General features: G+C 43.6%; 192 protein-coding genes, 2 tRNA genes, 5 pseudogenes and 1 riboswitch (1 of these 200 only partly in view). Of the genes and pseudogenes, 130 read left to right on the top strand and 69 right to left on the bottom strand.

The window, feature by feature from the left end:
• Nucleotides 1-111 precede the first annotated feature (111 nt).
• Nucleotides 112-720, bottom strand: coding sequence for a CIA30 family protein (locus L0992_18830; GenBank protein ID XGB70071.1), 609 nt, complete (start codon nt 718-720; stop codon nt 112-114).
• A 44-nt stretch (nt 721-764) separates the two neighbouring features.
• Nucleotides 765-1,031 (bottom strand): DUF3081 domain-containing protein, encoded by a 267-nt coding sequence (locus L0992_18825; protein XGB70070.1) that lies wholly within the window; start codon nt 1,029-1,031, stop codon nt 765-767.
• 381 nt (nt 1,032-1,412) lie between these two features.
• Between L0992_18825 and L0992_18820 the strand changes: the two genes are divergently transcribed.
• Complete coding sequence (locus tag L0992_18820; GenBank protein ID XGB70384.1) at nt 1,413-2,354, top strand: bile acid:sodium symporter; 942 nt, start codon at nt 1,413-1,415, stop codon at nt 2,352-2,354.
• A 71-nt stretch (nt 2,355-2,425) separates the two neighbouring features.
• On the opposite strand, the gene L0992_18815 is transcribed toward L0992_18820, so the two are convergent.
• Complete coding sequence (locus L0992_18815) at nt 2,426-3,046, bottom strand: heme-binding beta-barrel domain-containing protein (GenBank protein ID XGB70069.1); 621 nt, start codon at nt 3,044-3,046, stop codon at nt 2,426-2,428.
• 299 nt (nt 3,047-3,345) lie between these two features.
• Here L0992_18815 and L0992_18810 point away from each other — a divergent pair, with 299 nt between their 5' ends.
• Together L0992_18810 and L0992_18805 are read left to right on the top strand one after the other, a co-directional pair.
• A complete protein-coding gene (locus L0992_18810) occupies nt 3,346-4,239 on the top strand; it encodes a DMT family transporter (GenBank protein XGB70068.1) in 894 nt (297 codons plus the stop codon).
• A 205-nt stretch (nt 4,240-4,444) separates the two neighbouring features.
• Nucleotides 4,445-4,864: a VOC family protein gene (locus tag L0992_18805; protein XGB70067.1), complete on the top strand. Its 420-nt coding sequence runs from the start codon at nt 4,445-4,447 to the stop codon at nt 4,862-4,864.
• Between the two features lie 97 nt (nt 4,865-4,961).
• Here L0992_18805 and L0992_18800 read toward each other — a convergent pair whose 3' ends face one another.
• Nucleotides 4,962-5,861: a DMT family transporter gene (locus tag L0992_18800; GenBank protein ID XGB70066.1), complete on the bottom strand. Its 900-nt coding sequence runs from the start codon at nt 5,859-5,861 to the stop codon at nt 4,962-4,964.
• Between the two features lie 299 nt (nt 5,862-6,160).
• Between L0992_18800 and L0992_18795 the strand changes: the two genes are divergently transcribed.
• Nucleotides 6,161-7,561, top strand: coding sequence for an alpha-amylase family protein (locus L0992_18795; GenBank protein ID XGB70065.1), 1,401 nt, complete (start codon nt 6,161-6,163; stop codon nt 7,559-7,561).
• Between the two features lie 105 nt (nt 7,562-7,666).
• Here the strand turns inward: L0992_18795 and L0992_18790 are convergent, their stop codons facing one another.
• Nucleotides 7,667-8,641, bottom strand: coding sequence for a LysR family transcriptional regulator (locus tag L0992_18790; protein XGB70064.1), 975 nt, complete (start codon nt 8,639-8,641; stop codon nt 7,667-7,669).
• Between the two features lie 100 nt (nt 8,642-8,741).
• Here L0992_18790 and L0992_18785 point away from each other — a divergent pair, with 100 nt between their 5' ends.
• Entirely contained in the window at nt 8,742-10,094 is a 1,353-nt protein-coding gene (locus tag L0992_18785) for an MATE family efflux transporter (GenBank protein ID XGB70063.1), read from the top strand.
• A gap of 393 nt (nt 10,095-10,487) precedes the next feature.
• On the opposite strand, the gene L0992_18780 is transcribed toward L0992_18785, so the two are convergent.
• Nucleotides 10,488-10,925 (bottom strand): Spy/CpxP family protein refolding chaperone, encoded by a 438-nt coding sequence (locus tag L0992_18780; GenBank protein ID XGB70062.1) that lies wholly within the window; start codon nt 10,923-10,925, stop codon nt 10,488-10,490.
• A 241-nt stretch (nt 10,926-11,166) separates the two neighbouring features.
• Here L0992_18780 and L0992_18775 point away from each other — a divergent pair, with 241 nt between their 5' ends.
• From L0992_18775 to L0992_18745, 7 genes are all read left to right on the top strand, one after another.
• On the top strand, nt 11,167-11,412 hold the full coding sequence (locus L0992_18775; GenBank protein ID XGB70061.1) for a hypothetical protein: 246 nt from the start codon (nt 11,167-11,169) through the stop codon (nt 11,410-11,412).
• A 326-nt stretch (nt 11,413-11,738) separates the two neighbouring features.
• The gene (locus L0992_18770; GenBank protein ID XGB70060.1) at nt 11,739-12,743 is read left to right on the top strand and encodes a response regulator; all 1,005 of its coding nucleotides are present in this window, start codon (nt 11,739-11,741) and stop codon (nt 12,741-12,743) included.
• Nucleotide 12,744: 1 nt separating this feature from the next.
• Nucleotides 12,745-13,182: a PAS domain-containing protein gene (locus L0992_18765; protein XGB70059.1), complete on the top strand. Its 438-nt coding sequence runs from the start codon at nt 12,745-12,747 to the stop codon at nt 13,180-13,182.
• An 874-nt stretch (nt 13,183-14,056) separates the two neighbouring features.
• Complete coding sequence (locus L0992_18760; GenBank protein XGB70058.1) at nt 14,057-15,100, top strand: GMP reductase; 1,044 nt, start codon at nt 14,057-14,059, stop codon at nt 15,098-15,100.
• A gap of 449 nt (nt 15,101-15,549) precedes the next feature.
• Nucleotides 15,550-16,791: an SH3 domain-containing protein gene (locus L0992_18755; GenBank protein XGB70057.1), complete on the top strand. Its 1,242-nt coding sequence runs from the start codon at nt 15,550-15,552 to the stop codon at nt 16,789-16,791.
• Between the two features lie 338 nt (nt 16,792-17,129).
• On the top strand, nt 17,130-17,423 hold the full coding sequence (gene yqfB / locus L0992_18750) for a N(4)-acetylcytidine aminohydrolase (GenBank protein ID XGB70383.1): 294 nt from the start codon (nt 17,130-17,132) through the stop codon (nt 17,421-17,423).
• Between the two features lie 293 nt (nt 17,424-17,716).
• The gene (locus tag L0992_18745) at nt 17,717-18,223 is read left to right on the top strand and encodes an AAA family ATPase (protein ID XGB70382.1); all 507 of its coding nucleotides are present in this window, start codon (nt 17,717-17,719) and stop codon (nt 18,221-18,223) included.
• A gap of 204 nt (nt 18,224-18,427) precedes the next feature.
• Here L0992_18745 and L0992_18740 read toward each other — a convergent pair whose 3' ends face one another.
• Nucleotides 18,428-19,348 carry a DMT family transporter gene (locus L0992_18740; GenBank protein XGB70056.1) on the bottom strand — a complete coding sequence of 307 codons (921 nt, stop codon included), beginning with the start codon at nt 19,346-19,348 and terminating at the stop codon, nt 18,428-18,430.
• 92 nt (nt 19,349-19,440) lie between these two features.
• Between L0992_18740 and L0992_18735 the strand changes: the two genes are divergently transcribed.
• The 4 genes and pseudogenes from L0992_18735 to L0992_18720 all read left to right on the top strand — a co-directional run bounded on the left by L0992_18735 (nt 19,441) and on the right by L0992_18720 (nt 22,192).
• Nucleotides 19,441-20,322: a LysR family transcriptional regulator gene (locus L0992_18735; protein ID XGB70055.1), complete on the top strand. Its 882-nt coding sequence runs from the start codon at nt 19,441-19,443 to the stop codon at nt 20,320-20,322.
• 441 nt (nt 20,323-20,763) lie between these two features.
• Nucleotides 20,764-21,202 (top strand): annotated as a pseudogene (locus L0992_18730) (transposase).
• Nucleotides 21,203-21,376: 174 nt separating this feature from the next.
• On the top strand, nt 21,377-21,556 hold the full coding sequence (locus L0992_18725) for a hypothetical protein (protein XGB70054.1): 180 nt from the start codon (nt 21,377-21,379) through the stop codon (nt 21,554-21,556).
• 48 nt (nt 21,557-21,604) lie between these two features.
• A complete protein-coding gene (locus L0992_18720) occupies nt 21,605-22,192 on the top strand; it encodes an SAM-dependent methyltransferase (GenBank protein ID XGB70053.1) in 588 nt (195 codons plus the stop codon).
• 119 nt (nt 22,193-22,311) lie between these two features.
• Here L0992_18720 and L0992_18715 read toward each other — a convergent pair whose 3' ends face one another.
• Complete coding sequence (locus L0992_18715; protein ID XGB70052.1) at nt 22,312-23,949, bottom strand: methyl-accepting chemotaxis protein; 1,638 nt, start codon at nt 23,947-23,949, stop codon at nt 22,312-22,314.
• Nucleotides 23,950-24,306: 357 nt separating this feature from the next.
• Entirely contained in the window at nt 24,307-25,506 is a 1,200-nt protein-coding gene (locus L0992_18710; GenBank protein ID XGB70051.1) for an IS4 family transposase, read from the bottom strand.
• Between the two features lie 192 nt (nt 25,507-25,698).
• On the opposite strand from L0992_18710, the pseudogene L0992_18705 reads away from it, so the two are divergent.
• Nucleotides 25,699-25,980, top strand: a pseudogene (locus L0992_18705) (transposase).
• Between the two features lie 213 nt (nt 25,981-26,193).
• On the opposite strand, the gene L0992_18700 reads toward L0992_18705, so the two are convergent.
• Complete coding sequence (locus L0992_18700) at nt 26,194-27,738, bottom strand: inorganic diphosphatase (GenBank protein XGB70050.1); 1,545 nt, start codon at nt 27,736-27,738, stop codon at nt 26,194-26,196.
• Nucleotides 27,739-28,070: 332 nt separating this feature from the next.
• Complete coding sequence (locus L0992_18695) at nt 28,071-28,745, bottom strand: glutathione S-transferase family protein (GenBank protein ID XGB70049.1); 675 nt, start codon at nt 28,743-28,745, stop codon at nt 28,071-28,073.
• 495 nt (nt 28,746-29,240) lie between these two features.
• Here L0992_18695 and L0992_18690 point away from each other — a divergent pair, with 495 nt between their 5' ends.
• The 11 genes from L0992_18690 (at nt 29,241) to thiM (ending at nt 39,407) form a co-directional block, all read left to right on the top strand.
• Entirely contained in the window at nt 29,241-30,338 is a 1,098-nt protein-coding gene (locus tag L0992_18690) for a YdcF family protein (GenBank protein XGB70048.1), read from the top strand.
• 107 nt (nt 30,339-30,445) lie between these two features.
• Nucleotides 30,446-30,697 carry a DUF2999 domain-containing protein gene (locus L0992_18685; protein XGB70047.1) on the top strand — a complete coding sequence of 84 codons (252 nt, stop codon included), beginning with the start codon at nt 30,446-30,448 and terminating at the stop codon, nt 30,695-30,697.
• Nucleotides 30,698-31,118: 421 nt separating this feature from the next.
• On the top strand, nt 31,119-32,147 hold the full coding sequence (locus L0992_18680; protein ID XGB70046.1) for a DUF4382 domain-containing protein: 1,029 nt from the start codon (nt 31,119-31,121) through the stop codon (nt 32,145-32,147).
• Between the two features lie 173 nt (nt 32,148-32,320).
• Nucleotides 32,321-33,061: an AraC family transcriptional regulator gene (locus tag L0992_18675; protein ID XGB70045.1), complete on the top strand. Its 741-nt coding sequence runs from the start codon at nt 32,321-32,323 to the stop codon at nt 33,059-33,061.
• A gap of 77 nt (nt 33,062-33,138) precedes the next feature.
• Complete coding sequence (locus L0992_18670; protein XGB70044.1) at nt 33,139-34,056, top strand: EamA family transporter; 918 nt, start codon at nt 33,139-33,141, stop codon at nt 34,054-34,056.
• Between the two features lie 98 nt (nt 34,057-34,154).
• Nucleotides 34,155-34,266, top strand: a riboswitch (TPP riboswitch).
• Between the two features lie 98 nt (nt 34,267-34,364).
• Nucleotides 34,365-35,249, top strand: coding sequence for a bifunctional hydroxymethylpyrimidine kinase/phosphomethylpyrimidine kinase (gene thiD / locus L0992_18665; protein XGB70043.1), 885 nt, complete (start codon nt 34,365-34,367; stop codon nt 35,247-35,249).
• Nucleotides 35,239-36,018 carry an ABC transporter ATP-binding protein gene (locus tag L0992_18660; GenBank protein ID XGB70042.1) on the top strand — a complete coding sequence of 260 codons (780 nt, stop codon included), beginning with the start codon at nt 35,239-35,241 and terminating at the stop codon, nt 36,016-36,018. Before thiD ends, L0992_18660 begins: the two co-directional genes overlap by 11 nt.
• Nucleotides 36,011-36,826 carry an ABC transporter permease gene (locus L0992_18655; GenBank protein XGB70041.1) on the top strand — a complete coding sequence of 272 codons (816 nt, stop codon included), beginning with the start codon at nt 36,011-36,013 and terminating at the stop codon, nt 36,824-36,826. The genes L0992_18660 and L0992_18655 overlap by 8 nt, the downstream gene beginning before the upstream one ends.
• Nucleotides 36,827-36,946: 120 nt before the next feature.
• On the top strand, nt 36,947-37,903 hold the full coding sequence (locus L0992_18650; protein ID XGB70040.1) for an ABC transporter substrate-binding protein: 957 nt from the start codon (nt 36,947-36,949) through the stop codon (nt 37,901-37,903).
• Between the two features lie 8 nt (nt 37,904-37,911).
• Nucleotides 37,912-38,592 (top strand): thiaminase II, encoded by a 681-nt coding sequence (gene tenA / locus L0992_18645; protein XGB70039.1) that lies wholly within the window; start codon nt 37,912-37,914, stop codon nt 38,590-38,592.
• A 29-nt stretch (nt 38,593-38,621) separates the two neighbouring features.
• Nucleotides 38,622-39,407 (top strand): hydroxyethylthiazole kinase, encoded by a 786-nt coding sequence (thiM, locus tag L0992_18640; protein ID XGB70038.1) that lies wholly within the window; start codon nt 38,622-38,624, stop codon nt 39,405-39,407.
• A gap of 136 nt (nt 39,408-39,543) precedes the next feature.
• Here thiM and L0992_18635 read toward each other — a convergent pair whose 3' ends face one another.
• The gene (locus L0992_18635) at nt 39,544-41,487 is read right to left on the bottom strand and encodes a methyl-accepting chemotaxis protein (GenBank protein ID XGB70037.1); all 1,944 of its coding nucleotides are present in this window, start codon (nt 41,485-41,487) and stop codon (nt 39,544-39,546) included.
• A gap of 261 nt (nt 41,488-41,748) precedes the next feature.
• Between L0992_18635 and thiE the strand changes: the two genes are divergently transcribed.
• On the top strand, nt 41,749-42,366 hold the full coding sequence (gene thiE / locus L0992_18630) for a thiamine phosphate synthase (GenBank protein ID XGB70036.1): 618 nt from the start codon (nt 41,749-41,751) through the stop codon (nt 42,364-42,366).
• A gap of 100 nt (nt 42,367-42,466) precedes the next feature.
• Here thiE and L0992_18625 read toward each other — a convergent pair whose 3' ends face one another.
• Both L0992_18625 and L0992_18620 read right to left on the bottom strand, forming a co-directional pair.
• Nucleotides 42,467-42,811: a thiamine-phosphate diphosphorylase gene (locus L0992_18625; protein ID XGB70381.1), complete on the bottom strand. Its 345-nt coding sequence runs from the start codon at nt 42,809-42,811 to the stop codon at nt 42,467-42,469.
• Nucleotides 42,812-43,193: 382 nt separating this feature from the next.
• On the bottom strand, nt 43,194-44,096 hold the full coding sequence (locus tag L0992_18620) for a LysR family transcriptional regulator (protein ID XGB70035.1): 903 nt from the start codon (nt 44,094-44,096) through the stop codon (nt 43,194-43,196).
• Between the two features lie 139 nt (nt 44,097-44,235).
• Between L0992_18620 and L0992_18615 the strand changes: the two genes are divergently transcribed.
• The 5 genes from L0992_18615 (at nt 44,236) to L0992_18595 (ending at nt 49,509) form a co-directional block, all read left to right on the top strand.
• Nucleotides 44,236-44,664, top strand: coding sequence for a PACE efflux transporter (locus L0992_18615; protein ID XGB70034.1), 429 nt, complete (start codon nt 44,236-44,238; stop codon nt 44,662-44,664).
• 161 nt (nt 44,665-44,825) lie between these two features.
• A complete protein-coding gene (locus L0992_18610; GenBank protein XGB70033.1) occupies nt 44,826-45,824 on the top strand; it encodes a helix-turn-helix transcriptional regulator in 999 nt (332 codons plus the stop codon).
• Between the two features lie 241 nt (nt 45,825-46,065).
• Nucleotides 46,066-47,445, top strand: a complete 1,380-nt coding sequence (locus L0992_18605) for an amidohydrolase family protein (GenBank protein XGB70032.1) — start codon at nt 46,066-46,068, stop codon at nt 47,443-47,445.
• 80 nt (nt 47,446-47,525) lie between these two features.
• Nucleotides 47,526-48,185 carry a DUF3299 domain-containing protein gene (locus L0992_18600; protein ID XGB70031.1) on the top strand — a complete coding sequence of 220 codons (660 nt, stop codon included), beginning with the start codon at nt 47,526-47,528 and terminating at the stop codon, nt 48,183-48,185.
• A 103-nt stretch (nt 48,186-48,288) separates the two neighbouring features.
• Nucleotides 48,289-49,509, top strand: a complete 1,221-nt coding sequence (locus L0992_18595; GenBank protein XGB70380.1) for a carbohydrate porin — start codon at nt 48,289-48,291, stop codon at nt 49,507-49,509.
• Between the two features lie 108 nt (nt 49,510-49,617).
• Here the strand turns inward: L0992_18595 and L0992_18590 are convergent.
• Nucleotides 49,618-50,084 (bottom strand): annotated as a pseudogene (locus L0992_18590) (hypothetical protein).
• Nucleotides 50,085-50,427: 343 nt separating this feature from the next.
• On the opposite strand from L0992_18590, the gene L0992_18585 reads away from it, so the two are divergent.
• Both L0992_18585 and L0992_18580 read left to right on the top strand, forming a co-directional pair.
• On the top strand, nt 50,428-51,432 hold the full coding sequence (locus L0992_18585) for a Solitary outer membrane autotransporter beta-barrel domain (GenBank protein ID XGB70030.1): 1,005 nt from the start codon (nt 50,428-50,430) through the stop codon (nt 51,430-51,432).
• A 118-nt stretch (nt 51,433-51,550) separates the two neighbouring features.
• Entirely contained in the window at nt 51,551-52,612 is a 1,062-nt protein-coding gene (locus L0992_18580; protein XGB70029.1) for a sensor domain-containing diguanylate cyclase, read from the top strand.
• Between the two features lie 28 nt (nt 52,613-52,640).
• On the opposite strand, the gene L0992_18575 is transcribed toward L0992_18580, so the two are convergent.
• Nucleotides 52,641-53,636 carry a helix-turn-helix domain-containing protein gene (locus L0992_18575; GenBank protein ID XGB70028.1) on the bottom strand — a complete coding sequence of 332 codons (996 nt, stop codon included), beginning with the start codon at nt 53,634-53,636 and terminating at the stop codon, nt 52,641-52,643.
• A gap of 158 nt (nt 53,637-53,794) precedes the next feature.
• On the opposite strand from L0992_18575, the gene L0992_18570 reads away from it, so the two are divergent.
• Genes L0992_18570 through L0992_18555 form a run of 4 tightly spaced genes read left to right on the top strand, consistent with a single transcriptional unit; the run spans nt 53,795 to nt 57,707 of the window.
• Nucleotides 53,795-54,916 (top strand): HlyD family secretion protein, encoded by a 1,122-nt coding sequence (locus L0992_18570; GenBank protein XGB70027.1) that lies wholly within the window; start codon nt 53,795-53,797, stop codon nt 54,914-54,916.
• The gene (locus L0992_18565; protein XGB70026.1) at nt 54,906-55,925 is read left to right on the top strand and encodes a DUF2955 domain-containing protein; all 1,020 of its coding nucleotides are present in this window, start codon (nt 54,906-54,908) and stop codon (nt 55,923-55,925) included. The genes L0992_18570 and L0992_18565 overlap by 11 nt, the downstream gene beginning before the upstream one ends.
• Nucleotides 55,926-55,949: 24 nt before the next feature.
• Nucleotides 55,950-57,050: an AI-2E family transporter gene (locus L0992_18560; protein ID XGB70025.1), complete on the top strand. Its 1,101-nt coding sequence runs from the start codon at nt 55,950-55,952 to the stop codon at nt 57,048-57,050.
• Nucleotides 57,051-57,707: an ion channel gene (locus tag L0992_18555; GenBank protein XGB70024.1), complete on the top strand. Its 657-nt coding sequence runs from the start codon at nt 57,051-57,053 to the stop codon at nt 57,705-57,707.
• 129 nt (nt 57,708-57,836) lie between these two features.
• Here L0992_18555 and L0992_18550 read toward each other — a convergent pair whose 3' ends face one another.
• The gene (locus L0992_18550; GenBank protein ID XGB70023.1) at nt 57,837-58,376 is read right to left on the bottom strand and encodes a DUF3332 domain-containing protein; all 540 of its coding nucleotides are present in this window, start codon (nt 58,374-58,376) and stop codon (nt 57,837-57,839) included.
• Between the two features lie 233 nt (nt 58,377-58,609).
• Nucleotides 58,610-58,771 carry a hypothetical protein gene (locus tag L0992_18545; GenBank protein ID XGB70022.1) on the bottom strand — a complete coding sequence of 54 codons (162 nt, stop codon included), beginning with the start codon at nt 58,769-58,771 and terminating at the stop codon, nt 58,610-58,612.
• 266 nt (nt 58,772-59,037) lie between these two features.
• On the opposite strand from L0992_18545, the gene L0992_18540 reads away from it, so the two are divergent.
• The gene (locus L0992_18540; protein XGB70021.1) at nt 59,038-59,631 is read left to right on the top strand and encodes a hypothetical protein; all 594 of its coding nucleotides are present in this window, start codon (nt 59,038-59,040) and stop codon (nt 59,629-59,631) included.
• Nucleotides 59,632-59,862: 231 nt separating this feature from the next.
• On the opposite strand, the gene L0992_18535 is transcribed toward L0992_18540, so the two are convergent.
• Entirely contained in the window at nt 59,863-60,072 is a 210-nt protein-coding gene (locus L0992_18535) for a hypothetical protein (protein ID XGB70020.1), read from the bottom strand.
• Nucleotides 60,073-61,029: 957 nt separating this feature from the next.
• On the opposite strand from L0992_18535, the gene L0992_18530 reads away from it, so the two are divergent.
• The 6 genes from L0992_18530 (at nt 61,030) to L0992_18505 (ending at nt 71,037) form a co-directional block, all read left to right on the top strand.
• Entirely contained in the window at nt 61,030-61,965 is a 936-nt protein-coding gene (locus L0992_18530; GenBank protein ID XGB70019.1) for an ABC transporter substrate-binding protein, read from the top strand.
• Nucleotides 61,966-62,061: 96 nt separating this feature from the next.
• Complete coding sequence (locus tag L0992_18525; GenBank protein XGB70018.1) at nt 62,062-63,015, top strand: iron chelate uptake ABC transporter family permease subunit; 954 nt, start codon at nt 62,062-62,064, stop codon at nt 63,013-63,015.
• Nucleotides 63,008-63,958, top strand: a complete 951-nt coding sequence (locus tag L0992_18520; GenBank protein XGB70017.1) for an iron chelate uptake ABC transporter family permease subunit — start codon at nt 63,008-63,010, stop codon at nt 63,956-63,958. Before L0992_18525 ends, L0992_18520 begins: the two co-directional genes overlap by 8 nt.
• A gap of 12 nt (nt 63,959-63,970) precedes the next feature.
• A complete protein-coding gene (locus L0992_18515) occupies nt 63,971-64,735 on the top strand; it encodes an ATP-binding cassette domain-containing protein (GenBank protein XGB70016.1) in 765 nt (254 codons plus the stop codon).
• 337 nt (nt 64,736-65,072) lie between these two features.
• Nucleotides 65,073-66,098 carry a two-component system response regulator gene (locus L0992_18510; GenBank protein XGB70015.1) on the top strand — a complete coding sequence of 342 codons (1,026 nt, stop codon included), beginning with the start codon at nt 65,073-65,075 and terminating at the stop codon, nt 66,096-66,098.
• Between the two features lie 61 nt (nt 66,099-66,159).
• The gene (locus L0992_18505; GenBank protein ID XGB70379.1) at nt 66,160-71,037 is read left to right on the top strand and encodes a transporter substrate-binding domain-containing protein; all 4,878 of its coding nucleotides are present in this window, start codon (nt 66,160-66,162) and stop codon (nt 71,035-71,037) included.
• 108 nt (nt 71,038-71,145) lie between these two features.
• Here L0992_18505 and L0992_18500 read toward each other — a convergent pair whose 3' ends face one another.
• Nucleotides 71,146-72,036, bottom strand: coding sequence for a LysR family transcriptional regulator (locus L0992_18500; protein ID XGB70014.1), 891 nt, complete (start codon nt 72,034-72,036; stop codon nt 71,146-71,148).
• A 290-nt stretch (nt 72,037-72,326) separates the two neighbouring features.
• On the opposite strand from L0992_18500, the gene L0992_18495 reads away from it, so the two are divergent.
• Entirely contained in the window at nt 72,327-73,502 is a 1,176-nt protein-coding gene (locus L0992_18495; GenBank protein ID XGB70013.1) for an MFS transporter, read from the top strand.
• Nucleotides 73,503-73,740: 238 nt separating this feature from the next.
• Here L0992_18495 and L0992_18490 read toward each other — a convergent pair whose 3' ends face one another.
• The 3 genes from L0992_18490 to L0992_18480 form a co-directional block, all read right to left on the bottom strand.
• Entirely contained in the window at nt 73,741-76,497 is a 2,757-nt protein-coding gene (locus tag L0992_18490; protein ID XGB70012.1) for an immune inhibitor A, read from the bottom strand.
• A gap of 47 nt (nt 76,498-76,544) precedes the next feature.
• Nucleotides 76,545-76,907: a hypothetical protein gene (locus tag L0992_18485; GenBank protein ID XGB70011.1), complete on the bottom strand. Its 363-nt coding sequence runs from the start codon at nt 76,905-76,907 to the stop codon at nt 76,545-76,547.
• Between the two features lie 502 nt (nt 76,908-77,409).
• Nucleotides 77,410-78,375: a hypothetical protein gene (locus L0992_18480; protein ID XGB70010.1), complete on the bottom strand. Its 966-nt coding sequence runs from the start codon at nt 78,373-78,375 to the stop codon at nt 77,410-77,412.
• A gap of 153 nt (nt 78,376-78,528) precedes the next feature.
• On the opposite strand from L0992_18480, the gene L0992_18475 reads away from it, so the two are divergent.
• The 3 genes from L0992_18475 (at nt 78,529) to L0992_18465 (ending at nt 81,545) form a co-directional block, all read left to right on the top strand.
• Nucleotides 78,529-78,996 (top strand): Lrp/AsnC family transcriptional regulator, encoded by a 468-nt coding sequence (locus tag L0992_18475; protein XGB70009.1) that lies wholly within the window; start codon nt 78,529-78,531, stop codon nt 78,994-78,996.
• 164 nt (nt 78,997-79,160) lie between these two features.
• Nucleotides 79,161-80,723, top strand: a complete 1,563-nt coding sequence (locus L0992_18470) for a methyl-accepting chemotaxis protein (GenBank protein XGB70008.1) — start codon at nt 79,161-79,163, stop codon at nt 80,721-80,723.
• A 207-nt stretch (nt 80,724-80,930) separates the two neighbouring features.
• On the top strand, nt 80,931-81,545 hold the full coding sequence (locus tag L0992_18465; protein XGB70007.1) for a hypothetical protein: 615 nt from the start codon (nt 80,931-80,933) through the stop codon (nt 81,543-81,545).
• A 116-nt stretch (nt 81,546-81,661) separates the two neighbouring features.
• On the opposite strand, the gene tkt is transcribed toward L0992_18465, so the two are convergent.
• The gene (tkt, locus tag L0992_18460; protein ID XGB70006.1) at nt 81,662-83,653 is read right to left on the bottom strand and encodes a transketolase; all 1,992 of its coding nucleotides are present in this window, start codon (nt 83,651-83,653) and stop codon (nt 81,662-81,664) included.
• A gap of 86 nt (nt 83,654-83,739) precedes the next feature.
• Complete coding sequence (gene tal, locus L0992_18455; protein XGB70005.1) at nt 83,740-84,690, bottom strand: transaldolase; 951 nt, start codon at nt 84,688-84,690, stop codon at nt 83,740-83,742.
• A gap of 459 nt (nt 84,691-85,149) precedes the next feature.
• Here tal and L0992_18450 point away from each other — a divergent pair, with 459 nt between their 5' ends.
• The 4 genes from L0992_18450 (at nt 85,150) to L0992_18435 (ending at nt 91,493) form a co-directional block, all read left to right on the top strand.
• Nucleotides 85,150-86,130, top strand: coding sequence for a sugar-binding transcriptional regulator (locus L0992_18450; protein XGB70004.1), 981 nt, complete (start codon nt 85,150-85,152; stop codon nt 86,128-86,130).
• Nucleotides 86,131-86,268: 138 nt separating this feature from the next.
• A complete protein-coding gene (gene tnpA, locus L0992_18445; protein XGB70378.1) occupies nt 86,269-86,706 on the top strand; it encodes an IS200/IS605 family transposase in 438 nt (145 codons plus the stop codon).
• A 336-nt stretch (nt 86,707-87,042) separates the two neighbouring features.
• The gene (locus tag L0992_18440) at nt 87,043-90,060 is read left to right on the top strand and encodes a M6 family metalloprotease domain-containing protein (GenBank protein ID XGB70003.1); all 3,018 of its coding nucleotides are present in this window, start codon (nt 87,043-87,045) and stop codon (nt 90,058-90,060) included.
• Nucleotides 90,061-90,608: 548 nt separating this feature from the next.
• A complete protein-coding gene (locus L0992_18435) occupies nt 90,609-91,493 on the top strand; it encodes a LysR family transcriptional regulator (protein ID XGB70002.1) in 885 nt (294 codons plus the stop codon).
• Here L0992_18435 and L0992_18430 read toward each other — a convergent pair whose 3' ends face one another.
• Complete coding sequence (locus L0992_18430; protein ID XGB70001.1) at nt 91,494-91,952, bottom strand: A24 family peptidase; 459 nt, start codon at nt 91,950-91,952, stop codon at nt 91,494-91,496. It lies immediately after the preceding gene.
• A gap of 208 nt (nt 91,953-92,160) precedes the next feature.
• Between L0992_18430 and L0992_18425 the strand changes: the two genes are divergently transcribed.
• The 13 genes from L0992_18425 to L0992_18365 are packed head-to-tail and all read left to right on the top strand — an operon-like array spanning nt 92,161 to nt 103,347.
• A complete protein-coding gene (locus L0992_18425) occupies nt 92,161-92,373 on the top strand; it encodes a Flp family type IVb pilin (GenBank protein ID XGB70000.1) in 213 nt (70 codons plus the stop codon).
• Nucleotides 92,374-92,427: 54 nt separating this feature from the next.
• Nucleotides 92,428-93,204 (top strand): pilus assembly protein CpaB, encoded by a 777-nt coding sequence (locus L0992_18420; GenBank protein XGB69999.1) that lies wholly within the window; start codon nt 92,428-92,430, stop codon nt 93,202-93,204.
• 22 nt (nt 93,205-93,226) lie between these two features.
• A complete protein-coding gene (locus tag L0992_18415) occupies nt 93,227-94,531 on the top strand; it encodes a pilus assembly protein N-terminal domain-containing protein (protein ID XGB70377.1) in 1,305 nt (434 codons plus the stop codon).
• On the top strand, nt 94,531-94,992 hold the full coding sequence (locus tag L0992_18410) for an ATPase (GenBank protein ID XGB69998.1): 462 nt from the start codon (nt 94,531-94,533) through the stop codon (nt 94,990-94,992). Before L0992_18415 ends, L0992_18410 begins: the two co-directional genes overlap by 1 nt.
• Before the next feature lie 2 nt (nt 94,993-94,994).
• Complete coding sequence (locus tag L0992_18405; GenBank protein XGB69997.1) at nt 94,995-96,188, top strand: AAA family ATPase; 1,194 nt, start codon at nt 94,995-94,997, stop codon at nt 96,186-96,188.
• Nucleotides 96,185-97,450 (top strand): CpaF family protein, encoded by a 1,266-nt coding sequence (locus L0992_18400; protein XGB69996.1) that lies wholly within the window; start codon nt 96,185-96,187, stop codon nt 97,448-97,450. Before L0992_18405 ends, L0992_18400 begins: the two co-directional genes overlap by 4 nt.
• Complete coding sequence (locus L0992_18395; GenBank protein XGB69995.1) at nt 97,447-98,361, top strand: type II secretion system F family protein; 915 nt, start codon at nt 97,447-97,449, stop codon at nt 98,359-98,361. The genes L0992_18400 and L0992_18395 overlap by 4 nt, the downstream gene beginning before the upstream one ends.
• On the top strand, nt 98,361-99,227 hold the full coding sequence (locus L0992_18390; protein ID XGB69994.1) for a type II secretion system F family protein: 867 nt from the start codon (nt 98,361-98,363) through the stop codon (nt 99,225-99,227). The genes L0992_18395 and L0992_18390 overlap by 1 nt, the downstream gene beginning before the upstream one ends.
• Nucleotides 99,224-100,354: a pilus assembly protein TadD gene (locus L0992_18385; protein XGB69993.1), complete on the top strand. Its 1,131-nt coding sequence runs from the start codon at nt 99,224-99,226 to the stop codon at nt 100,352-100,354. Before L0992_18390 ends, L0992_18385 begins: the two co-directional genes overlap by 4 nt.
• On the top strand, nt 100,351-100,887 hold the full coding sequence (locus L0992_18380) for a pilus assembly protein (GenBank protein XGB69992.1): 537 nt from the start codon (nt 100,351-100,353) through the stop codon (nt 100,885-100,887). Before L0992_18385 ends, L0992_18380 begins: the two co-directional genes overlap by 4 nt.
• Nucleotides 100,877-101,461, top strand: coding sequence for a pilus assembly protein TadF (locus tag L0992_18375; GenBank protein XGB69991.1), 585 nt, complete (start codon nt 100,877-100,879; stop codon nt 101,459-101,461). The genes L0992_18380 and L0992_18375 overlap by 11 nt, the downstream gene beginning before the upstream one ends.
• 1 nt (nt 101,462) lies before the next feature.
• Nucleotides 101,463-102,779 (top strand): VWA domain-containing protein, encoded by a 1,317-nt coding sequence (locus L0992_18370; protein XGB69990.1) that lies wholly within the window; start codon nt 101,463-101,465, stop codon nt 102,777-102,779.
• A 1-nt stretch (nt 102,780) separates the two neighbouring features.
• Nucleotides 102,781-103,347, top strand: coding sequence for an OmpA family protein (locus L0992_18365; GenBank protein ID XGB69989.1), 567 nt, complete (start codon nt 102,781-102,783; stop codon nt 103,345-103,347).
• Nucleotides 103,348-103,482: 135 nt separating this feature from the next.
• Here the strand turns inward: L0992_18365 and L0992_18360 are convergent, their stop codons facing one another.
• The 6 genes from L0992_18360 to L0992_18335 form a co-directional block, all read right to left on the bottom strand.
• The gene (locus L0992_18360; GenBank protein XGB69988.1) at nt 103,483-105,786 is read right to left on the bottom strand and encodes an EAL domain-containing protein; all 2,304 of its coding nucleotides are present in this window, start codon (nt 105,784-105,786) and stop codon (nt 103,483-103,485) included.
• A gap of 386 nt (nt 105,787-106,172) precedes the next feature.
• Complete coding sequence (locus L0992_18355) at nt 106,173-107,021, bottom strand: sulfurtransferase (GenBank protein XGB69987.1); 849 nt, start codon at nt 107,019-107,021, stop codon at nt 106,173-106,175.
• 49 nt (nt 107,022-107,070) lie between these two features.
• A complete protein-coding gene (locus L0992_18350) occupies nt 107,071-107,385 on the bottom strand; it encodes a hypothetical protein (GenBank protein ID XGB69986.1) in 315 nt (104 codons plus the stop codon).
• Between the two features lie 175 nt (nt 107,386-107,560).
• Complete coding sequence (locus tag L0992_18345) at nt 107,561-108,169, bottom strand: hypothetical protein (GenBank protein ID XGB69985.1); 609 nt, start codon at nt 108,167-108,169, stop codon at nt 107,561-107,563.
• Nucleotides 108,170-108,180: 11 nt separating this feature from the next.
• Complete coding sequence (locus L0992_18340) at nt 108,181-110,316, bottom strand: LruC domain-containing protein (GenBank protein XGB69984.1); 2,136 nt, start codon at nt 110,314-110,316, stop codon at nt 108,181-108,183.
• A 198-nt stretch (nt 110,317-110,514) separates the two neighbouring features.
• Nucleotides 110,515-111,438, bottom strand: a complete 924-nt coding sequence (locus L0992_18335; GenBank protein XGB69983.1) for a helix-turn-helix domain-containing protein — start codon at nt 111,436-111,438, stop codon at nt 110,515-110,517.
• Between the two features lie 139 nt (nt 111,439-111,577).
• On the opposite strand from L0992_18335, the pseudogene L0992_18330 reads away from it, so the two are divergent.
• The 10 genes and pseudogenes from L0992_18330 (at nt 111,578) to L0992_18285 (ending at nt 123,769) form a co-directional block, all read left to right on the top strand.
• Nucleotides 111,578-112,033: pseudogene (locus L0992_18330) on the top strand (transposase).
• 230 nt (nt 112,034-112,263) lie between these two features.
• Nucleotides 112,264-112,776: a hypothetical protein gene (locus tag L0992_18325; GenBank protein ID XGB69982.1), complete on the top strand. Its 513-nt coding sequence runs from the start codon at nt 112,264-112,266 to the stop codon at nt 112,774-112,776.
• A 70-nt stretch (nt 112,777-112,846) separates the two neighbouring features.
• Complete coding sequence (locus L0992_18320; GenBank protein ID XGB69981.1) at nt 112,847-113,362, top strand: hypothetical protein; 516 nt, start codon at nt 112,847-112,849, stop codon at nt 113,360-113,362.
• Nucleotides 113,362-116,112 (top strand): TcfC E-set like domain-containing protein, encoded by a 2,751-nt coding sequence (locus tag L0992_18315; GenBank protein ID XGB69980.1) that lies wholly within the window; start codon nt 113,362-113,364, stop codon nt 116,110-116,112. The genes L0992_18320 and L0992_18315 overlap by 1 nt, the downstream gene beginning before the upstream one ends.
• 10 nt (nt 116,113-116,122) lie before the next feature.
• Complete coding sequence (locus L0992_18310; protein XGB69979.1) at nt 116,123-116,845, top strand: hypothetical protein; 723 nt, start codon at nt 116,123-116,125, stop codon at nt 116,843-116,845.
• The gene (locus tag L0992_18305; GenBank protein XGB69978.1) at nt 116,845-117,876 is read left to right on the top strand and encodes a hypothetical protein; all 1,032 of its coding nucleotides are present in this window, start codon (nt 116,845-116,847) and stop codon (nt 117,874-117,876) included. The genes L0992_18310 and L0992_18305 overlap by 1 nt, the downstream gene beginning before the upstream one ends.
• Before the next feature lies 1 nt (nt 117,877).
• Nucleotides 117,878-118,663 (top strand): outer membrane beta-barrel protein, encoded by a 786-nt coding sequence (locus L0992_18300; protein ID XGB69977.1) that lies wholly within the window; start codon nt 117,878-117,880, stop codon nt 118,661-118,663.
• Nucleotides 118,664-118,868: 205 nt separating this feature from the next.
• A complete protein-coding gene (locus tag L0992_18295; GenBank protein ID XGB69976.1) occupies nt 118,869-119,900 on the top strand; it encodes an acyloxyacyl hydrolase in 1,032 nt (343 codons plus the stop codon).
• Nucleotides 119,901-120,272: 372 nt separating this feature from the next.
• Nucleotides 120,273-120,992, top strand: coding sequence for a hypothetical protein (locus tag L0992_18290; GenBank protein ID XGB69975.1), 720 nt, complete (start codon nt 120,273-120,275; stop codon nt 120,990-120,992).
• A 206-nt stretch (nt 120,993-121,198) separates the two neighbouring features.
• Nucleotides 121,199-123,769, top strand: a complete 2,571-nt coding sequence (locus tag L0992_18285; GenBank protein ID XGB69974.1) for a hypothetical protein — start codon at nt 121,199-121,201, stop codon at nt 123,767-123,769.
• A gap of 234 nt (nt 123,770-124,003) precedes the next feature.
• Here L0992_18285 and L0992_18280 read toward each other — a convergent pair.
• The 4 genes and pseudogenes from L0992_18280 to L0992_18265 form a co-directional block, all read right to left on the bottom strand.
• Nucleotides 124,004-124,428: pseudogene (locus L0992_18280) on the bottom strand (IS3 family transposase).
• A gap of 481 nt (nt 124,429-124,909) precedes the next feature.
• Nucleotides 124,910-125,203 (bottom strand): winged helix-turn-helix domain-containing protein, encoded by a 294-nt coding sequence (locus L0992_18275; protein XGB69973.1) that lies wholly within the window; start codon nt 125,201-125,203, stop codon nt 124,910-124,912.
• A 117-nt stretch (nt 125,204-125,320) separates the two neighbouring features.
• The gene (locus tag L0992_18270) at nt 125,321-125,563 is read right to left on the bottom strand and encodes a hypothetical protein (protein XGB69972.1); all 243 of its coding nucleotides are present in this window, start codon (nt 125,561-125,563) and stop codon (nt 125,321-125,323) included.
• A gap of 336 nt (nt 125,564-125,899) precedes the next feature.
• Nucleotides 125,900-126,442: a TfoX/Sxy family DNA transformation protein gene (locus L0992_18265; protein ID XGB69971.1), complete on the bottom strand. Its 543-nt coding sequence runs from the start codon at nt 126,440-126,442 to the stop codon at nt 125,900-125,902.
• A gap of 243 nt (nt 126,443-126,685) precedes the next feature.
• On the opposite strand from L0992_18265, the gene L0992_18260 reads away from it, so the two are divergent.
• The 4 genes from L0992_18260 to L0992_18245 all read left to right on the top strand — a co-directional run bounded on the left by L0992_18260 (nt 126,686) and on the right by L0992_18245 (nt 131,608).
• Nucleotides 126,686-126,994 (top strand): Hpt domain-containing protein, encoded by a 309-nt coding sequence (locus L0992_18260; protein ID XGB69970.1) that lies wholly within the window; start codon nt 126,686-126,688, stop codon nt 126,992-126,994.
• A 16-nt stretch (nt 126,995-127,010) separates the two neighbouring features.
• The gene (locus L0992_18255) at nt 127,011-129,329 is read left to right on the top strand and encodes an ATP-binding protein (GenBank protein ID XGB69969.1); all 2,319 of its coding nucleotides are present in this window, start codon (nt 127,011-127,013) and stop codon (nt 129,327-129,329) included.
• A gap of 223 nt (nt 129,330-129,552) precedes the next feature.
• Nucleotides 129,553-130,413, top strand: a complete 861-nt coding sequence (locus tag L0992_18250; protein XGB69968.1) for a helix-turn-helix domain-containing protein — start codon at nt 129,553-129,555, stop codon at nt 130,411-130,413.
• Nucleotides 130,406-131,608 carry an EAL domain-containing protein gene (locus L0992_18245; GenBank protein XGB69967.1) on the top strand — a complete coding sequence of 401 codons (1,203 nt, stop codon included), beginning with the start codon at nt 130,406-130,408 and terminating at the stop codon, nt 131,606-131,608. The genes L0992_18250 and L0992_18245 overlap by 8 nt, the downstream gene beginning before the upstream one ends.
• 53 nt (nt 131,609-131,661) lie before the next feature.
• On the opposite strand, the gene moeB is transcribed toward L0992_18245, so the two are convergent.
• Nucleotides 131,662-132,414 carry a molybdopterin-synthase adenylyltransferase MoeB gene (moeB, locus tag L0992_18240; GenBank protein ID XGB69966.1) on the bottom strand — a complete coding sequence of 251 codons (753 nt, stop codon included), beginning with the start codon at nt 132,412-132,414 and terminating at the stop codon, nt 131,662-131,664.
• 12 nt (nt 132,415-132,426) lie between these two features.
• Nucleotides 132,427-133,662: a molybdopterin molybdotransferase MoeA gene (moeA, locus tag L0992_18235; protein XGB69965.1), complete on the bottom strand. Its 1,236-nt coding sequence runs from the start codon at nt 133,660-133,662 to the stop codon at nt 132,427-132,429.
• A 215-nt stretch (nt 133,663-133,877) separates the two neighbouring features.
• Between moeA and folE the strand changes: the two genes are divergently transcribed.
• Nucleotides 133,878-134,531, top strand: coding sequence for a GTP cyclohydrolase I FolE (gene folE, locus L0992_18230; GenBank protein ID XGB69964.1), 654 nt, complete (start codon nt 133,878-133,880; stop codon nt 134,529-134,531).
• Between the two features lie 258 nt (nt 134,532-134,789).
• On the opposite strand, the gene L0992_18225 is transcribed toward folE, so the two are convergent.
• The 4 genes from L0992_18225 to L0992_18210 form a co-directional block, all read right to left on the bottom strand.
• Nucleotides 134,790-135,389, bottom strand: a complete 600-nt coding sequence (locus L0992_18225; GenBank protein XGB69963.1) for a hypothetical protein — start codon at nt 135,387-135,389, stop codon at nt 134,790-134,792.
• Nucleotides 135,382-135,921, bottom strand: a complete 540-nt coding sequence (locus tag L0992_18220) for a YaeQ family protein (protein XGB69962.1) — start codon at nt 135,919-135,921, stop codon at nt 135,382-135,384. The genes L0992_18225 and L0992_18220 overlap by 8 nt, the downstream gene beginning before the upstream one ends.
• 117 nt (nt 135,922-136,038) lie before the next feature.
• Nucleotides 136,039-136,248 carry a cold-shock protein gene (locus L0992_18215; GenBank protein XGB69961.1) on the bottom strand — a complete coding sequence of 70 codons (210 nt, stop codon included), beginning with the start codon at nt 136,246-136,248 and terminating at the stop codon, nt 136,039-136,041.
• Nucleotides 136,249-136,695: 447 nt separating this feature from the next.
• The gene (locus tag L0992_18210) at nt 136,696-137,787 is read right to left on the bottom strand and encodes a PQQ-dependent sugar dehydrogenase (protein XGB69960.1); all 1,092 of its coding nucleotides are present in this window, start codon (nt 137,785-137,787) and stop codon (nt 136,696-136,698) included.
• A gap of 271 nt (nt 137,788-138,058) precedes the next feature.
• Between L0992_18210 and L0992_18205 the strand changes: the two genes are divergently transcribed.
• Nucleotides 138,059-139,252 carry a multidrug effflux MFS transporter gene (locus L0992_18205; protein ID XGB69959.1) on the top strand — a complete coding sequence of 398 codons (1,194 nt, stop codon included), beginning with the start codon at nt 138,059-138,061 and terminating at the stop codon, nt 139,250-139,252.
• Nucleotides 139,253-139,349: 97 nt separating this feature from the next.
• On the opposite strand, the gene L0992_18200 is transcribed toward L0992_18205, so the two are convergent.
• Together L0992_18200 and L0992_18195 are read right to left on the bottom strand one after the other, a co-directional pair.
• Complete coding sequence (locus L0992_18200) at nt 139,350-140,135, bottom strand: ABC transporter ATP-binding protein (GenBank protein ID XGB69958.1); 786 nt, start codon at nt 140,133-140,135, stop codon at nt 139,350-139,352.
• Nucleotides 140,136-140,210: 75 nt separating this feature from the next.
• Nucleotides 140,211-140,969, bottom strand: coding sequence for a siderophore ferric iron reductase (locus L0992_18195; GenBank protein XGB69957.1), 759 nt, complete (start codon nt 140,967-140,969; stop codon nt 140,211-140,213).
• 219 nt (nt 140,970-141,188) lie between these two features.
• Between L0992_18195 and L0992_18190 the strand changes: the two genes are divergently transcribed.
• The 13 genes from L0992_18190 (at nt 141,189) to L0992_18130 (ending at nt 159,031) form a co-directional block, all read left to right on the top strand.
• The gene (locus tag L0992_18190) at nt 141,189-142,097 is read left to right on the top strand and encodes an AraC family transcriptional regulator (protein XGB69956.1); all 909 of its coding nucleotides are present in this window, start codon (nt 141,189-141,191) and stop codon (nt 142,095-142,097) included.
• A gap of 204 nt (nt 142,098-142,301) precedes the next feature.
• Nucleotides 142,302-144,425 (top strand): TonB-dependent siderophore receptor, encoded by a 2,124-nt coding sequence (locus L0992_18185; protein XGB69955.1) that lies wholly within the window; start codon nt 142,302-142,304, stop codon nt 144,423-144,425.
• Between the two features lie 91 nt (nt 144,426-144,516).
• Nucleotides 144,517-145,470 carry an iron-siderophore ABC transporter substrate-binding protein gene (locus L0992_18180; protein ID XGB69954.1) on the top strand — a complete coding sequence of 318 codons (954 nt, stop codon included), beginning with the start codon at nt 144,517-144,519 and terminating at the stop codon, nt 145,468-145,470.
• Nucleotides 145,470-147,464: a Fe(3+)-hydroxamate ABC transporter permease FhuB gene (gene fhuB, locus L0992_18175; GenBank protein XGB69953.1), complete on the top strand. Its 1,995-nt coding sequence runs from the start codon at nt 145,470-145,472 to the stop codon at nt 147,462-147,464. Before L0992_18180 ends, fhuB begins: the two co-directional genes overlap by 1 nt.
• Nucleotides 147,465-147,680: 216 nt before the next feature.
• A complete protein-coding gene (locus L0992_18170) occupies nt 147,681-148,493 on the top strand; it encodes a crotonase/enoyl-CoA hydratase family protein (protein ID XGB69952.1) in 813 nt (270 codons plus the stop codon).
• A 93-nt stretch (nt 148,494-148,586) separates the two neighbouring features.
• Nucleotides 148,587-149,750, top strand: a complete 1,164-nt coding sequence (locus L0992_18165) for a TonB-dependent receptor (GenBank protein XGB69951.1) — start codon at nt 148,587-148,589, stop codon at nt 149,748-149,750.
• Nucleotides 149,750-150,439, top strand: a complete 690-nt coding sequence (locus L0992_18160) for a hypothetical protein (GenBank protein ID XGB69950.1) — start codon at nt 149,750-149,752, stop codon at nt 150,437-150,439. The genes L0992_18165 and L0992_18160 overlap by 1 nt, the downstream gene beginning before the upstream one ends.
• 274 nt (nt 150,440-150,713) lie before the next feature.
• Nucleotides 150,714-151,349, top strand: a complete 636-nt coding sequence (locus L0992_18155; protein ID XGB69949.1) for an SDR family NAD(P)-dependent oxidoreductase — start codon at nt 150,714-150,716, stop codon at nt 151,347-151,349.
• Nucleotides 151,350-151,657: 308 nt separating this feature from the next.
• The gene (locus L0992_18150) at nt 151,658-152,713 is read left to right on the top strand and encodes an NADH:flavin oxidoreductase (GenBank protein ID XGB70376.1); all 1,056 of its coding nucleotides are present in this window, start codon (nt 151,658-151,660) and stop codon (nt 152,711-152,713) included.
• A gap of 403 nt (nt 152,714-153,116) precedes the next feature.
• Nucleotides 153,117-153,752 (top strand): CatB-related O-acetyltransferase, encoded by a 636-nt coding sequence (locus tag L0992_18145; GenBank protein ID XGB69948.1) that lies wholly within the window; start codon nt 153,117-153,119, stop codon nt 153,750-153,752.
• 152 nt (nt 153,753-153,904) lie between these two features.
• The gene (locus L0992_18140) at nt 153,905-155,542 is read left to right on the top strand and encodes an ABC transporter (protein ID XGB69947.1); all 1,638 of its coding nucleotides are present in this window, start codon (nt 153,905-153,907) and stop codon (nt 155,540-155,542) included.
• Nucleotides 155,539-157,725: an ATP-binding cassette domain-containing protein gene (locus L0992_18135; GenBank protein ID XGB69946.1), complete on the top strand. Its 2,187-nt coding sequence runs from the start codon at nt 155,539-155,541 to the stop codon at nt 157,723-157,725. Before L0992_18140 ends, L0992_18135 begins: the two co-directional genes overlap by 4 nt.
• Nucleotides 157,718-159,031: an HlyD family type I secretion periplasmic adaptor subunit gene (locus L0992_18130; GenBank protein ID XGB69945.1), complete on the top strand. Its 1,314-nt coding sequence runs from the start codon at nt 157,718-157,720 to the stop codon at nt 159,029-159,031. Before L0992_18135 ends, L0992_18130 begins: the two co-directional genes overlap by 8 nt.
• Before the next feature lie 114 nt (nt 159,032-159,145).
• Here L0992_18130 and L0992_18125 read toward each other — a convergent pair whose 3' ends face one another.
• Nucleotides 159,146-175,018: a VCBS domain-containing protein gene (locus L0992_18125; protein XGB69944.1), complete on the bottom strand. Its 15,873-nt coding sequence runs from the start codon at nt 175,016-175,018 to the stop codon at nt 159,146-159,148.
• A 254-nt stretch (nt 175,019-175,272) separates the two neighbouring features.
• Between L0992_18125 and L0992_18120 the strand changes: the two genes are divergently transcribed.
• From L0992_18120 to L0992_18095, 6 genes are all read left to right on the top strand, one after another.
• Entirely contained in the window at nt 175,273-175,737 is a 465-nt protein-coding gene (locus L0992_18120; protein XGB69943.1) for a hypothetical protein, read from the top strand.
• Nucleotides 175,738-175,836: 99 nt separating this feature from the next.
• A complete protein-coding gene (locus L0992_18115; GenBank protein XGB70375.1) occupies nt 175,837-177,264 on the top strand; it encodes a TolC family protein in 1,428 nt (475 codons plus the stop codon).
• Nucleotides 177,265-177,274: 10 nt separating this feature from the next.
• Nucleotides 177,275-179,014 carry an efflux RND transporter periplasmic adaptor subunit gene (locus L0992_18110; GenBank protein ID XGB69942.1) on the top strand — a complete coding sequence of 580 codons (1,740 nt, stop codon included), beginning with the start codon at nt 177,275-177,277 and terminating at the stop codon, nt 179,012-179,014.
• Entirely contained in the window at nt 179,011-182,154 is a 3,144-nt protein-coding gene (locus L0992_18105) for an efflux RND transporter permease subunit (protein ID XGB69941.1), read from the top strand. The genes L0992_18110 and L0992_18105 overlap by 4 nt, the downstream gene beginning before the upstream one ends.
• Before the next feature lie 106 nt (nt 182,155-182,260).
• Complete coding sequence (locus L0992_18100) at nt 182,261-182,791, top strand: cupredoxin family protein (GenBank protein XGB69940.1); 531 nt, start codon at nt 182,261-182,263, stop codon at nt 182,789-182,791.
• Nucleotides 182,792-182,904: 113 nt separating this feature from the next.
• Nucleotides 182,905-183,396 carry a hypothetical protein gene (locus tag L0992_18095; GenBank protein ID XGB69939.1) on the top strand — a complete coding sequence of 164 codons (492 nt, stop codon included), beginning with the start codon at nt 182,905-182,907 and terminating at the stop codon, nt 183,394-183,396.
• A 98-nt stretch (nt 183,397-183,494) separates the two neighbouring features.
• On the opposite strand, the gene L0992_18090 is transcribed toward L0992_18095, so the two are convergent.
• The 3 genes from L0992_18090 to L0992_18080 form a co-directional block, all read right to left on the bottom strand.
• On the bottom strand, nt 183,495-183,752 hold the full coding sequence (locus L0992_18090) for a hypothetical protein (GenBank protein XGB69938.1): 258 nt from the start codon (nt 183,750-183,752) through the stop codon (nt 183,495-183,497).
• Nucleotides 183,753-183,991: 239 nt separating this feature from the next.
• Nucleotides 183,992-184,066: transfer RNA gene (locus L0992_18085), tRNA-Gly, on the bottom strand.
• 38 nt (nt 184,067-184,104) lie between these two features.
• A tRNA-Gly gene (locus tag L0992_18080) sits at nt 184,105-184,179 on the bottom strand.
• 521 nt (nt 184,180-184,700) lie between these two features.
• Here L0992_18080 and L0992_18075 point away from each other — a divergent pair.
• The 6 genes from L0992_18075 to L0992_18050 all read left to right on the top strand — a co-directional run bounded on the left by L0992_18075 (nt 184,701) and on the right by L0992_18050 (nt 190,291).
• The gene (locus L0992_18075) at nt 184,701-185,864 is read left to right on the top strand and encodes a threonine/serine exporter family protein (protein ID XGB70374.1); all 1,164 of its coding nucleotides are present in this window, start codon (nt 184,701-184,703) and stop codon (nt 185,862-185,864) included.
• Nucleotides 185,865-186,062: 198 nt separating this feature from the next.
• Nucleotides 186,063-186,401: a PhnA domain-containing protein gene (locus L0992_18070; protein XGB69937.1), complete on the top strand. Its 339-nt coding sequence runs from the start codon at nt 186,063-186,065 to the stop codon at nt 186,399-186,401.
• A gap of 101 nt (nt 186,402-186,502) precedes the next feature.
• Nucleotides 186,503-186,925 carry an N-acetyltransferase gene (locus L0992_18065; protein ID XGB69936.1) on the top strand — a complete coding sequence of 141 codons (423 nt, stop codon included), beginning with the start codon at nt 186,503-186,505 and terminating at the stop codon, nt 186,923-186,925.
• 185 nt (nt 186,926-187,110) lie between these two features.
• Nucleotides 187,111-187,542 carry a GNAT family N-acetyltransferase gene (locus L0992_18060; GenBank protein ID XGB69935.1) on the top strand — a complete coding sequence of 144 codons (432 nt, stop codon included), beginning with the start codon at nt 187,111-187,113 and terminating at the stop codon, nt 187,540-187,542.
• A gap of 140 nt (nt 187,543-187,682) precedes the next feature.
• Nucleotides 187,683-189,044 carry a DUF1800 domain-containing protein gene (locus L0992_18055; GenBank protein XGB69934.1) on the top strand — a complete coding sequence of 454 codons (1,362 nt, stop codon included), beginning with the start codon at nt 187,683-187,685 and terminating at the stop codon, nt 189,042-189,044.
• 8 nt (nt 189,045-189,052) lie between these two features.
• On the top strand, nt 189,053-190,291 hold the full coding sequence (locus L0992_18050) for a DUF1501 domain-containing protein (protein XGB69933.1): 1,239 nt from the start codon (nt 189,053-189,055) through the stop codon (nt 190,289-190,291).
• Between the two features lie 20 nt (nt 190,292-190,311).
• Here L0992_18050 and L0992_18045 read toward each other — a convergent pair whose 3' ends face one another.
• Complete coding sequence (locus L0992_18045) at nt 190,312-191,241, bottom strand: VirK/YbjX family protein (protein ID XGB69932.1); 930 nt, start codon at nt 191,239-191,241, stop codon at nt 190,312-190,314.
• A gap of 299 nt (nt 191,242-191,540) precedes the next feature.
• On the opposite strand from L0992_18045, the gene L0992_18040 reads away from it, so the two are divergent.
• Nucleotides 191,541-192,101, top strand: coding sequence for a hypothetical protein (locus tag L0992_18040; protein XGB69931.1), 561 nt, complete (start codon nt 191,541-191,543; stop codon nt 192,099-192,101).
• 113 nt (nt 192,102-192,214) lie between these two features.
• On the opposite strand, the gene L0992_18035 is transcribed toward L0992_18040, so the two are convergent.
• A complete protein-coding gene (locus L0992_18035) occupies nt 192,215-192,826 on the bottom strand; it encodes a LysE family translocator (GenBank protein XGB69930.1) in 612 nt (203 codons plus the stop codon).
• A 101-nt stretch (nt 192,827-192,927) separates the two neighbouring features.
• Here L0992_18035 and L0992_18030 point away from each other — a divergent pair, with 101 nt between their 5' ends.
• A complete protein-coding gene (locus L0992_18030) occupies nt 192,928-193,818 on the top strand; it encodes a LysR substrate-binding domain-containing protein (GenBank protein ID XGB69929.1) in 891 nt (296 codons plus the stop codon).
• A gap of 17 nt (nt 193,819-193,835) precedes the next feature.
• Here the strand turns inward: L0992_18030 and L0992_18025 are convergent, their stop codons facing one another.
• Nucleotides 193,836-195,044 (bottom strand): AraC family transcriptional regulator, encoded by a 1,209-nt coding sequence (locus L0992_18025; GenBank protein XGB69928.1) that lies wholly within the window; start codon nt 195,042-195,044, stop codon nt 193,836-193,838.
• A 19-nt stretch (nt 195,045-195,063) separates the two neighbouring features.
• Here L0992_18025 and L0992_18020 point away from each other — a divergent pair, with 19 nt between their 5' ends.
• Nucleotides 195,064-197,070, top strand: coding sequence for a TonB-dependent siderophore receptor (locus L0992_18020; protein ID XGB69927.1), 2,007 nt, complete (start codon nt 195,064-195,066; stop codon nt 197,068-197,070).
• A 193-nt stretch (nt 197,071-197,263) separates the two neighbouring features.
• Here L0992_18020 and L0992_18015 read toward each other — a convergent pair whose 3' ends face one another.
• From L0992_18015 to L0992_17990, 6 genes are all read right to left on the bottom strand, one after another.
• A complete protein-coding gene (locus tag L0992_18015) occupies nt 197,264-198,208 on the bottom strand; it encodes an ADP-ribosylglycohydrolase family protein (protein XGB69926.1) in 945 nt (314 codons plus the stop codon).
• 218 nt (nt 198,209-198,426) lie between these two features.
• Nucleotides 198,427-199,350 (bottom strand): amino acid ABC transporter permease, encoded by a 924-nt coding sequence (locus tag L0992_18010; protein ID XGB69925.1) that lies wholly within the window; start codon nt 199,348-199,350, stop codon nt 198,427-198,429.
• A 139-nt stretch (nt 199,351-199,489) separates the two neighbouring features.
• Nucleotides 199,490-200,299: a transporter substrate-binding domain-containing protein gene (locus L0992_18005; GenBank protein ID XGB69924.1), complete on the bottom strand. Its 810-nt coding sequence runs from the start codon at nt 200,297-200,299 to the stop codon at nt 199,490-199,492.
• Nucleotides 200,300-200,311: 12 nt separating this feature from the next.
• Complete coding sequence (locus L0992_18000) at nt 200,312-201,109, bottom strand: amino acid ABC transporter permease (GenBank protein ID XGB69923.1); 798 nt, start codon at nt 201,107-201,109, stop codon at nt 200,312-200,314.
• A complete protein-coding gene (locus L0992_17995; GenBank protein ID XGB70373.1) occupies nt 201,109-201,825 on the bottom strand; it encodes an amino acid ABC transporter ATP-binding protein in 717 nt (238 codons plus the stop codon). Before L0992_17995 ends, L0992_18000 begins: the two co-directional genes overlap by 1 nt.
• Before the next feature lie 283 nt (nt 201,826-202,108).
• On the bottom strand, nt 202,109-203,257 hold the full coding sequence (locus L0992_17990) for an iron-containing alcohol dehydrogenase (GenBank protein ID XGB69922.1): 1,149 nt from the start codon (nt 203,255-203,257) through the stop codon (nt 202,109-202,111).
• Between the two features lie 192 nt (nt 203,258-203,449).
• Here L0992_17990 and L0992_17985 point away from each other — a divergent pair, with 192 nt between their 5' ends.
• The 9 genes from L0992_17985 to L0992_17945 all read left to right on the top strand — a co-directional run bounded on the left by L0992_17985 (nt 203,450) and on the right by L0992_17945 (nt 209,905).
• Complete coding sequence (locus L0992_17985) at nt 203,450-204,334, top strand: AraC family transcriptional regulator (GenBank protein XGB69921.1); 885 nt, start codon at nt 203,450-203,452, stop codon at nt 204,332-204,334.
• A gap of 228 nt (nt 204,335-204,562) precedes the next feature.
• A complete protein-coding gene (locus tag L0992_17980; GenBank protein ID XGB69920.1) occupies nt 204,563-205,147 on the top strand; it encodes a hypothetical protein in 585 nt (194 codons plus the stop codon).
• Nucleotides 205,148-205,756: 609 nt separating this feature from the next.
• On the top strand, nt 205,757-207,004 hold the full coding sequence (locus tag L0992_17975) for a Rid family detoxifying hydrolase (protein XGB69919.1): 1,248 nt from the start codon (nt 205,757-205,759) through the stop codon (nt 207,002-207,004).
• 224 nt (nt 207,005-207,228) lie between these two features.
• Nucleotides 207,229-207,585 carry a hypothetical protein gene (locus L0992_17970; GenBank protein XGB69918.1) on the top strand — a complete coding sequence of 119 codons (357 nt, stop codon included), beginning with the start codon at nt 207,229-207,231 and terminating at the stop codon, nt 207,583-207,585.
• Nucleotides 207,586-207,679: 94 nt separating this feature from the next.
• On the top strand, nt 207,680-207,829 hold the full coding sequence (locus L0992_17965; GenBank protein XGB69917.1) for a hypothetical protein: 150 nt from the start codon (nt 207,680-207,682) through the stop codon (nt 207,827-207,829).
• Nucleotides 207,830-207,942: 113 nt separating this feature from the next.
• Entirely contained in the window at nt 207,943-208,407 is a 465-nt protein-coding gene (locus L0992_17960; GenBank protein XGB69916.1) for an N-acetyltransferase, read from the top strand.
• 70 nt (nt 208,408-208,477) lie between these two features.
• Nucleotides 208,478-208,996, top strand: coding sequence for a GNAT family N-acetyltransferase (locus tag L0992_17955; protein ID XGB69915.1), 519 nt, complete (start codon nt 208,478-208,480; stop codon nt 208,994-208,996).
• A 44-nt stretch (nt 208,997-209,040) separates the two neighbouring features.
• Nucleotides 209,041-209,328, top strand: coding sequence for a YciI family protein (locus L0992_17950; protein XGB69914.1), 288 nt, complete (start codon nt 209,041-209,043; stop codon nt 209,326-209,328).
• A 100-nt stretch (nt 209,329-209,428) separates the two neighbouring features.
• Complete coding sequence (locus L0992_17945; GenBank protein ID XGB69913.1) at nt 209,429-209,905, top strand: hypothetical protein; 477 nt, start codon at nt 209,429-209,431, stop codon at nt 209,903-209,905.
• A gap of 104 nt (nt 209,906-210,009) precedes the next feature.
• Here the strand turns inward: L0992_17945 and L0992_17940 are convergent, their stop codons facing one another.
• Entirely contained in the window at nt 210,010-210,456 is a 447-nt protein-coding gene (locus tag L0992_17940) for a YkgB family protein (protein ID XGB69912.1), read from the bottom strand.
• 109 nt (nt 210,457-210,565) lie between these two features.
• Between L0992_17940 and L0992_17935 the strand changes: the two genes are divergently transcribed.
• Together L0992_17935 and L0992_17930 are read left to right on the top strand one after the other, a co-directional pair.
• Entirely contained in the window at nt 210,566-210,718 is a 153-nt protein-coding gene (locus L0992_17935) for a hypothetical protein (protein XGB69911.1), read from the top strand.
• Complete coding sequence (locus tag L0992_17930; protein ID XGB69910.1) at nt 210,705-211,067, top strand: RidA family protein; 363 nt, start codon at nt 210,705-210,707, stop codon at nt 211,065-211,067. The genes L0992_17935 and L0992_17930 overlap by 14 nt, the downstream gene beginning before the upstream one ends.
• A gap of 128 nt (nt 211,068-211,195) precedes the next feature.
• Here L0992_17930 and L0992_17925 read toward each other — a convergent pair whose 3' ends face one another.
• Complete coding sequence (locus L0992_17925; protein ID XGB69909.1) at nt 211,196-212,782, bottom strand: BCCT family transporter; 1,587 nt, start codon at nt 212,780-212,782, stop codon at nt 211,196-211,198.
• Nucleotides 212,783-213,233: 451 nt separating this feature from the next.
• On the opposite strand from L0992_17925, the gene L0992_17920 reads away from it, so the two are divergent.
• Nucleotides 213,234-216,401, top strand: coding sequence for a glycosyl hydrolase family 18 protein (locus L0992_17920; protein XGB69908.1), 3,168 nt, complete (start codon nt 213,234-213,236; stop codon nt 216,399-216,401).
• Nucleotides 216,402-216,776: 375 nt separating this feature from the next.
• Nucleotides 216,777-218,240 carry a diguanylate cyclase gene (locus L0992_17915; protein ID XGB69907.1) on the top strand — a complete coding sequence of 488 codons (1,464 nt, stop codon included), beginning with the start codon at nt 216,777-216,779 and terminating at the stop codon, nt 218,238-218,240.
• Between the two features lie 162 nt (nt 218,241-218,402).
• On the opposite strand, the gene L0992_17910 is transcribed toward L0992_17915, so the two are convergent.
• A complete protein-coding gene (locus L0992_17910) occupies nt 218,403-218,657 on the bottom strand; it encodes a YgjV family protein (GenBank protein XGB69906.1) in 255 nt (84 codons plus the stop codon).
• A gap of 268 nt (nt 218,658-218,925) precedes the next feature.
• Between L0992_17910 and L0992_17905 the strand changes: the two genes are divergently transcribed.
• From L0992_17905 to L0992_17895, 3 genes are all read left to right on the top strand, one after another.
• A complete protein-coding gene (locus tag L0992_17905; protein XGB69905.1) occupies nt 218,926-219,522 on the top strand; it encodes a DUF4136 domain-containing protein in 597 nt (198 codons plus the stop codon).
• Between the two features lie 172 nt (nt 219,523-219,694).
• Entirely contained in the window at nt 219,695-220,879 is a 1,185-nt protein-coding gene (locus L0992_17900) for a D-alanyl-D-alanine carboxypeptidase (GenBank protein XGB69904.1), read from the top strand.
• Between the two features lie 166 nt (nt 220,880-221,045).
• Nucleotides 221,046-221,339: a YkgJ family cysteine cluster protein gene (locus L0992_17895; GenBank protein ID XGB69903.1), complete on the top strand. Its 294-nt coding sequence runs from the start codon at nt 221,046-221,048 to the stop codon at nt 221,337-221,339.
• A gap of 54 nt (nt 221,340-221,393) precedes the next feature.
• Here the strand turns inward: L0992_17895 and L0992_17890 are convergent, their stop codons facing one another.
• Nucleotides 221,394-222,290 carry a LysR family transcriptional regulator gene (locus tag L0992_17890; GenBank protein ID XGB69902.1) on the bottom strand — a complete coding sequence of 299 codons (897 nt, stop codon included), beginning with the start codon at nt 222,288-222,290 and terminating at the stop codon, nt 221,394-221,396.
• 129 nt (nt 222,291-222,419) lie between these two features.
• Here L0992_17890 and L0992_17885 point away from each other — a divergent pair, with 129 nt between their 5' ends.
• Nucleotides 222,420-222,779: a DoxX family protein gene (locus L0992_17885; protein ID XGB69901.1), complete on the top strand. Its 360-nt coding sequence runs from the start codon at nt 222,420-222,422 to the stop codon at nt 222,777-222,779.
• 81 nt (nt 222,780-222,860) lie between these two features.
• On the opposite strand, the gene L0992_17880 is transcribed toward L0992_17885, so the two are convergent.
• The 6 genes from L0992_17880 to L0992_17855 form a co-directional block, all read right to left on the bottom strand.
• Nucleotides 222,861-224,543, bottom strand: a complete 1,683-nt coding sequence (locus L0992_17880) for a pseudouridine synthase (protein XGB69900.1) — start codon at nt 224,541-224,543, stop codon at nt 222,861-222,863.
• A gap of 151 nt (nt 224,544-224,694) precedes the next feature.
• Nucleotides 224,695-225,315 carry a glutathione S-transferase gene (locus L0992_17875; GenBank protein ID XGB69899.1) on the bottom strand — a complete coding sequence of 207 codons (621 nt, stop codon included), beginning with the start codon at nt 225,313-225,315 and terminating at the stop codon, nt 224,695-224,697.
• A 24-nt stretch (nt 225,316-225,339) separates the two neighbouring features.
• Nucleotides 225,340-226,371, bottom strand: a complete 1,032-nt coding sequence (locus L0992_17870) for an NADP-dependent oxidoreductase (protein XGB69898.1) — start codon at nt 226,369-226,371, stop codon at nt 225,340-225,342.
• Between the two features lie 171 nt (nt 226,372-226,542).
• Complete coding sequence (locus tag L0992_17865) at nt 226,543-227,136, bottom strand: TetR/AcrR family transcriptional regulator (GenBank protein ID XGB69897.1); 594 nt, start codon at nt 227,134-227,136, stop codon at nt 226,543-226,545.
• A gap of 204 nt (nt 227,137-227,340) precedes the next feature.
• Nucleotides 227,341-227,814: an FKBP-type peptidyl-prolyl cis-trans isomerase gene (locus L0992_17860; GenBank protein ID XGB69896.1), complete on the bottom strand. Its 474-nt coding sequence runs from the start codon at nt 227,812-227,814 to the stop codon at nt 227,341-227,343.
• A 75-nt stretch (nt 227,815-227,889) separates the two neighbouring features.
• The gene (locus L0992_17855; protein ID XGB69895.1) at nt 227,890-228,516 is read right to left on the bottom strand and encodes a thioredoxin domain-containing protein; all 627 of its coding nucleotides are present in this window, start codon (nt 228,514-228,516) and stop codon (nt 227,890-227,892) included.
• 269 nt (nt 228,517-228,785) lie between these two features.
• Here L0992_17855 and L0992_17850 point away from each other — a divergent pair, with 269 nt between their 5' ends.
• A complete protein-coding gene (locus L0992_17850) occupies nt 228,786-229,421 on the top strand; it encodes an OmpA family protein (protein ID XGB69894.1) in 636 nt (211 codons plus the stop codon).
• Nucleotides 229,422-229,529: 108 nt separating this feature from the next.
• On the opposite strand, the gene L0992_17845 is transcribed toward L0992_17850, so the two are convergent.
• Nucleotides 229,530-229,889 carry a glutaredoxin gene (locus L0992_17845; protein XGB69893.1) on the bottom strand — a complete coding sequence of 120 codons (360 nt, stop codon included), beginning with the start codon at nt 229,887-229,889 and terminating at the stop codon, nt 229,530-229,532.
• An 89-nt stretch (nt 229,890-229,978) separates the two neighbouring features.
• On the bottom strand, nt 229,979-230,686 hold the end of the coding sequence (norR, locus tag L0992_17840) for a nitric oxide reductase transcriptional regulator NorR (protein XGB69892.1). It continues 885 nt past the right edge of the window; the window shows 708 of its 1,593 coding nt (coding positions 886-1,593); the start codon falls outside the window, past its right edge; it ends in the stop codon at nt 229,979-229,981.

The following is a 230,686-nucleotide window of genomic DNA, read 5'->3' as shown; positions in this document are numbered from 1 at the left end:
TTGACGGTTTGAAGCGTTTATCTTTTGAACGCTTGAATAGAAAGCCCCTGATATCTATCGCGAATCGGTAAGATATCAGGGGCTTTTGTTCGTGTTTATTCCACCAAAGCTTTACTCAGTTTCTTGAAGCGTTTTGAATTGAATCTGAAGGAGATTTAACTCGAAGGGCAGGGGTTGTTTATCTGCAATCAAAAAGCCTATCTGCTTGATGTCTTGGGCTTTGAGTTCTGGTACTCCGCTGAGTAATCGACCTCTGAACACGGCTTGAAAGTCCGTTAGTTGGAAGGCTTTCTTAATTTGCTCGCCTTTGATGGTCTCAAAGTTGTGTTTGTAGTTGGTTCGATAACCGTCTTTCCATGTGGTGAACCTTAACTGGTAAGTACGACCATCACCTACAAACGTCAGTTCTACGTTGTCTACTTTAGAGCTTAGTGATTCAACAGAGCGGTTGATTGAGCTAAAGCCACCATTATTCTCTAACGACAACTCGCCTTTAAACTGACTCATACCACCGTCATAAATAAGCCTACCTGTTGAGACCCCACCCATTACGTTGTCGTTGGTCGCTGTCCAATTCTTATGTTCGTTCGCTTGTGTGAAATCAATCATCTCTGTTCCTGCTGTTGACGCTTTAGACCATACAAAAGAAAGGCTGAGCATCAGCCATAAAGGAGCTGTTCGCATATGTAATGAAGATGCCTTAAAAGCAGATTCGTTCATGATGTTCTCCGATAACCGTTAGTAGTGATGAGTCTGTTCGCGTTTTATGGAGAAGGTTCAGTGGCGAGCATACCTAAACAATGCTCGATGAATTCAGAATAGTTTGCAGCGTTGTCGTACTCAATTTTCAACGAGCCATGGAACATCAACGTCACAGTGACGTCTTTATAGCTTAGCCAACAGGTGTAACCATCGTAATCATGCCAAGCCGTCATTTCGCCAACCTGATATTTATTGTCCCGTTGCTCACCGGAAGAGCGAATAAACTCAAACACTCTGAGAAACTCAATAATGGTGATTCTGTTTTCCATGTGTTGCTCCCGCTGCGCCATCTTTGAGAATAGGCTGCTCTTTGGTGTTTAGACTAACTACGTCTTTCATATCCTTACGGCTTACCTCTGTGCCCCGATCACTGAAAGGGACTTATCTTCGCGATAAACCGCTGTTTTGTAATATTTTCATCGTCATTCCATACATCCGATCAATCCTGAACAAAACGGACGTAACAAACTCGAATAACGATATTAACCCTCAAGATAAAGACGAGCCTAATTTGCGTTTATGGTGGTTAATTGAGATTAGAGTCGATAGGATAAATAGCATCGGAGCCGGGTTATTGGCTGAAATGGAATCTACAGAAAGTGCGTGTCAACATGATAGAAAAACTGAAAAAGGAATGGTTTCTGGTAGGGATGGTGGTGGCTATGGTCGTTGCTGTTTTTACGCCAGATTGGGGAAAATCGGGTGGGGTACTTCATCTCGATACGGTGACTGTTCTTGGCATCGCACTGGTGTTTTTCTTACACGGTTTGGGTTTGTCTCCCAAAGCCATTCTTGAGGGGCTTTCGAATTGGAAGCTGCATGTTTTTGTACAAAGCGCGACCTTCTTAGTTTACCCGCTGCTTTGGGTGATATTCGGGCAAGGCTTTGTCGCTTATATGCCTGCAGCTCTGGCCTTTGGTTTCTGTTACCTCTTCGTTTTGCCGAGTACCATTTCGTCTTCGGTCGCGATGACGGTGATCGGCAAAGGAAACCTACCGGGTGCGATATTCAATGCATCACTTTCTAGTATTTTAGGCGTGTTCATTACGCCTCTTCTGATTCAGCTCTTTATGGGATTGGAAGGTGCAGAGCTAAACTTGATGGAGTCGGTGATCTCGATATCTAAAATGTTATTGCTGCCAATGATCGTTGGCCAGTTGATGCGTCCATTGCTTTTTGAATGGACTCAGAAACACAAGTCAGTGGTCAACAAATTAGATAAATACGTGATACTGCTGATTGTTTACAGTGCTTTCTGTGATTCCACTGAGCATGGTATTTGGAGTGACTTTTCACCAATGCTGTTGTTGGTGTCAGCGGTGATTTGTTTAGTGGTATTGATGGTGATGGTACACGGCATTCAATGGAGTGCCCGTAAGGTTGGATTCAATCATCAAGATGAAGTGGCGGCTGTGTTCTGCGGTACCAAGAAGACCTTAGCGGCTGGTATTCCTATGGCTAAGGTAATCTTTGCTCACAACCCTAATCTAGGGATGATATTACTGCCAATCATGCTTTATCACCCGATTCAGATCTTTTACTGTGCGGTGCTAGCCAACCGTTACGCCATGGTTGATACACAATCGAGTTAAACTTGTTTGTTGTTACAAGTACAACAGAAAAACGCCTTTCACTTCGCTGTGAAAGGCGTTTGTATTTGAATCTACTTCACTTTAATTAGCGTACTTGAATCGGTATGAGAAAAAGCGTTGTCGTAGATCTCTAAGCCCGTTGTTTGAGAGTAAGTCAGCGTGTCGTCTGAAATACTGATGTTCATTGTGAAGCCCGTAGTGGTTGCGTTGTCTGTCATGTATTCAGACTCAGCGATACCACGCTTAGACGCGACTAGCGTCATTGTGTCACCAGCAGGGCCTTCCGCGGTGACACATGTGGTGCGTGGCACACAGTAAGAGTTGTACACGACCTGATTTTCTTGGTCGTAGATGAAGTAGCCACGTTGATCGTGGAATTTAGAATCGTCGGCCTTTCTGAATACTTCCTGTTTGTAGTACAGAGCAACAAGGTATTGGTCGCTGGCATTGGTTGCGTCTGCGGCAACCTCGAACGTCATCACTTCATAAAACGGTGTGACCGCAGGGCCACCCGCACCCACTTCGGTGCCTTCTTGACCTGGGGATACATCAACGCCGCCAGTTTCGACTGATTTCCATGTGCCGACTAGCTTTGCCAATGGACCGAAATCCATTCCGTTGATTGTATTGTGGTCGGCTACTGCTGGAACCGAGATTACTGCTGCAATACTAAGTGCTAATAATTTTTTCACTGTAACTTCCTTTTTTGTAATTATCTGACCTTATTAACAGTAAGGTTATTGTGAAACCAGTTTATTAACCCAGATCAGTGTTCTTGGTTAATATGAAAGCGATTTGTAACTTGATGTATCAGTCAATAAGAGAATATTAACGTGATTAAATATTGAGCGGAGATCCGTAATTTGTTCATCGAGGTTTAATTCAAAATTGCATTAATCTGAGCCTTAGTAATTTTGCTATTACACATTTCAAATTCTCATGTATGATGTGCGCCCATAATTGTATGACAAATGTGTAATCTTCCTTCTGTATGAATAAAGCTGTTAACCACGCCATTTTGCTTTTGGTGTTCGCAAACCTACTTGCGTCCTTTTCAGATGTATCGTTGAAGATACTGAATGGCGAAGTCCCTACGTTCCAGTATGTGTTTATCCGTCAGCTATTGAGCGTGATCTTGTTGCTTCCATTTTGGTTAAAGTTACCGAGAGAGACGCGTATGCAAGGCGGTTGCCGAATCAACTTCTTAAGGGCTCAATTTATCTTGGTGGGGAGTGGCTGCGCGATGATCGCCATTACACACCTTACTTTGGCGACAGCAAACGCGATGTTCTATGTTGGGCCAATCCTTATGCTGCCTTTGTCGATAGTGCTGTTAAAAGAAAAGCCGACATCTTCAAAAGTGATCGCGACCTTGATAGGTTTTGTGGGCGTGTTGATCGTATTACGTCCTGAGCAATTCCATTGGGCGGCGATTGCTGGGTTAGGCAGTGCGCTTGCGATGGGCGTGGGTAATATCTTGATCAAACGCCTGAACGCAGAGCAACACATCATCTCCACTCTGTTCTGGACCAGCATTATGACTCTGCCACTCGCGCTGATATTCGCACTGCCAACTTGGTCTGTGATCGAATGGCGTCATGTGGGCTGGATTATGGCAATAAATTTGTTCGTACTTGGATACCATGCGCTTGTGGTGGTGGCTTACAAAAAAGCACCGGCTAACCAAATTGCGCTCGCAGAGTATTCCGGGTTGGTGTTTGTGACACTGTTTGGGGTTATGTGGTTCGATGAGATTCCAGATATTCTGACGCTGGTGGGTATTAGTCTCATCGTTATTCCAATGATGCCGATTAAATGGAAGAAGGCTTTCAAGTGGAGGTACCGAGCCGCTTTAGAAGTTGAGGTTACTCCGCCTAAACCATAGCGGCTTGTCTCTCAACTATTCTAGATTCTAAATAAACGACACCAGGGAAGGTCGTCTAAACTTAAGGTTTGTATCGCTTCCAAATACGATAATTTGGGCTCTAAGAACGTTCTCGAAATAAATGCAAATTAGTGCTTTACCTCAACTTAACTTGAGGTATTAGGATATGCAACGTTGCTTACGAGAATACTTTAAGGAGAGAAGAATGATCCAACTTGAACATGTGAATTTAGTCGTTAAGGACATCCCAGAAATGCTGACTTTCTACAAAGCGGCGTTTCCACACTGGTACGTTCGTGATGAAGGAAAAGGCGAATGGTCAGGTAAGCCACGTAACTGGCTGCATTTTGGCGACGAGTATCAATACATTGCCTTGAGTGATCACGGAGAGGGCGAAAATAGAGATTTGGCAGGGCATTCGGTTGGTCTCGCACACTTTGCTTATGTGACCAATAATATCGAAAGCGTTACCCAACGTCTTATCGATGCGGGCTTCCCGATTGCTAAGCCCGGCGCAGAAGAACCTTACCGCAAAAATGTCTACTTTGTAGATCCGGCAGGCTTTGAAATAGAGTTTGTTGAATACCTAAGTGATGACCCCAAGCTGCGTAATGCTACAAGCTAATAGTGTCTCTGGGTAGAAAGTAACAAAAAGGGCATTGTGGAATATTCCGTAATGCCCTTTTTAGATTCTATTTATTAGCTGATATTGAGTGGGTTACTTATTTAGCCTTGAACGGCACCAATAACTGTTTACCAAACACGTTAATGAGTGCGCCCGTGACAATCAGGCCGCCACCTAGATAAGTCCAAACTGACGGAATCTCATTAAAGATCCACACGCCTAATAGTGCTGAGAAGACAATCTGAACGTAAGAGTAAGCCGAAGCTTTGCCCGCTGCTTGGGTCTGCATTGCCTTGGTCAAACCGTATTGGCCGATTTGCGTGAAAATACCGACGAGCACGAGCATCACGGTTAGGAAAAGGCTTGGCCACACAAAGTCGTTCCAGATAAGAGCTGTTGAGATCGGTAGGGCAACCAGTGGGAAGTAGAAGATGATGACAGAGCTGTCTTCCGTTTGGCTCAGCTTTCTCACAATCACATAAGCGATTGAGCTACCAAACGCGCCACATAACGCCACCATAATGCTGAATAACGGCAGTTCGCTGCTCGCGCCGCTGTTCATACTTGGTTGTACCATTACTAATAGTCCCGCAAGGCAGAATGCAATGCAGATCATGGTCGACTTTTGGACGCGCTCTTTTAGGAACAACACACCGAGCAATGCGGTAAATACGGGATGTACGTATTGTAGAATGGTCGCCTCTGCTAACGGTAGTGTGGTCACAGCGTAGTAAACACACATCAGTGCAGCGGTGCCGACTGCGCCTCGAACGAACAATAGAGGTTTGTTATTACCCCAGATAGAAATGCCTTTTCGTTTTACGTCGATGTAGCTGATGATCAATGACACCAACGCCCTTGCCGCAACAATTTCAAATACAGGTATGCCGTAGTTGCTGATGTATTTCACACAAGCTGACATCAGTGCGAATCCAAAAGCAGAAAGGATCATGAATCGAACCCCAACAGGGATCATTGAAAAAGAGAAAGAAGGCATAAAAATATCAATCGGTTGAGGGAGAAGGAATGATAGCTTAGTTTAAGAGAGGCGACCAAAGTCTTTGTCCTGTTCTCGTCAACTTGATTCAATTAATTCTCATTTCCACTCTTTACGTATACGAGAACAACACCGCAAAACGCACATCACATTTTCTCCACATAATATCGGCTATAGCTCAATTTTATAAAATCAACATCAACAGAAGGTGACGCTAATTCAACTCTGATTTATCGGTCGTTTTAATTGTCTTTATCGCTCATATCATTCTTGTGAATTTATAATGAGAGATATGTTCTATGAAACCAATAAATACCCTACTCATATCCACGCTCGCGCTTTGCTCTTTTAGTTCAGCTACTTACGCTGACACCATTTTGCATGCTTTCAACTGGAAGTATTCAGACGTGACAGCCAATGCCAACCAAATAGCCGAAGCGGGCTATAAGAAAGTGTTGGTTGCTCCGGCAATGAAATCCAGCGGCAGCCAATGGTGGGCGCGTTACCAGCCACAAGATCTGCGTACCATTGATTCTCCGTTGGGGAACAAACAAGATTTAGTCGCAATGATCAGCGCACTCAAAGGTGTGGGTGTTGATGTTTACGCGGATGTTGTACTCAACCACATGGCGAATGAAAGCTGGAAGCGAAGTGACTTGGATTACCCGGGCACAGAAGTGCTAAATGACTATGCCAGCCGTTCAAGCTACTATGCCGACCAGACTTTGTTTGGCAACTTAGCGCAAGGTTTTGTCTCGGCTAACGATTTCCATGCCGCAGGCTGTATTACTGACTGGAACGATCCGGGTCATGTTCAATATTGGCGTTTGTGTGGTGCCGACGGCGATGTAGGTTTGCCTGATCTAGACCCAAATAACTGGGTAGTGTCACAGCAACGCTTATATCTAAAAGCGCTAAAAGACATGGGTATCAAAGGTTTCCGTATTGATGCGGTGAAACACATGAGCCAGTACCAAATTGATCAAGTATTTACGCCTGAGATCACTGCGAACATGCATGTGTTTGGTGAAGTGATCACCAGTGGCGGGGTAGGGAACAGTGGCTATGAGTCGTTCTTAGCGCCTTATTTGAATAACACTAATCACTCTGCGTACGACTTCCCCCTATTTGCTTCGATTCGATCGGCGTTCTCTATGGGAGGTGGTTTAAACCAACTGCATGACCCACAAGCCTACGGCCAAGCATTGGATGATAGCCGAGCAATTACCTTTACCATCACGCACGATATCCCAACCAATGACGGCTTCCGTTATCAGATCATGGATCCACAAGATGAGCAGCTTGCTTACGCGTATATCCTTGGTAAAGACGGTGGTACGCCGCTGATCTACAGTGATGATCTTCCTGATTCTGAAGATAAGGATAACGGGCGTTGGGGCAATGTCTGGAACAGTTCGACAATGAAAAACATGTTGAGTTTCCATAACGCGATGCAAGGCAAAACAATGACGATGATTTCGAGCGATCAGTGCACTTTGTTGTTCAAGCGTGGCAAAGAAGGTGTAGTGGGTATTAACAAGTGTGGCGAAACGCGTGGCGTGACGGTTGATACCTACCAACATGAGTTTAATTGGCATGTTCAATACAAAGACGTGTTAAGCAGCGCGACAGAAACGGTTTCTTCTCGTTATCACACTTTCAACTTACCACCACGCAGCGCGCGCATGTTTAAGCTGTAATTACTGTCGAGTTAAGCCACTTAGCCAATTAAACGAAGAACGATGACTTCATTAATATAAGCCGCAGCACATGTTGCGGCTTCTTCATTTGGCGTAAGCTTGTGTTTAGTGCTGGTCTTCAATAACACCAGACCAATGATTTTGCTGGGATAGCGCTTTCAACAATTCGATCTCTTTCGCTGTCTCTATTTTAAGCCAATCAATCAAACCACTGATCACAGGCGAGTGAGTGCGCTGGTGGATGAAATAGGTCCAAGCACTGTTCTGGATCTTGGCATTCTCTGGGCAATACAAGAAACCACGTTGCAGATCCTGCAAAACCAAAAGCAGATCTGTCACCGTGACGCCTTCACCAGATAAGCACGCACTGAGCGCCATATCTAAAGACAAGAAGCTGGTGTTTCTGACGGGCTTTTTCGGTGGCGATTCGACATCAGCTAGCCATACCTTCCAGTCATGGTGATCTAAGGTCGGGTGCAGCCGTGGCATAGTTAAGATCGAATCGAGGTCGGTATCTTTTTTAGTCAAACCAGCAGCATTCGTTAAGCTCGTGGAGCAGACAGGAGCCATAAACTCTTCACGCAAGAAAGTGATGTCAGGAGCATTGTCATAGCGTTTTTTGAATCGAGTGTGGAAGATCAACAAGTCGTATTCGCTGCTGTTGATTGCTTCATCTTCTTCGATTACAGGAACGATCACGATCTCGTAATCTGGGTAACGCTCGTTTAATTCACGAACCTTAGAGATCAACACGCGCGTAGCGAAACTCAGGGTTGCTTTGATCACTATGCGTTTCTGTTTCGGCTCACTCCAAGAGGCGATAACCGATTCGATATTGCCGTAGCTTTCACGCAAAGCGACATACAAATCATGACCTTGTACCGTTAATTCAATCGCTCGATGCTTACGAATGATCAAAGATGCGTTCAGCTCATCTTCAAGCTGTTTGATCTGACGGCTGATCGCACTCTGTGTCACGTTCAGCTCATCGGCAGCCAACGTAAAGCTCATCAGCCTTGCAGCCGCTTCGAAGGCTTTTAAGCCATTATGGGAGGATGGCAAGCTAGGATATGGGGTCATAATTCGTTCGCATGAGTTTTTAGAATGTTAGAGTCGCAAATTTATCAATTGAACGCCAGCCCTATCGATCGTAATTTGGGCGAAATTAACTGAGGCGCTCATGAAAAAAATACTTACTCTTGCATTCCCTTTGATCATTTCACAGCTGATATCCATGGCTTTAGTCCTTACTGATGTTTGGATGATGTCGCGAATCAGCGTGTCAGCCCTTGCGGCTGGTGGCTTAGGTGCCTCTATTTACTTCTTCATCTTTATTATTGCGAGCAGCACTGTCGGTTGTGTCGCAAACTTAATCGCTATTGCTTATGGTCAGCGTGTCGCACGCCCAGAGTTCGGTAATACACAAATTAGATTGGCCGTGAAAGGTGCAACCATGCTGGCGTTCGTGCTCAGCGTGACCTTAATGGCGAGTTTCTGGTTTGCGCCACTTGTATTGGAAGCAGCTAAACAACCTCAAGAAGTGATCACCTTAGCGATGGAATATGTACACGCTCTAAAATGGGTGATGTTGCCTTCGCTTATCTTATTGGTGCTGCGTGGCTTAACCAGTGCATTTGGTAATGTGCGTTCTATTCTGGTGATGTCGATTATCACAGTGATTTTGAATGTACCAGTGAGCTACTTCCTCACGTTCCAGTTAGATATGGGGTTAACAGGCTTAGGTTTAGGTACGGCTATCGCGGCATTTATCGTGATGGTTGGATACACGGTTTGGGTGTTCAAGCGTGACGAATTCAAACAGTTCGCCCCTTGGCTCAATACCGAAGAGTACTCCATTAAGCTGATGAGTCCGTTGTTGTTGATGGGGCTACCTATCGGCTTGGCGGCGTTACTTGAGCACGGTTTGATTTATGGTGGCACTCTGATGGCAGGGACGATCAGTATTGCCTCTCTGGCGCTGCACCAAATCTTGCTGCAATGCCTAAGTTTTACATGGAATTTCAACTTCGGTTTCTCGCAAGCTGCCGCAATTTTGGTTGGCCGTGATTATGGCGCAGGCAACTACGAAGGCATCAAAAGAACCTCGATTCAAAGCTTTATATTGGTGTCGGTGTTGAGTGTTGCCTTGTCTGCTGTATTCATCCTATGGCCTGAAATGATCGCTTCTATCTTCAAGCTAGACGACGGCACTGGCGCAATGACATCGCTATTGGCTTCAGTGATCTGGGTCGTCGCTCTGTGCTTTATTGTTGATGCCTGGCAACTACTGGCGATTAACCTGCTAAGAGGCATGAAGATTGTCTCTATGCCAACGGTGATGACAGCCATTGGTTACTGGATGTTTGGCCTGCCTGCTGCTTGGTACTTGATGCCAAAGTTCGAGCTTGCAGGGATTTGGGGGGGGATCGGAGTTGGTCTAGGTGTGACAGGGATTCTGTTGCTTATCCATTTGATGGTCGTGCTAAACAAGAGCAGCAAGACACCAGACTTAGATTGTTCAGCTTACTCTTAAGCTTGATTAAAACGCAAAAAAGCCACAGCAATGTCTGTGGCTTTTGTTTATCTAGGGCGTGTTGATCTTTCGTGGTTAAATTTTGTTCGAGATAAAAGCGTTTTAATCGCGGCGAGGGAGAAGTAGCCTAGTCATTCTAAGCAAATCTCCCTCAACAAAGAGTAAAACGCTTTTAGCCGAACCCTCTGGGCAGCGTTTGCTGGTCATTTCTACTGCGTTATCGGCTTCTCATGTAGGCTAGCTACACATCAAAGCCTCTGCCTTGTATAAATACCCAGCAACTCGCTGCAAAAATCAGCTCGAAAGATCAACACGCCCTAATAGATTCTTGGGGGAGTGAATCAATATCAGGATTAGGGGCAGCTAGTTTCTATCAGACGACTCTCTACCAAACTATTTTCCACCAGAGAGCGCTGACTTCATCATCGTCTTAAATTGCTCTTTCTGTTTTTCAGTTAATACGTTATAGATGTTGTTCTTAAGACGCATTTCTTGCATCACCATCGACTTCTCAGTGGCTTGAACTGTGTCGATGACCTTTTCCATCTCAGCTTCATCGAACTCAGGCTGAGTCACTAAGGCGATCTGCTTTTTCTTAAGTTCTATCGCACTATCCATATCGATTTCAGTTCTATCGGATTGATAGTCTTGCACAAGAGTGAACACTTCCGCTTGTTGTTCTTCAGTTAGATTCAAAGAAGCAATAACCATTTGCAGTGGGCTGAGGGCTGGCTGTGGCGGTTGTTGTGGTGATGACGCACTCACAAACGGAGCAGTAACGAGTAAAGCTGAAGCAGTTAATACACAAAGCGACTTTTTCAGTGATTTCATTGAGTTTCTCCTGTTAGTGGAAATAAGAGTATAGGTAAGCAAGCTGAACTCGATATGAACACGCTGTTCAGTTAACTAAGCTTACTTCACGCCTCATACCTCGCGGCTAGCTCTACAACGGGATAAACAAAGAATAAGAAGATAGACAGGGAAGCAGGTTAGACCTTGGTCTTACAGAAACATCGAACAAAGGTGACTAGAATGATTTGAGTTGCTCACCGTTTTATCAAGGATTACACAAATGGAAGTTGGATTGTTCTGGGCTGAAAAAGGGATGCTAGTGCTTGGCGCACTGTTTGTTTTGACGAGCATGATGCAGTACGGAAGACGCAGTAGCGATTGGAAAGGCGTGATTACGATGTTCTACAAGCGTATCCCAATGAATATTGCGGAATACAAATGGTACCGACTCGGTATCGCGCTATTGGTTTTTGCTGTGATTATCCGTTTCGCATTGTTGATTCTATGGCCTACCTACCAGTTCTAGCTATCTTGTATTCGCTCTGACATCTTGCATTAGCTCTCACGTGTTGGATATATAGATGCGAAAAATGCATGAGTAAACCGAGCCTTAATAAACTCACTTATTAAGGCTACCATTTAATAAAATAGTGCTAATACTCAATAATATTGAGTTGCTATTGCCTTTGTAGCATATTGTTTTTCATAAAGAATAATGCGAGATAATAGCTTACCCACTTGTTTCATCATTCTTACTAATAATCTACACATAAATCCATTCACCCCGTACCTGATACCATAATGATCTGTTACACTCGTTCGAATTAGCTTTAATTTGTCGGTGGTGCATTTATGTCGTTCCCAGTTCTTATATGTGATGATTCTGCGTTAGCAAGGAAGCAGATGGCTCGATCACTGCCTAGTTCTCTAAATGCAGATATAACTTTTGCTGTTCATGGGCTTAATGCACTTGAAGAGTTAGCTCAAAACCAGTTCAAACTGATGTTCCTCGACCTCACCATGCCGGAATTAGATGGCTATGGCACATTGGAAGAGATGCAACGTTTAGGTGACACCACGCCTGTTGTGGTTGTTTCTGGTGATATCCAACCAAAAGCGCAGCAGAAGGTCATGGACCTTGGTGCCAAAGCGTTTTTGCAAAAGCCGATCGATAAAGAAGCGTTAAAAGCCATTTTACGTGAGCATGTTGAGCCACCAAAACAGCCTCAACTCATTACGCCTTCGCCTTTAGAACTCCCAATACTTCGCCGACGTGACATCTATATGGAAGTCGCGAACGTTGCGATAGGTCGTGCAGCCGATGCATTGGCGCGCCACTTTAATGTATTTGTGCACTTACCATTGCCGAACGTAAACATCTTCGAAGTGAGTGAATTGCACATGGCACTTCGTGACCTCGCAGACAACGACCAAGTATCGGGTGTTTGCCAAGGCTTCAGCGGAGAAGGCATCGCAGGTGAAGCATTAGTATTATTGAGTGACTCCAGCGTGAGCGATCTTAAGAAGCTCATGAAGGTGCCAACCGAAAGCGAACAGCTTGAAGAACTCGAACTGCTGATGGATGTATCGAATATCCTAGTCGGTTCATTCTTGAATGGTTTAGGGGAGCAATCCGAGGTTCGTTTCTTCCAGAGTTCTCCTGTTCTACTAGGGCAGCACATCTCGATTGATTCTGTGATTGAGAATACCAGTGGCTCGTTTAAGAAGACCATGACCTTCGAAGTTAGCTATAACATTGATGGCACTTCTATCCGTTGTGACCTTCTGTTTATGTTCGTTGACGAATCTTTGCCTCTTCTAGACAACAAGTTGGCCTACCTAATGGAGGAGTTTTAATATGCTGAATCTTCCTGCTGAATTTGAACAGTTCCACTGGATGGTGGACATGGTTCAAAACGTCGATATGGGGCTGGTGGTCATTAACCGTGACTTTCAGGTACAAGTTTGGAATGGCTTCATGACGCACCATAGCGGTAAGCAATCGCATGATGCTATTGGTAAGTCTATCTTTGAATTGTTCCCTGAGATTCCTGAAGAGTGGTTTAGGCTCAAAACCAAGCCCGTTTATGACCTAGGCTGTCGCAGCTTCATTACATGGCAACAAAGGCCTTATCTGTTTAAGTGTCGTAACGTTAGGCCTGTAACTCAACAAGCCGACTTCATGTATCAGAACGTCACGCTAAACCCAATGCGCTCGCCAACAGGCCAAGTTACCTCACTGTTCCTGTCTATTCAGGATGCAACGGCAGAAGCGCTGATGTCTCAAAAGAGCTAACCCATCTTGCGATGACTAAAGAGCTTTAGAAGAGCAATCCAAACATCGAATAAAAATGGCTAAGGTAAATCACCTTAGCCATTTTTTTGCTTTCTATTCTTTAATTGACCTTAAAGGCTTCGATCTTTTTCGTCTGCTCACTACAAATCTCCACCATTTACTCTGTTTGTCAGCTTAGCGAACTCTCTTTGTTCGAACCTTATTGCTCTTGAATCTAAATTGAAGAGCAATAAGGTGATGAAGAAGCATGCTCTCGGTTGTTGGTAGTTTATAAATTTTGTTGTTTTAGGTGGCTTTTAATAGAGGTCGAACTTTGGATTGTCGAAACCAAATGAACCTTGCCTTCAAGATCTAGCCGATTGAGGCGTGTTTCTCATACTTGATGCTAACCAACAGCACGATGAGTTTGCCGAATTTGGTCGAAAACAGAAATAATTTGGAAAAAAATCGAATTTATTTAAGAAAAAAGGCATTTTTTTGTTGGAGAAAAGTGTGATTTTTATGTGATCTCGAGGCACTTTCTTCACATATTTGCTTAATGAAGGCGATATTGTGTAAAAAAGAGAGGAAAACGATTGCGCAATAAACCGACAGCGTTTGCGTGATTGGTTCGCTAAGTTATTAATTAGTAAGAATTTAGTAGGAAAGTGTTACTTGGGAGGTTTTACCAGATATGGAATCTTCGAGAGGATAGCACAAAAAAAAATGAAATATCAGACTTGCTGTTACTAAATCACGACCTATAATGCTGAAAACCGGAGCGTCTGCCAACGCTCCGGTTTTTTTGTGTCCGAAGAAAAGTAAACTCGTCTGCCAACGGTTTTACTACGCATTTCGCGAGAGACACATAATTTTATGAATCAAGGAAAACACCATGCGTATCGAACAAGAACTTAAGTTAGGTTTCAAAGATGTACTCTTCCGTCCGAAGCGTTCTACCCTTAAAAGCCGTTCTCAAGTTGAATTAACCCGCGATTTTACATTCAAGCATAGCGGTCGTCAATGGTCTGGTACTCCAGTAATTGCAGCTAACATGGATTCGGTAGCAAGCTTTGAAATGGCAGCTGCTCTAGCAGAGCACGGTGTAATGACTGCAGTACACAAGCACTACACAGTAGAGCAGTGGGCTGAGTTCGCTAAAACAGCAGACAAGAAAACACTGAACAACGTATTTGTATCAACAGGTACATCTGAAGCTGAGTTTGAGAAGACTAAGCAAATCATGGCACTTAGCGAAGACTTCGTATTTATCTGTATTGATATCGCTAACGGCTACTCAGAGCACCTAGTTGAGTACGTACAAAAAGTACGTGCAGAATTCCCGAACAAAGTTATCTCTGCTGGTAACGTTGTAACAGGTGACATGGTTGAAGAGCTAATTCTAGCGGGCGCAGACATCGTTAAGGTTGGTATCGGCCCAGGTTCAGTTTGTACTACTCGTGTTAAAACAGGTGTAGGTTACCCTCAACTTTCAGCAATCATCGAGTGTGGCGACGCGGCACACGGCCTTGGCGGCATGATCATCGGTGACGGTGGCTGTTCATGTGCGGGTGACGTATCTAAAGCGTTCGGCGGCGGTGCTGACTTCGTAATGCTAGGCGGCATGCTAGCTGGTCACTCTGAGTCAGGCGGTGAAGTAGTAGAGCAAGACGGTAAGCAATACATGAAGTTCTACGGCATGTCTTCACAGTCGGCTATGGACAAGCACTCAGGTGGTGTTGCTAAGTACCGTGCTGCAGAAGGTAAAACTGTACTTCTTCCGTTCCGTGGCTCAGTTCACAACACAATTTCTGACATCCTTGGCGGTGTACGTTCAACTTGTACATACGTAGGCGCAGCAAAGCTTAAAGAGCTAACTAAGCGTACGACTTTCATCCGTGTACAAGAGCAAGAGAACAACGTATTCGGTAAAGAGTAATCTGAACGAATTCGAATAGTTTAAAAATCAAGAGCCGCTTTTTAGCGGCTCTTTTTTTGTCTGGGACTTATAAAGAAATTTTTGATGGAGAGCCTACTTCACCGATCAAATCCTTTAAAAAAGGTGGGTGAAATAAGGTGTCTGAGTTGTTTCAATGTTAGGCGTTCACCCAACGCATTATTGCCCCAAAGCTTTTTAGGCCCGTCGAAATGAGTGCAGAGAATGCGCTAGAATAGACCAAATTAATCTAATCCATACATCTGAGGGTTATACGGAAAATTTCCGTAGTTTAATCCCGAAATTCTCTTTCGAATTACACAACAGATTGATACTGGTAGCGTTTCATAGTGAATAACCGCAATTTTGTCTATAAAGCGTTGGTGTTCAAGAAAAAAATTTAGATTCTGATACGATATATTGTATGTGCTATCAAAACTTAAGGTGTTAATGTGAGTCAAAAGCAAGCTCTCGATAATCTCAAGATCATCAGAAATGATCCTCTAAAGGAACATCGAGAAATGATGGAAGCTTTGGCTAATCCAATGAAAGGTATGCATGGGCTAACATCATCATTCCAAGATCCTTTAAAAGAGCACCGTGAAATGATGGAAGCTTTGGCTAATCCAATGAAAGATATTCATGGGCTCACATCATCATTCCAAGATTCTTTAAAAGAGCACCGTGAAATGATGGAAGCTTTGGCTAATCCAATGAAAGATATGCATGGGCTCACATCATCATTCCAAGACCCTTTAAAAGAGCACCGTGAAATGATGGAAGCTTTGGCTGATCCAATGAAAGATATGCATGGGCTAACATCATCATTCGAAGACCCTTTAAAAGAGCACCGTGAAATGATGGAAGCTTTAGTTAACCCAATGAAAAATTTACATGGATTAACGTCATCATTCGAAGACCCTTTAAAAGAGCACCGAGAAATGATGGCTGCTTTAGTTGACCCAATGAAAGAGTTGCGTGCAATGACTCTATCATTTCCAGACCCTTTAAAAGAACATCGTGAAATGATGGAAGCTATTGCTAATCCAATGAAGCAATTCCAAGCAACAATGGCTAACATCATTGACCCTGTCAATTTGTTTCAACAGAATTCGTCCTTAGCTATATTGAAGCAGATGGCTGAGGTTGAGTTATTTGATGCAGCAATGCGGTCAACGAAAGTTACTGAAGCTACAATCAATGAGATATCTTCCGAAATACTGGTAAGTTCAGCTAACTCAGAATCTGAAAATTTAGAAAGCCTTCTCAATAATATCTTACTGGAAATTAAAGCATTAAAAGAACCTAAGCTACAACACCTTATTGTTAGCTATATTTTTCCGTTAATCCTAGTGATGTTAAGTATTATTTTGGCTCCTATAGCTGATTATCACATTAAGGCATATCTACAGTCAGATAAAAGGTTACGTAACAAAGCAGTGAATCAACAAGTAGTATCGTCAGCACCTGACCGTGAGATTCTAAGTACACTACGATATGTTTCCGCTGATACTTTAAATGTTCGTGCTAAGTCTTCTATTAAATCAGCGATCTTAGGGTATTTTCACCATGGTTATGTTGTAAGTATCATTCGTAAAGACAAAAATTGGTCTCTAGTTGAATGGATAGATCAAGAGTCGGGATTACAGGTTACAGGATGGGTGAACACTAGATACCTTAAGCGGTTTAGGTAAAAGAGCCCGAACAAACGACTATGGCTGCAACATAACTAATTCGACTTATCAGTTTTAGTTTGCATACCCAAACTCATTTGTCCAGAATCGTGACAGTTGGTATTTCGTAGCTCGCAAATGCCCCATTATTTGGTAGACCTTTCACTCATTCATATCCTGTTCATGGACTTTTTCCATACTAAAAGTTATGCGACACAGAAAATATCCCCGATTATTTTCCTCACTAGTCCATTGGGTTAGGTTGAAGCTTAAAAAAGAAAGAGCTTATTGCCCATTCATTTAATGCTGGTGTAAACTTGGAAGACATGGGAGAGAGTTGGTGTAAATCATTGGATAGAATAACATTTTTTACTAGGTTAGAACGCCAGATTCTTTCTGGTAAAAAGACTGCAACGATTAGAGATAAATCTGAAAGCCATTATTACCCTGGACAGGTTGTTGAAGCATTTACTCACGAAGATGAGCGGAAAATCTGTAGACTAGAAATAGTTGATGTTGAGTTTGAAAAGCTCTGTAGAAAGCATGCCAAAGCGGAGAATTTACCATTTGTTTTTATGCTCAAATGGCTATTACGAAAGATATACCCAACGGAATCTAGTTTGTGTTTTGTCAGCTTTAAAGTTGTTGGGTAACTCACGGCACCTTAGTATAAACATTCACCCACGGCAACCCGTAACTAAGAAATGCCCCTTTTCCAGTTAGCTCTTCTACTCATTCACATTCTGTTAATGTACATCCCCCATATCAAATGTTATCCGATTTTAACATCCCTAGAAATTATGGTTTACTGAATAGTCCGATATCTAGACTGGAATGCTACTTGTTGGTTATTAATTGGGGTGTTGTATAGAATCTAAAATTATCTGGACGTAAAATGCAGAGAATAGCTGTACAGAAAGAAATTTATGCAAAAGGCGAAAATCAATTGAATCAACCTATTTTATACATATTTTCGGGTCTTCCAGCTACAGGAAAATCGACACTGGCGAAGTTGTTAGCAGAGAAAATGGGGGCGATGTACGTTCGCATTGATACTGTAGAGCAAGGGCTTAGAGATCTTTGTTGCTTCAAAGTTGAAGGGGAAGGTTATCGTTTAAGTTACCGAATTATTAAAGATAATTTAGAGCTTGGTATTAGCTGCATTTCTGACTCTTGTAACCCTATTGAGCTAACGAGAAACGAGTGGCAAGAGGTCGCGGAAAGTGTTGGTACTAGGTTCGTCAATATTGAAGTTAGTTGCTCTGATAGTGATGAGCATGAAAGAAGGGTCAACGCTCGACAAAGTGAAGTAGAAAGCCTAAAGCTACCTGATTGGCAACAAGTAGAGAACCGTCACTATGAGGAATGGAAAACAGAAGTTATTAAAATCGACACTTCAGGTAAGAATATCGAAACATCCTTTATAGAACTAACTGAAAAGTTGGGCGTTTAATACTCTGGTGCAGTGACATATTGAAAATCAAAAATGCCCTATTGTGTATAGAGTGATTATTCATCCTGGTTTCATTAATCTGTCTTTGAATATGTCATTTATAATGAATAGATATGTGCTTAGTTGATTAACTGTCAGATTAAGCTACGTCTGCTGTGACTGATTTAGTTACTATTAAGACTTCTGTTCATAGTATGTCACTTATTAGGACAAGATATATTTCAAACGATGCCACAGGCGGCCGTCAATTGCAGATAATCCTAATGCTATTAATGCCATTCCCAAAACATGAATGAGTTCGAGAGATTCGTTAAGAAATAGCCAGCCAAGGAGAACAGCAGACACTGGTACGAGTAATGTGACCAGCAATACGTTTGTTGCGCCTGCAAGTTCAAGAATTTCGAAATAAAGAACATACGCTATCGCAGTGGACGCAACTGCAAGTCCTAATATAGCTATCCATGTGCTCGTGTGTACCTCGCTCACATCGATAGTACCGTCAACAAATAACGAAATCGGCAACAAAATAAGCGTTGAAGCTGTTACCTGTCCTGCCGCCGTAATTACAGGGTTTGCCCCCAATGATTTGAATCTACGTCCATATACTCCCGCAAATGCATAAGATATGGCTGCGCCAACAATGGCAAGTTGTGCTAACAAATTACTATCTCTACCTAACGTGGGTACGCCTATCATTACCGCTACACCCACGAAGCCGAGAGCAACACCGACTAGTTTTAACGGCGTTGGCCGCTCATCAGGCAATAGAATTCCTGCTACCACTATGGTGAATATCGGTGTTGCGGCATTCAGAATCGAGGCCAGGCCTGATGCAATCTGCGTTTGCCCCCATACAATCAGAACAAAAGGGATAACGTTGTTCAGCAATCCCATCCCTAAGAATGCCCCCCAGACTTTTATACTTTTTGGCGGGCGTAAGCCAAGCATCAAAGCTATCCCCCATAGTGTAAATGCCGCAATTCCTACTCTAAGTGTCACTATGGTTAATGGAGGAAGGTCATAGACCGCTACGCCCACAAAGAAGAAAGAGCCGCCCCATAATATGGAGAGTAAAATGAGCATGCCCCATACTTTTGTGTTCATAGAATGAATAGCCGACGTCATAATAATAAGCCTCAAATTAAGTCAATACGTTTTAACTTAGAGAATACGGGATTGGCTTGACATGAGTAAAATGACTAATAATATATGTACATATGAAAAAATATAATATCAATGTAAAAATGCTTAAAGTTCTGGTGTCACTTAGAGATACAGGAAGCGTTAGTCGCACTGCCGAGCAACTGCATGTTACTCAATCTGCCATTAGCCATACTGTAAAGGCTTTAGAAAGTACTCTAGATACACAGATTCTGGTAAGGGAAGCTCGGGGTGTTACCTTAACAGCGGCAGGCAAGAGTGCGAGTGAATCGGCGAATGTGGCTCTTTCGGCCATCAATGATATTTTACAGTTAGCGACGACCGTTGTTTCGGGCACGATTCAAGTAGCAACAGTGAATAGTGTCTCTCGAGCTATTCTTCCAGAAGTTTTGGTTCACACACGTCGAAATTATCCAAATATTGAAGTTAAGCTCTTAATAGGGACAGATCAGGAAGTCGAGCAGTGGGTTAAAAGTGGGATTGCTGATATTGGCATAGCCTACAATCTGCAAGCCAAAAGTAGTGAGTTACTAATTGAAGATCAGTTTTATCTTATTCAAGAACGAGGGAAATCTTCAAGCACAAACCTAGCATTATCTGATCTATGTGACAAAGGCTTTGTCATGTCTTCATCTGGCTGTGAGCCGTTTATACAACAAATCTTTGAGCAGTCAAATCAAGAACTCAACGTCAAAGCAACGGTGTCTGATATCGGCGCCTTGTTTTCTATTGTTTCTTCAGGCTACGGAGTATCGCTTGTCCCTGGGCTAGCTTTTCCTAATGATTGGAATAAGCAGGTGATGCGACAACCAATGACACCTTTCTTAGGTTGCTCATTAAGAATGATGTCTCCAGAGACGAGTGCGTCAAACGAAGCTGTTCAAGTTATATTGGGGTACATCAGAGAGGTTTCTAAATCTATCAAGATGACCTCTTAAGCAAATTATAATTGGTTGATATCGAGAGAAATTAATTTATAAACACCAAAATTTGTTGTTCATGAGCTTTAACAAGCTGCACATAGAGTTACCAACTATCGTTTTTTAAGCTCAAAAAGGTTATCAGAATGATAAATATGAACGCCCTCACCGAAGCAGCGAACAAGCTTTTGTTTTTGTCCAAAGGTTAGCTAAATGGCATCGATAACAAACGCATTTTGTCCAGAGGCTTTATAGACCTGAAATTTTACTCGTGGCACTTTTCTCAAAAAGTGCCAGCTAGCTCAGATCTACCCCTTTCCAAGCTAGCGCCGATTTTATTTCTTATTGTCCTGATTACGAATTGACTTAGATTTGCTAACAACTGTAGTTTTGATTAGTGTAATTTCGGGGAGCATCACTAACCCACATCCATAGCATGAGACATCTGGGTCTTATCAAATTTACTCTGACGCCATTTTCCATACTCGGCATCGTTATGAGTAAGGTGAATTAGATTATTCACCGTACTTGCGGCGAATACACAGACTACAAAAATCGTTCGATCATTGGTTGAGTTAAGGGACAGATGTTATGGTCAAGCGATATCGAGGGCGATGCAAGTTACTGCTCAAACATAGAGAGAGCTTGTGGGTTTTCCTTAAGCAAACTTCAATCCCCTTAACCAATAATGAAGCTGAGCGATGTATTAGAGGCTTTGTCATTCAAAGAAAAATTAGCTTCGGAACGACCTCGGATGCAGACGATAAATTCCATAGTAGGACCCATACGCTCATCGAAACCTGCCAAAAAACGGGGCTTTTCAGCAATGTCAGTGTTGAGCGATATCATCACGTCAGTCATTGAGAAGAAACTGTACCCAAACGTCTTTAATCTTTAGAACGTCCCCCCTTTTAATAAATCAAATTATCCCAGTGAACGTTTACAAATAAATTAACACATATGAAACCCCATGCACAGGTCGCATTTTATGAAATAACCTCTAATCAGAATTGATCATCAATAAGATCTATACTTATATAATATTTTCAGTTCTAACTCTAAGGAGTTATTGATGGATATGTTAGGTAAAGATTGCTTATTGCAACTAGTACTTGAACACTTTCAAGAAGATATAGCAAAGTCCGTTAACTTTGTGACTGGCGAGGTTGGTTTAACATATTCAGACTTACCACATAACCTTATTTTTTCTATGGATCTATCTCTTGTGGAAAAAATTTATCCCACTAGCTAACCTCGCTTATGTTTTAAATCTATTAAAATGCCACCTCAAGGTTTAAATATGGTAACTGACAACTTTTTCTATAACTCTGAATTATATAGAGATTACAGTGAGCTTGTGATCGAAAGACAGGTAAGAGGGAGTGATTTACTTATTTGCTGTTTAGATACAGGTCAATACTATGATAGCTTTTCATTAGCAATGTTACATTCTTATTACGAACAAAAGCCAGAGGTGTTCGCATCTGGTTTTTGTCGGATTATGTCTTTAGTCGACAACAATTGTTTTAGAAAAATTAACTGTAAAGGGAACTTCAAAGAAAGGTTATTTAGTAACACCCGGGGAGAATTAGCTGAATATCTAGAGTCTAACAAAGTTAAAATGAAGAATAGTCATTTTTCAATCAATCGAAAAATAGAAAACAAAATCACATTTAATAACTATGACCACGTTAATTTAAATCAGTACAATAGTAGGTTAGATGCCATTGTTATCGCATCATTAACCAATGAGTATCACGATATTGTCCGTAAGTATGCTCATGACATCCTTATACCTGGAGGGCATGTTTTTATTTGTGATAACTCCCATGTCCTAGAACTTAAAGGAATGCGGTGTTTAAAAAAAGGGGTTTATGTTCGTGTTTAGATTGATTTTCCTGTTGAAGCTCTCTTATAATCAATGGAATAAATTAGCAGTAGTTACATGAGCTACTGCTATTCGTTCTTGCCAGAGAAAGTTTCCGTTTTTCAAACCAGATTCTTGTATTATGCGAGTTTGAAGCGGTTAATCGTACACATGAGATTTTCCGAGATACCTCTAAGTTCCCGGCTCGAATTGGCCATTTCGGTAGACTCACTCGACACTAAAGTCGCCATATCACTTAAGCTGGCTACGTTACGATTAATTTCGTTCACGGTGAGTGTTTGCTCTTCAGCTGCAGTTGCAATGTGTTGCGCCATACCTTCGATCTTATTAACTTGCTTGTTACTCTCATCAATCTTGCATCCTGCTTGTCCGGATAGCTTTGAGGCTTTATTCGCTTTATCAACCCCTTGATGCATTACCGTAACGACATTTTCAGCGCCAACTTGCAACTTTTCTATAATATTTTTAATCTCAAGTGTCGACTCCTGAGTACGTTGAGACAAAGTCCTTACTTCATCTGCGACCACAGCAAAGCCCCGACCATGATCACCGGCCCTGGCAGCTTCAATGGCAGCGTTTAGTGCTAAGAGGTTTGTTTGTTCAGCGACTCCTCGAATAACTTCTAGAACCGTATCAACATTTTTTGCATCAAGCGCCAACTTCTGGACTGCTTGTCCTGCGGAGGTAATGACTGCCGCCATTTCGTTTGCTTCTATCACATTATTTTGAATAATTGAGGAACTCTTCTGTGTCTCCTGCGCTGCAAACCGACTTGCTTCGTTTGCTTCAACTGTTCGCCCAGCAACTTCCTCAACGGTAGCAAGCATCTCTGTCATGGCTGTAGCAAGCATATCCACGTCGTTTCTTTGTTGGTTGAGACTATCATCTATTTGGTGTACCGAATCAGTTAGTTGAGTTGCCGACGCTGATACTTGAGTTCCAATACCCTGAATACCGAGCATCATTAATTGAATAGACTCTACAAACTGATTGAAATAACGAGCCAAGAAAATCAGCTCTTTACATCCTTCTTCGGGTATTCGTTGCGTTAGATCGCCTTCGCCTTTTGATAGTGCTTTCATCGCAGCCAAAGTACGATTTAATGGGAGAGTGATGGTTTTGATGAAGTAACCAACTATCAGTGAGAGAGCACCTAAAATAGCTATTGCATAACCTATCGATGTTACCTCAGCACGGTGAGTCATCGCTTGCAAGGCCACCATATTTACACCTGAACCAACCATCCACCCCCAAGGCTCCAACATTATTGCATAACTAATTTTTGGCTCTAGCGTCTGCTTGTCTGGGTTTTTCCAATGATAATCAATGAATCCACCGCCATTTTTCGCAATTTTATACATTTCTCTGACAAAATATTTCCCCTTACTATCTTGAAGGTTCATAATGTTTTTACCTAAAAGAGAGGAGACACCTGTAGCTATTTGCTTTCCTTCTCGATTACCTACAAAGATATAGTTGCCACCATCAAATCGCATATTTGAGATGGCTTCTAATGCACGTGTACGTGCTTCTTCTTTACTCAATTTACCCATTATACTCTGATTTTCATAATGCCTAATAACGCTAACGGCGCTTTGAACTAGAGTCTTTACCCCTTTTTGATAGCTCTCACGCACATGTTGGCGTGATCCTTCTATATTTAAAATAGTATTTACAAGTAAAGCGATTGCCAACAAAGCTAGAATCGCCCAAACCCTAACAGAAATAGATAAATTTCTAACTTCTTTAATTATCATAGTTTTATCCCCTAATCAGAAAAACGTCCCAACGCAAGAATAAAGCTGTTATTTAAAAACAGAATTAGCAGGGCCTAATTTTTATAATATAAAAGTAGCATATATTAATGGTTTAGTTTGGTACATAATGTAAATTAAAGAAATCACCTAGTTAATGATGAATTAGATAATTAAAGCAGTTGATTATTAAGTTAATAACCTATATTTAAAAAGGCATATTCTTTCAAAGAAAATCTATAAGCAGTATTTTCAACCTAGTTCGAATGTACTTTGTTAGACTGATATAAACAGAACTGAAGCTCTTTAATCTTTATCCCCCCTGACTTTGTTGCTTAAATTGGGCGCTGACGGATCCCCTCATATTTTCCCTAGTCCTGCATTGTGTGTGAGCCTTTGATATTCGAACATTCCCCATTGATATTGGGATTCGTTAATTTGATATCGCCGATGATTTCGTACCTCTCTTCCTAGACGAGGTATGGATAGAACTCGGCGGTGTTTAATGCTGTTGGCTTGGAAGTCAAAATGCCACTTGGCTTGTACTGCAATGAGGCCATTCCACCACATCAAGATTTCAGCGAGCAACGCAATAAGAAGCAGGATATCTAATCGCTTAGTACAACGAGTTCTGTTGTGGCGAAGTGCGATCCCATAGGCGGTACTCTTTAGATCGCGGAAGGCTTCTTCTATTTGCATGCGCTTGGCGTACAGGTTGGTAATTTGTACTTCATTTAAGATGTGTCTAGGGACATTGGTCGCGAGTAACCACGGCTCCTTTGCACTACGTTGATAGAGATGTGTAGCGGAGTGTTTTTGGCTGGTTCTGCTATGGCGTTGGGCTTTTCTGCCTTTTTCTAATCCCTTATAAACATAGGCTTCACAAGATATCGGTGATCTCTTTGCTAATAAGCAGTGGCCAAGATATTTGGGTTTATGGACAGCGTTTGGATAAAAGGTTTTATTTGAGATCCAAGGCTTTTGAGGTTGTTTGATTGATACTTCACCTCGGACACGACCTAACCAAAACCAACCTTTCTCCTGAACTTGGCGGAACCAAGTATTTCTAAAACCCGCATCAGAAACGATGATCGGACTGATTTTATTCGGCAAAATACTCTGCAATTTATCGAGGAATGTTTGGTGACTTTTCGGTGAGTTGTATTGGCCATACTCAAAAACTTGTTCAAAGATTGTGATGGCTCGACCATCAAGTGCAACGGATGCTCTTAACGTCATATAACGAAGTTGTTCACGAACATCAGACCAATCAACAAGGATCACAGGACATGGGTTAGCGCCCGTTATTAAGTAGGCATGCCATTTGTAAATAAGGTCTTTTTCACGATGTAGTTGGCGATTTCCAAGCAGTCTATCAACGCGTTTGATCGCATGTTTTACCGTGGTATTAGTTTCCAGTTTCCGACCTAGTTTAGTCAGCGTTAAGTCTGAGCCGTCAAGTACATTTTTTGTAGCAAGTATCAGAGAACTAACGCGTTTTTTGTGAATGGAGGGGCATTGGTTTTGTATGGTTTGTTGTAACATCTGAATATCGCGCATCGTTAGTTCACTTGTTCGAAATGTGTGTTCAGCGATATTCATTAGATCAAAGACGGCGATGCGCGTCTACCTCATTGTTTTTATGCCTAATTATGAGGGGATTCGCAAGAATTGGGCGTTGTTGCCTAAATTAGTTGAACCTTTTCCAAGTCCTGAGATCTGATCATTTGAAGTGGTTGGAACGGTGGTGACATGAGTAAAGCGAAGAAGAAGATAGCTAACTGGGCGGAGTACAATAAGGCTCTTTGTAAACGGGGTTCGGTTACGTTCTGGATAGATGATTCAGCCGTAGATGCATGGCGATGCAAAACCCATCATGGCAAGCGTGGGAGAGGCTTTCAGTACTCTGATACCGCGATTGCAACTGCCTTGATGATTAAGGGCATCTTCTCTCTTCCATTACGGACTCTTCAAGGCTTTATCGACTCTATTTTTGAGTTATTGGATGTTCCACTCACGTCCCCTGACTACACCTGATCCGCTCCAGCAATTTTGGACACTAAGTTACGTAATTTCCCATACTTGAAGTTATTCGTATTTTACTAATTTAAGTAAAAGCTCTAAGTGATTTCTGTCCAAAAGCTTCATAAATCCAGTGTATGTAGCTACATTTCCACAGCTCCAAGAAAAAGCCCTCACTGTAACGCAATGAGGGCTTAAATCAAATTCCACGAATCAAACCGAAGATTAATTCACAGCGTAGTGTTTTCTTGCTGCATCAAGGATCTTGTTGGCTTCCACGTCGTCGCCCCAACCTTGTAGTTCCATACCACCGCTTGGGCCTTTGTAGTTTTCAAACCATAGACCAACGATGTCTTGGACGCCCGGGTAGGTAGCGTTTAGTTCGTTTAGCGAAGCAATATCTTTAAATGGTGAATCGTTAGTGAGAACAGCAACGAGTTTGTCGTCTTGCTCGCCATCATCTAGCATTTTCATCACACCGATCAGGCGTACAGGAACAACTTCACCACGTGGTACAGACTGACCAAGAACAATCACATCTAACGGGTCGCCATCACCACCAAACTCTTTTGGAAGTGCAGTGCGTGGGATAGAGCCGTAGTTACCTGGATACCCAAGGTAATTAACTACGCGTGGTTCGCCTTTTTTGTGTTCCCAGATAACTTGCTTGTCATTGTCTTTGCTAAGTTCCCACTTAGCGGAAGTACCTGTTGGGATCTCTACAATTGCATTGACAATGCCATCAGCAGAAGCTGCTGAGTAATCATTAAAGCTTGAGTTTGCTTCAAGGGTAAATTGGTCTAATTGCTTTAATGCAGGAGCTGATGCCGCTGCTAAGTCATAGCTTAAACCATTGGCGGTAGATGTTGTTTTGTAACGCAGCATATAGTCAACTTTACCGCGCTCTTTGAACAGTTTATCGAAGCCTTTTTGGTTATATGCGCTGAACTGCCCCATCTGCTTAACGGAAAGATTTGAGCCACCAACGTTGTTGGTATCCATAGATAGGATATGGTTGCTGACCGCATTAACTGCCTTTGCGTAACCTTCGGTAGAATTTAGATCAAAGTCTGCAGCATCAATCGCTTTACGTACCTCTTTAGACCAGTAAAACTCTAAGAATGGGACTGGCTGATTTGGCTTGTTCCAGCCCACATCACGAGAAAAGTACATCAGTGAGCGATATTGATCGTTAGCAAAGTTGGTTAGCCCAAGAGAGGTTGGAAGTTGTTGATAGCTAATCGCTTCGCCTTTGTTATCAAACAGCCATGTATTACCGTCTTTTACCATTTGGTTCCAGAACGCATCCATGTTTTTGAGGTTGCGGTAATCTTTATCAACCACCACATTCACATTGAATGATGCGCCACCTTGCGACATACGGTAGAACACATTGAACGTATGGTGACCGTCAGTCAGGTAGTATTCATCGTTGGGTGCGATAACCACTGTCTTCATGTCTTGTTTACGTGCACCTGTTTCCATTTCACAGGTGAAAGTCGAAGGAATATTCGGGTGTGCTTGGTCTTTGATGCTCGCTATGCCTTTTTGGCCATTGGCTTCACAGATTTCATCGAACATCTTTTCTTGGTCAAATTGGTAACGACCCAGCTTGTACATAATTTGATCATAACCCACAGATGGTTGAGTTGGTTTTAACTCATGGAGACCAAGCTTAATAACATCGCCTTCAGAGACATTGCTTGCGTGAGTGGGTAAAGCGAAGATAGCCAGAGCGCCAATCGTGGCAAAAATCCCAGTCTTTTTCATAAGTCCTTCTATATATGAAATAAAAATTATGCGCTAAATTAATATGCAATCATGACATCAATATTTCACTTTGATAAAGAAGATGTTGCATTCGTTCTGTCATGGGCGACTGATTTCGGCCTACCGACTAAAGGCTTTGCTATATCTCAGGTAATCCGTTAAGTGCTAATTTGGTAAGATCATGAAACAGTTTTGTCCAGAAATGTGTTTTGGATAAGTAGATTATAAAATCATGACGTTTCAATATGATTTGAACATAAAGAGCCGCTTTTAACGGCTCTTTCTATTTGAGTTTTAGCTATCACTCAGTAGAGCGTTAACTTTCAATTTTTCTATTTCTCATAATTCGAAGGAAACAGTGCTCGCTTCGCTTCTTCATCACGTTCGGTTTTAAATTCAACGTCTTTGCCGGTTTCACGAGCGCGAAGTGCGGCTGGGCGAGTGTTGATGGCGTTAAACCAACGCTTCAAGTTCGGGTAAGGTTCTAAGCCTTCTTCACCAAGCACGAAAGGTGCTTTATCAATCCAACCCCACGCGGCGACATCGACAATCGTGTACTCATTTCCGACGATAAATTCACGACCTTCCATATGCTTCTCTAACACTTCGTAGTGACGTTGTGCTTCACGTAGGTAACGGTTCACAGCGTAATCTAAGCCTGCTGGTGCAGCATGGCGGAAGTGTACCGATTGACCTGAATAAGGACCAAGACCACTCGCGATAAACATCATCCAAGAGAGCAGTTCGGCTCTGTCTTCTGGCTGCCCACCTAGCTTGCCCGTCTTCTCTGATAGGTACAGAAGGATAGCGTTAGAATCGAAAACGCGTTGTCCTTCGTCTTCAATCGCAGGTGTTTTCCCGTTCGGGTTTATTAAGCGATATTCCGGTGCGTGTTGTTCGCCTTTTAAGGTATCGACAGGAACAAGTTCAAAATCTAGGCCTGTCTCTTCTAGAAACAGAGCGATCTTCATTGGGTTTGGTGTTTGGTGAAAATAGAACTTAAGCATGGGGTAACTCCTTGTATTGGTAATTCATTAAAGCACCGCTTGAACGATCGTTCAATAATTGATTTTGAATTATTTGAAAATCTGCAGACTCGCATTCCAAATCTATGTGTTGAAGACCTCGTTATTTGAACGAGTGTTAACATCGAGCGATTCAGTGTGTTGGATTCAAGTCGTTGAAAAAATGAGCTTAAACCTGCTTCTTTATTCGTTGTTTTATGCGAGGTTTGGATTTTTGATGGGTGGTTTTTGGCGGGATAGGGTGTATGGAATCTGCAGTCAGATATTCCAACATAACTGCTGAGCAGTGCTTCAAACCAGAATTATCTGGATACACAGGCTTATTGGTAAGTTCAAAATCGTGATCTGCTGCCACACCTTATGCAACAAATGAATATAAACGTTAGAGATTAAGGTGTGCTTCACGGTTTTTTAATCTTAGAGACTTACATTGGGGAGCAAATCTGATGTGAACACTTAACGACACAGGATCTTTCCATGAAAAAGAACATTATCGCCCTCGCTCTTGGTGGCATGCTGGCTTTTGGCGCAGCTCCATTTTCTTTTGCAGCTAACGATGGCGCAGTACAGGCTTCTGCGGATTACGCGCAGTTGGTGACTAAGCGACAAGTTGTCGATCAATTACTTCTTGATGCGTTGCAGGCGTTTAAGTCTCCGGCAAGAATTTCTCACGCGGGCTTCACGGCTAAAATGCCAAGCAACATGGAAATTGTGACTAACCGATTGTTAGAAGCTTACCAGTTAGAACCTTACCGTACTGACTTGTTGATCTCGGCTGCGAACGCTCAGATCTACAACAAGAACGCAGAGCGCGCGATTGAATTGTTTGAGCAAGCGCTGACGGTTGCACCAGATGATGTTGACCTTCACGCTTACCTTGCGGTTTGGCAGCGATTTGAAGGTAATGAAAGTGAATCCAACAAGCATATGGAGAAACTGGAAAGCCTGAACAAAGGCAAAGCAGAAGACATCAAACGCATTTTTGCTACGGTAGACCGCGTGTTAGAAACACCGCTTAAAGAGTCTGCGGATAAAGGCTTGCTTGATGATCATGGCGCGATCGTTACTTTGGGTTACGCGCTTAATCCAGACGGCTCTATGCATCAAATTTTGATTGAGCGTCTTGAGACAACATTGGCGATGGCTAAAGCGAACCCTGATGCGATGATCGTGTTAACGGGTGGTGTGCCGAAGAACCACAAGACTGAAGGTAAGTTAATGGCAGATTGGCTTATCGAGAAAGGGGTAAGCAAAGATCGCATCATCGAAGAGAACTACGCGACCAGCACGGTAGGCAATGCCTTGTTCAGTAGCTACGCGCTTGCTCGTCATGATATTAAACACGCGACCATTATCAGCTCGGCAAGCCATGTTCGTCGTGGTCAAACTCTGTTTGAAATTGCTAGCTGGCAAACTGGCCCTCAGGGCATTACCTTCGATACGGTTTCTTACCCAGATAAGCCGCTAGAAGATCTTAAGAAGGCGAGTGATAGCGAGTTACTAGGTATCTACCGTGATGCTCTTAGAACGTATGGGATGTGGAGCTACCGCTCTTACCCATTAGAGTCTCGCTAGGCTTAGCGTTACTTCACAGTAGGTAAAGTATAAGTTGCTAGTACAATCGAGCACAGCTAGATGGTATGCTGTGCTCCTACTTAATTTAGTGTTTCAAAGGCAAAAAAATGAACCCGATTTTAGCAATGTTGAAAGAGAACAATATTAGCGACGAGCAGATCAGCGAGCTATTCAAAACGTTGACCGAGAACCCTCTTGCAGCAATGGCGACGATCAGCCAACTTGGTTTACCACAAGATAAACTTCAAATGCTGATGGGCCAGGTAATGCAAAACCCTGCGCTAATCAAAGAAGCAGTTGAAGAACTTGGCTTAGATTTTTCTAAGGTTGAAGCCGCTAAAGAGCAACTTCAAAAATAAGAGAGTTTGAATGAGCTAATATCGAATTAGCTTAATCAACATTCAATAAAAAGGTCGTTTAAGTTCAGCAATAGGCTGTCTTAACGGCCTTTTTTGATCTTGGTGGCAATTTGGGACTTTGATTGAGTTGCTTTCAATTACCCTATCTGACTCCATACACACCGACTATTTCAACAAAATTGACAGCAATCTTGCCAAACACGTGCGACTATTGACAATTTACTTACTAGACTTAATTAACCTATGTGCGACCTGATATGTGCACCTTGATGAACAGAGTTTTTGGATGGAGAAATCCCTAAATAATAGGGGTAACCGATTTTGGTATAAGCGCTGTTCTTCTATGAGCCACATTAAGGAAAAGAATAAGAGGGCAACAAACTAAGCCCTTTATTGAGCAGTGATTTTATAGGAATGAGTTATGAAGTATTTAAAGGAAACGGCTTTAGCGAGCCTTGTGCTAGCTGGTCTTGTCGGCTGTGGTGGCGATTCTGGATCATCAAGCAGTACGACACCCATTACCTTGAGCGTGAGTGATGCGCCCGTCGATGATGTTAAAGATGTGACGGTGACATTCAGCAAGGTGGCTTTACTTCCTCAAGGGGGAGGTTCGCCACTGATTTATGATGTGTATAAAACGGACGAAAACGGCGATTACGTTGATGAAAATGGCGATCCATTACCCGATGGTGCGGATCCTATTCCATTAAGTGTGAATTTGTTGGATTACCAAGGTAGCGATGCGCTTCCTTTGATTGAAAATGAGATTATTCCGGTAGGCAGCTATAAGTTGTGTGTGTTTGCGAATGATGGCGATCACCCAACAGATCCATCTTACGTGGTAGAAAATGATGATACGAATCGTGAGTTAACGGTGAAAGGCGAAGGCGCGTGTCCGCAAGGTGTGGGTAAAGAAGATAACGCTGGCGTGCTGTACTTTAATAACTCATTCAATGTGAACCAGCAGAGTAACGATTTTGTTGTCGAGTTCGATCTTCGACGTGGCCTAAAGAACAGTTCGACATATCCTGATTACACTATTCAAAGAACGTCTGTAAGCCTTATCAATACGGTTGAGACAGGAAACATTGAAGGTACTGTTGCAAAGCAGACTTTTGACGCTTGTAGGGTTACAACTGATAATAGCTTTGTTCAGTCAGTCTACTTGTATGAAGGTAATGTCGACAAAGATGACATGGCTCCGATTGGCGGCAGCGAGGATGTAAAACCGATCACTTCAGCTTCGGTTGTACTTGGAGAAGATCAAACCAATTTTGAATTCTCTTTAGGTTTCATCGACCCTGGTACTTACTCATTAGGCTATACTTGTACCGCGCAGCATGACAGTGATGAAGACAATGTAGCACCATTAGCTGCTGGGTTCGCAATATACGAAGCTCAGAATGGCGTGCAAGTCACCGTAGGTCAAGACAGCCAAGTGTCATTCTAACCTTGATGTGAATTATGCTTTTTAATTAAAACGGCCTCTTATTTGGAGGCTGTTTTTGATCATGTCACTTAATTAACATGAATTTGATGATCATTGAGTGTGACTCTAGGAAAGTGATAATGTAACTTTGTCTCTATTACTTTAACCTAGCGAAATGTACTCCAGCGTTGCTCATGAAATCTAGCTTAAGCATTCGATCTTACACCAAGCAATTTAATACCCATGCTCATGATGACCATCATCAACTGGTATTGCCGATCCAAGGGAGTATCAACCTTGAGATGGTTGGATATGTCGGCAAAGTGGCCGTAGGTGAATGCGTGGTGATTCCGGTCACCACAGCGCATGCCTTTAAGGCGGATGAAGCAGCGCGGTTTATTGTCGCAGATATGGCAGAGTTACCGCAGCACTTGTTAGAGCATGAGCTCTCGGTTTTCACGATAACACCACCTTTGATGAGCTTCTTACTGTTCGTTGAGAAGCAGCTGGAATATCAAGTAGACAGTGGCATTGAATCGTCAATCTTGGATGTGTTTTCACTGCTATTAGAGCAACAAGAAGTAAGCAAGAGCATCGACCCTCGTATTCGTGCGGTGCAAAGGCTCATCGCGGATAATTACGCCCAACCTCTCTCTATTTCTCAGCTTGCAGAAACGGCATGTTTGAGCCCAACTCAGTTTAAGAAACGCTTTAAAGAGTGTATTGGAATCAGTGCGCTTAAATACATCACTCGCTATCGTATGGAGAAAGCTCAAGCCTTGTTAACTCATACCGATTTACCCGTTCAATTGATTGCTGAAAATGTGGGCTATAGTGATGTGTCTGCTTTCAGTCGACGCTTCTCTCAGCACTTTGGGATGTCCCCAAGGGCGTTTTTGGGTTCGATGAAAGAGAGTCTTCCAAAACAAGAATAGCGTCCTTTCTGCAAACTAAAACCAAAGTATGTTCACTATTATCTATTTCAGAAATGAAAATAGACTAGGTAATAGCAATGAATCTTGCCATCAATCGCGTTAACGAATTCCAAACAGGCACTTTAGCTATCGTGTTTGCATCTGTTTTATGGGGCACGACAGGTACAGCCGCAAGCTTTGCGCCTGATCTCAGCCCATTAGCGATTGGTGCTTTTTCAATGGGCGTCGGCGGCTTAATACAGGCGGCCTTGGCGTATCGAAAGATCTTATCTTCACTTGATAAGCTTTTGCTCAACAAAAAGCTGTTAGCGGTGAGTGCGCTGGCTTTAGCGATCTATCCTTTGGCTTTCTACTCTTCAATGAAGTTATCGGGTGTCGCAATGGGTACGGTGGTGTCGATAGCTACTGCGCCGTTCTTTTCTGCACTTCTAGAGTGTCTTATTAGCAAAAAGAATAATATCAACAAGCGTTGGCTCATGAGCTTTGCTATTGGTGTGGTTGGTATTGGGTTACTGGTATTTTCAGAATCATCATCGACGAGTGATTCTGGCGATGACCTAAAGCTTTTGGGCATTGGGCTAGGGTTGGTTGCTGGGTTGTGTTACGCCATTTATTCGTGGGCGACAAAAGCTTTGATAGACGAAGGCATTAAGTCGCAAGCGGCGATGGGCAGCATATTTGGATTAGGAGCGGTGTTATTACTGCCAACGCTGTGGTTCACAGGGGATAACCTGTTCGCGTCGAATACCAACATTTTAGTGGTGAGTTACTTGGTGTTACTTCCTCAATGTTTGGGTTATATCGCGTTCAGTTTTGGGCTACGCCATGTCACAGCAAGTAGCGCAAACTTGATTACCTTGCTTGAGCCAGTTGTTGCCGCCGTATTGGCCGTGTGTATTGTGGGTGAGCTGATTCCATTGGTTGGATGGCTAGGTATGTTATTGATAGTGATGTGTTTATTCATCCAATCTCAACCGACTAAAAAGCCGTTATAAGTATTTGTTAAAGCGAGATTAATTGAATTAAATTCATGCGTGATTCTTATAATTGAATAAAATGAGTATCTCAGTTGCGAGAGTGCTGTTACTATCGTTATCAATAGTCGGGGGGCATCTACCTTAATTGGTATTTGCTGAGATCGTTATTCGAGACCCGTTGAACCTGATTCAGTTAACACTGGCGTAGGGAACTATGATTACTTTGCCTACGTGGTTCAACAATGATCTCTCATTGGTTTCACCTCCACACTCTCTTTGCGGCCAAAGTTCGGTTCTCTTACGTCTTTTAGACAGTAGGAGCGACCATGACGCAGCATTCCAATTCTCAAGTATCACTTAGCAGCACTCAAACACCAGAAAACCAATCTTCTTCAATCAATACTCCGATTGTTTTGACCATTGCGGGTTCTGATAGTGGCGGCGGCGCAGGTATTCAAGCGGATATTAAAGCCATGTCTGCAACGGGTAGTTTCGCTTGTTCGGTAATTACCGCTATCACTTCCCAGAACACTCAAGGCGTTTCTGCCATTTTTCCAATCCCACTTGAGCATGTTGCCAGCCAGTTAGATGCGGTGTTCACCGATCTGAATATCGTGGCGGTAAAAGTCGGTATGTTGGCGGACTCGCAAATCATCAGAGTCGTTGCTGACAAGATCAAACAATACCAACCAAAACACTTAGTGATTGACCCTGTAATGGTCGCGACAAGTGGCGACCTTCTTCTAGAAAACTCGGCTATCACTACGTTAAAACAAGAGCTGATTCCGCTCGCAGACATCATTACGCCTAACTTGCCAGAAGGCGCAGCACTTACCGGTAAAGCTGTGCCTGAAAGCGAAGCGGAAATGCAGGATATGATTGAAGACCTGCGCGCTTTAGGTGCTAAAGCAGTGCTGCTAAAAGGCGGTCACTTGGAGAAAGATGAAAACAGTAACGACTTACTGATTCTACCAACCACATCTGCTCTGATTAGCGCGAAGCGTTTTCCTACCAAAAACACTCATGGCACGGGTTGTACGCTCTCTTCTGCTATCGCTTCTTTCTTGGCTCAAGGCAACACGCTCCCAGAGGCTGTCGACCTAGGTAAACAATACATTTCACGCGCGATTGCCCATGCTGACGAATTGAAAGTCGGTCAAGGTCATGGCCCGGTAAACCACTTCTTCGCTGGACACGGTAATGTCCGTTAATACGATTGGTGTTCAACTTAGCAATGCGACGCTGCGTTACCGAGATAGCGAGCGCGCGACCCTGTCGGGACTGTCACTTAATTTAAGCGCAGGCAAGTGGACCGTGTTACTTGGTCGCAGTGGTTGCGGGAAAACCACGGTATTGCGATACCTAGCAGGTTTACTCGATGACAAAGTTGAATGGCAGGGCACATTGGCAACGTCTGATGAACTGCCTCTCACCGATCGCATCGCATACATGGCGCAGCAAGATTTATTACTGCCGTGGTTGTCGGTTATCGACAATGTGTGTCTGAGCCATCGCTTTCAAAATTCCGCCGATAAGCATCAAAGCCAAGCATCCAATAAACAAGCTCAAACTCACCAAGCGTTAGAGCTACTGACTTCTGTTGGTCTGGCTGATTACGCAGATACTATGCCGGATCAATTGTCTGGTGGTATGCGTCAGCGTGTTGCTTTGGCTCGAACCTTAATGCAAGACAAGCCAGTCGTGCTGATGGACGAGCCTTTCTCTGCGCTGGATGCGGTAACAAGACACAAGTTACAGACATTAGCGTGTGAGTTGTTAAGAGATAAAACTGTTGTGTTGATTACCCATGATCCACAAGAAGCGGTGCGTTTGGCGGATAACTTGTATGTGTTGCAAGGCACACCGGCGAGTGCTCACTCCTTGTCTGTACCTCTCACGGCAACGCCACGAGTACTCGATGGGGAATGCGCTGAGCTGCAACAAGCCATCTTAGATCAGTTGGAGCGTGATTATGAATGATCTAACGCGAAGTGAAGCTGTAGCTCGTTCTACTAGCGCGCAAGCTAGCACAACACATCCTCGCCAGATGAATCCCGTTATGCGCTTGGTTATCAGCAGTGCTGTGATTCTTGGTTTATGGCAAATGGTGGTGGTTATCTTCGAGATGCCAAGTTTCATTCTGCCAGCTCCCGCGGAAGTCTTCCTCAAGCTGATTGAACGCTACGATGTGTTACTCAAACACACTTGGGTGACTGCGCAAGAGATCTTACTTGGGCTGTTACTGGGTTTGTCTATGGGGCTGTTTTTCGCCTTGCAGATGTTGATGTTTGATCCATTGAAACGCTGGCTGTTGCCTATCTTGATTGCTAGCCAAGCGATTCCTGTCTTCGCGATTGCACCAGTACTGATGCTGTGGCTTGGCTACGGCATAGCTTCAAAAGTGGTGATGGCAGCAATCATAATCTTCTTCCCCGTAACGACTTGTTGCTACGACGGCTTACGTAATACGCCGACGGGTTATCTTGACCTCGCGAAGACGATGGGCGCATCGAAATGGCAACTGCTTCGTCATATTCAATTGCCTGCTGCACTGCCAACATTGGCGTCTGGCATTCGTGTCGCTGTGGTTATTGCCCCAATTGGCGCGGTTGTCGGCGAGTGGGTGGGTTCGAGTGAAGGGCTAGGTTACTTAATGCTGCAAGCCAACGCGCGCATGATCATTGATGAGATGTTTGCGGCCTTGTTTATCTTGGCGGTGCTGTCTATCTCGCTCTACTTCATCACAGACAAATTACTTAAAAAAGCTATCCCTTGGGAGAATCAATGATGGTTCGCTCAATAACTCTTTGTTTAATAAAGCTTCGCTCAAGGCTATTTATCTAAACAACACCTCGTTAAAAATTAGATCGACAAACACAATAATAATATTCAAAAGGAAAGGTTAACTATGAAAAATACCAAATTGGTAGGTGCAGTGGCACTGCTTGCTTCGCTCGTTTCAGGTCACGCATTAGCGGATTCGGAACAGAAAAAGCTGACACTGATGTTGGATTGGTTTGTAAACCCGAACCACGGCCCAATTGTGATAGCTCAAGAACGTGGTTACTTTGCTGACCAAGGCCTAGAGGTCGAAATCCAAGAGCCAGCTGACCCAAGTACACCTGCAAAATTGGTCGCAGCAGGGAAGGTCGACTTAGCCGTCACCTACCAACCAAGTTTAACCATGGATGTGGCGGCAGGCTTGCCTCTCGTTCGTGCGTCAACCCTTATCGCTACACCACTTAACACACTAATGGTGCTGGATAACGGCAAGAACGATTCGCTAGCGGATCTGAAAGGTAAGAAGATTGGTATTGCGATTGCGGGCAACGAAGAAGCGACGATCGGCACCATGTTAGCTCAAGAAAACGTTGAGTTCACTGATGTGCAAACCATCAATGTGGGTTGGGCACTGTCGTCTTCACTGGCATCGGGCAAGGTAGACGCAATTTGGGGTGGCTTACGTAACTTCGAAACTAACCAGTTAGCGCTTGAAGGCTTTAAAGCCAAAGCGTTCTTCCCTGAAGAGCACGGCGTGCCAGCTTACGACGAGCTGATCTTTGTTGCGAATGCAAAGAAACACGACGACGAAGCAATCAAAGCATTCAACAAAGCACTTGAGCAAGCAACCACCTACATCGTGAACCACCCTCAAGATTCATGGAGTGAGTTTGTGGCGTATTCACCAGATACGTTGAACAACGAACTTAACCAACGCGCGTGGAACGACACACTGACTCGTTTTGCACTTCGCCCTTCTGCAGTAGATATGAAGCGTTACGACGATTACGCGCAGTTCATGTTCGACAAAGGCATTATCAAATCACTACCAAAAGCCGCTGATTACGTGCCGACTTTTGACTAAGGAATCTCATGAAATATCAAGACTTAATCCAAGCCTGTCAGCAAGATTGGCAAGACTACACCGAGCATGATTTTGTTAAAACGCTGGCAAACGGCACCCTCGCTCAGCCGTGTTTTTTGCATTACCTGAAGCAAGATTTTCTGTTTTTGAAGCAGTATGCTCGTGCTTATGCATTGGCCATTTACAAGGCGAAAACCTTGGCTGATATGCGTCGTGCACTGCCAAGTGTTCATGCGCTGCTAGATTCTGAAATCTCTCACCATGTGACTTACTGTGGTCAATGGGGTTTAACTGAATCTGACTTGGAAAACGAACCTGAAGATTTCGGCACTGTTGCCTACACGCGCTACGTTCTTGATGCGGGTATGACGGGTGATCTTGTCGACTTATATGCGGCACTGGCTCCGTGTTCAATCGGTTATGCCGTGATTGGTAAAGCGCTATTAGAAAGCAGCGATACTGTGTTAGAAGGTAACCCATACGCGAGCTGGTTACAGCTTTACGGTGGCGAAGAGTTCCAGTCTGGCGTGGCAACGGGTGCTGAGTATTTCAATCAGCTACTGGCTGAAATTGATATTAACAGCGAACGCGGTCAGAACATCGTTCATATCTTTAAAACGGCAACACGTATGGAAGTGGCTTTCTGGCAGCAAGGTCTGAATGCACTTGATGACTCGACAGCGGCTTAAAAGCGACTTTCACGAATAAGGATTAACCCATGCTAACTGAACAAATCATCCAATCGCTACGCGCAGTACGAGAGCAAAAACCGTTGGTTGTGAACATCACCAACTACGTCGTGATGAACAACACGGCCAATGCGTTATTGGCGATTGGCGCTTCGCCTATCATGGCGCACTCACAGCAAGAGCTGGCAGAGATGATGTCTTTTTCTGGCGCTTTGGTGATCAACATCGGCACGCTCGACAGTGTTTGGACGCCAAGAATGTGTTTTGCTGTTGAACAAGCGAATGCGAACAACAAGGTGGTGGTTCTTGACCCTGTGGGTTGTGGCGCAAGTACACTGCGCACCGAGACTTCTCGTGAAATCGCACGTTTAGCGGATAAGTTGATCATTCGTGGTAACGCGTCTGAGATTATCGCACTCGCGGGCGAGCAAGCGCAGAGCAAAGGCGTTGATGCGCTAGATAGCAGTGATGCTGCATTAGGTGCTGCACAATGTTTAGTGGCTGAATACGGCGCGAATGTGGTGATTTCTGGTGAGACAGATTACGTTGTCACTAAAGACAACGTGGTGACGTTAAGCAATGGACACCCAATGATGCCGTATGTCACCGGCATGGGTTGTACCTTAACCGCATTGACGGGCGCGTTTGCAGCTGTGGGTGATGAAAGTGGTTTGGCGGCAGCGGCGGTATTGGGCGTGGTTGGTGAAATCGCGGCTGAAAACTCACGCGGGCCGGGTAGCCTACAAATGAACTTGCTGGATGAGTTGTACCAGTTAGACGAAGAGACTCTGATTCAACGTTTGAAGATTCAGTAGGGTTAATCTAACTCTAAGCCACAAGTTAGCAGCCTAACTTAAACCTCTTTAGATAAAGAAAAGCCCCCGACACTTATGTGCTGGGGGCTATTTATTATTGGTTTGGAACTGTGCCAGCTGTGTATAGACTAGCTTGCTAGGTTCTAAATCGATTCACTTGGCTCTCTAGGTGGTGAGCAACTTCGGTTAAGTCGCTCGCTGCACCTGAAATACTGCTGACTGACTCTTGGTTACTTTGCGCGATGGTATTGGCACCTTGCGCATTTTCACCGAGTGATTTGGTGAGACGATCTTGTTCATCAACCGATACTGCGATTTGGCTGTTGGCCTGATTCAGATCTTGGATGTGTTGATTAATCACATGTAAGTTCTGAGAAGCTTGCTGTGCCTGAGTTGAAGCATCGGAAACCGTGCTGTGGCTCTCTTTGATCGACTCTAACGCATCTTTAGCGCCACGCTGCAGCGAGGTGATGAGTTCATCAATCTGGCTAGCAGAATCTTGGGTACGCTTGGCGAGCGTTCTTACTTCATCCGCTACTACTGCAAATCCACGACCTTGCTCACCGGCACGTGCAGCTTCAATCGCGGCATTCAATGCCAACAGGTTGGTTTGCTCAGAAACGCCCTTGATTACTTCAAGAATGGCACCAATGTTCATCGACTCTTTATGTAGGTCAGTCACTTTCTGGCTACTGACCTGCATGCTTTCATCGGCGCTGCCAATCTCATGTAGTGTCTTATCTACTTCTTTCAGACCCATTGCGACATTCTCGGTCGCTTGGTTCGCTACTTGAGAGGCGTGGTTAGCACTTGAAGCAATTTCTGATGTGCTTGAAGCCAGTTGGTCAACCGCGGATGAGATGTTCATCATTTCACTGTTCAATTGTGTTGCGTTGGTCGAGCTGTTATTGGTCACTTGGTTAAGTGATTCAGACATCTCACCAATACGCACACTAGAGCGGTTCACTTGGCCTACGATATCGCGCAGAGATTCAATGGTGATCTCCATGTTAGTCAGCAGTTCGCCAATCTCGTTCTTGCTCTCAATGTTTACTTCAACGTTCAGGTTACCTTGAGAAAGCTCATTGGTGATCTGTTTAACCTGTGCGATGCCTTTGGTAATAGAACGAGTCACTAACACGGCACTTGTCATGCCAATAACCAAAGCCACGCCCGTTAGCAAGATGATGATCTGAATCGAGCGCTTTTCACTAGCTTGCAGTTCTGGCGTTAATGCTTGTTTCTGTTGTTCGAGAATGCTCTGGGCATCGGCTACCGAAATAGCCAAGCTATCACCAATAGAGGCGAGGGTAGCGGTTCTTTGAGTGTTCTCAATCATCTGTTGATGAACTTGCTCAAAACCTTTCGCGTACGCTTCACGTTGGTTAGAGAAATCTTCAATCAGTTCACTTTGATAAGGGGATGATTTAAGAGATTCAATATCACCTTCGATACCTGGCAGAGCATATTCAAAAATGTCTTTACCGGCTTCATAGGTTTTGAGGTCGTTGTTGTTTGAGTAACTCAGCACAGTGATCTTGGCGGCGAGGAAGTTTTCCATCAACATGCCCGCGTACAAGCTCGCGTTTGGATCGTTGTTGTTGTAAGACTCATACAACAAGCTCTGAGCAGCTTTTAGTGCGTTGGTTTCGCGTGTGACCATTTCCACGTTAACTAACTGGTCAATGAGCAGTTGGCTCTGTTTCATTGAACCATAAGCCGCATCAAACGCCGCGACGCTGTCTTGCACTAATTGCAGGCTCGACAAGCTATCAGTATTGGTGGTGGTTCGTATTAAGTTGTTCAGCAGTTCATCAATCGCAAGTTTGCTCGATTGATAATTCGCTTCATATTGATCATCCAATGACTCTAAGTAACGTTCGGAGGCTAAACGCATCTGAAGAAAGTGCACTTGAATGTTGCCTGATAATGTCGCCTTGTGGCTGAGTTCACTGTACTGACTAAAGCCGTTCGACAAGGTTTGAATACCTTTGTAACTCACAAGGCCTGAAATGACGAAAAAGAGCAAGCAGATGGCATATCCCAGCTTGATCTTGAGCGCTATAGAAAGGTGGCGCATAACTATCCCTATATTTACCTGATTCCTTCATAGGGGAGTATTTCATAAAACAGCATTCTGGGCATGCTAAAGCGAGTAGTTTGTGTAATAAGTAACGCTTTTGTTAAAAAAATCAGGTTTTTCGATATGCTTTCAACGAGTTGCGTATTTGAATTCCCCCGCCTCACTTAAGGAATTAAGTGCTAACTTCCATGCATAGGATGTGATTTGTCGGTAAAATGGCAGAAAATCAATTTTAGAAATCGACTTCAAAGGTACGCGATGAACCCTTATAAACTTTATCTGGTGACAGACGACCAACAAGATTTAGAAACGCTTAAGTTCGTGGTGGAACAAGCGGTTGCAGGTGGCGTCACTATGGTTCAAGTAAGAGAAAAACATGGGGACGTAAGAGCGTTCATTGAGCGTGCAGAGGCCGTTAAATCGATTTTAGCTGGAACGGGTGTGCCCTTGATCATTAATGATCGAGTCGATGTGGCATTGGCGGTTGATGCCGATGGTTTGCACTTGGGGCAATCGGATATGCCTGCCGCGTTAGCACGTAAGCTGATTGGCGCGGATAAGATTCTTGGTTTGTCGATTGAGACGGAGCAGCAGCTACAAGAAGCCGATAGCTTGCCGATTGATTACATAGGCCTTAGTGCGCTGTTTGCGACACCGACCAAGACAAACCTTAAGAAACATTGGGGTTACGAAGGCATTCAAATGGCGTTAGAAACGACCAAACTGCCGATTGTGGGGATTGGCGGTATTAACGAATCGAACATCCCTCAGCTGACTGAAACGGGCATTCATGGATTGGCATTGGTATCTGCGATATGTCATGCAGAAGATCCGAAACAAGCGACGCAGGATTTGCTGTCCCTAATGGGAGAGTGAAGGGGTAATAGACTAGAAAACAAATGAGACTCGTCATTTGTTTTCTAGTTAGAGCGCATTAAAGCGCTCGATGTAGTAGCCAGTAAAGGTGTGTTTTAACTTACTGAATACACAAAGCAACGGTGCCGATGATCATAAGAACGATCGCAGCGTACCAGCCGTATTGCGCAGTTTTATCAGCAACGAAAATCCTAATGTAGTTGATCTCTTCGTGCGCCATTGCGATGAAGTCGGTGTAGTTAATCGATAACTCACGGCTAGCGTCTTTCAGGTCTTGCTGAAGCTTGTTGAAAGACTCATCGATGAAGCCTTTTGTTTCCGAAGCAGACGGAGTAGCAGTTAACGCTAGGCTATTCCAAACAGCCATACGCGATTCATATTCGCTTTCACTGACACAATTAAGTACGCGTAAATCATACTCTCGTTTGTTACGCTCTTTACCCATTTTCTCAGGGCAAATATTTCTTAAAACGTTCACGACAAATTTTCCAAAAGGTTCATTTAGATATAGAAAAGCTCTCAAAGAGGGCTCATAAACTGGGGTGAATTAAATTCAAAAAGTGATCTATTTGAAGCTGTCATAAGCGGCTGCGATGCAGAACACTCATGTGGGAGATTTGAAGTTAGGTCAGTGGTGTTAAAGAGCGATTTGGGTCTGCCTAAATTCGTTTGAAAAGACAAACCCGTTGGGATCGCAGTGTAGTTAGGTCACTTTGGGACATCAACTAGGGTGTTTTATCCAGACGACAAAGATATTTATCGGTGAAACGTGTAGAAATGCGGTAGTACGGAGAAACGCACTACCGATATTGCAATGTAGTGTTGAGCTAGTTTGCCTGCCATTGATTGTATTGCAGTGAATACCCTTCTAATTTCTCAATCAAACTGATTAGCACTGGTCCGTTAATGTGGCTTCGTGATACCAAACAACCGACAGGGGTTATCCAACCACCATGCTCGTGCGCCACGGGCAGAGCAACCAAGTCACCTTTCTGAATGCCTTCCATTACCATCATTTCAGGCACATTTGCCCAACCAACGTTTTGTTCGACCAATTCGATGATGGTTCTATGATTATTGGCATACCAAAGCATTGAGCTAATTCCGTAAGTAAACCACAGCTCTCGTTGCTTTGAGCTGCGATGCACGCATTGGCGATAGCGTTTTAAGTCGGAATCTTGCACCACAGGCATTTGGCTGAGCTCGTGTGTGGCGGAACTGACAGTGAGAAAGCGTGCTTGGCCAAGTAAGAAAAAGTCCATATCTACCTTCAGTTCACCATCCGCATAGATGATGCCTATTTGCGCTTTGCCGCGTCTGACTAGGTCTTCCACATCGAAGGTTGAGGTCGTAATAATATCGAAGTGCGTGATTGGAAATTGATCCGCTAGTGAGCTGATTATCTTGATGAAGTTCTTATCAATGATGCTCTCATCCACAGCAATGATCAGTTCGTGCTCATCTTCTTGTGTTAGTGATTCTACTTTCTGATCGAAATACTTTTGTTGATCGAGAATCGACTTGGCGACAGGCAATAACGCTTTACCTGTGTTGGTCAAAACGGGGATGTTTTTCTCTCGGTTAAACAGCTCTTGGTCGATGGCAATTTCTAGATTGGTGATCGACTGGCTGACGCCGGATTGAGCGTGTTTCAGCTTGCGTGCCGCCGCCGAAAAAGAGCCAGTTTCACACACAGTGACGAAGACTTTTAGTTGCTCAAAGCTGTACATGCTATCTCTCGCTCAAGACCAAATTGGGGTGATAACGTTTAGGCTATCACTATTCGTGATGGCTGTTAACTTTCTCTTATTATTTCTGATGACATAATCCTAGCTAATCCAACACATACTAGATTATTTAGAGGAATGTATGAGTACGTTAGAAAGGTTGTTCCACTCAGTGTTATTCGAAGTTTTGGCCGTAACGCTTTCAATTGTCGGTTTGGCGATATTTACCGATCACGATGTGAATGCCTTATCAGGAACCATGATAGTTGTCGCGACCATCGCGATGATGTGGAACTACTGTTTCAATCGCATTTTTGATCGCTACTTCACGGGTGAAAAATCTAAGCGTTCGCTGAAATTGCGTATTTTTCACGTGGTGCTGTTCGAAGCTGGTCTGTTGATAGCGACTATCCCTGTGATGGCTTACCTGCTTAACGTGGGTATATGGCAGGCGTTCTTAATGGATATCGGCGTGACCATTTTTATTACCATTTACGCGTTTGTATTCAACCTTATTTACGATCATGTTCGAGCATTCTGGGTGCGCAGAACGGATCTGGCAGTTCAGTAACCTGCCAAGTTAGTAGACGCTAGTTTGGCTACTAACCGATTGTTTATTCGTTACTTTGACGGAGACATTCGGTTAGTAAGCCTAGGTCACTCGTCATTTATTCTGCTATCTTAAATAAGGTGATAATTTGAGTTTGTGAAAGAACAGATTAAGAGGAAAGGATGTCCAATACCCCTCAAATGACGGTTGTAGACAAGAAAGAAGTTGAGCTTTTTGCCGAGCTTTTCAAAAATATCGACGGCGAGATCTATACCTTGTTACGCAGTGCCAAAATTCCCAATGACATTCTCACCAGTAGTGATCATTACGAGTACCTCCCTGAGACCACCATTAAAAACGTGGTCAATATCATGGGTGAGTCGGCGTCACGAGAAGAGTTTGCGCTGTTTATGTGGAGCTTTTGCAAACAAACCTATGTTCCTAGGTTTGTTGCTAAGCTGAGCAATCAGGATTCGCTAGAAAGTGCGCTCGACCAATTTTCCGAGCAATTAAAGCAAGTCTCGAATGGCGCGCACCTCTACACCAAGCAGTCTGGTGGCAAATGGTGGTTTGTTCGCGAAAAACCTTTTACGAATGCACCTTGGTTTAAGTTTGCTGAGCTGTTCTCGGTTATTTTTATCAACGAGCTGCTTTCCGTATTGACGCAAGGGCGTTGGAAACCATCGGAAATCGGTATTCAAAGTGGCGACCTCGATTGCTTTCAATCTTTGCCGCAAATGGGTGGTGCTCAGTTTTACACTCATAGGCCAGTTACGGCGTTTGAAATCCCAGAAGAGATCATGCTTGAGCCAATTGTCTTGCCAAAGGTTGCCCTAGCACTAGAACCAAAAGCCCCTTTGCCTAGTTCATTTCTTAATGCCTTCAAGTTAGTGATAAAGCCTTACCTCACCATGGGAAAACTGCCGATTAGCTTGGCATCTGAAATTCTGAATATTCATGTTAGAACCATTCAACGTCGCTTGGAAAACGAAGGGGTGGTGTACAAAGCTTTGATAGAAGAGATGGTGTTGGAACAGGTTTTGGATTTGCTCAAACAACCGGATTTATCGATCACTCAAGTGGGTGCAAAGATGGGCTATTCTGATTCTTCTCATTTCACTCGTGCATTTAAACGACAGATGAACATGACTCCAAGGCAGTACCGAAAAGAACACAGCTAAAGCCAGTAAGCAAAAACTGGAGTCTGCACGCAGAATTATTTATTGTCACCAAATGGCCATTTATCAACCTTGAATACTGGCAATATCACTACTAAGTTATTGAATGTGGATAAGTTGTTTTTATTTTTTTAGCGAGTGTCGCAAGCAATAAAAACACCTTTGAAACCTCATGACACTCATTAGTAGTTACGGAATCGTTATGGGAAGTGGACGCCACTAACAAACGGAATCAAGGTGTAAAATGAAAAATGCAGGCTTAAAGCTATCTGTTGTTGCTCTTTCGTGTTCATTTGCTCTTTCTGCAAATGCAGCATCAACGCTATTTACTAACGTAGATGTGTTCAACGGTACGGAAAACAAATTGTACGAAGACCATCATGTATTGGTTGAAGACAATCTTATCAAACAAATCTCTGCAAGCCCGATCGAGGCTGGTGAAGCTGAAGTGATTGATGGCACGGGCAAAACGTTAATGCCAGGTTTAATCGAAGGACACGGACACTTACTGCTGAACGGCGGTAACCTTAGCGACCACGAAAACAACCGTACGATTGAAGAACTGGCCGCTCGTGCGACAGTCAACGCTAATGCAGCTTTCCAATCAGGCTTTACTACATGGCGTGATGCTGGTGGTTTAAACACAGGCTTACGTAAAACGATCGACTCAGGCATGTTGCCGGGGCCAAGACTCTACACATCAGGCGCGTTTATTGGCCCAACAGGTTCACACGCCGATTTCAGTAACCTAACCACGGCTAACCAACACTTCTTCGGTTCAACGACTAGTATGGCTCGCAATAGCGTGAGCTTTAATGCGGACGGTATTACCGAAATCAAAGCCGCTGCACGCCAAAACTTCAAGCAAGGTAATACTCAGATTAAGATCATGTCCTCGGGTGGTGTGGCCTCATCATTTGACCCTTGGCAACTGAATGCGATGTCCACGGAAGAGATTGAAGCTGCGGTGGAAATTGCCGATGCGTACGGTTCTTACGTGATGTCTCATGCCTACAGCAAAAAAGCGATCATGCGTAACCTGGATGCAGGCGTTAAAACAATCGAGCACGGTTTCATGTTTGATGGTGATATTGCCGACAAGATGGAAGACAAAGATGCTTACATCACAACCAACATGACTGCATTCTCGCCTTACTTAACACAGATCGAAGCGATCAACTCGAACCCTGCATCTAAGCGTAAAGCGGAATCTGCAACCAAAGCATTCAAAGACTACATCTCGAATGTAAACAAATACCAACCTAAATGGGGCTTCCACACTGACTGTGTTGGTGACGTGGTTTCTTGTATTAAGCAAACCGACCACACGATCTACCTTGCGGGTAAAGAGCTTGGTAATTTCTTCACTCTGAAAGGCATGACATCAGTAAACGGTGAAATCGTTAAGTTGTCCGGTGTGATGGACCCATATCCAGAGGGTAAGTTGGGCGTGATTGAAGCGGGTGCATACGCCGATATCATCATTGTAGAAGGCAACCCACTTGAAGACGTAACAGTGATTGGTGCAAACGAAAAATGGTTTGACGCAGAGCCGCGTAGCCCTGAAATCGATACCATCAAAGTCATCATGAAAGATGGCAAAGTCTACAAAAACACGCTGTAACACCGCGCGACTATTCAGTTAGAAACTAAGCTTTAATAGGCGGCCTACTTCGGTAGGTCACCTCTCTTCAAGGTGTCCTTATGCAAAAAACGCTTTCTCTTATCCTATCGATGATGTCACTGACTATCGTCGCTTTACCTACCTTTGCTGAAACAGCGATGAATCTTGAGTGGCAAGATCTGAATTCAGGCTCTCACGAAATGAAGTTAGAAATGCCGGATCTCACCGATCAGCAAATGCGTCTATTACAAGGTGTGATAGCAATGAGTGCATCAGAGGAAGAGCAAGCTCAACAACAGGCTTTATTACTCAAAAAAACGCTAAAAGAGCAGGGCGTTGATGCAGATGAAATGATCGCGCTGCGTGACGAATACATGAAAACCATGAAGGCGAACGCTGAAGCAATCACGACAGAGTTTGACGGCAAGAAAGTGCGAGTTCCGGGTTTCATCGTGCCTTTAGAGTTCTCAGAAGGCATGACCGCAATTGAGTTTCTTTTAGTGCCAGTGGCGGGCGCGTGTATTCACATGCCACCACCACCTGCAAACCAGATTGTGCGCGTGTCTTTCCCAGAAGGCTTTCAGGTACAGAACGTTCAATACCCAGTGTGGGTAGAAGGTGACTTTAGCTCCAACAAAGTGACAGAAGAAGTCTTTCTAGTGGACGGCAAAAGTAACCTCACTATGGGTTATGAAATGAAAGCTTCGATGATTGAAGACTATTACGAGAAAGAAAATTAATGGTTGTCATCAAATGACAATTTTCAATGTGAGCAATGAATAAAATAGAACTAACTCAAAAAGCATTGGTGGCAAGATGAATTCAAGATTATCTAAAGTAAGTATGGCGGTGATGGTGCTAGCAACCTCAATGAGCACTGCGGTATATAGCGCAAACTTCGAAGGTCCAGATTCGGTTGAAAATACAATTTCAAAACAAAAAGATCAGCAACTGGATTGGCGTGAAAAGCTTGCTGCGGATGGTTTTACATTTGGCGCGGATTACTTTGCTTTAGGCCTTACTTCTGGAAATGGCGTTGGTGGCGATAGCGTTAATGCATCATCAGGCGTCGCACGACTATACGGTTCATGGCATCTACTAGGAAATGGCACAGAGAACTCAGGTAGCTTGGTATGGAAGGTGGAACATAGGCATGCTTATGGTGATACTTCACCAAAAGAGTTTGGCTTTATAGGTTCAGACCAAATTGGGTACGTAGGCTTGATAGCACCAGCTTTCAGTGAGCAAGGTTTTCGAGTTACGGACTTAAATTGGAAGCAAAAAATCAATGACGGTAAAGGCACTATCGTTGTCGGTTGGCAGGACGTGACGAACTACGCCGATGTTTACGCTCTCGCAAGCCCTTGGTCTGGTTTTACGAATTTAGCGTTCTCGACAGGCTCTGGCGCCATGGGACTGCCAGATGATGGCGTACTTGCTCTTTCTGCCGGTCATATGCTGGGCGAGAATTTTTATGTCGTCGGTGGTATCGCTGATGCGAACGGTAAATCAGACGATATTTTTGATGGCTTTGATACCGCTTTTGGTAGCGATGCGTCTTACTTTACGACATTGGAGTTAGGTTGGACGGCTTCGCAAGAGCAAATCTATACCGATAATTTCCACGTGACTTTCTGGGACTTTGGTGACGATACTCGCCATAGTAATAGCATTGCAGCGGAAGGTGGCTCAGGCGTTAATTTCTCATGGAGTCAGTTTATGACTCCGCAAGTGATGCCGTTTGTTCGCGGTGGTTTCTCAGAAGGGGATGTTGCCCTTTACGATAAATCAATTTCCGTTGGTATGGGCTATTTCGGATTAGGAAAACCAACCAATAACCTAGGTGTCGCGCTGAACTGGGCTGAAGTGAACGGTGATTCTTTTGAAGCTGATGCGAAAGCGATAAGTGGCAGCACTGAACAATGGACAGCTGAAATCTACTACAACATGCAGTTTGGCGATCTCCTTCAAGTAACGCCTGATATTCAGTACATCAAAGATCCTGCGTTTTCTAGTGAAAGCAGCGCTTGGGTATTCGGTATTAGAGCGAGAGTGTTTATCTAATTCCGTTAAGCATTATCTTGTTTAGACTTAAAAGCTAAACGTAAAAAGTGAGCCCATGTGGCTCACTTTTTTGTTTCTAGTTCGATTAAATCTTTTCTAATCTGACACTTAGGCTTTTTCGGCTTTCTGCGTGTCATCCAGTGCAAAGTAGATCTTAGAAACAATCACTTCGGCAACCAGAATCGTAAACACCACGGCAAAGAAGGCGACCACACCGTTCCAAGGGCCTGTGAAATCGACTTTGTCGCCAAATAGGATGTTGATCGCTTCTAGCATCACGAACTTTGAACCGACCAGAATTACGTAGCTAGACAGGCCTCTGTAGATCTTAGGCGCAGTGCCCTGTTTCGATTTAAAGTAATCCGCGAGCTTATGTTCTAAGCCGATAGAGAGTTTGAGCAACAGCTGTAGTAAAATCGCGGCAGCAAATGAGATGGTGAATGACTCGATATTAACGAAGTCCCAGTATTCATCAAAAAATTAAGAACGGTTAAATCGACGAGTACCGCAAGCGTGTATCCGACAAAGAGTCGTTGGGGCGTATTAAATCCATATACTTTTTCTATATTGCTCATCTACTTCTTCCTGAGTAAAGGGTTATAAAAAACTTAGGAGTTAATCTTATAATTTTCAAACGCTTATTGTTTTATATGCGAAACAGCTCTTAAAGTCAGTTTGGCGCATTATGGTAAGTAAGGGTTTTAAGAATGATCCAAGATAAGACTCCAATTTAGACAGAGGCGCATATGATTATTCACTTTAGAATCCAAGACGTAGAAGAGCTTTGGGGCTCAATAGATTTGGCGACACTCTTACAAACGGAACTGAGAGGGGTATCAACCACACTATTAACTATCTGATTGAAATAGTTAAATTACCAATTACACTTGAAGCATAAGTTTGAATGGAGTCAACTTAATGCTTTCACCCCAATCGATATCTCCCACTTCTATTGCTTTACTTTTAACAGGCCTTATTTCTTCCCCGACCTATGCATCTAATGAGGCGATTCAACATCGCTTGGAAAAGATATTCGCCGTTTCAATTGCGCTTACAGACAGCGATGCCGTCTCTATTGGTTTTGTGGACTTCGATCCGAACTCATTCATCAACCTAAACGACAGTGGGTTTGGCTCCGATAAAACCATCGACACTCGAAGCCAAGTCAGTGTCGGCTCTATCCCTTATTCTTCCGTGATTAAGACCGATGATCCTGACCTAGATTTGGTTTGGTCGGTGCGCGGGTCTTATGCGCTTTCTGAGCAAGATATTGAGATTTCATCCGATGTCACATCAGACCGTCGAGTTAACCCCAATAAAGACTCAGTATTGGGCCTGTATGGCTTTTTCGGCGCTCAAAGCCATTTAAACCAACATTGGTCTATCGTTTATGGTTTAGGCACTCACTTGCTCTACTACCGCAATAAATACGAATATAAAAACAGTTACTCTCAAGCCTTTCAATCTCAGCTCGACGGATACGCGCTGAACACTTCGGCGTGGGCATTGATTGGCGAGCCGTCGGTGAAACTCAAATACCTGCAGAAACAAGAGTGGGGAAGTTGGAATGTCTCATCAAGAGCGCGTTATTTCTACGGAACAGGCTGGGGGGAAGCCAATGATGGCGATATCGGTAACCCTGAAGGTTTGCGCTTTATCAATGAGATTGAATTCAGACAGAATGTGGCGCTGGATGCTTGGTCGTTAAAGAACCCTCAGATTCACTATAACTTGCGAAGAATCGACGTAGCAGGGGATCTTACTGACCCACTTGATACCCACTATTACTATGAGTTTGGTGCAGGTTTAGTGTTCGATGTACCTTACGATTCTTACTTTTTTGATAATTTCGGTGTTGGAATTAACTTCAATTACGGCAGTTCGCTTAGTGGTGGCAGTTTGCTCTTCTTACTCAATAATTAGCATAAGTTGTTGATCTTCAAAGTACTCATGCAATTTGAATTTGTATGTGTCGTAAAATGGTAAATATTGTTTATAAAACTTAGTCATCATAGCGCTTCGTCCATCACCCGAGCGCATTATGAACAAGTTGAATTTCGACCGCAGAGCCCCGTTGTACGTGGTGTTTGCACTTGTCTTAAATACGTTAGTTAGCTTGTGGTTGCTGAGCATTGCTTCTACCGCAGCTATGGTTTTTTCTGTGTGCGCGTTGTTCCTTCTGAGCACACTGATCACCGCACGCTTGTATCGACACGAAATGACTCAAAGCCAGAACAGTTTGTCTGAGGCAATCATTGATGGTGTTGCCGGTTTTATTATCCTAGATAATCAATTAAGGATAATTCAGGTCAATCAGCAGTTTTCTAGAGTCTCTGGTTATGCGTTTGACCAAGTCGAAGCACGTCCGATTTCAGACCTCTGCTTTATGAACAACAGCAGTTTGATCTCGACCATTGCCACTTCGCTTAAGCAAAACCACAGGTGGAAAGGTGAGTTGAGTGGTGTCAGCCGACTTGGTGAACACTTCACGGTCAACGTGGTTGTCGAAAAGCTTACCGAATTGCTGCCACACAATGAAAAATACGTGGTCACTTTTACTGATATTAGCCGACGTAAGATCTTAGAACGTCGATTAAGAATGCTGGTGGAAACAGATTCGCTTACAGGCTGCTGGAACCGACGCCGTTTCGATAAAGATCTCAACCACTATTCAAACCTCGCGGAACGTTACGGTTACACGCAGTCTTGTCTCGCGCTGATCGACTTGGACCATTTTAAATCCATTAACGATAACCACGGCCATGACCAAGGTGATGCGGCACTTAAAGAGGTCGCACAACTATTGAGAAACAACAGTCGAGATACCGACATTGTGGCACGCGTTGGTGGTGAAGAGTTTGCCATCTTAATGCCAGAAACCAACTTGGCCGATGCGTTTGAAGCCATGTATAGATTGAAAGAAGTGATTACCAAAGGCACGACCTTGAATCTAACCGTGAGCAGTGGTGTTTCTGAAATACAAGCGCAAGCTGAAGCGACCTATCGCAGTGCGGATAGGGCGCTTTATCGTGCCAAAGGGAATGGTCGAAATCGAGTGTGTAGCTCGAGTTCAGGCATCCCAGCACCGATTGTGCTTGGTTAATCTATTTAAATAACGAACTTCACTGTGCCTAAGCCGATATCGAGCGTTGGTAAATCTTCGGCGTAAGACCAGATACACGCTTAAAGGCTCTCGAGAAATGCGAGATGTTGGTGTAACCCAGTTGGCTAGAGATGTAAGTCAGCGTGTGGCCTTCTTCCATCAGCTCACAGGCGACAGAAAACATCAGGTTCTCTTTGATCTTTCGGTAGGTGGTGTTTTCGTTTTTAAGCTTACGTTGAAACGTTCTTACCGAGAAATTAAGCAGCTCTGCGGCCTCTTCAAGTGAGAGGTCTTGCTCTTTCATGTAAGGCTTGAGCAACTCGTAAACACTGTCGGTAAAGCTGGTGTGCCACTCTATGATCGCGGGCTTGTTGCTTAAGTCTTTTGCGGTGAGACGAATGGGAAGCTGTAGGATCTCATCTGGGATCATCACAGCGGTTGAACTGTGGTCGATGAACAGTTGGCAATTGCTTGGAACCAGCGTTTTGACGATGTCGGTGTCATGTCCTTGCAAACGTATCTTGGTAGGTTGCCAAGGTGAGTGAGACAGAATCGTGATTAGCTCAATGATGTAGGTGATGGCAAATACTTCGCCCCACTGGAACATCGACGAAGGCTCATCAGGTGACGTTCTACAAAACCAGCTTTGGCCGTGTTCAACAACGAAATCGATGCTACTGCCCGGCGAGTCATAAGAGAAGATCGTGTTGATGTGCTTTAACGAGTCGCCAATGCTTTCGAACTCGGTAAATTGATGCAAGACGTATGGGATGATTCTTCGTCTGAACGCAAGACCAAGTACATCCGTAAATCGAGAAACGCCCAATTGTGATGAGGTCAGATAAATCAATCGTTTGATGGATTCCGACGGCACAAAGTCACTTTCTGATTCAATAAGATCAGGTGGTAGGCCCGAGTCTTCGAGCAGTTTGTGTAGGTCTAATCCATAGTCAGAAAAAATTTGGACTAAGATCTTGGCGTAACTGGTTTGTATAACGGGTACTTGATAAGAGCTGTTGGCCATGATCAATCAATCCTTGTGCATTGATACATAATTGGACGTGCATATCATTTACGACACTTTGTTTAGTAAATCTAACCCTATTTACTTGAGTTTTCCATGGCCAGGTTTATTTTTAAGATATTAATTTTGTTGATGTTAGTTATTGAGAAGGGAGTTCCATGTCTGAAGTTAAAGGGAACAAGCAAGACGACAATGAAGAAAGTAGCCAACCAGAGAATGGCAAAGATAAGGTAAGAAAGGTAACCAACTACCTGCTTGGGTTTGTGGCATTCACGCTGCTGTTCAGTATTGTTGCTGATCGAATTATACCCATCACCGATAATGCCCGCGTGAAGGGTTACATCGTTCCTATTAAGCCTGAAGTGTCAGGCAAAGTGCTTGATATCTTAGTTAAGCCGAATCAATTGGTTAATCAAGGTGACACACTTGCGATTCTCGATGAATCTGATTACCGAATTGCGGTTCAACAAGCCGAGCAAAATCTTGAGATTGCAGGGCAAAATGTAGGAGCTCAAACTGCCAACATCGCTTCTGCACAAGCTAAATTAACTTCTGCTTTGGTTGAGAAGCAAAACACTCAGCTCCAAGCTAAACGTGTGTTGGAAATGGCTGAAAAAGGCGTGATGTCTAAATCGGACGCTGATGAGGCTAGAGCTGCGTTAGCAACTTCTCGTGCAGGCGTGACTAACGCTGAAGCGGATTTGGAACGTGCCAAGCAGCAGATGGGCAAAGAGGGTGAAGAGAACAGCCAAGTGAAAGCGGCGTTATTGGCGCTGGAACAGGCTCAGCTAAACCTTGAACGTACAGTTATCAAAGCACCGACTCAAGGTGGTGTGTCTAACTTTAGCCTTTCTGAAGGATTCTATGCTTCGGCAGGCCAAGCGATCATGACGTTTGTATCCACAGAAGACATCTGGATCGAAGCTTATTATCGTGAAAACAGTTTAGGTAATGTTGCGGTGGGTGATGAAGTCGAAGTCGCGCTCGATTTTGCTCCAGGTCAGATTGTCAAAGGCCGTGTGAGTAGCATCGATTGGGGTGTTGATTGGGGGCAGAACGATCAAGCGGGTAAGCTTGCTCAAGCTAGCCAACAAACGGGCTGGTTGCGCCAAACTCAAATGCTTCCAATCACCATTGAATTTGAGCGTGACACCATGCAAGGCATGTTACGTGTCGGTGGTCAGGCTGATGTGATTGTTTATAGCGGCGATAACTTTGTTTTCAATGCGATAGGCAAGCTTTGGATTCGATTTATTAGCGTGTTGTCTTATGTCCGATAAGCCCGTACTCGACCAACAAACACAGCAACGGATCCTGCGGTATACCGTCGGGGTCACGTTGGCTGTATTTTTGGCGGCGTGGATTAACTGGCCACTTGCGTTCGTTGCACCAGTGTTCACCGCCAAGTTCTTAATCGATAAACCTAATCTACACAAAGAAACTGTTTACGAACTGTTGTTGGCGGTGGTTGCGACTATGGCACTCGGTTTGTTGCTGTCTCGTGGTATTACACATTATCCGATCCCGCTGCTGGTTTTAGTGGGGCTGATGATGCTGTGGGGCTACTACTTGTTTGTTGACCCAAAGTGGAATCTGTTCGCCACCATACTCTTGATTGCCGTATTGATGCTGCCATTCATGGCCATTGATAATCCGGGTGTTTCGGTATTGTTGGCATCTGGTTTGGCAACATCGGGTGTGGTTTCAGTGATGATCTTTGCGTTAGTGCATGTGTTCTTTCCTGAGCCTAAATCGGAGTTTTCAGGTTTCGCGGCTGCGCCACTCGAAAAGAAACAACGTTGGTATGCGGCCTTTAGGGCGATGATTATCTCTTACCCTGTGGTGTGCTTTTTCTTTATCTTTCAGATATCTGAAGCACTGCTAACCATGATGTTTATCGCGTTGTTGTCGTTAATGATTACCTCAGAAAAATCCGTAAAGCTGAGCGCATTTCTTGTGATCAGTAATGGTATTGGAGGCTTACTAGCGATTGCAGCTTTTTCAATCCTTTCTATTGTTCCCAATATTGTCTTCTATTCTTTATTTATAGGACTTATCGCCATTCTTATGGCCACCAAGATCTATACCGTTCCAGAAAAAGCACCGATTTTCGCCACTGCATTCAGTACTTTATTGGTACTAGTAGGAAGCACATTGATGAGCTCAGGCGATATCGACAGCAACACATTCATACGTATATTCCAATTAGTGTTAATTGGAGTTTATATGATTTTGGCTTCACTCTTCCTTGAAACCAGGAATTGGAAGTTTCTACAAAATCAGCCCTAATTTTTGCCCTAACAAGGACGTCTCATGAAGTTAACCGATGATTTTTCAAAACAGGCGATTGATGCCGCAATAAAAATTGCAGCCATTGCCATGCTCGTCTATTGGTGTTTTTCAATTCTACGCCCATTCATTCTATTGGTAGTGTGGGGCGCAATCATTGCGACTGCGCTTTACCCAGTGGCAGTGGCGATTTCAAATAAGACCGGGATGTCGAAAGGCAAAGCCAGTGCATTACTGAGCTTTATTGGTGTGTTGTTACTACTGATTCCGTTGGTAGCGCTTTCATCTGGTATTTACACCAGTGCGTCAGACCTAATGACAGGGCTACAAGATGGCACTTTGTCTTTGCCTAAACCGAAAGAGTCTTTGCAAGACATTCCGTTGATTGGTGAAAAAGTTTATGCGGCCTTGGTTCATGCTTCGTCCAACATAGAAAGTGTGTTTATCAAGTATGCGGAAGAACTAAAGATATTCGCGACCAAAGCAGCATCGGTTCTGGGTTCACTGGGTGGTGGCTTCATTCAATTTATCATCTCGACCATCATTGCTGGTGCGTTCATGAGTAACGCCGATAAATGCCAAACGGGTGTGACTCACTTAGTGGCGCGCTTAACAGACGGAAAAGGTGAAGAGCTGGTCCAGCTTTCTAAATCGACCGTTCGTAGTGTTGTACAAGGTGTCATCGGTGTTGCTGTGATTCAATCCATGATGTCGGCAATTGGTTTGGTGATTGCGGGCGTGCCTGCTGCGGCGTTTTGGGCGCTGGCGGTATTGTTAATTGCAATCATCCAACTTCCACCGATTCTTGCTCTGTTACCTGCGATCATTTACATGTTCAGTGTTGAATCGACGTTGGCGGCAAGTTTGTTCTTAGTGTGGTGTATTTTGGTGAGTGGTAGTGACGCTATCTTGAAGCCTGTACTACTAAGCCGCGGCTCCCATATTCCAATGCTGGTTATTTTATTGGGTGCGCTAGGTGGAATGGCGATGTCAGGCATTGTCGGTTTGTTTGTTGGTGCCGTGATTCTGAGTTTGACCTATGAGCTGATGATGGCGTGGCTTGGGCTTGAAGAGAAAAACCAAGAAGAAGCTGAGATAAATAAAGCAGAGACAGAGGAGAAATAGATGAAGGCAGTCTCGAAAGACGACAACTTCTACTTCTTATTCTATGCACTGTTGGTGTTGTTTTTTGGTTGCGCGGTGATGCAGCAGTTTTATCCGCAAGGCCAAAAAACGATTCTATTTTTGATCATTATTACCTTAGCGGTTTCGATTGTCGGCATTCATAAAGAGCGTTCTTTGTATCGCTCTTGGTATGGATTGTTGTTGATTACCGCGTCGGTGTCGGGTGTGTTTTCTTTCTTAGAAGGCTACAACCTATCGATTGTTACTCTAACTGCGTTGGCTATCTTTTTGTTTTCACATATTTACTCGGCTTTAAGGCAGGTAATACAAGCGAAAACAGTCACACCCAATCACATCATCGGGTCCATCTGTATTTATCTGTTGTTGGGTTTTGCGTGGTCGACCATCTACTTGTTGATTTTAGAGATCTTTCCGAATGCGTTTAATGGCTTAGAAGAGCAAATTTGGCTAACTAATCTGTTCAATGCGATGTATTTCAGCTTCATCACTCTAACTACGGTAGGTTATGGGGACATTTCACCCGCTTTGCCCATTGCTCAGTTCTTTGTGTTTATGGAGTCGATCATCGGCAGTTTTTACTTGGCGATTATGGTGGCGAGCTTGGTGAGTATTCGACTCGCTCAATCTCAGTCCTAATCGAGCAGATACAAAGAAGCCCGGCAATAGCCGGGCTTCTTCTATTTTAGGCGGTTCAAAGTCATACGTAGCTTTGAATCGAGCTTGCTATGAGCTACTAATTTCAAGTCTCAGTGCGAGCTAAAAACCTTAAGCCTCAGAGCTTTGTATCTTCTCTAGCTCAGCGATAGTCGTTTGAGACACTAACTGACCGTCCATGTAGTAAGTCACGTTCTGACCTTCTTTGATACCAGTCAGCGTTGCTGTTTCACCACTGGTGTAGACGATATCCATTTGGATCGTGTTTTCGTCGATCTTAATCATCTCACCGGTTTCGATAGTGCGGTTGTTTGAGATTGGGCCGACAGGTGCCTCTTTTAGGCTTGGGTCAAGTTCATCATTAACTTTGAAGTGTGTGTCTGTTTTTGTATCGAACACGTGTGGTGCGCCGCTGATTGGGTTTTTACCCGTCCAGAATTCAAGTGAGTTGAATACTACGTAGTCGGCTGCGGTAGTAATACCGTATACAGGCGCTAATAAGAAGTTTACACCTGCACGAGCATAGCGGTTATCGACAACTTCAACGTTAAATTTCATCACTTTCCCTGTTACGGCGTTACTGCCGATGCAACCAGTTAGCGCAGAAGCCAAAACCGTTAGTCCTACAATTTTAAGTGCAATCTTTTTCATTTTAGTACCTGTATAAGTTAGAAGTCTGTTTCGTTGGAACAGGTGTAGTATGGTTTTTATTCGATGGTCAGTTTTACCATTTAACGCCATTGGCGATATAAAATGGTCACGCATTTGAAGCATCAGATTTGGTTATGGGAAACTTAACTACGGAAAATACAGGCATAAAAAAAGCGCGACCTAAAAGGGCGCGCTTTATGTTTTGAAAGGAAGAGTCGTGATAATGACAGCGGTTACTTCATGACATAGTTATAAGTCTTCACCGCAAGCCAACGGAAAAATCGGAATAAAAGGGTGGTGGCTTTAAAGACAAACTTGGCAATTGAGACCGTTGCTTCACCAGCAATGCTCACGCATTTATGTAAATCGGATTCTTTGTATTCTGAATAGGTCATGATGCTCTCTCACTTCTCGCTGTTATTTTGCATATATAAGTAAAGACTCCTGTCTGGCTGTATACCCTGAGTGCGTAATGTACGAATATTTGCCGATCGGGACTTACCATTTAATGCCATGTGGTCTAAAAATTAGCCGAATGAGAATGTGCTGAGTGAATTTAAGCGCCTACCTAGGGTTAGCGCCTGAAGTAACCGAAAAACCGTGGCTAATAATGGTATGATCTCGGGTTCAGCACCGCGATTTATAAAGAATAGGAAAGATAATGAGCAACCTTACAGAACAGCAAGAAGCCGCAATGGCGACGTTTAAAGAAAACTTACACCTACCCAATGGTGGTTTTCATAAACTGATTATCGAGCTAAGTAAGGAATTTCAGCTGCCTTTTCAAAAGGTGCGTGCCGTTTTAAAGAAAGCTCAAAAAGACGTTGAACGTCAAATCCGCGAAGATTTTTCGAGTGTCGATGAGGCTGTTCTTAGTCAAGCAAATTGGCTGAGTATTATTAAATCGAAGCTGGTCGAACTGGCGGTAGATAACCAAACGGTCATGGATAAACTGCAACTCAACCTGAAATATCAGAAAGTGTTGGCCGCAACCAATGGTTCAATCGCAAGTGAAGACGAGCGTGACGAATTGATTGAAGAGTTGATTCAAGCTTATGAGAAAGAGGTGTTCAAACCTTTACTGGCGATGTTGCACACAACAAAGCTGTATTGGAAGTTAATGCTGGTGGATGAGACATGTAAGATGAATGAGGAGAATCGTGAGAAGTTCAGTGATTACCCTCAACACATGCAAGCTGCAGAACACTTATATACGCTGGATCAGAAGTTAAGGTCGATGCCGTTAACTTATTAGTCCATGAATGCACTGATAATGAAGCAGTGGTGATTCAGAGTTCGATAGAAGTTGGTTTCAATAGAAGCACGATAACCTAGCTAGCGTTAGCCGCGTGTGAAATGCAAAAAGGGCTAGGTTTCAGATCTGTTTTACTTCTACTCTATTTTGTTCTGCTAGAGCGAATTGAGGGTGACATCTTTTATATCTTTGGAACTAGGCGATGTTTCTTTTTGTCGCCTTTGGGAAATGCTATAGGAGTGTGAAATGTCCTAGGGTGTTTCCGTTGCGCGAAACGATAGTTCCGATGCTGTCTCTTTCATTAAATTCAAAGTCGATGAGATAACTGTTGTGTTGTAGCTTGGGCAATATGTGGCGGTGGAGTATATCGCTATTGAGCTGTCGAATCTCGGTGACCCATGAAAGTTCTTCTTTGTGTAAATCTATTTTGATCTTGAGCATTTATTACCTTTTAGTTTATTGACTGTTTTTTCGCGTGATAGTTGGTACCAATGGGTTTGTCTTGTTGTTCTGCGTGACATAACTGTGCCTTGTGTTTATTACATTTATATTTAAGTGATCGATCTATTTTGAATTCGCTAAAAAGAAAGCAAATGACGAATAGAACGGTAGTGGGATCTAATTGAGAAGCTATTGAATGACTATCTGGGTGAAAGCTGACGCAGAGATGGTGTAACGAGGAATCGAGAACTGTCTTTGTGGAACTTGGACTTACTTTAGCATTAACAGCTCTATAGATTAGAGCCAGGTGGCGAACTATACGCCTAGTTTTTAGAATTACAACCCTATTTTAAAATTAATTTGAAATAATTTTGATTTAAATATCACCATAATTTTAGCGTTAAAGAGAGAAATGAGTAGCGAACTTACTCTTTCTTTAGCAGTCCCGCCGGCTATGCTGTTCCAACATAAGTCCTCCTCAAGAACTTTAGGCCTACTCATTTTGTTATTTGCAATTAACTCGCTGTTATATCGTCGTTTTACATTGTAAATTTCTCGCCCTCTTCAAGGCTCAAAGCTCGTATGTTGCGACTTTATGGTGATGTCACTCTTTGAAATTGTCACCCTTGCCTACTCATCCTTCATTTCTTCCTTCATTTGATTACTATTTACCCTTTCTGTTCTTCAATGCTGTTAAGCCATGTTCGTTTTGGATAGTGGTTTGGCAAAACATGAATAATCACTTTTACGTTTCTGAATAATAAAGTTGTTGTGTACCTTAATTACTGCAAATATAATTGATAATAATTCTCACTTGCGTTACAAGTTTGTTGTCAAATCAATGACAGACTTTAAATTATCGTTATTTAGCAGTTGTGTAGGCCCCATACTCACCTATGAGTAATCAGACTTTCATTGTCATGAGTGGTGGTTTGTCTCAATGGCAAAGGAAGAAACATGAAGAAAACAATCAATTCAGTTCGCCAGTTATTGAGCGGGCTTGCTATCGTTCTTGCATCATCATTCATGATTACTGCTCAAGCGGAAACCGTGACGATTGAACACGTAAAGGGCACAGCGCAGTTTGATGAAGTGCCACAACGTGTCGTCGTTTTAGGTTTTGGTAGCTTGGATGTGCTAGACAAAATTGGTGTGAAGCCAGTAGGCGCGCCTCATAGCCTAATGCCTGATTACCTAGAGTCTTACAAAGAAACAACAGCAAACACTGGCTCGTTGAGCGAACCTGATTTTGAAGCTATCTACATGTTGAAGCCTGACGTTATCATTGCTGAAAACCGCATGCTTAAGGTTTACGACAAGTTGGCACAAATTGCTCCGACGATCATGTTCTCTATCGAAGGTGACAAGTACTGGGCTGACGCTCAAGAAAACTGGCGTGCACTAGGTCAGCTGTTTGATAAGCAGGCTGAAGTTGAAGCGATCATCACAGAAACTCAAGGTTCAATTGCGGCGGTAAACGACAAAGTAACGTCTGGCGAAACCACAGCAATGATGCTGATGAACAACGGCAACAACATTGCGATGTTCAACAAAGGCAGCCGCTTCTCAATCATCTTTGACGATTTCGGTTACGTTGAATCAAAGAGTGCAACAGTAGCGCCAATCAAAGGTACGCACGGTAACCTTATCTCTTTCGAATACATTGCAGATGCAAAACCTGAAGTGCTTTACATCCTAGACCGTGAAAAAGCGATTGGTAAGTCAGAAGGTCGTGCACCACAACTATTTGACAACCCACTGGTAGCAGCAACGCCTGCAGCACAGCAAGGCAACATCGTTTACCTTGATTCAAGTGCTTGGTACCTAGCTGGTGGCGGTGTGACAGCGATTCACAGAATGTTGGGTGACATTGAACGTACCATTCAACAGTAACCAATAATTAGATTTTCGGGCTTATAAGAACGTTCTTATAAGCCCTTTTTCACTTTTCATACGGGCTATCCGAGACCTACCTTTAGTATTATTTCTATGTTGAAACCCATTGCAGCTGCTGTATTTCTTGTTGTGTTATGCGTTGCGTCATTGATGATTGGGGTCGCTGAAATCAGTTTTAGTGACTTCTTCAATGGCAACCAACACGCCAACTCTATTTATATTGTTAGTCGAATCCCTCGCTTGCTCGCCATTGTACTGGCCGGCGCCGGTTTGAGTGTCTCTGGCTTGATCATGCAGCAAATCGTTCAAAACAAGTTTGCCGCGCCTTCAACGATGGGAACGATCGACTGTGCCATGTTGGGTTACATCGTTGGTATTCTAGTGCTAGGTAATGCTGCGCAATGGAGCTACTTAGGTTTCATCTTCGCGTTTGCAGTGTTCGGCACCATGTTATTGGTTCGCTTCCTACAACACCTCAAGTTCAAGAACGCAGTATTGGTGCCTTTGATTGGCATCATGTATGGCAACGTGGTTTCCGCGCTAACAACATTTATCGCCTACAAACACGACTTAGTACAAACCATGTCGGCATGGACCATGGCGAACTTTGCGAGTGTCTTGCAAGGTAGCTATGAAATCCTTTATCTCGCAGTGCCTGCTTGTGTGCTGGCTTATTACTTCGCGAGCCAGTTCAGTGCAGCGAGCATCGGTGAGAGCTTTGCGAAAAACATCGGTTTGAATTACCAGAAGATCGTTTTCATTGGCGTAGCTCTTGTCGCTATCTGTGCTTCTTCTGTGGTGATGATTGTTGGTGTTATTCCATTCCTTGGCCTTATCGTGCCGAATGTTGTGTCGCTAATGATGGGCGATAACATGAAGAAGATTCTGCCTTGGACTGCTTACTGGGGCGTGATCTTGGTATTGGCTTGTGACTTGTTAGCGCGAATCGTTATCTTCCCTTATGAGATTCCAATTTCAATGGTAATCAGCATCTTTGGTGGCTTGATTTTTATCTACCTAATCATGAGAGACAAGTCGAATGCGTGATTCAGTAAAAATTGCGATTCTGGCTATCGCGTCTTTGGGTATGACCGCGGTTTTTGTGGGGCAGGGACTTACGTGGGATAATTACGAGTTCTTCCTATCTTTGCGACTACCAAAACTGTTGTCGATTGTGTTGGCTGCGGTTGCGATCTCTGCATCGTCATTGGTTTTCCAAACCATCACTAATAATCGAATTTTAACCCCGTCCATTTTGGGCTTTGATAGCTTATACATGCTAGTTCAAACGGTGCTTCTATTTGTATTTGGCAGTACGAGCTTCTGGGTAATTGATTCCATCGCAAACTTCTCGATGTCTGTGACTGTGATGATCTTGTTCTCTTTTGCTCTGTTCCACTTCTACTTTAAGAGCAAGCGAAACAACGTATTCACACTGCTGCTGATTGGTATCGTGTGTGGCAGCGTCTTTTCGAGCTTGTCTAACTTCTTGGCGATGTTGATTGATCCGAACGAGTTTGCGGTGTTGCAGAATGTGATGTTCGCAAGTTTCAATAACGTGAAAGGTGAACTGGTTTATCTCAGCCTTGCTCCATTAGGTTTGAGCTTATTGGGATTATGGGTGTTGGCGCCTAAACTCGATGTGCTTTGGCTTGGTGTCGATAACGCGACAAGCTTAGGTGTGAACACTAAGCGACTGACTCAGATTACTTTGGTGATTGTGTCGGTAATGGTGGCAGTATCAACGGCTTTGGTTGGCCCAGTGCTTTTCTTCGGTTTAATCACTGTGAGTTTGGCTCGTCAGATATTCAGCTCTTATCAGCACCGCACTCTTATCATTGCTAGCAGCTTATTGGCAGTAGTGTTACTCGTTTCTGGTCAATGGTTCATCGAAAAAGTGATGTCGTTTGAAACCACAGTGAGTGTGATCATTAACTTGGTCGGCGGTTTGTATTTTATGTTCTTGTTGTTACGTACCAGAATTCAGTAAAGGTAGTAAGTAGTGATTAAATTAACAGGTTTAAGTAAGAAGTATGGCAAATCACTCGTGGTGGATGATGCCAGCGCTATGTTCCCGAAAGGGGAAGTGACTTCTATTATTGGCCCAAATGGTGCGGGTAAAAGTACACTGCTTTCAATGGCGAGTCGCTTAACAGAAAGTGATGCTGGTGAAGTGATCATTGGCGACAAGTTACTGGCTGAATGGGATACCAAAGAACTGGCTAAGCACCTTGCGGTATTAAGACAGTCAAACAACATCAATATGCGCTTTACGATTCGCGAATTGGTTTGCTTTGGTCGTTTCCCACATTCACAAGGTCGCTTAAAAGACGAAGATCATAAGATCGTGGATACTGCGCTAGAACACCTTGGTATTACTGATATTCAAAACAAATACCTTGATGAGTTGAGTGGCGGTCAGCGTCAAATGGCGTTCATCGCCATGGTTGTGGCGCAAGATACGGACTATGTGTTCCTAGATGAGCCTCTGAACAACCTAGATATTAAGCACTCTGTAGAGATCATGCAGACGTTGCGTCGTTTAGCGCATGAGTTTAATAAAGCGGTCGTTATTGTGATTCACGACATCAACTTTGCTTCTTGTTACTCAGATAACATCGTTGCGATGAAAAAAGGCCAAGTGGTTAAGTCGGGTAAGGTTTCGGAAGTGGTTGAAAAATCAGTGATGGAATCGATCTACGAGATCCCATTTGAGATTCGCGAGTTCGATGGCGTTCGAATCTGTATGTACTATTCGGGTCGTTAGACTCATTAGTTTCTAGCTACAGAAAAGAAAGAGCTCCCGTATGAGGAGCTCTTTTTGTTTCTCGTTATCGGATCTTTTGTTAACGCATTTTAATGACCGAAAGCTTGATTAACCAAAATAAAGTGAGTTGCATAAAGGATGAACAATTGAATCTAACTGTGAATTGTTCAAACATTGTACGTCGAAATTCTGACATGCATATGAGCTCAACGTTAGTTTGATGTCACTCGAAGATCTACTCTTCATTTTTAACAATCATTTGTCATTTTCATGTTGAGTGGTGCGAAAAGCCATCTACACTATGATTATAACTGTTTGATTTTTATACGAGGCATCAATGAGTCGTAAACCAATAGTGTTAGTAGTAGATGACACGCCAAGTAACTTGGATGTGTTAACTGCAATACTCAAAGATACCTACCAAGTAAAGGTAGCCATTAACGGTACCATTGGCATTAAGATAGCGAAGATGGTGCCACAGCCGGATTTAATTCTCCTCGACATCATGATGCCTGACATCGATGGCTACGAGGTATGCAGTCAGCTAAAAGCTCAGCCTAATACCGCGCATATACCGATTATATTTGTTACTGCCAAAATGGATCCTGAAGCCGAAGTAAAAGGGTTGTCTTTAGGTGCTGTTGATTATTTAACGAAACCTATTACTCCTGAAATCGCTCTCCAACGTGTGAAGACACATATCGCACTGTATGACCAACAACGCGCCTTGTTCAGCCAAGTTAAAGATAAAACCCAAGAGATCAATCTTGGCAAGTTAGAGACTCTGAATATCTTGGGTAGGGCGGCTGAATTCAAAGACAATGAAACGGGCATGCACGTTATGCGCATGAGCCATTATTGCGAAATATTAGCCAAAGCCTTGGGTATGACTGACGAAGACGCGGAGACCTTGCGTGATGCTGCGCCGATGCACGACATTGGTAAGATAGGTATTCCTGATAGCGTGTTACTTAAGCCGGGTAAGTTGGATGCCGACGAATGGACGATTATGCAAAAACACGTTGAATTCGGTGTCGAGATACTTGGCAGGCAGAGTGATTCCAAACTAATGCAAATGGCCATTCAAGTCGCGCAATATCACCATGAAAAGTGGGATGGCAGTGGTTACCCAAATCAGATAGCAGGCGAAGATATTCCTTTAGTCGGCCGTATCGCTGCGGTTGCCGATGTATTTGATGCTTTGACCGCAGAAAGACCCTACAAAAAAGCGTGGAGTGTCGATGAAGCGTTGAGTTTGTTTGAAGATCAGAAAGGCAAACACTTTGACCCGAGAATCGTAGAGCTGTTGTTTGACAACTTACCTCAGATTTTAGCCATTAAAGAAAAATTCAAAGATGATTAATCTCTTCACTAGACGTTGTGCATTCGTGTTGGAGTTAAAAAACAGAGTCGTCCTATTCACGATGTGGTTATTGGCGGGGCTATGCTTCAACGGGAGTGTTAGCGCCGCCGAAGTGACAGACGCTCAGCTAAACCGCTGGCTCGATAACAAACCCACGATTACTTTCATCGCACTGGCTAACCATTACCCTTACTCATTCATCGATGATGATGGAAGAGTGTCTGGCATCATCAAAGACTGGGCAATAGATCTTGAAGACAGATTCGGTGTCCATGCTCGTTTCATCAGCGTTAACTCACGTGTAGAAGCAAAAGCCGCACTACTCGATGGGCGAGGCGATGTGTTCCCTTTTCAGCAGTTTGACCCAAGCGAAGGCGGCCGCTTTTTAGCAAGCGATCCTTATGTTCCGTATCAAGTGGCTGTGATTGTGCCTATCGACAACGTCATCGATACTAACTTAGACCAGACTCACAAACGCCGCATAGCGATGGTCAATGAAAACATAGACTTACAGAAAGCTGGCGTTCAATTGAACTCTATTGAAAGAGTCGATTTTGATAACGTTATTGATGCGGTGCGCGCCCTAGGTGAGGGAGACGTCGACGGGATCGTTGGTGAACCCATTACGACCATGGATCTTGCGAAAAATATTGGTGTTCATGATTTAACGATCAATTACGTGCTTGAGCACTGGAAAAGACTCGAAGCATCAATGGTCGTTCGAACGGATGAGGAAGAGCTACTGACGCTACTCAACAAGCAGGTAGCGACCTTTGATATCGACAAAAAGAATAAGATTTTATCAAAGTGGTTGGACAGCTCCCCTTATCGAGTGCCGCTAAAGGGCGTATTTGGTTTTGGTAACCCTCCGTACATGTACCCAGACAGTACAGCAGTAGGCCTCGAACACGACATTATCCAACGTGCACTGAACGACATGGGCTATAAGCTAGGTGACGTTGTCACGCTTCCTCCTAGTGCAGCCAGAAAAGCCATCGATAATAACAACTCAATATCTTTTGTTTCCGGTGTTCAGTTTGATGATCCTGAAGCGCACTTCCTAAGTGATAGCGTCCTTGATGTAGAGTTCGTTCCTGTGTCTCTCGTGCGACGTGATCTCAAGCTTCAATCTCAGAAAGATCTTTCAGTAGGCGCACTTTTATTTGATGACACCTCACCAATAAGAAAATCCGTTGAAACGCTCAGAGACAAGTTAGACATTGATCGTGTTGAAGACTATGAGAGCCTTGAATCTGCGTTTTCACAATTACGGGCTCAAAACGTTGATGTGCTGATGGTCGAGAGACGTGTATTAGAGTGGTTTGTCACTAACACTCGCTTTATTGAGATGGCAGAGCTGCAACTGCATGACAGCTATAAAGTCACTTATCCCATCTATATCGACTTTAAGACCGAAGAGCTGAGAGACGGCTTTAATGCGGCAATAGAGAACCTAAAGCTCGCTGAGGATGGATTAAGCACCATCATCGATACTCATGTTGAGGGTGATCTAAGCCAAGTACTTAAAAAAGCGAACGTGATTGCTCAGATATCAGCGTATTTCATCGTTAATGACCGCTTTGAAGAGTTGACCGAGGTGTTCGAAATCTTCGATACGGATAGCTCGTTCCAGGTGATCACCGCGCAAGCAAATAACAACAACCGTCCCATTAAAGCTTGGTATATCGGTAACCTTGTGGATGATATAGGAGAGAAAAAGAATACCTCCCACTTTTCATCCGTCACCAAGGTGGCGAGCTATCGTACAAAGGGTGGAACGACTAATTCTGGCTCAATGACTTTCTACTTTGATACTAAGTCACTTGAGAAAAAACACGTTTATTTCCCCGCTGTTGAACAGTTCAGTTCGTTTGGTGATGCCGCCAAGCGTTACATTGCGGACATCTATCAAGCAAACAACCTGACCGGCGAAATCCTCAACCTAAGCCAAGCTGAAAGAGAGTGGGTGAAGAACAATCCGGATGTGATAATTGGTATCGATCCAGATTCGCTGCCTTACGAAGCGGTGTCCAGTACTGGTGAATACATCGGGATGATTGATGACTACTTAACTTTGGTCGAGCAGAAAACAGGGTTGAGGATTCACCATGTCGATGTGGCGAATTGGTCAGAGACTCGAAGCTTGGTCGATCATGATGAAGTCGATATCGTCTCTGCAGCTCAAGAGAACCGCTCGTTGGGAGATAATGTAAAACCCGTTAAGAGTTTCTTTTCAAGCCGTTTGGCTCTCGCATCAAGACGAGACGTGAGCAGTTTAGTGCTTGAGGAAGCGACGGGGTGGAAAATCGGTATTCTTAGGAATGCCGCCAACACCGATGCGATTGTCGATAAATACCCGAATGTTGATTGGGTATTGGTCGACTCCACCGCAACAGGCCTTACCATGCTGGATGATAAGAGTTTAGACGGCATGATCGACACTGTTGATGTGCTCAACTATCTTATCGATTCATATGGTCACCGAGAAGTGGGGATTATCGGGCGACTGGACTTTTTCCTTTCTCCGACCTTACATGTGACCAAGTCAGAACCTTTGCTTTATTCAATTTTGGATAAGGCAATTACCAACATTTCCGCAGAAGAACATCAGAAGATCTCAGCAAAGTGGGCGGCACCTAAAGCGATAGAAAGAGTCGACTACCAATTGGTTTACACCATTTCGGTTTTCTCGCTGGTTATCCTTCTGCTTATTATTTTCTGGAACCGTAAATTAGCGAAGCAGATCAGTATTGCTAATGAAGCGACTGAAGCCCTCAAAAAGGCGCAGAACCAACTCTACAATATGCTCAATAGCTCTCCGATTGCTGCTGCGGTGGTATTTGAGGAGCAGGTTCGTTATGCCAACGACACAGCAAAACGTTTGTTCGTCGTAGAAGGCAAAGAGCTTGATGATATTGATGTGGCAGCGATTCATGACTCGTTAACGGTACGTGAAGAGGTACACAAGGAGCTAAAACTCAACGGCAAGGTGGAAAACAGAGAGTTAGTGCTGAGAAAGTCAGATGGCACTCGCTTTGTAGCTCTTGTGAGCTACTACCTGTTTGAGCTTGATGGTGAGATCGCCACACTGTTTTGGGCTTTCGATATCTCGGAAATGAAATACCTTAACGAGCAGTTGGCCGAGGAGAAAGAGAGAGCGGATCTTGCAAGCCAAGCGAAATCGGAATTCTTGGCTAACATGAGCCATGAAATTAGAACGCCAATGAACGCGATTATCGGCCTGTCTTATCTCGCGATGGGAGAGATCGTTAACCCAGTAGCACGAACCTATGTTGAAAAAGTTCACCGTTCAGGTCACTCGTTGTTAAGCATCATTAATGACATTCTCGATTTTTCTAAGATTGAAGCGGGGCAACTCTGTATCGACAATATCCCATTCAATTCTCTGACCACTTTCCACGATGTGATTGAGTTGATGGACTCGAAGGCGGCAGAGAAACAACTCAGCTTGTCGATGTCGATAGACCCTGAGTTAGACACACCACTTCGAGGCGACCCACTCAGACTGTTCCAAGTCGTACTTAACCTTATTGGTAATGCGATTAAGTTTACCGCAAAAGGCAACGTGGCGTTAACTGTGGCTCATGTCAGATCAAACGAAGACAGTTTGACTATGAAGGTGAGTGTGACAGATACCGGTATTGGTATCTCAGATGATAACCTACACAAGCTATTTGAAGCGTTTAGCCAAGCGGATACCACAACAACACGTCGATTTGGCGGTACTGGATTAGGGCTTAACATTAGCCAGAAGTTGGTCCACGCGATGGGAAGTAAAATCACGGTTGAGAGTGTACTAGGACAAGGCAGTGAGTTTTCTTTCGAGCTGACATTACCAAGATCGACTCATGAAGAGTTAACGCAGTTTAAAGCCCAAGAGTTGCAACTGGATTATCAAATAGAGTTCAAAGGACAGAGGGTACTGTTGGTTGAAGATAATGAGTTGAATCAAGACTTAGCTTTGGCGTTCTTCACTCGCTCTAAACTGAATGCTGACTTGGCTGAGAATGGTAAAGAGGCGGTAGAGTTAGCTCAAAGTAATGATTACGAGATGATCTTTATGGATCTTCAAATGCCGATTATGGATGGCTTTGAAGCGACAAGTTTGATTCGTGAGTTTAATAAAGATGTGCCTATTATTGCGATGTCGGCCAACGTGTTTGCCGATGCCAAACAAAGAGCAAGGGAAGCGGGCGTCACGGACTTTTTGGACAAGCCGATCATTATTGATAAGGCGACCTCTTTGATTTCCAAATACATTGTTCCGGAGTTACTAGTCGAAGGGAAATCGCCGCAGAAAGACGGTATGAATCCAAGTCATGAGGTTGAATTAGGTTCTGGTAGCGCGAGTTTACCTATCTTTTCTAAGCTTCGATTTGAACAACTCACTAATCATGACGCTGACCTACAAACTAAGGTGCTGAATAGGTTCTGCCAAGGTGCGCCTCAAATTATGGCGGAAACGTTCGATAACCTAACGCAACTTGAATGGGTGACCTTAGAGCGAAATCTGCATACGCTGAAAAGCATGGCAGCTTCGATTGGTGGGTTACGATTAGCAGAGCGACTCAGTGATTTAGAAAGCAAAGCCCACAACAAGGCATGTGACGAGCAAGATCTTAAACAAGGAGACTCTGGATTAGCTGAGCTGATTCAAGCGGTCGAGAGCGAGTTTGAGACGTCATGCACAGAGGAAGCCGAGATTAGTCTTGGTGATAGTTCTGACTCATCTAGCATTACTTCAGACCAACGCAACAAGTTATTATCGCTGCTGGATGCTTATGATAATGATGCGGCGCAATACGTCTTGGAGTTGCTCATCGAATATCCGCATTCGGATGTTTTGAAAGCGGTGCGAACTGCGTTAGAGAATTACGATTTCGAGCGAGCTAATGAGGTGCTTAGCGCTTCTGAATAGTCGATTACCTAAATCGCTTCACTTCATTTCAATTTAAGATTAAAGCCTTTAACTCTTACCGAGAAATAACGAACTAGCTAAAGGCTTTAATCTTATCTATGTGCTGAACTAATGGCTGACGTTTTGCTTGATGAGATCAATCACCGTGTTGTATCGGTGTGGCAATTTTCGGTTTCGCTTTTGAACCAAATATAAGGTTTCTTCAACTTCCACCTTCGGCGGCACAACGTGCAGTTTATCCCTTTCAGCGAAGTGCTCAACGGCTCCTGCGGGTAATACCGTGAACCCCAGTCCCTTAGATACAGGTAATAGAATCTGGTGAAGCTGATTGATATAACCAGATGTCGGTATTTCGTTGATGTTAATGTTCGCTAGATCTTTATCCCCGCAGAGATCGAAGTACAAAGACAGGTAGTGAGCCGAATCTGGGTGAGCGATCAGGCCAATCTCGTTCAGAACTTGTGGGGTAATTTCTAGATCAGCAAGGCTGTGATGGACAATAAGGCACAAGGCTTCTTTGCCTATCACTTGGCTTTGGTAATAACTGTCGTTAGGCGAGTGCCTTACAATGCCGATATCCGTTGTGCCTTGCAGCAGGTCATTTAATATTTTCTGGTTCGGTGCTGCTTCGAGGTGAATGTTTAATTCTCGGTGTTGTTGCTGAAGTTCAAGAAACTCTGGATAAAGGCGCAAAGAGAGTGAGCCTGAACACGAGACGTTACATTGCCCAGAATACGGGTTATCGAAACTTAACGATTCAAAAAGATCTTCTTGGTCTTTCTCTAGCTTAAGCGCATAGCGATACATAATCCGACCTTGTTCGGTCAGCTCGAAGCTCTTATTTTCCCGAGAGAGCAGGTCACAGTTGCAAGCCTGCTCAAGCTTTTTGATGTGTTGGCTCACGCCGGGCTGTGTCATATACAGCTTTTCGGCGGTTTGGGTGAAATGACCAACTTCAACCAGAGTCTTAAACGTATTGAGCCAAAGTGGATTAATCATACTCACCTTTGAATGCTAATGCCTATGGATAAAAGGCTATAAGTAATAGAGCCTCTAAATCACAAAGCTTATGAATAACAAAAAATTATTATTATCTTAAGTCATGATAATTTCAACGATCAGAACGCCAAGCCGAGAAGAACACAGCACTTTGGTGAAATACTCTTCGAAGTAGAGGCTACTGCCTGCTTAATTGAGTACGTTCGTGAGTTCATAAGAAGTAACAAAGTGTTGCGACTTTGTTGGATTTTTGGTCTATTGACCAACTGTGCTCATATTTAGGAATGAAGATGAATAGAAATGTTTGGCTGCTCTCACTGTGTCAGGCCTTATTGATGACGGGTAACATCTTACTGATTTCGGTGATTGGCTTGATAGGCAAGCAGATTGCGCCCAGTGTTAGCATGATTACTTTGCCCGTTGCGCTGCAGTTTTTAGGCTTAATGGCAGCCACGATTCCAGCGTCTTTGATTTCAGGTAAGCTAGGACGAAAGAGAGGGTTTAGGATTGGTAATGTCGTGGGTATTACAGGGGCAAGCCTTGCTACTTACGCTTTATCTCAGCAACATTTTTACTTGTTTTGCTTCGCCACATTTTTGCTCGGAATAGGTATTGGTTTTGGTACGCTTTATCGTTTCGCTGCTATCGAAGTGTGTGATGAAAATGCACGACATCGCGCAATTTCTATATCGATGGCTGGTGGTGTTCTTGCTGCTGTATTGGGGCCAAACTTAGCGATCATGTCTCAGCAGTGGTCGCAAGATGGCCTGTATATTGGCGCCTTTGCCTCTTTGATTGGATTGAATATTCTTGCGTTACTCATCCTACAAACTATTCAATTTCCAAAAGTCTCTTTTAATAATCAGGCACCTAAAGCCGATCCTTTGAGTGTGATTGTGAAAGCGCCTAACTTTATCGGTGCTGTGTTCGCAGCCATGGTCGCTTATGCCGTGATGAACATTCTAATGACAGCAACACCATTGGCGATGATCGGCTGTGGATTCGACTTCACTAAGGCCGCCGGTGTGATTGAGTGGCACGTGTTGGGTATGTTTGTCCCGGCATTCTTTACTGGCTCACTTATCGAGAAGTTCGGTTCGCGAATGATGATTTTAGCGGGTGGGGTATTATTTGTTGTTTGTATTGCTATCAATATTCATGGTGAATCTATCTGGCACTTCAGAGCGGCTTTGGTGGTACTTGGTGTCGGTTGGAACTTTATGTTCATCGCTGCAACAGGCTTGTTTAGTCAGTCTTATCAGCCTCAAAATAAAGCTAAGGCGCAAGCATTTAATGAATTCGTTGTGTTTGGTTGTGTAACTGTTACGGCATTGCTTTCTGGTTGGCTAGAATCGACGGCAGGGTGGCAGAACCTAAATATCTACGTATTACCATTCGTGTTAGCGGTTATCTTACTGTTCGCGTTCAGCGCACGTAAATCACGTATTCAAAAGCAACCTGTATAACGAGTATCGAGTGTGAATCAGTAAATCTATTGCTGCGAGTAAAATACGATTCCTTGGAATACAGACCAATAAAAAGCCCTACCATGTCGGTAGGGCTTTTGCTTATGGCTTAAATAATAACGTTTTCTTAAAACTGCTGTCGTGGCTTATATCCTATGACAACAGTACTTAAGCTTGGTTTATTAGTACGCACGTTATTGGTTACGTACTTGTTTCAATGACTTGAGGTTGGAGCGACTTACAGGTCGACCACAATGGTCTTCGTCGTAATCCCGCCTTGGTCATCAATTATCTTCAAGGTCACCTCGTGTTTCCCGTATGAATGGAAGATAGAAGTGTATGTGCGACCTCGTTTTACTTTTCCATTTGGAAGCGTCCATTCAGTATCAACGATACGACCATCACTGTCTGAGCTTGTTGACCACATGGTTACCCAGCGTCCCAAGTGGATGTACTTCGCACTTGCTTCTGGTAGGGCGTTTGGAGATTCAACACTCACTACAGAGCTGAACGAATCAGTGGCGCCTTTGTCGTCGACAACCGTCAAGCTCACCGTGTAGTCACCGGCTTGATCATAAGACCAAGTTGGTGTCATTTCGTTGCTTGTTGCACCGTTACCAAAGTCCCACAGGTAGCGAGTAATCTCGCCGTCTTGGTCAGAACTGAAGTTGCTTGCAGAAACATCCAGACCATTAACGTTCAGCTCGAAGTTCGCAGTAGGAGTGATGTTGTGTTGGCTTACTTTAGATAAGCGCACTACACCATATTCGTTGTTGTCACTCTGGTTCACAATATCAACCGCTAAACCAAATTCAGTCAGGATACGTCCTGAATCGGGTGCTTGAGGTGATGTGTAATCTTGGTCGTCAGAGAAGCTGGCATTGCCCACCAAACTGGTGTCTTCAAGTACGTCATTGTCACTGTTTACAAGTCGCATCGGCGAGTGATCTTTGAGTGAGAACGCAGCATCACGAACTTGGTAGCGAGTTTGAGCAACTTCGCCTGAGTTTTCCCATACCATGGCATTTTGGTCTGCGTCTACAACACCTAACCAACCTTCACCTGGGTGCTTGCCAACCCAGTTATCGGTAAGAGATTCGTCTACATACCAAATGATCAGACCCGGATCGAATGACATCAATTGACCCATGCGTTTGATGTTAGCTAGGCCTTCATCAACGTCCATGTGGCTGCGCCATTGCAGTAGGTAGTAGTGCTGAGCTTGATGGAATCCATTACTCAGCTTGTAGCCATTAAGGGCGAAGGTGGAGTTGCTTTCACCATCGTCTATCTTAGTCACTTCACCATCGACAACCACAGTAAGGTTATCCAGATAGAAACCTTCCATCGCCAAGCCACCATCTGTGATGTACTCAAACGAAAGCTCTACTTCTTGGCCTGTCCATTGTGAAACGTCAAACTCAGCATCAATCCAACCGCCAGACTCACCACCAATCGCAGGGACTAGACCCGTATTGTATGGGTCATCCATTGAGGTGATGTTGCCTGCGATGGCTTGTCCATTCACGAGTACGCGTGCAAAGTCGTAATCTTTCTCGATTTCGTACCAAGTTTTGAATGAAAGCAGCGCTGAGTTACCCTCTGGAATCAACAGCTTACGAGTCATGCTGTTTTTTAGGTCATCGCCTTTTTGAGAGTGGAAAGAGTACTCACCAGCAAACGGTTTCAAACCCTCGATCTGTTTCTCTGGAAGATCCACTTTAATCATGTTCGGACGGCTGTTGTCTGTGGTTTGGAACAGCGTATAAACCTGTGGGTTGTCTTCTAGGTCATCAATCGAGATTTGATCATCGTTAATCCAACGACCACCAATCGACTTTTGAAGGAAGTGTTTTGCCCAAGAGCTGAAGGCTGTTGGTTGAGTACCGCCAATTTGACCAGCCCAACTGCCTGACGACATGATTGACCAGTAAGAAACGGGCTCACCTTTGCCTGTGTATTGAGTGTCGTACTCGTCTGGCAGACCTAAGTCATGACCATATTCGTGAGCACAAACACCCGCTGCCGCATCAATCGGCTGAATCGTGTAATCAAATGCCGCGTATTGGCCGTTAAAGCGTTCTGGAAGCGAGCTAGAGGTGCCTTCCAATACATGTGTACGACCAAGGTTGAATCGGTGAGACCAGATTGCATCAGGGCCTAACACACCACCACCGGCTTCTTCGCCCACAGATGCGTGGAATACCATTAGGTGGTCAATCACGCCATCGGGTTCGCGGAAATTTCCGTCGCCGTCATAATCGTAACGATCTTCGATGTCGTAATCGGCTAAGTTGATGCTCGGATCTTTAGCCAACTGATTGAGCGCCTCACGAACCAGTTCTTGTGCGTTCAAGTCATTGTCGGTAGTCGGGGAGTTGCCACCATAGAACGACGCAGGCTTAGAGGCGCGATACCAACCCGCAGCTTGACCAGCAACGCTATAACTATCACCCGATTCACTTTGGTAATACTGACGCATCGAGATTAGGTTTTCGCCATTTGGCCCTGTGTAACCCGAGTTTGAAAACAACAATTCTTGATAATGTTCTGGGTTGTAGCTCTCGTAGAGCATTTGCGTGTGCTCTTCGGTTAGCTTGTTGTCATCCCAATTCAAATCAGGAAAATCGACTAAGAGAGCGAGCACTTTGTCGGTTCGCTTGATGCCAACTTCCAAAGCAAAGACGCTCGCTTTTTTAACGCCAGACCCTTTTTCGATGGCTTTGAGTATCTTCGCTCGTTGCTCTAACGCCTTTTTACCGAATTGGGCATCGCCTTTAAAGCCAGAGTTGATCTTGTTCTTTAAATAACGGTCAAGAGCATCGTGTTTTGCAATATCGCTTGCGTCTTGATCGACTAAGCCTTGTCTTACTAGCATCTCAATCAGCTTGTCTTCATTAACAACACCTAAATCAATTGGTGTTTTAGCATAACTACTGACGCTAAATAGAGTAAGCATTGCTGAAGCGAGCAATGTTTTTCTCATTATCTTCATTACATTTCCTTTTTGTATTTCCATGTCGATATCAGAATCAACTCGCCTTATTCAGAATGGTTATCCGAGTTTGGCTTAATACACTCTTTTGGTGTTTTAGGTATCTGACGTTTATTAGTTAACTCGTTTTTTCTTTCTATCTCGTTTGTATTACCAGGCTCATTTTGATTACCTGCATCATTGATGCTTTCTATTTCTTGCTTATTTTTCAAATCAAACTGACTGCCTTTCACTTGCTTTGCGTTGAGATAGATACGCAAAGCTTCGCTGTTGTCCTCGTAGGTTAAACCAGGACAAATAACGCCTCGTTCAATCAATGACTTGAGCAACAGTTCATCATTCTCAATCGTGGAAGCCTGTGACAGTGAGGAAAAAAGTAGAACCATTAAAGCCATTTTTTTGGGTGACATTTTTATATCAAGCCATCAGTTTTGATTATGTAACAAAATATATTTATAAAATTAACCAATCAAACTGATAATTATCACAAATCATTATCCGTTCCGGTTTCAACATTAATAGTTAATATCAAATAAGATCTTTTATTTATTTTATTGTCAGTTATTTAGTTAGTTTTGACGCATTAATAGTTGATAGTCTTAATAATTAATAACAATGTTAGGCTAATGGTTACTATGCTGGAGAGTGCTTTATATAAGGTATCGGAGATTAATTAACTAATGCGATGTTCTATTTTTAATGTTTAATAAATGCACGTAATAATTGAGTGTTTAGTAAATAATAATTCTCAAATTATTTTCACGAGAAATATTATGAATTAGTTGTTCAAGGATGATTTGAAGTGCTTCACGAAAGGTATTTCACGTTTGATCAGCGATACGGGGTGATGGAAGAGTAAAAAGAGCCCAAATTTAGGCTCTTTTGTAACAGGTAAGCGAGTGTTTAGTGCTTCTAAGATTGGGATACATCGCGATAAAAGTAACGCTCACAAACACTTGGGTCGATGCGCTTGATGACGTTAGATATCAAAGCGATAACGAGTATTGAGAATACGAGCCTTCCCCAGAATATGGTGTAGAAATCGGCTCCTATCAGCAGGATCAACAAAGTATCTTCTATCAAACTGTGGAGTAGGTTGAGTAACATGATCGCTGTGAATACGTCTCTTGCGGAGATGTGTCCCTTTTTCGCTTCATTGATTAATAATCCGCCCCCAAACGAAAGACCAAGCGTAATGCCTATGATGGTTAGGTTGGTCGCGTCTTTGCTGATTCCCAATAACCTCAAGAATGGTCTCAATATGACTGCCATCAGTTTTTCAATTCCGACAAGCTTTAAAATCTTGAGTAGCAGTAATAGCGCTGAGATCACCAGGAAGATAACCGCAAAACTCTTAAGCTGATCCAAGGCCCAGGTGAGGTAACTGGTATCCGTTGATACTTCCGGTTGCCAAAGCACAGTCGCGGGGTAGTTCAGTAAGTCGCCATATTGATAACTGAGGTTCAGCAGCCATGCTAATACCAAGCTGCCGCCGACTCTGACTGATAACGTCGCCAACCAACTCACGCCTGCTTTTTTGGCTATTGCTCCTTCGATTGGCAGTGAATGGGCGAGAAGCATCATGCTGCCTAACACTGAGGCTTGGGCGACAGTAAGGGGAGCATCGGAACTGATGAGAATAATCAACCCAGCATAGATGTTAGTGAGTATGGTGGTTGCCCATACCAAGCCCATCTCTTTTGGTAACCCAACGCTTTCCATTATAGGGCTTAACCATTCGCTAAGAATCACGATACCACCGAGCTCTTCGATCACTTTTATCACGATGATGATTGGAATCATGATTCGAAAAAGCGTCGAGGTGACATCGAAAATCTCTTTAAGGAGTTCTTTAAAAAATTGATAAGTGAATTTCATTGTTACGACCATTATTCGATTGTGTTGTATGAGAAGATCTTATCGCGATTGTTGTGATCGTAATTTTGAAATGGCTTTGTAAAGTTGCATGAGATTTTTTAATTATCGTAGTATTGGAAATTATAAGTCACAAAACTATGGTTTTAAGAAATTATGGAAATAGACCGTATAGATCGAAGCATACTGGTAGAGCTTCAAAAGAATAACCGAATTCCTAATCAGTCGCTGGCTGAGATTGTTGGCTTATCACCGCCGGCTTGCTTGAAGCGAGTGAAGCGCTTGAGAGAAGAGGGCGTGATCGTGGGTGATGTGTCTATCATCAATCCTGAGCTTACTGGCAGTAAGATGACTTTGGTTGTGTCTGTGGAAATGGAGCGAGATCGAGGGGACATCTATCAGATATTTCGCCACTCTATTTCGAAGGCTGCGGAAGTGACTCAGTGTTACCAGATTTCCGGTAGCTTTGACTTTATGTTGATTGTTACGGTCAAAGACATTCAAGCCTATGAAGATTTTGTGGAGCGTGTGCTGCGTAAAGACTTAAACATTCGAAAGTTCCACACCTCCGTATCAATGAGAACGGTGAAGTTTAGTACCGCAGTGAACTTAGATGAGTCATAAACGTTAGCTTGAAGATATGTGATGCATTGAGGTTTGTGAGGTCACTGGCTTATTTTTGTTTAAATAGCAGGCATTTACACAAAATGTGATGTTCACATTTTGTCATAACTTTAATAATTGTATATATTCCTCGCCTAAAATAATAATTAACAAAAGTTAATATAATGACTGTCAGCTCATCTTCTCAATCTCGTGAAACGCTTCTCAGCGAAAACGAACAACTTGTCTCGACGACCGACCTTAAGGGCGTGATTACTTATAGTAATGATGCTTTTTGTCGTATCGCGGAATACAACCAGCAAGAATTGCTAGGGCAACACCACAATATTGTTAGGCATGGTGATATGCCTAAAGCGGCGTTTGCCGACATGTGGGTAAACCTTAAGCAAGGTAAGGCGTGGCGCGGGATCGTAAAAAATAAGACTAAATCTGGTGGATATTACTGGGTTGATGCTTACGTTACCCCAATCTACGAGAGCGGCAAGGTGAGTGGTTATCAGTCTGTTCGTGTTAAACCGAAGAATGAGTGGGTGCAGATTGCAGATAAGGCCTACCAAGGCTTATTGAAGGCTGAGAAGTCTGGCCGTCAATGGTCATTACAGATCAGTGACAGCGTTCGCTATGCCGTGTTGTTGGGTTCTCTGGCTGCGCCTCTGATTTCAAATCTTGTCGAAGTAGGGCAAGTATCCCAATGGCTTCTTAGCTTGCTGCCTGTTTCTGCATTAGCTCTGCTTTTCCGACAAGAGCTGATTGATACTCCCTTACAGCTGAAAAAACTGCAGTCGAAATTTGATAGTGTGAGCCGCCTAGTTTATTCCGGTAACAGCAAATTCTCAGTAGCCGATTTTCACTTGAAGTTGTTATCTGCTCGAATTCGCACGGTACTCGGCCGTATGACCGACTCTGCGAAACCACTGCAAGACTTAGCCGATAATCTGAATGCCACATCATTTGAAGTATCAGAAGCGTTAGATCAACAAACCAAAGACATTCTACAAGTGCGTGAAGCAACGGAAGAAGTTGAAGTCACGGCGAATGAGGTTTCTTCTCGTACTGAAGAAGCGCATCAGATCGTTGATGTGACTCTACAAACCTGTGCGGGTGCTAAAGAGAGTATTAACCAAACTCACCGCAACCTTGAAAACCTAGCTTCACAGGCCGAGAAAGCCACACACACGACGTATCAATTGAGTGACCAAGCGCAGAGCGTCAGCAAGATCATGGAAGAGATCGGTGGCATTGCTGAGCAAACGAACTTGTTGGCATTGAACGCAGCGATAGAAGCGGCGAGAGCGGGTGAACAAGGTCGAGGCTTCGCCGTGGTTGCCGATGAAGTGCGTGCGTTATCGGGTCGAACATCTAAGGCTACAGTTCAGATCAAAGAGAGCATTGACACCATGCTAACGACGATTGAAGGGTGGCAAAAAGATATTCTGGCTAACAGAGAACAGACGGACGCGTGTGGCGATGTAGCAAAGGTAAGCTCAGAACGTTTATCGGAAGTTGAGAACCTGATGCAATCGATGAACGAGTTGATGCAGTCGGTAGAAAGTTCTGCGCATAAACAGCGTCAGCTATCGAGTGATGTAAATCTTCATATGCAGTCTATCGCTTCAACGGCTGAGCAAAACCTAGTTGCGACATATTCAGTCAAAGACCACTCTACAGAGTTGAAAGAGCAAGTGAACGAGTTCTATCAACTAGCGAAGCGTTTTGAAGAAAAATAGCGGTCAGAGCTAGTTTGTATGAGAAATAAGAGAAAGCCTTGCGAAATTAGCAGGGCTTTTTTGTAGATCAACGCTTCGTTTTGAAAATCTTTGAAACATAAATAAAACACCGTTCAATTGCGATTGGGTTACACTTCTACTATTCCAATCAAATTTTGAGTTACTGAGATGCGCCCCCTTATTTTTACCGTTTTTTGTTTCAGTCTTATGAGTTTCCCGAGCTTAGCTTCAAAGGGGTCTCACTATCTCTATACGGGATATCAGAACACACGAGTCAGTGATGATGGCTTTCAAGATTACTTTGAAGGCTCTTACAACAACTCAGGTAGTAAGCAGCTTTACGGCGGTTATCTCGGCGGCAATTATGCTGTAACGGATTCTCTGTTTGTTGGCTTCGACTCTTCAAAGACTACCCGATCTTCAACGACGTTGTCCGATCTGTCTATTCAATTGGGCTGGTACCATTCGGTCACTCAAAAGGTTGAACTGTACGCATCTGGAGGCGTTAACTGGGTGAAACCTAAGAGACGCTCTTCATGTCGTAATGACAGCATTCTTGACCCATGTAACAGGGAAACCAACAAAAACTACGATGAAGGGTTTATCGGTGAAGCGGGCGCTGTGGTTTCGATTAACGAACGTTGGTCGCTGCAACCGTTTTACAGTTATACAGATACCTATGAACATGGCTTAAATAGTTTGGGGGTTGTAAGCTCGGTTAAGATTATCTCGTGGCTTGCTGTTGATGCAGGTTATGACTACACCTATAGCAAAAACCTAAAGCAAAACACCGTTCGAGTCGGTGCGCGCTTTAGTTTCTAGTCTTTAATCTCTAACAAACAACAAACAACAGACAACAGATACAAAAAAGCCCCGCATTTTCATGCGGGGCTTTCAGTATGTATCAACCCATTTAGGGCGAGACAATTGAATCAAGATTAAGCTAGAAGCTCTTTCGCTGTGTTTACTACGTTTTCAGTAGTGAAACCGAACATCTTGAATAGCTCGCCTGCTGGTGCAGATTCGCCGAACGTTGTCATACCGATGATCTTGCCACCGAAACCAACGTACTTGTACCAGAAGTCAGCGATGCCAGCTTCTACTGCGATACGTGCAGTCACATCAGATGGAAGTACAGACTCACGGTATTCAGCGTCTTGCTTGTCGAACGCGTCAGTTGCAGGCATAGATACTACGCGTACTTTCTTGCCTTCAGCTGTTAGTTCCGCAGCAGCGCTAACCGCTAGCTCAACTTCAGAACCTGTTGCGATAAGGATAAGCTCAGGCTTGCCTTCACAATCTTTCAAGATGTAACCACCTTTAGCGATGTTAGCTACTTGTGCAGCGTCACGATCTTGTTGTGCAAGGTTTTGACGAGAGAAGATTAGCGATGTAGGGCCATCTTTACGCTCGATTGCCAGTTTCCAAGCCACTGCAGATTCAACTTGGTCACATGGACGCCATGTGCTCATGTTTGGAGTCAGACGTAGAGAAGCGATCTGCTCAACCGGTTGGTGAGTAGGACCATCTTCGCCTAGGCCGATAGAGTCGTGCGTGTAAACTTGGATGTTCTGAACTTTCATCAGAGCAGCCATACGCATTGCGTTACGAGCGTATTCCATGAACATTAGGAACGTTGCGCCGTATGGTACGAAACCACCGTGCAGAGCGATACCGTTCATGATAGCTGTCATACCGAATTCACGTACACCGTAGTGGATGTAGTTACCAGAGAAGTCAGTTGCTTCAAGAGACTTAGAACCAGACCACATGGTTAGGTTAGAAGGCGCAAGGTCAGCAGAGCCGCCCATGAATTCTGGTAGCATAGCACCGAACGCTTCTAGTGCGTTTTGAGATGCTTTACGTGAAGCGATGTTTGCTGGGTTAGCTTGAAGATCAGCAATGATTGCGTTTGCTTTCTCTTCCCACTCAGCAGGTAGGTCACCGTTTACGCGGCGTTTGAATTCAGCTGCCAGCTCAGGGTATGCTGCTTCATAAGCTGCAAGTTTCTCGTTCCACGCTGCTTCCTTAGCTGCGCCTGCTTCTTTCGCATCCCACTCTGAGTAAACTTCCGACGGAATTTCAAAAGGACCGTGCTCCCAACCTAATTCTTTACGTGTTGCTGCAATTTCTTCAGCGCCTAGTGGTGCACCGTGACAGTCGTGCGTACCTGATTTGTTTGGAGAACCAAAGCCGATAACTGTTTTAGTACAGATTAGAGTAGGGCGAGGATCTGCTTTAGCTGCTTCGATAGCTGCGTTAATAGCGTCAGCATCGTGACCATCTACTGCTGGGATTACATGCCAGCCGTATGCTTCGAAACGCTTAGGCGTATCGTCAGAGAACCAACCTTCAACTTCGCCATCGATAGAGATGCCGTTGTCATCCCAGAAAGCAACCAGTTTACCAAGACCTAGCGTACCTGCTAGAGAACATGCTTCGTGAGAGATACCTTCCATCAGACAGCCATCACCCATGAATGCATAAGTGTAGTGGTCTACGATGTCGTGGCCTTCTTTGTTGAATTGTGCCGCAAGTGCTTTCTCAGCCATTGCCATACCAACAGCGTTAGTGATGCCTTGACCTAGAGGACCAGTCGTTGTCTCGATACCTGGTGCGTAACCGTACTCTGGGTGACCTGGAGTCTTAGAGTGCAGTTGACGGAAGTTTTTAAGGTCTTCAATTGAAAGCTCGTAACCTGCTAGGTGAAGCAGAGAGTAAATAAGCATAGAGCCGTGGCCGTTTGAAAGTACGAAACGGTCGCGGTCAGCCCACTCTGGGTTAGATGGGTTGTGGTTTAGATGAGAGCGCCAAAGAACTTCAGCGATGTCAGCCATACCCATTGGAGCGCCTGGGTGACCAGAGTTTGCTTGTTGTACGCCGTCCATGCTTAGAGCTCGAATAGCGTTAGCTAGATGTTTGCGGTTCATAGAAACTTCCGAATAAAAATTAAGATAAACAAATTGATAAAAGTAGGGGAACTGAACGTTCCCCTATTTGAAATTGGTGAGAGTGATTACAGCTTAGCTGCGATCATGTCTTCTAGTTTGCCTTGGTCAACTGCGAAGTTGCGGATGCCTTCAGCTAGCTTCTCAACAGCCATTGCGTCTTGGTTGTGGTCCCATAGGAACTCAGCGTGAGTCATCGCTGCTGGACGCTCTTTAGTACCGTTAGAGTCGATTAGCTTCTCTACTACTTCGCCTTCTGCCGCTTCTAGGTCTGCTAGAAGTTGAGGTGCGATAGTTAGACGGTCACAACCAGCAAGTTCAAGGATCTCGCCGATGTTACGGAAGCTTGCGCCCATAACAACAGTCTTGTAACCGTGGTCTTTGTAGTAGTTGTAGATATCAGAAACAGAGATTACGCCTGGATCTTCTGAAGCTTCGAAATCACGACCTTCTTTCGCTTTGTACCAGTCCATGATGCGACCTACGAAAGGAGAGATTAGGAATACGCCAGCTTCAGCACAAGCACGAGCTTGAGCAAAAGAGAATAGAAGCGTTAGGTTACAGTTGATGCCTTCTTTCTCTAGGATTTCAGCAGCACGGATGCCTTCCCAAGTAGAAGCCAGTTTGATAAGGATGCGGTCGTTAGTGATGCCAGCGTCGTTGTACATTTTGATAAGTTGACGAGCTTTAGCAACGCTGCCTTCCATGTCGTAAGAAAGACGAGCATCTACTTCAGTAGAGATACGGCCAGGTACAACTTTCAGGATTTCTTTACCGATGTTCACGTTAAGCATGTCGCAAGTGTCTTGAACTTGCTGTGCTTTGTCATCGCTTTGCGCTTTAGCGTATTCGATAGAAGCATCGATTAGAGGTGCGTACTCAGCAATTTGAGCAGCTTTAAGAATTAGAGATGGGTTAGTTGTTGCATCTTCAGGAGTGTACTTGCTGATAGCTTCGATATCGCCAGTGTCAGCTACAACAGTTGTTAGTTTACGAAGTTGCTCTAATTTATTGCTCATTTTGATCATCCTATGTATCGCATAACACCTCGTTAATGGGAGAGGTGTGGGCATTTGCAAGCTAACTAATGAAGTTCTCAATGGTTGTACCAGTGAGCCAAACTTACATTAATTTAAATTTTTCTCCGAACGAACATTTGCACAGAACATTTGATCGCTCGATGAGTAAATGATGTAGCCATATTTATCCGATCTAGCACCAAAGTCAACGGTAAATAGTCCTGTATGGTGACTTCAGTCAAATATATTTCGCTCTAGTAATCATGGGGTATGCAAGCAAACGTTTAACGGCCAGAGGGAGGTGAATTAATCAACAATAAAACCAAGGCTATCACTGTGAACAAATGTTCCTTGTTGTTACATATGTTCACGGTGTAGACTTGTGTATCACTTGCTGATGTATCGAACATTTGTTCTCAAAGCAGGTAAAATAATTGTTAAATATAGGTTGCGTGGTATATGAGTAAGAATATCCAAGATGTTTCCGAAGAAAACACTGATCTCCTCACTGAAGTGGCAGTTGCTTATTATCAGGATGGCGCGACACAAGAAGAGATCTCCAAAAAGTACTCTATCTCTCGTGCAAAGGTTGGTCGAATGCTCAAACAAGCACGCGACGAGGGTATTGTTGAGATCACCGTGAAATACCACCCAGTATTCAGTGCCAAGATAGAACAACGCTTGGTTGAACGCTTTGGTGTGAAACGTGCACTTGTGGCACTAGATCAACCGAACGAAGAGAAGCAGCGACTCCAAGTTGCAGGTTTAGTGTCTAACTATTTAACCAGTACCTTGAAAAACGGCATGGTAGTAACAGTAGGACAAGGGCGAAACGTATCGTCTGTTGCTCATCATACTGGCGTAATCACTCCTCGTGATTGTAAATTCGTGTGCGGTATCGGTGGTATCCACCCAAGAGGCGGTATGTTTAATGCCGACCATATATGTAGGCAGTTAGCCAAAAAGTATGGTGGGTCTTCTGAAACCTTATACGCGCCTGCTTATGCCGAGAACAAAGCACAAAAAACGGCATTCATGGAAAACAGCACCGTTAAGCAAACACTCGATCTAGCCCGAAAGGCCGACGTTGCATTAGTCGGTATCGGTGACATGAGCGAAAACAGCTACATGGTCGATTTAGGCTGGTTTACTGCAGGTGAGGTTGTTCAGTCTCGCTTATTACAAGGTGTGGTTGGTGACTTCGCGGGTTACGACTTTTTTGATGTACACGGCAAAGCAGCAAACACAGTAATGAGTGACCGAGTTATCGGCTTAGGTTTAGAAGAGTTTCGCCCAATAGCAGAAGTGATCGCCATCGCCGCCGAGAACAGTAAACCATTAGCTCTGTTAGGTGCACTAAGAACCGGCGTAGTAGACGTGATCGCAACCAGCGTAAGCAATGCTTTAACGGTACTTAACTTGGATGAGCAGATGAAATAGGTGTAAATGATCTATTTTTATTGGCTCCTCAAAACCACCGCCTAGGGCGGTGGTGATTGTTCCTTGAGGCTATAGCCTGAAGAAGTGCCCATGTTAGAAGTAACCTCTTATTCACCACAAGTAAGAGGAAACAACCACATGGGCGATTACAGAAGTTCATCACATGTCTATTGGCGTTGCAAATACCATATAGTTTGGACTCCAAAGTACAGATATAAGATTTTGAAAGATAAGGTAGGAAAGGAGCTTTATCGTTCAATCTATATTTTGTGCAATATGAAAGACTGCGAAGTTTTAGAATTAAACGTTCAACCAGATCATGTTCATCTTGTTGTCATTATTCCTCCCAAGTTATCAGTATCGAGTTTGTTAGGAGTTTTAAAAGGCCGAACAGCAATTCGACTTTTCAATAGATTCCCACATATACGTAAGAAATTATGGGGAAATCACTTTTGGGCTAGAGGGTATTTTGTAGATACGGTCGGTGTGAATGAAGAAGTCATTCGGCGATATGTACGACACCAATATAAGCAGGACATAGAGTATGAACAACAATTACAGTTATTGAAGAACTGATAGCGCGGACGCCCCCTTTTAGGGGGTTATAAAGCAAAACCGCCTTCTAAGAAGGCGGATATTTTTTTTGTCTTCCTAATTAAATAAAAATCCTATTTAACTAAACTATCAATTAACCTGTGAGTAGAATGCTAATATTTTAAATTATAATAATAATTTTTTAGTGTAAATTTATTTGGTTATAAATATTATTTATAACCAAATTAACCATAAATAATATTTATAGGTTTAGTCGTAAAGTTAATTGGTTAATATAATTAACCATTGATAAAGTTTCGTTTCATTTAATAAACGAATTATCTATTTCAAGATTATTCGCCCAACGAGACTTTTATAATGAGGATAAAATTAATTTGTACAGTTATGACGGCAGTCATTGCTGTCTTTTCTGTACAAGCGACCACTTTACCTGCGCCAACTTGGCATATGATGACTTTTATTGATGGCAGTACAAAAGAGCTACGATTAATGGGGTCACAACATATGTTTTGGTACCAAGACCATGATGGACACCTGTATATTCAGGATCCAGATAATCAATGGTATTTTGCTAAATATGTAATGAGTGATAACGGGGTAGGAACGGTTATTTCTACGGGTGTACTGGCTTCGAGTGGCGCTGAGGTCCCAATTGAATCAAACATCAAAAATTTAAAAATCGATCCAATACATGTCAATGAATCTTTTGACTCGCCGGCTGCAAACCACAAAAGATTTACTCCGGGACAAAGGCAACGATCATCATTATCTAGTACTTCGAATAAAAAGATCACTGAACAGGCCCTGTTGGTTGTACAAGTCAGTTTTTCAGACGAACAGATAGAGAATGATTTTCAGTCGACGATATTTGGTGAAAATCAGCAAAGTGTTCAAGATTACTTTCTTAAAAATAGTTACGGAAATTATAAAGTTGTTCCAGCGAAAGAAAGTGAAGGGACTAAAAACGATGGTGTTATTAATGTCACGTTGGACATAGATCACCCTAATTGTCATTCCAAATCTGAAAGTAACTGCCAAACTAAACTCAATAATGTGTTTAAAAAAGCTTATGAAGCACTAGACGTTGACTTTAATCTTTCTCAATACGACTACAACAATGACGATAGTATTGCTCCTCAGGAGCTGTCCGTCATGTTCGTCTTTGCGGGTAATGACAAGTCAAGTGGTACACAAAAAACGCCTACGATTTGGCCGCATAAGTTTGCCCACAGAACTGTCGAGATAGATGGAAAGCGCATTAGCGCATATTGCCTCTTCGCAGATTATCAGGATGATCATCAATCGACCATGGGGGTTATTGCCCACGAGCTTGGGCATTTGATGTTAGGGCTACCGGATTTATATTCTTATAAGCATGATGGTTCAATTGGGCATTGGGGGCTAATGGGAGGCGGAAGTTGGGGAAGTAAACCCAGTGATCAATATGCCGGAGAAACGCCGGTTAACATGTTGGCGTGGAGTAAAGAGGCATCCGGATTTTTAAAGCCGAAAGTACTTTCCAATAACGGTCGTATCGAAATAGACACTATAAAGGGCGAAGGAGTTATTCATCTTGATCCTTACCTTAAACAATTTGGACCGCGTGCTTACGTTGAAAACAGACGTAAAAGCAATTATGACCAAGCGCTTCGTGGCGAAGGTTTGTTGATTACAGCTGTGAATATCGATAATCAATTCAACAGTTCAGGTCCGATGCAAGTGCAGGTATTCCAAGCCGATGGAGAGGGGTTACTAGAAAGCGGTTTCTCTTCTGGAGATACTGGTGATGTCTTTCCTGGTAGAGACTCGGTTACCAACCTCTCGGATGATTCAGAACCTTCCTTAACAGCGATTACTGCTGGCAGAAAAACAGATATCACAATAACTAATATTTCTAGCGATGATGCCAAAGCGAGTTTCTCTCTTTTGGTTCCAAACTCAAACAACAAATCGTCTTGGGTCACTTCTTTCGGAAGAACCTACCCCCGTTATAACGCAAATATTAATGTTCTTGGCTTCCCTATAGATGTTGTCAAAGGAAACCAAGATATTGCAGGAATACATTTTTACGCGAAAGCAACGAGCGTCGCGATGCCGATGTTTTATCGTCTAGTCGAATACCCATACAAATCTAGATTTGGCAATGCAGTTATTGATGAGAGCGCAGCTAAATTGTTACACCGAGGTGTAGCTCAGCAAGACGGTGGACAAGTTATTTTTGATGAGGAGATCAAGCTTGGCTTGGGTTCAAAGTTGATTGTGTTAGAGATTGAAAATGGTACTCCGGAATACTCTACTCAGTTTTTGGACGCATATTTAGGAGATGGACAAAGAAAAAAGCAATTTTCAGGTACGATTTCTGATTATAAAACGCAAGGTTTGGGTCGCGGGTTCGGACAGAACTTCCCTTTTGCACTGCTTTTTGAATTACCAACTACAGCCAAACCTATTGCTGTCGACGATAAGATTTCTACCGATGAAGACATTCCTTTTCTACTTAACCTACTAGCGAATGATATCAACTTACCCAAGCCAAATAATTATTCAATTGAAATCGGCCAGAAGCCAACAAAAGGCGTAATAAAAGGTGAGACATATTACCCTTTAGCTAATCAGTTTGGCCGTGACAGCTTTACGTATCGTCTGGTAGATGGGGGAGGAGAGGAGACGGACTTTGCGCGTGTAGACGTTGATATTAAATCAGTGAATGATGCTCCCGAGTTAACGCTCGATAGATCAAATGCCAAGTCTGAGCCTGGTGAAACGGTGATATTCAAGATCACTAATATTACGGATGTCGATTCTTCAGAGCATCAAATAACGTGGTCTCAAGTTCAAGGTCCAAGGCTGTCGCAGAGTGATTCACAATCTAAAGTACTTAAAGTAACAATCCCTAGTGATGCTGCTGAAGGGGAGAAATATAGGTTTGTCGTTCTAGTCCAAGATTCATTAGGAGGTTATGCAAAGCAGTCTGTAGTAGTTGATGTGCGAAGAAAGCAAGCATCATTATTAGGCACTAAATCGCTACAAGTAAAATATGGAGATGAAATCGATCTAATCCCTAATATTAATGAGGAGGTTTATACATTATATATATTGGACTCTCCACGTAACGGTATTGCAAAAATTGTAGATAGTAAGATTATTTATAATGCACCTGCTCAACGTAAGTTAGCTTTATATGACACTATTAGATATAGGGTTTTATCTGCCGATGGAGGCGAGTGGATAGGTTCGTTTGACATCGAGGTGTTACCGAATATTTCAAATGAATCTGCTGTAACAGCAACTCAAAGCGACTCGTCAGGAGGAAGCTCCTCACTGCCTCTTATTCTTATGTTGTGCTTGCTCCTTCGGTTACGACAGCGCCGATAGAATAAAGTGAAATGAAAGAGCTATATTTTTAGCTCTTTTTTTATTCGCCTACAAACATGAGTCGGCCCAGAAATGGAATGATTTGTCGCATTTCTGATTCTGGACTTACATTAATAGGTGTTTAGTTTCATTTGGGTGCAACATAGATCACAAAAACGGACAATGGTTCAATTGAGTGACTTTCGAGCTTTAGCATTATAAATGATGAATATTTACATAAATTTCAACGATTTTCAGTAATCAATAGGTGGTGGGTGCATAGGTTTTGGTTATAATTGTGTTGACTGTCATTTGTCCGGAGAAGGTGTTGTGTAAGGACTTTGGTACGAGAATGGCACACAAAATATGTTGTTTGTAAAAGCACATAGGGATTTGTGAATCAGTTGTTGATCGCAATAAATGTATTTATTTGTATAGGTGCATATAAACATTATTTATGAGTATATAAATAATGTTTTTTTGTATCTGTATGACACTATTGTTACTTTTACGCTGATTTTTAATAAGAATAATTAATAAAAGAACGCAACATCGGGGTAGTTTGCACCATGAAAAACGTCAACAGGTCTATCGACGTCAAATATTTAAGAACATTTTCACACGTTGCTAAGCACAAAAGTTTTACTGCGGCCGCTGAGTCTTTATTTATGACACAGCCTGCGGTATCTCAACATATAAAAAAAATAGAAAGTACAATCGGGGCAAGTATTTTCGATAGAAAAGAAGGATTTTTACTCACTAAACATGGAAAAGTATTACTCGATTATGCAGACCAAACAATGTCTATGTACGAAAAGTTGTTTGAAGATCTGGAAAAGGTAGAATTAAGAGATCAATTCAATATAGCGATTGCCGAATCTTTTTGTTTCGATATGGTTGAGCGTGTAATCAATGAATTTAGAATGTTGAACAATATAGATTTGTCCATAAACAGTTTTACGAAGTCTTCTCTATTGGACTCTTCTCGTTATGATTTAATATTCACGATGGATCGGATTTCACAGGAGAATGGAAAGTCCTATCAACTAAAGACGGTTAATTACGTTATCGCACATTCAAACTCTCTTGACCCACATGAGTGTTATCCACAGAGAGTTGTATTTTGTAGTTCTCTACCCAAGTCCTATGTCCAAGAGCTACTTAACGACTATAATATTGATTCTTCACATGTGACCAGTTGGGTAAAAACAAGTTCATGCCAGTTTCTAAAAAATGAATTGGATACAAATGGTACTATTCTAATTTTTCCTGAGTGGGCTGTATGTAATAATAATTGTAAGACAATACCGTTACGTCAAAAAGTGAACATGTATGTTTGGTGTAGTGACGAAATTTCACAAGAGTTAGAGACGTTAGGTATTAAAGATAAGATTCAGCAACTATTTCAAATTAGTGACATTTCGACGCCTGAGTTGAAACATAGTATTATGTGATTAGTTTGATAATATTGATACAGTGCTAAAAATGAAACAACTTAGAGCAATAGGTATCCCGTAAGGGATGCCTTTTTTATAGCTATCAACCCCTGCTATTTTTCCTATTACGTACATAATGGAAACTAAAATCCCACCAAGAAATCCTATAAAAATCAACGCGATTGTAACCAATTCTGGTTGTATGCCAATGATTAGTGCAAAAAGTAATTTCACATCCCCAGCCCCAATTACTCCCAGATACCAGAGTATAAAAAATATTATGAAGTACAGTGCTGCTGTGGGTAATGATGACATCAAATAGCCGTTATATAACGCGACGAAAATACTAAATACTAAAGCTAATTTATTGAGGTTGTTTGGTATTTTTCTATACTTCCCGTCAAAAAAACATACAAAAAGTAATATTGATAAATTTACAGAAATTAAGGTGGAGTAAATTAATAAATCTATATTCATAAATATAGAGTATAGACAGGTATTAGCTATATCAACATAAAATGGATTTCTTATTCTTATACCAACATAAGAATAAATTATATTACTAAGATAAGTTTATGTTATGCGATCATAATAACTATTAATTGGATGTATATTTTTATATCGAGTAGATTTCATTTCGCAATTTCAATTAGACCCAAGGTCGATATACTTTTAGAGGATTACTATGTACTACCAAACTTTAGCAAAACTGGCTGAACTAAAAATGAAGTTCGAAGATGATATTCGCGGAGTTACTGCCGTGGAATATGCAATTATTGCTGTTGTAATGTCAGCTCTAGTACTTGCCGCGTTTCAAACTGATGCACTTAAAAATGCTATCACTGGTGCGTTGACTAAGGTGACGACCAACTTGACCACAGCTACTACAGGCAAATAATTAGCCACTAAGAACCATATATTAAGGGGCTTAGGCCCCTATTTTAGGCTTAATATGAACAGAATTATCATTCTCCTTCTTGTTGCTTTTTCTATTTTTTCCACATTAATTTATATCAATGTTAACTATATTTCAGCTGATGAAGAACCACAGGAAGTACAGCAAAAAGAAGAACCTAAGGTCAGTATTTTAGTTACTCAGAAAGCAATTAAACGTTCCCAACCGTTAACACCTAATTTCTATGACAAGAAATTTGTCCATATATCTGACTTAGATGGCTCCTACTACACGTTAGAAGACGATCTTATTGTTGAACCAGGCGCTCTATTTAAAGAAGATATCTCCGAAGGCACATACTTAACACAAGATATGATCTCCAACCCTGGAGACCGAGATTATATGTATTTGTCATTAAATGACGGTGAATTACCTTATTTTTATGAAGTTACCGGTATCGGAGTGGTACAAACCGCAACGCTTACTCCTGGTGACAAGGTGAGCTTTGTTTCCACAACCTCTTCAAAATCGAATCTAGTTGAGAACGGGTATGGTGATATCGGTGATCTCGTTAGCCGAGTGATTATTAGTGGAGCTCGTGTGCTGCAGGTAATAAAAGGCAGCGAAGATACTGATTCAGAAGATGCCGAAGACAAAAAATACAGTCTAGTTATTGCATTAAATATGCGCAGTGTTTTGAAACTCGAAATGGCTCAAAAAATCGGTGATGTGAATATCATTCCATCTGAAATCGAGAATCGCTATTTATCTATTCGCAGCAGTGATCTTTTAGAAACTCAGTTCGGTGTTAGAGAATTACGTGGTAAGGAATAACATGACTTTAAAGAACAAAAATATGGCATTGCTATTGTGCGGGATTCTTTCATGCCCATTACTCGCATCAGAATTAATGAACTTGGATCAAGGCGCTGCGAAAACGATTAATTTGAAGCGACAGATATCAACTGTATTTGTTGCGAATCAAGAAATAGCTGACTACAAAATTATCGATGAAAATAAGGTTGTGGTTTACGGTGTTGGCCAAGGCACGACTTCAGTGATTGTTTATGATCGAGGTGGAAACGAAATTTACAATGCTGAATTAGTCGTTAATCAAAGCTTGCGACTACTTAAGCAAACGTTAATTGCTAGATTTCCTGATGAAAATGTTGTGGTTTCCAATGTCGGAGATCAAGTCGTGTTGGATGGTATTGTCGGTAGTGAAGAGATCAAACAAAAGATTAATCGACTCGTCGGCGAAATGCTAAATAAAGATCGTCGCCGCGCTGCTTATGAATTAAGGGATGCAGACGGTGAGGCTTTAGATGAGCTGGAGTACACGGCACAGTATAACTACGACCAAGTCATTAACAATTTAAAAGTTCTTACCACTGAACAGATAAATGTAAAGCTGACGGTTGCAGAAGTTTCGAGTTCTTTTCTAACCGAACTTGGTGTGACATACAGTGATAGTGGCGAGCCAGGTACTTTTGTTAATAAGCTCCTTGATTTTACTGCTCAAGACATTGTTTCTGTTATCTCTGCAAGTGGTGATGACAAAATCGGTCGCGTATTGGCAGAGCCCAACCTTTCTGTTATTTCGGGTGAACAAGCCAGTTTCCTTGCTGGTGGTGAGATTCCAATTGCGGTACGAGACGAAGACGGCATTACTATTTCCTACAAAGAATACGGCGTTAAGTTAGCCATGGTAGCCAAGGTTACTGACACAGAAAACATCCGCTTAACCTTGATCCCTGAAGTCAGCTCTATTGATGAATCGAACAAAACAACGACGGGTCTAATCTCAGTCCCTTCTTTGCGAACTCGACGAGCTCAAACAACGGTTCACTTGAAAGACGGTCAAAGTTTTGTACTAGCGGGGCTTTTGACATCAGAGGAGCGTGAATCGTTAACCAAGATTCCAATTTTGGGGGATATCCCAATCTTAGGCGCGCTATTTAGTCACACTTCCACAAACCGTTCTAAAACTGAATTGATCATTGTTGCGACCGTTAATCTGGTTGATCCCGTTGAGCAAGAGCAAGTCAAGTTGCCAAGTTTTAGACGCACAAGTGACCTTGAACGATTGCTAAGAATAGACCTCTCAGATCTCGATGAGCCGGAGCTTGAAAACACGATAAACCAAGGAGGGTTCAACTAATGAGATGGATCGTTATTACTTTAATCGCTTTTATTGCTTCTGCTTGCACCCACATTGATACATCCAACTCTAGTGTGATTGAGCAATTAGAAGAGCGTTTTGAATTTGATATGGCGAATGGTGAAGATTCAATGTCTCGCTCTGTGGCCTTTATCCGAGAACTCAATACGAGAGAGCCGAAAGCAACTTTCTACGTTAAGTATAAGCCTGATGCGAGTGAGTTTGTCGCTAAGTTACGCGATAGATTCAAATCAGAATCTATTGCGAAAGACCGATATAAAGTGGAGCTTGCTGATAATGACCAAGAGAAAAATATCTTGATCATAGGCCGATATGTCCGAATTAAAAGCAGTGATTGTGGAGTGATGGTGTTCTCGCAACGCGAAGATTATCAATTTGGTTGTAGTGTTGAGCATAACCGAAACATCAGCTTGGTTAACCCAATTAAGAAGGCGAAATAACTATGGACTTGGATATCTTGTTTCGTAATTCGTCTTCGAAAATGAAGTCGACAGTTGAGGCTACCGATCTGATCGTTTCAGACGATAGCGCCTTAACTGAATCGATCAATGATTTATATGCGATTGAAGGATTCCCAAAGCCGCTTGAAGTCACTGATATTGATTTAGATGGTGTTTGGAATCAGTCAAACATCAAGCTTAACCATGTTGTGCTCGATCTTCGAAGTGCTTCTAATGTTATTGAACAAGTCTCCGAGATTTCGATTCGTTTAGACGTGAATATATCTTTGCTCGTCTTATGCGACGTCGACTCTATAAAGCTGCGTAATCAAGTGCATGCTTTAGGTGCGACTTATGTGTTATGGGATCCAGAACTTGATGCGTTACTTGCGGCAATTAAAACGACGCAAGAGGGAGAAAGTGCTGTAAAGAAAACTCGCGTTGCTAAACGTATATTGGTTTTAGGAACCAAAGGTGGAATTGGTGTGTCTTGCATAAGTTCCGTTTTAGCGCACTCCTTAGCAGAGCAAGCGAATTTAAAGACACTGCTAGTGGATCATGATTCCGGAGCGCTAAACAGCGATATTTATATTGGTGTAAAGGGCTTGAAAGCCAAGCACAACAGCATTGATTTAAATCAGATCGATATCGACAGTGCGATAGCAAGAACCTATGTGCATGGTGTTAAAGAGAAGCTAGATTATTTGGTTCTCGAGAAGAATGTCGCTTGTCTTTCTGATCATGCATCTACGTTGTACAACCTTTCCAATCAACTGATTGATCAATATAACTTTATTATCGATTCAGCGCCGCTGTCTTGCTACGAAGAGATGCACGATCAGGAGTTATCAGATAAGTATCACCGTATCTTTATTGTTTGCGAACCTTCGGTCTCTTCATTGCGTTCATATAACTCGTTGAAAAAGAAGATCGGCAAATCTGAACACCAGGTTATTTTCAACCTGAATAGGCCCGCGAAGGATTTCATGGTGACACTTGCAAGTGCGAAAGAACGGATCAAAGCCAAAGATAGCATTGATTTTATGTATGAGCCGTCATTAGAAAAGACAGTGGTTCAGCAGGGGATTAATGAGTTGCTTAAGTCTAAGTCATCGACGGCCGTTTTGAGCATGGTTGCCACGTTAACAGGCAAGAAAATTAAAACCAAATCACGCTTCAGTTTGTTTAGAAAATGAATCAATTAAAAGAAATCTACATCCAACTTCGGGATGAAATCTTCGATGCGTTGGACGCAGCGACACTTGTTGAAATAAGCAATCAAGAGCTAGAAGAGCAGCTTAAAGACTCGGTCAATATTCTTATTGATAAGAAGCAGTTGCAAGTGAGCTCATTGAAACGTGTCGACTTAGTCAAAGCATTACTCGATGAGTTGAAAGGCTTAGGGCCACTTCAGGCCTTAGTCGATAACGATGATATATCAGATATTATGATCAACGGGCCATCGGATATATTCATTGAAATCAATGGCAAAGTTGAACAGTCTCCGATTCAATTTGTGAACGAGAAACAGCTCAACACTATTGCTAAGCGAATCGCTTCAAATGTGGGTCGTCGTATCGATGAATCTAAGCCGCTTTGTGATGCTCGTTTGATGGATGGCAGCCGTGTCAACATCGTGATACCTCCACTTGCAATCGATGGTACTTCTATCTCTATTCGTAAGTTCAAAGAGCAGAAAATTAAGCTTGAGAACCTCGCAGAGTTTGGGGCTATGTCAGTTGAGATGGCTAAGCTTTTGTCCATTGCAAGCCATTGTAAATGCAACATATTGATATCAGGTGGCACGGGTTCAGGCAAAACAACGCTACTCAATGCACTGTCTGGGTTTATTGGTGAAACGGAACGCATCGTTACTATTGAGGATGCAGCCGAACTGCAGCTTCAAAAACCTCACATTGTCAGACTGGAAACGCGACAAGCAAGTGTAGAAGGAACGGGAGAAATTACCGCTCGAGACCTTGTAATTAATGCCCTTCGTATGCGTCCTGACAGAATCATTGTTGGTGAGTGTCGTGGTGGAGAGGCCTTCGAGATGCTTCAAGCGATGAACACGGGCCACGACGGGTCGATGTCCACATTGCACGCCAATACACCGCGAGACGCGATTGCTCGTACAGAGAGTATGGTGATGATGGCTACCGCCAGCCTGCCGATATCGGCGATACGTAGAACTATAGTCAGCGCAGTCGACCTTATCGTTCAGGTAAAGCGTCTCCATGATGGTAGCCGTAAGGTGATGTACATCTCTGAAATTATCGGAATGGAAGGAGATAGCGTGGTGATGGAGGACATTTTCCGTTACGAAGCTAGTTCCAATTTCAAAGATGGCAAGATGGAAGGTGAGTTCCGAACACCAGGTTTATCCACACGTTCTGTCATTTATGAACGCGCAAAATTCTTTGGTTTAGAACAAGCGGTAAGGGAGATCTTTACATGACCTTAATCCTGATTGCTTCATGGAGTGCTTTGTTAGTTTACTTCCTTATCCATCGCTCTCGCCAAGACAAAAAGCTGAGTAGTTTGATTGAAATGGAAGCTGAATTCGAAGGGGTAAAAGGCGTTCGCTCGGTTATCGATTCGCAGCAGTTTGAAGAGAGTTATAAAGCTAGACTTAGGAAAAGTTACAAGAAGATAATAAAGGTCTTCCAGCCCAATATGTCTTTGAAACTGATCCTATTTATTAGTGTATCGGCATCAGCGGTTTATGCCATTAACGAGTTTTTCTTACGTCAGGATTACGTTGTTTGCTTGATTATTGTTGAGCCTATTTTGTTCTTCGTTTTTTACAACAAGCTAAAGCAACGGCAGATGGATCGTTTTAAAACAAACTTTCCGGATGCTTTGAATATCTTGAGCGGAGCCATCTCATCAGGCCAAAGTATCATTCATGCGTTCGAGTATGTAGGTAAGCAGCTTGATAATGAAGTAGGCAAAGAGTTCAAGTTCATGGCTGAACGTTTGCTTATTGGTGAAGACCCTGATGACGTGCTTGAACGCAGTAGCAATACGTTTCCTTACTTAGAGTACTTTTTCTTTGCCTCAACGATACGAATCAACTTAGCTCGAGGCGGTCAGCTCAAAGATGTCATCAATAAGATTAACCGGCTTATGTTTGACTCTAGAGCCGTTGAGAAAAAGAAAAATGCATTGACCTCTGAAGCGCGTGCTTCGGCAAAAATTATTGCTTGTTTACCAGTTATATTCTTGATCATTCTAAAATTTACTAGCCCGGAGAATTATAGCTTCGTTATGTTTGAGGAAGCAGGGCAGCCGATTTTTTATTACGTTCTAATGAGTGAGTTATTAGGTTTCTTTTGCATTTGGCTGATCCTGCGAGGTGTCAATTAATGGGATTTGAAACGGTTTTAATTTGGGGCGTGATATTTGTTATATCGATGGTGTTAGCAACCTATTGCTTGCGTTTCTGGGATAACACGAGAGCAAATATAGAAACTCGTAAAATAATTGGCTCAACACGCGAAGAGAAAAAAAGAACGGATTTATTTAAGGCTCTTTTATCTCGAATTAGTTTCAATAAAGACGAAACAAAACGAAAGTTAGTCGCAGCGGGTTTTTATAGTGATTTCCTCGCGGATGCCTATTACTTATTAAAAATCATCCCTTTTAGTATTTGCTTAATATTAATCGGCTTCGACTTTTATAACGGAGAAACAGAGGTGATATTTGCTCTGTTATATCTTCTTGGGGCTTTGTTGGCGTTTGTCATCGCGCCAGATTCCTATGTGTCGGCTCGAGGTAAAGCAAATATTAAGCACATCAGTTCAAGGTTGCCTTTTTTACTCGACCTTATGAATGTATGTGTTCACACCGGCATGACAATCGAGTCCAGTTTGGAGTATCTGGCCAAGGAACTTCACTCGGTAGACAGCAATCTTGCCCATGTTGTCAGAGTCACAGTGGAGCGGTCGCGCTTAGTCGGATTAGAGAAGGCATTAGAGGAGTTTTATGAGCTTGTACCTACCAGCGAATCGCAGAGCTTTGTGATGACCATGGTGCAAAGTCTTCAATTTGGTTCATCTGTTGGCCCTGTACTGGCTACGTTAGCGACGGATATTCGAGAACTTAATATGATGGACTTGGAAGAACGGATTGGAAAGATGGGGGCAAAAATGTCTATTCCATTGATCGCTTTTATCATGGTTCCGATTGTTGTTCTCATTGCGGCCCCAGGTATTTTAAGGATGTTGATGTGATAAGAAAATTTGTATTAGTCGTTATTGCAATGGTTCTAGTGTCTGGTTGTACAGCCGTTAATAACCAACTCGATACTAAAGAGCAATTGCTTATTGGATCGGGGGATTCGCAGAAGCTCATTGAGTTTTATAAGGCAAATATACAATCCGACCCTGTATATAAAGTCAAACTTGTTAACTTGTATTTAGACCTTAAAGATATTAAATCGGCTGAGTTATATAGGAATACCTACAGTGACAGTGACCTTGATGATCCAGAATATATTTTAACCAGTGCTCGAATTTACTATCAGAAAAAGAACTTTGAACGCGCATTAGAAGAGCTAGACAAGTATAGAGGTGAAGGCGGAGCTGAGTATGAGTATCAACTTCTAACCGGAAAAATACTAGCTCAGCAAAAACGATTTTCTGAAGCAATTGAGTATTTCGAGGAAAGTCGCAAACAAGGCGCTTCAGACAGAGAGGCTGGTAACAATATCGCTGTTGTTAAAATAATGCAGTCTGATTATTTGGGCGCGACAGACATTTTATATGACCTTTATCTTTCAAATCCGAATGATCAGAGAGTGAGTTCTAACTTAATTCTCTCTTCGGTTAAGTCGCAGCGACCGGATATCGCATTGGAAGTTCTGAAACATTCGAATAGCGATGAGCAAGCTCACAAACAGCTATCTGCATTAATGAGGTCAATATCTAAAAGCAAGGGGAAGAAGACCATGACACAGTCAACGATAGATATGGAACAACAGCTTATAGGTTCCCAAGCTCACTCTGGGAGTTTTGTAGCACCGACATCGCGAGTCAGCAAATTGGATTCGACTGCAGGGTTTCAAGCATCTAAACACAGTGTGGATGGTTCTGTACTCGACCCTAGAAAGCTGAAACCCAATGCAAAACCTATTTATCGAGTGCAAGTATTAGCGACGTACACTGCGATTCCTTCGGACTTTCTGAACTATCTAAAAACAAACTACGGCTCTGTCTATTCGTATACTCATGGTTTGTGGAAGCGCTATTGCATCGGTGATTTTAATGACCTAGACGAAGCCAAAGCTTTCTTAGATAGCATTGATATAAAAGGGGCATTTGTCGTTGATTACACCAAGAAAAGGTATGTCCGTCTATGAGGTCGTTTAAACGCAAGCAAAAGGGGTCATTGACGGTTGAAGTCGCGATGGGGATACCAATCTTTCTGGCTATTGTTTTTGGATGGGTTGAGATTTGTATTCTGACTTTCTCCATGAGTATGACTGATCACGCATTAACGACGGCGGTGATGCGAACCAAAAAAGCGGGTGACTCGAGCAGTAGCCAGTCCATTAACTATGGGCAAATGATTAAAGACGAGTTGAATAAAGCTGGCGGCTCTTTATGGAGCAACGTAGTTAAAGAGGGGAGTGTTGTTATTCATGTTAACTATTTTCGAGACTACGAAGGATTTTTGAAATGCACGGATACTTACGCTTCTGCTGATAAGTGTCCAGATAAGAAAGATGAACCGGAAGACATGGCATTGGCTGTTTACGCTTTGGAATACACCTATGATCCGATTGTATCGATATGGTTCCCGGATATGCCTATCAAGCGTGAAATTATCACCATTCAAGAATATGAAAGATGTTCATTCAAAATTGGTCAGGGAGCGGGTTGTGCAAGTTAAACAAAAAGGTGCATTTGCTGTTGAGTTGGCAATGGTTTTGGTCTTTGCGTCAGGGATCTTTGTTGTTGTCGTGAACCATATGCTAGCCATCAATAAAAAGGGTCAACTCGACAGAGCTTCTTATTCATTGACCACCATCTTTGCTGAACGAAAACAACTGTTTAATGCCAATATGGATATTTGTGCGGGTGACTGTCGAAAAACAGAACACAACGCGTTTGTGATTGCTTCTGCTTCGATGAAACGAATGATTCCAAACTTTGATAAGACCAAGTTTGGGATGCGTATCGACGAGATAAGACTTGAAGAAACGGCTTTATCCGGAGGGAAAGTGAATTATCGAAGGGTTCAAAAGACTCTGACTAAAGGGAGCATACACGGATGTGACTTTCCAGACATGGGCGATATCACCAAAGAAAAAGCGATAGAAATACTTCCTATCACATCGCGAGGCCGCCGATTACCCATGTATCAGGTGTCTCTTTGTTATGAAATCCCAACTAATTTGATTGGGGTCGCCAACGGAGAGGTTTTTCGGCTTGTAAGTACATCTTATTCATTTGCGAGGGTTTAAGGTGAAGTCGATAAAGAAAAACCAAGGTGTCGCAGGTATTTTGTTCGTTGGTCTATTGCCTATGATGGTTATTTTCATGGCATTTTCGATGCAGATGTCTCAACAGATGCTAGCACATACTAGGTTATTGGAAGCCGCAGAGGTTGCCAGTTTAGCACTTATTGCGAGCCCTAAAGAGGATGAAGAAAAGAACGTAAAGTATGCACGCTATTTGGTCGATAGATACGTTGTTGACAACACGGATGATGTTGATGTTGCTGTGTATACCAGTAAGTGTGAGTACAAAGACGGCTGCGTCCAAGCCAGCGGTGAACTTGCTCCATTTAGTGACTTTGTGGTAAGTGCGACTGCCAAATATACGTCTTGGATCGCGTACGAAGAGATGAACTTAAAGCCTGAGTTTTCGGTGAGTGGGCGAGCAGTTACGCGCAAGTATCTCCCTCAGCCTGTTGATGTCTATTTTATCGGTGACTTTAGTGGTTCTATGACTTACTCGTGGAAGAACGGAAAAATGAAACTCGATGTTGTAAAGGAAACCATTAAACGAGTCGTCGATGACATTGAAGAGTTTAATACGGAAGAAAAGAGCCGAGTTTCTTTGCTCGGGTACAACCCGCTCCATGTTAAACAATCTGATGAGATAGTAAGACTTAATGCTTATGGTTATCGTGCTTCATGGCGAAAGAAATATGCTTATGACTACGCTCGGAGCTCTCCTGCGACAACGGTTAGACGAATGTTTGATAAACCAACTTTGTATAATGAGATCATTGAACCATCGTATGGAATGAGTAGATATCAAGTAGAGAGACTTTATAAGCGAAACAATGATTTTGATGATGACTACAAGTTTTATGATATTCCACTGACTGAAGACTATGACAACTTTCGAGCTCAGTTGATGAGCGCTCAGTTGAAAGCTGGTGGAGGCACCTCTTCTTGGAACGGGATCATTGCAGCGGCACAAGAAGCCAATAAGGCGACCAACCTTAACCCTGAACAAGTGTTTATTGTGTTATCCGATGGTAGCGACAACGACAAGACTTATTTACAGAAATTGGTGGATCAGGGGTTATGTAAAAAGCTGCGATCAACCATTTCAGCGAAACGAAATCGCTTCCAGAGTAATGCCCCAACTGAAGCCGAGAAAACCAAAGTCACGATGGGCGTCATTGGTATTAATTATAAAGTGGCAGAAACCGATGGCTTTGGAGATTGCTTTGGTAAGAAGAACATCTATCACGCTAAAGATGGGGAAGATGTATACAAATACATTTTGAATTTGATTAATGAAGAAACCGGAAAACTAAAGGATTAACATGAGATACCTAGTGATTTTATCTACGATGCTAATGTCTCCATTGGGCTATGCAAACTGCTTGGGTGATGTTGGCGAATACGTCACTTCTAAAATGTTGGTGTCTTCTCATACTGTTACGACACAAGTGATTGGGAAGCTGGTAGAGCTAAATGAGAAACCTCAAAATGAGGTGATCAATAGAAAGAGTGAAGTGATTCAAATCGGAGCACAAGATGATGTGTGTTTCTATGATAAAGCGACGCAATCCCTGGTGCTTAATTACCCAACTAATGTGTACAAATTGGATGAAAGCCATAAGCAAGTATTAGGTCAGTACCTTAGCTTAGTGAGTGATAAGTCCAAAATTTATATAGAAGGTCACGCAGATAGTGTAGGCAGTAAAGGCTACAACAAAGCCCTGTCATCTCGCCGTGCCGGACAAGTGGCGAGCTACTTGAAGAAAGATCTTCACCAAGGAAGTCGCATCGTTGAATATGCGTATGGCGAAAGCGCACCCATTTGTAAGGTTGCAGACAACAAGGCAACAGGTTGCAATCGACGAGTTGTGATAACAGTTAAGTCGTAATGGGTTTTGTTTTCATTGTCTGTGTTTTTATTTTTTGGGCCGCGATGTTGAGCGGTGTATAAAAAAGGGAGCCTATTTAGGCTCCCTTTTTTGATTCATCACGTTACTCGCAAGCTGGGTGAAATTAACCGACAGTTATGCCGCCGGTTCTGGTTGTTCTATTGTCTCAATCTGAATTGGTGCTAGATACTCACACAGCTCATCGTAAGGGATAGGGCGTGAGAAGTAATAGCCTTGCATCAAATCACATCCACAAGCCTTTAGAATCGAGAAGTGCTCGTTGGATTCTACGCCTTCTGCTAATACCACCATGCCGAAGTTTTTACCGATTGCGATAATGTTTTGCACCATGGTTAGTGACTGCTGGTCTATAGCGATGTTCTCAATGAAACTCTTATCAATCTTAAGTTCGTCGATAGGGAGTGCTTTCAACATGCTCAACGATGAATAGCCGGTACCGAAGTCATCCAGAGAGATCTTAATATCGTTTTCTTTGAGTGCTTTAAACAGTGGTTTGACTATAGCTACATCCTCAATGAACAAGCTTTCGGTAATCTCTAGCGTTAAACAGCTTGGAGAGAACTGATACTTTTCAAGCGTAGCGAATAAGTGCTCAGAGAACGACTTATGTGAAAACTGACGGACGGATATGTTGATCGAAAGCCCGATCTTCTGTTCTGTCGTTCGATGTAAATGAGCGATCTGCATAATGCTCGACTCAATAATAAACGTACCGAGTTTTTGCATTAAGCCAGTGCTTTCTGCGACTGGAATAAACACATCGGGCGGGACAAAACCTAACTCGTCATCAATCCAACGAACGAGTGCTTCGACACCATGAGTGCTCTTATCGGTACGTACCAAAGGTTGAAAAGCCATGAACAACGTCTGCTTCTCGATAGCGATACGTAGCCTCTGTTCTACTTTCATTTTGTAGAGGTGAGCGTCTTGCATCGCCGTGGTGAAAATACTGTATGAGTTCTGTTGTTGCTTCGCTTTGTACATCGAAATATCGGCAGAACGGAGCAAGCTATCCAAATCTTTCCCATGTTCAGGGAAGCGCGCAATACCGATGCTGCAACCTAGTAAGAACTGAGATTGTTCGACTTCATAAGGTTGAGAAAGCACCTCGATGATACGCTCTGCGAGTCGTTTAATTTCAGACTCATTGGTTATTGGAGTTAAGAACAGAAACTCGTCGCTCGATTCGCGAACCAATAGGCTCAATCGAGAGCGGAATCGCATTAAACGCAACGCTATTTGTTTAAGAACCTTGTCACCAAAATCATGCCCGTGAGTATCGTTGACGCATTTAAAGTTATCGATATCGATGAACAGCAGTGAGAATTGCTCTGACTCATTTTCAATCCATTTATCAATATTTCGACGCATGTATAAGCGGTTTGGCAGAGAAGTTAATGGATCGTGATTTGCTTGGTAGATCAACTGGCTTCGCGTTCTTTGCTCGTTCTTGGCAATCGACTTAACCAAAACGTAGAAACCAAATTGAAGGAAAATAAAGGCGCCGAAAAGAATGCCAAACTCTTGAAGGAAGATGCTATCAACGTGAGTCAGATCTGTGCGTCCAACGACCCAAAGTTTGTAATCTGGAATGTATTTAGCGCTGAGCAGTGAGTGATACATGTCGTCATCGACGCTGAAAGAGTAGGTATTATTTCCTGTTTTAGCCTCTTCGAGACTGACATTCACTTGTTGTGCAAAACGATGAATGATGCGTCTTACAACATCATTATCAACCGGCTCAAGATACGCTTCGAGCGATTCAATATCGCTCGAATAAAATTGTCGGTAGTTGTCAGGTCTTAGCAAGGTTAGGGTGTTGTAGCTGCCGGCGTGTGCATTGTTCTCGAATACTATTGTGCTGTCTAAGCGCAGGCCTGCTGTCATTACCGCATCGACATTTTTGCCATCGATGGAGATCGATTTTCTTAGCGGAATCACCAAACTGTTCAATGATTCTTGGAAATAGGTACGACCCAATACCATTTTTTCGCTAGACATAGCCTCTAGAAATGAATCTCTGGTGTATGGATGATTCAGTAGGTTGTGTTGATCAGATAACTGCAGGTTAGAGCTGATTGCAAGATAGTCCCCTTGAGGGTTTAGTAATCCGAATGCTGCGATAGCAGGGTGAGTATCAAGCAGTTTATCCAATATTGGACGAATTTGAATGGCGGCAGTACGAGTGAAGTCAGACTGTTGAGCCAATTGATGCCCAACCACTTCAAGAAGGGCTTCTTGACTGGTGAGAAGCGAGCTTACAGAGCTAGAAAATAGCTCAACTTGGATATGCTGTTGCTCAATGAAATCATCTCTGTTTGCTTGCCACTTGGTTGCGCCCAACACGGCGAAAAGTATCAAGGTAAGCAGTACGATCAGAGCGTACAGCGACCAGATATTTTTCTTAAATAGAGCCATGAGATGCCTTTTGTTGGTTACTACTTCTAACAGAGTGCAAGTGACAAACTATTGGGTCGTCAGCGTGATTCATGCAATGAAAGATACAAACGCCAATGATGAAAGTATCAATGATTAAATAGTGTAACGACTACGAACAAATATTCTTGAGTGAAATATTAACATTCACACGAACAATAACGGTTAGTGCATGATTGCTCACGATTTATGCTTTGCAAATTTATACAGATTAATAAAAGAACAGTGCAAATCGAGATTTGGTCTCAAACGAATATAGCGTTGTCGCAAAGCAAAGAGCTTACTCAGTGAGATGTTAAGTCATCACTAACAGTAAGCCCTTTATGCATGCGCAGTATATTCTAACAGTGGCAGTAAGCGAAGTTGAATTACTTTTTGGTCACAGCGATAGGTAATTGCTCATTAGCACCCCATTCAGTCCATGAGCCGTCGTAAACGCCCATTTCGCCTGAGTATCCCGCCAGCTTAGCGGCCAGTAGAATGATGCAGGCCGTCACACCGGAACCACAACTAAAGAACATAGGTTGAGAGGGGGTTAAAGCTAACGTTGAAAAGATGTCGGATAGCTCTTCTTGGGATTTCAATTTGCCTGCATTCAATACTTGTGCGAAGGGTAAACAAATAGAATTTGGAATATGGCCACTGCGCAAGCCTTCACGTGGCTCTGGTACTTCTGAATCGAAACGAGCTTGTGAACGTGCATCTAGAATGTTTGCACTCTTATCATCGGAATAACTATGGATTTGCTGAGCATTGACAAAGTAGTTGTCTTGGATATGACCCTCGAAGTTACCCGGTGTTGCTTCAGTTCTGTACGAAGTTTCTGTGGCGTAACCCGCTTCGATCCATGCAGGCAGGCCACCATCTAAGATGTAAACGTTTTTGTGCCCCATCGCCATAAACATCCACCACGCACGAGGCGAAGCAAAGGTTCCAGAGTTATCGTAAACCACAACCGTACTGTCTTGATTGATACCAATTTCGCGAGCACGAGTGTTGAAGTGTTTTTCGGAAGGGAACATATGAGGAAGCAAGGTATGCTTGTTGCAAAAATCTTTGTCGTAATCAAAACGAATAGCACCAGGAATCATTTGTCCTTTGATCTTTTCCGACTCACTTGGCATCTGAAATTCGATACTGGCGTCTAGGATTACAATGTTGTTTTCTTCTAGCAAACGTTGTTGAAGCTGTTCCGGTGAGATGAGTGGCTGATTCATTCTTCTTATATCCATTTTTGTTGTAGTTATTACTGTGGTATATCGACGACTAAGGCGCAGTTCTACAGTGGATGAACTGATAACTGCTTTGTCCGGTTATTTGATTGTTTAATGTATCAAGCGCGACCACAGAATCAATAGGGCAGTCTGTGGTGGGTGCAATGGAAACGCGAAATACTTGATCATCTTCTGTCTGAACGGTGAGGTAACGTCTGTGTCCGTCTAGTGATTGAGTGAGGGTGTTGGAAATCACTTTGGCTTGAATGCGTTGTCCTGTCTCTGAGGTCAAAGGGAAATAGGTGAGAGCCAACAGTACGCCCACACCACACATTAAGATAAATAGACCTATTTTTAACTGTTTCATGAGAGTAAGTCTTTGAAGGTTATCTTGAAAATATAAGTGAGATCGGCGTTAAAGTGAATCAAGTCAATCAGAAATAATGAACTCACTCTAGATTCTAACCCAAACAAAAAGTGAGCATTTCAGCTCACTTTAAAGTTATCAGGAATGAGTTATAAAAACTCTTAACTAAGGTTTCTTACCAAACGATTTGAGAATCAGTGCTCGATACCACTTGTTGTAATGGTGGTTGACCATCGTAAAACCAAATTTCGACCAAGAGAGAGTCGTGGTTCACAGGCGCAGTAAAGTTAGAGGCAAATACACCATTGTCTAACGAGCCTGCAATCACTTTACTTGAGTAGTCCGGTTTCAAGGTAGAGTCATCTCGTGTGCTAAAACGGCTATAAACGGTGACAAAAGAGCGAGCGGTTGAAATGCTACTGATGTCGATGTCGAGATCAAATTGCTCAATTGAGCTGTAATCAAAGCCATCGGGCACAACCACATCACTCATCGTATAGGTTGGAGTTGCTGCCGCACTTGTCACTGAAGAAGGCGTTCCCGTCACTGGCGTTGAAGGCGCAGCAGGAGTCGACGGTGTTGCTGGTGTTGGCGTCGATGCACTGCCGCCTCCACCACCGCCGCCTCCACAACCAACCAATACCAGTGGAGTGACAGCTAAAATAACAGCCAACGATTTCTTCATATTCCAAGTGCTTTGTGCAGACATACGATTTTCCTCAGATAGATTGCGACTTGAATCAACGCAATGAGCTTTTCGATATTGTTTATTGTGAATAGTCATAGCGTTTCTCCTTATGGCACATAGCATTGGTTGTCTGCTGGTGATGCGAACCAAGTTTGGTTATTTTCACCGCTTGATTCTGCCCACTGCTTAAACTCTGGGTAAGCAGTTACGATATCCACGTATTCTTGCGGCCATTCCCACTCTTCTGTTGATGTGATAATGAGAGCCCAAGGGTGGTTTTCCGCTGTCTTGAAATATTTCCCTGTTGCTGGGTCGCTATCATCAACACCGATTCCAGAATCAAATAGGTTAACAGTGTCAAAGGCCTCGGTTGGTGCTTGGTCTGGCAAGTGAACTTCCCAACTGCGTCCTGGGTGCAGCGGTAGATTTTCACCGTGATAGTAGCCCGGTGTTGCAAAGATAAACGGGTCGTAAGGCATATCTGTCCATGTATCAGTACTTATACCATCGCCTGATAAGCTGATTCCTATTTGGAAAGAAAACTGTTCGTCGTCTTTACATGAGTTGCTGGTTCGATAGAAGGTACATGATGTCTCTGTTTTAGACGTTAAATCTTCGGCGGCAATAAATATCGCCTCACTACGTCCGTCCTCCATGTCTAAGTCAGTAAAGATACCATTGTGTTTCATGTAAGAGTTTCCGCTGTCTACCGAGCTTGGAGCAAGGTTTGGTAAGCGAACGGCGAAGCCATTTTTATAGGTTGCACCAACAGCAGCTAGGCGACCGTCGATGGTGGATTTTACAACTTTTCCGTCTTTTAAGATTTCTGTGATTCGATACATAATCACGGCATCATTCATATCGTAGTCGGCTTTATAAGGCCAATTGTCTTCATACGCCAAGGTTGCGTAACCCGAAGCGCTTGGGAAGTAACGAGCTGTGGCACCGTCATTAAGAACATCGACTTGAATATCAACCACCTCACCAGAGGTTGAACCGCCAAAGTAGCTCAGATTGGTTTGTTGGCTGAATCTGAAGCGAGCCCAAGTTGTACCTGTTAATGCGTTGATATCGACATTTAGGAACAAGTCATTCTCACCCGCATCCAGTTGGTAGTCGGTAAATACTTGCTCATTAGCGCCGTCGAAGCTGCCATCTTGGTTCCAATCAATCCAAGCTGAAAGGTAACCGGTTGTTGAAGCTTCAATCACAACTTTTGAATCGAGTCCTGCTTCAAGTGCGGTAACAAAACCGATACCACCGTTTGCCCACTCGTCATCAATACCAACACTTTCATCAGATTGCGGTGTTACGTAACCATCAAGGTCAGCATCTGGTGCGTCTGTACCTAACCAGGTGATGCCATCAAGTTCATGTCGAGGACCATTGTTCGCCAGTAACGTTAGGTAGCTGTCTGGTGCGTCACCGAAGTCGATGTTTGAGTCTTCATCAACAACAGGTGCGTTGGCACAACGAGCACCATCGTTTTGACCAGAAGCTGGGCCATTCGAAACAAACTCAACAGCTGGAACGATCCCAGCAGCGATATTGGCCGCATTGTCTGGAGATAGGTTGATACGGTAGATCTTACCGTCTTGATTTCGAGATACGTAGTAGTAGCCGTTTACATCGAAATAACCTGCACCGAACGTACCTGTTTCTCCAGTATCACCGATGTAGGTTTCTGCGCCTGTGGTTGGGTTGAATTGGTACAAGTCACCAGAGTTATTATCGATACCATATAAAGAGCCATCACTTGGGTGGAAGGCAAAATCAGTCAATCTCACAGTTGCTGGACTGCCTGCGATTTTGTTGACTGTAACGGTTGCATTAGGATCTGAATCGAGAGGGGATAGATCAACCGTGAAGAGCCCTTTACCGGTGCGATATAGGTAGTAAACATGGTCGTAGACATCGCCGACATAGAAGGTGTGATCGGTTGGTAAGCCACTGGTATTGATAACTTCTGCTTGGAAGTCTTGGCCAAGACGCACTAGACGTTTGTTGGTGGTGTCATAGCCATAAATATAACGATCCTGGAAATCAAAACCAACACCATTGATATTGGCATTCATACCGGTATCGTCTTCCAATAGAGTGGTTGACCCTGTTACAAGGTTTACACCCCAAACCTCAACGGGTTTCGACTGAAACAGGTATGCCTGACTAGGGCAAGTATCGAATGGCGCTGCGTTGGCGACCAGTGGCGCGCTTAATAGCAAACTTAACGTTGTAATTCTCATATCTACGTCCTTGTTATAGAAGGTCTAGATACTTAATCAAGTTGCATGCCATTTTTAAACGATTGATTTTAAATGTTATTTTTTACTGAAGTGTTAATCTCTCAATTTGAGTGCCAATATGCAAATACAGGTCTATGGCGAATAGAAAGTTCGATACGATTACTATTCGAATAGCGGAAATTTGAATTTAAAAAGTAATTATGGATGCTTGTCTAGTAAGCAATCGATATATTCATTCGTGAATGGAATAATATCTGAAAATACTTTAGATGACAGAATGTTTTCAGGGTTTGTTTTTATTCTTACGTAGCGAAAGTGTTTACCAAAAACTTTTACTCCTCCGAATTGTATAGCTTCTCCTTTGGCAATAATTTCGCACTCCGAATTTGAGTCATAAAGAGTAAATCCTTCTTGGTCATGGCAGTTAACTTGTAAGTCTTTGATATTTGTATGTTGTCGTAACCTATTCAAGATCATTAAAATCATGACCATTCTTGGCTGAGCCATGGAACAAAAAGCTGAAACAATATACATGGTCAAATTGGTGCTTTGATGATCCTCCGGGACGATAAATTGACAGTCAGAGAGTTTATCTGGGACGCATTGTGAGGGTAACGTTGAAGTATCTAAGTATCCATGGAAGAGGTGCCCAACTAACTTCCCTGTTCCGTCAACGAATATTTCAAGCATTATATTCCGGTTATTGAGCTCGGAAAGGTTCGTTTTCATTCCTAAATAATCGTTATGAAATACACTTAGTTTGCTATAAAGTTCTGGTTCGTCAGTTAATGATTCACAGTGGAACGTCTTAAAATCATTTGAGTCTGAACTGTATGGGTCGCGAACCCTTGACTGTATTTTTTCGAAATGGTTAACTTTCTTAATTGGCCCTTTCTCTTGTGGGTCAATCAATAACGCAACATCTTCCCCCACAATTCGAGCAATGAGCAATTGCTTTACCAGTTTTGGCGTTGTAACACCGCGTTCCCAGCGACTAAACGTTGTGAGATCGAGCTTAGACAATGTCGGATCTGCCTCGATCAGTAACTCAAGCATCTCCTGTTGCGTTAAATCTCGATCCTTTCTTGCTTGTTCTATGAAGTGTGCAAACGTGAGTGGCATTCTTTGTTCTCGATAATCTCAATTGTGATCAGTATTGTTCGATTGTTTATGTTATTCAATGGTTTTGTTGCGTAATTCCGTGGAACTAAATCAAGAATCTACGAACTGATCAGCTACGTCCACTTCCTCTCGTTGCCCTATGCCTAAACCTCGTTACAAAACAACCAACTGGAAGCAATACAATCAATCACTCATTAACCGTGGTTCTCTGGTCTTTTGAATTGATGAAGAGGCAATAGGCGGGTGGGCGAAAAGCAAACAGAATAAGCGCGGGAGGCCGCGTCGGTTCATTGATTTAGCTAAAACGAGAGGAGCGATACAGCACCTAGCCATTGATGCTACTGGTCTTAAGGTTTATGGCGAGCGTAGAGTCTGGCGAAAGCTTTATATTGCAGTCGATACAAGCTCTCATCAACTCATTGCTGCCGAGCTAAGTTTATCAACGGTTACAGATGGAGAAGTACTCCCGAACTTACTGAGCCAAACACGGCGAAGTATCCTTGAGGTGTCTGGTGATGGGGCTTACGACATGAGAGCGTGTCACACTACTATTAAGATTAAGGGAGCCGTTGCGCTTATTCCCCAAGAGAAGGGGCAGCCTTTTATTATAGATGTAGATAAAACGAAGGTAGGTATTGCTATCTTCATTGTTGATGGTTTTATCAAATCGGCATTTTCGTTACATAGAATTTTCAAATGCTCAATATTTCTTTTCCAGTGTTCCGCATAATTCACTTCATCCGGTCACCGACAAGCGTTAACAAATTTAAACGCAGGTGCGGGATTATTAATTAACGAAATATTTAATCTTTAAAGGAAAGTAAAATGTTAAACTTCAAAAAAAGCGCACTAGCATCAGTTCTTCTAATGGGTATGGCAGCAAGCGCAGGTGCTAACGCAGCTTCAAATGCTACTGTTCTATGGAGTGGTATTGTTCCAACAACTAGCCCATCAGATGCTCTTGTCATCACTGGCCTAGCAGGTGATCTAACAGCGCTTAACGGTACTATTACTCCAAGCACAGACGGTGTGTTTGAATCAGATACTATCGTACTTGAGTCTCACCTAAACGATGGTGATGCAGCAACTCCTGTTGTTGGTGCATTAGCTGCAGCTAACTGGACTCTAGTTGATGCAACAGTAACTTATGACGGTATCGCAAACCCGGGTCAAGCTGTTGAAATTGATGTAAATGGTGCACCAGTGCTCGTTGGTGATGTTGTTTCTTCTGTAGAAACTATTTCAACTAAAGTTAAGCAGACTGCTGTATTACCTGAAGCTGAAGTAGGTGGAACTACTGTTCAAGCATCAGTAACGGTTATGGCTGACCTTGTTTAATTTTTAGAAAATCCCTGATTTGAAGGCTCGTAGTAATTACGAGCCTTATTTTTCTGCAACGGTAGTCAATATGAAAAAAGTCTTATTACTATTGGCTTTCATGAGTATGAATGCCAACGCCGCTTTTAAAGTGCTCAACATTACCACAAGCCTAGATGTAAGCAATCTTTATATAAATTCAATTAATTCTGTTGAATTTATTCCCGCAGTTCTGAGTTTGACGTCAAGCCAAGATAAAACAAAGTTTGATGACGTTAATACTACATTAAGAATTGAAACAGATATTCCATTTGAGTCTTCGGATATTCCTTATGTTTCAAAGTTAACGAAAAATATATCAACTTGTACAGACTACTCTGGAGCGAGCAATGTTCAGGATGATTTCGTTCAATTAACGATTGATGGGCAAAGCATATCTGAGGGACAATCCGTCTCTTTTACAAATTTCAATTCAAATGATGGCGATAATAAGTACAGCGTGCATGACATTATATTAAGTTTTAAGTCATTTAAAGATATCACCACAACAGGCCAGCCGGAGAGGTGTAATGGTGAGATAGAGTTCAATATTGAGGTAGATATATAATGTCCAGGTTCAAATTCGCAGCAATGGCAATTTTAGTACTGTTGCCTTTGTATTCGTATTCAAGTTATAGCCAAAATATTCTTGAAGGCTTTGAAGAACTGTTTGAATTGAAAGAGTCAACAGTCCGTATGCGTAACTTAGATGGCTCCCTTACTTCACCGATCTCATTTTTAACGTCATTTAACACGTTAAAATTAGACTCGAATAATAAAAAGGCGATTGCACAGGTATCTGACTATTTAAATGATAACACTGTGTCGGCTGAGTACCAGCAGAAGATCATAGATCAATTAATGGTTGGTATACAAGATCAGTCTGAGTGTTTAGGGAAGCTCGATGAATGTGAGTTGTTTCCAGAAACGTTTGAAATCGTTCATAACTATAACGATCAAGAAGTATATGTTTTTGTATCTCCACAGGTATTGTCATACTCGAATCTCGATGACGAACTGGTATACCACTCGTCTCTGAGCCAACACAATGGGTTAATCAATTCATTTGATCTGTACGTGAGTGAATATCAAGATCAAGACTCAATCGTTTCTTTAAATAATGAAACGACACTTGGGCTGCCTTACGGGCACCTCAAAACTGATTTCAATGCCAACAACAGTGATAACGGTTCTGAATTGTATGAAGCGGCGTATCATTTAGATATCGATTCTTACTCATTAAAAGCGGGTCATTTTGAATTTGAGCCAGAGGTTAACTCTACCGACTTCCTGAATAACACCGCTCGTGTTGCTCAAAACTCGCTCACGGTAGGTACCTCAAAAAAGTTGCTCGTAGGCGGACATAATAACGATAAAGTTTTGAGCTTTTATGCTTCCACAAGTGGCGGTGTACAAGTTTTTCGTGATGGTCGATTAATCTTTCAAGATAACGTACCAGAAGGGCATAACTCAATTCCCTACAGCAAGTTACCATCAGGTCGTTATGAAGTTGTACTTGAGGTGACAAGTGGTGGGCAAGTTATTAACACCCAGACTTATCAAGTATATAACACCAAAAGTGACTCTCTGACTCAGGGAGAAGTGGATTTCGTTGCTACTGCCGGTATGTTTTCAGGAAGCCATTATGACTACACGGAACATGGCATTCAAAACATTGAAGACGATGTTTTTGGCAAGGCATTAGCTAACTACCAACTCACCCGTTCATTGCAAGTAGGCTTCGGCGGCTTGTTCACGGAAAGTGGCACAATGTACACCGTTGGTGGTGCATACAATCTGATTGATTGGGATTTGAGTACCGAGGCTGTGTACAGCCAATTCGAAGATGCATCTCACTTAAACGCTAATATTGGTATCCCTTATTTAAGCTTATCTTATGAGTCTCTTGACAATGAACTTGGTGATCCAGTTGCTTCTTATATGTACGGATATGCCGATTATTCACGTCTATCGTTGAATTCTTCGTACAGCTTCCGTGGCGGACAATCTGTGTATGCGGTTTACTCGCTTAATAACGACAAGCAGCTCGACAATTTAGGTAACTCGGATGAACAGGAACAGCAGTTTATTTCCGTTGGTTACAGCACGCCCACAGTTTTAGATTCTCGAGTTAATATTAACGTCGATTACTCTGAGGCAACGGACGACACATCAATTAATTTGTTATGGAGTGTTCCGTTGTCAGACACAGTAGAAACCATCGTGGGACTGACGAGTGATAGAGATGACGTTAATCAGTTTAAAACAACAGTGAGACGCAATCAGTTAATTGACTCAGACTCTTTTAACACGTCGCTTGAGGTGAGTAACACCTATGACCGACAACAAGATGATATGTATCAAGACGCACTGTTGGCCACCAGTGGCACGACTAAATACGCTCGAATGAACGCCTCCGCCCATATGTCAACTAATGGAACGAATGGCATCAATGCTGGTTTGTCTAGCACCCAAATTGTGACGACGGATGGTGTTTATATTACCGATAAAGCGGCAACGTCTTATACGCTTGTCGATATTCATGAGTCATCTAACACAGAGCAAACGCTTGATGAAAAGGGTTACTTCTCTCTTAAAAAAGAGGGGCGAGACAACAGCAAGTTCATCGTATATAACGATGAAACCGTTGTGCCTTTGGAAGATTATAGTCAATATCGCGCGAAGTTCGACTCAGAAAGCGTTGACCTCTACAACTCTGGTGATAGCAACGTAACCGTGTTCACACATCCAGGGACGGTTGCTTCTATAGAGCCAATAGTCAGTCGTATAGTTTCGTTCGTCAGTGCTTTTAATGATATCTCAGAACAACCGATTACAGAAGTGGAGTGTCATGGAGAAGGTTGTATTGAAGTCAATGAAATGGCTGATGGTGTTTATCGCGTAACCGTATTGGAAGGCATGAACTTTGAATTGTCAGCGAAAGAAAGCCAATGTTTATTACCTTATGAGTTTACTTCAACAAATCAGATGAACTTTGGTCAAAACTATTGTTTGCCACTAGCTCAAGACAAACAGATAGACTTAATTGACGCAGATCAACGGCTAAAAGCGATGTATTTAGGTGCATACGAAAGCTCGACTCAACTGAATAAAGCGCTTAAAAAGCTCGAATCACACGGTTATCGAATTATTCAGAAAAAAGTTGGTTCGTTTAAGGCAATCTATATAGCTCATGAATCTTTAAACATGGCGGAAACAATTGCGCTTTATAAAAGAGATATCGATCAGTTAAAACTGTTGGCAAAGCGACTTTATCGCACCAACGTCATTACTTACCCTGTCGCACAAGTTAATTAAGGAGGGGGAAATGAAATCCAATAAAATTCTACTAAATTTAGTATCACTCACCGCCATATTGTTATCTATAAGTGTACAAGCTTTTACGGTAGATAAAATGGTTATTGTCTCTGATGATAAAGGTAACGGTATCGTTACATTAACCAACGATGAATCTCAACCAATTTTTGTTCAAGCGAAGGTGGATGAAATAAATATTGTTGATGGAGAGCAGGTAGAAAAAAGACGGTATACAAGAGACAACTTAAACGACTGGAAGGTGTCATTAACGCACCAGAAGTTGGTTTTAAAGCCTGGAGAAGAGAAAGATATTGGTATACGTAGTTTATGCCACAACGCTACATGCGATAATTCGCAAGATTTGATGTTTATGTTGTCTTTTTCTCCAAGCAAGTACAGGCCTGGGGAAGTTGTGAGTGGTGTGGAAATTAATTACGGATTCGCACCTGTTTATATTATTCCCACAACACAACCTAAGTATGCTTATGAATTAACCAACAACGGTGAAAGTCTAAGAGTTGTAAATAAAAGTAATACCATGCTCAACTTTTTTGTTGATGCATGTGGCGCTGAAAATACAGCCCAATGCAAACAAAAATTTACTGTTGTATCGGGAAGAAATAAGACGTTCCCTCTAACCGAAACTATGCGAAATAATGAGTTGACCATTACCGTGACATCTCACGACAGAAGCTATTCAAAGAAAGAAACGGTGACGAGAGGGAAAATCTAATGCTTGGACGTATCCTATATATTGCAGCGTTTATTGCATTAATGACGACAAACATGGCTCAAGCTGCGTTTGAAGTTCGCGCGGAAGTGAAGGCTGGTGGTGTTCGTTGGGACAATGTAACACGTTACAACGGTAGAATGCTTCCAAGTACGTGGGGAACTCCTCCAATGCTGCAGGCTTCAGAGGCTTGGGCGGCCGCGACGTTTTCTGGTACACCTGCAACCGAGATGACTTTAATTGGCGGGAATGGGAATACTTCACCATCAATATCGATCGATATATCGGGCGTTCAATACAATACTACTGGAATTGAATTTGCTCAGTCAGCGAATACGGTGGGTGGCGGGTGTACATTTGATGAGGTGTCACTACCAATTGTGACTGTTGAAGGTCCGAACTGTGTTTCGTCTGTTCTATTAACAAACAAACAAAAATCGAGCCCATTTATTTTTCTGAGACCTATTTTCGATATTAACGAAAATGAAATAGTGTCGGCATTAAGTGGGCTACCAGAGGGGCTATATTCAGCTACAGTGCCAGTAAATATTCGTTACTACTACGAAAATGACGGGATTAGGACTTATCGCAATATCAATGAAGTGATGTTGTTTTCATTTGATTATCAGCCTGTTCAACTCGACAATGTTTTTGTAACTGGAGATGGTGTCTTGAAGCCAGTCTACGATACAATTGGCAAAAGAATAACATCAACAACATTATTCAATATTACAGCGAATGGTTATTTTAATGACGGAATTGTTTTAACCATGCCCCAACAGACATACGAATTGGTTAATTCAGATAGTCCTGGAGTGGTTATTCCTTATAGCATACATTGCGCTCAGTGTGACTCTGGTAACTTAGTCAATGAAGGATTATTAATGAATCAAACAACGGCTATTTCAGAAGGTGCTGGAGTGCAAACAAGCATCAATTTCACTTTAGACTTTAATTACGATATAGAGGGCAGCTCGGCTGTGTCCGGTGATTATTTTGACGAAGTAACGATCATGTTGGAGCCCGGTATTTAAGATGAAAAAAATGAACTTGATGTTATCGATTATTGCTATGTTCTTATCCATTAGTGTGTCATCAGAAGAGTTGCCGATCCAGATGAGTGGCGGTATGACGTTTTCTGCATTTGATGACAACATGGGACAGACTGAAGCCCTCGGTTATAAGGCGGCGGTAGGATATAACGTTAATGAAAACCTACTATTTGAACTTGGCTATGCTGATTTTTCTGCCTTTTCTGAACAGGAAATAGATAGCCTCCGAGCGGTGATGATTGAGACAGATTTACTGTTACCTGTCAGTGATTTTGCTTCCTTATATGCAGGAATTGGAGGGGCGCTTTCTAATGATGATACCAATTTTACGGCATCGCTTGGTCTTAAATATCAATTAGGTCAAAATTGGTATGCTGATCTTGGTTACCAAGGCGTTTTTGATTTAGTTCGTCAACAAGACGATCTATACACATTTAATGCACTATTGGTTTATCGTTTTTCAAGCAATGAAGCAGAAGAGGTCCTTTCAGAAGTTAATCCAAGGCCCAATGTTCAACAGCCGACACAAGTAACAACGTCGGAAACCCAATTGGCGTCTATTGTCCCAATTAAGAAAGCGCCATCGTGTCAACAACGTTTAATTGAATACCGAGTGGTTTCTGGCGACTATTTACTGAAAATTGCAAGAACATTTGATATCTCACTTGAAGAGTTAGTTGACGCAAATTTAAATCTTAATAATCGTGATTTGAATTTGATTTACCCTGGGGAAAAAATAACTTATCCACAACTTGTCTGTTTAGATTAATGTGTCTGTTTGGATTAAACTCCCTTTCTTGAAACAAAAACACTGCCATTTTTTGGCAGTGTTTTTTTATTTTCATAAGTTGTTTAAATTTAACCGACTCTAAATGTCACCTGTTAAATATAATTTTTATAAATGCTATTTAGTTTAGTTTAAGGTTGTCTAGAATTTGTCTTACAATTAATTAATTAATTTAGAAAATGGAACGATGAAAATCGATAATCTACTTGTTTGTATAGCGTTAATATCATCAGCAACCGCATACGCTGAGTCAAATCAAAGCGATGTATTTGTAGGACTACAATCCGGTTATAACTTTACAGATGAAGTGAAAGACGTTGATCAGATGGAAGGCAATTGGCTTCTAGGTATTTATGGTGGCTATCAATGGAACAAGAACTGGAGCATCGACCTTGGCTATCAATACTGGGATACATTTGAAGCTAATAACAAGGCAACTGACATCGACACTAAAATTATTCATTCTGGTATTCGTTATGATTGGATGCTTTCAGATGAATGGTCACTATTCGGTAAAATTGGTGCTGCATATTATGATCTAAATAATAAAGAAAGAAGATCAGGTATTGAGCAAACTGACACGGGCATTTCGCCATTAGGTGAAGTTGGCTTAGCATATAATATTTCGAAACATTGGCAGATTAATACCAGTTACCAATATGTTCATGAAGTAGGGGATAATTCATCTTCAATAGGCCTGTTCAATAACCACAGCGCATTACTAGGCATAAAATACAGATTTGGATTAGGTAACGAAGCGTCAAGTGACATGCTAAGTAGCCAGGAAAAGATCGAGGTGAAAGAACCTGTCGTTGTTGAAAGCAAGACTGTGGAAAAATTCAACGAGGTTAATAACATTAATAAAGTGCCGTTAGCATTGCCGACAGAAGTCAATATCGATTCGTTTGCCGTGTCGGACTACAAGTTGTCAAAAGTACAGGCCTCTAAGATAGAGAAAATCATTCAATTGATGAAACAGAGGCAAGAGTTGCAAGTGATTATCGTTGGCCATGCTGACAATGAAGGTTCGGAAACTTTGAATAAGCAGCTAGCTGGAAAGCGTGCAAATAGTGTTGTTCAACATCTTGAAGACGCACAGATTAGCCGTGATCGAATGAATGTCTTTTCTGATGGCGAGACCAACCCAATCGCAGATAATAATACTAATGCTGGACGTGCCAAAAACCGTCGCGTTAATATTGGGTTTGTTTATAACTAGATGATTACTTTAAGATAAATACAAAGGGCACAATCGTGCCCTTTTTAGTGTTTCTACATCTTTTCACTTTTTCGCATCTCGCATCTCGCATCTCGCGTTTTTGAAATTCAGGAATGCCCAATACCTTCAAATCTGAACGCGCGATACTGCTCACCAATCTAGCTACTCACCTTTTATCGTTTGGGCTCATAAATATGCTAATTAATACTTTAATTATATATAGTAAAGTCAAATATAAGAGAGCGGAGTAATGTTCGGACAAAATATTTTAAACATGTATGTACTTATTCTCTTCGCGCTTGGTGTTATATACACACTGAGTAAAATAGACGAGTAGTATCCTCAAATTTATCATTTTTAGTAGAGAGAAACATGAGATTTAAATCTAATCTATTCACAGCATTCGCAATTTGTGCAGCAATGACTTCTACCGCAGCCAATGCTTTTAATATCGATAAAATGATAGTCGTCGCGGATCAAAAGGGCAATGGTGTCGTGACACTTATTAATGACGAGCCTCACCCGATTTTTGTTAATGGGAAAGTAGAAGAAATTCATGTAGTTGATGGCGAAAAGATCGTCCGAAATCGTTATACAAGGAATAACCTAGATGATTGGAAAATATCTCTTACGCACCCAAAGTTAGTTTTAAGACCTGGCGAAGAGAAAGACGTGGGTATTCGAAGCTTATGTCACAACACGTCTTGCGATAACAGCAAAGATTTGATGTTTATGCTGCCATTTACTCCTAGTCGCTATAAAGAAGAGGGAGAGAAAATTCACGGTGTCGAGATAAACTATGGTTTTTCACCGGTTTATATTCTGCCAACGACAAAGCCAAGTTTTGATTATAAGATTTACAATCAGGGTGATAATTTACGCATCGATAATAATAGTAATACGCTAATTGACGTTTATGTTAACTCATGTACAAAAGATAATAATACACAATGTAAGCAAAAGTTCACTGTTGTATCTGGTCGGGACAAAACGTTTTCTCTTGCGAAATATACGCAAAGTGAACAACTTAATGTAACCGTAACATCTTACAATAAAAAATACTCTAAAGAGATGCAACTGCCTATTCAGTAATAGGAACGCCGAAAGAAAATAGACATAATTATAAGCTTTCAAATGATCAATGCTAATCAAGGATGATTAGCTATAATTGCTTATGCTCATTGCTAATTGTAGCTGACTTGGCACTACTTCAGTCCCCAAAGTATAAATGCCCAATACAACATCGAATACAACCCATACAATCAGACCTGTAGTTTTTATAAGCCAATGAGAATAATATGAATCTTTTAAATAGTAAGCCAGGAAGAGGCATTCCCCTGGTTTTTGTCGCCGCTACTTCGCTTACCCTTTTCGGGTGTGGTGGAGAGGACAGCTCAACAAGTGTTTCACCTGGTACTCAAAGCGCGACGCTGTCCGCTCAAGATGCTACTTACTCAACCGGCTATGCCGAATTATTCGAGGTTGATCTATCGTCAAAGGTATTTTCATCAACCGGCGGCGGCTTTGAGCTTAGTCAAGTCGAGGTCTTGTCGAGTGATGATAGCTGCCAAGTAGAAAGCATGACTGAAACAGGGTTTGTTATTCTGGCCTCTGATACCAAGGTGTGTAATTATCGATATCATGTGACCCCTAAAACATCGTCGCCAATGAGCCAAATGTCTGAAGCTCCAACGCGAATGAGTGATAATAGTAACTCAGAGGGTTCGACTTCCGCACTTACACGCGTTGCGGTAAGTAGTGATCCTAGTTCTACCGAACTGGTTCCAATAAGTACAGCAACACTGATAGATGAAGATGTAAGTGTTTCACTGAAGACCGAACTGGATAAAGTCGGCTTTACGTTAAGTGACGAGTTTGTACTAACGGAGGCTACACTGCCGTACGGCCGCGGTAGCTCCGTTCAAATAAACCCTTTAGATAACCAGGTCTTGGACTATACTCCGCCGGTAGGTTTTGCCGGTATTGACCGTGTGCTTTATACCTTAGAAGATTCAGCGAATGGCCTTGTATTGATGGGCGTTTTGGATATTGCTGTGAGTTATGAAGCAAACCAAGGCTTCACGATCGATGACAATATTGAGTACCCAGAGGTTGTGGACGTATTCACCGAAATAGAAATCGATATCAGTAACTTTGTGTCATCGGAAGATGATGATGATTATCAATTGGTGTACGTTGAAACATTCCAGGCAGAGGCCACATCAAAAGACCCATTGGACACCATAAATAAAATCATTCTCTTTGAAGCGTCAGAGCCTGGCTACCATTATATAAGTTTTGCGGTTAGTGATCACAATGGTGTTTATGATATGGGTTTGATTCGTGTTGAAGTGACTGATCCTAATCAGTCCGCTAAATGGGATGACATTCCTCACTTATTAGATGTGTATACAGCACCACCAACGGCATTAGATGCGGCGGGTGAGGGCGTTCCTTATGACATGAAGCTCACCGATGGTATGTATAGTCCAGCAATTGATATGGCGGGGGTTCGTTATCCGTCAGCTGTCTCATACTGTGACACCATTGGCGCAGTGTTGCCGACGGTTGACGAACTTACGCAGATGGGCCTAGCTAATGATGTCCAACTGTTACATAACTGGCCTACGCAAGCAAAATATCTTGCTTATGACAACGTCGCTAGTGAACCTATGGCTGTTGAACTAACCGATGGCAGCACCAGCACGGAAATAGTTGATCCAACATCGGCTTATTATGTAACCTGTGTGAAGCAAGGTTTAATTGATGTGTTGCCCACATCAAGCACGCAAGCTGTCGCGGATGGAGTCGATGTTGCTTCTGTATTTGTTGAATTAAAACTCGGGGAAGAAGTAAGGCCCGATACTATCGTAACGGCTTCTGTCTCTAGCTCATTTGTGACTTTGGACAGTGACACACTCACCACAAACAGCAATGGTATTGCCGAGTTTCGCTTAACTAGCATAAAAGCGGAAACCGTCACATTAACCCTTGATGTCAATGACATTACTCAAGATTATCAAGTTAAGTTCATCGGTGATGAAAAGAGCGCGGGTGTGACATCGGAAACGACGATTAATAACGCTGCCTACGCCTCGGCGGATGGTAACCAGGTAACGGCAACCTTAAAAGATGCCTATGATAACCCGGTAGAAGGTTTTTCGGTGACGTCAGAGGTAAGTAGCGGCGTGCACCCTGACACGTCCGAGACAGTCAAACCACTTTTGGTGGAAGAGACGACAGAAACCGATGCACAGGGCCAGCAAAAAGTCCGCGTAAAATGGGACTCCCAATACGAGACGCCAAAAACCAATATGACGTTTGATGTCACCTCGTCTTACACCACGACGGTGAACAAACAGACGGAATCAACCAGCGAAGTGACATTTAATGCCTACCTTTGTGGTGGTCAAGTTGGTGATGATGATATGACAAACGCTGCGGGCGACTGCATTAAAATGGCCGAGAGCGGCGGGAAGCTGTATACCGGAAACCCAAGTGTCAGCTTTCTAGAGGCTATAGACTACGATGGATATAGGCAAACGCAAACGGAAACTGGTACGTCTGGCCCTAGCGGCTTGTTTGGTCGTTTCGATCAGTCTGAGGCCATTCAACTTTGTACTCAATATAACACAATCGAGCTCTACGGTAGGAGTAATTGGCGTTTAGGGACAGAGAGTGAGTTGCTTAGTCTTTATAATGAGCTAGGTGACATGTTCGAGAAGGGGTGGGCGACCTACTTCAGCTACCGGACGTCGACGTTTGGTTATAACTACAACTTAGTAGGACTAGATGATGGCAAGACCTACGGAGGCAACGGTGAAGAATATCCGGTTTACGGAACGTGCTTATCAGATTCAGATTCTTAGGGTTTAACGTTCAAGGTTTATAGTTTACGGCCCGTAGGGCCGTTTTTTCAGCCCTAAACCACCTACTTCAGTAGGTGGTTATCATTCAATTAGGCTGTGCCTGTAGTTCTACATATGTTAAATGCTCCCTTGATTTTTAGCGAAGTCAAAGAGGGCAAGTAACATGAGCAGATACAACCAACAACCAAGCTTCCCACGTATTTTGGAGATGGCAATATCACATAGTATGGACACCTAAATCCCGGACACTGACTTAAACCGATTTTCGGCATTACTGGCGACAGCCCATCATTTGCCTGATGAGGCCGTTGCCGATTATAGTAACTCATCAGGTAATGGCTGATGCCTTTCTTAGCTTGAGCTTGTGTCAGGTAACTTGTTGCTGATATCCACTCGGTTTTCAAGCTTCTAAATAGCCGCTCCATAGGAGCGTTGTCCCAACAATTACCACGACGGCTCATGCTTTGAGTTATATTATATCGCCAAAGTCTTTGGCGATATTTACGACTGCTATATTGGCAGCCTTGATCTGAATGAAACATCACGTTCTTCGGACATCCTCGTTGCTCTCAGGCCATCTCCAAAGCTTTAGATACTAATTCGGTATCGGGCTTATCGGATAAAGACCACCCCACAACGCGTCGGTTAAATAGGTCCACTTCGAACCTGACCAAATTGTTGAAGAGTTCTTTAATTTGGCTAGCTAGACGAATGCGATTAGCATCCGGCGTTCGTTGCTTAAACCCGTAGTAACAAGACGAAGCTACGTTGAACAGCTCGCAAAGCATTTTGACCGATTCATGCTCCCTCAACTTGTCTATTAACGAGAACGTTCGAGTTCGTCCGACATTAAGACATATTTGTTCGCTTTTATGACCAAGCGCTCTGTAGTGGCGAATTTACAAAATAAGTCCACAATAGCAGGAAAAGAGCGTGCCGCCAGTTTGTTAATGGAGGTTAATGCTTCGTTAGAAACTATTTCAGCACTGCTATTATTAGCTTGGGAAATGAAGTTTTTGTCTCACGACGGACTGGTTGTGTTGACTGAATGTATCGGGAATATTCAAAGACTAGTTGTTTGTTTGCGACGTTGGTTTTTAGGGAGATAGCATTCAAACTCACAGAAAAACACATATTTCGTCAATTTGTATGTAGACTATAGCCCACTTTATGGATAGTACTGATTTCAATCCAGCCACCTAGCCTAAGAAGCTTCCTTCTCAAAGACATGATCACCATATTTAACGCATTATCACAAACGTACGAGTTGGGCCAGCCAGTTTTGAGCAGGTGATGTTTTGTTAAATGTTCCCCTTGATGAGCGAGCAATTCTTCTAGAACTAAAAACTCACTGAGTGTGAGTTGAATGGGTTCGATTGTAGGGCAACCCTCAATGGAAAGCCTTAGTGAACCATGGTACAAAGTAATTTTCATAAACAAACAACCAGTTTAATCATCGTACCTGTATTATTTCTCTGCTGTGCTTGAAGACAAGGTCGGGTTGAATGTTAAACTAGTTGTTATGCCTACCTAATGGCTTTTCATTTTAACTTACAGATCAAATGAGACCATCTTGTTCTCTTTTTTTGTCGTCGTGGTTGCTTCACTCTGTTTGAGCTCTAGCTTGCATCGTTCACTCAGTGAGTTGAACGCGACTTGGTTGCTAATAGGGTTTGAAGCGCAGTCAGAAGTCGGAACTTTCCCTGTCCAACGCACAGTGACATTTGCGGCCGCCGAGTGAAAAGAGATAAGAGTTGATAATACTGCAGTTGAAATAAAGAGTAACGAACGCATATCTAGGCACCTTGTTTATATGTTGTTTTGATATGCCTAGTGTGGGGTGTTTGGGGCAGATTGTAAAATAAATAGTTATAAATACAGTTGCATTAAAATTTGAGTGGTGATTTGTAGCTGAGGGAATAATAGGAAACTAAACTAAAGGCTGGCAGTGAAAATTAAAACGGTGTGAGCGATCAAATGTAAGGGGAGGCTGATTTAAGGAGGTTAAACTTGAGGGAAATCTCTTAAGGACAAGCGGTATAGCTTAATAAACAGTAGCTAGGAATAGCCATCGCATCAAACTAACCGCGTTTGGAATTAACAAAAACCTAAGCTTCTTAAATTATATGGTTAACAATAACTTTGAACTAAGGTGCGTAATGCATGTTTCAGGTTCGTCGGCAGTTGTGAACGGTGTATACCTTGGATAGCACCCTCTAATGACCAAACCAACTCGATGGTTGGCTTATAGCGGGTATGGTGTTGGATAGCTTCTACAGCACCAATCGTGCCTAGGTTTTTGAGTTTCTCAATGGAGTTTATGCCCGCTTTCTCAAGAAGTTGCTCGGTTGAGAATCGCATGTTGGGTAAGTCTTTGAGCCTTTCGGGCACAGAAAGATAACTGCTTCGTGATCTCTTTATTTGGTCTAGTGCGACTTCCGCTTCACATAGGGTCAAAGAATACTTGCTCCAAGGGTTTGCTGGCAACTTGTAGTAATCCGCATTCTGACTTACTCCTAGTGTGCTTGCATTCACTTTGGGGTAGCCCTTGTTAATAAAGTAGCCTTCTTGTGCCGATGTTCCTCTGAGGTACAGCTCCCCACTTTTATGTAGAACGAGCAAAACGTTATCTACATAGAAGGCCGTTACGCCAAATATTTGTTTTATAGACACTCGACCTAATTGTTCCAAGCGTCTAAAAGTATGTCTGAAAAGATGAGCCATTATTTTCATTCGGTAATTGTAAATAGTGTGATCTATTGTCCAAATATAGTCACGTAGTGAATATGGCATAAGCCAAATTAAAAAATAGTGAATGCCATTGGGCATGCCGGTTTTTTTAATTCTCGATCTGCCATATCAGTTTTGTAACAGACGTTCAAAATTAAAAGAGTTCAGAAAGGCGGAGACATTGGTATGTATAGCATCGACACAAACGTATTTTTTATGGCGACGGGTTGCGACTTTCAATCGGATATTGGCGTTAGATTTCGTCAGATTGCTATTAAGAGTTTGCACAAGGTTAATGATGATATTCTTCAAGGAAGTGAGTCTAATCGAGTGCTCGCCCATAAAGTGAAAGGCATTGCGTTATCTTGCGGGGCTATAGATATTGCAAGAATTTGTCTCAAATTGGAGCACTACGACGCGGTAATCAATAAAAGTGTCGGAAAAAAGATTTTGATGGATGTGTCTAACGCCCTGATTCATCTTTGTGACGCTTAAGTTGGAGGGTAAGAGCTTGTCTTTCAAAAACAAAATCATTTTCACCAACGCAGCAATACTGGTGCTGTTTGTGATTTTACTTACGTATTCCGCTATCGAAATCGTTCATGTTTCTTCTCAAAATCAATTTGAAGAGATAAAGGAGAGTATTACTGGGAATAACAAAAAGCTTCTACTTACCTTTGTGAAAGCTCAAAGTGTAAGCTTGGATAAAGAGATCGAGTTGATCATTGAGGAAGTGGATCATGTGGCGCTTGATTTTGAACATGATTTTGTTAGTGAATCGAAAAACGAAGTGCTTCGTAATAAACAGCTGGCTTATATCAATTCCAAGCTTAAGCCCTTTATCAAAAAGGTGAATTTTATTGACACCGAACGCGATGAAGAAGTGTCCATCACTGAAAACGGTATTTTAAGCGAGCCTATTTCTGTTGATCTTAGTCGAATGATTCACTTCAAGAACTTATATATAGAGAAAGAAGTTACAGAGGGTAAAGTAACTCAATTCGCTATATATTTTCGTCTGGAACACTTGGATAATTCGTTACTGAAATTTGATGTTGATTTAGAGGATTTTTCTCGCTCACTCACTTTTGAAAATATGCTTGATGAGTTCCAATATCGATACTTCTTAGTGGATGATAAGGGAAAGCTTATAGCTTCGAATTTACAACAAAATGTTGAGCAGCTGATGTCAGAGCGTATTTTTGACAAAGAGATGCATAAAAGCGTCGCGAATCATATTATGTCCAATGACAAGGGGAGCTTTGTTGTTGATGGGTTAAATGGTATTTATAACGTTACTTTCGTGAAAAATAGGCTCACAAAATGGAGGTTGATTCTGGTTACGCCTGAGCATGTAATTCGTTCCAGTTATGCGACTACTAAAGAGTTAGTATTGTCGGGTGATAATTCGTTGATCGAAAGCTTGTTCTTTGCTTATTTTCTCTTGCTTAGTTTATTCCTTATAATTAATTCCGTCGCTGTTAACAAGCTGCTTGTACCAATAAATAAATTAATTGAACAAGCTAAATACTTGAAGCTTAGTGACTTCAACAATGCGACACGAACGGTTAATAGTAACGGTGATGAGATTGAACAGCTCTCTAAGGCTTATTCGGAGGCGGGATGGCAGATCCAAGAACTTGTTGAAGGATTAGAGTGTGAGGTTGAAGAGCGAACGAAGCAATACGAAGCTGCTGCTCAAGAGGCGAGTGAGGCCAACCATCAGAAATCAGTGCTACTTTCTAATGTATCCCATGAGGTTCGCACGCCACTGAACGCGATTATTGGTTATACGCATATGCTAATTCACAGCAAACACTTTGACGATCATAGCCATCAGCTGAATGGTATTACAAGCGCGAGCAATACTATTTTAGGAATTGTGAATGACCTATTGGATTTTGAAAGAGTAAAAGCCGCTAGTTATTCATTAAACCCTCAATGTATCTCGGTAATGAGTCTAATTAGCGATATTGAAAACACATTTTTACCCCTTATTGAATCCAAGCAATTGTCGCTTGATATTGTTTGCAATGTCGATGCTTCGACAACACTGATGATTGATGAGCTTCGTTTAAAACAAGCTATCAGTAATATAGTTTCCAATGCATTGAAGTTTACAATTAAGGGGGGAGTGACAATAGAAGTTTCAACCGACGGTAAAGCATTTAATATCTCAGTAAGTGATACTGGAGTCGGGATTCCCCAAGATAAATTGGATGCGGTATTTAACGGTTTCGAACAGGTTAACCAAGAAGACCAACAGTTTGGTTTTGGTTTGGGCTTAGCGATTACTAAAACCATAGTAGAGTTAATGAAAGGTACGTTACGTGTTGAGAGTAAGGTCGGTACTGGCAGTACTTTTTTTATCTCACTTCCGGCTTCGGAAATCATGAACGTTTCTGGATGCTCTAAGGGTGTTGTTGATCAGATAAATACCATTGATGATGACTTAGATTATACAAATAAAAAAGCCTTGATCGTTGACGACGTTGAGTTCAACCGAGAAATTCTAGAGTTCCATTTAAACGCGTTGGGTTGTGAATGCATGACCGCGAATGACGGCTTGGAGGCTTTGGCGTTAGCTTCTGAACATGAATTTGATGTTGTACTTACGGATATTTCTATGCCGGTTATGGATGGTATTGAGCTTGCTTCTGAGTTAGAAAAGCGTAAGCCATCGTTGCCTATAATTGCCGTTACGGCACGAGCCACCATTCAAGAAGAGTCTCGAATGAACCAATACTTTTCGTGTTATCTAACCAAACCGCTTAACTCGAGTGATTTAAAGCTAAAGCTTCATTGCGCTTTATCAGGTGGTACCTGCTAACTTAGTTAAATACTGCTGCCGATAATCTGAGGGTCAGCAATCTTCAGATCTTTACGTGTTATTTTCATCTGTTTTTCTGACAGTTATGAAAATAACACTCATCCAATAAGTGTTGATTGTGACTGGGCATTTATAAATTATTAAATCACGGTTTGCCCTTAGCTTTTATTTGTATTTAATTGAAAATAGGCTAAATCACAATAACGAGTAAGAAAGTAAAGCTATGTTTGGAGATATTATACGTACATTTCGTGTTAACAATGGTTTGTCTCAAACTAATTTTGTTGATGCGATCCAAAGAAGTAACTCTAACTTTAATAACCTAGACGTTGTGACACTAAGCCGTTGGGAAAGGGGAGTAACAACTCCCCACTTAAAACGTCAAAACGAGTTACTGGATCTTATTGGAGTCAATATATTTGATGTTTGGGAATCAAACGACTCACAAATGGTCCTCAAAGGGTTAACGAATAAATTTAATAACAACGGTTATATTGACATGAACATGCACGTCCAAACAGAAGTTACGACGATAAACTCAAATAATTCCTTTCTTCTGGGGAAAATAACCCAATTAATTGATGTCATATTTGAATATGAAGATAACGTTATTCTCAGTAATTTAGAAGATTTAGCTTTGAGTAGAAAGGCAATTATTGAAAAAATATTAAATCAATATTCTGGGGAACTAACACTTGTTACGGTTAATGGGCAATTAATTGGACATTTATTAAGTGCCAACTATAAACTTGCAGCAGATTTTTTGGAGCAAGTTTTAGTATCTAAAGAAGATAGAGCACATTTAGTGGTTACTTTTAACTGTACTCATTATTCGTCATTTACAGACACAATGGGCAGAGAGGCGTACAAGTATCTACAAAGCCTAAATCCAGATAAAGAGCTTTATATATTACTGAAAAGTAAGAGGATTTTTGACCTGTTCTTTTCGTTAGGCTGTGAATATCGAAGTGTAAAAAGTAACGATAGATCAATGAAGGTCATGAACTTGGATTCAAAGAAAATGAAATCACAACGCTCTTGGATGGATATTATTGCAAACTATAAAGGTGAAGAAAATGAATAACACAGTATTGATTGTTGACGATGTTGAGCTATCAAGAGAAGTCATTAAAAATGCGGTCTCTTTATCTAATAAAAAAACATCCGTACAGTTTGCAGAAAATGCGTTCGATGCAATGAGCAAAATGCAAAATGCATCATTTGATTTGGTTATCATGGACATTATGATGCCCAATGGCGATGGATTTGAACTCTTGAGCATGATGTCGCAACAAAATATTGAATCTAAAATAATCATTACTTCAGGTTTGGATAAATCCATTGTTAGCTCGGTGAGTATGCTTGGAAAGCTCTATGAGTTAAATGTTGTCGCTTCATTAGAAAAGCCTATTTGGGCTAACCAAATAAGCGACTTGGTTGATAAAACACTTGAAGTTGAAACCATAACTAAAGGCGAGCATGGCTTTGGCCATCGTGCGACAATCATTGATGACGACTTTCCCATTAACCTGGTTTATCAGCCGCAAGTTGTTTCGGATATAAATGTTATTTCGGGATTTGAAGTGTTGTCACGATGGTCTGATGAAAACGGGACCTTACTTCCACCGAGTTATTTTTTGCCAGTAATTGAAGAGCTGGGAAAGCAAAAAGTTTTTATCAATATAGTGATAAATAAGTTCATTCAGGATTATCACCTTCACTTCAATGAGCTGGATAAATCGTTGAGGTTCTCGATTAACATCGATCCTAATTTGCTGATTGACGAATTTGTTATCGATAACCTACTTGATATTTATAAGCAGGGTATTGAGCATACTATCGTTGTAGAGCTGACGGAAAAGGGTCTTTCAGGCAATATTGAAAAAGAATTGTTGGCAAATATTTTACGACTTAGGTTGAATGGTTTTGAGATCTCTATAGATGACTTTGGGATGGAAGCATCGAATATTGAACGTATTGTCAAATTGCCTATTAGTGAGATAAAGATAGATAAAACCATTACATGGGGACTTTGCCATAACATTGATTACATGCAAAAAATCGATGAAGTTAAAAAGCTCGTCTCGGTAAAAAACGCGCGTATTATCTATGAGGGTGTTGAAAACAAAGACACCTGTGCGTTTCTGGAAACTCTAGGCGGCTTTAACCAGCAAGGTTTTCTTCATGGGGGTCCATCACTACCAGAAATCGTAGTTGAGATGCTCGCAGAGCAAAAGGAGCTAGATTACGTCGCTTCTGAATATACTTCTCATCATTAACAACGTATTAGTGTAAAGAGCCAAAGCCAACTCATGGGCTTTGGCTCTTTTTGTTACTTACCACACACCAAACAATTAGGCATTTTCATTAAATTCATCTCACGCCAGCTGTGTGATATGGCATCGAGAATCAGAAGTTTGCCTTGTTTTGGTTGTCCAAATTTAGCAATCACCTTAATCGCCTCTAGAGCTTGAGCGGCACCCACCATACCAACCACTGGCGCCATCACTCCGGCTTCAACACAACTTAGTGCCGCATTGCCGAACAGAGCACTTAAGCATTGGTAACACGGTGCATTTTCATCTTGATAAGTGAATACGCTAATCTGACCTTCCATGCGAATCGCAGCGCCAGAAACCAGTGGTGTTTTTGATGCGTAACACAAGCGGTTCAATTGATTGCGCGTTTCGACATTGTCGCTGGCATCAAGCACGAGTGAATGCGCTTCAATGAGTTTCGCCAGTGCCTCGTCATCAAGCCTGTGGTCGACAGTTTCAACTTTTAGATGTGGGTTTAACACCTGCAGTGATTCTGCGGCTGAGTCGACCTTCTTCTTACTAATATCAGCATCAGTGTGAAGTACTTGTCGCTGTAAATTAGAAAGCTCGACAATATCGTCATCGATTAGCGTTAGTTTACCAATGCCTGCTGTTGCAAGATATTGGGCAGAAGCGCAGCCTAAGCCGCCGGCCCCTAAAACCAGTATCGAGCTCTGTTTCAATGCTTCTTGGCCCTCAAAATCAAACTGCTTAAGGATGATCTGGCGGTTGTAGCGAAGCATCTCTGCGTCAGAAAGTATTTCCATCAGCAAGCCTCGTTAGTAAAGCGTAGAGTTAAACAGTTGAATCTGAACTGTTTCACCGACTTCTACACGACCACGTTCGCGCTCTAGTACCACAAAGCAATTGGCTAGGCTCATCGATCGGAAAGCACCTGAGCTTTGGTTGCCTGTTGTTTCTACTACAAATTGACCGTTTTCAATCGAGTAGATACCACGTTGGTAATCCGTACGGCCTGGGCCTTTTTTGAATGCAGACTTAGTCGTTGCTGGAATAGATTCTGGCGCTGTCCACGCAGTATGACCGGCAAGTTTAGCCAGCATAGGTTGAACCAACACGTACATAGTCATCATTGCAGAAACTGGGTTACCCGGTAGGCCACAGAACCAAGCGTTGTCTAATTCACCAAATGCGAATGGCTTGCCCGGTTTGATTGCCAGTTTCCAAAAGCCGATTTCGCCAAGTTCTTCAAGAATATCTTTGGTGTAATCTGCTTCACCAACGCTTACACCACCAGATGTCACGACAACATCTGCTAACTCTTGAGCTTTTACAAAGGTTTCTTTAAGCGTTGCAGGGCAATCAGGAATAATGCCTAGATCTATCGCTTCACAACCGAATGCTTCAATAAGCGGTTTAATGCCATAGCGGTTGCTGTCGTAGATTTGACCATCTTCAAGTGGCTGACCTAGCGGTTTTAGCTCATCGCCAGTAGAGAAAAAAGCGACTTTAGGTTTGTGCGCAACAGTCACGTGGCTCACACCGAGTGAGGCGATCATTGGAATGTCGCGAGGTGTTAAACGTTCACCGCGGTTAAGAACGATGTCACCTTGTTTGATGTCGTCACCCGTAGGGCGAATGTTGTTGTTCAGTTTGATGTCATCTTGCTGAATCTCAACACCCGCATCGGTTTCACGAGTGTTTTCTTGCATGATGACGGCATCACAACCTTCTGGGATTTTTGCACCAGTCATAATGCGAATACAGGTATTGCTTGGCCATTCGCCCTCAAATGGCTGACCCGCAAAAGACTTACCTGCTAATGGCAGTACTTTACCGTTCTCTAGGTCAGCTAAACGCAGCGCGTAACCGTCCATTGCTGAGTTATCAAAAGGAGGTACAAAAATAGGGGAGAGTATGTCTTCAGCAAGAACGTAGCCCAAAGCATCTGCCAATGGCAGAGTTAGAGTCGTTTGGATTGGTTTGATTGGTGACAGCAGCTTATCTAGTGCATCTTCAATTGGCATTAAGCCCGGAGCGTCGCAACAGCCCATAATTGAAATCCTTTGATCGTTATTGTTTTGATTTTGTGGTTGGCAATGGTGATTGAAAAGTGATCAGAACACCTGATTTGCCAACGAAATTCTAGCCACTCTAGCACAGTTTAAGCCCCGTAAATAATGACCTCCCTTAAAATATGGGTGTATTTATTCAAAATTCCGAGTATCCTTGTTTGCCATCCAGAAGGGGTAATAAAAGAGGAAGTTCAATGTCAGGTCTTAGCGAATCAGCGAAGTTGGTTAAAGATGCGCTAGCAAGCCGTGGTTTAGAGACACCAATGAGTCCAAACCAGGTTAGCCGAGAAGAGAAAAAGGAACGAATCGAACACCATATGCGTGAGATTCTCACTCTACTCGAACTTGATCTTACGGACGACAGTCTGGAAGAAACACCACACCGTATTGCCAAAATGTACGTGGATGAGATTTTCTCTGGTTTGGATTACGCTAATTTCCCTAAAATTACTGTAATTGAAAACAAGATGGGCGTTCGCGAAATGGTACGCGTAAAAGACATTACCGTGACCAGCACTTGTGAGCACCACCTAGTGACGATTGATGGTAAGACAGCTGTCGCTTACATCCCTCGTGGTAAAATCATAGGTCTGTCTAAGATCAACCGTATCGTGCGCTTCTTTGCACAGCGTCCACAAGTTCAAGAGCGTATGACTCAGCAGATCCTTGTCGCTTTGCAAACCTTGCTTGAAACAGAAGATGTTGCTGTAACCATGGATGCGGTTCACTACTGCGTGAAATCACGCGGCGTAATGGACGCAACCAGCGAAACAACAACCACAGCATTGGGCGGTATTTTCAAATCTAACCCAGCGACTCGCCACGAGTTTTTACACGGCCTGCGCTAATCGCCTTGTGATGTGATAACTACGATTTAGCCTCAGTAAATCGGCAACTAAGATTCTAAGCCTCGCACTCGCGGGGCTTTTTTGTACTTGTAGTAAAGTTAATTGCAATGACTGAGAATGTCGCCATTCCCTAGCGTGAGAATGAGCGAACAGGGAATCTGCTCTTATGCGTTGAATTGATAGTGAAAACGGTGGTTGGAAATAGATGCGCTCTACAGGGTGTAAAGCGCAACTTGGATACAGCAGCTGGTGGAATGCTTACGAAAGGTTAAACAAACGCTTGAAGCGATGAATCAAACCGGACGGCTTGTTCTCTGCTTGATAGATGTTCAAGCCATCATAGAAGCTCGCCATGAACTCAACACGGATTTCGTCGTCTGTGCTTCTTGATAAGCGAGACAGCAGTTTGGCGGTTGCTGCCGCGTGATCGTTGGCTAGGCTGTAATCCATGCCAAGTCGACCTTGAATGCACAACCATAAATGCGTCACTAACTTTAACTGCTGAGAGCTAGAGTTTTGGAACTTGTCGCCGTGCTCACTGCCAACTGTGTTATCGAAGACACTTTGCATCGCTTCGCTAGCATCTTTATCGCTCTCAAAACGATAGCTTGCGTCGATATGCTCTTTGGTCAACAAGCCAAGCAGTGTCTGACGAGCAGAGTTATCAGGCTTATTCTCACAAGCGTGTTTAAACAGGGCATGGTTTTCGTCGATAAAAGACGCTAGCTCTTTCTCAAAACCTGTCGCAATCGCAGTTACTGAGTCTAAACCAGATTCTTTCAAACAAACGTGAAGTTTGGTTTTAGCTTGCTGGTTCGCTTCAAGTTTCTGCTGACTGTTAGTTGGTAGCTCAGTCATTACTCTGTAGCTCTTCCCACGTTACTTCAGCTGATTGCGTGTCGCTATTTACGAACGCCGAGTTACCCGTCAGCATCACTGAAAGATCCATTGTGCGTTGTGTCATTGCGGCTAATTGTTCGATACCTTCGTTATCCAAACGAACGATTTGAGCTTTTAGGTAACCGAATTTACCTTTGTTCTGTTCCCACCAAACGTTTGATTTAGTGTTGAAGCTGAATACTCGTACAGATTTAGATAGACGAGTCGCCTTCTTAACACGTTCAGGATCTGGTTCGCCCACATCAACCCATTCTAGGATCTGGTCATCCAAAGACTTCTGCCATAAATCTGGTTCTTCAATGCTAGACAACCCTTTAGTGAACTCAAGTTCAGGAGAGGCATTGATACAAAAAGCCATGATACGAGCCATCATTCGCTGTTCTGTTTCAGAAGGATGTTGTGCAACCGTTAGATTAAAAGAGTCGTAATAGTCGCGATTCATATCGGTTAAAGAGATACGAAATTTGTAGATTGTCGGTTTAAGAGCCATTGAGGAGGTGTCTTAGGTAGAAATAGTGAAGGGGAATATTACCTTAAATCTCTGAATAGCGGGTAAAAAAATAGCCAGCAGAGGCTGGCTATTTTTAGAAAGCTTTAAAATACTAAATTAAAGTACTTTGATGCTGTCAGCTTGTGGGCCTTTTTGACCTTGAGATACTACGAACTCAACTTTTTGGCCTTCAGCAAGAGTTTTGAAACCGTCGCCTGTGATAGCAGAGAAGTGTGCGAATACGTCTGGGCCGTTTTCTTGTTGAATGAAGCCGAAGCCTTTAGTTTCGTTGAACCACTTTACTGTACCAGTAACTGTGTTAGACATGATGATATCCTAAAATTAAATTTTTATTTTGAGCCAATTGTGGCACTGATAGCGCGGAAAAGTTTATTGCTATTGCGTACAACACAACGGGGTTACTAGTAATCCAACGAAATGTTTATATACAAAGAACTTTCTTTCTAGCCGGAAACGAGTCTAAATCAAATCAGGGGATAGTCAATCGAATACATAGGGAAAGGTTGCAGAAACTTGGGGGTAGTCAAACTTTGCATTCCTTAAATATCATGGAGTTACAGTTGTATGGTGATTTCTTGTCGTTTTTGTGAAAAACATAGGTATGTTTGATGACAAAATTAGAGTCGTTGCACTGTTTTGGCACATTTTATTTTGCGGTAAGTGAGCCGTTAATTGGACTTTGAGCCCAGTTTTAACGGCTTTATTTATAAATTTCGTTGTCAGTATCGTGTCTCTACTTTAAAGAAGATCAGGCTATTTTTTCAGTCGGTAAAGGTTGCCGTTGTCAGTACTAAAATAGATGTCGCCGCTTGGTGAGGTTTCGATGTCTCTAATCCTTTCCCCTAAGTCTTCTAGAATGCGTTCTTCTTTTATTGCCTCACCTTGCTCGTTGACTGTGACGATATTGATGTGGGTAAGTTTTAGTGCCCCTGCCAACAGTTTACCTTGCAGTTCTGGGTACTTTTCGCCTTGGTAGACGATCAAACTTCCCGGTGCGATTGAGGGAATGTATACCTTTTTAGGTGCTTCAATGCCTTCTTTGGTTTCCGAATCACCAACGCTGATAGGGCCCCAATACTCTTTGCCGTGCGAAGTAACTGGCCACCCGTAGTTGGCTCCCGCTTTTATTAGGTTGATTTCATCACCGCCACGGGGACCGTGTTCAATAGACCAAAGCTTTTGACTTGGAAAATCATAGAAAAGCCCTTGTGGGTTGCGGTGACCGAAACTCCAAATCTCGTCGAGAACCTTGTCGTTATCGGTGAAAGGGTTGTCGCTTGGTATGCTCCCGTCAGTATTTAGCCGCAATATCGAGCCAGCATGGGTTAAGGTGTTTTGACCATTGTCTCGGTCACCACGGTCGCCAATGGAAAAGTACAGATGACTATCATCAGAGGTAATGCGGCTCCCAAAGTGACGACCTGTGTCAGTTCTCGACTTAGAAACAAACACATCTTGCCAATTGGACACTTCATCATTTTTGTATGTGGCAGAAGCGAGTGTGGTTACGCCTTCGCCATCGACGTCTTTACTGTAGGTAACATAGAACTTGTCTTCTTCAAAAGGGGATAGCGTGATATCCAACAGGCCACCTTGGCCTTTTGCCCATACGTTGGGTAGCCTGAACAGTGTATTTTGCTCTCCTGACTTCAAATCAATGTGTTTAATGACGCCTGCTTTTTCTGTGAGAAGCATAGAGTCGTCATCGACATAAGCTAGGCCCCATGGGATTACGAGACCATCTGTGATCTTCTCAGCCTGCCATGCAAACGCTGGGGATGAAGCGATGACACCTGATGCGATGACTGCAAGTGCAGAGGAGAGAATGCGGTGATGAGTGTTCATTGAAGTCCCTTCATTATTACGAACTAATGTTAGTCTAGCGTGTTTGAACGACAGGCGGAAAGTTAAGGAATGTGAAAAGTCACTATTCACATATTTAGTGCAGTCATTATTGTATGATTATACAAGCTCACGTATGTTTACCCTGCCAAACTCTAATTGATTCTTCTCGGAGCACCATGAATACCACACCTGCAACATGCTCACTACTTTATGCACCTTCATGTTGTCAGGTTGATGACCCAAGTCTCTTTGTAACCCCGCGTGCTGCATCATGAGCCGTCGATTCGATTTTAAGTCGATTTTACTGGCGTGTTTGGTCATCAGTATTGGCCAACTCAGCATGGGTTTGGTGTTTCCTTCTTTACCTTGGATTGCCAAAGATTTTGATGTCTCGCTAGAGCAAGCCCAGCTTCTGGTGAGTGTGTATTTGTTGGGTTTTGGTCCATCTCAGTTTATCTATGGCCCAATTTCAGACGCTTTAGGACGTAAAAAGGTTTTGTTGAGTGGCTTGTTGCTCGCCATGCTTGGCCTGTTGATGATCATCTTCTTCAGCCATTCATTCACCAGTATGGTGATGGGGCGATTCCTGCAAGGCTTAGGTACGGGCTGTTGTGCCGTGCTTGCTCGCGCTTCCACACGAGATAGATTCAGTGGATCTGACTTACCCTTGGCGATGTCTTATATCGCCATGGTGGCGTCTATCACTCCTCTGATTGCGCCTGTTATCGGTGGGTTTATCAACTTCCACTTTGGCTGGAGTATGGTATTCATCTCGCTACTTGGGTATGTCTCATTGGCTTGGGTGGTATTGGCGTTCAAATTCAAAGAAACCGTTACTCATTTCTCTGCGATTCCTTCACCGAAGAAAATGGCGTTGCAATACAAAGAGCTACTCACTTCTCGCTACTTTATGAGCTTTGCGAGCATTGGCTGGCTTAACTTTAGTTTGATGATCACCACTGTGTCGGTGATGCCATTTATCATGCAGAACCAGATCGGCATGACGTCCGACGAATACGCGATGTGGGCGGTGATCCCAGCGTTGGGCATGCTTGGCGGGACAAGTTTGTGTAACCGTATCCGCCCAATATTAGGCAATAAGAAAACACTGTTATGCACGCCTGTGTTACACATCTCTGCTGCGTTGTGGCTTTTCTTTTGCCCACTTGAGCCTTTGTATCTAATGATTGGTCAGTTTTTAATGATACTCGGTAATGGTATTGCACTGCCTTGTGCTCAGGCTTTGGTGATGCTGCCATACAAGAAGAATGCAGGCGCGGCTGCAGCGATGTCGGGCGGTGGTCAAATGGTTGTGTCTTCGATTGTCAGTATGGGTTTGGTTAAGCTTGGATTAGGAGAGGCGTGGCATTTGTCATTGGTCATCGCGTTATTCACCGCGATTACATTATTTAATATTTTGCGTGGTTTTAGTAGTCAAGAAGCCAGAGATTCTCAGCTGAGCTAATGAGTTAGCTAATTTAAACAGGAAAGGCCATTGAAGTGATGAATTTCAATGGCCTTTTTAATGTTCAGCGTTTGGTTTTAAGTTGCCAGAATATAAGCTATTCGCAGACCACGGCAACTTTCTCGCTTGCGGCTGTTTTGGCTGGAACAGGGTGGTCGATCAGTCGGATAGGGGACTCATACAACTCAGACAGTGCCTGCTCATCAAGTAACTTATCGGCGCTGCCTTCAAATGCAATTTGGCCTTTCTTCAGAGCAACAATGTGTGTCGCGTAGCGCAGTGCAAGGTTCAAGTCGTGCAGAATCACGATAACGCCAACGTCTTGCTTTTTGTTCAGTTCAGACAGTAAACCCATCAGTTGGAATTGGTGATGAACATCCAGTGCTGATGTTGGCTCATCGAGGATCAATACCGGAGACTGCTGAGCAAGCAACATAGAGACCCACGCACGTTGGCGTTCACCGCCGGATAAATCGTCCGCTAACGCCTGTGAAAACTCAGCGACGCCCGTTCTCTCCATCGCTTGTTGGATGATGGATTTGTCTTCAGAGTTCCAACGACCTAACGCGCCTCGCCAAGGAAAACGCCCTAAACGAACCAGTTCTTCCACCGTTAAGCCAGCAGAAGCAGGGAGCTTTTGTGGCAAATACGCAATCTTCTTGGCTAAGTCTTTGCTTTTTAATGAAGAAAGAGACGCATTGTCTAATTCAACAGTGCCGTAGTCTGGCGACATCTGTCCTGAAAGCAAGTTAACCAATGTCGATTTACCAGAGCCATTGTGACCAAGAACCACGGTAAGCTCATTGGTCGGAATAGAAAGCTCGTCAATTGAGAGAATGGTTCGCTCATCACGAACAATTTTGATGTTTGAAAGCTGAAACATGTCAGTCCTGTCTTTAGACCAATAAAACTGCTCAATAAAAGCAGCTTTATTGGTCTCTAAAAATAGAGGGTGAAATTAAGCGGTTTTCTTGTTGTCTGGGTGTCTAGGGCAATCGTCGCAATACTTCCTAGAGTCGCATTTGTAGACTAGGCAACAGCTGACTCTAATCAGTTTAAGCATCCCAGAATCGGCATCGACCTTGAGGCTGTCTAAGTGACTTTCAGGCAGTTGGCATGCGTCTAACCAAAGCTTAGCTTGTGCAGTGATGTATTCGTTGGTCAGGCTCGGTTCATGTTGCTGCAATTTGATCAAACTGCCTAAAAGCAGATCCGCCAACAAATGGTTAGTAAAACCAGGGCGGATGCGTGTCCATTCACTTATTTGGCTGCGATAAAACTCAGTAAGTGCAAGTATGGCTTCGCCCGCTTTAGGTATCAATTCCTCAGGTGAGCCGTGTTGATGATCACCATTAAAGAAGCGATATCCTGTGACGAACTCTTTGTACCTAAACTGACCGATATTCTTGATATCAGGCAGCGAGTGAAGGCCGTAGATAGAAACGAAGGTCACATAGATGGGTTGCCAGCAGACTAGATCCCAAGTTCGGGTTAACCAATAAGCTTTACCTGCTTCTGTGTGATTTTCCGCTAAGCCATCGTAAACACGTTTGATCTCGATATGGCTCTTATCATTCGTCATTGCGATGCTTCTGCTGCTCAGAGAACCATAACTGCCGCTTAGATAAGGCGTGACTTGTTTAGAGTAAGCGAAGATTTTTTGGTGTAGAGAAGGGGCTCTCCGACGAGTGATGATGTTGTGCAGCTGGGAAAGCATCTTAAACCATTAAATGAGAATCAGTTTCGTTATCATAGCGAACCTTATCGAGGATAACCATACAAAATGGAGCATACCCTCGGAGAAGTCGTTATATAAGATATTTATAAATTGAGCATGCCTTAGTCATTTTTAAGTGATAAAAGTCGCTTTAAATGATAAAAAGTATTTCTGAATCTAATATGTTGTTGCCACTACCGAGAGTTTGAAAGCTTGACTATGAACACACCTGCATTTGACCGTATTAGCCGCGTATTGGCTTATATCCATGCGAACCTTAGCTCGACACTATCGCTAGAAGATATTGCGAAACAGAGCTGTTGGTCTCGCTGGCAGCTGCAAAGAGTGTTTCAAGCTGAAACGGGACTGACCGTGGCAAACTACGTGAGAGAGTTGAAGCTAAGCCAAGCGGCTGAAGAACTGTTGGACAGCAAAGAGCGAGTGATCGATATCGCGCTTGAACTCGGATTCAATTCAGAAATTAGCTTTAGCCGTTCCTTTAAGCAGATGTTTGGCTCCAGTCCTAGTCAGTATAGAAAAGCGGGCAAAAGAGCAGGGCTTAGAAAGCCGATACAAGTATCTGAAACGGTTAGCGCTGCTGATAACGGACCGCTGAGCTTTGTTGAGGTACGCATTGATGAAAGAGAGTCATTCCTTGTTAAAGGTATTACCTCCGAAATAAGCGGCTTGTTTTCACTGACACAAGATTTTGCAGAGAAAGTCCCTCAATTGTGGTCGCGCTTGGAAGGCGAAGTGAGCCTGCCAGACGATAACGCACTTCAGTTTATTGGTGTTATTGACCTGACCCAATCTTGCTTTGATGGTACCAATATTCATTATTGGGCCGGAGTAGAGCTTAATGACGAGATTTCAATTCCTCAATTGCCGAGCATTATCTCTGATAAGTTAGACGTATTAACCATTCCAAAGCAAACCTACGCCGTGGTTAAGCACTGTGGTCCGATTGAGAACCTTAGGCACACTCTGAGTTGGTTTGTACTTAACTGGCTGCCGAGTTCTGGTTATCGAGGTGTTGATGGTTATGAGCTTGAAGTATACCCATTAGCCTATCAAGCTCGTGCTACAGATGCTGTCATGGAATACTGGGTTCCTATTACTAAATCCTAACCATACCTTCGTTCCACCCTTTCGTTAAACCTCATCTAAAATAGGGTCAATTGTGCTTTTAATCAGCAATTGACCTAATTCCATTGAAAATAGGCCAAGTTCTTTGTGAGTTTGCACCAAATTGTTAATTATCCCATTCATAGATACATACAATGCAAATGAGATTTATTATTATTTATGTTAAGTATTGGTACCGAGGGAATCATGACCACTCACACTCGTTTTAAGTATTCATCACTTGCAGTAGCGTTGCTCACTGCATTTTCAGCGCAAGCCTTGGCGGAAGAGACAGCTACAGCAGCAGATTCGAATGTAGAAACTGTTACGATTATGGGTAAAGCCTATCGTAATACCGCGACTAAGTCGGCACTTGAGCCAGAAGAAACGCCTCAAGGTATTACCGTTATTGATGAAGAACAGTTAGAGCAACGAGGTGTTCAATCTTTGAATCAAGCCCTTCGTTATGCACCGGGTGTTGTAACTGAAAACCGCGGTAGTTCCGTAGCAATGTTTGATTCTTACTCTATCCGTGGTTTTGCTACCAACAACGTTAACTACTACGATGGTCTTTCACTTCAATTCTTGAATGGTTGGAACTTACAACCGCAGATTGATCCGATCGCAATGCAGCAAGTAGAGATCTTCAAGGGGCCTACCTCTGTGCTTTATGGCGCAATGCCACCGGGCGGTATGGTGAACATGATTGCTAAAGCTCCGCAAACGGAATCGTCGACTAAAGTTGGCGTAGCAACAGGCTCTCGCAATCTTCAAGAAGCTTCTATTGATACTACAGGTCAGTTTGGTGACAGTGATTTTTCTTACCGTTTGATCGCACTTGCTCGCAAGCAAGACAGCCAAGTTGATAATGCAGAAGAAGAGCGTTACTTAATTGCTCCTTCTGTGGACTGGCAAGCAACCGATAACACATTAATCAACTTCAATCTCTACTACCAGAATGATCCTTCAATGGGCATCAACTCGGCAATGCCACTCGATGTGCTTAAAGCAAGCGATCCATCTGTTTCTATGGGTGACAAGAACTGGAGTAAATTCGAACGTGAAGTGTTAATGGTTAGCTATAAGATTAACCATGACTTCAGTAACAATTGGACGTTCTTACAGAATGCTCGCTATACCGACGCATTTCTATATCAAGAGAACACTTACCATGTGAGCTACGATCCAAGTACGCCGAACCAGCTAGACCGTTACTTGTACTCTACTGATGAGAGCTTTAAAGGGTTTGTTATTGATAACCAATTGAGCGGTATCGTTAATGTTGGTTCAGTAGAACATAACTTATTGCTTGGTTTAGATTACCAAGACCTAGATGGCAATGTTAACTACTCAGCTTACAGCGCGAACGGCAGTGGCTTTAATAGCTTTGATCCATTAAACCCTAACAACGATCTGCTTGACCGTAGTGATGTTACTAAAGAAAACGAATACTTAGATGATACGACGTCAAGTCAGTTAGGTTTCTACGTTCAAGACCAAGTTCGTCTGGACGCATTAGTACTGATTGCGGGCGCGCGATTTGATCACTACAAATCTGAGAGTGATTACTACGCTCATGAATCTGATCACAAGCAGTTCACTTACCGTTTAGGTGGCTTGTATCAGTTTGATAATGGTTTAGCACCGTTTGCAAGCTATGCGACGAGCTTTGAACCAGCTCCGGGTGTTGATAAAGCGGGCAATGAGTTCGATCCAGAGAACGCACAACAAGCAGAGATTGGTGTGAAATACCTGTCTGACGATATGTCGAAAGAAGCAACGGTTTCTCTATTCCATATTGTTAAGCAAGACATGTTGATGACAGACCCGACAAATGTTTATGGTCCAAGAATCCAAGTCGGTGAAGTGGTATCGCAAGGTGCAGAACTATCTGGACGTTGGTTTGCGACAGAAAACTTCGATATTGCGGCTTCATACACGTATGTTGATATGGAAATTACCGAAGACTCTAGCAACGGTTTAGAAGGTACGACTCCAATCTATGTACCTGAACACACAGCTAACATGTGGGCTAACTACAACGTATTTAACGGCATGCTAGCAGGATCTCGATTCAGTGCAGGTGCTCGTTACGTTGGCGAAATGCAAATGGACGCAAGCAATACTCAAGGTAAAGTTCCGTCTTACACGGTTGTTGATTTGTCGGTGGGTTATGATTTGGGTGCTGCAAGCGATACGCTATCTGGCGCAACAGCGAATCTAGCGGTGAACAATATTTTCAACGAAGAATATTACGCGTGTTACGACCAATCGAACTGTTGGTTCGGTGCTGAGCAGTCTGTAGAGCTAAGCGTGAACTATGAATTCTAACTAAGTTAGCATTCCCAATTTTAAAGCAGCCTTTTCTGGGCTGCTTTTGTCGTTTGTAGAAATATCGAATTTAGATTAAGTAGGCAAATATATGAGCTTAAAACCAATAGCTTCTCATTTTTCTAAAGTAAAAAATTTGAATACCAAACTCGTTCTAACGATGTTAGCGAGTGCTTTATCGTTTAATGCGATGGCGGATTTCCAAGTCGAAGACAGTGAGGGGATCAAAACCCTTGAAGCTCAGCCTGTTAAAGTGGCAGCGCTTAACTGGGATATTGCAGAGCAAGTGATCGAACTCGGTGTTACGCCAGTTGCGGTGCCAGATATTGAAGGGTATAGCGATTGGGTTGTTCAACCTGCGATTCCAGAAGGTGTGGCGGATATTGGCACTCGAACTGAACCTAACTTTTCTGCACTTAAGAAGCTAAACCCAGATGTGATTCTTATCGCTTCACCTCAGAAAGATCTTCAGGAGCGACTTTCAGAAATCGCGCCAGTACTTTACTACCAAACGTACAGTGAACAGCACAGCAATGCGGCGGCAGCTATCGATAACTTCAAGAAGATAGGGCAATTGCTTGGTAAAGAAGAACAAGCGAACAACAAATTGGCTGCGATGGATGAGCGTCTTGAAGTTTTAAAAGCTGAACTAGATAAAGCGTATCCGGGCGACAAGCCGAAAGTGACGTCTTTCCGTTTTGCGAGCACGACTTCGGTTTACATATACGGTGATAACTCGATTCCGCAATATGCGCTTGAGCAGCTAGGCTTTGAAAATGCGATGAATCTTCCTGCGAGTCAGTGGGGCATCAGTCAAAAACGTATGACCGAGCTAAAAAATGTTAAGGGTGGCATTGCGCTTTACTTTGAACCTTTCCCATATCAAGACAAGTTAGATCGCTCTCCGGTTTGGAAGAGCATGCCTTTCGTTCGCAATGGTCAATTTAGCCCTGTAGCAGCAAGTTGGAGCTACGGCGGTGCTATGTCGATTTTGTATAACGCAGAAGCGATGGCGCAATCGTTGTTGACGTTAGCGGAGCAGTAATGAAATCCAGTGGTTTGATGATGGGGGCGGTACTATTTATCGCCGCCCTTATTCATTTATGGTTAGGCCAGTCTGAATTTGGCCCTATTGGTGAGTTGTTTCAGCAAGTCTCACAGATCAGTGACATCGTTACATTCAATAAAATGGTCGATGATTCATTCGAGTTGATGGCATTAATTTATGTCAACTTACCTCGTTTAGTGATGGCGATTCTAGTTGGTGGAACACTTGGTACCATAGGTAGTTTGTTCCAACAGTTAACGCAAAACCGCATGATGTCTCCGCTTACACTCGGAACATCATCAGGGGCGTGGCTTGGTCTGGTCATTCTTAACGTGGTCGCGCCAATGTTGGTTGCTCAATATTCCGTTTGGTTCGCGTTAATTGGGGCGCTGCTTGCCATGGGGCTGATTGTCTCCATTGTTGGCATCAAAAACATGAGCGGCTTGCCAATTGTTTTGGCGGGCATGGCGGTTAACTTACTGCTAGGTGCATTTGCAACTGCGATTATTTTACTTAACGACCAGTATGCGCAGAACCTGTTTGTATGGGGAGCAGGCGATCTCGGACAGAACGGTTGGGAACAAGTGCTTTGGCTGATGCCTAAGTTACTGCCAATCTTTGCCATTTTCCTGTTGGCTCCAAGAGTTTTGACTCTGCTTTCTATTGGCACTGAAGGGGCTGCGGCACGTGGTCTTAACATCGGTACGACCTTCTTTGTACTCATGGCGATTGGCGTTTGGTTGGTTTCCGTGTCGATTACTTCGGTGGGTGTGATCAGTTTTATTGGTTTGATTGCGCCAAACATCGCGAGACATTTGGGCTTTTTAAAGGCGAAATCTGAACTCATCGCAAGCTGCGTGTTAGGTGCACTGTTGCTTTGTGTGACCGACAGCTTGGCGATTTTCTTGGCGCAATGGTCTTTGGATATGATTCCAACAGGAACGGCAACCGCGGTGATCGGCGCTCCAGCTTTGATTATTATCGCTCGTAAGCAGATGTCAGCCCAAGATCAGCTGTTTTTCTCGATGCCTAAAGGGCCAAAGTCTATTTCACCTTTGGCTTATTTCTTGTTGGGCGCGATGATCTCCGGTTTACTGGCGTTAAGCACATTGTCACAGCCTTCTTCAGACATGGGTTACTTCATTGTCCCAGATGCATTTGAATGGTCTATTCGCTGGCCTAGAATGTTAACCGCAATATTCGCTGGTGGCGGTTTGGCAGTAGCAGGTGTGATTTTACAAAGGTTGGTTTATAACCCACTTGCGAGCCCAGACATTCTGGGTGTATCGGCAGGTGCGGTGCTAGCGCTGATTTTCAGTAGCCTGTTTATGGGATACTCGATTCACTCGCTAAGCCCTTGGGTTGCGTTTTTGGGCAGTGCGATTGCGCTCTGTTTGTTGCTGTTCCTTGGTAAGAAGCATCAGTTTGCACCGTCGATCTTAATCCTGACCGGTATCTCGCTGACCGCGGTGTTAGAGGCTTTAGTGCAATTTTCCTTAACACGAGTTGGTGAGGGGAAATACACCTTATTGGCTTGGTTGGCAGGCTCTACGTATCGTGTTGAACCTGATGCGGCAACGATTATGGCTATCGTGATCACCGTTTGTATTGGGGTAGCTTTACTGTTGAGTCGCTGGGTGACGTTAATTGCGACTGGCCGCCAGTTTGCGAGTGCTAGAGGGCTGAATATCACCATCGCTTATGTGGCTCTGTTGTGTATTGTCGCGGTGTTATGTTCGATGGTGACAACCACCATGGGACCGGTCGCCTTTGTTGGCCTACTAGCTCCACATATAGCAGTCATGGTTGGTGCTCGTTTGGTTCGTGAGCAGATCATCTTATCGTTTTTGATTGGTGCAGCACTGATGCTATTCGCCGATTGGTTAGGGCAAGTGGTGGTGTTCCCAGCACAGCTTGCGGCAGGCACATTAGTTTCCATTATTGGTGGCAGTTACTTTATCTTCTTGTTACTGAAATCTCGAAGAGCCTAAGTTCGCGGTTGGCCAGCTGAGCGCTAAGTTCTTTGTTCACAGAAACAAGTATGAAAGGCAGTGATTGGAATCATCCATCACTGCCTTTTTTTGATTGAGTTCTGTGTTTCCTAGATAAAGCGTTAGCCAACACAGATCTCGCTTCTACAGCGTTAATTTTGCATATGCGATTAAGATGGCTACGCTAAAGGTCTGACCACTTAATTGGATAACCAAATGCCTGAACTTGAACGCCTTACTTGCTCTATTGATGAAAACCAGATCGCAACGGTTGTGTTGAATCGCCCTGATAAGCTGAATGCCATTGATATGGCGATGTTCCAAGGGGTGAACAACATGGTGGATCAGCTGAAAAAGAACACCGAGATTCGCGCCGTGATAGTGAAGGGCAATGGGGCCGATTTTTGTTCAGGGCTTGATGTGAAGTCTTTGCTGACCAGTAAATCAGGCGCGATGAAGCTTCTTTTCAAATGGTTACCGACATTACCAAATGCTGCGCAACGCTTTTCGTTAGGTTGGCGAGATATTCCATGCCCCGTCATCTTTGCGATTCATGGCCGCTGTTGGGGAGGAGGCCTGCAACTGGTTAGTGGGGGAGATTTTAGAATCGCCAGTCCAGACGCCAACTTTTCTATCCTAGAAGCCAAGTGGGGCTTGATTCCTGATATGGGTGGTGCGATTGCCTTCCGAGAGCTGATGCGAAAAGATCACACCCTAGAAATGGCGATGACCGCTAAGGTGATCGATAGTGAGACTGCCAAAGAATATGGGCTTGTCACAAAAATAGCCGAAGATCCGTACGCGGAAGCTTATGCCTTGGCACTGGAGTGTGCGAATCGATCGCCAGATGTGGTCGCCGCCAATAAGAAACTCTATAACAAAACTTGGTGGTCTAGCCCCGGCATCGCCTTGTTTTATGAGACTTGGTATCAGATTAAAGTTGCCCTAGGTAAGAACCGAGCGATCGCCGCTCAGCGTGAGATTCATAGCGACAAACCACGCGCTTATGTGGCTAGGAAGTTTAAATAGTGTTTGTACAGGAATAATCAATATTCCCTTTGTTTATCGGGCTTTGCGGTAACCTTAGCGCAATTTAATGTCTAAGGCTGAATGAGCACTCTGATGAACAAAACTTTTACCTACTCTCTAGCTGCCACCGCAATATTTACCAGTTTGAACGCTTTCGCAAGTGGTCTGTTTTTACAAGAGGCCGTTGTTGCCAACGCTGGTACTACTGGCGCTGGTGACGGTGTTTACACCCGATCTGCTGCTGCGATGTGGACGAACCCTGCCACCATGTCTCACATGGGCGAAAGCAAAACCACCATCAACACCATGGCGTTTGATCTTGAGATGAAATATCAAGACAACCTAGACTCAAGTGATAACGGCAAAGCTCATTCTGTAATGCCGTCATTCGGTGCCTTTCACGCTCATCAAGTGACTGACAAATTACACCTTGGTATCGCGCTCGGTGCAGTAGGGGGGTCTAGCCTAGATTACGGTAGCGAATGGGCTGGAAGCCCTTTACTTGAAGATATTACCCTCACAGCGATGCAAGTGAACCCGTCACTGAGTTACCAACTTAATGATCAGTGGTCAGTGGGTGCAGGTATTCAATTAAGTTGGGCTGCGTTACAACAAACAACATCTGCATTAACGATAAAGCAGGATACTGACTGGGCTTATGGTTATAACCTAGGTGTCATGTACACACCGACGGACAACCTAAAACTAGGCGCAAGCTATCGCTCTAAACTGGAGCATGAATTCAATAATGATGTAAATGGCCCTACAGATTTTGGCGTACTCAACTCTTTGGCTACCGATATAGCGCTTCCTGAAATTGTAGATGTGAGTGCGAGCTATGCATTGAATTCTCAATTAGATCTACTGGCAAGTGTTCAATTACACCGTTGGAGTGAGTGGGATACGACAGTTTTAGATTTTGGCTCTCAATTTGGTGGGATTCCAATCGAGCGCGACTGGGACGATGTGTGGAAGTTTGCAGTCGGTGCGGACTACCAATTGAACTCTGATTGGCGTTTAAAAGCGGGCTTCTCTTATGAAACTTCTCCGCAAGATGATCCGACACTGCAGTATGTTGACTTACCTGTTGGTGAACAGTACCGCTACTCTGTAGGTGCATCTACCTATTGGGACGACATCTTAATTGATGTGTTCTATGAATACGCAGATTTAGGTTCAGTTGATATGGACCGATTTATGGTTGATGGTTCGTTCGATGGTCGTATCCACTTTATCGGTGTTAGCGCGACCTTCTAATGACATTACGTAATCTATTAATTGTTACTTCGGTAATACTGGGTTCAACGGGTGCTTTGGCTGAAGAGAAGCATCCTGATGATCCGACTAAGATCGTAACCAAAGCGGGCGTTGCTTATAACGAAGAGCTAAAGTTCTCGGGCTCTATCGGGCTTGATGAAGCACGAATGATCAACGCTCGTGTCAATGCTGATGGTGAAGAGTGGCGAGTGGGTGGTTCATGGCTATTGCCTTTGGGTATCGTCAACTTCAATTTTAGCCGCTCTGAATACGACAACGATGCTTATAAGAACAACTACAGTATCGGGACATTTGTTCCGTTGAGTTATTTTGATATTGAGCCGTTCGGTTGGCAAATCTTCCCGATGGCTGGGTACAGCTATAACGATGGTGAAGTGGCGGTGTTTGATGATCAGAATGTGGGTTCTGATTATGTGTTGATGCCAAGCTCAACACATGGCGGTTACATTGGTGCGTTTGGCCTAAAAACGATTACCGATGAGTGGTCAATCATGGGCTTTGGTGGCGGTTCAATGGGCTCTGATGATTATTCAGGCTACTGGACGGGTGTCGGCGCTAGCTATAAGCTGAGTGATGCCCAGTCATTCAACTTCTTCACTATCTTTGCTGAGGATGATTTCGGTGAAAATAACAGTGTTGGCGCATCTTATACCTATGAGTTCAACTAAGCATCAACCCGTTTCCCCATAAATAAAAAAGCTGAGTGTAGGTTGCCTGTTTAGGCGGACTTACATCCAGCGCTTTTTGTGTTTCTGCTGCATCATTCCTATGTCGATATATCCCTATTATCTGCTAAGGCTTCCACTGAATCTCGCTAAACATTAGTTGGTTTATGGATGATGCTTTAATATTGAGACTTATTCGCATTTATTGATCTAAGCGAAAGAACCGATTAGATTGTGTCGTTAATATTAGGAACAACATGATTTTTTTGAGGTATTTATGAGTACAGTCGTAGTATGGGGAGCAGGTAGCGGTTTGGGTGCAGCAATGGTCGAGCACTTTCATCAACAAGGTTTTGAAGTGATTGCGATTGCTAGAAACCCAGAGAAGAACCCGCGCTTGGCGATTCTTGGCGTAACTTCATTGAGCTGCGATGCGACCGACAAGCAACAAGTGGAAAAGACGGTTGCTGAGTTACCAAAATCGGCATTGGTTGTTTCAAGCATGGGCAGTTTTAGAGCGGATGTTCCGGTTGATTACATCGGTCACCGACATGTGATTGATGCTCTGGAAACGAATGAAATCAAACGCTTTGTGCTAGTGACGTCGTTAGGTTGTGGTGATTCATGGCAGTACCTATCAGAGCGCTCAAGAAAAGGGTTTGGTGCTGCAGTTCGTGAAAAATCATTGGCGGAAGCTTGGTTAATGTCGAGCTCGCTTGATTACACGATTCTTCGCCCGGGTGGCTTGTTAGACGGTGAAGTGACTGGCAATGGTGAGCTTTCTCAACAAGTGGAAGTGCATGGTCTGATTTACCGACAAGAAGTGGCTCGTCTTATTGAAACCTTATTGGCGAACGAAGCGAGTATCGGCCAAGTGTACCAATGTATCGACCCTACTGTTAAATACGGCTAACTCTTTTCAAGTGTTAGTTAGAGGTATATCTACCTTGTCATAAACTTCTAAAGCCGTTTAGCCTCACTGAACGGCTTTTTTGTTTTCGTCCTCAACGTCCTTCTATTCCAAGCAAATGTGCCTGTTTCTTATGTAAGAGTGCCGCTCTCTTAATCTAGATTAAGTTTTGCTTGTCATATTCTCTGTAGTATCCGCGTCAATCAGCCCCGTTAGATGGGCACTTGCGTAACACGATTGAGTGAGGAATAGATTTGAGTACTTTGTTTACAGAAACCCGCATTGGCACCATGACGCTTAAAAACCGCTTTATGAGAAGTGCGACGTGGGAAAATATGGCGACCGAAGATGGCCATATGACAGATAAACTTTACGCTATCTATGAAGAGTTGGCTCAAGGTGAGGTTGGCTTGATCGTCACGGGTTACGCAAACATCGTTAAAGAAGAAAAGCCGAATGCTGGCATGATGGGTATGTATAACGACTCGTTTATCGATGAATACAAAAAGCTAACCCAACTGGTTCATGACAACGACTCTAAAATCGTGATGCAATTAGCTTATGGCGGTACGAAAACCACGTATGACCTTGGCGAGCGAGTGATCTTTGCACCGAGTGAGGTTCCTGAAAAAGGAACTCAAACACTGGGCAAAGCGATGACCAAAGGTGAGATCGACTACATTGTTGATGCGTTTGCCAAAGCGTCACTAAGAGCTAAACAGTCGGGTTTTGATGGTGTTGAGATTCATGCGGCACACACGTACTTGATCAACCAGTTCTTAAGCCCTTACTACAACCAGCGTGAAGATGAATACGGCGGTAGCTTAGAAAATCGTATGAGATTCTTGCTTGAGATCTACACAGCAACACGCAAGCTGGTGGGTGAGGATTTCCCTATCTTGGTTAAGCTGACCGCTTCTGAGTTTTTCGAGGGTGGTGTGACCTTCGATGAAACGCGCTTAGTGTGTAAAAAGCTCGAAGAAATTGGCGTTGATGGCATTGTGGTGTCTGGCAACATTCATGGCAAAGCCGACACCATGATTGGCGAGTCACATGATGGGTTTACCATCCAAGCTGAAGGTTACTTCCATGAATATGGCCATGCAATTAGCCAAGATGTCGACATTCCTGTTATCACGGTGGGCGGCTTAACGGATTTTGATGCTATTGAAGAGATCGCTAATAATACGGGTATTGAGTACTTTGCACTTTCTCGACCTCTATTATCTGAGCCTCATCTAATCAAACGCTGGAAAGAGGGCGATCGAAGCCCTGTAGAGTGTGAGAGATGTTCTAAGTGTCGTACTAAGCGCGGTAACTTCTGTGTGGTAAACAAAGATAGAAAAGTGCAGCTAGCTAAAATGTAGTTACTTAACCCATAGCTAAGCATGAATCTAAACGTGAGCCTGTGTAATACCGCAGGCTCTTGTTTTCTGACTCTACATGAACTGATATTTGAAAACTTATAAATCACATATCCCTGTCAAATTAGTGCGATTAAACAGATACAATTCACCTATAAATTTTCCAACCGAGTTATCGTTACTACACTGAGTACCACGTGAAATTACTTCCTCTCTTAAAGCAACCTCGAATCCACTGACGCCTTTTTCGTTTTAGCGACATTGCTACGATTTAAGTGTGATACTGACTATTCACCTCCTTTAACTTCTGTGTTGATGGGGAATGCGTTTGTGCACCTTAGATAAACATTGTCGATTTTTTGATATTTAAACCGAAATAAAACGAATAATTTAATCAGAGGTAGAGATGCAAAATAAGCATTGGTCTAAATTCGAACTGCTCCATGAAGTCGTTACCAACCCCAACATTCACATCAAGGGTCAACACAGTTATTACAGCGATTGCTGGGATAATGGGTTTGAGCGTTCTGTCGTTCGCTATCTGCATGGTGACGAAGTTAGCCGCCAGTGGGAGCCTCGTTGGGAAATCGATGAGCTCTACATTGGGGATTATGTCTGTATAGGAGCCGAGGTTGTGATCCTTATGGGCGGCAATCACACCCACCGTGTTGATTGGTTTTCTTTGTATCCATTTATGGATGTGATCGAAGAAGCCTACATAGGTAAAGGTGACACGCATATAAAAGATGGCGCTTGGCTAGGCATGAGAGCCATGATCATGCCGGGCGTAACCATTGGAGAAGGGGCGGTTGTCGCTGCAAACAGCGTGGTAACCAAAGATGTGGAACCTTACAGTATTGTTGGTGGTTCTCCTGCAAAAGTCGTTAAATATCGCTTCGATAAGGCTGTTATCGAAGAGCTGATCTCAATGAAGATATACGACTGGCCAGAAGAGAAGTTTGAAGCACTGAAACCGTATTTATGTAACTCAAACTTTTCAAAGTTAAAGCAGGCGATAACGGATTACGACAATGGTTTGTAAGGGGCGTTTCTAAGGTACAGGTATAGTCACGGATTTGTGTAGAAAGACTTGTGTCATATTTATATTGAAAAACACGTTAAATCAGGTCGTTACCTTGCAATACCCAATATGGTGTACCAATCTTATTTCATAAGCATGGATAAGGATTGTGTATGCCTGTAACGTCAGTAAAAAATAAAGGGGTAGTAAGGAAAGTCTTACTGCCTTCTTTACTTATTAACCTCTTGTCATTGGCCGTTCCATTAACGGTTCTCCAGATCTACGATCGTATTCTTCCCAACCAAAGCTATGGTACAGCCACACTGCTTCTAGCGGGGGCGACTCTAGCTGTAGCCATGGAAGCACTCATACGTTTTGTGCGCACTTGGCTTTTGTCTGCCGCGGCCAGTAATACCGAGAAAGCGACTTATCAAACCTTGGTTGAAAGGGTGACTAACGCTTCATCAGGTCATCTTCGTCATTTAGGTGTTGGCGGTGTAGAAGAAGGGCTCGGCTCAGTATCCAAAGTTAAAGATTGGTATTCCGGCGGTGTGATTGCAGGCTTTATTGATTTGCCTTTTGCATTGATCTTCTTGGGCTTGGTGGCTTACATCGGTGGTGAGCTGGTGGCAATACCTTTGGCAGTTTGGCTGATTACTCTCGGAATCGTTTGGTTATCTTCTATTCGCGTTAAAAGTCTAAGTGAGGAAGCTTCTCAAGATGAGCAGGAGCGAAAAGCGTTCTTGATTTTGCTGAGCCAAACCATTCAGGGAATCAAACGTCAGGCCGTTGAGTCTCGAATCTTTAATCAGTTTAAATCCCTCAATAATATCCGCTCTCAATCCAAAGCCAAAGAAGAAGAACAGAACGCTTTCGCCCAAGAATGTATTCAGCTTGCCGCATTAGCGACTTCTGTCTTGTTGGTGATTACCGGGAGCTTGTGGGTATTGGATGGTCAATTGACCACGGGTGGGTTAGCAGCATGCTCCATCTTATCGGGTAGAGCTGTGGCGCCTCTGAGTGCTCTGGTTGGGGTTCGAATCAAGCTTAATTCAATCCATAGTGCCAATCAGGCAATTGAAAAGTTAGGGGACTTATCACTGTCTGAGTCCGCTGGTTCTGAGCTGAACTTCTCTGACTTTGAGGCTCTAGAGATCAAACAAGCTACCGTTGAAAGGTATGGTGAACTCGCCAGTGCGGATGTGACGCTAAATAAAGGCGAGCTGGTGTTGTTAGTGAGTGAAGATCGCCACATCAATAGTCACTTACTGTCTTCGATAGCAGGGATTGATGATTTAGCCGCGGGTGAGTGCTTCATTAATGGCGAAGCCGTTTCTATTGCATCTGTCGCTCAAGCTACAGCTTACTGCGGGGTTAAAGGGCAGTTAGTCTCAGGTACGATTCTGGACAATTTGTGTGGATTTGATCCTGAGAGAACACAAAGCGCCAATGATTACGCTGTGCGCTTGGGATTAACCAAAGAAATTACGCGTTTACCTGATGGGTTAGAAACACAAATCGGTCATACAAGTGCCTCTTTGTTGAGTATGGGCAACATTAAAATGCTCAATATTGCGGCCCAATTAGCGAGTAGCAAGCCCATTATCATGCTAGAAAGACCGGATTCCTCGCTAGACCTCAATGCTCTCGGTAACCTGGTTAAGGTGCTGGAAGAAGAAGTATTGGCAGGGCGCACCATATTGATGGTGAGCTATCATGCAAAACTTCGCGAACTAGCGAGTCGAACAATTACAGTAGAAAACGGTTCGATTGCCGAAGACACTACTAATCAGCAGGAGGTCATTGCATGAATCGTTTAGATGCTAATCGCCATGACGAAACAGACGGTCAACATGAGCCGATGAACCGACTGGAAACTGAAAGCCTTTCTGTGCTCAAGGAGTTGGAAGTTAATGCGAATATCCAACTGTTCGCTCGCCAATGGGTTGATGAGAACGGTATTGAATCGATTGATGATATGTTTGCCCTGTTTGATAGGCTTGCATTGCCATATCGCTTGGTTGCTAACTTAGATGAGGTGGGCGATCACAAATTAGTTCTCCTAGTTCTTAGTGAAAGTGAATTGGTTTCTGGTCACTTGGATTCAAAACAGTTTGTGGCTGTTGATGGCAATGAAGACGTTTCAGAGGTTCCTCAATTTTGCATTGTGATTGAAGGGGCTCCATTGGAGAAGGCTTCTCCGGATTGGGTTGGTGAACGGTTACATGCTTTTCGTCCTATCATTCCTAAATTGCTTTTGGTTAGCTTTATCACCAATTTATTTGCTCTCGCAGTGCCATTCATCACGATGTCGATCTATGACCATGTTATTGGTGGCGATGCTGGGCACGAACTGCAAGGTATCGCTATTGGTGCAGCTTTGTTGTTTGTTATGATGGGCTGGTTAAGAACATTGCGCAGTCGAGTGTTTGCTTCTGTGTCTAACCGAGTCAGCCGCGAGATATCTCAATCCCTTGTGCAGCGATTATTAAGAAATAGCTATGCTCAAAACCAGCAAATGGCCTCGTCTAGTCAGCAAAACCAAGTGATGCTATCTGAACGTATTTCAGGTGTGTTATCAGGACCACTCGGTAATGCCTTGTTTGATTTGCCTTTCATTGCCATTTTTGTCCTTGCGATAGGAGTGCTAGGTGGATGGCTGGTACTGGTTCCAATCGTCTCTTTGGTTTTGTATTACCTGTTAGCTAAGCGTTCGATACGTTCGAGTAGTAAGCGGTCAATGCAATCGACGGTAGCGGGCACTAATCGTCAAAATATGACGAATGAGTTGACGTCTAAGCTTGCCTTTATTCGTAGTGCTGGGTTTTCAGAGCACTGGATTCAACGTTTCCAAAAGGCCAATCTGCTTGCCTCTACGGTGACGTTTAATCAATCGGTTCTGCAAAGTCGATACACCTCGATTTATTACTTCATTGGAGTGGGTTCAACACTGGCTGTTATGGGCTTAGGTATTGGGCTTATTTTCGAGCAAGTGATGACGCCCGGCGGTTTGATTGCATCAATGATGTTGATTTCCAAAGTGACAGGGCCTGCGCAGGTGTTGGCAAACAGTGCGATGCGTTTTAATAGCTTTAATCAATCTAAGCTTCAGGTAAATCGTATTCTGTCTCAGCCGTCTGAACGTGAATTCAGTTACCAGCATCACCCATTGCCAACGGTCGCTCCGAACTTGAAGTTAGATCAAGTGACTCTCCGTTACCCTAAACAGAGTCGCCCTGCATTGAATGGGGTAAGTTTTGATGTTGAAGCGGGCGATATTGTGGCGATCACTGGCCCCTCCGGCAGTGGCAAATCGACATTAATTGAAGTGTTGTCTGGTTTACAGCCTATTCAGAACGGCATGGTAGAGCTGACAGGGGTAAACCTTGCTCAGTACGATCCGCAGCTCTATCGACATTGGTGTTTCATTCGCGCCGCTTACCCCGACTTACTTACATTGAGTATTCGAGAGTGGCTGAGCGATGGGCATAAAGTTGAAGAGCAGAAAATGATATCAGCCATTGAAATGGTTGGGGGCAAGCGCTGGTTCTCCACATTACCAGACGGGTTGGATACCTCTATCAGCAGTATCCAGCCGGATAGCCTGTTTGACATGTTGTCAGGCACTGTCGCTCAGATCCTCATTGACGCCAAAGCTTTGGTGTATGACTACCCGATGTTCCTAATGGACAACCCGGTGCCTGATGGTCATCCCAATGCTAAACGTGTATTCGGTGAGTTCTTGGCGACAAAGAAAGGAAAAGCAACGGTGATCTATACGTCGCATGATCCAGACTTGATTAAGCTCGCTGATAAAGTCGTGGTGTTAAATGAGGGGGCTGTTGTTTATGCTGGCCCATTAGAGCCGGAACAGTCTTCGGAGCAGGAACAGCCTTCAGAGCCTCAAGCTTCCCAAGAACAAGAGCCGTCTGCTCAGCAAGATGCAGCCCAACAAGAACAATCAGAGTCTAAGCAAGGAGTCGCTAATGGCTAAACAACCTATCGAGAAGGGCAAGCGCTACGGTGAACTTGTTGAATCACAAAATACGGCTCGTACATTGGCATTGGCGACGTGGTCAGTTGCTTTATGTGTTATCGCTTTTGCCACTTGGTCTGTAGTCACCCAAGTTGATGAAATTGCCAAAGCCAAAGGCGCAGTAATTCCAGAAGGCGAGAAGCAAGTATTACAAAGCGCGATTGGCGGTAAGTTAAAGCAAATTCTCGTTAAAGAAGGTCAACTGGTCGAGAAAGGTCAGCCACTTGTTGAGTTTGATGCGACCTTCCAACGTACTGCTCTTGATGAATTGAAATCTCAACAAGTGACACTTCTCGCCAGTGTAGAGCGTATGAATGCTTTGCTTGAACAACGTGAGCCAAACCTTGCTGAATTTGAGATTGATTATCCAGAGATTGTTAGTCAACAAAAAGCGCAGTTAAATGCACAAAAAGCCCTCTATTTTCAAAAGCGCGTGGTACTTGAGAAAGAGAGCGAGCAGATTGCAGAGCAGCTTCGCAGTGTAGATAAGTCATTACCTAGCTACGAGAAAGAGCTGAATGCGACCAAGCAAGAGTTGATCATACTGGAGAAGGGGTATAAAGCGGGTAACATTTCACGTTTACGTGTGCTTGAAATGCGACAAAAACTGGCCAGTATTGAACAGAAAATCGAAGAAGCTCGTGGTAAGAAAGCAGTGTTAATCAAGCAAGCCGACAGCACGGAGCAAAAAATTGAACAGCTTTTAGCAGAGGCGAAGGCGAAAGTCAGTGATGATCGATCCAAAGCGGTATCTGACTTATCTGCATTGAATGCAAGGGTGCGTTCAAGCCAAGCGAAATTGACGAACACCATGTTAGTGTCACCGCTACAAGGTTTAGTGCAAAGCCTACCAAGTACGCAGAACGGTGGTGTTATTCAACCGGGCGGGACAGTGGTTGAGATTGTTCCTGTTGGTGGTAAAGCGGATTTTAAAGCTCGCTTATCACCGAGAGACATTGGTTTCGTGAACGTAGGCCAGCCGACTCGAATCAAGATTGATGCGTTTGATTACAGCCGTTTTGGTGCTTTAAAAGGCGAGGTTGAAAGCATTTCACCGACTACAAGCCAAAGTGAACGAGGTGAAATTTATTATGAAGTGGTGGTGTCTGTTGAAACGCCATACTTCCGTGATAACCCTGAAAGCTTTTCTATTCTTCCCGGAATGACGGGTGAGGTGGATATTACGACGGGCGAGAAGTCGGTGTTCCAATACCTTTGGAAGCCGATCTACACCAATATCAGCGTTGCATTTGGAGAAAGGTAACTCAAAGAATCACTACCGTCTCTTTGCTCAAAGCGATACAAGAAACAATCATTAACAAGGGAGCACATTGCGTGCTCCCTTTTGTTTACTGCACTAATCGCAACCTACTATCCATTAGTTATTTGGATCTATGTCTGGTAGTCCATCTACGTCGTTGTGATGATGGTGTTCATCATCTTGGTTGTGGTTATTGGCTGCATCATGGTGTTCAAGTGCATCCGACATATCCAAATGCGGTTGATCGTAATCTGCAGCATGTTGTTGGTCGACTTGTGCCAGCACGATGTCCATGTCAGCGGGTTGATCGTGCCCGGTGGTCGGCGAAGTATTCGGCTGAATACCGAGAGCATCCAAATAAGCCGCTGCACCATGGTGGTTAGTTTTCTGGTCTGGTTCTTGATGAGCATGCTGAGATAAATCTAGAGAAGTGTCATCACTTACGGTAAACGTGAAGTCCTCGTGAGAGGTGATCTCTGGCTCGTCATGCTGAACTGGCGGTGGTGGAGGTGGAGCAGGGTGAGACGCATGGACAATAGGAGTTATGGTCATATCAACGACCTCTGTCCCAACCGTAAGTTTGCCGCTATTTCCCGGGCCATGGCTGAGTATCTGAATGTTTACATGGGCGACGATTTCATCTTGATTTGTTCCTTGCAGGGCTATTTCAAATCGATCTTCATGCTGACCGGTACCTGAAGCGCTGCCATGAGGACCTGTGTGCACTTGAGCTTGTTCTTGGTAGTGTAAGTCACCAGTTTGAGGGTCTATGGTTAATGTTCCATATTGCCCATGATGGCTTGTTACATATTGCCCGTTAGCTAAATGGATTCGCCAGCCGCTCTGTGTTGTTGGTACCGGAGTCAAAGAAGGTAATAGTGGCGGCACACCAAGTGTACCGGATACGTGGTGGCTTCCTGACGGCGGTCTGACAATGATTGGCTCTGGTATAGCGCTCGCTGCCACACCTTGGCTACCCGCCGTATTGCCATGTTCGTCAGTCATGGTTGCTTGTACATGTTCACCTGGAAGTACTTCGATTTGTAATCCGTGTTGTAAAATGTGAGCATCAAGCACGTGGTCTTGTCCATTGACAACCAGGTGCTCACCGATTTTGGCATCACTAGGAGGTGCAATCGTTGCTGTGACTGTATTTGGGTGCCCTTGGGCAATTTCTGCCTTACTATAGAGTCCATCAGGTCCAGGGTTTTCAAAGGTAATTGTCGGTAGGTTAACATGAGTATCAACGCTGAATACCTGTGAACCTGTCGTCGCACTGCCAACATTCCCTGCGGCATCGGTGGTTATTATGGTGGCTTCTATAGAGTGTATCGAGCCAGACTGACCATTTGCATAGCTAGTATGAATATTGGCATGTTCCAATACATTACCAGCCACTGGAATAGAAAAATGTCCACTCGAATCAACTGAGCCTGTAAGTGATGTAATGGTTGCACCGTTTACCTTCAAGCTGACAATATCACCTGTGTGGTAATCGCCAGTTACTGTTCCCGTTATCGCGATAGTTTGACCAGACTCAAGAGCATTGAGCACGTTATCTTGTGTCACTGAGTCAACTGCAATATGTGGAATCGGACTCTGCGTATCAACTAGCAGGTGGGTCGAAATGCGAGGCGTCGAATTACCTGCCGTATCAACGGTACCAACTTGTATTGAGTAATCGCGATCGGTCGCCATTATGTTTTGATGTATAGAAGTACCTAGAGTTAATGACCACGTACCATCTGGTTTTACCGTTGCATCATAAAAGTGTTTATTGCCGATGACGACATAGACGACATCCCCTGGTGCTATGTTGGATGTCGTGCCGGTGATCACTAATGGTTGGTTGTTCTCTGCAGCATTTAATGCGTTGTCCTGCGATATCGGGTTTACTGTGATTGTGCCGGGAGTGGTGTCCAAGGTGAAGCTAAAGTGCGTCACTGGCGATACGTTGCCTGCGATATCAGTCTGTCTTACCTGTAGGTCATTAACCCCCTCAACTGGATTGAACACAGCTGTCCAAGTGTGTCCGCCGTCATTCGAGTATTCTACTTTTGCTCCTGCTTCCGTTTGAATTGTAAGTTGAGAGTCTTTAGTGATTAAGTCTGGTGTGTTAACCGAGTGTCGCCCAGTGTCGTTGCGCAGAGAGACTGCTGGTGCAGCAATCGTATTATCGAGTGTGAAAGTCACCGAAGTATCAGGGGATATATTTCCTGCTGCATCAGTTTGTCTCACGTTAACCGTATTTGAGCCTTGCTGCGGGGTAAAACTTGATGTCCATGTGTGTCCGTTGTTGGTCGAGTATTCAACAGTTGCGCCTGCCTCTTGTCCTGTGATTGTTAATGAACCGTCGTTAGTAATTGAATCAGATGAGTTGCCTCCTGTGTCATGGGTTAATGAAACTTGTAGTGGTGCGACAGTGATATCCGAACTCGGTGCAGTCGCGTTTGTCACTGTTGATGTATTACCATTTTGGTCGGTAATACTCGCTGTAATTGAGGCGCCAGGTGCAACTTCGACATTGACCAATTTTGCCAAATGTTCAGCGTGGGTAATAAGGTGAGGGTGCCCGTTAATCGTCAGTGTATCTTTGGGTTGTGCGTCAGAAGGCAAATGAATAGTACTGGTAATCGTACTAGCAGCCCCGGAAGCGACTTCAGCTGCATTGTAAATGTTATCAGCGCCTGTATTTTCGAAGCTGATAGAAGGGGCTGATGCGTGAGTATCAATTGTGAAGCGATCAAAGGCACCCGCATAGCCTGATGCGGTGGTATTCCCGGCCTTGTCTGTTGCTTGAATATATGCCGTGTAACTTTGGTCTGGCAGGTTAGCCGCATCAACCGTATAACCTCCTTTTCCATCCAGTGTTGCGTGTAACGTTTCAACTATCGTACCTCCGCTTTTGACCACAATATCGACGCTTGTGGTATCTAATGAAACAGACCCACTGAATGTCGGTTGATGGGTTGAAACTTTACCTAGGTTGACCTTCGAAATGGTTGGCGCAGTGTAGTCAACCTCAACGGGTAGGGATGCGCTACTTTGGTTGCCTGCGGCATCGGTAGAAGATACCGTTAAAGTATGCTTACCCTCAGCAATATCCGATGTGGTGAGTTGATAAATGCCATGGCTATTTGCTGTTCCAGTAGCAATGACTTTGCCTGTTTCATCGGTAATATATATTGAAGAGTTTGCTTCGGCACTACCGGTGATTATTGGAGTGTGAATGTTCGTCAGATCGTCGGTTGCAGACACTCCCGAGTCAGTTGACGCTTTCAAATCAATAGAAGGCGCAGCGATTTGATCATCATAAGTAAACGTTAGAGATGTTGGAATGGATACATTTCCCGCAGTATCAGTCTGTCTTACACTCACTGTGTTGGAACCTGATTGCGGCGTGAAGCTTGATGTCCATGTGTGTCCGTTGTCGGTCGAGTATTCAACGGTTGCGCCTGTCTCTTGTCCAGTGATAGTCAATGAACCATCGCCAGTAATCAAATCAGACGAATTGCTTCCTGTGTCATGGGTTAATGAGACTTGAAGCGGTGCCACTACAGTATCAATATGCAATGAAAGAATGGATGATGTTGCTGGTAAAACTGAAGAAGGCGCTAAGGCTTTGGCAGAAAGATTATGATCGCCATTCGATAAGCTGCTCACCGCCACACTATATTGTCCCGAGCCATCAGACACCGCATGCCCAATAGGTGTAGAGGCATCATAGATGGTGACTTGTGAGTAAGGAATATCCGTATGCCCAATGATTGTTGGAGTGCTGTCTTTAGTGAGGTTATCGGTATCGGAAGTACCAGTATCACTAGATGCCGCTAAGTCGACGGTGACCGCATTATTTGGCGGAGTGTTTGTCCCTGCAGGTAAACTTGGTTGCGTTGTCGTTACCAGTGGGTTGGAAGGTACAGTGGTTGAAATCGTCGGTGATTGTCCTGGCACAATTGAAACATGACCGTTGGCATCGAAAGTGATGAATTTCGACGACTCCCCACCGTGATTGTCAGCTACTTTTACTTCAAACACATCGGTGCCGTGATATGTGTGTGTCGCCGCGTTATAACTCATTCCAGCAACCGAACCATTGGCTTTATATATATACGCGCCTGAATCTGGGTCGACCGATAGAGAACCGAATTGTCCTGTTGAACTGACGACAGAAAAGGTATGAGTGTCGTTCACGTCAACATCAGTTTCGGTCAGCGTGCCTGTTGTTGGGGTTGTCTGAGTTACCGATAAAACTGGGTCATCGTTGCTGCCTACGATCTTAATATCAATAACATGATAATCACCGCCAACAGTATGCACGTTGTATTGGACATGCTCCTCTTGCCCTGCAGCTAATTGCTGAATTTGGCTGTTGTTAACGGTATAAGTCCAAGAGCCATCTTTGGAAATGTGAAGGCCACCGTGAACGCCACTGTTAAATGGATCATGGCGTTTGCCAACATCCGTTGAGAATGTAGATTGATCGTGGTCAGGATCGAGGGCACTCAGTTTACCAGATATGATCTCGACAGGCGTTGAAGAGCTATCTTCATGCACATCGGGGTTTGAAGCGACGGATATCGTTGCCTTGTCATTACTCCCTTGGACTAGCACTTCAATATGTTTGGTTGCAGTTGAGCCGTCAGTAGATATCGCAGTGATATCAAACCCTTCTGCCTTGGTCTCACCTTGTTGTAGAACATTGGCCTTTGAGTGGTCTAAGTCATAATGCCATTGCCCATTGCTATCCACGTGAAGAGTGCCGTAAGAGCCAGCAGAGTTACCTGCAGTAAAGGTGACGGAATCTTTACTGTCGGAATCGTGCGCGAGGAGGGTGCCTGAAATAGAGGTAACTTTGTCCTCAACAGCCGTTCCCAATGCGGCCGTTAATGAGTCAGGCGTATCAATCATCACATGATCATCGGTGCCTAAGATTTTGGCTGTCAGTGGGATTCGTGTTCCATCTGCGGTGATAAGAGTGATCGTATCAGTCAGAGAATCGCCATGACTCAGTGATTGAACTTCAGCGTGACTATTATCCGCACTGTAGCTCCATTTATCGTGGCCATCGGTTGAATGAGCGAAGTTGAAGGTACCGTGTGCGCCAGCAAGATTCATCGCGAAGTTTGCTGGTACCGTGTGCTTAACACCATTCACCTCTATTTGAGTAACTTTTGCTTCCGATGGTGAGTCAATATCCTGAATATCGAGGTTTTTCCAACCTGACCATAACTCATTGGTGCTTGTCCCCGATTTGAGATGATCTTCAGTTACAAAGTTGGAGGCGAGTGTCGGTTGCAGTGTGGCAGCATCATTGCTCGGTAACAACGTGGTAGACGCGCCAGTATGAGTAACCCCACCATGAGCATCTTTGACGTCATAAGTGAAATGCACTTTACCGTTGAAATTATGGTCTGGAGTGAAGGTAAATGTACCATCTTTGTTGTCGACCAGAGTGCCGTGATCCGCATGCAGATTCGCGATAGAGAGTTGCCCGGCATCGTTAGTATCCACATCGACAGTATTTGCAAGCAACTCGGTTGTTGTGATGGTTTGTGCGAGATCTTCTTTTCCGCTGTTAAGCTGAACTTCTGAAGAGCAGTACGGGCGGTCATTGTCGCCATGAATGGTGATATGAATGTCGTGAGTGGTACCATCAGCCGCTTTGACGGTAACAGTATCCGTTATTGATTCACCTTGGCCAAGGTGATCAATTTTTCTACCTGTTGCATCTTGGCCTATGGAAGCATAATAGTTCCAGTCCCCGTTGCTTTGAAGTATGACTTGTCCATGAGAGCCTTGGTAGATACCGTTTTGGGCGTGACTCTCACCAGTATCAGCGTCGATGATGGTCAGGTGTCCTTCAGTATGGATCTGATCATTCCACAATTTACCGATGTTTCCATGCATATGATCCGGTGAGCGATCATCAACACTGCCACCAGACATACTGCCATCAGGTGCTGTATAGGTGTGTCCTTCATGAACATCACCAGTATCTGTTCCTGTTATTTTTGCAGCGTCGCTAACAGGATCTATGTGTAGAGTATGCGTCGCTTGTTGGGAATCGGTATGCCCATCATTGACGGTGAACTTAAACGGAACATCTCCGTTAAAATCCGGAGCAGGAACGAACTGAAGCTTAGTAATATCGGCAGCCGTAATACTCTGACCAGCAGTGATATCGTGCCCATCGAGTACGAACTTACCTTGGGCTGCTGGTGGCAGATCAGTGATAGCGATTGAATGCAGCGTATCGCCAGTGTCAACGTCGGTAAACCCAAACTGACTCGCTTGCATTTGATAATGCGTGTCTTCAGTGCCGTTACTCAGCGCAACTTGGGTAACGGCTGGCGCATCGTTAGTACCTTCCACGTCAATGTGTAACTCGTATGCCGTTCCATCATAGCTATGAACTCGATAAATAACGGTTTCCGTTTGCCCTTGAGCTAAGTGCTGAAGGTGTGTGTTGTCAACACTGTATTGCCAACTGCCCCCGCGGTCGATGCGTAGAATGCCGCCAAAAGGATCGTGAATACGAGTTTCACCAAATTGGCTGTATTGGAATTTATCCTCACCACTATCGGGATCAATGACTTTAAGTTGCCCGTTGGCCAGTTCAGTTGTTGTACCGTTGTAGTGCCCTGCATGTGACCCATCCTCAATAACACTTCCAGTGGTTACTTCAGAAATAATGGCTTTGTCGGGAGTCGCAACAAGAGTGGTATTTGCACCAGTGTGTGTAGTACCACCATGTGCATCTTTAACGTCATAAGTGAAGTGTACTTGCCCGTTGTAGTCTTTATCGGGTGTGAGAGTATAGGTGCCATCTTGGTTGTCGAGAATAGAACCATGATCAGCATGCAAATTAGCGATACTGAGCTTGCCGGCATCGTTAGCGTCAACGTCAACAGTGTTTGCCAATAATTCGGTCGCAGTGATGGTTTGTGCGGAGTCTTCTTTACCTGAATTGAGCTGCACTTCAGAAGCGCAGTAAGGTCGGTCGTTGCTACCGTGAATCGTAATGACAATATCGTGCGATGTACCATCTTTAGAATATACGGTAATGGTGTCAGTCAGTATTTCTCCTTCACCTAGCTGATCAATAACGCTACCTCTGTTTGTTGTTACACCGCCTTTTATACGTATATTTCCGGCATCAGCATAATAAGACCATGTTCCGTCTTCTCGCAGCAATAAGTCGCCAAATTTTCCCGCATAGTTAAATCCAAGACCTCGTGAATCAAACGTTGTTTCACCACTATCTGCATCCGTAATCGTTAGTGCTCCACTTGCATATAGCGGAGCTCGACCAAGGGTACTCATCAGGTGTTGGGCATAATCCGGAGACATATTTTGACCTGCAGTGCTCTCGGTTACGTCACCAGTGTCGACACCGCCAATAACGGCAGAATTATTAACTCCTGTAATCGTAATTGAGAGGTTTTGAGTGCTGCTTGCATTATGTTCGTCTGTGACTGTTACTGGAACAGTCAACGTCTTCGTGACACCTGATGCTAACGATTGATAGCTAGAGTGAGCAGGATTGAAGGTATAACTGCCGTCCGGATTAACCACCAAGCCATCAATCTGCGGTGCGCTGTAAGTCAATGTTGCGCCTGTATCTATATCGTGGCCAACCATTTGTCCATTTAGAATGCTTCCACCTTCAGTCACTGAGTGGGACTGTGCATTGATGATTGGGGCATCGTTGGTACCATGAACCGTTAGCTCTATCGTATGCGTTGTGCCGTCAACCGAGTGTATAACGGCTGAATCGTGCTTAACTTCACCTTGAGCTAAGTTCTGTATATTGCGGTTGTCGAGCGTATAGGTGTAGTGACCGTCGCGCATGAGCAGTATGTGTCCACCCAATTTGGTGTCGTAGCCAATACCTTGATAGGTTTGTGGACCAATATTTGGATCAAACTGTGCCTCTCCCGCATCAGGGTCTTGAATGTTTAATCGGCCGTCGTAGTGCAATTGGTAATGGGTATCTATATAACCGCGATCTTCTGTAACACCACGCAGGTCTGTATTTGTTTGTGCATCGGTAATAATCGCTTTGTCTGTTGTTGCTGTTAATGTCGTACTAGCACCCGTATGTGTGACTCCCCTATGAGCATCAGCTACGTCATAGGTAAAATGTACTTGCCCGTTGTAATCTTTATCTGGCGTGAAAGTAAAGGTTCCATCATTGTTATCGCGAATTGAACCATGATCGGCGTGCAGGTTGGCAATGGTGAGTTTACCTAAGTCATTGGCATCCACATCTATGGTATTTGCCAACAATTCAGTAGCAGCAATGGTCTGAGCTAAGTCTTCTTTTCCTGAATTCAGCTGTACTTCCGAAGAGCAATAAGGGCGGTCGTTGCTACCATGGATAGTAATAACAATGTCATGCGAGGTTCCATCTTTTGTGAATACGGTAACCGTATCTGTGAGAGTTTGATTTTCTCCCAACTGGTCAATCGTTGTGCCTCGAGTGCTGGTTAGCCCTCCTGTACTACGAATTTGACCGGTATCTGCATGATATGACCAGCGACCATCTTTGTTTAGAAGAAGGTCACCGTATTGGCCTGAATAAGTAAACCCAATTCCGTGAGTATCAAATTCCGCCTCACCTGTATCGACATCGGTAATATTGAGCTTGCCAGTGGTATGTATGGTACTTCGGCCAAGAAATGCCATACCAGGCTGAGCAAAGTCTGGAGACATGTCTTGCCCAGCATTGCCCTCAGTGACATCTCCTGTGTCGGTGCCTGTTATTACTGCCGAATCGTTAGTGCCAACAATGGTGACCGAAACTTGTTTTGATGCAGTTCCGTCAATGGATGTTATGGTGTGGGTTTCTATCAATTTCTCACCAGCAGCGAGTGCTTGTACTTGCGGGTTACTTGGATCGACCTGATAGTCCCAACTCGTTCCATGAACCGTAAACACTCCGCCAATGGCTGTGTGCGCTGTTTCTGATTTCAGCAGTTCTTCACTATGAGCCGCACTGCCTTGGCTATCGACGTCAGTAACATCAACATTTCCATAAGCTCGTAATGCGCCGCTGGTATCAATGTCGCTTGTTTTGTCTTCGAAAATAGTGGTATGAGAGCGACTAGGTTGCAATGTAATGCTTGCACTGTCGTTATCTCCCATGAGCTCTATAGATACGGTGTGGCTTGTGCCATCAATGGAGTGTACGGTAAATACTTCAGTTACGTGCTCGCCTTGCGCTAATTCATCAATGGTTTTCCCTTCACTAGGCGCCAATTGATACTGCCAGTGACCGTTTGCATCTAGGGATATTGAGCCATAGTGTCCCATTTGACTTTGAATCGGTTGGAAGAGGTTCGATTGTCCGCTATCTGCATCTTGTGAAGTTAAGGTTCCGGATAATGAGTGGGCGTTCTGTCTAGTGGTGACATCATGTTTGTCTGCATCAAACAAAGCATTTTCATGGATGGACTTTACGGTGTCACCGGAGATGACCGCAGCATCATTAGTGCCATTTACCGTAATAGTCACTTGATGTGGTGTCCCATCTGCTGAATGAACGGTAATCGTATCGGTGGCAGTAGCGCCTTTGCTCAAGGCTTGCACTTGTGGATTGGTATTATCGAGATCGTAAGTCCAGGCACCATTGTCTTTGAGGTGGAGTGTACCTAAAACACCTGCAACATCCTTATTAGAGAAGTGGGCCTCACCCGTATCGACGTCAGTAATCGTCAATGTGCCGGATGTTTGCAGTTGAGATTCTTCCGTTACTGCGCCGGAGTTAGTTCCACCAATCACGGCTTTGTCGTTAGTGCCGTTAATTGTGATCGTCACTTGATGTGGTGTGCCATCTGCAGAATGAACGGTAATCGTATCGGTGGCAGTAGCGCCTTTGCTCAAGGCTTGCACTTGTGGATTGGTATTATCGAGATCGTAAGTCCAGGCACCATTGTCTTTGAGGTGGAGTGTACCTAAAGCACCTGCAACATCCGTATTAAAGAAGTGGGCCTCACCCGTATCGACGTCAGTAATCGTCAACGTACCGGATGTTTGAAGTTGAGATTCTTCGGTTACAGCGCCGGAGTTTGTACCACCAATCACAGCTTTATCGTTAGTTCCGTTAACAGTAACGGTGATTTGATGTGGTGTTCCATCTGCAGAATGAACGGTAATCGTATCGGTGGCAGTCGCGCCTTTGCCTAAGGCTTGCACTTGTGGATTGGTGTTATCGAGGTCGTAAGCCCAAGTGCCATTATCTTTGAGGTGGAGCGTGCCTAAAGCACCAGCAACATCAGTATTGGAGAAGTGTGCTTCACCGGTATCGACGTCAGTAATCGTCAATGTGCCGGATGCTTGAAGTTGAGATTCTTCGGTTACAGCGCCGGAGTTTGTACCACCAATAACAGCTTTATCATTGGTACCGTTAATTGTGACGGTAACTTGATGTAGCGTGCCGTCTGCCGAATGAACGGTAATCGTATCGGTAGCAGTAGCACCTTTGCGTAAGGCTTGCACTTGTGGATTGGTGTTATCGAGATCGTAAGTCCACGCACCATTATCTTTAAGGTGGAGCGTGCCCAAAGCACCTACAACATCGGTATTGGAGAAGTGTGCTTCACCGGTATCGACGTCAGTAATCGTCAATGTGCCGGATGCTTGAAGTTGAGATTCTTCCGTTACTACACCTGAGCTAGTACCACCAATCACAGCTTGATCGTTAGTTCCGTTAACAGTAACGGTGATTTGATGTGGTGTTCCATCTGCCGAATGAACGATAATTGTATCGGTGGCAGTGGCGCCTTTGCCCAAGGCTTGCACTTTTGGATTGGTGTTATCGAGGTCGTAAGTCCAGCCACCAGTATCTGTCAGATGCAGCGTACCAAGAGCACCAGCAACATCGGTGTTGGAGAAATGGGCTTCACCATTGTCGACATCAGTCACGGTGAGTGTACCTGAGGTCTGAAGTTGAGATTCTTCCGTTACAGCGCCGGAGTTTGTACCACCAATCACAGCTTTATCGTTAGTTCCGTTAACAGTAACGGTGATTTGATGTGGTGTTCCATCTGCCGAATGCACAGTAATCGTATCGGTGGCAGTAGAGCCTTGTCCTAAGGCTTGCACTTGTGGATTGGTGTTATCGAGGTCGTAAGTCCAAGTGCCATTATCTTTGAGGTGGAGCGTGCCTAAAGCACCAGCAACATCAGTATTGGAGAAGTGCGCTTCACCGCTATCGACGTCAGTAATCGTCAATGTGCCGGATGTTTGAAGTTGAGATTCTTCGGTTACAGCGCCGGAGCTAGTACCACCAATCACAGCTTTATCGTTAGTTCCGTTAACAGTAATGGTAACTTGATGTGGCGTGCCGTCTGCCGAATGAACGGTAATCGTATCGGTGGCAGTCGCGCCTTTGCCTAAGGCTTGCACTTGTGGATTGGTGTTATCGAGGTCGTAAGCCCAAGTGCCATTATCTTTGAGGTGGAGCGTGCCCAAAGCACCAGCAACATCAGTATTGGAGAAGTGTGCTTCACCGGTATCGACGTCAGTAATCGTCAATGTGCCGGATGCTTGAAGTTGAGATTCTTCGGTTACAGCGCCGGAGTTTGTACCACCAATCACAGCTTTATCGTTAGTTCCGTTAACAGTAACGGTGATTTGATGTGGTGTTCCATCTGCAGAATGAACGGTAATCGTATCGGTGGCAGTCGCGCCTTTGCCTAAGGCTTGCACTTGTGGATTGGTGTTATCGAGGTCGTAAGCCCAAGTGCCATTATCTTTGAGGTGGAGCGTGCCTAAAGCACCAGCAACATCAGTATTGGAGAAGTGTGCTTCACCGGTATCGACGTCAGTAATCGTCAATGTGCCGGATGCTTGAAGTTGAGATTCTTCGGTTACAGCGCCGGAGTTTGTACCACCAATCACAGCTTTATCGTTAGTTCCGTTAACAGTAACGGTGATTTGATGTGGTGTTCCATCTGCCGAATGCACGGTAATCGTATCGGTGGCAGTCGCGCCTTTGCCTAAGGCTTGCACGGTTGGATTGGTGTTATCGAGGTCGTAAGTCCATTTGCCTGAGTCAGTCAGATGAAGCGTACCAAACGAGCCTACGATATCGGTATTAGAGAAGTGCGCATCGCCGGTATCGACATCGGTTACGGTGAGTGTTCCAGAGGTGTGGAGTTGCGATTCTTCGGTGACTACGCCAGAGTCTGTGCCCGCAATGATAGCTTTATCATTGGCACCATTTACTGTGATAGTGACTTGATGAGGCGTGCCATCAGCAGAATGAACGGTGATGGTATCCGTTGCTGCCGCTCCTTTACTTAACGCTTGAACGGTTGGATTGGTATTATCTAGGTCGTAAGTCCACTTACCTGAGTCAGTCAGGTGAAGGGTACCAAGAGCACCAGCAATATCGGTGTTTGAGAAGTGCGCTTCGCCTGTATCAACATCGGTTACGGTGAGTGTTCCTGAGGTGTGTAGTTGCGACTCTTCAGTGACTGCACCGGCGCTAGTTCCGCCAATCACGGCTTTGTCGTTGGTGCCGTTTACCGTGATGGTGACTTTATGAGCAGTGCCATCAGCCGAATGAACGGTAATCGTATCGGTGGCAGTAGCGCCTTTGCCCAAGGCTTGCACTTTTGGGTTAGTGTTATCGAGGTCGTAAGTCCAAGCCCCATTATCTTTGAGGTGGAGTGTGCCTAAAGCACCTGCAACATCGGTATTGGAGAAGTGCGCTTCACCCGTATCGACGTCAGCAATCGTCAATGTGCCGGATGTTTGCAGTTGAGCTTCTTCCGTGACCGCGCCTGTATTGGTTCCACCAATCACCGCTTTATCATTAGTACCATTAATCGTGATAGCCACTTGATGAGGTGTACCATCAGCCGAATGAACGATAATTGTATCGGTGGCAGTGGCGCCTTTGCCCAAGGCTTGCACTTTTGGATTGGTGTTATCGAGGTCGTAAGTCCAGCCACCAGTATCTGTCAGATGCAGCGTACCAAGAGCACCAGCAACATCGGTGTTGGAGAAATGGGCTTCACCATTGTCGACATCAGTCACAGTGAGTGTACCTGAGGTCTGAAGTTGAGATTCTTCCGTTACAGCGCCGGAGTTTGTACCACCAATCACAGCTTTATCGTTAGTTCCGTTAACAGTAACGGTGATTTGATGTGGTGTTCCATCTGCCGAATGCACGGTAATCGTATCGGTGGCAGTAGAGCCTTGTCCTAAGGCTTGCACTTTTGGATTGGTGTTATCGAGGTCGTAAGTCCAAGTGCCATTATCTTTGAGGTGGAGCGTGCCTAAAGCACCAGCAACATCAGTATTGGAGAAGTGCGCTTCACCGGTATCGACGTCAGTAATTGTCAATGTGCCGGATATTTGAAGTTGAGATTCTTCCGTTACAGCGCCGGAGTTTGTACCACCAATCACAGCTTTATCGTTAGTTCCGTTAACAGTAACGGTGATTTGATGTGGTGTTCCATCTGCCGAATGCACGGTAATCGTATCGGTGGCAGTAGCGCCTTTGCCCAAGGCTTGCACTTGTGGATTGGTGTTATCGAGGTCGTAAGTCCAAGTGCCATTATCTTTGAGGTGGAGCGTGCCTAAAGCACCAGCAACATCAGTATTGGAGAAGTGCGCTTCACCGGTATCGACGTCAGTAATTGTCAATGTGCCGGATATTTGAAGTTGAGATTCTTCCGTTACAGCGCCGGAGTTTGTACCACCAATCACAGCTTTATCGTTAGTTCCGTTAACAGTAACGGTGATTTGATGTGGTGTTCCATCTGCCGAATGCACGGTAATCGTATCGGTGGCAGTAGCGCCTTTGCCCAAGGCTTGCACTTGTGGATTGGTGTTATCGAGGTCGTAAGTCCAAGTGCCATTATCTTTGAGGTGGAGCGTGCCTAAAGCACCAGCAACATCAGTATTGGAGAAGTGCGCTTCACCGCTATCGACGTCAGCAATCGTCAATGTGCCGAATGTTTTCAGTTGAGATTCTTCCGTTACTACACCTAAGCTAGTACCACCAATTACGGCTTTATCGTTGGTGCCGTTTACTATGATCGTCACGTGGTGAGATGTACCATCAGCCGAATGAACGGTAATCGTATCGGTGGCAGTCGCGCCTTTGCCCAAGGCTTGCACTGCTGGGTTGGTGTTATCTAGGTCGTAACTCCAAGCGCCGGAATCGGTTAGGTGGAGAGTGCCGAACGTACCGATAATATCAATATTGGAGAAATGTGCTTCCCCCGTATCGACGTCAGTAATCATCAATGTACCGGATGTTTGTAGCTGAGTTTCTTCCTTTACTGAGCCGGAGCTAGTACCACTAATTACGGCTTTGTCATTGGTTCCGTTAATTGTGACCGTGATTTGATGTGGCGTGCCGTCTGCCGAATGCACGGTAATCGTATCAGTGGCCGTCGCGCCTTTGCCCAAGGCTTGCACTTGTGGATTGGTGTTATCGAGATCGTAAGTCCAAGCCCCATTATCTTTGAGGTGGAGCGTACCTAAAGCACCAGCAACATCAGTATTGGAGAAGTGCGCTTCACCAGTATCAACGTCAGTAATCGTTAACGTTCCGGATGTTTGAAGTTGAGATTCTTCCGTTACAGCACCGGAGCTAGTACCACCAATTACAGCTTTATCGTTAGTTCCGTTAACAGTAACTGTGATTTGATGTGGCGTGCCGTCTGCCGAATGCACGGTAACCGTATCGGTGGCAGTCGCGCCTTTACCCAAGGCTTGCACGGTTGGATTGGTATTATCGAGGTCGTAAGTCCACGCACCATCTTTGTCGATGGTTAATGTACCTAGATGGCCATTAACTTGAGAGGCTTGAAAATGATCCTCTCCAAGGTCTGGGTCAGTTACCGAAAGCTGGCCCTGTACCTGAGTTGTTAGGTCTTCTATAACCGAGCCTGCATCCACACCGGTGATAACCGCATTGTCATCGTTACCACCAATCGTCATGTCGATGGTTTGTGGCGTGCCATCTTTTGTGTGGATTGTGAAACTTTCATGCAATGAGGTCGCCCCGGTCAACGCTTGAACGTTAGAAAGCGAGTTGTCTACTTGATACTGCCAGTGCCCATTCGCGTCTATGGTTAATGAGCCATATTTCCCTGAGATAACTTCTGGGGTTACCGAACTTTCATTTTGGTCAGGGTCAATGACGTCAATCTTACCGTTTGCATGGAGTAAACCTTGTGAATCGATATTGTGGTCTTCGGTAACGACCCCTGTTAAATCACCAGAAATACTTGGCAAGTCTTGCTTACCCGTTACCGGTATCTGAACAACGATGCTCGCGCCATTAGATAGGTGTAACGCAAAGTGATCTGTGCCTTGCTGGTGTTGGTTCAGCAAGATGTATTGAGGTGAGTTGGGGTTTAGAATGAACGTGTATTGACCGTTTACATCGACATGAAGCTCTCCGTACGTTCCCTTGATGACTTCTGGAATAAAAGTGACGGGTGTAGTTGGTGTAGGAGGCGTGTTTGAATGAGTTGGCTGACCGTTGCCTCCTGCTGAAATGGTTGGCATGGAGACTGAAGGGATGTAATGAACCTGCGGGTGTGAAAGCGTCGAGAGGTGATGAGAAGGAACTAGATGCGTGTTTGCCCCGTGAGGTGCCTGACTTTCAGTGGTATCAGGGGTTTCTTGGCTCTCATTTGTTTGAGTACTTTGATGAGTGCCTTCTGAGGGGGCTGCATTGGTGTGTGTATCGACGATGTCTTTATCTACAACACTATTTGCCGTTGTTAAATATTTGTCATTGGCAGAATCACTAGCCCCTTCGGTAGCTTCAGCGTGCTTAGCCAGTGATGGTAAGATCATCATGATAGACTGGAAGAGTGGGATGTTAACCCTCAGGTGTGAATGTAGTCTGAGCTTCTTTTTTTTTGTTTGTTTGTTGTGTTCTAGCTCGTTACTTTTTTTATTTTTGATTTCTGTATTTTTCTTGTTTTCTTCGACGTTTTTTTTGTTAGCCATTTTTCTCATCCGTGAATCTTGGTTGCACTTTCTTAAGTAAAATACACAGATAGAGGTTTCGCGAGGTAATCGGATAATTTTTAAAGAAAATTTCCTTAAATCAAACGACTCTCTCACTTTAGTGTAAGGCGTGTTGAATAATCCTTGGTCAATTAGTTAAAAATTTCATCGATTAGTTAAAGATAACGCTTAACAAGCTTGACCTTACCCTAAGGGTAACCTTTATAGTCTTCTTATAAATTTAAAGGTTAGCTATGACAAACACATTCCGAACAACTTGGATTACTGTTTTCAGCATCATCGCGATGTTGATGTCTAGCTATGCTTCAAGCTCATCAGCCATGATGACGGAAGTAATGATGATGGAAATGAGCTCGAGCAAATCGGCTTGTTACCACAGCGATACTTCGGCCAGTGATTCAATGGCAGGATGCCATGTGATGAGTGAAGAAGTACACGCCGAACACTCGAGTATGAGTGCTCATGACATGATGGCTCAATGCGATATGTCTTCAATGAGCGAAGACGGCGGCCACATGATGGGTAACCATTGTTCGAGTGCCGATTGCTGCGCCTCAGTGTGTTCTGCAACTTCTTATCCAATTCAGGCTGTTCAAGCCGCTAATCCATTTATCTCTTCATTAGCTCGTTTTCAATCTGTCATTATTGGACAGAAAGTCGCACGTGCTCAATCTCTGTTACGCCCACCCACCGCATAAATCTATATCTAAAAACATAGCGATATCAGCCTCATAAACCTGATACGCCAATCTTTTATATGCGTTATTTAACGCTAGATATGGACATTCATTGTGAATATAAAACCAACAAACTCCGTGTTTGAAATAAACGCGAGTGTCGTGGTTGCTGCTGCCTTTATTTCAAGCACTGCCTTTATTTCAGGTAGTGTTTTAGCTGCGGCTCCTGTTTCTACACAAGTTGATAAACAAAGCTCGTCTCAGCAACTCAATACATTGATTGAAATAGCATTGAACCAAGACAGCAATCGCAAACAGTACTTTGCTCAGTCGCAAGCGATGAGGGAAACCGGTATTGCGAGCGCCACGCTGATGGACCCGAAGCTTAAAGTCGGATTCGGTGGCTTGCCAGTCGATAGTTTTCAATTCGACGAAGACCCGATGACCAATATTTCGGTCGGTTTGATGCAGCAATTCGAGCGTGGCAATACGCTTGATCTTCAGCAGAAAAAGGCAAGTCAGCAAGCCGATGGACTCGCTCTTCAAGTTAAGGCTCGTGAATTGACTGTTGCTAACAGTATGACGCAGCTATGGCTTGAGTTGGGTTACCAGCAAGTCGCAGAAGGTGTGATGCGTGAAAACCGACGCCTTTTGGTTGAACTAGAGAACTACGTGCAAACCAATTACTCGATTGGCAAAAGCGAAGCGCAAGATCTGCTTAATGCTCAGCTTCAAGTCAGCAAACTTGATGAGAAACTGCTGGCAAATCAGCAAGTTCAGCGTCGTTTAATCTCTCAGCTTTCTGAATGGTTGGGTTCGGATTGGTTAGGGGCTCAAGCGATTAGCTCTCTGGCTCTTGGCTCTCAGGGCACACTCAAAGCGACGAACCAAATTGATTGGTCGGTGTTGGAAAATAAACTAGCAACCAATATCGATTCAACTAAGCACTATCAACTGTTGATGGAGCATCCGCTCGTTAAGATAACGGACGCGACTATCTCGTCTAATCAGACACAAGTTGAATTGGCAGAACAAGCGTACACACCTCAGTTTGGTGTAGAAGTCATGTATGCCCACCGACAAGCGAACAACATGGCAGGTGAACCAGCTTCTGATCTTGTCAGTGCTTATCTAACGGTCGACATCCCTTTATTTACAGGTAATCGACAAGACAAAACCTTGTCTGCGGCTCAACACCAAGTTGGCGCTGCTAAATCTCAAAAAGACACCTTACTCTCCCAAATGAATGCGCAAGTAAACGCATTGTTGGTGGACAGATCAAATCTGATCCAGCGATTAGATCGCTATCAAACGTCCTTGCTTCCTCAAATCGCAGCACGAATCAGCGCGGTTGAGAGGGGCTATCAAAACAATACCGCTCAGTTCAACGATGTCATTTTAGCAACGACCGATGAGCTGGCGCTTAAGTTAGATCAACAACGTTTGATCACCGATTTCAACATCGTTAACAGCAAACTGGCGGCGTTAGTCAGTGGTTTTGAATACCAAGTAAACCAACCACAACTTGTAACCACAGAAAATCAGTAAGGGATACATAATGAGTTCAGTAAAAGTAGCAACAATCGCTTTGTTGGTTGGTGGCGCATTAGGTTTTGGTGCGAATCATTTTCTAGCTAACCAGGCACACGACATATCCGCAATGGCTGGGGCTATTGAGGGAAACGCGTCCGCACCTGCGAACGATGAACCCTTATATTGGGTGGCACCAATGGATCCAAATTATCAGCGCGACGAGCCGGGTAAATCACCAATGGGCATGGATCTGATTCCTGTTTATACCGATGACTTAAGTGGTGGCTCAGACAAAGCTGGCACTGTATTTATTGACCCGTCAGTAGAGAACAATCTCGGCGTTAAAACAGCAAAGGTTGAGTTGGAGTCTTTGTCGCCACGCATTGAAACTGTCGGTTATGTGGCGTTCGACGAGAGTTCTTTGTGGCAAACCAACGTAAGAGCAGCTGGCTGGGTTGAGAAACTGTATATCAATGCGGTTGGTGAGAAAGTGAATAAGGGCGATGTACTCTTCACGCTTTACTCTCCAGAGCTTGTTAAGGCGCAAGAAGAGCTGCTGAGTGCATACAAAACCGGTCGTAAAGGGTTGATCAAAGGATCGACTGAACGTTTGGTTACCTTGGGCGTTGATAAAGCGCAGATTCGCTCGATTACTCGTCAAGGCAAGGCTTCACAAACCATAGAAATCAAAGCGCCTGCAGATGGCGTTATCGCTAGCCTCAATATTCGTGAGGGTGGTTATCTTTCGCCTGCTCAAGCAGTCATCAGTGCTGGTCCTCTAGACGAAGTATGGGTTGATGCCGAAGTGTTTGAACGTCAAGCGCACTGGATCTCGTCGGGCAGTAACGCAGAGATGACACTTGATGCGATTCCGGGCAAAGAGTGGCAAGGCAATGTGGATTACGTATATCCGATTCTTGATCCTAAAACTCGAACCTTACGCGTTCGCTTGAAGTTCTCTAACCCTAATGGCGAGCTCAAACCGAACATGTTCGCCAATATTGCACTGAAACCAATCAGTGACGATCAAGTTCTTACCATTCCTAGTTCATCGGTTATCCATTCCGGTGGCATGACTCGTGTTGTGTTGTCTGAAGGTGAAGGTAAATACCGTTCAGCACGCATTGAAGTAGGTCGTGAAGCGGGTGACAAGATCGAAGTGTTGCAAGGGCTCACACAAGGCGAACACATTGTGACATCAGCGCACTTCATGCTGGATTCTGAATCTAGCCAATCAGCGGATTTATCACGAATCAGTGGTGTGGAAGAGCAAGCAGACACAGCTTGGGCAAAAGGTGAAATTGCAGATGTGATGCAAGGCAGCCGTATGGCGACCATCAATCACCAACCCGTTCCTGAATGGGATTGGCCGGGCATGGTGATGAACTTCACCTTCGCTGAAGGCTTGGACATCAGTCAGCTTAAGCGCGGGAAAGTGGTGGATTTTGAAATGATGAAAACGGAATCAGGCCAATATGAAGTTGTTGATTACAAGGTCAGCGAGCATCAAATGGCGGGTGAAGTGTGGGTGAAGGGTAACATCACCATGTTGATGGCAGATTTTGGCATGATCACCGTAAAGCATCAACCAGTCCCTGAGTGGAATTGGAAAGCGGGTGAAATGAACTTCCAAGCTAGTGACGACCTTGATTTATCTGAGTTTGCCGAGGGTCAAACCATTCGGTTTCTAGTGGCGAAGCAAGGTTCTGATTATGTGCTCAAATCTCTCGAACCGACGAATAGCACGGGTGAGGGCGAACTATGATCAATGCAATCATTCGCTGGTCTATCAGTAACCGATTCTTAGTGCTGGTTGCCACTGTAGCCATCGTATTTGGCGGCTTATACAGCGTTAAAAATACACCGGTCGATGCCATTCCTGATTTGTCAGACGTTCAGGTGATCATCAAAACCAGTTATCCGGGGCAAGCCCCGCAGGTGGTCGAGGATCAGGTGACTTATCCATTGACCACCGCCATGTTAGCTGTACCAGGAGCTGAAACGGTTCGTGGTTACTCGTTCTTTGGTGATTCTTATGTCTATATCATCTTCAATGACGATACCGATATGTACTGGGCGCGTTCACGAGTGTTGGAGTACTTAAGCCAAGTTGCACCTAACTTGCCATCGAGTGCCAAGCCAACACTAGGGCCAGATGCAACCGGTGTGGGCTGGGTTTACAGCTACGTGTTGCAAGATAAAACCGGTCAGCATGACTTAGCGGAACTTCGCAGCTTGCAAGATTGGTTCTTGAAGTATGAATTGCAAACCGTAGAAGGCGTGTCTGAAGTGGCGACCGTTGGCGGCATGGTGAAGCAGTACCAAGTACAGATTGATCCTGCCAAGTTACGTGCATATGACCTGACGCTTCAGCAAGTCAACAAGGCAATCCAAGATGGTAATCAAGAAACAGGTGCCTCAGTGGTTGAGATTGCCGAAGCCGAACACATGGTTCGTACGACCGGTTACCTGACAAGCATCGAAGACATTCAATCTCTGCCGTTAAAAGTGACCGACAAAGGTACTCCGCTGCTATTAGGTGACATTGCTGACATTAACCTTGGCCCGCAAATGCGTCGTGGTATCTCTGAACTCAATGGTGAGGGCGAAGCGGTTGGCGGCGTTATCGTGATGCGCTTTGGTGAAAATGCCAGTGAAGTGATCGACTCGGTTAAATCCAAACTCGCTGAACTGCAAGCGGGCTTACCTGATGGTGTCGAGATTGTCGCGACTTATGACCGTTCAACTTTGATTGATTCAGCCGTTGAAAACCTATGGAAGAAGCTGGCTGAAGAGTTCATCGTGGTTGCGATCGTGTGTGCGCTGTTTCTGTTCCATATCCGTTCGTCGTTGGTTATCGCTCTAAGTCTGCCTGTCGGTATCTTGGGTGCATTCATTGTGATGCATTGGCAGGGTATTAACGCCAATATCATGTCTCTTGGAGGGATTGCGATTGCGATTGGCGCCATGGTAGATGGTGCCATAGTAATGATCGAGAACGTTCATAAACACATTGAACGGACTCCGCTCACTGACAAAAACCGTTGGCAGGTAATTGGCAAAGCGGCAGAAGAAGTTGGTGCGCCACTGTTCTTCTCGCTCATCATCATTACCTTGAGTTTTGTGCCTGTGTTCGCGTTAGAAGGACAAGAAGGCAAGATGTTCTCGCCACTTGCGTTTACCAAGACGTATGCGATGGCCGCCGCCGCTGGTTTGGCTATCACGCTTGTGCCTGTGCTAATGGGTTACTTCATTCGCGGCAACGTGCTACCTGAACACAAAAACCCGGTGAACCGCAGCCTAGTGGCGATGTACAAGCCGCTTCTAAACCTCAGCCTAAAATATCCAAAGGTGATGATTGTTATCGCACTTGGCTTAATGGCGTCTGCCTATTACCCAACCAGCAAGCTTGGTAGTGAGTTCATTCCTCCTTTGGACGAAGGGGATTTGATGTACATGCCAACCACGTATCCGGGTATCTCAATAGGTAAGGCTCGTGAATTGCTGCAGCAAACCAATAAGCTGATCAAGACCATCCCAGAAGTTGAAACCACATGGGGCAAAATCGGACGTGCGGAAACGGCAACCGATCCTGCACCACTCACCATGATTGAAACGGTTATTCAGCTGAAACCTCGAGATGATTGGCGTGACGGTGTCACTACGGAGTCGCTGCGTAAAGAGTTTGATGATCTGATTCAGTTCCCCGGTTTAACCAATGCGTGGGTGATGCCAATCAAAACCCGTATCGACATGTTAGCGACTGGTATTAAAACCCCCATTGGTATCAAAATCGCAGGCCCGGATCTGAGCGTGATTGAAGATATTGGTTCGCAACTTGAACCTATCTTGAATGGTGTCAGTGGTACGGCTTCTGTGTATGCCGAACGTGTGGCTGGTGGTCGTTATGTGACGATAGACATCAAGCGTCGCTCGGCTGCGCGATATGGCTTGAGCATTAAAGAAGTGCAACAGGTTATCTCGACTGCGGTGGGTGGCATGAATGTGGGCGAAACCGTTGAGGGGCTAGAACGTTATCCAATCAATGTACGTTACCCACAAAGCTATCGTGACTCTGTCGTTAAATTGCAGAACTTGCCACTCGTTACGCCAAACGGTGCTCGTATCGCTTTATCTGATGTTGCGGATATTCGTTACGAAGATGGCCCGCCAATGATTAAAACAGAGAATGCGCGTCCTAACGGTTGGGTATTCGTGGACATTGATGGTCGTGACCTTGGTTCTTACGTGGCAGAAGCGCAGCAAGTCGTTGCTGACCAAGTTGTATTACCGGCGGGTTACTCGCTCGCCTGGTCTGGTCAATACGAATACATGGAGCGCGCCAAAGAACGTTTAAGTGTCGTTGTGCCAATCACCATCGCCATCATCATGTTGTTGCTCTATCTAAGCTTCCGCCGTGTCGGTGAGGTGATGATGATTATGCTGACATTGCCACTCGCGATGGTTGGCGGCCTATGGCTAATGCATGTCCTCAATTACAACTTCTCCATTGCGGTGGGTGTGGGCTTCATCGCGCTTGCCGGGGTTGCTGTTGAGATAGGTGTGATCATGTTGGTGTATCTCAACCAAGCTTGGCATTACAAAAAGCTCGATGCAGAGGAGAACCAACAAACACTTAAACAAGCTGACCTAACTGATGCCATTCGTGAAGGGGCAGGGCTTCGTGTTCGTCCAGTAATGATGACGGTTCTTACGGTGATCATTGGCCTAATTCCAATCATGTATGGCGAAGGAACAGGCTCTGAAGTGATGCAACGAATCGCTGCGCCGATGATAGGCGGAATGGCGTCTGCACTGCTGCTTACTCTACTGGTGCTGCCCGCAATCTTTAAGCTCTGGAAGCAGCGTGAGATCACTCGCAGCCAAAACGAGACAAACAAATAACGTATTGATTACTTGTCCTTACTTACCAAAACAGAGTGGGTAAGGGCGTACCACATGAACATGTGAAACTAACAAATAAATATCTGAATTAATCTAAGGAACGACCATGAAAAAGACACTAATTGCTATCGCTCTAACACTGACTACTGCAAGCGCCTTTGCTGAAATGGATCATTCAAAGATGGATCACAGCATGATGAAGGGTGGAAAGATGGACCATTCGAAGATGATGAATATGGATGGAATGATGGACATGGAAGGTATGTCGGAAGTTGGCATGCCAGCTCAAGGCGCTAAACCCGATAAAGTGGTTCATGTTCTACTGAGTGATGACATGAGAATCACCTTTAAGAACAAGGTTGATATTGAGCCAAATGACGTAGTGCAGTTCGTCGTGATGAACACAGGCAAGATTGACCACGAATTCTCGATTGGTTCTGCTTCAGAGCAGTTAGAGCATCGTGAGATGATGAAAAATATGGGTAATCACGCTCATGACTCGGGCAGTACAGTCACGGTTAAGCCGGGCAAAGCGAAACAGATGCTGTGGCATTTTCACGGTGATAATCACGTAGAATTTGCCTGCAATATCCCAGGACACGCAGAAGCAGGTATGGCCAAAGCAGTAACGCTATAATATTGATAAACAAGCCATATTTACTTCAAAGGGATGAGTGGTAGGTATGGCTACCTTGTTTTAGTGCTATTTAGGTATTAAGTTTAAAAGACTAAAGGAATAGGAGTTTAAGGATGAATAAAACAGTTCTAGTGATTGCAGTATCAAGTGCTTTATTAGCTTGGTCGACTCACAGTGTTGCAGCCAAACCTGAATGGGCTGGCAAAGGTAAGCCCGATTTAGAAGAAGTCAAAACATTCGCTGAGGCAAAAAAAGTTGAAGGCGAAATTGATGATCGTGAGAAGCAGCTTGATTCAATGATCGAAGAGAAAAAAAAGAAAGCGACAAAAAGTAAGAATAAGAAAGACAAGAAGAAGTTAGATAAAGAGCTTGATGAATTAGAAGACGAAAAAGAAGCACTCGAAGAAAGTAAAGAAAAGCTCAAAGATAAGAAAGAAAAGCTTAAAGATGATATGGATGAGCAAGACGAAAAGTCGGGATTAGAAAAGCAAAAAGACAAGAAAGCCGATCAAGAGCGTAAAGAGGAAGGTAAAGGTTCTGAAAAGGGTCAACAACAACGTGAAGAAAACAGTAAGAAATGGTGGCATTTTGGTAGTGATGACTAGTTAGATTCGCTTCACTACTGCGCCGATAGACACGCAATTAACAAGTAAGTCTTAACCTATGTTGATATACATTAGTTAAGACTCATCTTTTTTGGCCACTACTGTAATAGGATCGATGTTTCTAGTAGATGGTGAGCTTCGCCACTAAGGTGTGGTAACTCTGACATGATCTTCTTAAGTTTGTCGTCGATCGATTCCACTTCATTCAATGAACGAAACGCAAGCACGGCCTGTTCTGGTTCGCTGCTCACATAACCCTTCAACGTATTAAGCTGAATTTTGTTCGCATTTTCGACTTTTGACAATGCGACATTGATTGCTTCGATGTTGATTGTTAACTCATTGCTTTTAAGCATTTTTAATTGTTTTGGGGTTGTTGATAATGCGCGCACATTAACACAACCGTTTTTTAGGATATTGACCAAGATTATTAAATTGGAACAATTTCGAAAATCAATAAAGCAGAACAATGAGCAATAGGTATGAAAATGGTAAACGATAGAGGGGTTAATGAGTTTATTTGTAGAAAATAGAATCTGTGTTGAAGATGTTTTGTTGGGATATGAGTTTCGGCTCAATAAAGCCTAAATAGGGTTGGAGCGTGCAGCGGGAATCGAACCCGCATCATCAGCTTGGAAGGCTGAGGTAATAGCCATTATACGATGCACGCACACTGTCTTATGAGTAAGACTGAGGCATCAAGAGGACTGGAGCGTACAGCGGGAATCGAACCCGCATCATCAGCTTGGAAGGCTGAGGTAATAGCCATTATACGATGTACGCACATCGTCTTAACGAGTTTGATAATGCCACATCTAACTGAAAACGAAACCTTTTTCTTTCATTTTTATTCTAAGTGCTCGCATAACCACCACTACGCTAGTTTTTCAATCATATCTGCCGGTTTGAGAGTGAATAAAATGTGACTAAACTCTCGTTAAGCTCAAGGTTTAACGTCACAGTTAGTTTATTATTTTTTGAGAGGGATTTTGGGGTGAATTTATGAGCCGATATTGAATGTTATTTCCTCACCAACGTAGGCAAACTCTTAGGTTGAACGTGTTAACACAATCGAGCTTTAAGCCAAATTTATAAGTGCGTTTATAACAATGTGGATGCATGGTTTTAACTTACGAATGATTCGTTTTATTCACTAAACTAATCCCAAATGAGTAGAGTGATACACGCCTCTGTGCGTTCGCAGAAAAAAGTAACGAATTTAGTTGATAATTCACGCAAAAGTCTCGTCATTCCGTCTGTCGTTTGGTACATTTGCCGCACATTTTGTCTCGCCTAAAATACCCATGCCTTCTCAGTTCAGAATTAACAAAATTGTTGAAATTGGTGACACTCTTCACCGCAGCGGTTGTGCTCCCTATAAGCTTGAAAAGTACACACAATTCTATGCAAAAAAGCATGGTGTGGATGTGATGATCCAAGCAACGCCAACTGCGATTAACTATCAATTTCCAGACGATAACAACGCCGTTATTCTTAAGCGTTTAAAACCTGCTTCAATTAACCTGAGTTTGTTGGCAAATACCATCATTCGCATTAACCAACCGAGCAGTGAGCCAGTGCCAGAACCTGTCGGCTACTCTAAATTTGTTACTGCCCTAGCTAATATGGGTATTCCACCTGCGTATTTGATGCTAGTCGGCAGTACGTTGGAAGCGGTTGGCTTTTCTGCGTTATTGGGCTTGATGGTTTGGGTGTGTCAGCAAGTCCTCCATTCACGTCGCGCAATTGCGGTTGAATTTATCTCAGCATTATTGACGGGTATCTTTGTAGCGTTTTTGGCAAGTACAGGTTTGCCGATCCCGGTGTGGGCGTTGTGTATTGCGTCAATCGTCTTGTTCGTCCCCGGATTATCAATAGCTAACGCATTAGAATGTTTGGCCTTCAACGATCTCGTCTCTGGTACCAGTTTGCTAGGGCAGAGTGCATTAACGCTCATCAAGCTGTTTGTTGGGATTATCATGGGTCTCAATATTGGTGAAGCGATATGGGGACAAGCGGTCTCCATCGATTATACCAATGCGGTACCGATGTGGATGCACATATCGGGCTTGGTGTTGATCTCTGTGTCTATCGGTGTGATGTTCAATGCGCGCCCTAAAGACATCTTACTTGGCTTGCCAGTTGCGGTTTTGGGTATGTGGGGCCCGTTCTATCTTGGTTTTGATAGTGGTTGGGTTGTCGGTACTTGGGTAACCACCGTTCTTATCACTTTATACGGTACTTGGATTGCTAAAAAAATGGAGCTCACGGGGTCTATTTACATCGTGCAAGGCATCATCATCTTGGTTCCGGGTAGCCGTGTATTGGTGAGTGCCAGTCAGTCGGTGTTTGAACAATCTATCTTGCCGATCCCGAGTATCGGTTTATCGGCGCTGTTTATGTTCTCCGCGATTGTGGCAGGGCAAATCACTGCGTATTCGATTTACTCGCCAAAAGTAGAGCGTTAATCTGACCAGATTACAACTGCCGCTCAGGCAACCTCGTTTCTTAAACAAACGCAGCTTAATAGCTGTGTTTGTTCGTTTTAGAGCCGCTCTTTTCCGACGTTAGGTTTATCTTGAGATAATTGGTTGGATTTGTGCTCGCTAAGCCTAGCAAGAGTCATTAAAATGGACGCAAATTCTATTTAAATGAAGTATTAACGTATGTCTTTACCTCCTTGTCCGCAATGCCAATCTGAATATGTCTACCCAGACCAAAACAACCTAATCTGTCCTGAGTGTGCTTATGAATGGAATCCAGAAGAAGAGCGTTTAGAAAGAGAAGCTACGCGTGTAAAGGACGTTAACGGTGCAGTGTTAGATACCGGTGATAAAGTCACCTTCATTAAAGATTTAAAAGTGAAAGGCAGCTCTAGCGTGCTGAAAATCGGTACCAAAGCAGTGATTCGACGTATCAATGAAGGCAAAGATCATCAGCTAGATTGTAAGCTTGATGGTGGCGGTGAAATGCTGGTGACTGCAAAGTACGTGAAAAAGCAGTAACTCTTCTTTCGGACGATTGTCGTAAATGTTCAATGCTTTTGGGTCGATATTGAGCATACTGACTGGCAAACAGAGTCAAACTCAAACGTTAGAGAATCAAGATGATCAGAGAATACAGCGCAGCCGACACCGAAACGGTCCTAAATATTTGGCTTGCGGCTTCTATTAAGGCACATAATTTCATGGCGCCTGAATTTTGGGAGTCACAAGTGGGCAATATGCGCGATATCTACCTTCCTGCATCACAAACCTACGTGTTCCAAGTTGAAGGGGAAGTTCGCGGGTTTTATTCACTTTATGAAGGGATATTGGCCGCGATCTTTGTCTGCCCTGAGCATCAAGGGTGTGGTATCGGGAAACAGCTCATGCAACATGCCAAGCTTGAATGCCCTAATTTGTCTTTGAATGTGTACAAAGAGAATCAAGCGACTATTGAGTTCTACCTTTCTCAAGGCTTTAACATCGTAAGTGAACAAGCCGATGAGCACACAGGGCACCAAGAATACACCATGCATTTAGCCTAGCGTTGGGCTTAGTGAATAGTCAGACGAGCAAGAGGTGTTGCGCTATCAGCTAGACCCAAAATGAACACTAAAGCATGGCACTTGCTTATATCGCTTATTTTCCGTTAGCGAGATTTTATTAAATTGAAGCCACCATTGATGGTGGTTTCTTTGGTTATAGTTCATCGATTATTGTTGGAGATATTTTGAAGTATTCGACAAGACCTGCTCAGTCATCAGATTATGAATTTCTGTTCGAGCTAAAAAAGGCGGCTGAATTTGAGCCAATCAAAGTGGTTTTTGGCTGGGATGAGCAAGTTCAACGAGATATACACGCCGAAGAGTGGGCAGAGGAAAGGCCTGAAATCATTGAGTATCAGGGCAAAGCGATTGGCAGTGTGTTGCTGCAAGACAAAGGTGACCACTTCTACTTTTGCCGATTCTTCTTGTTGCCTGAATATCATGGCAAGGGCATTGGTAGTCAAGTTCTCATCGATTGTTTAGCTCACGCAGACAGGCTCAGTAAGCCAGTTGAATTGTGTTATCTGCAAGGTAATCGCGTTGGAGAGCTGTATTTAAGGTTTGGTTTTAAAATCACTTCGCAAAACGACCAGTTTGTATATATGTGGCGTAAATAGACATTCATTCAAAATGATCACACCGTGTCTGTAACTTGATAGGCACCTGACACCCATCTAACGTAAAACCTTGTAAAGCTCCCTATGCTTGATGACTAAGCGATTACACTTAGAACATATCGAGCGTAAGGGAGTGTGCAATGAATTATTACCCGACTTCAAAAATCGTGGGTGAGCAAAGGTTTGGTTTTGGGCCTAGATTAGGTCAAACAGGCTATTATTCGCCTTTAGAACAGTTGGATAAAAAGCCATTTGTTCATCAGTCCATTCAAGCTTTACCCACAACTGAATCTATCCTTATAACCGTTGGTGAAAATCGTGAACAGCGAAAGAAAGCCAAGGGTGATGAGCAAAAGATGCAAGCAATGAAGAAAGAGGCGCAGTCTTTTCTTCGAACTCACTACCGACAACAAGCTCAAGCTCGCCATCTGCAAAGCGTTGAAACACCTTATGGTTTTCAAGAGCGCATCATTCAGTTTTGGAGTAACCATTTCGCCATTTCGGTCGACAATCGAAAGCTAATGCCCTTAGCTGCAAGTATTGAAAATGATGTAGTTCGCAAGCATTGGAATGGTAATTTCAGCGACATGCTGATGGCATCTTCAAAACATCCAGCCATGCTTTTGTATCTTGATAATCAACTTTCCATTGGGCCCAATTCCAAAGTCGGTAAGCGCCGTGATAAGGGGCTGAATGAAAACCTCGCTCGCGAAATTCTAGAGCTCCACACCCTCGGTGTTGATGGTTCCTATAACCAACAAGATGTAATTGCCTTGGCCAAAGCGATCTCGGGGTGGGGTATTAAATTCCAATCTCCAAATGCTGGTTTTCGATTCGCCAATAACCTCCATGAACCAGGCAGTATCACCTTACTTGGAAAATCCTACTCTCAATCAGGTATCTCACAAGGGGAGTCGTGTTTAAAAGCCTTAGCCACCCACCAAGACACAGCGAAACATTTGGTTGATAAGCTTTGCGAGCATTTTATTGGTGACACGCCTAAAGATCTCTCAGAACAAATGATCGCGACATATCTAAAAAGTAATGGTGAGTTACTGCCCGTTTATCGCTTGTTGCTGGGAAGCAAAGAAGCAAACGAACCCAAGCCCAATAGATTCAGACCACCGAAAGAGTGGCTATTTGCGGTACTTCGCAGTGCCGACATTCCTCTTAATGATAAGCAAGCACTGAACACTCTCAACACGCTAGGCCAACCACCTTTTAAACCGGGTTCACCTGCAGGATGGTCGGATCAAGACAGAGACTACAACAGCCCTTCGGCATTAACCCAACGTATGCAAGTCGCTAATCGGCTCGCCTCAATCGCGATAAAGTCGGCTAAAGCGTCTGGTACAAAACCAAAGGCGGTAGTGGATAACGTTATCGCAGCTTTGTATGGCGATGCGATTGATGAACATACTCAAATTGTATTGAGCAAAGCCGACAGTGCTGCAATGCAACTTTCCCTGTTGTGGTTAAGCCCACAGTTTCAATATCGTTAGGAGTGGGTATGAAAAAGACAAACGGTTCGCAGAGTATGAAGTCGCCGAGTGATGAGCCACACGATCACAGCCTGCAAAGTATTAATCGACGCCAGTTTATGGGTATGGCCGCTGCCGTTGGTGTGAGTGCGATGTTGCCATTTCCAAGCTTTGCCAAAACACGTTCAGACAATATCTTTGTTTGGATCTCACTGCGTGGCGCGATGGATGGGTTAAACGTTGTGGTGCCTCATGCTGATCCTGATTACGCAGATCTAAGACCGAATATCGGTTTGAAGCCCGATCAGCTATTGAAGCTAGACAGTTTCTTTGGGTTACACCCTTCGCTTAAAAGTTGCCATCAATGGTATGAAAATAAAGAACTTAGCTTTGTTCACGCGTGCTCAACCGCTTATCGTGAGCGTTCTCATTTTGATGGACAAAAGATATTAGAAAACGGCACTTCCGACCCTTTTAATACAGAAGGGTGGCTTAACCGTTTGCTCACGCTGAGCTCCGAACAATACGATGGAATCGCAATTGACTCAGGCCTGCCGCTCATCATGCAGGGTGAATCTACCGTGGCAAGTTGGTATCCAAACCGCTTAAAAACACGTGATAAACAAACAGAGCTACTTGAAGAACTCTTCCAAAGTGACCAGATGCTATCAGCTAACTTTGAAAGCGTCATGAAAATCGATGAGTTGGTGGGTGACCAAGGCGTTGGTAAACAATTTAAGTCATTGATGAGTAAAACTGGCGACATCTTATCTGCTGATAACGGGCCAAACATCGCAGCATTAGAACTCGGTGGTTGGGATACCCATGCAAATCAAGGCAGCGTTAACGGTAGGTTGAGTAATCAACTTAAAACTTTGGATGCAGGGTTAGCGGCTCTGAAGGAATCGTTAGGGTCACGCTGGAATAACACGGTGATCATCGCCGCCAGTGAGTTTGGTCGAACAGCTAAGGAAAACGGCACAAAAGGCACCGATCATGGCACTGGTAACGTCATGTTGGTTGCTGGTGGGGCAATGGCTAACAAGGATTCAAGCATATCGAGTTCAAGCGAATCTGGAGGCCGAGTTATCGCAAACTGGCCGGGATTAAGCCAAGGGAATCTGTACCAAGGGCGAGATCTCAAACCAACCACCGACATGCGAGGCGTAATCAAAGGCGTGTTGAATCAGCATCTGTCGATAGAAGAAAAGCAACTCGACACCATCTTCCCTGATAGTGAAATGGTAAAGCCACTGGAAATCATTTAGTAGGGCGTTTCTCTTAACAATTAATGGAACTTGGGAGTAGATTTGATTTCGTTTAACCGAGATATGATCTGCTCTTCAGTTTGCTTGATCCAGTCATAGCGTTTTGTGTACAAGCGGCGTTTAGTCTTTTTTAGTGCGTCGGTATCTTTACGAATAGGCTTAATGGGCAAGAAAAACCAATGTTTATCGACCAAAGCTCCGCCATTTTCAGTCCACAACGTGTCGTAATCAAAAGTTATAGATCCACGTTTAGAACCGATATAGCGTATCGCTTGGTAGATATGACCTTTATTCGAAACAGCTAAAATTTCATCAATTTTCATATAATTAGCAAACATAATTGCAAGTTCAACCATGAGTGACTTCGGTCTTAGTCCGTGCAATGAACGCGTCAGTTCTTTGGTCTTCTCTTGGCTGTTGGCAATACGCTTGTTTGTACCTTGTAGACAGCCGATGTGCATGGTTCGACCCCCATTGTTATCAGAGACATTAAAGGTGACCGAGTAAATAGTCAGCCCGGTATTGGCCTCGACGAGTCTGATCCCCAGGGAGCCTTCACGAGACTCCCCCGAGAAAGTCTCAATTCTGAACTCATCTCCATTCCTGTCTGAAAAGGTTAGAAGTTCTACGTTAGAAAGGTGCAAATGCACTGTATTTGAACCAAATGTTTGTTCTAAAATTTCGAAGTGAGAATGCAGTAACGAAGCTCGTGCTTTAGGCTTGATGCCAACACAGATAAATGGTTTTAACGGCTTTTCAAAGATTTTGGGATTCTGCTCTAACAGGTTTGATAGGTTGTTTTTCTCTTTAAGCTGACGCACCTTGTGAATGATCTTTGGGTTCATAACGCCCCATAGTGTAAAACGCATATTTTTCTTGATTCGGGTTAAACCTTTGGTATTTGGGTGTACAACATTTGAAAGCTCAACGATTTGACGAAAGTTTTGCACGTTTACCTCGACTTAGAAAACAAAAAAAGCATTGTTGTAAATAAAGAACGATGCTCCATAAAATGATAAGTAGGTGTTAGTGAAAAAATCGTGAAACCTGATCACGTTGGTTTCTTTAAATCAAGATAGCTAAACGCGATTAGGGAGAGCTTGCTTGGAGGGGAGATAAATAAGAGAACTGTCAGTATTCTTATAAAATAATGCCAAACATATCAATGTTTTATTAATTGGCGTTTTCGGTTTGATTTTTTAATGATAGGGTCGCCGAATAATTATCTTGATAAGAATAAAGGCTTTATATGAAATATTTTCTGCCAATGGCTTTGGTGGCAAGCTTAACGGGTTGTATGACGTTACCTCATAATGCGTCAAATACTCTATCTGCTCCTCATGGAGATGGAGCTATAGGTATTACTACAAAGATCATTAAGGTTGGTAGCGCTTATCCGTGTGATACTTTTTCGATTTTAATGTACGAAAAGATTGGCGAGGAACTGGCTCAAGAACCGGAGACGTTGAGAATGACAGTCTACGAAGATCTAGAGTACGTATTATTTGATAATATCAAGCCAGGTAGTTACGTTGTTAAAGAAGCGCGCTGCAATGTTCCAAGAGGGACCGTTGTCGACGGATACAAACGTTACCACTCTATCGAAATGTCGAGTGAGTATACAGTTAAACCCAACACATTGACTTTAACTGATGACCTAATTTTTGCCGCTCAGGAAACTGAGAAGGACTTTTATTTTACAGTTGAATCAAGTGAAGAAGTTTCAATTTATCTTGAGGGTCTGCTTACGCGATCAGAGACCATCAATGAAGAATGGAACATAGAAACGCCTAAGATTCAGCAGCTCTAATCGTTAGTTGCCTTCAAATTATTAACTGCTTTACAACCGGTTAACTGAGCTGAAAATTGTAAATCAACTCAATGGCATAATGTGCCATTGAGTTGTTTAGTTTTAGCTTCTATTTAAGACTTAACCGCCAACAACGCTCCGAATGTTACCAATCCAACTCCACATGCTTGATTGAGCTTCTTCTTGGCTTTCAACAAGTGTTTTTGCAACGTATTTGAAGTAAATAACATTGCGACAATTCCGAGCCACAAGCCGTGAAGAACAATCATGTAAAGCCCATAACCGAGTGCGACATGTTGGTTTGCAGCGTCAGGTGAGATCACTTGGCTGAAGATACTCAAGAAGAACAACATGGTTTTTGGGTTGAGTACGTTACACAAAAAGCCTTGGGCTAAGTAGCGCCAGATACTGATGTTTTGCGTCGTTCCTTCCATAGGTGCGAGTTTGCTGTCTGCGCTTAGGATGCCTTTTGTGCCGAGGTAAATAAGGTAAGCGGCCCCTGCGTATCGAATGATGTCGAAAAGCTGCTCATTCTGTGAGATTAAGTAACTAATGCCTAGCATCGAATAACTGATGTGAACACAAATCGCTAGGCTGACACCTATTGCAGTCCAAATACCGGCTTGTCTTCCTTGATTAACGCTGTTCTTCAAAACCAAAACGAAATCAGCTCCTGGGCTTATGACAATCAATAGTCCTAACACCGCTAAGCTTAACCACTCCATAAATACTCCAACTCTCTTATTTGATGAGCCGCCATTGTATGGTTTTTAATTGCTGCCTATAATCGAAATGAATTCCATTAAACTGTGAGAAATAATCACACATGAGGCATCTTAAAGCATTTCATGTTTTCCATGTCGCAGCTCACTCTACGAGTTACAGTGAAGCGGCAGAAAAACTCAACATTACCCATGGTGCGGTGAGCAAACAGATCAAGGTTCTGGAAAACCATCTGTCTCAAACTCTGTTTTATAAGCAGGGTCGTAATGTGTGTTTGACCAAAGAAGGTGAGTTACTCAGAGGTTACACAGAGCAAGCGTTTCAGGCGTTGGGTACAGGCGTCCAAAAGCTCAACCAACTCAACAACCATGCACTTGAGGTGTCGTGCGAGCCAACATTAACTATGCGTTGGTTGATGCCACGTTTAGGGGATTTTTACGCTGAGTCGGGCATTGATGTTCGTTTGTCTACAGCTGGTGGGGCAGTGAATTTAGATGCGACTGGCCTCGATATGGCGATTCGCCGAGATGACTTTAAATTAACCGAAAGTTACGAACAGATACCGTTAGTCGAAGAGTGGGTAGGCCCTGTGTGTTCCCCGGATTACTGGCAACAGGTAAAAGATAACTTAGGTGATGTGAAATTACTGCACAGTACCACGCGACCTGATGCTTGGAGTGATTGGGGAGCCATCACTGAAGACACAGTTAATAGCGGAGAGCTGTCAAAAGCTGCTGCGAACCAAACATTTGCACACTTCTATTTTTGCTTTCAGGCGGCTGTCGACGGGTTAGGCATAGCGCTTGGGTCTTATCCACTTATCGCCGATGATATTGAAAGAGGTAACTTGATCGCGCCGTTTGGATTTGTACCTTCTGGCCATCAGTACATGTTGCTCACGCAAGATAGCAATCAGGACGAGTCAGGTAATTCTTTCGTAGCTTGGTTGAAGAGCGAGTTGTCGCAGTGTATTCCAGTTATTAAAAACAAATAGTTTCCTTACGTCAGAAGCTAGCTGCCTCTTGATGCAGAATGTTTAGCAAGTGCATGAGGCGGAACACCAAATGCTTTCTTAAATGCACTGGTGAAGTTTGAAGGGTGTTGATAACCCGCTTCATAGGCGGCTTCGGTGATTGATACCAAGCCTCGTTCTAAATGTTGGCGCGCTATATCTAAGCGTCGGTGTCGGATATAACCGTTGATCGTCAGGTTGTAAGATTGTTTAAAGCGGCGTTGTAAGTTAGAGATACTCATTGAGAATCGACCTGCGATGCTTTCAAGGCTGAGTGGTTTATCCAAGTTGATTTCAATGTAGCTGATGATGTCTTCTATCTTAGCGTCGAACCCTTTTTCAGCCGAAACTTGGTTATCGTTTTGGTCAAAGCCAACGTTCTGATCCGTGCCGTTTGGACTAGGGTTAATGTCCTCAGATGCGCACTCTTTGCAACATTGAATCGGCATCTGCGACAAGGTTTGAGCTAGTAACTGCTGGGTTAACGTCTCTACGACAAGCTTATCTTGGAAGTTGGTCGGTGTCGCTTGGCTAGTGAGTGTATTGGCGAGTTGAATGATGTCAGCGTTAAACTGCACATCGTAAAACGCCTTGTGTGAATCTAAGAATGATTTGCTTGAACAGTGGTCACTTAAACGTGGTTTTACCCATTGTGGCTTAACCAAGATATTGATCTTATTCATCTTATTATCTTGAATCAACGAGCGCCTAAAGTTGGCAGGTTTAGCTAAGTTGACTACCACGCCTTGCGGCCCATTACTGGCATCGAGATCGAACTCAAGATCGTCGTAGCCAAAGGTGAGTTTCCCTTCGAGAAGAATGGTAATCAAGATTGCGGAGTGGGCCGTCGATACAATATTGCTGTCGACCAATTCAATACAGCGGCCGCCATGCACAAAAATTTGGTCATTGTATTGATAAGAAAGGAATTTACCTTCAGCAAGCGAGGTCTGCTTGGTTTGACCTTGTGTCACAATGATCTGCTTTTCAGTCTGTTCTAGCTTTTTGGTTAGAGCGACTTTTTTCGTTAACACAGCTTTCTTGTTTAACTCGACTCTTCCAGTTATAGCCGTTTCGGCAAGTTTAGTTTGCTCTGACGCTACTTCACCCATTTGACCTTTCCTCATAACAGCTATGCGTTTTCGCATAAGCAAATCATCTGTGCATTTATAAACTACAACTCTATCATGTTTGCGAATTATTATCATTTACATCTAGGATTGAATTATGGAAAGCCCAGTCAGCTCAACAATCAAGCTTTCAACCCTCTGTATTGCTATAGCCAGCGCGTTTAGCAGCCCTGTGATGGCAGAAGAGAGCACATCGCACTTTGATGAAGTCGTGGTGTGGGGAACGAAGGTATCCAGTAACACCGAATCTATCATTGCCGATGACATGTCACTTAAACAAGCAGACCATATGTCGGATTTACTGCGTGAAATTCCCGGTGTTGATGTTGGGGGAACGCACTCGGTCAACCAACGAATTACCATCCGTGGCTTAAGCGAAACTGACTTAGATATTCGACTCGACGGTGCTTCTCAGCACGCGAACATGTTCCACCATATTGGTAACCTCACTCTTAACCCAGACATTTTGAAATCGGCTGATATCCAAGTGGGTAATAACTCGGTCACGCAAAATGGGTTAGGCGGTTCCGTGCTGTTTGAAACCAAAGACGCAAAAGACCTGCTTCGTTATGACGAGAGCTTTGGCGCTCGTGTTTATGGTGGCTATGCCACCAACGCAAGCCAGCAAGGTTCATTAACTGTGTATGGTTTATTGTCGGATAACGTCGATGCCATGCTCTACAGCCACTACATGAGCCGTGATGATTTTAAAGACGGTGATGGAAATGAAACCTTTGGTTCAGAAGGGGATGTATACAACATTCTCGGTAAGATTGGTTTCGAGCCGAGTGACTTACACCGTTTTGAGCTCTCTTATGATCTCTACCGTGATAGTGGCGATTACAGTCCGCGTCCAGATATGTCAGGTGGTGCGAATGAAGGCTTGTCTAACGATATTCTCATTCCTACCGATTATGACCGTGACACAATAACGGCTAGCTATGAGCTACGAGGTGAAAGTCATAAGGGTAACGTTACTCTGTATAACACAGAGACCGAAATTCAGCGTGATGAAAGCGTTATGGCACCACGTTGGCCATCGAATCGCTTGTCTAACAACACTGCGAAGAACCAAAACTTTGGCTTGAATGCTAAGTTCCAATCGGACTACCGATTAATGTCGTTTGATAACATCGCGACCTATGGCTTTGACTACATGGACAAGTCATCGAGCAGCTATTACGGCAGCAGTAAGTTTATGGACGAGTCAGCAATTTCTACCGCACTTTTTGTTGAAGACCAGTTCTACTTTACTCAAGCTTTTTCTATCACCGCAGGTGTGCGCTTTGATGATTACCAGCGTAAAGCTGAGACAGGAAACGACGACTTTGACGACGTAACGTGGTCATTGGCAACACAATGGGATGTGACTCAAGATTGGACCTTATTTGCGAGCACGCGCTCGTTGTTCAAAGGCCCAGAGTTGATGGAAACCTTTATTGCTTACCAAGACGTCGCGTATCTGGCGGACGATATCAAAGCTGAAACAGGGCAGAACACACAAGGTGGCGTGCGTTTTGATAAGCGTATCGATGATCATTTCGTTGGTGCTAACCTAACCGTGTTCCAAACCGATATTGATGATTACATTACTGAAGAGTACCAGGCTGCAAGCCAGAGTTACTTGATTTACAACTTGGGTGATGTCGAGATTAAAGGCTTCGAGGCAAGCTTGTCTTACGGCTACGAGATGTTTAACAGTAAGCTGTCTTATGCGCGTTCAGATACTAAGAACAAAGACACAGGCGGCGCTGTCGCGGGTGGCAATGGTCGCAGTATTGATATGGGTGACAGCATCACGTTGACTCTGGATTATCAGTCTGAAGCGCTTGAAACGATCTTTGGGTGGAACTCGATGTTTGTTAAAGACGAAGACAATGTATTCGATGGTCAGCCAATTAAAGAAGGTTACGACGTACATAACCTTTACGCTCAATGGGTGCCATCAAATGTTGACGGACTGTCTGTTACCTTTGGTGTCGACAACGTGTTTGATGAGCAATACTCCTCACACGCATCTCGTTCAGGCACAGCCAGAGGCTTTACCTTGGATGACTATGAACCTGGCCGTAACTACAAGCTTTCTGCCGCTTATCAGTTCTAGGACAGGTTTAAACTCATAGGTTTGGTTTGAGCGATAAACTCACGGTCGTAGGGATCCGCAAAGTTTATCGTTCTAAATTGAAGTTATCCGTTTAATGCATTCGTTTTAGTGAAAAGAAAAGCGCCTCTCGAGCAAGGAATCGAGAGGCGCTTTAGTTTATGATTGTTTGAGCAGCTAACCAGGCTCCACAATACTATTCAATTGGCAGAGACAATACACCACCATTGAGTTCGACTTGGTTTAGCCATTCTGTTGGAATCGCTCCGTCTTCTTCATAGAAGCAAGCCGCTAATACCGCGCCAATCACAATTGCACGTCCACAACTATCACCACCACATAAGATATTGTCTCGAATGCCTTGTTTAAAGCTCTGAGCGCCAGCAATAATGCGAATCAGCAGCGGGAACGCGGCACTCAATTCACAATGTAATCCGAACTTTTTCGCGGCATCTGTTATTGAAAGCTCAGGCTCTGCGAGGGCTGCATCGATTTGATCGTGTATAAACTTACTGCAGGTTTGTCGTACCATTTCTACCGATTGAAGTGGAGAATTACCTTGTATCGCGGCTTGAATCAGTAGAGTAATAGCTTGTGCCCACTCTACCGCTTTATCATTATTGTTAGTGACTCGAACCGCACTCTCGACCATAGCCGGTAAGGTGTGAGAAGTGTAGGTACATGCCACCAAAGGAATAAGCTTTGAAACCGCAGGTAATTGGGTGTCATCAGCGCCACAAGCTGTGATTGGAGCATCTGCTAGCTCTAGTTGATGTATGTTCAGCAAGCTCATACGAGTCGCCTTATCAATGTAACCTTGCCAACTGCCACCAAAATCAAACCAGAAACGGAAGTGCTTAATGTAACTCGCTTCGTCGTAGTGTTGATTGTCGACTAGGCTATCGACCATCGCCAATAACTGAGCACCGTATTGCGATTGATCGCCAGCGGTTTTTCCTTGGTGGGCAAAGTAGCCTTTGTCTTGATAATCGAACTGGTTGGGTGAGCGAAATTCTGGTTCAAAGCCCGCCACATGTAAGATCCTCTCTTGGTCATACAACCAATGCAGCCCCATGGAAGCGGCGTCTCCAACCAATGCGCCAACAACGGCGTAAAAAGCTCTTTCTTTATGATTGTCCATGCTGAGTGAAGTCCTTGAGAAGATCCAATGGAATTTGATACTTGAAGTATAGTGTCTAAATGATGGGGTTGCTGTGTTTCAGTAGAGAGTTTTTAAGCAATTAATCCTGACTGGTCAATGGGTTAAACCAATCAGGATAAGTGGATGAATATTATGAATTAGGTGGCTATATTGGCATCTAACAGGCGCTTGAATACACGTCTAAATGAACAATGATACTAGCGGTTAAGATAAACACTCGATCGTTGTTCAATGACTTTGAAAATACGTGAAAGGGTGAAACATAACGCAAAGTAAACCGCGCCAACAATCAGCCAGATCTCGAAGATCAAACCGGAAGAGTTTGCCATTTCAGTGCCAACAAACGTCATCTCTTGAATCGAAATCAGCGACACAATCGAGGTATCTTTTACTAGAGAAATTGCCTGACCCGCTAAAGGTGGTGTAATCGCGGTTAATACCTGTGGGCCAACCACATATCGATACTTAGAGAATGCAGACAACCCTAGTGAATCAGCTGCTTCCCATTGGCCTTTAGGAATGCTTTCTAAGCCAGCTCGGATAACCTCAGCGATATAAGCGGAAGAGAGCAGGCCAATACAGATAACGCCAGAGGCTAAGTTTTCCCATAGGTTTGCAGGCCCGAAGAGGAAATCTTGAATAGCGTTAATTTCACCATTGTGTTCACGTAGAAGGGTTTCTAAACCGAGCAAAGGGATCAACTGGTTAGACACAAAGAAGTAAAAGATAAACACAAACACCAATGGTGGGATATTTCGAACCAACTGGATGAAAAGCAGCGCCGGTGTTTTGAATAAAGCGATCTTAGAGTGTCTTGCTACCCCTAACAGTGTGCCGAAAGAGAGCGCTAACACCATGCTCCATAAGCTCAAACGCAATGTTGCGACCAAGCCTTTGAAGAAATAAGGAATACTGCCTTGAGAAGGTGGAATGAAGATTAACGTGAACGCGTCTTCCCATCGCCACTGATAGTTAATACCGACAGCAGAGCGATAATACAGCCAACCTGCGAACGCACAAATGATGGCAAACAACACTCCATCTAATAGATTGAGGCGTTGATACCAAGGCTTCGTGTGAAGGTTGGGCTTGGGCGTTGATAATGCGCTAGTACTACTCACGTCATTCCTGTTTAAACAATGATAATTAATGTGTTGTGAGAGTGGGCTATGAGTTTATAGCTATCTCGGGTGTTTCTTAAAAGGCAGTACCAGTAAGGTACTGCCTTGATTGGTTATTTAGCGTCTAATTAGCTGTCGATTATTGACCTTGAGCAATCTGGTCTTGCCAATCTAGAGTAGAGAACCAGTACTCGTAACGCTCTTTCAACCAACCGTCTTCAGTACGTGCTTTGATCCACTCGTTGAAAAACTCAGTTTTGTCTGTTTCACCAAGGCGCACAGCAAATGCTTCGTTACCTTTTGACAGGCGCTCTTCAAATGGAATGAATAGCGTGTCTGCGTTTTTGATCGCTTCGTGCTCTGGTTTCGGGCTAGAGGCGATAACCGCGTGTGCATTGCCGTTTAGCACTTCTTGGAACGCTTGAGCATCGTCATCGAACTGAAGTACTTTTGCTTTCGGGAAAGTTTCACGAGCCACTTGAACCGTGAATGCGCCGCGACGCGCTGCAATTTTCACACGACGAGAATCGAAATCAGAGATCTGAGTAAAGCCTTCAGCTAGCTCTTTATTCGCTGCGAGTTGAACGCCTGAATGAGAGTAAGGTTCAGTGAACAGAACGCTTTTAGCTCGTGCTTCAGTGATAGACATACCGCCGATGATTACATCAAACTTGTTCGAGAGTAGAGAAGGAATAATGCCATCCCACGCCGTCGGTACGAACTCAACTTTCCAGCCTGAATCTTCAGCTAGGCGTTTTGCCACATCGATTTCAAAGCCAACAAGATCACCTTGTTTGTTACGCATCGCCCAAGGTACAAAAGTCGACATACCAACACGCAGAGAGCCACGTTCGTTGATTTTATCTAGGTTAGGCGTTTCAGAAGCAAGTGCAGGCAAACTTACGGCAAGCGCAAGTAGAGCTGTAATTGCGGTTTTAAAGAGCTTCATGCTGATAAATCCTTATTGTGTTCGCCAGTTAGCCCCGAGCTTATGCTCAAGCCAAGCTGCAACGGCAGAAAGTGAAAGTGTAAGTGCGAGATAAATGATCGCCACAGAGAACCAGATCTCAAATGGCATCGCGGTTTCAGAAACTATGTTTCTGGCTTCGGTTGTCAGGTCGAAAATCGCCATGACACTGACAATCGAAGAGTTTTTGATAAGAGAGATAACTTCATTTGTCAGAGGTGGCAACGTGCGTTGTATCACTTGAGGAAGAATCACATCCCAATAAGTATAGGTCTTTGATAAGCCCAAAGATTGAGCTGCTTCAAATTGTCCTTTCGCAATGCCATTTAAACCGGCACGAAATATCTCGGCGGTGTAAGCCCCTTGGAAAAGTGCCAAGGCTAAAACAGCCGTGCTAAAGCGATCCAGCCCTAGTACGGGGCCAAACACGAAATAGAGCAAGTAAATCTGTACTAATAACGGCGTATTACGAATCAACTCTACATAGCTGGTGGCGAGGGTACGACCAACCACGGAATTAGAGTTGCGTAACAGGGCTGTGGTTAAACCAATAATTAGCGTAGCGACCAAAGAAATCAAAGAGATATTGATGGTAACGAGTAGTCCTTCCATCAATTCTGCAGGCCACCATTCACCGTCTTCATAAAAGGCGATGTAGTCGGGCACGCGTTCCCATTGCCAGCTGTATCCCATGGCTTGAGCGCCAGAATCGAGGATCCAGATAACCGCAGCCGCGAGCACAACAATTTGTACCAATGCGGATAGGGCAGGTTTTACAATTTTAAGCAGCATCAGTAAGTCAGAATCTGATTTAGGAACGCTTGAGTACGCTCGTGTTGAGGATTCTCGAACAGGCATTGTGGTGTATTGGATTCCACGATTTGTCCTTCATCCATAAATATGACACGGTCAGCAACACGTTTCGCAAAACCCATTTCGTGTGTCACACACACCATGGTAATCCCTTCACTTGCTAGCTCAACCATCACATCAAGCACCTCGTTGATCATTTCCGGATCAAGAGCAGATGTTGGTTCATCAAACAACAGCAGTTCAGGCTTCATACAAAGAGATCGAGCAATCGCAACACGTTGTTGTTGGCCACCAGAAAGTTGAGCTGGGTACTTATTCGCTTGCTCGGCAATGTGCACACATTCGAGATAATGCATAGCCGTTTTCTCTGCTTCTTCTTTGCTTTTCTTAAGCGTACGAATTGGGGACAGAGTCAGGTTTTCAAGCACAGTAAGATGGGGGAATAAATGGAAGTGCTGGAACACCATTCCGACTTGACCTGGCGTGTGGAACTTGCACGGAAGCGTTTGTTCTAGCACGGAAAGCTCGCCACTTTCGAAGGGTTCTAGCTGATTGATACAGCGGATCAAGGTTGATTTACCTGAACCTGACGGTCCGCAAATCACCACTATCTCTCCCTGTTCAATATTTAAATCGATATCCTTTAGGGCATGAAAATCACCATACCACTTGTTAAGTGACTTAAACTTAACCATTTCCTTGAGATTGTTCAAATCGTTGTTCATACCTAGTAAAGAGACAGGTTTACCTTAACAATATAGAAATATGATTGCACATAAAATTAGGGACTTATGAGAATTTAATAGCATCTTGTAGGGCAAATAAAAAGCAGCGCCCGAAATGGACGCTGCTTTTGATATACGTAGGGCCAAAGTATTTGGTTCAGTGTGATGCCATAAATCTTGTTTACGGCACTTCACTTGTTCAAATTGTCTTTGTAATTCTATGTTGTTCGGCTTTGTTTAAGCTTTAGCGAGCTTAGTGAATCGCAGACTCTAGAATCTCACGTGTTTTCTCTAGCGTGATTGCTTGGTTCTCACCAAGTTGCAGGTAACCGTGTGATTCAAGTTGAGCAACAACGTTGTCGATTGCTTCCGCTTTAGTTGCTTGGTAGCCGTCGAACATAGTTGCAACGTCTAGGCTGTGGTAGAACGCTTCGATTGCATCGATAGTGCGCTCTGCCAAGTCAGCACCCGCTTCTAGGCCAAATACGTTACGACCCATTTGCTCTAGCTTGCCACGCTTCGCTTCGATTTGGTTACGAAGTAGTGAAGGTTGAACAATCGCAAGAGAACGTGCGTGGTCTACGTGCCATAGTGCTGTGAACTCGTGGCCAATCATGTGAGTTGCCCAATCTTGAGGAACACCCGTACCAATCAGGCCGTTAAGCGCTTGGTTTGCTGTCCACATTAGGTTTGCACGCCATGCGTCGTTGTCACGCTCGTCGTATTGCTTACCCAGTACAAGTAGGTTTTTCAGCAGTGTTTCAGCGTAACCATCTTGAACCATCGCATCTGTTGGCATTGTGATGTATTGCTCACACACGTGTACCCAAGCATCGACTAAACCATTCACTAATTGGCGCTCTGGTAGAGACTTCATTACATCTGGGTCCATTACCGCAAACTTAGGCTGTACTGCAGGGTTAAGGAAAGCCAGTTTCTCTTGAGTCGCTTTACGAGTGATTACCGCACCCATGTTAGATTCAGAGCCTGTAGCAGGAAGCGTTAACACCGCGCCGATTGGCGTTGCTTCTGTTACTTGGTGTTTGCCCGCTAGGATATCCCAACCGTCACCGTCGTATTTAGCCGCTGCAGCCACATACTTAGAACCGTCGATTACCGAACCACCGCCAACAGCGATAATGAATTCTACGTTTTCTTCTTTAACAAGAGCGACGGCTTTGTCTAGCGTCTCTTTCGTTGGGTTTGCTTCAACACCAGAAAACTCAATCCAAGCGTGATCTTTAAGAGATGCGACTACTTGGTCGTAAACACCATTGCTTTTGATTGAACCGCCACCGTAGATGACAAGTACTTTCTTTGAAGTATCAACCGCTTGGCTGATAGCGTTGATTTGGCCTTGGCCGAAGTGAATTACTGTAGGGTTAACATAAGTAAATTGCATTGTAGGTTCCTTGTGTAAAGCTAGATTTTTATTTTGATTTATTGCTCAATTTCTATATTTGCATATTAGTACAGGAATTTAGGGTGGTGAAGGGCAGTTCCTCCAAATTAATTGCCTATTTCTACAAACTTGTTATTCTTTTTGGGCTTTTGTGCAAATACACTCCGCACCTTGAATGGAATATCACCCGTTATGAATACACTCGCTCAGTTAATGCAGTCTTACGTTGAATACAAAGGTTGGGATGATCTCGAAGGGATCAGAGAAACTGAGATCGAGGGTGTCTGGTTTTACCGAAGCAGTGGTGGTAACCAGCGCCAACCTTTTACCTATCAGTCTGGCATCATCATGCTCGGGCAGGGTAAAAAGAACATCTATATCGGTGAAAGGCCTGTTACTTACGCCGCGGGCGATTACCTCGTTGTTGGTGTGCCAATGCCATTAGAGTGCGAAGCCTTACCTGTCGATGGGGAACCCTTACTTGGTTTGTCTATTAACATTGATTCTCAGCGTTTACACAGCTTGGTGAAAAAGCTGGAAGACCAAGGATTTCTCGAAAGTTACTGCAACAAACATAAGCAGAACTCGAGTGGCTTAGAGTCGACCCCTATGGAAGATAGGATGTTAGAAAGCTTTACTCGACTTATCAAAACCCTGCACTGCGATATCGAAGCCAACATATTGGGCGATGCGCTTGTTAGCGAAATTGTTTATCGCGCATTAACCGGTTCAGAAGGGCGTGTGTTATTCGATCTTGCCCATCACGACGGCCATTACGCACGTGTTGCCAAAGCACTGTCTAAAGTCCATGAAGAGTATGACCAAACCATTACCGTTCAATCGCTAGCCGATGAAGCGAACATGAGTGTGTCTGCTTTTCACAATGCTTTCCGTAACGTCACCTTTGAATCACCACTTCAATACTTGAAAAAGGTCAGGCTCAACAAAGCCAAAGAGTTGATCCAGTTAGAAGGGCTACGAATCAACGATGCCGCACGCCGAGTCGGCTATTCCAGCCCATCTCAATTCAGCCGAGAATTTAAGCGCCACTTTAATACCACCCCTAGAGCTGTTTAGCCTTTACTCAATACCTATGTTCCGAAACGTGCGGCATTTAATCTATGTAGATCATTTCTGTACTCTGTTAAAAATCAAAGGAAAACCTAGCCTAAATCACTGTTATTTAAATACTAAACGGCATACTATCAAGTAAGTAAAAATAACCAGATAGAAAAGTCTTCATTTTATGCGGGAACTATCTGTCTAATAGCCATTGAGGCTCATCTTTGATGAAGGAACACTTATATGACTTTGAAGGCTGCATGGGCAGAGATAAGATCTGCAGAACGTGCCTTAGGTGATATGCAATCTGCCACCAGTTTTGAAATTTTTGAAGAAGAATGGCGAGATTTTCTCAATTGTTTAGAAAAAGTATGGAATAAAACTGAAAGAGGTTGTCAACAATTTCAAAATAAGTTTCAACCATGGCAAGGTCAGTTCACGAGAGATCGCAAAAAAGACCAACTGCTTAAATACTTGAAGCAAGCCCGTGACGCTGATAATCATTCAATTCAAGAGGTGACCGAGATTAAGCCTGGAAGCAGAACAATGAATTTTGCTAACGGTAAAGGTGGTTACATTAAAGAAATGCGAATTGTTAATGGCGAAGTTGTTCATTTCGAAGGTGACCCTATGATAGTAACAGATCATCCACCAACGGTTGTTGCGCTCAAAGTAAAAAACTCAGGTAAATGGTACAACCCTCCACGTGAACACCTAGGACAATCTTTGAAGTCAATACACCCAGTTGAAATTGCCACTCAAGGTCTTACTTATTACACTAAATATGTAGAAGAAGCCGAGGCTAAATTCTTTTCTAGCAATCGCTAAGAGATACAATGGCGTCTATGGCTAGTCTTGACGCCATCTTCATTTCAGAAAACAACACTTCTTAGTATCACAACCACCTTTCTCACCCAGTTACCCTAAACATGTCGCTTGTTTAATTATATGAGTAAATGTATCTAACCATGGGCTTTGTCCGATTTTTGGTATTTGATTATCGAACATATTATTAACTTACTCGTATAAAATAGCCTCTTAAAAATAATTAGTTAAATAGCTTAAGAGTTTATGCAGGATATTTTATTAGTAGTTCAATGGTTCTGATAATAAGGCTGTTTTATTGTGAACAACCTATCAAACTGCATCTAAATTTCGTAAATTACTTATCACACTACTTGAGAGAGTATTCAGGATTATTGAATAGTTTAAAAATTAAAGAGAATTTAGCAGTTGATAAAGCCAAATGTGACGGATAATTAGTCGTGTGATGACTAATTATTCTATAACCTGCTGATTTATAGTCACCTTAGAGTCTGACAGGTATCACGTTTACCCTAAAATAATTCACTTAACATGGCGCTACTTTAATCATTCTTTCCAATACGGTTGTTCAACATAAACACGTATTCCTATATTATTAAAAGGATAATTTCGATGAGTAGCGATATCATTAAAGTTTCAAGAAATACTGAAAACGCACCAACAAATTCTGTATCTACACAAACGGTCGCTTTTTCTCATTATAATAACTTTTCAGCTCAATTACCTGTCGACCCTAAAACAGGTGAAGTTGTGATTGGTGATATTAAAGACCAAGCAGCACAATGCTTAAATAATATTAAGGCTATTGTTGAAAGCATCGACCATGTTATGGATGATGTTGTGAAGATTAATGTTTTCGTTAAGAATATTTCTGATATCGATGCTATCGATGAAGTTTACAAAAGCTTCTTCCAAAACATTCTACCTACACGCACTGTTGTGGGCGTAGCTGCGCTTCCAAACAGTGACGCTTTAGTTCAAATGGATGCGCTTATTTCAAACGGCGAAGGCACTAAACCACAAGCACCTTGCGCGCTGGTGAAGGTATCAAGGAATACAGATAACGCGCCTCAAAGTGTTGTCTCTACTCAGACAGCGGCTTTTTCTCACTACAACAACCTTTCAGCTCAATTGCCTATCGATGTAAATACAGGTGAGTTGGTTTCAGGTGGTATCACAGAACAAACGACACAATGTTTAACAAACATTAAAACGATTCTAGAGAGCATCGGTCATGTTATGAATGATGTGGTTAAAACCACGATTTACCTTAAAAATATTGAAGATGCAGAAAAGGTAAATGAAGTTTGCGCTAAGTTCTTCCCAAGTTATGTACCAGCGCGAACGATTGTTAATGCCGCTGAACTACCAATGGGCGCTTTAGTTCAAATCGATACGTCTGTTTCACACGGCGATGGCACACCGCCACAACTGCCAGAAGATACTCGCTTACTGGTTATTGAAGCTAATAATACGGTTGATGCGCCATTTATGCCTTATTCGCACACCGTTGCTTTCTCTCACTACAATCATATTTCTGGTCAACTACCTGTAGATCCGAAAACCAATGAGGTGGTTGCTGGTGGCATAAAAGAGCAAGCTGAACAGTGCCTACAAAATATTAAGGCGATCATTGAAAGTGTTGACCACAGCATGGACGATACGGTGAAAATTAATATTCAGCTTAAAGATGTTTCAGATATTGATGCGGTGAACGAGATCTACACTACGTTCTTTAATGCTGACTTACCGGCAAGAACGGTGGTAGGGGTTTCAGAGATTCCTATGAATGCTTTAATCCAAATTGATGCCGTCGTTTCTAACTGCGAAGGCACACCGCCACAAGACGTTTTTGCTTAATTCACTGAACCCAATTTGAATATAGCGTTCCAATGTCGGCTCTAACTTCTTAACAAGGAGTTAGAGCCGAATCTGTGAATAGCGAGCCCCATCTCAAGATATAAACCTATCGTTAAGCCTCACTACACAATTCACTCTAAACAAGCTTCTGCCAACGTATGGCGTTTATTGATGTGAAGTGTTTTAATATGAAAAACAGACGCTTAACGTAAGAAAACCAGTTTATGCAATTTCGAGTTATTTTAATGTTGTGCCTAGCTATGATGGGGTGTTCATCCAATCAAGTGTTAGCACCCGACCCAATCAGTATCACGTTGTTTTATGGCGATACATCGATCTCCGCAGGTGTGCTAGAAGATAAAACATTTAATTCTGTACTCGCGGACAGGGTTGAAAGTGTGACTTTTTCGGGTTCAATTCGGAAGCAAGACTCTGGCTACTTGGTCGATATGCTCGTTATTCGAGAAACGAAAGAGCCACGCTCAACTCGACAACTAAACACGTCACTTCATATGAAAACTGGAGAATTAGTGGACGTGGGTGGTGTGAATAATGATGTTTTTAGGGTAATCCTCGAGTGACAAAACTCAAGTGTTCAATTAATCTGAATTTTTGCTTTACCTCAACCTTACTTCAAGTCTTAAGCTTCTCTTAATCATTGAAAAGGAGCTTATTATGCAAAATAACTACGTAAAAGAACTTGCCGTCAAAACTTATCAAGAAGAGCTTCAAAAAGAGTACGTAAAATCCCAAGCTCGCCCGTTTCATGCCCCTAGCTTTATAGGTGGCATACTGTTGTCAGTCGTGTTGGTTGGCTTGTTTTAATTTATGCAGGATCTTTGATCCATTACCAACTCTCAACATCTCTATTTGATGCACTTTAATGCATACGGCACAATCGCTTAGATTGAATTGTGACGCTAATGTCGAGAGGAAGTATGGCAAGTCCTAGAGTTTTAAAGGCGCAGATTACTGATATTACCTGTGGTGAGAATGTCACTATCATCGAGCCAAGCAACCTTTATGGTTGTGAGCTTAAAGACGATGTGTTCATTGGCCCATTTGTCGAGATTCAAAAGAACTCCGTGATAGGCGAGAGAAGTAAGATTCAGTCTCACACCTTTATTTGTGAGTATGTGACTATCGGAAGTGACTGCTTTGTTGGGCACGGTGTGATGTTCGCAAATGACTTGTTCAAAGAGGGTAAACCAGATCCAAACCCAGACAACTGGGGACGCACCGTTATCGAAAATAACGTTACCATTGGCTCCAATGCGACAGTATTAGCTGTCAGCATTTGCGAAGGGGCAGTGATTGGAGCGGGTAGTGTAGTGACCAAAGACATCACTGAGAAAGGTATTTATGCAGGCAACCCTGCTAAGAAGTTAAGAGACTTACCTTAGATTCAGAAGACAAGCTGAGATGTATGAATCATAAGGTGCGGCTTTTTAGATAAGCATCAGAGTATTGATTATGGATATATTTTTACACTTACTTCACCCACGCGATGTCAGTGCTTTATTAGAGTTTGAAGTTGAAAATAGAGAGTGGTTTGAGCAATTTGTCCCAGCTCGGGAAGACCGTTTCTATTCCAATGCGGGTGTTGCCGAGCAAGTCACGAACTTTCTAACAGAGTATGACAATAGCGAGATGATTCCTATGTTGATCAAAGACGCTAATGGCACTATTTGTGGGCGAATCAACGTCCGTGATATCGGCCTCAACGGTGAAAGTGGAGAGTTAGGCTATCGAGTTGGTCGCTCATTTGGTTCTAAAGGTATTGCGTCTAACGCAGTGAGGAAGTTACTTATCTACTTAGCCGAGCACTCTTCACTTAAATATGTTGATGCCTATGCGTTAGTGGGTAATGTCGGCTCAAATAAAATCTTATCCAATACAGGCTTTGAGTTAGTTGGGCCTGTAGAGAACTACGCTGTATTCAAAGGGGAAAATCAAGACGCCAATTACTATCGTAAAGCGTTATCTGTTTAAATAATTTTCTCAACATCACTCATATTCTGAAATAAGGAATTATTATGTTTATTGTTTCTCTCGAATACCAAGTGCCGATGGAAGAGGTAGACCGCTTCATTCCTGAACATGTTAAATTTTTGAATGAACAGTATGAATTGGGGTATTTTCAGCTGTCTGGGCGTAAAAAACCTCGAACAGGTGGAGTTATCTTATCTACGCTCAGTAATCGAGAGCAACTAGATGCGATTCTTACTCAAGACCCATTTCATCGAGAAGGTATAGCTAAATACGAAGTTATCGAGATGCTACCAACGAAAGCTTCAAAAGAATTTGAGTTTTTGGTTACATAACCGTCGTATATCGGCAACTCCTTTTACGATCACTGAGATAATGAGTGTGGTAAATATACGTTCACATGAATTGCAGAGTGAACAATACAGAGATCAGTTTATGAACATTGTGACAGTCTATAGTGGTAATCAACAGGTATACGCGAATCTATATCAGGGTTATGCCGCCGAGTTTTCAAAGATCATCGGAGATAAGCCAGACGAGTATGGCTTGTTTGAGATTTACCCTACGCTTGGTGAGACCGTAACGGGTTACTTACTCTACATTGATGGAGTTCCTGCTGCGTTAACCGCCATTGAAACCAAAGCGCCAAACGAGTTTGAGATCTGTGATTTCTATGTTGTGCCTTATTTTCGGAAAAACAAAGTAGGGAAATGGTTTATCTGTGAGCTGTTTGAACATCTAAAAGGCAGTTGGGAAATCAAGCAAGTACTGGGAGCAGAGCATGCAGTTAAGTTCTGGAGAGAGGTCGTTAATGACTACACATCAGGTAACTACGTGGAAGATCAATATCAGGACGAAAAATGGGGTTTGGTAACGCGACAATGCTTCAATCACGATGCTAATGCAGAGTAAAACTTTATACATCAGAAGCTGGCAGCGTCCTTCTAGCCAGCTTCGAGTCTTTTTATTTCAAGGTTTAAGGTTACTTCTAGTTACGGCCACTTATAGATTTACGGTTACTTCTGAGGTTTGTTACGTTCGATTACGCTAATAGCGATCGCCAAGAACAGGATGTCTTTTACTAGGAAGAAGTTAGTGACTAAGATGCCATCCGATACTTTCCAAGCATTTGGCGTTGTAATTAGGAAGCTGAGTGTCACAACAAAGATAGCCGCTGCAGCAATGCCTGAATAGAAAGCAACTGTCGGTTTCTTAAATCCAACGATCAATCCAATCGCGACAATGATCTCCGCGCCACCCACCATGTTAGACACAGCTTGCACTGATAACAGATTGTAAAGCCAGTTCATTGCAGGATGATTTGCGATTAACGGTTCAATGAGCATCGCTTCGGTTGGCGTAAACTTGTAAATACCAATCCAAGCGAGCACTAATGCTACGCCAACTACTCCAAGGTTATATCCCACATTAGTCTGTTTTAAATCATAGGTTTGAACATGCATAAAAGTACTCCATTTAATAAAATCCCTGAATATGACCGCACGAGTACAAAATTAATTTCGCTGTGAGAATAATACTTAATCTTTTTAGCAAGCGCAGGTTAGAGAATTCATGAATCAAGCCAAAAAGTGGTTGGTTGCAAAGGAGAGGTTTAAGGTGGGAAAGGCCCGTTCTAATTTTTGTTTTCAATATAATGAATTTGGATTAGATTACGCTGACGTAAATCCTAATTATAAGAAGAGAATCGTTCGTGAAAATCCATAGAATTAACCCGACCAAACGTTGGTCTGATGTCACTGTATTTAATGGCATCGCAAGCTTTGTTGAAGTACCAGAGACGGATACATCGGCAGGAATTAAGAGTCAGGTTCAACAAATTTTTGATCAAGCTGAAGAAATGATGAGCTTGGTCGACAGCGACAAATCTCGCGTATTGTCAGTGACTATTTACCTAACGGATTTCGCTAACTTTGATGCACTAAATGAAGTTTGGGAAGCGTGGTTCCCTGAAGGCTGCGCGCCAAGCCGCGCATGCGTGAAAGCAGAACTTGCTAACCCTGAACTATTGGTTGAAATGTCATTCATGGTTGCGGCGGGTGAAAAGTTTCAATAAGCCGAACTATCGGTAGAAATAAGCTTCGTCGATACAGGTAACGATCAGATAAAACAAAGCCACTCAGGTGAATCACTTGAGTGGCTTTTTAGTGTTCTAGGCTATCCGAAACTAAATCGGATTAAGCATTAAACGAGACCTTGATCTCTTGCCATCTGCTTCGCGATTTTCGGTGCGTGCCATAGACACGGCAGCAAGATAAACGATACAGGAACGGCTGTGATCACAATGAACGACTGTAGAGCAGAGATGCCGCCAGAGCCCATCGAGATAAGTGCAATAGCTACCGCACCCATGATGATACCCCAGAAAGTACGTACTGTTGCGTTCGGCTCTGTTGTGCCCGTCATTACCACACTGATTGTGTAAGTCATTGAGTCACCTGTCGTCACGATGAACGTAGTCGTCAGGATAAGGAACAGAATCGCAATCAGAGTAGGGAACGGCAGTTGCGCAGTAATTGCTAGAAGAACTGCTGGAAGGTTGAAGCCTTCGAACGCGCTAGAAATCACGCCTGGGTTCTCTAGTTCAAACGCTAAACCACTACCACCGACGATGCTGAACCAGAAACACGTTACAAGCGGTGCAACGATGCTGATAGAAACGATCATTTGGCGAATGGTACGGCCACGTGAGATACGAGCAATGAAGATTGCCATCATTGGGCCGTAGCCTAAGAACCAACCCCAGAAGAATACCGTCCAGCCACCTAGCCACGCCGTATCTTGGCGGTAAAGCGCCATTGGGATGAAGTTATCAACCATTTCGCCCATGCCTTGCAGGTAACCGTCAACGATGAAGCTCGTTGGGCCAACAAGAAGGATGTAGCCGATTAGACACACAGACAAGATGATGTTGTAACGGCTTACTAGTTGGATACCTTTATTCACGCCGCTCAAAGCAGAAAGCGTGTACATAGCGATGGCAAAGATAATAACGACACTTTGAGTTGCAAAGCTGTCTGAAATGCCAAACAGTTCGCTTAGCGCGTAGCTGATTTGCAGGCCAAGGAAGCCGATAGGGCCGATAGTACCTGCGGCTACAGCGACGATGCTGCATGCGTCGACTACGTTACCCACCCAGCTGTTAATAGCCTTATCGCCAAGTACTGGGTAAAGCAGAGTACGAGGCTTAAGAGGAAGGCCTTTGTCGTAATGCAGATGCATTAAGACGATAGAAGACAAGCCACCTAAGATTGCCCATGCAAGGAAACCCCAGTGCATGAAAGATTGTGATAGAGCATTAAATGCCATCGCTTGAGGATCAGCGTTGCCATAAAGTGGCGGAGCTGAAACAAAGTGAGCAATAGGCTCTGCTGCTGCCCAGAACACACCACCGCCAGCTAGCAGCGTACATAGGACGATAGACATCCATTTAAAGGTGGTCATTTCAGGGAGGGCAAGCGTTCCTAAGCGAACGTGGCCTGTGCGTCCTAGTGCAAGCACTAAGCCGATGATGAAGTTAAGTAGTAATAGGACTTGCCAGAAAGCACCGAACCACTTAGTTGAGTAACTAAAGCCGATGTTAACAAGTTCGGACAACACGGAGGTGTTGGTGAAAGCGAGGATGACAAAGAGGGTTAAAAAACTACCACTAAGCCAAAAGACTGGGTTTCCGAGTTCCAGTTTTTCACCCAAAGATTGAGCTTTATTGAAATCGATAGAAGTAGATTCTGCGTTGATGTTTTCGTTGGCGACTTGCGTCAAGTTGGACATTATTTCTTCGCTATATTTGGCTCTTTCAAGCCTATGTATTTCTCCCACACTTGCATAGAAATGTGAGGTTCGTCAAAAAAGCCGCCGATACTAACACATTTGTTATCAAAAAGTGGGCGAATTCTAAAAAGAACATCAAATCGACTATAAATCTCTACTTTTTGGTTAGATTTAATGCGAATTTTTTTCTCAAACCTGAGTCACATTTCCGATTTTTGAGACATTATTTTTTAGCTTTCCGAAATAAATTAATATTAGTTGTTGGTGCAAAATAAGTGTCGACTCATTGCATGCTATAAACAAATTAATGCGAGTCATTTTATAAATACTGAATATTTTAGGTGTTTAATTGGCGCTGTTACCTACAGTTGTTTTGCGAAGAGATTTAAGTGGTGAGGAAAATGCCATTTAGATTAAACATCTTGAAACAACAACTTAAGGGATAGCTAACATGCACCTAAACCAAGGAAGAGTGGCCAAGAAGGTTTTTACACTCAGTACTCTCACTGCGTCATGCTTAATGGCGTTCAACAGCTACGCGGCTGTTGATTGTTCAACGTTAGAAGCGTGGGATTCTGCCACGGTATACACCGGTGGTGATCAGGTTTCACATGACGGCAGCGCGTACTCAGCGAATTACTGGAATCAAAACAACAACCCGAGCCAATTTGAAGGTGATTACGCACAGTGGAAAAAACTGGATGTGTGTAGCGGTAATGGAGGCGGCGGTACACCAAACGAAGCGCCAACCGCCTCGTTAACAGCGCCAACCGCATCCGATGTGATTGTTGAAGGCGATAATGTGGTACTTAGCGCAACAGCACTGGATTCTGATGGTAGTGTTGCTTCGGTAGAGTTCTTTGTCGATGGTTCTTCGGTTGCAGTAGTGACAGCGGCACCATTTGAAGCGGCTTGGGCAGCAACGTCTGGTAACCATCAAGTTTCAGTTGTTGCAACGGATAATGAAGGCGCAGCAAGTGTTGCAAGCGCAGTTTCTGTTTCTGTTGATTCAGCACAACCAGGTAATGAAGCTCCTACAGTTTCGGTAGCACTTTCAGCGACATCTGTTGATGTTGGTGGTGTAGTCACACTGACAGCAACGGCAGCAGACAGCGATGGCACGGTTGATAAGGTTGATTTCTACGTAGCGGGTGCTCTTGTGGGGACAGCAGCGACAAGCCCATACACGTTAGATTACACAACCACTCAAGCAGGCTCTTTAGCGGTTTACGCGAAAGCAACCGACAACCAAGGCGCAACGGCGGACTCTGCACTGGCTTCTTTGACGGTTAATGGCGCTCCAACGGTGAGCACATGTCGTCCTGATGGCTTGTATCAAACGCAAGGTATCGATGTCCCTTACTGTACGATTTACGATGACGAAGGCCGTGAGAAGATGGGCGCGGATCACCCACGTCGTGTGATTGGTTACTTCACCAGTTGGCGTGCAGGGGATGACCCACAAGCCGCTTACCTAGTAAATGATATTCCTTGGGAACAACTTACACACATTAACTACGCGTTCGTGAGCATTGGTTCAGACGGTAAAGTAAATGTGGGTGATGTAAACGATCCAAATAATGCTGCTGTAGGTAAAGAGTGGCCGGGCGTGGAAGTTGATCCTGCATTAGGTTTTAAAGGTCACTTTGGTGCACTCGCAACCGCGAAGAAAAAACACGGTGTTAAAACGTTAATCTCAATCGGTGGTTGGGCTGAAACAGGCGGCCACTTCGCGACTGACGGAAGCCGAGTTGCTGATGGCGGTTTCTACACCATGACGACAAATTCTGATGGTTCTATCAACCATCAAGGTATCGAAACATTCGCGACTTCAGCGGTTGAAATGCTTCGTAAATACCAGTTCGACGGCCTAGATATTGACTACGAATACCCAACTTCAATGGCGGGTGCAGGTAACCCATACGACAAGGACTTCATGGAACCACGTCGTCAGTACCTATGGGCTTCGTACCAAGTATTAATGAAAGTGCTGCGTGAGAAGCTTGATGTGGCGTCTGCGGAAGATGGCAATCATTACATGTTAACTATCGCGGCACCTTCTTCTGGCTACCTATTGCGCGGTATGGAAACATTTGATGTCACCAAGTACCTCGATTACGTGAATATCATGTCTTACGACCTTCACGGTGCGTGGAACGATCACGTTGGTCATAACGCTGCCTTGTTTGATACAGGTAAAGATTCAGAGTTAGCACAGTGGAACGTTTACGGCACTGCGGCTTATGGTGGTATCGGTTACCTGAACACGGATTGGGCTTACCATTACTTCCGTGGTTCTATGCCAGCAGGTCGTATTAACATCGGTGTGCCTTACTACACACGTGGTTGGCAAGGTGTAACGGGTGGCGAGAATGGTCTTTGGGGTCGAGCTGCGCTACCAAATCAATCTGAATGTGCTGCGGGTACAGGCGAAGGCGAGAAGAACAACTGTGGACATGGCGCAATTGGTATCGACAACATGTGGCACGATACCGATCCGAAAGGCAACGAAATGGGCGCGGGTTCAAACCCAATGTGGCACGCGAAGAACCTAGAGAAAGGTATTTGGGGTTCTTATGCGGATGCTTACAAGCTTGATCCTGTCAACGATCCAACGGATGTTTTAACGGGTACTTACACGCGTAACTACGACAGCGTAGCAGTTGCACCTTGGTTGTGGAATGCTGAGAAGGGTGTATTCCTTTCTACAGAAGATAAGCAGTCTATCGATGTGAAAGCGGACTACGTTATCGATAAAGAAATCGGCGGCATTATGTTCTGGGAACTAGCAGGGGATTATAACTGTTATGTACTCGATGCGAGCGGCAACCGAACTTCAATCGATACCACTGAGCAAGCATGTAACAGCGGTAACGGTGAGTTCCACATGGGTAACACAATGACGAAAGCTATCTACGATAAGTTTAAGTCTGCAACCCCATATGGAAACAAAGTAGCGACGGGTGCTATCCCAACAGAAGCGCTAGATATCTCGGTATCGGTTGGTGGCTTCAAAGTCGGTGACCAAAACTACCCAATTAACCCTAAGATCACGTTCACGAACAACACAGGGCAAGCACTTCCGGGTGGAACTGAGTTCCAATTCGATATCCCAGTGTCAGCTCCTGATAACGCGAAAGATCAATCGGGCGGTGGTTTGTCTGTGATTGCTTCGGGTCATACTCGTGCGGATAACATCGGCGGATTAGACGGTACTATGCACCGCGTAGCGTTCACGTTACCTGCATGGGAAGATCTTCCAGCTGGTGGTGTGTATGAGCTAGATATGGTGTATTACTTGCCAATTTCAGGCCCTGCAAACTATGCAGTGAGCGTGAATGGTGTCGACTATGCCTTTAGCTTCGAGCAACCCGATCTACCATTAGGTGATATCAGTTCTGGTGGCGGTAACCCTGGTGATGGTGGCACAAACCCTGGTACATGTGACACTGCAGGTTTAACGGTTTACCCAGATCTACCTCAGAAAGATTGGGCAGGTAATCCAAGCCATGCAAACACCGGTGACCAAGTCGTTCACAACGGTAGTATTTACCAAGCTAACTGGTGGACAAGCTCTGAACCGGGTAGCGACGGTAGCTGGACTCAGGTTTGTTCTTAATAAAGACTAAATGGGTTAAACCAATACGTTAATGGTGCAGTACACGACTGTTGGATAAGTGAGTGTAAGAGCGCATTTAAACATCGTGTACTGAGCATTAAATAATGCTAAAGGCAATGATAAAGGATAATAAATACGAATGGTTTTGAGTCTATTTATCAGTGATTTAGTGTAATTTAAACATACAACTCAAACGTAAAATCAAAACGCCGAACTGAATTCAGTTCGGCGTTTTTGCTATAAGTCACAGATTGCGTATAGAAATCTCTCAAAATATCGACACTCGTTCAGTAAAAAATACAACTATGATATAAAGCAGTCTGCTTATCACAAAAACAATAGCGTTCCCTAAAATTAAAAAGCTACGGGGTCATTTTGAAAGTCAGACGTAAATACATTCTTAGTTTTTCAATTGTACTGGCCGTAGTTTCTTTGATCCTTTCTGCTGTTCAGTTCAACCGAACGAAAGAATCACTATTAGAATCCAATCAGTTCTTCTTTCGTACCATTGTGAACGCGAGCTACGATATCGTAGACACCACAGTCAACGAAGCGATAAGAACCTATCTCAAAGGTGTGACTGATACCGTCGCCTCTCATACTGTGCGTGTCAATCCAGAACAAGAAGTCGACGAGGTCATCCGAATTGCCAATGAACTGGTGATTGGAGAGTCCGGCTATATCTATCTAATGTCGCCTCAAGGTGTTCATCTGTATCACCCGTTTCTACAAGGGCAAAATCGTGCGCACCTAACCCATATCCAACAACAGCTGAGTTTAAAGTCTGGAATGACTCAGTACTCTCACGCCAATCCACACGAAGTCGGTAAACGTGCGAAGGTTGCGTACTCAGTGAGGCTTCCGAGTGGTAATACATTGGTGGCGACCACTTATAAAGATGAACTGATGTATCTGGTTGATCTTGAAGCGCTTAAAGACAAATTGAGAAAGTACTCTTATGGCGATAGTGGTTATGTGTATATCGTTGATTTGCAGGGTGAGTTAGTTCTTCAACCTAACTTTGAACACCAGCATTTAAAAGCCTTGATTGAAGACTCTTCAGAGTTGCTGCTCGATAAGGTTGTGGCTGAACCTGAAGGTCACTTTAGCTACTCAATCTCTACAGAAGATGGCACGACAAGCAAAAACATCTTCTATAAGTTTTATCCATACCTGAACTGGGTTATTTCTGCGGGTGTGTTAGAACAAGAGCTCAACAAAAATCACAGCTTGTTGCTGGCAAGTTTGATGACGTTGGTGGTTAGCCTACTGAGTATTATTGTGGTTCTGATCCTTTACCTGCGGCATCGTCACCTAAAGATCTTAGATGTGGCGAGCCTTGATTATCTTACTGGATTGCACAGTAGGCGCAGTTTCATTGAGCAGATTAAACTGAGAATATCGGATAACTCGCCTTATCCCTTACAAGGTGTTGGCGTTATTCTATTGGATATTGACCATTTTAAATCAGTGAATGACCTACACGGACATGCTCAGGGTGATAGGGTGATTTGTGCTGTCGCAAAAACCTTGAAGCAGTTTACAAGTAACCATCGCTTGATTGCTCGTTATGGTGGCGAAGAGTTTATTCTGGTGACATTTGATTGTGATGAGCGTCAACTGTTCGAATTGTCAGAAGCGTTAAGACACAGAGTCGAACAAATACAAGGCTTGGTGTCGCCAGTGACAGTGAGTGCAGGGTGTTGTTATGCTCAGGTGTTGTTTCAGATAGAAGGCACAATCGAAAAAGCCGACAAAGCGCTCTACCAAGCTAAAGAGGGTGGTCGAAATAACACTCAGATGTATCGAGAGAATGAATATCGCATTGCTTATACTTGATGCACTTTCAACGGTATCGTTTTGAAGGCAGTTTTTAAAACGACAGCTCAAGCGATTGATAAACGACAGATATAAAAAAGCCCAAACTGTGCTTCTGTTCTTACTAGAACGAGAGGAACCGTTTGGGCTTTTTCACAATTTTTTGAAATGCGAGTCGCTAATTTAAGCTTTCGCTGCTTTCATCGCTTCCGTTTTTTTTTCCTTTTGCATTTTTGCAAGGAAGTAGATGTTTACACAAGCGATAAAACCATTGGTTGCAGCAACTGGCCAAGCGTCAATCATGATGCCGTAAGCTGTGAAGAGAGCACAACCGATAAAGTTAAGGACACGCAGACGAACGATATCTTTCATTGTTAATGAAATTGCGACCATAATAGACGCAGCGTAACCTAAAATTTCAACCATATTGAATTCCATTGTTTGACCCTCTTAAATTTGCCGATACTTTGTCGGTACCAATTCTTCTCTTCATGAGATGATTGAGGAAGCTCCGTGCCTCGAATGGTCTGGTTTTGTTTAACGGGGTAGACTATACCAACTCTGTTTTTGTGATTAAACCCCCAAAACTGGCAGAAGTGAAGGTTAGCGATTACGCAAACGTTTAATGACCTTTCTATTAACATAATTACTAATTATGTTGGAGGTTGAATTGATAGTTATTCTTATATAGGTAGGGACTCCGCGAATGATAAAACGATCCATTTGTGCAACAAAAAGCATAAAAAGAGCGGCACTGTCGGCTTTAATAGCGGTTGGACTGACGGCTTGTACCACACAAGAACAACCAGCAGTACATGACTATGGTGTTGTGACAAGCGGTGACTTCGAATTCATGAAAGACGGTGTGACGACATACTCGTGGCACCCACAGTCGGAACAGGTCTATCTTTCTCAAAAATACGATGAAACCTTGGTTACCGATATGGTACGTGACGCAATTGAAGAGCAATTGTCTGAGAAAGGATACCGTTTGAAACAGGACGGCAGTATTGGTGATGTAGTGGTTGGTTTCGGGCTCGCGGAAGAATCGGAGCTCAATGACAATTCAATTTTTGATGCGGTTCAGCTTTCTACGGGCGTACCTTTCTATGATGGCAAAGGTAAATTGGCCGAAAAAGGATCTCTGTATATCGTGTTTTCAGTACCAAATTCAGAAATGATTCAATGGCGAGCGTTAGCGCAATCTGGTATTCAACCACAACTGGAATCTGGCGAAAGCAAACAGCGCATTTCAGGCTTTGTAGAGATGCTATTTAGACGTATGCCCGAGCGCTCAAACTAAGTATTAAATATATTCATTGAGTCAATATTATCTGTCTAAAAAACGGACAGATCGCAGATTATACTTTTTTATTTGTAACTAAAGGTACATTTGCGTAAAGCAACGTAAAGTTCGCGCTTCTTTTGCTAGCATTTGTCTATACTGGACAAAACGTTAACTTAGGTTTGATTCAATGAAACTGTTCTCCAAATACTCTCTCCCTCTATTAAGTATATTCATTGTAAGTAACGCCGCGATGGTTAGTAATGCCGCCGTCGCTGCACCTTCTATCGTACCGACTCCACCTAGCTTAGGTGCGAAAGGGTATGTGTTAATCGACTTCAATTCTGGTGATGTGCTTGTCGAAAATAATGCACACACTAAGTTAAACCCAGCAAGCTTAACCAAGCTGATGACCAGCTATGTTGCTGGTCAGGAGATGAAGCGAGGCAACATCTCTGCTGACGACCAAGTTCGAATCAGTGAAAACGCATGGGCGAAGAACTTCCCTGACTCTTCAAAGATGTTCATTGAAGTGAATACTGATGTTGCGATGATGGACCTGTATCGTGGTTTGATCATTCAATCAGGCAACGATGCCAGTGTTGCGATTGCCGAGCACGTAGCTGGTTCACAAGATGCTTTCGTTGATTTGATGAACTCTTGGGCGACTTCTCTGAAATTGGAAAATACCCATTTCGCTAACGCACACGGTCTAGACGCCGAAGACCTCTATTCGACTCCTTATGATATCGCGCTACTTGGCCGAGCGATTATTAAAGATCTTCCTGATGTGTATGGTTTATACAGCGAACGTTCTTTCAGCTATAACGGCATTACACAACACAACCGTAATGGCTTGCTACGTGATAGAAGCTTAACTGTTGATGGCATGAAGACAGGCTACACATCTGGCGCAGGCTACAGCTTAGCGAGCTCTGCGACACAAGGTGAAATGAGACTTATCGCGGTGGTTATGGGCGCATCAAGCGTTAAGAGCCGTGAGTCAGACAGTAAACAGCTATTGAGCTACGGCTTCCGCTTCTTCGATACGCTAAACCCACATCAAGGTGGCGATCAAGTAGCAGAAGAGAAGGTGTGGTTTGGTGAGCAAGACACATTGAAGCTTGGTGTTGCTGAAGATACGTTTATCACGCTGCCTAAGTCAGACAGTAAAAAGCTGACCGCGTCTATCGAGCTTAACTCTGAACTGAAAGCGCCGATTGCTGAAGGACAAACTTTAGGTGTGGTTCACTACACAGTCGATGGCGAAGATGTTCAAACTCAACCTTTGATTGCACTTGAAGCGGTCGAGCAGGGTGGTTTGTTCAAGCGTTTAATGGATTACGTTAAGTTGTTCTTTGCGAGTCTATTCTAGATAGTGCTTCTAGCTAGCTAAAACGAAAAACCTAACGGGCGTTGTGAGTCAATCACAACGCCCGTTTTTAATTTTGTCAGCCCGAAAACCGTGTTGGCTGCTTTCTTTATTAGCCGTAGCGAGCGGTTTCGATTACTATACGCAAAATTTAGCAGTGTAGTCACTTATGACCATAGATATAAAGAACATCACCGAACCTGAAGTAACTTGTGCCAATTGTCAGGCGTGCTGTTGTCGTTTAGAGGTTATGATCATCACAGACACTGGCGTTCCAGAAGAGCATATTGCTTACGACGAATGGGGCGGTGAAACCATGAAACGTCTAGATGATGGTTGGTGTTCAGCGGTAGATAGGGAAACGTTGATGTGTACCATCTACGAAAACCGACCGTGGATCTGCCGTGAGTTCGAGATGGGCTCTTTCGAATGCGTTGACCAGCGCAAAGATGTGATGGGTTAAGCGTCACCAAAGTAGTGTATCAACTATTGCCTCAGCTCTATTGTTCGTAGAGCTCTAATTATCAGTGGAGCTCAAACTCTCTGCGAGAAAATCGATAAACACACGAATTCGCTGAGGCAAATAATCACTTGCATGGTACACCGCGTACATCGGCAAGTAATCGTTATTCCAACCTTCCAATAACGGCGTTAATTCTCCTTTCTCAACAAACTCGTTACTCATCCAATCAGGTAACGCAACCACGCCTAAACCTTGTCGAGCCATAGTCAGCAGCATTTCTGGGCTGTCTGACGTGAAAATCTGGTTTACGCTGACATTACGACTCTGGCGATCTTGATCGGTGAAACGCCATTCGTTCGCCGGATTCATCAAAGAGTAGGTTAAGCATTGATGTTGGCTCAGATCTTTGGGGTGTTCAGGTTTCCCGTACTTACATAGGTAATTCGGTGATGCAACGTATTGGATTTTATTGTTGAACAAGAAGCGAGCCTTTAACCCTGAGTCTTTGAGTTGTGATGCTCGGATAGCAATATCAATTTTGTGGTCATTCAGGTTAACAATGCGGTCATCGACACTGAGGTTTACACGGATACCTGGATGCTGCTCAATAAAGGCTTGAAGTGGTTCGCTCAATAACATTGTAGAAAAGGCACTTGGTGCTGAGATTTTAATCTCGCCTTCTACGGATTCAGTCTCACGCTTTAGCTTACTTTCTACACTAGACATATCTTCGAGTAAACGGGAGCAATAGGTGAGGTAGTCTTTTCCTGCATGAGTGAGGGAGATTTTTCGGCTGTTTCGTTGAAACAAAGTGATCCCTAAGTCACTCTCCAACCACGCTATCTTCTTGCTTACCGCACTTTGTGTTATGTCTAACTTGTTGGCCGTTGCGGTGAAGCTATTCAGTTGCGCGGTTTCCACAAAGATACGAATGCATTCGATCTTGTCCATCTTACTCGCCTTTTGTTTATTTATTCCATTTTGGAATCTTAACTATCCTAAAGCTAGCATTTATCACCTCAATTATGAATGATTAAATAGCGTCGTTGAAATTAATGATTCTTAATAGAGGTAGGCGAGATGAGTACAGCAATCAGCATTTTGATGGTGGTGTTCTTTATGTTGGCGAGTTCGATTAAAACACTTGGTTGGCAAAAGAAGGTATTTGAAATCCAGCTTGGTTTCTTTAAAAGCTATGGCTTGAATAGAATGATTATGTTTCTGGTGGGGTTAGTCGAACTGACAGGAGCAGTACTTTTGATTCTAGCTCTTTGTGACATTTCGCCAGAACAAACTCAAGTGATGGGCGGTGCAATACTGGGAGCGACTTCGATAGGGGCACTTTACTTCCACTTAAGATTTGATACTTGGAAAGACGGTATTCCAGCGATAGTCACCTTGTTGTGTTCAAGTTTTCTAGTAGTCGGTTTCTGGTACTAGCTTCTATGTAGTGTCTCGAAAGCTTATTTGCAGGTTAGTTGAGAAGAGTAGGGCTCGAAAGCCCTACGCAAGAAAGTAGACTTAGAATTCAGACGGTACTTCAAACTCCATCCATTCACCGGTTGTTGGGTGAATGAGTTTTAGGTAGCCCGCATGAAGGTGCAGACGTTCACGTTTGTAGCCATATAGGTCATCACCTCGAATCGGTACGCCAAGCCCTTGCGGATGTGCACAGTGAACACGCAGCTGGTGGGTACGGCCTGTTTTAGGGTACAAGTGAACCTTGGTTTTGCCGTTATTGGTGCTGACGGCTTGCCAATGCGTTTCAGCGTTACGCCCATGTTCATGACAAACGAGCTGTCTTGGTCTGTCGGTGATGTCGCCGCGTAACGGTAAGCTAATATCGCCAGAATCACCGTGGATTTCACCATCAAGCAAAGCGGAGTAACGCTTCTCGACCGTTCTATCGATGAACTGTTTTTGGATGTGCTTGTTGGATTCGGCCGTTAGCGCCAAGATCAACAAGCCAGATGTCGACATGTCCAGTCTATGTATAATCAAAGGGCCAGTGGCATTTGGGTAGCGCGCTTTAATACGAGTATAAACTGAGTCTTCAATGAACTTACCCGGAACCGACAAGAACTCTTCAGGCTTATTCACTACAACGATCTCTTCGTCTTCATAAACAATATCAAACGACTTACCCACCGCAGGGTTTACGATAAGCGGATTATCTTCTAAATCAATGCCGCTTAGCTGGTAGTCGAGAATCTCGAAGCTTTTGCTCTGGCAAACAGGGTAAAGGTTTCCGTGTTGTCGAATGATATCCGTTGGCGGCAATCCCCACCAAAACTCAGATAAAGCTAATGGTTTAAAGCCGTGCTCAAAGGCAAAGTTAACCAGCTTGGGTAGGCAGCAGTCACCTGAACCCTCTAGTGCGTCTTTGCCATCTAATAATTCAAGCAGGCTCTTTGGTTCTGCTGCTTGGTTGATAAAGCGATAATGAGACAAACGTTGCGTTTCTAATTCGGCAGAAATTGTTTGGTAGTCATGCTTGCGGCTTTTGAGATCGCTTTCTATGGCATCAACTTGTGACTGACGTTCTGTGATCTTTTGTTTCCACTCAATTCGAAGTGCTTTTAAGTCTCGCTTCTCTTGGCTGCTTTGATTACCCAATTGTTTCAGTAGATGAGCTGCAGACTCTAGGTTTCCTAGTTCTTTCTCTTGGTTAGCTAGCTCTCTAAGCTCATTACGCTGTGCTTTGTTGGCAGCCATAGTGAGCTGAAATGCTTCTATTGCTTTGCTCGCATCGTTTTTAAGTTCACTCAGAGTTGAGGTCAGTTCATCTAGGTTGTGAGTTTGCTCGAGGTTCGCAATGTCGTTAGCTAATGTTGTTTGCTGAGTTAAGCCTTGCGTGTTTAGGGCTTCAAACTGCTGCTTATCAAAAGCAGAAGGAACAAAGGCGATGCTCGATAGCTGAGGTTCCAAAGACGAATCTAACTGCAAACCTGAAAACGCAGAAAGGTAGCCTAATTCTTGAGTTTGAGGATGTTGAACCAGAAGAACGGCATAGAGGTTACCTTGCGCTGTTTCATTCACACCACAGTCAAGCAGTGACTGTTGAAGCTGCTGCATCGCTAATTCGCACACTGGATGCGGAGTATAGTAATACGGGAATGTAAAACGCTCTGGCAGAGCCAACGCTTGATTCACTGTTTGGTTTAACGTGCGCAGTGGTGTGTATTGAGCAAGGTTTGCTGACATGAAGATCAAACTCTATGGGTATTCGGTTAGAGCTCGGTATTGTTGTCGAAATGAAGGCAAATGAGAAGCCAAAGCGGAAGATAAATCGGCTTTGGCTTCATTTAGATTGTCATGTTCATGCTATGGAAGCATTGAATGGAAAAAACCTGGATTAGTTAGAGTGTTCTAACTCTAGTTGCTCCGCTTTTTGGTAAGCAGGATGGCTTGCTAAAAGATCACCGTATTTAGCAATGTTAGGGTAGAGCGCAGTAGCGCCAAAGTTACCCACGATTTCTACGATGAATGACATCATGAAATCGGCACCCGTGAGTGTTTCGCCTACAAGATAAGTTTTGCCTTCAAGTGCTTCGTTAACGAAGGTTAAGATCTTTTGATTTTCGTCGTCAGCATAACCACCAAGGAAGTTTGTCTCGCAGCCGTCTTTCATCACGAAGATCTTAAGCAGCATTGGCAAAATGCCCGAGCTTTCAGCAAAGTGTAGCCACTGTGAATATTCAACATATTCAGCTGTACCACGCTCCGGTGCGAATTTACCTTGGCCAAACTTGTCGATTAGGTACTCAGTAATTGCGCCAGATTCACTGATCACAACGCCATCATCTTCGATGACTGGAGATTTACCAAGAGGGTGAACAGACTTCAGTTCTGGCGGTGCTAAAAACGTGACACTGTCTCGTTGGTAAGGTTTGATTTGATAATCGACACCAAGCTCTTCCAGTAGCCAGATGATACGTTTCGAACGCGATTTATTCAGGTGATGTAAAGTAATCATAATTCTGCCTATTCTATCTTTGAGCTATTTTGGTTCGTTAGTTTTGATAACAAGTTTGCCGAAGTTCTGACCTTCTAACAGGCCCATGAACGCTTGTGGTGCTTCGTCTAGGCCTTCAATCAGGTGCTCGCGGTAGTGCATTTTTCCTTGAGACAGCCATTCGGTCATTTGAGTTGCAAACTCGTTGTAACGGTGTGCATAGTCATCAAAGATGATGAACCCTTGCATCTTAATACGCTTAACGAGAAGAGTACCCATTAGGCTAGACATGCGATCTGGTCCTTCAGGAAGTGATGTCGCGTTGTATTGCGAGATAAGACCGCAAACAGGGATACGAGCGCCTGTGTTTAGAAGAGGCATTACTGCATCGAATACCTTGCCGCCAACGTTTTCAAAGTAAACATCGATGCCTTTGTCACACGCTTTCGCCAGTTGTTCTGCGAAGTCGTCTGCCTTGTGGTCGATACATTCATCAAAACCAAGAACCTCTTTTGCGTACTGGCATTTCTCTTGACCGCCAGCTACGCCAATGACACGACAACCTTTCAGTTTACCGATTTGTCCAACAGTTGCGCCTACAGGGCCTGTCGCCGCCGCCACAACTAATGTGTCGCCTTCTTTCGGTTGGCCGATATCTAATAAACCCATGTAAGCGGTAAAGCCTGGCATACCCATGATGCCTAGTGCGTAAGAAGGGTGGCTTGGCTCTTTACCTAATTTGATAAGACCTTCACCGTTAGAAACACCATAATCTTGCCAACCTGTGTACGCCAATACCCATTCGCCCACTTCAAAATCGCTGTTGTTTGACGCTTCAACCTGACACACGGTTGCACCAACCATCACCTCATCGATTGCAACTGGGTCTGCGTAAGATTTCGCATCGCTCATTCGGCCACGCATATAAGGGTCAAGAGAGAGGTAAACTGAGCGAAGTAACATCTCGCCGTCGTTAATTGTTGGTGCAGCCACTGTCTCTAAGCGGAAGTTATCTTGAGTCGGTGCGCCAACTGGGCGAGAAGCCAATACGATGCGGCGATTGTCTTGTTGAGTCATTGGATGTCCTTAATTTTATATTGTGTTCATTTAGAATTAGACCAGTCGTCTAGTCTTGTTGTCTAAAAATCCCGCCGTCATCAAATTGATAAGAGGGCGGGTGATTTCTTTTAAGTTAAAGCGGGTTAAAGCAATTCAAAGCAAGCAAAAGCGAATAAGGCGCGGTGCGCGTTAGTGACTTTCACCTATTAAAATTTGTTCGGTAAGGCTTAATGCCGATTCCAAGCTCTGTGAACTTTGGCTTAACTTACTTAATAAGCTGGCGCCTAACCACATTGAGTATAGGTTCTGAGCAATTTCTTGGCTGTTTTCTACTTTGATAGAGCCATCATCCACACCACCAGCAACACAGTGCTGTATCGTTTGAGTGACTTTTTCGGCTCCTTTGAGCAGGGCTTGGCGCATAGGATCAGAAAGATCAGAGACTTCAGCGCTGAGCTTAACCACTAAACATTTATGTGCGTTACAGGTGCCATTTTCAGTCTTCGCCCACAGTGAAAAGTAACCCAGAATTCGTTGATAATGGTTGCCTTCGCCGTGTACCAAAATGGATTCAATCTTAGTGATGTAGTTTTCAAAATAGTGCTGAATTAGCGCCTCACCAAATTGCTCTTTCGATTTAAAGTAGTGGTAAAACGAACCCTTCGGTACGTCCGCTTCTTTAAGCAATTGTGATAAGCCAACGCCATTGAAGCCGTTGTTCACTATTAATTGATAGCCAACATTTAAAATATGCAGGCGTGTGTCGTTCGTTTTTTCGTTCATGGTCGGTACTATAGTTTAAATTAGACCAGTCGTCTAGTAGGTCTGATTTCGTTTGATTGGCCTTGGATGTTGACTGTGTTTTTCAGCGACAGCTTAGAAAGTTCCCAATTAAAACCACATGAAAACAAGTAGCTACGAGTAAAAAAGCCCCAACATGGTGTGCATGTTGGGGCTTAAACCAGAAGCTTGTTTATAGCAATTCGATTATTGGATAGAGATTAACTCAACATCAAAAATCAGTGTTGCTGATGGTGGGATAGGGCCTGAACCGCCTTTACCGTAAGCCAATGGGCTTGGGATAAACAGACGAACTTTTTGGCCTTCAACCATGTAAGTCAAACCTTCTTGCCAGCCTTTGATTACTTGCTTAAGAGCAAACGAGATTGGTTCGCCGCGCTCAACAGAGCTATCGAAAACCGTGCCGTCAATCAAAGTACCGTGGTAATGAACCGTTACTTTGCTGTTCTTTGTTGGGTGCTCTGTACCTGTACCTTCTTCAAGAACTAAGTACTGTAGGCCGCTTTCAGTCGTTACAACACCTTCTTTAGCGCCGTTCTCGATAAGGAACTGTTGACCTTGTTCGAAGTTTTCTGCACCAGACTTATGATTCGTCCAAGTACGGTAAATCATGAAACCCGCCAAAAGAAAGACAATGACCGGGATGACAAATTTAGACATAGTAAAACCTATTATATTGAGTGCTGAATTTCGTAGTTAATACAAAATGTGTTAATCAGTGGGAAAAAGCCGTGATTATGGTTGAGTCAAAAGGTAGTTGATCGTTTTCGCGATACTAGCAACATCTTGGTGACCTGCTGTCAGTACTTGGTATTTACCGTTGATGATAAATGTTGGTACTGAGTTGATCTGACCTTTTACTGAAACCTCTTCCGCTTTCTTAACGTAGTCAAAAAGCGCAACTTGTTGTTCTTTGTTCAGTTGGTATGGGCTAACCAAACCGCGAGAAGTGAATGCTGTTTCTAGCGCTTGCTGACGTTGCTCTGGAGTCGCGTCTGCACCCATTTGAACCGCACCGAATAGGTCATCCATGAAGGCATGGTCAGGCGTCGCATCAAGTTGCATTACAGCGGTGTAGTAGATCATTGCGCTAATTTGAGCACTTTCATTGAATGTTACGTGCATCTTGCCAATAGTTTGGTCTGTAAGCGACTCAATCTCTGGAATTGCACTTTCCATTTGACGACAGTGACCACAGTTAAGAGAGAAGATTTCAGTGATCGGAGACAGGTTAAATTCTGTTAGAGCTGTTGGAAGCGCTTCGTATTGAACGCCTTTTTGTGGCTCGTCTGTTTCACTACAACCGGCGATAATCAGTACGGCAGCGATTGCTGTGATGAATTTAGTAAATGGTTTAAACATAATGTTTACTCTAGCGTTGAGAAGTCGTGAGATTCTAACTATTTAGTAGGAATTGGAAAACAATTATAAGGTAAATAAATGCAAACAGTTCGAACTAGCGAGCGAAGACAGGCTAGTTGACGGTTAACTGTGATCAAAAGCACTTTTTTTGATGCGTGCTCGTTTGTCTAAAGTTTTTGTCTAAAGTTTTTTTCTCGGTGCCGATATAGACATTAGTGAATGGTTTATCTGCATGAGTGGTTGGTGAAGTAATGAGATATTTAGCAATAATGTTAAGCATAGCTTTGGCTGGGTGTGAAACGACGTCACCAACGGATTTACTTGGTGGTGATATGCTAGAGACTGCGCCACAAACCGATTACGATCTTATGCACCCAGAGTGGGGTGTGGTTCAGACGACACATGTCGCGAGTAATCGTGGTTATTCAATGCAGAGCAATTCTCGTCAGCAAACAACCATTACCACCAACTATGGTCGTGGCGTATCAACCAATGATCCGCTAGAAGTTTTCCTCAGACAAAACCGTATCGACTTTGAAGTGTTACCGGGCAATCATGTAATGGTAAAGCTTGAGCAACATGTGAACTTTAAAACAGGCTCTGCATTCCCTGAACCTGCTTACAACCAATGGCTAGACACACTAGGCAGCTACCTTTCTCAACGCCAAGATATCGATGTTGTGATTGAAGGGCACACTGATAACACAGGCACAGATCGAATCAACGATCCTCTTTCAGAGCAGCGTGCAAAAGAAGTGAAAGCTCGATTAGAGAGTAACTATGTTTCAAGTCGTTCGATTTATACTCGCGGTTTTGGTGAGTATGTTCCGGCTTGTACCAATGCATCAGCACAAGGTAAGGCGTGTAACCGCCGTGTAGAGCTAATGTTGATTGTCGCTAAATAGCCTTTGGCGTTTTTGCTCACAAACTAGAAGAATGCACAAATAACAGACATAAAAAATCCCTCATATTCGAGGGATTTTTTGTATCTGGCTTTCGCTTAGCTTGTGATCTTATGCGAATTGTTTTTCCAAGTAAGCAACGATGTCTGAAGACTCGTACATCCACTCAGTTTTGCCGTCTTTTTCAATACGTAGGCAAGGCACTTTCACACGACCGCCACCAGCTTCAAGCTCCGCACGGTGTTGTTCATTGTTCTTTGCATCACGAAGTTCAAACTGAACCGATTGACGTTTCATCGCGCGGCGCACTTTTACACAAAATGGGCACGCTTCGAATTGGTATAACGTGTGCGTTTTTGCTTGCTCATTCACTTGGCTTTGTTCTTCTTGAGAACGCTTCACACCGCGAGGAGTAAAAACAAAATTTAATAGCAAAATGACGCGACCTAAGAACCAACGGATAAACTTCATAACTCTCTCTACATATTTAAAATTAGCGTTACAATTTGCAGCATTATATACACAAGTTTTGTCAGATGCTCGCAACAAACCGCTAATATCTATTTTGTCCTTTCGATCGTGTGAGACTTAGCCACATTTAACCCTAAACGTTTCGATAGTCGGGTTAGGTTTGCTCGGTCTGTTTTCAGAACTCGGCCAGCTTGTGCCCAGTTAAAATTGGCATCTTCCAATACCTCAGTAATGATACTGCGTTGAAAGTCGTCCGTTGCGCCACGTAAACCAGCCGAAAGATCGATCGTTGGTGTCGATAACGGTGAGTTCTTCGCCTGTGTAGTCGCAATAGGCTGATCTTGGTCCAGTGGGCCGCAATCTTCTTTGGTAATCGTCACTAGGTTCTTGTTAGTGCTGCGAGCCAGTGCTTTCAAAGCCGAACGGCTGATTACATGCTCAAGTTCACGCACGTTACCTGGCCAGCCATAGCGGTTCAGAAACACAAGCACATCAGAACGGAATTTCACTTGGTTGATACCAAGCTTACGACGCGCTTGCTCTAGGAAGAAGCCCGCTAGCAAGCTGATATCGTCACCACGATCTTTCAGTGCAGGAACCGCGATAGGGTAAACACTCAATCGGTGGTACAAGTCGGCTCTGAATCGGCCATCTTCCACTTCTTTTTTTAAGTCTCGGTTGGTCGCAGCCAGTACACGTACATCAATAGTTTGAATGTTGTCTTGACCAACAGGTTGAATTTCGTTGTTTTGTAGCGCTCGCAGTAACTTACTTTGTGCAGCTAACGGCAGTTCACC

The sequence above is a fragment of the Vibrio pomeroyi genome (assembly GCA_041879425.1).
Classification (GTDB): Bacteria; Pseudomonadota; Gammaproteobacteria; order Enterobacterales; family Vibrionaceae; genus Vibrio; species Vibrio pomeroyi_A.
Note: the sequence above shows the minus strand (reverse complement) of the source record. Positions and strands in the feature narration are given on the sequence as shown.

Excerpts from the sequence above, each read along its gene's own strand:
- tal (XGB70005.1), bottom strand. The coding sequence starts at position 84,690 with ATGAGCAATAAATTAGAGCAACTTCGTAAACTAACAACTGTTGTAGCT.
- L0992_18425 (XGB70000.1), top strand. The coding sequence starts at position 92,161 with ATGTACTACCAAACTTTAGCAAAACTGGCTGAACTAAAAATGAAGTTC.
- L0992_18155 (XGB69949.1), top strand. The coding sequence starts at position 150,714 with ATGAGTACAGTCGTAGTATGGGGAGCAGGTAGCGGTTTGGGTGCAGCA.
- L0992_18740 (XGB70056.1), bottom strand. The coding sequence starts at position 19,348 with ATGACGTCGGCTATTCATTCTATGAACACAAAAGTATGGGGCATGCTC.
- L0992_17905 (XGB69905.1), top strand. The coding sequence starts at position 218,926 with ATGATAAAACGATCCATTTGTGCAACAAAAAGCATAAAAAGAGCGGCA.
- L0992_18485 (XGB70011.1), bottom strand. The coding sequence starts at position 76,907 with ATGTCACCCAAAAAAATGGCTTTAATGGTTCTACTTTTTTCCTCACTG.
- L0992_18340 (XGB69984.1), bottom strand. The coding sequence starts at position 110,316 with ATGAGAATTACAACGTTAAGTTTGCTATTAAGCGCGCCACTGGTCGCC.
- L0992_18130 (XGB69945.1), top strand. The coding sequence starts at position 157,718 with ATGGCTAAACAACCTATCGAGAAGGGCAAGCGCTACGGTGAACTTGTT.
- L0992_18365 (XGB69989.1), top strand. The coding sequence starts at position 102,781 with ATGAGATACCTAGTGATTTTATCTACGATGCTAATGTCTCCATTGGGC.
- tnpA (XGB70378.1), top strand. The coding sequence starts at position 86,269 with ATGGGCGATTACAGAAGTTCATCACATGTCTATTGGCGTTGCAAATAC.
- L0992_18620 (XGB70035.1), bottom strand. The coding sequence starts at position 44,096 with ATGTACAGCTTTGAGCAACTAAAAGTCTTCGTCACTGTGTGTGAAACT.
- L0992_18250 (XGB69968.1), top strand. The coding sequence starts at position 129,553 with ATGTTTGGAGATATTATACGTACATTTCGTGTTAACAATGGTTTGTCT.
- L0992_18440 (XGB70003.1), top strand. The coding sequence starts at position 87,043 with ATGAGGATAAAATTAATTTGTACAGTTATGACGGCAGTCATTGCTGTC.
- L0992_18215 (XGB69961.1), bottom strand. The coding sequence starts at position 136,248 with ATGTCTAACACAGTTACTGGTACAGTAAAGTGGTTCAACGAAACTAAA.
- L0992_18300 (XGB69977.1), top strand. The coding sequence starts at position 117,878 with ATGAAAAAAATGAACTTGATGTTATCGATTATTGCTATGTTCTTATCC.
- L0992_18475 (XGB70009.1), top strand. The coding sequence starts at position 78,529 with ATGGAAATAGACCGTATAGATCGAAGCATACTGGTAGAGCTTCAAAAG.
- L0992_18050 (XGB69933.1), top strand. The coding sequence starts at position 189,053 with ATGAAAAAGACAAACGGTTCGCAGAGTATGAAGTCGCCGAGTGATGAG.
- L0992_17870 (XGB69898.1), bottom strand. The coding sequence starts at position 226,371 with ATGACTCAACAAGACAATCGCCGCATCGTATTGGCTTCTCGCCCAGTT.
- L0992_17940 (XGB69912.1), bottom strand. The coding sequence starts at position 210,456 with ATGCATGTTCAAACCTATGATTTAAAACAGACTAATGTGGGATATAAC.
- L0992_18275 (XGB69973.1), bottom strand. The coding sequence starts at position 125,203 with ATGAAAATTACTTTGTACCATGGTTCACTAAGGCTTTCCATTGAGGGT.
- L0992_18525 (XGB70018.1), top strand. The coding sequence starts at position 62,062 with ATGTTGAAACCCATTGCAGCTGCTGTATTTCTTGTTGTGTTATGCGTT.
- L0992_18480 (XGB70010.1), bottom strand. The coding sequence starts at position 78,375 with ATGAAATTCACTTATCAATTTTTTAAAGAACTCCTTAAAGAGATTTTC.
- L0992_18825 (XGB70070.1), bottom strand. The coding sequence starts at position 1,031 with ATGGAAAACAGAATCACCATTATTGAGTTTCTCAGAGTGTTTGAGTTT.
- L0992_18570 (XGB70027.1), top strand. The coding sequence starts at position 53,795 with ATGTCTGAAGTTAAAGGGAACAAGCAAGACGACAATGAAGAAAGTAGC.
- L0992_18125 (XGB69944.1), bottom strand. The coding sequence starts at position 175,018 with ATGGCTAACAAAAAAAACGTCGAAGAAAACAAGAAAAATACAGAAATC.
- L0992_17960 (XGB69916.1), top strand. The coding sequence starts at position 207,943 with ATGGCAAGTCCTAGAGTTTTAAAGGCGCAGATTACTGATATTACCTGT.
- fhuB (XGB69953.1), top strand. The coding sequence starts at position 145,470 with ATGAAATCCAGTGGTTTGATGATGGGGGCGGTACTATTTATCGCCGCC.
- L0992_17900 (XGB69904.1), top strand. The coding sequence starts at position 219,695 with ATGAAACTGTTCTCCAAATACTCTCTCCCTCTATTAAGTATATTCATT.
- L0992_17970 (XGB69918.1), top strand. The coding sequence starts at position 207,229 with ATGCAATTTCGAGTTATTTTAATGTTGTGCCTAGCTATGATGGGGTGT.
- L0992_18675 (XGB70045.1), top strand. The coding sequence starts at position 32,321 with ATGAAATCTAGCTTAAGCATTCGATCTTACACCAAGCAATTTAATACC.
- L0992_18580 (XGB70029.1), top strand. The coding sequence starts at position 51,551 with ATGAACAAGTTGAATTTCGACCGCAGAGCCCCGTTGTACGTGGTGTTT.
- L0992_18595 (XGB70380.1), top strand. The coding sequence starts at position 48,289 with ATGGCGGTGATGGTGCTAGCAACCTCAATGAGCACTGCGGTATATAGC.
- L0992_18260 (XGB69970.1), top strand. The coding sequence starts at position 126,686 with ATGTATAGCATCGACACAAACGTATTTTTTATGGCGACGGGTTGCGAC.
- L0992_18725 (XGB70054.1), top strand. The coding sequence starts at position 21,377 with ATGGATATGTTAGGTAAAGATTGCTTATTGCAACTAGTACTTGAACAC.
- L0992_17980 (XGB69920.1), top strand. The coding sequence starts at position 204,563 with ATGACTTTGAAGGCTGCATGGGCAGAGATAAGATCTGCAGAACGTGCC.
- L0992_18030 (XGB69929.1), top strand. The coding sequence starts at position 192,928 with ATGAGGCATCTTAAAGCATTTCATGTTTTCCATGTCGCAGCTCACTCT.
- L0992_18015 (XGB69926.1), bottom strand. The coding sequence starts at position 198,208 with ATGGACAATCATAAAGAAAGAGCTTTTTACGCCGTTGTTGGCGCATTG.
- L0992_18670 (XGB70044.1), top strand. The coding sequence starts at position 33,139 with ATGAATCTTGCCATCAATCGCGTTAACGAATTCCAAACAGGCACTTTA.
- L0992_17860 (XGB69896.1), bottom strand. The coding sequence starts at position 227,814 with ATGTCTAAATTTGTCATCCCGGTCATTGTCTTTCTTTTGGCGGGTTTC.
- L0992_18055 (XGB69934.1), top strand. The coding sequence starts at position 187,683 with ATGAATTATTACCCGACTTCAAAAATCGTGGGTGAGCAAAGGTTTGGT.
- L0992_17895 (XGB69903.1), top strand. The coding sequence starts at position 221,046 with ATGACCATAGATATAAAGAACATCACCGAACCTGAAGTAACTTGTGCC.
- L0992_18655 (XGB70041.1), top strand. The coding sequence starts at position 36,011 with ATGAATGATCTAACGCGAAGTGAAGCTGTAGCTCGTTCTACTAGCGCG.
- L0992_18820 (XGB70384.1), top strand. The coding sequence starts at position 1,413 with ATGGTGGTGGCTATGGTCGTTGCTGTTTTTACGCCAGATTGGGGAAAA.
- L0992_18435 (XGB70002.1), top strand. The coding sequence starts at position 90,609 with ATGAAAAACGTCAACAGGTCTATCGACGTCAAATATTTAAGAACATTT.
- L0992_18225 (XGB69963.1), bottom strand. The coding sequence starts at position 135,389 with ATGACTGAGCTACCAACTAACAGTCAGCAGAAACTTGAAGCGAACCAG.
- L0992_18145 (XGB69948.1), top strand. The coding sequence starts at position 153,117 with ATGCAAAATAAGCATTGGTCTAAATTCGAACTGCTCCATGAAGTCGTT.
- L0992_18035 (XGB69930.1), bottom strand. The coding sequence starts at position 192,826 with ATGGAGTGGTTAAGCTTAGCGGTGTTAGGACTATTGATTGTCATAAGC.
- L0992_17865 (XGB69897.1), bottom strand. The coding sequence starts at position 227,136 with ATGAACGAAAAAACGAACGACACACGCCTGCATATTTTAAATGTTGGC.
- L0992_18075 (XGB70374.1), top strand. The coding sequence starts at position 184,701 with ATGCCTTCTCAGTTCAGAATTAACAAAATTGTTGAAATTGGTGACACT.
- tenA (XGB70039.1), top strand. The coding sequence starts at position 37,912 with ATGAAATATCAAGACTTAATCCAAGCCTGTCAGCAAGATTGGCAAGAC.
- L0992_18310 (XGB69979.1), top strand. The coding sequence starts at position 116,123 with ATGAAATCCAATAAAATTCTACTAAATTTAGTATCACTCACCGCCATA.
- L0992_18690 (XGB70048.1), top strand. The coding sequence starts at position 29,241 with ATGAAAAAGAACATTATCGCCCTCGCTCTTGGTGGCATGCTGGCTTTT.
- L0992_18775 (XGB70061.1), top strand. The coding sequence starts at position 11,167 with ATGGAAGTTGGATTGTTCTGGGCTGAAAAAGGGATGCTAGTGCTTGGC.
- L0992_18180 (XGB69954.1), top strand. The coding sequence starts at position 144,517 with ATGAGCTTAAAACCAATAGCTTCTCATTTTTCTAAAGTAAAAAATTTG.
- L0992_18700 (XGB70050.1), bottom strand. The coding sequence starts at position 27,738 with ATGAAAAAGACTGGGATTTTTGCCACGATTGGCGCTCTGGCTATCTTC.
- L0992_17855 (XGB69895.1), bottom strand. The coding sequence starts at position 228,516 with ATGTTTAAACCATTTACTAAATTCATCACAGCAATCGCTGCCGTACTG.
- L0992_18530 (XGB70019.1), top strand. The coding sequence starts at position 61,030 with ATGAAGAAAACAATCAATTCAGTTCGCCAGTTATTGAGCGGGCTTGCT.
- L0992_18660 (XGB70042.1), top strand. The coding sequence starts at position 35,239 with ATGTCCGTTAATACGATTGGTGTTCAACTTAGCAATGCGACGCTGCGT.
- L0992_18295 (XGB69976.1), top strand. The coding sequence starts at position 118,869 with ATGAAAATCGATAATCTACTTGTTTGTATAGCGTTAATATCATCAGCA.
- L0992_17995 (XGB70373.1), bottom strand. The coding sequence starts at position 201,825 with ATGGTTAAGTTTAAGTCACTTAACAAGTGGTATGGTGATTTTCATGCC.
- L0992_18785 (XGB70063.1), top strand. The coding sequence starts at position 8,742 with ATGAAAAAAATACTTACTCTTGCATTCCCTTTGATCATTTCACAGCTG.
- L0992_18490 (XGB70012.1), bottom strand. The coding sequence starts at position 76,497 with ATGAAGATAATGAGAAAAACATTGCTCGCTTCAGCAATGCTTACTCTA.
- L0992_18760 (XGB70058.1), top strand. The coding sequence starts at position 14,057 with ATGCGTATCGAACAAGAACTTAAGTTAGGTTTCAAAGATGTACTCTTC.
- L0992_17875 (XGB69899.1), bottom strand. The coding sequence starts at position 225,315 with ATGATTACTTTACATCACCTGAATAAATCGCGTTCGAAACGTATCATC.
- L0992_18020 (XGB69927.1), top strand. The coding sequence starts at position 195,064 with ATGGAAAGCCCAGTCAGCTCAACAATCAAGCTTTCAACCCTCTGTATT.
- L0992_18810 (XGB70068.1), top strand. The coding sequence starts at position 3,346 with ATGAATAAAGCTGTTAACCACGCCATTTTGCTTTTGGTGTTCGCAAAC.
- L0992_18220 (XGB69962.1), bottom strand. The coding sequence starts at position 135,921 with ATGGCTCTTAAACCGACAATCTACAAATTTCGTATCTCTTTAACCGAT.
- L0992_18720 (XGB70053.1), top strand. The coding sequence starts at position 21,605 with ATGGTAACTGACAACTTTTTCTATAACTCTGAATTATATAGAGATTAC.
- L0992_17925 (XGB69909.1), bottom strand. The coding sequence starts at position 212,782 with ATGTCCAACTTGACGCAAGTCGCCAACGAAAACATCAACGCAGAATCT.
- L0992_18290 (XGB69975.1), top strand. The coding sequence starts at position 120,273 with ATGAGATTTAAATCTAATCTATTCACAGCATTCGCAATTTGTGCAGCA.
- L0992_18585 (XGB70030.1), top strand. The coding sequence starts at position 50,428 with ATGCTTTCACCCCAATCGATATCTCCCACTTCTATTGCTTTACTTTTA.
- L0992_18195 (XGB69957.1), bottom strand. The coding sequence starts at position 140,969 with ATGCTTTCCCAGCTGCACAACATCATCACTCGTCGGAGAGCCCCTTCT.
- L0992_17985 (XGB69921.1), top strand. The coding sequence starts at position 203,450 with ATGAATACACTCGCTCAGTTAATGCAGTCTTACGTTGAATACAAAGGT.
- L0992_18040 (XGB69931.1), top strand. The coding sequence starts at position 191,541 with ATGAAATATTTTCTGCCAATGGCTTTGGTGGCAAGCTTAACGGGTTGT.
- L0992_17880 (XGB69900.1), bottom strand. The coding sequence starts at position 224,543 with ATGTCAGCAAACCTTGCTCAATACACACCACTGCGCACGTTAAACCAA.
- L0992_18395 (XGB69995.1), top strand. The coding sequence starts at position 97,447 with ATGACCTTAATCCTGATTGCTTCATGGAGTGCTTTGTTAGTTTACTTC.
- L0992_17965 (XGB69917.1), top strand. The coding sequence starts at position 207,680 with ATGCAAAATAACTACGTAAAAGAACTTGCCGTCAAAACTTATCAAGAA.
- L0992_18140 (XGB69947.1), top strand. The coding sequence starts at position 153,905 with ATGCCTGTAACGTCAGTAAAAAATAAAGGGGTAGTAAGGAAAGTCTTA.
- L0992_18535 (XGB70020.1), bottom strand. The coding sequence starts at position 60,072 with ATGCTCAAGATCAAAATAGATTTACACAAAGAAGAACTTTCATGGGTC.
- L0992_18415 (XGB70377.1), top strand. The coding sequence starts at position 93,227 with ATGGCATTGCTATTGTGCGGGATTCTTTCATGCCCATTACTCGCATCA.
- L0992_18495 (XGB70013.1), top strand. The coding sequence starts at position 72,327 with ATGAATAGAAATGTTTGGCTGCTCTCACTGTGTCAGGCCTTATTGATG.
- L0992_17975 (XGB69919.1), top strand. The coding sequence starts at position 205,757 with ATGAGTAGCGATATCATTAAAGTTTCAAGAAATACTGAAAACGCACCA.
- L0992_18150 (XGB70376.1), top strand. The coding sequence starts at position 151,658 with ATGAGAAGTGCGACGTGGGAAAATATGGCGACCGAAGATGGCCATATG.
- L0992_17945 (XGB69913.1), top strand. The coding sequence starts at position 209,429 with ATGAACATTGTGACAGTCTATAGTGGTAATCAACAGGTATACGCGAAT.
- L0992_17910 (XGB69906.1), bottom strand. The coding sequence starts at position 218,657 with ATGGAATTCAATATGGTTGAAATTTTAGGTTACGCTGCGTCTATTATG.
- L0992_18120 (XGB69943.1), top strand. The coding sequence starts at position 175,273 with ATGACAAACACATTCCGAACAACTTGGATTACTGTTTTCAGCATCATC.
- L0992_18540 (XGB70021.1), top strand. The coding sequence starts at position 59,038 with ATGAGCAACCTTACAGAACAGCAAGAAGCCGCAATGGCGACGTTTAAA.
- L0992_18510 (XGB70015.1), top strand. The coding sequence starts at position 65,073 with ATGAGTCGTAAACCAATAGTGTTAGTAGTAGATGACACGCCAAGTAAC.
- L0992_18650 (XGB70040.1), top strand. The coding sequence starts at position 36,947 with ATGAAAAATACCAAATTGGTAGGTGCAGTGGCACTGCTTGCTTCGCTC.
- L0992_18380 (XGB69992.1), top strand. The coding sequence starts at position 100,351 with ATGAGGTCGTTTAAACGCAAGCAAAAGGGGTCATTGACGGTTGAAGTC.
- L0992_18710 (XGB70051.1), bottom strand. The coding sequence starts at position 25,506 with ATGCGCGATATTCAGATGTTACAACAAACCATACAAAACCAATGCCCC.
- L0992_18800 (XGB70066.1), bottom strand. The coding sequence starts at position 5,861 with ATGCCTTCTTTCTCTTTTTCAATGATCCCTGTTGGGGTTCGATTCATG.
- L0992_18735 (XGB70055.1), top strand. The coding sequence starts at position 19,441 with ATGAAAAAATATAATATCAATGTAAAAATGCTTAAAGTTCTGGTGTCA.
- moeB (XGB69966.1), bottom strand. The coding sequence starts at position 132,414 with ATGGAAATACTTTCTGACGCAGAGATGCTTCGCTACAACCGCCAGATC.
- L0992_18025 (XGB69928.1), bottom strand. The coding sequence starts at position 195,044 with ATGATAATAATTCGCAAACATGATAGAGTTGTAGTTTATAAATGCACA.
- L0992_18185 (XGB69955.1), top strand. The coding sequence starts at position 142,302 with ATGACCACTCACACTCGTTTTAAGTATTCATCACTTGCAGTAGCGTTG.
- L0992_18575 (XGB70028.1), bottom strand. The coding sequence starts at position 53,636 with ATGGCCAACAGCTCTTATCAAGTACCCGTTATACAAACCAGTTACGCC.
- L0992_18165 (XGB69951.1), top strand. The coding sequence starts at position 148,587 with ATGAACAAAACTTTTACCTACTCTCTAGCTGCCACCGCAATATTTACC.
- L0992_18245 (XGB69967.1), top strand. The coding sequence starts at position 130,406 with ATGAATAACACAGTATTGATTGTTGACGATGTTGAGCTATCAAGAGAA.
- L0992_17990 (XGB69922.1), bottom strand. The coding sequence starts at position 203,257 with ATGCAATTTACTTATGTTAACCCTACAGTAATTCACTTCGGCCAAGGC.
- L0992_18200 (XGB69958.1), bottom strand. The coding sequence starts at position 140,135 with ATGTTTCAGCTTTCAAACATCAAAATTGTTCGTGATGAGCGAACCATT.
- L0992_18170 (XGB69952.1), top strand. The coding sequence starts at position 147,681 with ATGCCTGAACTTGAACGCCTTACTTGCTCTATTGATGAAAACCAGATC.
- L0992_18830 (XGB70071.1), bottom strand. The coding sequence starts at position 720 with ATGAACGAATCTGCTTTTAAGGCATCTTCATTACATATGCGAACAGCT.
- L0992_18805 (XGB70067.1), top strand. The coding sequence starts at position 4,445 with ATGATCCAACTTGAACATGTGAATTTAGTCGTTAAGGACATCCCAGAA.
- L0992_18350 (XGB69986.1), bottom strand. The coding sequence starts at position 107,385 with ATGAAACAGTTAAAAATAGGTCTATTTATCTTAATGTGTGGTGTGGGC.
- L0992_18600 (XGB70031.1), top strand. The coding sequence starts at position 47,526 with ATGCAAAAAACGCTTTCTCTTATCCTATCGATGATGTCACTGACTATC.
- L0992_18765 (XGB70059.1), top strand. The coding sequence starts at position 12,745 with ATGCTGAATCTTCCTGCTGAATTTGAACAGTTCCACTGGATGGTGGAC.
- L0992_18000 (XGB69923.1), bottom strand. The coding sequence starts at position 201,109 with ATGCTGCTTAAAATTGTAAAACCTGCCCTATCCGCATTGGTACAAATT.
- L0992_18770 (XGB70060.1), top strand. The coding sequence starts at position 11,739 with ATGTCGTTCCCAGTTCTTATATGTGATGATTCTGCGTTAGCAAGGAAG.
- L0992_18790 (XGB70064.1), bottom strand. The coding sequence starts at position 8,641 with ATGACCCCATATCCTAGCTTGCCATCCTCCCATAATGGCTTAAAAGCC.
- L0992_18605 (XGB70032.1), top strand. The coding sequence starts at position 46,066 with ATGAAAAATGCAGGCTTAAAGCTATCTGTTGTTGCTCTTTCGTGTTCA.
- L0992_18695 (XGB70049.1), bottom strand. The coding sequence starts at position 28,745 with ATGCTTAAGTTCTATTTTCACCAAACACCAAACCCAATGAAGATCGCT.
- thiE (XGB70036.1), top strand. The coding sequence starts at position 41,749 with ATGAACCCTTATAAACTTTATCTGGTGACAGACGACCAACAAGATTTA.
- L0992_18135 (XGB69946.1), top strand. The coding sequence starts at position 155,539 with ATGAATCGTTTAGATGCTAATCGCCATGACGAAACAGACGGTCAACAT.
- L0992_18345 (XGB69985.1), bottom strand. The coding sequence starts at position 108,169 with ATGACTATTCACAATAAACAATATCGAAAAGCTCATTGCGTTGATTCA.
- L0992_17950 (XGB69914.1), top strand. The coding sequence starts at position 209,041 with ATGTTTATTGTTTCTCTCGAATACCAAGTGCCGATGGAAGAGGTAGAC.
- L0992_18360 (XGB69988.1), bottom strand. The coding sequence starts at position 105,786 with ATGGCTCTATTTAAGAAAAATATCTGGTCGCTGTACGCTCTGATCGTA.
- L0992_18070 (XGB69937.1), top strand. The coding sequence starts at position 186,063 with ATGTCTTTACCTCCTTGTCCGCAATGCCAATCTGAATATGTCTACCCA.
- L0992_18550 (XGB70023.1), bottom strand. The coding sequence starts at position 58,376 with ATGAAAAAGATTGCACTTAAAATTGTAGGACTAACGGTTTTGGCTTCT.
- L0992_18520 (XGB70017.1), top strand. The coding sequence starts at position 63,008 with ATGCGTGATTCAGTAAAAATTGCGATTCTGGCTATCGCGTCTTTGGGT.
- L0992_18205 (XGB69959.1), top strand. The coding sequence starts at position 138,059 with ATGAGCCGTCGATTCGATTTTAAGTCGATTTTACTGGCGTGTTTGGTC.
- folE (XGB69964.1), top strand. The coding sequence starts at position 133,878 with ATGTCAGGTCTTAGCGAATCAGCGAAGTTGGTTAAAGATGCGCTAGCA.
- tkt (XGB70006.1), bottom strand. The coding sequence starts at position 83,653 with ATGAACCGCAAACATCTAGCTAACGCTATTCGAGCTCTAAGCATGGAC.
- L0992_18355 (XGB69987.1), bottom strand. The coding sequence starts at position 107,021 with ATGAATCAGCCACTCATCTCACCGGAACAGCTTCAACAACGTTTGCTA.
- L0992_18065 (XGB69936.1), top strand. The coding sequence starts at position 186,503 with ATGATCAGAGAATACAGCGCAGCCGACACCGAAACGGTCCTAAATATT.
- L0992_18560 (XGB70025.1), top strand. The coding sequence starts at position 55,950 with ATGAAGTTAACCGATGATTTTTCAAAACAGGCGATTGATGCCGCAATA.
- L0992_18430 (XGB70001.1), bottom strand. The coding sequence starts at position 91,952 with ATGAATATAGATTTATTAATTTACTCCACCTTAATTTCTGTAAATTTA.
- L0992_18270 (XGB69972.1), bottom strand. The coding sequence starts at position 125,563 with ATGCGTTCGTTACTCTTTATTTCAACTGCAGTATTATCAACTCTTATC.
- L0992_18565 (XGB70026.1), top strand. The coding sequence starts at position 54,906 with ATGTCCGATAAGCCCGTACTCGACCAACAAACACAGCAACGGATCCTG.
- L0992_18320 (XGB69981.1), top strand. The coding sequence starts at position 112,847 with ATGAAAAAAGTCTTATTACTATTGGCTTTCATGAGTATGAATGCCAAC.
- L0992_18410 (XGB69998.1), top strand. The coding sequence starts at position 94,531 with ATGAGATGGATCGTTATTACTTTAATCGCTTTTATTGCTTCTGCTTGC.
- L0992_18100 (XGB69940.1), top strand. The coding sequence starts at position 182,261 with ATGAAAAAGACACTAATTGCTATCGCTCTAACACTGACTACTGCAAGC.
- L0992_18500 (XGB70014.1), bottom strand. The coding sequence starts at position 72,036 with ATGATTAATCCACTTTGGCTCAATACGTTTAAGACTCTGGTTGAAGTT.
- thiM (XGB70038.1), top strand. The coding sequence starts at position 38,622 with ATGCTAACTGAACAAATCATCCAATCGCTACGCGCAGTACGAGAGCAA.
- L0992_18210 (XGB69960.1), bottom strand. The coding sequence starts at position 137,787 with ATGAACACTCATCACCGCATTCTCTCCTCTGCACTTGCAGTCATCGCA.
- L0992_18680 (XGB70046.1), top strand. The coding sequence starts at position 31,119 with ATGAAGTATTTAAAGGAAACGGCTTTAGCGAGCCTTGTGCTAGCTGGT.
- L0992_18305 (XGB69978.1), top strand. The coding sequence starts at position 116,845 with ATGCTTGGACGTATCCTATATATTGCAGCGTTTATTGCATTAATGACG.
- thiD (XGB70043.1), top strand. The coding sequence starts at position 34,365 with ATGACGCAGCATTCCAATTCTCAAGTATCACTTAGCAGCACTCAAACA.
- L0992_18285 (XGB69974.1), top strand. The coding sequence starts at position 121,199 with ATGAATCTTTTAAATAGTAAGCCAGGAAGAGGCATTCCCCTGGTTTTT.
- L0992_18390 (XGB69994.1), top strand. The coding sequence starts at position 98,361 with ATGGGATTTGAAACGGTTTTAATTTGGGGCGTGATATTTGTTATATCG.
- L0992_18095 (XGB69939.1), top strand. The coding sequence starts at position 182,905 with ATGAATAAAACAGTTCTAGTGATTGCAGTATCAAGTGCTTTATTAGCT.
- L0992_18685 (XGB70047.1), top strand. The coding sequence starts at position 30,446 with ATGAACCCGATTTTAGCAATGTTGAAAGAGAACAATATTAGCGACGAG.
- L0992_18545 (XGB70022.1), bottom strand. The coding sequence starts at position 58,771 with ATGACCTATTCAGAATACAAAGAATCCGATTTACATAAATGCGTGAGC.
- L0992_17885 (XGB69901.1), top strand. The coding sequence starts at position 222,420 with ATGAGTACAGCAATCAGCATTTTGATGGTGGTGTTCTTTATGTTGGCG.
- L0992_18190 (XGB69956.1), top strand. The coding sequence starts at position 141,189 with ATGAACACACCTGCATTTGACCGTATTAGCCGCGTATTGGCTTATATC.
- L0992_18615 (XGB70034.1), top strand. The coding sequence starts at position 44,236 with ATGAGTACGTTAGAAAGGTTGTTCCACTCAGTGTTATTCGAAGTTTTG.
- L0992_18505 (XGB70379.1), top strand. The coding sequence starts at position 66,160 with ATGTGGTTATTGGCGGGGCTATGCTTCAACGGGAGTGTTAGCGCCGCC.
- L0992_18465 (XGB70007.1), top strand. The coding sequence starts at position 80,931 with ATGAGTTTCCCGAGCTTAGCTTCAAAGGGGTCTCACTATCTCTATACG.
- L0992_17955 (XGB69915.1), top strand. The coding sequence starts at position 208,478 with ATGGATATATTTTTACACTTACTTCACCCACGCGATGTCAGTGCTTTA.
- L0992_17920 (XGB69908.1), top strand. The coding sequence starts at position 213,234 with ATGCACCTAAACCAAGGAAGAGTGGCCAAGAAGGTTTTTACACTCAGT.
- L0992_18715 (XGB70052.1), bottom strand. The coding sequence starts at position 23,949 with ATGATAATTAAAGAAGTTAGAAATTTATCTATTTCTGTTAGGGTTTGG.
- L0992_18470 (XGB70008.1), top strand. The coding sequence starts at position 79,161 with ATGACTGTCAGCTCATCTTCTCAATCTCGTGAAACGCTTCTCAGCGAA.
- L0992_18420 (XGB69999.1), top strand. The coding sequence starts at position 92,428 with ATGAACAGAATTATCATTCTCCTTCTTGTTGCTTTTTCTATTTTTTCC.
- L0992_18795 (XGB70065.1), top strand. The coding sequence starts at position 6,161 with ATGAAACCAATAAATACCCTACTCATATCCACGCTCGCGCTTTGCTCT.
- L0992_18335 (XGB69983.1), bottom strand. The coding sequence starts at position 111,438 with ATGCCACTCACGTTTGCACACTTCATAGAACAAGCAAGAAAGGATCGA.
- L0992_18105 (XGB69941.1), top strand. The coding sequence starts at position 179,011 with ATGATCAATGCAATCATTCGCTGGTCTATCAGTAACCGATTCTTAGTG.
- L0992_18110 (XGB69942.1), top strand. The coding sequence starts at position 177,275 with ATGAGTTCAGTAAAAGTAGCAACAATCGCTTTGTTGGTTGGTGGCGCA.
- L0992_18625 (XGB70381.1), bottom strand. The coding sequence starts at position 42,811 with ATGGGTAAAGAGCGTAACAAACGAGAGTATGATTTACGCGTACTTAAT.
- L0992_18090 (XGB69938.1), bottom strand. The coding sequence starts at position 183,752 with ATGCTTAAAAGCAATGAGTTAACAATCAACATCGAAGCAATCAATGTC.
- L0992_18160 (XGB69950.1), top strand. The coding sequence starts at position 149,750 with ATGACATTACGTAATCTATTAATTGTTACTTCGGTAATACTGGGTTCA.
- L0992_17935 (XGB69911.1), top strand. The coding sequence starts at position 210,566 with ATGAATCAAGCCAAAAAGTGGTTGGTTGCAAAGGAGAGGTTTAAGGTG.
- L0992_17845 (XGB69893.1), bottom strand. The coding sequence starts at position 229,889 with ATGAAGTTTATCCGTTGGTTCTTAGGTCGCGTCATTTTGCTATTAAAT.
- L0992_18405 (XGB69997.1), top strand. The coding sequence starts at position 94,995 with ATGGACTTGGATATCTTGTTTCGTAATTCGTCTTCGAAAATGAAGTCG.
- L0992_18325 (XGB69982.1), top strand. The coding sequence starts at position 112,264 with ATGTTAAACTTCAAAAAAAGCGCACTAGCATCAGTTCTTCTAATGGGT.
- L0992_18610 (XGB70033.1), top strand. The coding sequence starts at position 44,826 with ATGTCCAATACCCCTCAAATGACGGTTGTAGACAAGAAAGAAGTTGAG.
- L0992_18450 (XGB70004.1), top strand. The coding sequence starts at position 85,150 with ATGAGTAAGAATATCCAAGATGTTTCCGAAGAAAACACTGATCTCCTC.
- L0992_18005 (XGB69924.1), bottom strand. The coding sequence starts at position 200,299 with ATGAAGCTCTTTAAAACCGCAATTACAGCTCTACTTGCGCTTGCCGTA.
- L0992_17850 (XGB69894.1), top strand. The coding sequence starts at position 228,786 with ATGTTAAGCATAGCTTTGGCTGGGTGTGAAACGACGTCACCAACGGAT.
- L0992_18635 (XGB70037.1), bottom strand. The coding sequence starts at position 41,487 with ATGCGCCACCTTTCTATAGCGCTCAAGATCAAGCTGGGATATGCCATC.
- L0992_18400 (XGB69996.1), top strand. The coding sequence starts at position 96,185 with ATGAATCAATTAAAAGAAATCTACATCCAACTTCGGGATGAAATCTTC.
- moeA (XGB69965.1), bottom strand. The coding sequence starts at position 133,662 with ATGGGCTGTTGCGACGCTCCGGGCTTAATGCCAATTGAAGATGCACTA.
- L0992_18780 (XGB70062.1), bottom strand. The coding sequence starts at position 10,925 with ATGAAATCACTGAAAAAGTCGCTTTGTGTATTAACTGCTTCAGCTTTA.
- L0992_17890 (XGB69902.1), bottom strand. The coding sequence starts at position 222,290 with ATGGACAAGATCGAATGCATTCGTATCTTTGTGGAAACCGCGCAACTG.
- L0992_18555 (XGB70024.1), top strand. The coding sequence starts at position 57,051 with ATGAAGGCAGTCTCGAAAGACGACAACTTCTACTTCTTATTCTATGCA.
- L0992_18315 (XGB69980.1), top strand. The coding sequence starts at position 113,362 with ATGTCCAGGTTCAAATTCGCAGCAATGGCAATTTTAGTACTGTTGCCT.